Raw genomic sequence first — 227,455 nt, forward strand, 5'->3', positions numbered from 1 at the left:
GCAATACCATCCTCGCCGTCATTCTGTCGGGCTTCGTGCTGATCGCCTGGCAATATTTCTACAACATGCCGGCGATGGAGAAGCAACGCGCCCTGCAACAAACGCAGGCCGAGCTGCATAAGACCACGCCGCAGCCGACGGCTTCCGGGACGCCGAGCGCCACGCCGCAGCCCGGCAGCGCAGGCGCGCCCTCCGCTCCCCAGATCGCCAATCAACCGGCCCAGCCGACCGTCAGCCGCGAGGCGGCGATTGCCGCCTCTCCGCGTGTCAAGATCGATACGCCCCGCTTGACCGGCAGCATTGCCTTGAAGGGCGCGCGCATCGACGATCTTGCGCTGGTGCAGTATCGCGAAACGGTCGACCCGAAGTCGCCGCCGATCATTCTCTATTCGCCGTCGGGCACCGCGGAGCCCTATTACGCCGAATTTGGCTGGGTAGCCGGAACGGCTGGCACAAAGGTGCCCGACCGGACCACCGATTGGCAGCAGGAGGGCACCAACAGCCTGACGCCGTCCACGCCGGTCATGCTGAAATACGACAATGGCGAAGGCCTCACCTTCCGCCGCACCGTCACGATCGACGACCACTACCTCTTCAGCATCAAGGACGAGGTGACCAATGTCGGCAACGCGCCGGTCAAACTCTTTCCCTTCGCACTGATTTCGCGCCACGGCACGCCGCAGGTCTCGGGCTACTACATCCTGCATGAAGGCTTGATCGGTTACCTGGGCGAGCAGGGTTTGCAGGAGAAGGCCTATAAGGCTGTCGGCGAAGCACCCGCGATCGGCAACGGCGGACACGGGTTCGAATTCAACAACGTCACCAATGCCTGGCTCGGTATTACCGACAAATATTGGGCGTCTGCGCTCCTTCCCGACACGTCGGCAACGCTCAAGGCCCGTTTCGTCGCCGAACCCGGCACCCAGATCCGATACCAGACCGACTATCTGCAAAGCGAGCAGACGGTCCCGATCGGTGGCACGACGACAACGAACGCGCGGCTGTTCGCGGGCGCCAAGGAAGCCGGGGTGGTCGGCATCAACTTCCCGCTCGCCGGCCATGGCGGCTACAACAAGGAGCTCGGCCTCAACCATTTCGACCTGTTGATCGACTGGGGCTGGTTCTACTTCATCACCAAGCCGATGTTCCTCGGCCTCGACTTCTTCTACCGCTTCTTCGGCAATTTCGGCATCTCGATCCTGCTCGTGACCGTGATCGTGAAGCTGTTGTTCTTCCCCTTGGCGAACAAGTCCTACGCCTCGATGGCGAAGATGAAGTCGGTCCAGCCGCAGCTTCAGGCTCTGAAGGAGCGCTTCCCCGACGACAAGGTGAAGCAGCAGCAGGAGATGATGGAGATCTACCGCAAGGAGAAGATCAATCCGGTCGCCGGCTGTCTTCCGGTGGTGATCCAGATCCCGGTGTTCTTCTCGCTCTACAAGGTGCTGTTCGTCACCATCGAGATGCGGCACGCGCCGTTCTTCGGCTGGATCAAGGATCTGTCCGCGCCGGACCCGACCAATCTGTTCAACCTGTTCGGGCTGATCCCGTTCGACCCGACCACGATCCCGCTGTTCGGCCACTACCTCGCGCTCGGCATCTGGCCGATCATCATGGGCATCACGATGTGGTTCCAGATGAAGCTGAACCCGACGCCGCCGGATCCGACGCAGCAGATGATCTTCAACTGGATGCCGCTGATCTTCACCTTCATGCTGGCGGGCTTCCCGGCGGGCCTCGTGATCTACTGGGCCTGGAACAACACGCTCTCGGTGCTGCAGCAGAGCTTCATCATGCGCCGCAACGGCGTGAAGGTGGAGCTGTTCGACAATCTCAAGGCGACGTTCGCGAAGAAGGCGACGTAGCGGTCGCCATTGCGAGGAGCGAAGCGACGAAGCAATCCAGAGTCCCTCCGCGGATGCATTTTTGGATTGCTTCGCTTCGCTCGCAATGACGCGGACAGACAGAAAGCTTTCGCATGACCGACGACAAAGATGCGAAGCTGATCGAGGTCGGGCGAAAGCTGTTCACGCGCGACTGGCAGTTCATCTGGGCTTCGCCCTCGACTGAAACGCTGCCGCCGATGGCGGGGCTGGAGATCGCCTTTGCCGGCCGCTCCAATGTCGGCAAGTCCAGCCTGATCAACGCGCTGACCGGCCGCAACGCGCTCGCGCGCACCTCGCACACACCGGGCCGCACCCAGGAGCTGATCTTCTTCGAGGTCCCCGGCAAAGGCGAGCTGCGCCTCGTCGACATGCCCGGCTACGGCTATGCCAAGGCCCCGAAGAGTCAGGTCGCGTCCTGGACCGAGCTGATCCACAAATTCCTGCTCGGACGCGCCAGCCTCGCACGCGTCTACGTGCTGGTCGACGCGCGGCACGGCCTCAAGGACGTCGATCTCGAAGTCCTGAAGACTCTCGATCGCTCCGCGGTCAGCTACCAGCTCGTGCTGACCAAGGCCGACCAGATCAAGGCCACCGAGCTCCAATCGCGCATCGTCGAGACCGAGGCCGCGCTCGCCAAGCGTCCGGCCGCGTTCCCGAACGTGCTCGCGACCTCGTCGCGCAGCGCGACCGGCATGGCCGAGCTGCGCGCCGCGATCGCAAAGCTGCTGGAAGAGCGGACCTCGTGATGGCGGCATTCCGGCTGCTGATCGGGCTTGCCGGTCTGATGGGCGCCGCCGGCGTCGCGCTGGCCGCCGCTTCCGCGCATGGCGGCGATGCGAGCCGGCTCGCCGCCGCAAGCGCCATGCTGCTGTTTCATGCAACGGCCATACTCGCGGCCGTCGCCCTGCTCGGCCGCGGCCTTCTGCACGGCGGAATTGGCATCGTCGCCGCGTCCGGCTTCGCAGCCGGCGCGGCGCTGTTCGCGGGCGATCTGACCTTGCGGCAATTTGCCGGCCATTCGCTGTTTCCCTATGCGGCGCCGACCGGTGGATCGGTGATGATCTTGAGCTGGCTGGCGGTGACGCTCGCGGCGGTGGTGGTGAAGCGCAGTCCGTAGCCCGGGGACGAAGACCACTTTGCGCCCCGCCCGCCAATCGGATAGAACGCGGCCCGAGTATCCCGCCAGCGAGATCCGCCTCATGACCGAAATCTCCCCGCTCGACCAGGCCCGCATCCTGTCCGAAGCGCTGCCGCACATGCAGCAGTATGACGAGGAAACCATCGTCATCAAGTATGGCGGCCATGCCATGGGCGACGAGGAGACCGCCAAGAATTTTGCCCGCGACATCGTGCTGCTCGAGCAGACCGCGATCAATCCGGTGGTGGTGCATGGCGGCGGCCCGCAGATCGCGACCATGCTCAAGCGCCTCGGCATCGTCTCGGAATTCGCCGCAGGCCTGCGCATCACCGACGCCGCCACCATCGAGATCGTCGAGATGGTGCTCGCCGGCTCCGTCAACAAACAGATCGTCGGCTACATCAACGAGGCCGGCGGCAAGGCGGTGGGGCTATCAGGCAAGGACGCCAACATGGTGAAGGCGTCGAAGACGACGCGCACCATCATGGATCCGGACTCGCACATCGAGAAGGCGGTCGATCTCGGCTTCGTCGGCGATCCCGAGAAGGTCGACCTCACGCTGCTCAACCAGCTGATCGGCTACGAGCTGATCCCCGTGCTCGCGCCGCTCGCGACCTCGAAAGAGGGCCAGACGCTGAACGTCAACGCCGACACTTTCGCCGGCGCCGTGGCCGGCGCGCTGAAGGCAAAGCGGCTGCTGTTGCTCACCGACGTGCCGGGCGTGCTCGACAAGTCCAAGAAGCTGATCCCGCAGCTCTCGGTGAAGGACGCGCGAAAGCTGATCGCCGACGGCACCATTTCCGGCGGCATGATCCCGAAGGTCGAGACCTGCATCTACGCGCTCGAACAGGGCGTCGAGGGTGTCGTCATCATCGACGGCAAGATGCAGCACGCGGTGCTGCTCGAGCTCTTCACCAACACCGGCACGGGAACGCTGATCCACAAGTGATGCGAGAGGCGCCACGCATGAAAGCCGTCATGGCCGGGCAACAGCGCGAAGCGCGTCTTCGCGAAGATGTCCCGGCCATCCACGATCTTTCGTCCCGCGCCAAGAACGTGGATGCCCGGGACAAGCCCGGGCATGACGAGCGGAGCGCGAGGCGGCATCGACGCTCCACTCTCACCCGCTTCCTGATGACGCTCCCCGCCGCAGCCGTCTCGTTCGTCTTCTCCTCCGCGCCCGCCTTCGCCGACCTCAAGATCTGCAATCGCATGTCCTATGTCGTCGAGGCCGCGATCGGCATCGACGACAAGGCGGCGACCGCCACGCGCGGCTGGTTCAGGATCGACCCCGCCACCTGCCGCGTGGTGGTGCAGGGCACGCTCTCCGCCGACCGCATCCTGCTCAACGCCCGCGCGCTCGGCGTCTACGGCGCATCCCCGATCCCGCAGAACGGCAGCGACACCCTGTGCGTCGCGCAGGACAATTTCGTCATCGCGGCCGCGCGACAGTGCCGCAGCGGCCAGACCCAGGCCGCCTTCACCCAGATCACGCCGACGCAAGGCGCGGACGGCAATTTCGTCGCCTATCTCGCCGAGGACTCCGAATATGACGACGAGCAGGCCCGCCTTGCCGGCATCCAGCGGCTTTTGGTGATCGCAGGTTATGACGCCGCGCCGATCGACGGCGTCGACGGACCGAAGACGCAAGGCGCGCTGGCCGCTTTCCTGAAGAGCCGCGGATTGTCGTCCGACATCCTGTCGTCGCCGAACTTCTTCAAGACCATGGTCGATGCCGTGCAGACGCCGTCTGCGACCGGCCTCACCTGGTGCAACGACACCGCGCACAAGGTGATGGCGGCGGTCGCCACCGACGCCGGCAAATCGGTGACGAGCCGCGGCTGGTATCGCATCGACCCCAAGACCTGCCTGCACCCTGATGTGAGCGGTCAGCCGAAGCAGATCTTCAGCTTCGCGGAAGCCATCGACGCCGACAACCGAATCGTCAAGCTGAAGGACAAGCCGCTGAATTGGGGCGGCGACAAGCAGCTTTGCACGCGCGAGACCAAGTTCGAGACCAACGAGCAGACCGACTGCGGCGCGCGCGGTTTTGCGGCCACGGGATTTGGCGCGGTGGACATGTCGAGCGGCGGCAAAACGCTGCGGTTTGCGATGCCGTGATTGCTTTTGTGATGACGCAACAAACACCATCGTCGTCCCGGCGAAGGCCGGGACCCATAACCCCAGGATTGGTTTTACGAAGAACGACGATCAGGGTGCCCCATTGATAGATCACGCCGTATGGGTCCCGGCCTTCGCCGGGACGACGACGGAAAGCTGGGGCCCCTCTCCGATAACGAATAGAGAGCCGCAATGACCTCACCCCGCGCCTTCGGCCATGTCGACACCTGGGTGTTCGACCTCGACAACACGCTCTATCCGCACCACGTCAATCTGTGGCAGCAGGTCGATGCTCGGATTACCGAGTTCGTTTGTAATTGGCTGAACCTGACACCGGTGGAAGCGCGCAAGATTCAGAAAGATTATTACCAGCGCTTCGGCACCACCATGCGCGGCATGATGACCCTGCACGGCGTCCGCGCCGACGACTATCTCGCCTACGTCCACAAGATCGACCACTCGCCGCTGGAGCCGAACCCGGCGCTGGGCGAGGCCATCGCAAAACTGCCGGGACGAAAGCTGATCCTGACCAACGGTTCGGTCGATCATGTCGATGCGGTGCTGGCGCGGCTCGGCTTTGCTGGGCATTTCGACGGCGTGTTCGACATCATCGCCGCCGACTTCGAGCCGAAGCCGGCGCCGCAGACCTACCGCAAGTTTCTCGCCGACCATTCGGTCGATCCGACCCGCGCCGCGATGTTCGAAGACCTCGCCCGCAACCTCACGGTCCCGCACGAGCTCGGCATGACCACGGTGCTGGTGATACCGGACGGGACGAAAGAGGTCGTGCGCGAGGACTGGGAGCTGGAAGGCCGGAGCGCCGCCCATGTCGACCACGTCACCGACGATCTGGCGGGGTTTTTGGGCAGGCTGTCCTCTCTCTCCCCACGTCGTCCCGGCGAAGGCCGGGACCCATAACCCCAACACTCGGTTGTAGCGCGCAACTGGTAACTCCGAGTCTTCGCCAAACTTGACCCTGCGGGTATGGGTCCCGGCCTTCGCCCGGGGGCGACACTGAGTATGCCTTGACTCCGTCCCCCCAAATCCCGAAAAAGCGCTCCAAATCACCGCAAATTCCCGCCCGCCTCTGAGGAAATCCCGATGTCCCTGTCCGCCCTCGAATCCACCATCAACGGCGCCTTCGACGCGCGCGACGGCGTCTCGACCTCGACCAGGGGCGAGGTCCGCGACGCCGTGGATCACGCGCTGGAGATTCTGGACAAGGGCGAGGCCCGCGTTGCCGAGCGCGGGGCCGACGGCAAGTGGGAGGTCAATCAGTGGCTGAAGAAGGCGGTGCTGCTCTCGTTCCGCCTCAACGACATGGGCGCCATTCCCGGCGGCCCCGGCAAGGCGGCCTGGTGGGACAAGGTGCCCTCGAAGTTCGACGGCTGGGGTGAGAACCGCTTTCGCGACGCCGGTTTCCGCGCCGTCCCCGGCTCCATCGTGCGCCGCTCGGCCTTCATCGCCCGCAACGTCGTGCTGATGCCGTCCTTCGTCAATCTCGGCGCCTATGTCGATGAATCCACCATGATCGACACCTGGTCGACCGTCGGCTCCTGCGCGCAGATCGGCAAGCGCGTGCACATCTCCGGCGGCGTCGGCATCGGCGGCGTGCTCGAGCCGCTGCAGGCCGAGCCTGTCATCATCGAGGACGATTGCTTCATCGGGGCGCGCTCCGAGGTCGCCGAAGGCGTGATCGTGCGCAAGGGCGCGGTGCTGTCGATGGGCGTGTTCCTGGGTGCGTCGACCAAGATCGTCGACCGCGACACCGGCGAGATCTTTATCGGCGAAGTGCCCGAGTATTCGGTCGTCGTTCCCGGCGCGCTGCCCGGCAAGCCCATGAAGAACGGCCAGATCGGCCCGAGCACCGCCTGCGCCGTCATCGTCAAGCGCGTCGACGAGCGCACGCGCTCCAAGACCAGCATCAACGAGCTGCTGCGGGATTGAGAGTCTAACTCTCTCACCGTCACCCTGAGGTGCTCGCCTCTTCGGCGAGCCCCGAAGGGCGACGGCCCGGCTGCCGGCTGAATCGTGGCCGCTCATCCTTCGAGGCTCCCCCTGCGGTGCTCTGCACCGCAGGCCTCGCACCTCAGGATGACGGGTCTGGCAGCTCCGTCGAACCCACCCTCCCCCCACCGCGACCAACATCGGGCGACCTCTCCCGCCCGGAGCCTTTGGCATGGACTGGACCTGGTATCTCTTCCGCTTCGACGGCCGCATCAATCGCGCCTTGCTATGGCAAGCGCTGCTGATCGTCATGGTGCTGGCCTGCATGCTCGGGATGATCGACCAGGCCATCAAGCTGCTGAACGGGGCCGCGACTTTCGCCTTCAACTTCAAGGTCGACTTCGATTTCGGTGTCGACGACATCTTCAACGTGGTCGATCCCAGGGCCTATCGTCTGCTGGCAACGGCCGATCGCGCGACCCTCATCCTCAAGGTGCTCGGCAGCTCGCTATTCCTGTGGATCTATCTCGCGACCGCGACCAAGCGGCTGCACGATCGCGACCGGAGCGGCTGGTGGCTGGTTCCGTTCTTCGTCCTGCCCGCGCTGTTCGACCAGTTCTCGGACCTGCTGCCCACCGAATCAAACTGGGTTGTTGCCCTCGCCTGGGCCGTGCACATTCCGTGGTTTTGGGGCCTCGTCGAAATGTTCATTGTGCCCGGCACCTCGGGCGACAACCGGTTCGGCGCCGATCCGTTGGCCGACGTTGAAGATGACTCGGCGCCCGCCCCGCCTGCGGCGAAAACATGGGACCAGCAGAGCGAGATCGAATTTGTCCCGCCCAGTGCTAGCCCACCCGGCGGCATGCATGTTAAGCGGGGCGCATGACCGATGCTCTCTCGATTGCCCGCGATCTCATCCGCTGCCCCTCGGTGACCCCGGCCGATGCCGGTGCGCTGGGTGTGCTTGAAAAAGCCCTCAATGCGGCAGGCTTCACATGCCAGCGCGTGACCTTCAGCGAGCCCGGCACCGCCGACGTCGACAATCTCTATGCGCGGATCGGCACTGACGGGCCGCACATCACCTTTGCCGGCCACACCGACGTGGTGCCGCCGGGCGACGAGAGCGCCTGGAGCGTCGGCGCGTTCTCCGGCGAGGTGAAGGACGGCTTTCTGCATGGCCGCGGCGCGGTCGACATGAAGGGCGGCATCGCCTGCTCGGTCGCCGCGGTGCTGGAGCATCTCGCCGCGAACGACGGCAAGCCGCGCAGCGACGGCCAAAAATCGGGCTCGGGTTCGATCTCGTTCCTGATCACCGGCGACGAGGAAGACCTCTCCATCAACGGTACCATCAAGCTGCTGAAGTGGGCGGCGGAGCGCGGCGAGAAATTCGACCATTGCGTGCTCGGCGAGCCCTCGAATGTCGAGACGCTCGGCGACACCATCAAGGTCGGCCGCCGCGGCTCGCAATCCGGCACGCTGTATGTCGACGGCGTGCAGGGCCACGTCGCCTATCCGCACCGCGCCGCCAATCCGGTGCCTGATATCTCGCGGCTGATCGTGGCCATCTCGGACGAGCCGCTCGACCATGGCAGCGCGCAGTTCCAGGCCTCCAATCTCGAATTCACCTCGGTCGACGTCGGCAACACCGCCAACAACGTCATCCCGGGACAAGCCCGCGCAAAATTCAACATTCGCTACAACGACAACCACACCCAGGCGAGCCTGCGCGAGCTGGTCGAGACGCGGCTGACCAAAGCCTGCGGCAACCGCATTCGCGCCCGCATCGTCTGGGAGCCCTCGAACTCGAACGTATTCGTGACCAAGCCCGGACCGTTCACCGAACTCGCGGTGTCCGCGATCGAGGAGGTGACGGGCCGCAAGCCGGAGCTGTCGACCTCAGGCGGCACCTCGGATGCGCGCTTCATCTCGAGCTATTGCCCGGTGATCGAATTCGGCTTGGTCGGCCAGACCATGCACCAGGTCGACGAACGTGTGCCGGTTCAGGATCTGGAGCAGCTGACCAAGGTGTATCGCGGGATTTTAGCGAGGTATTTTGGGTAGGCCCCATTGCCGCCAAACCCTCCGCTGTCATCGCCCGGCTTGACCGGGCGATCCAGTAATCCGAGACAGCAGTCATTGATCCGAGGGGCCGCGGCGTACTGGATTCCCCGCCTTCGCGGGGAATGACAGCGGTGGGCGTCGCGAGAGTTTCCAGCCTCGCGTTCTAATAATCCACCTGCATCAGATACAGCCCGTCCGGCGGGGCGACGATGCCGCAGGCGGCGCGGTTGCGGGCGGCGAGCGCTGCGGAGAGATCGTCGGCGGTCCAGCGGCCCTCACCGACCCACATCAGCGACCCCACCATGGAGCGCACCTGACTGTGCAGAAACGAGCGCGCCGAGGTGAGAATAATGATCTCGCGCCCGTCGCGCAGCACGTCGAGCTGATCGAGCGTCTTCTCCGGCGACCTGGCCTGGCACTCGGTGTCGCGGAAGGTGGTGAAATCGTGCTTGCCGAGCAGGCGTTGTGCCGCCGCATGCATCGCGTCGGCATCGAGCCGGCGCGGCACGCGCCAGGCGTGGCCGGCATCGAGCGCGAGATTGGCACGGGTGTTGACGATGCGATAGCGATAGTGGCGCTTCACGGCCGAGAAGCGCGCTTCGAAACTATCAGGCACGATGTCCGCCTCGAGCACAGCGATCGGATGCGGGCGCAAATGCGCATTCAAGCCGTCGCGAAAACGGCCCGGCGGAAACTGCTTGTCGATATCGACATGCGCGACCTGGCCACGCGCATGCACGCCGGCATCGGTGCGCCCGGCGCCGTGCACGCGCGCATCCGCGCCGGTCATCGCCTTCACCGCCGCTTCCAGCGCGCCTTGCACCGAGGGCAGCGTCTCCTGCACCTGCCAGCCGAAGAACGGTGCGCCGTCATATTCGATGATGAGCTTGTAGCGGGGCATCAGGCCAGCCGCATCGGCGGCTTCAACGGTACGCCGCGCAGGAAATCCGCGGCCTGCATGCGCGCCTTGCCTTCGCGCTGGAGCTCGATCAGACGGATTGCACCCTCGCCGCAGGCGATGGTGAGGTGATCGTCGAGCACCTCGCCGGGTGCGCCCGCGCCTTTCGCCAGCTCGCAACGCAGGATCTTGACCCGCGCATTCTCAAGCTCGGCCCAGGCGCCGGGAAACGGCGACAGTCCGTGGATATGACGCAGCACCTCCCGCGCGGGCCTGGTCCAGTCGATCCGCGCTTCGGCTTTGTCGATCTTGGCGGCATAGGTGACGCCGTCCTCGCTCTGCTTTTTGAGCTGGAGCCCGCCGCGGTCGAGCGCGGCCATGGCGCGCACCATCAGGTCGGCACCGAGCCGGGACAGACGATCGTGCAGATCGAGCGCCGTCATATTGTCCGTGATCGCGAGACGCTCGGCCATGGCGACGTCACCGGTGTCCAGGCCGACATCCATCTTCATCACCATCACGCCGCTCTCGGCATCGCTGGCCATGATCGCGCGGTTGATGGGAGCCGCACCGCGCCAGCGTGGCAGCAGCGAGGCGTGCAGATTGTAGCAGCCGAGCTTTGGCGCATCGAGGATCGCCTGCGGCAGGATCATGCCATAGGCGACGACGACGGCGGCAGCGGCGTCGAAGGCGCGGAATTCTTCCAGCGCCTCCGGCGTTTTCAACGTCTTCGGCGTCAGCACCGGCACGCCAAGCTTTCGCGCGGCCTCTTCCACCGGGGTCGGCTGCAATTGCAGGCCACGCCGGCCGCCGGGCTTGGGCGCGCGCGTATACACGGCCACGATCTCATGGCCGTGCGCGACGAGCTCGAGCAGCGTCGGCACGGAGAAATCGGGCGTGCCCATGAAGATCAGGCGGAGGGGCATGTGGCGGCGCTCGGTAAGGCTTGTTTCTCCGTCATGCCCGGGCTTGTCCCGGGCATCCACGGTCTTGGCGACAAAGCAAGCAAGGCGTGGATGGCCGGGTCAAGCCCGGCCATGAGGACGAGAGAGAACCCGGCTCACTCCGCGCGCTTGGCGGCTTTCTCGAATTTCTTCAGCACGCGGTCGCGCTTGAGCTTTGACAGATAGTCGACGAACAGCACGCCGTTGAGATGGTCGATCTCGTGCTGGATGCAGGTGGCGTAGAGGCCTTCGGCGTCCTCCTCGTGCACCTTGCCGTCGAGATCGGTGTAGCGCACCCGCACCTTCGCAGGGCGCTCGACCTCCTCGTAATATTCGGGGATCGACAAACAGCCTTCTTCGTAGACCGACAGGTCCTCGGAGGAGGCGATGATTTCCGGATTGATGAAGACGCGCGGCTCGGGCTTGGTCTCGCCGTCCTGGTCGGGCTTGGCGAGGTCCATGGTGATCAGCCGCAGCGGCTGCGCGATCTGAATCGCCGCGAGCCCGATGCCGGGCGCGTCGTACATGGTCTCGAACATGTCGTCGGCAAGCTTTCGTATCTCCGGCGTGACCTTCTCGATCGGCTTGGAGACCAGACGCAGCTGCTTGTCGGGCAGGATGATGATTTCTCTGAGGGCCATGGCCGCGATTTAAGCCGCGCGTTCGATGCGGTCAATGCGGCCGGGAACCCCGTTAACCCTCCGCTAACCATAAAACTTCGGGTTTCGTTAACCATAAAAATTAACGGGGCATTTACCCTAAATGTTCGCTATTCGTTCGTGTCGCCGAGCGAATCGGCTAGAAGCAGGGGCATGAACGAGATCATTTTCATGCTCGGCGACTGGCCGGTGCGCACCGCGGACGCGCTGATCGGCTTCGGTGCCCTGGTCCTCATCCTGATGGTGGTGATCGCCGTCGTGATCGCGCGCTCCGGGCGGCGCGGGGCGGAACTCGCGATGGCCAACGCCATCCGCGCCGACGAACTCGAGGAGCGCATCAGCCAGATGCTGCATGCCCAGAGCGAGGCTTCGGGGCGGGTCGACGCCATGACCCAGACGCTGGCCGGCCGCCAGGCCGACATGGCGCGAGCGGTCAACGAGCGGCTGGATTCGGTGACCCACCGCGTCGGCCAGTCCATGGAGCACTCGACCCGCAACACCATGGAGAGCCTGCACGCGCTGCACGAACGGCTCGGCATCATCGACAGCGCGCACAAGAACCTCACCGACCTCACCACGCAGGTGACGACCCTGCGCGACGTGCTCGCCAACAAGCAGTCGCGCGGCGCCTTCGGTCAGGCGCGGATGGAAGCGATCGTCCAGGATGGTCTGCCGAAGGGCGCCTACGAGTTCCAGTTCACGCTCTCGACCGGCAAGCGTCCGGACTGCGTCGTGTTCCTGCCCGACCAGCGGCCACTCTGCATCGACGCGAAGTTTCCGCTGGAAGCGATGACCGCGCTGCATGACGCGCGCACCGACGAGGAGAAGCGCATCGCCACGCAGCGGCTGCGCGGCGACGTCATGAAGCATGTCAGCGACATCGCCGAGAAATATCTCGTCGCCGGCGAGACCCAGGACATGGCGCTGATGTTCGTGCCGTCGGAATCGGTCTACGCCGAGATCCACGACGGTTTCGACGACGTCATCCAGAAGGCGTATCGCGCCCGTGTCGTGCTGGTGTCGCCGTCGCTTTTGATGCTGGCGATCCAGGTGATGCAGCAGATCATGAAGGACGCGCGCATGCGCGACGCCGCCGACCAGATCCGCACCGAGGTGATCAAGCTCGGCGACGACCTCGGCCGCCTGCGCGATCGCGTGCTGAAGCTCCAGAAGCATTTTGCCGACGCGAACGAGGACGTGCGGCAGGTGCTGATCTCCGCCGACAAGATCGAGAAACGCGCCGGGCGTATCGAAGAACTCGATTTCAGCAAGAGCGATGCGCCGGAAGCGCCGCATCTCGTAGCGACCGGCGCTGCCGAGCTGTTCCCGCGGAAGCTCCAGGCGGGGGAGTGAGATTGTGGCACACTGTCATGCCCCGCGAAGGCGGGGCATCCAGTACGCCGCGGCCGTCATGATTGAACCGGGATGCTGGTGATTACTGGATCGTCCGCCTTCGCAGACGATGACAGCGGAGGGAGAGGTAGCAGTTGGGCACACGCCACTACTACGTTTACATCCTCGCCAGCAAAATCGGCGGAACGCTGTACATCGGCGTGACCAATGATCTCATTCGTCGCGTGGCGGAACATAAGTCGAAGGTCATCGAGAGCTTTACGGAGAAGTACGATGTCGCAAGGCTCGTCTATTTCGAGCAGTTCGACGATCCCGAGAATGCTATCAAAAGGGAGAAGCGGCTGAAAAAGTGGAACAGGGCCTGGAAGGTTCGATTGATTGAGAAGAGCAATCCGAATTGGGACGACCTTTATCCCGGGATAGCCGGCCCACCATGAGTCCATCATGCCCCGCGAAGGCGGGGCATCCAGTACGCCGCGGCGGCCGCGATTGAACCGAAATGCTGGTGGGTACTGGATCGTCCGCCTTCGCGGACGATGACAGCGGAGGGGGCGACGACACCTCCTCTTTGGCCGGCAGGAGCGACACCTCACTTGTGGCCGCCAGAATCTGGTAACACCACCCCATGACCGCACCCGACGCGACCTCCCCTGCCGGCCCCGGCACGGCCCCCACCTCCTGGCGTGACAGCCTTGCCGTTTACCTGCAGCCGCGGGTGCTGATCGTGCTGTTCCTCGGCTTCTCGTCCGGGCTGCCGTTGGCGCTGTCGGGCTCGACGCTGCTGGTGTGGATGCGGGAATCCGGCGTCGATCTCAAGACCATCGGGCTGTTTGCGCTGGTCGGCACGCCCTACACGCTGAAATTCCTGTGGGCGCCGCTGGTGGATGCGATGCATGTGCCGCTGTTCACGCGCGCGTTCGGGCGGCGGCGCGGCTGGCTGCTGTTCTCGCAATTGCTGCTGATCGCAGCGATCCTGCTGCTGGCGCTGACCGATCCCGCGCGCTCGCCGTTCTACGTCGCGCTCGGCGCATTGCTGGTGGCGACGGCCTCGTCGACGCAGGACATCGTGGTCGACGCCTTCCGCGTCGAGAGCCTGCCGGAGAGCGAGCAGGCTGCCGGCATGGCGTCCTATGTCGCGGCCTATCGCATCGGCATGCTGGTCTCGACCGCCGGCGCGCTGTTCATCGTCTCGGGCTTCGAGAGCACCGGCATCACCCGCACGTCCGCCTGGATGTGGGGCTATGTGGTGATGGCGGCGATGGTGCTGATCGGGACGATCACGGCGCTGGTCGCGACCGAGCCCGAGCAGTCGGTGCGGGCGGAAGCCGCGACGCAGACGCAAACCGCGTTCGCGCGCGTGCTGCACGCGGCGGTCGGAGCCTTCTCGGAATTCCTGACGCGCAAGGACGCGCTTGCGGCACTCGCCTTCGTCGTGCTGTTCAAGTTCACCGACGCCTTCTCCGGCACGATGACCGCGCCGTTCGTGATCGACCTCGGCTTCTCCCGCAACGACTATGCGGCGATCGTCAAGGGCGTGGGCCTCGCGGCGACGCTGATCGGCGGCTTTGCCGGCGGCTTCGTCGCCCGGCGCTATTCGCTCGCAACCAGCCTCTGGATCGGCGGCGTGGTGCAGGCGCTCGCAAATCTCTCCTTCTCCTGGCTGGCCTTCGTCGGCACCAGCCAATGGGCGCTCGCCTTCGCCATCACTTGTGAGAACTTCACCAGCGCCATCGGCACGGTGATCTTCGTCGCCTATCTTTCGGCGCTCTGCCAGAACCCGCTGCACACGGCGACGCAATATGCGCTGCTCACCGCTCTTGCCGCGGTGGGGCGGACCTATCTCTCGTCAGGCGCCGGCTTCGTGGCTGATACGACTGGCTGGCCGCTGTTCTTCGTGATCTGCATGCTGGTGGCGATCCCAAGCCTGGTGCTGCTGGCCTGGCTGCAGAAGCGCGGGCATTTTGATGCGCTGGGGCCGGTGAGGGTTTAGACCGGCTCTCTCACCTTCGTCATTGCGAGCGAAGCGAAGCAATCCAGACTGCCGCCGCGGAGGCGGTCTGGATTGCTTCGTCGCAAGTGCTCCTCGCAATGACGACGGAGAGAGCAGAGCGAATCGCCCCTACTGCTTCTTGATCAGGCTCCACTTCGTGATCACGGCCTCGCTCATCTGGCCGGGGTCGCTAGCGCAGGCGACTTCGTCGACCTTGACCGAGATCTCCTTGCCGGCGAACGTCTTCAGCTGTGCGGCCTGCGCATCGCCGCTGGGAACGAGCTGGAAGGTTTCGGGGCCGGTCTCGAGATTGCACAACCCGTTCGGTGGCGGCAGCCGGCGCGGCTCGGAGGTGATCTGGTAGGTCGCAACCCGCTTGCCGACGTTCTTGACGTCGCGCACTTTCATCGTGTTCAGCTCGCCCGAGAGCACCTCGCCGGCATTGATCGGCTTGCCGGGCTTCGACGGCGGCGGAGCCCCGTCGTCCTGCTGCGCGGAGATAGCCGGCGTCGCCAGCATCGCCATCGTCGCAACCAAAGCCCATCGTGTGGCGAAAAGTTTCGTCATGTCGTCCGTTCCGTAAGTCTGGATGTCTAGAACAGGGTACGCTGCCGCATCGCGGCCGATAGCGTACCTTCATCGAGATAATCAAGCTCGCCGCCGACCGGCACACCATGGGCGAGCCGGGTTACTTTTACGTTGGCGTCCTGAAGCAGGTCGGTGATGTAGTGTGCCGTGGTCTGGCCGTCGACGGTGGCATTCAGCGCCAGGATGACCTCATGCACCTGCGCCTCATGCGCACGCGCGACCAGCGCCTCGATGGTGAGGTCCTGCGGGCCGACGCCGTCGAGCGGCGACAATGTCGCGCCCAGCACGTGATAACGCCCTTGAGTGGCATTGGCCCGCTCCAGCGCCCAGAGATCGGCAACATCGGCGACGACGACGATGATCGAGGGATCGCGACGCGGATCGGTGCAGACCGTGCAGGGACTTTGCGTGTCGATGTTGCCGCAGGTCTTGCAGACCTGGACCTTCTCGAGCGCGACCTGCATGGCCGAGGACAGCGGCATCATCAGCGCTTCGCGCTTCTTGATCAGATGCAGCGCCGCGCGCCGCGCCGAGCGCGGGCCGAGGCCCGGCAGCCGCGCGAGAAGCTGGACCAGCCGCTCGATCTCAGGACCCGCAACAGCGCCCATATTACTGGCCGAACAGCCCCGACAGCCCCGGCGGCAAGCCGAGCCCGCCGGTGAGCGACTGCATCTTCTCCTGCATGGCGGCTTCCGCCTTTCGGCGGGCCTCGCCGAACGCGGTGACAAGCAGATCCTCGAGCACCTCGCGCTCCTCCGCCTTCATCAGCGAAGGATCGATCTTGACGCCCTTGACGTCCATCTTCGCGGTCATGCGCACAGCGACGAGACCGCCGCCGGAGATGCCCTCGACCTCGACGTTGGCGAGCTGGTCCTGCATCTCCTGCATCTTGGATTGCAGCTGCTGCGCCTGCTTCATCATGCCGAAAATATCGACCATCGGTGCTGTCCTTGGAAAATTGGCTCTAGAGATCGTCGCCGTCGGAACCGTCGGGCGGATCGTCACTGCCGTAGTCGGCGTTAATATCGGATTCCGGCGCCTCGGGGGCAAGCCTGCGGACCTCGACGACCTTCGCACCCGGAAAACGCGACAGCACCTCGCGCACGCGCGGATCGGCCTCGGCGGTGCGCGCATGTTCCTGCTTGGCCGCCTGGCTCACCGAGCGCAGCGTCGGCTGGCCCGGCTCGTTGGAGACGATCACGGTCCAACGGCGCCCGGTCCAGAGCTCGAATTTGCGCGCGAGATCGGAAATCATGGTCTTGGAGGCGTTGGGCTCGAGCGCAACTTCCAGCCGGCCCTCCTCGAAACGAACGAGGCGCATGTCGCCTTCGAGCGCGCCCTTGGTGAGGAGGTCGCGCTTCTGCCCGGCCAGCGCAACGAGCTGGGTGAAGCTCGTGACGCGCAACACGGGCGCGGCAGCTTGCGGATCCGGCGCGGGCGTTGCCATCTGCGGACGGGCACCGCCGCCGCCGAACGAGGACGGTGAGGATGTCGGCATGCGAACTGGCGCTGCGGACGCCACCGGCCCCGCCGGCGCGTTGCGCGCGGCACTGCCGCCGCTCACGACCGGCGAACCGCCGCCGTTCTGCTCCAGCATCTTGATCGCTTCGTCCGGCGTCGGCAGGTCGGCGACATAGGCAATGCGCACCAGCACCATCTCGGCGGCTGCCGCGGGCCGCGTCGCGGCCTGCACCTCGGTGATGCCCTTGAGCAGCATCTGCCACATCCGCGACAGCACGCGCATCGAGATCTTCGAGGCGAAATCCCGCGCGCGCACGCGCTCGGTCTCGCCATAGGCGACGTTGTCGGCGGTCGCCGGCACGATCTTCACGCGGGTGACGAAATTGACGAACTCGGCGAGATCCGAGAGCACCACGATCGGATCGGCGCCGACGTCGTACTGGTCGCGGAACTCCCTGAACGCGGACGCGATGTCGCCACGCGCCAGAGAATCGAAAAGATCGATGACACGGGTGCGGTCGGCGAGCCCCAGCATCTGCCTGACGGCATCGGCCTTCACGGTGCCCGCGGCATGCGCGATGGCCTGATCGAGCAGCGAGAGCGAATCCCGCACCGAGCCTTCCGCGGCGCGCGCGATGATGCCGAGCGCTTCAGGCTCGATCTCGACGTTTTCCCTGGCCGCGATGTTGGCGAGATGCTTCATCAGTACGTCGGCCTCGACGCGGCGCAGGTCAAAACGCTGGCAGCGCGACAGCACGGTCACCGGAACCTTGCGGATCTCCGTCGTGGCGAACACGAACTTGGCGTGCTCCGGCGGTTCCTCCAGCGTCTTCAGGAAGGCGTTGAACGCCGCCGTCGACAGCATGTGGACTTCGTCGATGATGTAGACCTTGTAGCGGGCGCTGGCCGGCGCGTAGCGAACGCTGTCATTGATCTGGCGGACGTCGTCCACGCCGGTATGCGAGGCCGCGTCCATCTCCAGCACGTCCATGTGCCGGCTTTCCATGATCGCCTGGCAATGCACGCCGAGCGTCGGCATCTGGACCGTCGGGCCCTTCACCGAGCCATCCGGCATCTCGTAGTTGAGCGCACGGGCTAGGATGCGCGCCGTGGTGGTCTTGCCGACCCCGCGGACGCCGGTGAGAATCCAGGCCTGCGGAATGCGGCCGGTCTCGAACGCATTGGAGACGGTGCGGACCACGGCCTCCTGGCCGATCAGATCGTCGAAGCTGGAAGGACGGTATTTCCGCGCCAGCACCCGGTAGGGCGTGCTGGCCTGGCCGGCGCTGTCAGGGTTGGGAGGGGCGCCAGCGTCGGTCATCGGTCGATCCGCAATGAAGTGTCTTTCGGCCGGCTTTTGCGGAAAGGAGCGCGCTGGCGGCCCGAGCCGCCGGCGCAATTCGCTCGGAAAAACAGGTAGGAGACTGACGAGCGACCCGATCCGGACCTCGTTAGGGCTGCTTCCTTCCGGACCTGACCCGGTTGGCGAGTGGCTCGTCCACCGCCAATCTCCCGGTCCCTATTTGGGGCCAAAAGGACCGGAAAGCAAGCGGGTATCGGCTTGAACGGGCTGGGCTTCATGATGGTTTGCCCAGCATCCTGGCAATTCCCGGCCTGCCCAGCCGATAGGCTGTGCTTTCACTGCCGGAGGCGCCTTGGTAAGAACGCTGCCGGAACTTCTTCCAACAGAAAAGCGATTGATCCCAATGGTTACACGTCGTGATGTTGCATCGATTGTCGGACTTGGCGCGATTGGCGCGGCGACGCTGGCCTCCCCGGCCGTGGCGCAGACCGCCGATACCAACGAATCGACCTTCGCCCGCATCCGCCGCACCAAGAAGATGCGGATCGGCGCGGTCGGCGGCGGCGCACCCTATTACATGAAGGATCTTTCGACCGGCCAGTGGAAGGGATTTTACGTCGACATCGCCAAGGCGCTTGCCGAGGACATGGAAGCCGAGCTCGAGATCACCGAGACCACCTGGGGCAATTCGGTGCTCGACCTGCAGTCCAACAAGATCGACATCTTCTTCGGCCTCAACCCGACCCCGAAGCGCGCGCTGGTGGTCGACTTCTCGGTGCCGGTGTTCAACAACGCCTTCGGCATCCTCTGCAAAAAGGACTTCAAGCCGAAGAGCTGGGCTGAGCTGAACTCGCCCGACGTCAAGATCGCGGTCGACCAGGGCTCCTCGCACGACCAGGTCGTCAGCCGCCTGACGCCGAAGGCGCAGATCTCGCGGCTGAAGACCGCCGACGACGCCACCGCCGCGCTGCAGACCGGCCGCGTCGACGCGCAGTGCCTGATCACCATGCTGTCGCTGACCGTGCTGAAGAAGAATCCCTCGCTCGGCCAGTTCGTGCTGCCGACGCCAATCTTCGCCACCACCTCGAACGCCGGCTTCCGCCGCGAGACCGACAAGACCTGGCGCGACTACGTCAACACCTGGATCGACTTCAACAAGGGCCTCGGCTTCATCCGCAACGCGATCATCACCAACATGGAGCTGGTGGGCGTGACCGAGGCGGACATCCCGCCGGGCGTGTCGCTGTAAGGTGTGCCGAGCGCCTGAGTCTCCGCACGTCATGGCCGGGCTTGTCCCGGCCATCCACGTCTGACCCGCGCCACCAAGAACGTGGATGCCCGGGACAAGCCCGGGCATGACGACAAGTTTCGGGTATGAGTTAAGCACGCATGTATCAGTGGGACTTCGGCATCCTCTGGAGCTATCGCTGGCTCTTTCTCAACGGGCTCGGCGTCACCGTCGGTTTCACCGTGGTCATCGTCGTGCTCGGGCTCGTCTTCGGCCTGTTCGGCGCGTTCGGCACCCTGTCGCGCTTTCGCGCGGTGCGCCTGATCGCGCTCACCTTCATCGAGGCGTTCCGCTGCACGCCGATCCTGGTGCAGCTGATCTGGTTCTATTACGCGCTGCCGATCCTGGCCGGTGTCGAGATGACGCCGATCACCGCCTCGGCGCTGGCGCTCTCGCTCTATGGCGGCTCGTTCTATTCGGAGATCATCCGCGGCGGCATCATCTCGATCGACCGCGGCCAGTCCGAAGCCGGCGCCGCGCTCGGCATGACTCCGGGACAGAGCATGCGGCGCATCGTGCTGCCGCAGGCGATCAAGCGCATGATCCCGGCGCTGATGAACCAGTCGATCATCCAGTTCAAGAACACCTCGCTGGTCTCGGTGCTGGCGGTGCCTGATCTGGTCTATCAGAGCCAGGTCGCCGCCCATGACAGCTACCGTCCGCTGGAAACCTACACCGCCGTCGCGGTCGCGTATGCGGCCATCCTGATTCCCCTGACCATCATGGTCCGGCGCGGCGAGAAGCGACTGGCGGTCGGCGAATGACCGAGACTTCCAAGGACGCTTCCAAGAACACCTCCAAGATCGAGATCCGTGGCTTGCGCAAAAGCTTTGGCAGCAACGAGGTTTTGAAGAGCATCAGCCTGGACGTCGCCAAGGGCGGTGTCGTGGCGCTGATCGGCCCGTCCGGCTCCGGCAAGTCGACGCTGCTCCGCTGCATCAACCTCCTGGTGACGCCCGACGGCGGCAGCGTTCGCGTCGGCGACACGCGCTTTGCTTTCGGAGAAGGCACAAAGCTGCCTGACGTGAAGACGCAGGCCAAATTCCGCGCCACCACCGGCATGGTGTTCCAGCATTTTAATCTGTTTCCGCACATGACGACGCTCCAGAACGTGATGGAGGGACCGGTCACGGTGCGGCGCATGGCCAGGGCTGACGCCGAGAAGCTTGCGCGGGCCCAACTCGCGAAGGTGGGCCTTGCAGAGAAGGCCGACCAATATCCGTCCACGCTCTCCGGCGGACAAAAGCAGCGCGTCGCGATTGCGCGGGCGCTCGCCATGGAGCCGGACGTGATGCTGTTCGACGAGGCCACCTCCGCGCTCGATCCCGAGCTTGTCGGCGAGGTGCTCGCCGTGATTCAGCAGCTGGCGTCGGAGGGCATGACCATGGTGATCGTGACCCACGAGATCGCCTTTGCCCGCGAAGTCGCCGACCGTCTGATCTTCATGCGCGACGGCGTCGTGGTCGAGGAAGGCCCGGCGCGGCAGGTGATCGACAATCCGCAGGAAGCAGCGACGCGCACCTTCCTCAGCCATTTCCACCGCACCGGCGCGCTGCCGCCGGTTACAACGGCATCGTGATGTCCGAAATCAATCGCGTCTATCTCATCACCGGCGCCGCCAGCGGCATCGGCCGCGCCACTGCAAAACTGCTCGCGGGGCCCGGCACCGCGCTGCTGCTGCACACGCGCTCCAACGCAGCCGGCCTCGACGCCACGGCGGCGGAAGCCGAAGCCCAAGGCGCGCTCGTGGCAAAATGCCTCGGCGACCTCGCCGAGGAGGCTGCGGTCGCCGACGCCGTCGCCGCTACGCAAAGCGCCTTCGGCCGACTCGATGGATTGATCCTGGTCGGCGGCCATGCCCGCCGCGGCAGCGCGATCGGTACGCCGGCGGATCAGTTCCGCAAGGCGATGGACGAATCGGCGCTGGCGTTCACACGGTTGGTGGACGCGGCGCTCCCGCTGCTCCGTGCGGGGCAGGATCCGCGGATCGTGGCAGTGTCGTCGTTCGTTGCGCACGCGATCCGGCCGGAGTTCGCGCCCTTCGCAGCGACGGCCGCGAGCCGCTCCGCGCTCGAAGCGCTGGTGCGCCTCACCGCAGTCGAACTCGCCAAGGAGGGCATCACCGTCAACGCCGTCGCGCCAGGCCTCATCGTCAAGGACAGGCCCAGCGAAAGCCGGCTGTCACCCGAACAGATCGCCGCGACCGAGGCGCTGATCCCGATGGGTCGCCGCGGGCGGCCGGAAGAGGTCGCCGAGATCATCGCTTTCCTGGCCTCCCCGAAAGCATCCTACGTCACCGGCCAAGTCTGGCACGTCAATGGAGGCCTGACATGACCGAAGCAACCGTCGAACGCATCAGGCTGTTCCTGATCGAAAGCCCGATCAAGATGGCGCGCCTGCAAGGCGTCGGCAACGTCAAGGGCACGGTGAAGCGCGTGCTGCTCGAACTGACGTCGAGCGACGGCGTGATCGGCTGGGGCGAGGCGGCACCGTGGGAAGTGTTCACGGGAACGCCGGAAGCGGCCTTCTCCGCGCTCGATATCTATTTGCGGCCAATCGTGCTCGGCAAACCGGTGCGCCGCATCCGCGCGCTGATGGCCGAGCTCGATCGCGCGCTGGTCGGACATGCCGAAGCCAAGGTCGCGATCGAAATGGCGCTGCTCGACATCGTCGGCAAATCGTCGGGACTATCGGTCGCCGACCTGCTCGGCGGCCGCGTGCGCGACGCGATCCCGCTGTCGTTCTCCATCGCCGATCCGGATTTCGCCGCCGATCTCGAACGCATGCGGAAGATGATTCCGGACGGCAATGTCATCTACAAGGTCAAGACCGGCGTGAAGCCGCATCGCGAGGACCTCGATCATCTCGCGGCGATCCGCAAGGAGTTCGGCGACAAGGTCGATCTGCGGGTCGATTACAACCAGGCCTTAGCGCCGTTCGGCGCCATCAAGATCCTGCGCGACGTCGAGCAGTTTGCGCCGACTTTCATCGAGCAGCCGGTGCCGCGCAAATTTCTCGACGTGATGGCGCAGCTCACCGCGGCGCTTGAGACGCCCGTGCTCGCGGACGAAAGCTGTTTCGACCGCCGCGACATGATGGAGGTGGTGCGCCGCGAGGCGGCAGATGCCGTCTCGGTCAAGCTGATGAAGGCCGGCGGCCTGTTCGAGGCGCAGGCGATCATGGCGATCGCCGACATCGCCGGCCTGCCGGGCTATGGCGGCACTCTGTGGGAGGGCGGCATCGGGCTCGCCGCCGGGACGCAGCTGATCGCGGCGACGCCGGGAATCTCGCTCGGCTGCGAATTCTACATGCCGCACCACGTGCTGACCGAGGACGTGCTGGAAGAGCGCGTCGCCAATCGCGGCGGCCACGTCGTGGTGCCGGACGGCCCCGGCCTCGGCATTCGCGTCAGCGAAGCCTCGGTCCGCGCCAATGCGCGGGTGCTGGCGGAGGGGTAAGACGTCGCCACACATTCGCTGTCGTCCCGGCGAAGGCCGGGACCCATAACCACAGGGGGATGTTTTGCGAAGATTGGTCGTTCGGGATTAGCACCAACCGCAAACGATAGACCTCGCGGTATGGGTCCCGGCCTTCGCCGGGACGACAACGGTGCATGCGGCCCCTGCGGAGGCTCATCCTTCCCCAATCAAACTCCGTATCGTATGGTCGGAGCAAATATTCAGGGGTTCCGCCCCGCCATGCCCGATTCCCAATGGGCCATCCGGAAACCTTCATGTCCGAACCCGCCTGGTCGCTGCACTCCCGCCTGAAAGAGGACACCATCGACATCGGCGATTTGCCGCTGTCCAAGGTATTGGTCATCAAGGACGCGCATTATCCGTGGCTGCTGCTGGTGCCGCGACGCGCGGATGCGGTCGAGATCATTGATCTCGACGAGGTGCAGCAGGCGCAATTGATGACGGAGATCTCCCGCGTCTCGCGTGCGCTGAAGGAGATCACCAGATGCGACAAACTCAACATCGCGGCACTCGGCAACCTCGTGCCGCAGCTTCACGTGCACATCATCGCGCGCCGCACCAGTGACGCCGCCTGGCCGCGGCCGGTCTGGGGCGTGATGCAGCCCTTGGCGCACGACGCCACAGAGGTGCAGACTTTCATCAGCGCGCTTCGCCGCAAAATCTGGTTGGGTTGAAAGAACAAGACATGTCAGCATTCGACTCGTTTCCGCTGGGGCAGCCGGCCTTCGTCACCAACATTCTCGACCGTGCCGCGCATCTGCGCCGCGATGACGAAAAGCTGTTCGCGCTGGAGCAGAAGCCGGCCTCGCGCGCCTATGTGGTCTACCGCGACTCGCTGCTGGTGAAGCGCGAGGGCGAAAAAGTGCGCGCGCTGCTCGGAATCGACGAGGCGCTGAAATGCGGCGCCAATCCCGGCACGATCTTCTTAGGCTTGCGCGACGGCGCCGCGATATTCGGGATGGGCCTGTCGCAGGCCGCGTCCGAGAAGCTGATCGGGCGTGAAGACTACGCCCTCAGTGAGCTGCGCGGCATGGCGATGCAGGGCGCGGTGCCGCCGCAGGAGCTGTCGGCGATCGCGATGGCGAAGTCGATGGTGAGCTGGCATCAGCGCCACGGCTATTGCGCCAATTGCGGCACGCGTACCGGGATGAAGGAAGGCGGCTGGAAGCGGGAGTGCCCCAGTTGCAAGGCCGAGCATTTCCCGCGCACCGACCCTGTCGTGATCATGCACGTCGCCGCCGGCGACAAATGCCTGCTCGGCCGCCAGAAGCAGTTTCCGCCGGGGATGTATTCGTGTCTCGCCGGCTTCGTCGAGGCGGCCGAAACCATCGAGGACGCGGTGCGCCGCGAGATCCTCGAAGAATCCGGGATTCGCTGCACCGACGTACAATATTATATGACCCAGCCCTGGCCCTATCCGTCGTCGCTGATGATCGGCTGCAGCGCGCGGGCCGTGAGCGAGGACATCGTCGTCGATCACTCCGAGCTGGAGGATGCGCGCTGGTTCACGCGTGAGGAGGCCGCTCTGATGCTGACGCGAACGCATCCCGACGGGCTCGCCGGCCCGCACCCGTTTGCGATTGCGCATCACCTGCTCGGCCGCTGGGTGCACGACAAGAGCTGACCGCCGATGGCGCACTCTGTGATCGCGCCGCGCATCCTCTGCATCGGCATTCCCGTGCGCGACCTGACCTTTCGTGTCGAGGCCGTGCCCGCGCGCGGCAGCAAGGCGAATGCCAGCCATCTCGCGGAGATCTGCGGCGGCAACGCGCTCAATGCCGCGATCGCCATCGCGCGGCTCGGCGGCCGCGTCTCGTTCGCAGGTCCGATGGGCGATGCGCAGGAGACGTCGAGCGGCTTCATTCTCGAGCGGATGGAAGCTGAGGCTATCGAGACCACGCACATCGTCCGCATGCCGGGGCTCAAGACGCCGGTGTCGGCGATCATGATCGAGCCCTCGGGCGAACGAACGCTCACCATCTATCGCGATCCCGCGTTATCCACCGTGCAGCTGCCGGACGCCGACAAGCTGCTCGCCGATTGTCAGGCGGTCCTCGTCGAGAGCCGCTGCGCATCGTTCTGCACGGATCTCTGCACTGAGGCACGCCGGCGCGGCATTGCCGTCATCGTCGGCGTCGATCGCGCGATGTCGTTGCAGGACGGCCTGCTCACGGCCGCCTCGCACCTGCTGTTCGCCAGCGAACAGGTGCAGGAGACCGCCGGCATCGCCGACGACGGCGAGGCGTTGCAGCGCCTGGCCGCGCTCACGCCCGCCTTCCTCGCCGCGACCCGCGGCCCGCGCGGCACGATCTGGCTGAACGAGAGCGGCGAACTGGAGCAGACGCCGGCCTTCCCGGTTCAGGCCGTCGATACGCTCGGCGCCGGCGACGTCTTCCATGGCGCCTTCACGCTTCGCCTCGCCGAAGGCGGCGGCGTGCGGCAGGCGCTGCAATTCGCCGCGGCCGCCGCGGCGCTGAAATGCACCCGTCACGGCGGCGGCCTCGCCGCTCCGCAACGCGTTGAAGTTGAAGAGCTTTTGAACATGCCGCGCGGGACGACGCTCGGACGGATGCCGAGATTATAGACTTGCTATAGAAGGATTTTCTCTATATCAGGGAAATCGACCCTCGATATGGAACAAAGTTCTTCAAATGACCGATCTCGCCGTCCCGCTCCCCGAGACCAGCCGCCGCCTCGACGCCATCGACCGTAAGATTCTTATGGTGCTGCAGGACGATGCCTCCCTCTCCGTCGCCGAGATCGGCGACCGCGTCGGCCTGTCCTCGACCCCCTGCTGGAAGCGCATCCAGCGCCTGGAGGCCGACGGCGTGATCACCAAGCGGGTGGCGCTGGTCGACCAGAACAAGATCGGGCTCGGCATCTCCGTGTTCGTGTCGGTCGAGAGTTCCGACCATTCCGACGCCTGGCTCAAGAAGTTCGCCGACGCCGTCAGCGCCATGCCGGAGGTGATGGAGTTCTATCGCATGGCCGGCGACGTCGACTACATGCTGCGCGTCGTCGTCGCGGACATGCAGGCGTATGACGTGTTCTACAAAAAGCTGATCAGCGCCGTGCCGCTGAAGAACGTCACCTCACGCTTCGCGATGGAGAAGATCAAGTCGGTCACCGCGCTGCCGATCCCGGCGGTGGTGGCGGCGTAGGGCTCACCACACGCAAACTGTCATCGCCCGGCTTGACCGGGCGATCCAGTATTCCAGAGACGACGATGGATACGGATAAGCCACGGCGTACTGGATGCCCCGGTCAAGCCGGGGCATGACAGCAAGTGAGGCTAGCCTCGCGCCTCAGATCTTCTGATTGTACTCGCCGACTTCGGGATGGGTGCGCAGGACGCTGTTCACCATCTCGAACATGTCGTGCATGCGCTGCTCGGAGACCGGGCTCTCGACCACGACGACGAGTTCGGGCTTGTTGGAGGAGGCACGCACCAGGCCCCAGCTGCCGTCCTCGACCGTGACGCGGACGCCGTTGACTGTGACGAGATCGCGGATCGACTGGCCACCGATCTTGGCGCCCTTGGCCTGCAAGCCCTCGAAGTGCTTCACCACCTTGTCGATGACGCCGTATTTGACCTCGTCGGCGCAATGCGGCGACATGGTCGGCGACGACCAGGTCTTCGGCAGCGCGTTCTTGAGATCGGCCATCGACTTGCCGGCAGCACGATCGAGCATGTCGCAGATCGCAAGCGCCGACACCAGACCGTCGTCATAGCCGCGTCCATACGGTTTGTTGAAGAAGAAGTGGCCGGACTTCTCGAAGCCGGCGAGCGCACCCGTCTCATGGGTGCGGCGCTTCATGTAGGAATGGCCGGTCTTCCAATAGGTGGTTTTCGCGCCCTGCTTCTGCAGTACCGGATCGGTGATGAACAGGCCGGTCGACTTCACGTCGACGATGAACTGCGCATCCTTGTGGATCGCGGACATGTCGCGCGCCAGCATCACGCCGACCTTGTCGGCAAAAATCTCCTCGCCGGTGTTGTCGACCACGCCGCAGCGATCGCCGTCACCGTCGAAGCCGAGACCCACATCGGCCTTGTGCTGCAGCACCGCGTCGCGGATCGCGTGCAGCATCTCCATGTCTTCAGGGTTCGGATTGTATTTCGGGAAGGTATGGTCGAGCTCGGTGTCGAGCGGGATCACCTCGCAGCCGATCGCTTCCAGCACCTGCGGCGCGAATGCGCCGGCGGTGCCGTTGCCGCAGGCCGCGACGACCTTGAGCTTGCGCTTGAGCTTCGGACGGCCGGTGAGATCGGCGATGTAGCGCGCCGGATAATTCTCGTGGAATTGATAGGAGCCGCCGGCCTTGTTCTTGAACTCGGCGCCCAGCACGATCTCCTTCAACCGCGTCATCTCGTCGGGGCCGAAGGTCAGCGGGCGGTTGGCGCCCATCTTCACGCCGGTCCAGCCATTGTCGTTGTGCGAGGCCGTAACCATGGCGCAGCAGGGCACGTCGAGGTCGAACTGGGCGAAATAGGCCATCGGCGTCACCGCCAGCCCGATGTCGTGCACCTTGCAGCCGGCTGCCATCAGGCCGGAAATCAGCGCATATTTGATCGAGGCCGAATAGCCGCGGAAATCATGACCGGTGACGATCTCCTGGCTGACGCCGAGCTCCGCGATCAGCGCGCCCAGCCCCATGCCGAGCGCCTGGATTCCCATCAGGTTGATTTCCTTCTGGAACAGCCAGCGCGCGTCGTATTCGCGAAAGCCCGTGGCCTTCACCATCGGCTCGGATTCGAAGGCATAGGTGTTGGGCAGCAACACGGATTTCGGCTTGGGGAACATTGAGACGGTCTCGTGAAAAAGAGCCAGATTTAATGCAGCCTTAGCGAATGCCGGGCCGCAGCGGAAGGCGGGAATGGCAGCTTATGGATGATAATTGCGGCAGTTTGGTAACGGGGAAATCTGGCCGCGAGAGCGGCCGGAATAGAGATCTTCTTGAAATATGTGCTCGCTGGAGCCTTTGGGAGAACCTTTACTGCTCCAGCACCATCTGACCGTTGGCGTATTCGAAGCGCTTGAGGCGGGAGAGGAAGGAGAGGCCGAGCAGGTTCTCGGACAGCGCCTCGTCGGGCAGCACCATGGCATCGACGTCGCGCACGATCAGGCCGCCGACATCGAGCATGGCGATGCGGGTGCGCGCGGCCTTGATGGTGCCGTTGGCGGTGGAGACGGTGGCGTTGTAATCGCCGCGCGAGGGACGCAGGCCGAAACGGGCGGCCGAGGTCTCGTTCAGCGCAACCACGGAGGCGCCGGTGTCGACCATGAAGCCGATGCGCTGACCTTCGATCCGGCCCTCGGTCTGGAAGTGGCCGCGGCCGTCGCGGGGGATGTTGAGGCTGCGGCCGCCGGCCGGCGCGGTGGACGCGACTGCTACCGTACGCGGCACCGACGTCGCCGAAGCGGAGCTCATCCTGTCCGCCATCTGCGCCATGAAGGTGCCGAGGCCGATCATGATCGCCGCGAAGATCATTATGTTACGCATCACACCACTCGAAGCCGAAGCTCGATTTCACCACGCGGCAGGCCACTCCGCGAGCGACGCTGCGGCCAGAGCTGTGCTATTTTGACGAAAAGGATGAGCGGACGGTTAATGCGTGTTCGTAACGCTCACGTCCCGCGCGGCTTGACCCGGCGGGTCGGCAGCGCATTCGCCGGATCTTCCGGCCAGGGATGGCGCGGGTAGCGGCCGCGCAAATCGGAGCGCACTGCACTGTAGCTGCCGCGCCAGAAACCGGGGAGATCGCGCGTCACCTGCACCGGGCGCTGCGCCGGCGACAGCAGTTCCAGCACCAGCGGCACCTTGCCGGCGGCGATCGAGGGATGGGTGTTGAGGCCGAACAATTCCTGGAGCCGCACCGCGATGGTCGGCCCCTGCTCGGCTTCATAGTCGATCGCGAGCACGCTGCCTGTCGGCGCCTCGAAATGCGTCGGCGCCTCGCGGTCGAGCCGCGCGCGCATCTCCCACGGCAACAACGCCATCAACGCGTCGGAGAGATCGCCGGCGGAGATATCCTTCAGCGCGATCTTGTCGTAGAGCGCCGGCACCAGCCAATCGTCGCGCCGCGCGATCAACCCATCGTCCGACAGATCTGGCCAGCTGTCGCCCTCGGCCTTGCGCAAGAACATCACGCGGTCGCGCCATTGTTTGGCTAACTTCGACCAGGGCAGCCGGTCGAGGCCAGCGGCGATCAGCCCGTCTGCGAAGATGCGCGCAGTGTCCTCCGAGGGCGACACGGCAAGTGTCGCCTCCGAGAGCGTGATCGCGTGCAGCGCGCGCTTACGCCGCGCCCGCAGCGCCATCGCGCCGCGATCGAACGAGATCTCCTCGACGGATTCGATATGCTCGGCGAAATGCTGCTCGATCTCGTCCTGCGAGATTTGCGCTGCGAGCAGAATGCGCCCGCTCGCCGCCGTGCCGGTCATCTCGCCGATCGCGATATAGGGCGCGCGCGCGAGCGACGAGGTCTGATCCACCGCAGCGCCTCGACCGTTGGCGAGCACGAAGCTGCCATTGCCGCGGTTGCGCGCGACGCGATCCGGGAAGGCGTAGGCCAGCATCAGGCCGGTCGAGAGATCACCTTCGCCGGTCGCCATCTTCTCTGACGCCGCCACCTGCGAGGCCCAGCGCCGCGCGAGGTCGCGCGCGCTTGCGGCTCGCGCGGAACGGTCGCGGCGGAACTGATCCCGCCGGTGCTCGAGATCGACACTGTCGCCGCCGAGCCCGCGCTCGGTGATGATGGCGGCGATCTCGGCGGCGGCTTCGCCCTCGCCGGCACGATGCGAATCCACGATCATGCGCGCGAGCCGCGGCGGCAGCGCCAGCGCGCGCAGGCTCTTGCCCTCCGCAGTGATGCGGCCATCGCCATCAAGCGCATTGAGCTCGGAGAGCAGGCTTTTTGCTTCCTTCCAGGCCGGCTGCGGCGGCGGGTCGAGAAACGACAGCGCGGCAGGGTCGGCGACGCCCCATTGCGCGAGATCGAGCACCAGCGAGGACAGATCGGCGCTGAGGATCTCGGGCTGGGTGTAGGGCGCGAGCGAGGCTGTCTGAGGTTCGTCCCAGAGCCGGTAGCAGACACCGGGCTCGGTGCGGCCGGCGCGGCCGCGGCGCTGGTCCGCTGCCGCGCGCGAGACGCGCACGGTCTCGAGCCGGGTCAGGCCGATGTCGGGCTCGTAGCGCGGCACGCGGGCAAGACCGGAATCGACCACGATGCGCACGCCCTCGATGGTCAGCGAGGTCTCCGCGATCGAGGTCGCCAGCACCACCTTGCGCGTGCCTTTGGGCGCCGGCGAGATGGCACGGTCCTGCACGGCGGCGTCGAGCGCCCCGAACAGCGGCACGATTTCAATGCTGGAATCCTGTATGCGTTCGCCGAGGAGATTCTGGGTGCGGCGGATTTCAGCGGCGCCCGGCAGGAACGCCAGCACCGAGCCGGCATCGGCCCGCAGCGCCGAGGCGATCGCATCCGCCATCTGCCGCTCGATCGGCGCGTCCGCCTTGCGGCCGAGATAGCGCGTCTCGACCGGAAAGGCGCGGCCCTCGCTTTCGACGACGGGCGCTTCGCCGAGCAATTTTGCCACGCGGGCGCCATCGAGCGTTGCCGACATCACGAGGATGCGCAAATCCTCGCGCAGGCCGGTTTGCGCATCGCGCGCGAGGGCGAGGCCCATGTCGGCATCGAGCGAACGCTCGTGGAATTCGTCGAACAGGACGGCGGCGATGCCCGACAACTCGGGATCGTCGAGGATCTGGCGGGTGAAGATGCCCTCCGTCACCACCTCGATGCGGGTCGCGCGCGAGATCTTCGAGCCGAAACGGACGCGATAGCCGATGGTCTCGCCGGCGCGTTCGCCCAGTGATTTGGCCATGCGGTCGGCGCTGGCGCGCGCCGCGATGCGCCGCGGCTCCAGCACGATGATCTTCTTGCCCTTGGCCCAGGGGGCATCGAGCAGCGCCAGTGGCACGCGCGTGGTCTTGCCGGCGCCCGGGGGCGCCACCAGCACGGCGGCATGATGCGCCTCCAGCGTGCGCGAGAGCTCGTCGAGCACGGCATCGATCGGGAGGGGCGTGTCGAAACTGCGGGGCAAAAGCTCGCTTCCGTCATCACCCGCGCATGCGGGTGATCCAGTAAACTCGAATCCCGGTTATTACGAAGATTGCGGATTACTGGATACCCCGCCTTCGCGGGGTATGACAATCATTTGCCGCTATCAGCCCTGCACCGATGGCCGTCCGACGCTCTCATACACGAAGCCAGCCGCAGCCATTTCCTCGGGGCGGTAGATGTTGCGCAAGTCGACGATGACGGGCTGCGCCATGGTCGCCTTCAGCCGGTCGAGATCGAGCGCCCGGAACTGCACCCATTCGGTGACGATCACGATCGCATCGGCGCCTTCCGCGCAGGAATAGGCGTCTTCGCAATAAGTGATGCTGGGCAGCTCACTCTTCGCCTGCTCCATCCCGACGGGATCGAAGGCCTTCACCTTCGCGCCCATGTCGATCAGGCCGGTGACCAACGGGATCGACGGCGCATCGCGCATGTCGTCGGTGTCGGGCTTGAAGGTGAGGCCGAGCACGGCGATGGTCTTGCCGCGCAGCGAGCCGCCGAGCGCCTGGCTAACCTTGCGGGCCATCGCGCGCTTGCGGTTCTCGTTGACCGCCAGCACGGATTCGACGATGCGCAAGGACACATCGTAGTCCTGCGCGATCTTGATCAGCGCCTTGGTGTCCTTCGGGAAGCACGAGCCGCCGAAGCCGGGGCCGGCATGCAGGAATTTGGTGCCGATGCGGTTGTCCAGTCCAATGCCGCGGGCGACCTCCTGCACGTTGGCGCCGGCCTTTTCGGAGAGGTCCGCGATCTCGTTGATGAAGGTGATCTTGGTCGCGAGGAAGGCGTTGGCGGCGTATTTGATCATCTCGGCGGTGCGGCGTTCCGTGAACATCAGCGGCGCCTGGTTCAGCGACAGCGGCCGATAGATGTCGCTCATCACCTTGCGGCCGCGCTCGTCGGCGGTGCCGACGACGATGCGGTCCGGGAATTTGAAGTCGCGGATCGCCGCGCCCTCGCGCAGGAATTCGGGGTTCGAGGCAACGACCACGTCGGCCTTGGGATTGGTCTCGCGGATGATGCGCTCGACCTCGTCGCCGGTGCCGACCGGAACGGTCGATTTGGTCACGACGACGGTGAAGCCGGACAGCGATTGCGCGATCTCTTTCGCGGCGGCATAGACATAGGACAGATCGGCGTGGCCGTCACCGCGGCGCGACGGCGTGCCGACCGCGATGAAGACAGCATCGGCATCCGCGACCGGCTTGGACAAATCGGTGGTGAACTCCAGCCGCTTGGCCTTGACGTTGGTCGCAACCAGTTCCTCAAGCCCGGGCTCGTAGATCGGGATCTCGCCGCGATGAAGGGCCGCGATCTTCTTCTCGTCCTTGTCGACGCAGATGACGTCGTGACCGAAATCCGCAAAGCAGGCCCCGGACACCAGTCCCACATAGCCCGTGCCGATCATAGCAATGCGCATGAAAAACCCTGTTTGGCTTGGTTAACGAAACCGCAATTCCAAGGCGGTTTAGCATTTTCCCGTGGTGAGGGAACAGCCCGCGTGCAAAAAACGGCACGGCAATTGTACCGGTTAAGAAATCGTAAGCCGCAAGGCGCCAAACTGCTCCGCGTTCACACAGATCCTGGCGGAACACGCCTCGAAAAGAGACACTATGGCACTAGCAGGCACAATCGCCGCGAGCGGGGGACTCAAGGCCCCGGCTGCTGCGCGTGTCGATTGGATCGATTACGCCAAGGGCATCTGCATCGTCATGGTCGTGATGATGCATTCGGTGCTGGGGGTCGAGCTCGCCGCCGGTGAGACCGGCTTCATGCATGTTTTGGTGGCCTTCGCAAAGCCGTTCCGGATGCCGGATTTCTTCCTGATTTCGGGCCTGTTCCTGCCACTGGTGATCGACCGGGATTGGCGAACCTATCTCGACCGCAAGGTGGTGCATTTCGCCTATTTCTATGTCGTCTGGGTGACAATCCAGTTCGGCTTCAAGGCCCCCGCATTCGCGGCGGAAACGAGCTGGCGCGACGCCGGCTTGCTGTATCTGGAATCCTTCGTCGAGCCGTTCGGCACGCTGTGGTTCATCTACCTCCTGCCGATCTTCTTCGTCATCACAAAACTGACACGGCTAGTCCCGCCGCCCGCGATCTGGCTCATCGCGGCCGCACTGGAGACGGCGCGTGTCGCAACGGGCTGGACCGCGATCGACGAGTTCTGCGCGCGTTTCGTCTATTTCTATTCGGGTTATCTGTTCGCGCCCTACGTGTTCGCGCTGTCGGACCGCGCGCGCAATCATCCTGCGTGGGCGCTGGCAGCGCTCGCGACGTGGACGCTGGTCAATGGCGGTCTGGTTATGCTCGGCGCCAGCGAGTGGAAATTCGTATCGCTCGTGCTCGGCTTCGCCGGCGCCTGCGCCATCATCACGATGGGCACTCTGCTCGCGCGCGTGCAATGGCTGAACATCTTCCGCTTCTGCGGCGAGCATTCGATCGTGATCTATCTCGCCTTCTTCCTGCCGATGGCGGCGACACGAACGCTGCTCTTGCGCACGGGCATCATTCCCGACATCGGCGCGGTGTCGTTGATCGTGACCATCGTCGGCGTAATCGGCTCACTCGCAATCTGGCAGATCGCATTGCGCCTTGGCGGCAGTTTCCTGTTCGAGCGACCTGATGCGTTCTGGATCGCGCCGAAGAAAACAGGGGCGCGGTTGCAGGCGGCGGAGTGATACTCTGCTGTCATCCCCGCGAAGGCGGGGATCCAGTATTCCAGAGGCAGCAGTCGTATACGGATAAGTCGCAGCGTACTGGATTCCCCGCCTTCGCGGGGAATGACAGCGGGGGATGCGGGAAATGACAGTGGGGATAGCGGCTCCAGCAAGCCAAAAATCCACCTCCCGAGGCTGTCAAATCCCGCAAAAATTCATACATTGCGGCCATGCCCAAGAGCTCCCCGAAGACCACCGCCCAAGTTGACACCAAGGCTGCCGCGCCCAAGGCCGCCGAAACCAAGCCCGCTGCCGCGACAGCTGCTGCCAAGCCCGTCGCCGCGAAGGCGGCCGGCAAGGGCGACCATGTCTTCCTGGTCGACGGTTCCGGCTACATCTTCCGCGCCTACCATGCGCTGCCGCCGATGAACCGCAAGTCCGACGGCTTGCAGGTCAATGCCGTGCTCGGCTTCTGCAACATGCTGTGGAAGCTTTTGCGCGAGATGCCGGAGGACAACCGGCCGACGCATCTGGCGATCATCTTCGACAAGTCGGAAATCACCTTCCGCAACAAGATCTATCCTGAGTACAAGGCACACCGGCAGCCGGCCCCGGACGATTTGATCCCGCAATTCGCGCTGATCCGCGAAGCGGTACGCGCCTTCGACCTGCCTTGCCTGGAACAAGTCGGCTTCGAGGCCGACGATCTGATTGCGACCTATGTGCGGCAAGCCTGCGAGCGCGGCGCGAGCGCGACGATCGTGTCCTCCGACAAGGACCTGATGCAGCTCGTCACCGATTGCGTCACCATGTACGACACCATGAAGGACCGCCGCATCGGCATCCCCGAGGTGATCGAGAAGTTTGGCGTGCCGCCGGAGAAGGTGGTGGAAGTGCAGGCCCTGGCCGGCGATTCCACCGACAACGTTCCTGGCGTGCCCGGCATCGGCATCAAGACTGCGGCGCAGCTGATCGTCGAATATGGCGATCTCGAGCAACTGCTGTTCCGCGCCACCGAAATCAAACAGCCGAAGCGGCGCGAGGCGCTGATCGAGAACGCCGAGAAGGCGCGCATCTCGCGGCAGCTCGTATTGCTCGACGACAAGGTCGACCTCGACGTCCCGTTGGACGATCTCGCCGTCCACGAGCCCGATGCGCGCAAGCTGATCGCGTTCCTGAAGGCGATGGAATTTTCCACGCTGACGCGCCGCGTCGCCGAGTTCTCGCAGATTGATCCGGCCAACGTCGATGCCGATCCAGGCTATTCCAGCGGCGCCAGTGTCTTCTCGCCGCTGCCGCCTTCGGACGTCGTGCCGGCCCCGGGAACCGGCGCGCCGGCGCAAGTGCCAGTGGGCCAGCGCAATGCATCGGCGACCAAGGAGGACAAGGCCGCGAGCCCGAAGGGCGCGCCGATCTCTCTCGCCGCCGCGCGCGAAGAGGCTTTGCGCAAGCTTCCGGTCGACCGCAGCAAGTACCAGGCCGTCAAGACGCTGGCGGAACTGAACGCGTTCATCGCGCGCATCCATGATGCCGGCCATGTCGCGGTCGAGATCCGGGCAAACTCGATCGACCCGATGCAGGCCGATCTCTGCGGTATCGCGCTGGCGCTGGCGCCGAACGAAGCCTGCTACGTGCCGCTGGCGCATAAGCAGTCCGGCGGCGGCGCCGGCCTGTTCGACGCAGGCCTCGCGCCCGATCAGGTCAGGCACAGTGATGCGATCGAAGCGCTGCGGCCGGTGCTGGAATCGTCAGGCATTCTCAAGATCGGCTTCGACGTCAAATTCACCGCGGTGATGCTGGCGCAGCACGGCATCACATTGCGCAACACCGATGATGCGCAGCTGATCTCCTACGTGCTCGACGCCGGCCGCGGCTCGCACGCGCTGGAGCAGCTGTCCGAGCGCTGGTTCGGTCACGCCATGCTCAAGGAGAACGAGCTGCTCGGCAGCGGCAAGGGCAAGATCACGTTCGACCAGGTGCCGATCGACAAGGCCGCGGCGCTGTCGGCGGAAGGCGCCGACATCACCTTGCGCGTCTGGCGCGTGCTGAAGCCGCGCCTCGTCGCCGAGCACATGACCACGGTTTACGAGACGCTGGAACGGCCTCTGGTTTCGGTGCTCGCGCGCATGGAGCGGCGCGGCATCTCGATCGACCGCCAGGTGCTGTCGCGTCTCTCCGGCGACTTCGCCCAGACCGCGGCGCGCGTCGAGGCCGAGATCCAGCAGATCGCGGGCGAGCCCGTCAATGTCGGCAGCCCGAAGCAGATCGGCGACATCCTGTTCGGCAAGATGGGACTGTCCGGCGGCACCAAGACCAAGACCGGCGCGTGGTCGACCACCGCTCAGGTGCTCGACGAGCTCGCCGAGCAGGGCCACGACCTCCCGAAGAAGATCCTGGAGTGGCGCCAGGTCTCCAAACTGAAATCGACCTACACCGACGCGCTGCCGACCTACGTGAATGCCCAGACCCACCGCGTCCACACGACCTACGCGCTGGCCGCGACCACGACCGGCCGGCTGTCGTCGAACGAGCCAAATCTGCAGAACATTCCGGTGCGCACCGAGGACGGCCGAAAAATCCGCCGCGCCTTCATCGCAACGCCGGGGCACAAATTGGTCTCCGCCGACTATTCGCAGATCGAGCTGCGGCTGCTCGCCGAGATCGCCGACATTCCCGTGCTGCAGCAGGCGTTCCGCGACGGTCTCGACATTCACGCCATGACGGCATCGGAAATGTTCGGCGTGCCGATCAAGGGCATGCCGAGCGAAATCAGGCGCCGCGCCAAGGCGATCAATTTCGGCATCATCTACGGCATTTCGGCATTCGGTCTCGCCAACCAGCTCGGCATCGCGCGCGAAGAGGCCTCCGCCTACATCAAGAAATACTTCGAGCGCTTCCCCGGCATCCGCGCCTACATGGACGAGACGCGCGACTTCTGCCGGAACCACGGCTACGTCACCACGCTGTTCGGACGGAAGATGTACTATCCCGACATCAAGGCTTCGAACGCCTCGGTGCGCGCCTTCAACGAGCGCGCCGCGATCAACGCCCGGCTCCAGGGCACCGCCGCCGACATCATCCGCCGCGCCATGACGCGGATGGAGGCTGCACTCGCCGAGAAGAAGCTTTCGGCGCAGATGCTGCTCCAGGTGCACGACGAACTGATCTTCGAGGTGCCGGACGCGGAGGTCGAGGCCACGCTTCCCGTCGTGCAGCACGTGATGCAGGACGCGCCGTTCCCGGCCGTGCTGCTCTCGGTGCCGCTACATGTCGATGCACGCGCAGCCAACAATTGGGACGAGGCGCATTGAAGCTACGTCTTCGCTTCGCTCCTTCCAAACTTACAGTGTCGTCCCGGCCCCCCGTGCGCAATTGCGCACTAGGCCGGGACGACGCTGGAGGGACACGCACAAGCTGAATTGTCCTCCGAGCAATTGCGCGATGGCGGCGCGATCGCCCGCACATTAAAATCGTGCCGTCTCCCGCACCGGTTCAGCCATGCCCCACGCCTCCGCCCTGCTCGGCTTCGCTCTCGTCTGCCTCGGCCTCGTGCTCACCCCCGGGCCGAACATGATCTACCTGATCTCGCGTTCGATCACGCAAGGGCCGGCCGCGGGCATCGTCTCGCTCGGCGGCGTGGCGCTCGGATTCGTGTTCTACATGCTGTGCGCGGCGTTCGGCATCACGGCGCTGCTGCTCGCCGTTCCCTTTGCCTATGACGCGTTGCGCTTCGCCGGCGCCGGTTATTTGCTGTGGCTGGCCTGGCAGGCGGTAAAGCCGGGCGGTCGCTCGCCATTCCAGGTCAAGCAGCTTGCGATCGACAGCCCGCGCAAACTGTTCGCAATGGGGTTCGTCACCAATCTGCTCAACCCGAAGATCGCGATGCTCTACCTCGCGCTGCTGCCGCAGTTCATCGATCCCACCGCCGGCAGCGTGCTGACGCAGTCGGTGGTGCTCGGCGCGATCCAGATCGCGATCAGTGTCAGCGTGAATGCCATGATCGCGCTCGCGGCAGGATCGATCGCGCTGTTTCTCGCAAACCGGCCAAGCTGGATGCTGGTCCAGCGCTGGCTGATGGGCACGGTGCTGGCCGGGCTTGCGGTGCGGATGGCGGTCGAGGCGCGGAAGGTGTGAGGCACGACGCTGTCATGCCCCGCGAAGGCGGGGCATCCAGTACGCCACAGCTTCTCGGCTCAATCACTTCTGCCTCTGGAATACTGGGTCACCCGCCCCAGTGCGCAAGTGCGCACAAGGCGGGTGACGACAGCCTCCCCCCTCAATCCAGCTTCGCCTCCATGCCCCGCTTCACCGCCGGGCGTGCCATCAGAGCCTCGTACCAGCGCTTGACGTGGGGGAAGTCGGCCAGGTCAACCTTGTGGCGAGGGTGACGCCAGGCCCAGCCCAGGATGGCAAAATCGGCAACCGAGAGCTCGCCGGCGACGAAATCGCGGGCCTCCAGCCGGCGGTCGAGGACGCCGTAGAGCCGTCGCGTCTCCGCCATGTAGCGCTTGAGGCCGTAGGCGCGGTCCTGCTCGTTCTCGAGCGCGATGAAATGGTGCACCTGGCCCGGCATCGGCCCGAAGCCGCCCATCTGCCACATCAGCCATTCATAGACGGGGATGCGGCCCGAAAGCGATTTCGGCAGGAATTTGCCGGTCTTTTCGCCGAGATACAGCAGGATCGCACCCGACTCGAAGATGCTGACGGGCTTGCCGTCCGGCCCCTCGGGGTCGAGGATCGCGGGAATCTTGTTGTTGGGCGAGAGCTTCAGGAACTCCGGCGCCATCTGTTCGCCCTTGCTGATATTCACCGGGATCACCTTGTAGGGCAGCCCCATTTCCTCCAGCGCAACCGAGATCTTGCGGCCGTTCGGCGTGTTCCAGGTGTGCAGCTCGATGGTCATTTGTCGCGTGTCCTTCCCCGGGGATATCCGGCATCCACCTACTCCAGAACGTTGCACCCCCACAACCGATGGGCCGGGATGGCCGATCCCTGTTGACGGGGGAAGCCCCCTCTGGAATGTCGGGGCCGTCGCGGATAAATTCCGCCACCTCCAAAAACGCTCCCGAGGGCCCGCCGTGTCTAAATCAGCCTCCCGCGCCCGCCTGTTCGAGATCATCCGCCGGCGCTCTTTCGGCCGCGGCGAGGTGACGCTCGCGTCGGGCCGCAAGAGCGACTTCTACTTCAACCTCAAGCCGACCATGCTCGACCCGGAGGGTGCGACGCTGCTCGCCGAGCTGACCTATGAGGCGCTGAAGGACGACCAGCTCGATTTCATCGGCGGGCTCGAGATGGGCGCGGTGCCGCTGGCCGGCGCGCTGGCGCAGATCTCCTGGATCAAGGGCCATCCCATCGCGGCCTTCTTCGTGCGCAAGAAGCCGAAGGAGCATGGCGCGAAGCTCGCGATCGAGGGGTTGCCCAGGGGCGAGACGCTGGAGGGCAAGCGCGTCGTGATCGTCGAGGACGTCACCACCACCGGCGGCTCGGCGATGAAGGCGGTGGAGGCGGTGCGCGAGACCGGCGCTGAAGTGGTGCTGGTGCTGACCATGGTCGACCGCGAGGAAGGCGCCGACGACACCTTTGGCGCGGCCGGCCTGCCATTCCGCTCGCTGTACAAGGCGTCGGAGTTCTTGAAAGCGTAAGCGGCTAGACTTTCTCCGCCGTCGTGCCCGGGCTTGACCCGGGCATCCACGTCTTTGCCGCACCAGAGATCGTGGATGGCCGGGACAAGCCCGCCCATGACGAGGTCCACCTCGTCCGGCGACACCGCTCCCCCTCAACCGCTCATTTACCATCCCGCCTTATGGTGAATCATGTGCTGAGACCTGAGGGTCCCGGCCGGTTGGGTAGCGTCGGGTGGAGTAAGCGTTTGCGTACAGTCATGTCCCATGCGCGCCGGTGGCGTCGCGCGATACTCGCAGCCGCCACATTGGCAGCACCGCTGCTTGCGGCTCCGGCCCCGGTTTCGGCCGAAGGCCTGTTCGACTTCTTCTTCGGCGGAATGCAGCAGCAGCAGCAGCGGCCGCAGCGTGAGGTGCCGCAGCAGGCGAACTCCTACGCCGACCCCTTCACCGGCCAGCAGAATGCCGCAAGCCCGCAATACGTGCCGCCGACACGTGCGGCCGCGGCCGGCGGCTCGGGACCGGCGTTCTGCGTGCGCAGCTGCGACGGCAAATATTTTCCGCTGATGCGCGGCCTCACCTCGCCCGCGCAGATGTGTCAGGCCTTCTGTCCTGCAAGCGCGACCAAGATCTATTTCGGCTCCTCGATCGACGGCGCGGCGTCGCAGACCGGCGAGCGCTATGCCGATAGCGAGAATGCGTTCGCCTATCGCAAGGCGCTGCGCGCCGACTGCACCTGCAACGGTCGCGAGCCGGTCGGCCTCGCTCCGGTCGATCTGGCGCTGGACTCGTCGCTGAAACCCGGCGACGTGATCGCCACCAGCGACGGCCTCGTCGCCTATACCGGCATCCGCGTCGGCAACGACCAGGCCGCGGACTTCACCCCGGTCGCCTCCTATCCCGGTCTCACCGCGCAGGTCCGCGCGCGGCTCGGCGAGATGAAGGTGGCGCCGGTGCGCGCCGAGACCGTGGCGGCGGATAGCCCGGCCGCGGAGATCGTGCGCGAGACGCTCCCCGACGTGACGGTGCCGAAAACGCAGAAGCCGGCGAAGCGGGCGGGGCTGGAGTAGCCTCTCAGAAGCGCTGCGCTGCGTCCGGGGCACGAGACCGTCACCTTCCGATGATCACGCCGATCACGTTCGGCGCCGCCAGATATTTCTCCTCGATCGCCGCGCGCGCGGCGGCGCGGTTGTCTGCCGTGAGCAGGCCGCGCTTCTCGGCCAGGATCATCCAGCAAAAACCCCACCAATCAGTGAGCATGCCCTGATCGTCGATGAGGTCATACCCCTGCTCGGCGGCGAAGATGCGCGCATGCGCTTCGTCCAGCGTGTCCAAGAACAGATGGTCCTCGGCCGAGAACAGATCGTCGCTGACATCGTCGATGGTGTAGCCCCAGATCGACTGGCACACCGCGTTGAACTCGCGGTCGAACTGGTCGTCGTCGACCGCGTAGCGCCGCGCCGCCTGATGCAGCCGCGACAGCGAGCGCGCGAAATCGGCGATCCTGGTGAGGGCAAATTGATCGAAGGCAATGGTGGACATGTAGTCCTCGCGAAGTCTGGCAGACGCTAGATATTGTGTCGGCAACGCGCCGAATCACAATGATATATCAAAGACTTGCTAAAGTGTTCTTAATTTGTTCCGAGGCGTTGCCGTTGTGCCCATTCATCAGGATAGGGCTTCCGATCACCGACAAATTCAGAAGTGTACTGCCCCCAGCCATAGTGGCGGTAATAGAGCTGCATCGCCTCATCGTGGCTTTGTGCTTCGAAGCGAAGGACGCATCGCGGAGCTGCTTGATCGACCTTCGCCGCTTTATCGTACAGATGCTTCCGAATATCGTCGCCGTCAGGACCGGCAAGTACAAGCGAGGGCAGCACCTGACCGCTTTCGTTGATTACTTCCCAGATTTCGTGGAACGGCGATGCCAACCCAGCCTCACATCGCCGACATCAACCTATCCCCGCACGCGCTTGCATAAAACTTGCCGCCGCATTGGCGCTTGATGGCGGCGCAGCGGGCGGCGGGCGTGGCGTTTTGCGGAAGAGTGACGGCGCAGCTTAGGCCGTCGGCGCTGCGGCCCGTCTTGCCGGCGGCGAAGGCGGCGCTGGACGCGGTGATGCAGACGACGAGGAAGGTGGCGGCGGCGATTTCGATCAGCCGTCTCATCAGAGCTTTCATCGGAGAGTTCATGGGGCGCCTCCTCCACACTGATGGCTGAATTGGCCGCCATTCTAGCACCAAATCCACGTTTCCCCGTATGCGTCCGGGTTCCCAAATCGGCCCGTTCCTTGCATAATTTTACGCCAACGCAGTGCACGGTCGCACCAGCAATGGTTCCGGTACAGAGGCAAGATGCGTAGGGTCAGTAGTGTTCTCGCGACCAGGAAGTGACGACTTTGCAAGATTCATCGTTCCAGCCCAATTTTCCCGCCCCCAACCAGCCCATCGACGAACTCGCGCTGGCTGAGATCAAGGGTGCGATACTGGCGAAGCTGCGCCTTGCCATCGGCAAGGATGCGGGCATGGCGACCAAGCACGACTGGTATCAGGCCGCCGCGCTGGCGCTGCGCGACCGCATCGTGCATCGCTGGCTCACGGCCGAGAAACACAGCTACGATGCGGGGCGCAAGCGCGTCTATTATCTCTCGCTCGAATTCCTGATTGGCCGCCTCTTCAGCGACGCACTGAACAATATGGGGCTGCTGAAGATATTCGAAGTCGCGCTCGGCGATCTCGGCGTTTCCTTGCCTGAGCTGCGCAAATGCGAGCCGGACGCGGCGCTCGGCAATGGCGGCCTCGGCCGTCTCGCCGCCTGCTTCATGGAAAGCATGGCGACGCTGTCGATCCCCGCGATCGGCTACGGCATCCGTTATGATTACGGCCTGTTCCGTCAGATCATCAATCAGGGCTGGCAGCAGGAATATCCGGACGAATGGCTCGGCTTCGGCAACCCCTGGGAATTGCAGCGGCCCGAAGTGATCTATGACATTCGCTTCGGCGGCGGTGTCGAGCATGTCGAAGACAAGGGCCGCGATCGCGCGATCTGGCATCCGTCCGAGACCGTGCAGGCGATGGCCTATGACACGCCGATCGTCGGCTGGCGCGGCCAGCACGTCAACGCGCTGCGGCTGTGGTCGGCGCGCTCGCCCGATCCGTTGAAGCTCGACGCCTTCAACACCGGCGACTATGTCAGCGCCAGCGCCGAGCAGTCGCGCGCGGAAGCCATTTGTAAATTCCTCTACCCGAACGACGAGAGCCCGGCGGGCCGCGAGTTGCGCCTGCGCCAGGAATATTTCTTTGTCTCGGCTTCGCTGCAGGACCTGATCAAGCGGCACCTTGCGTCCGACGGCCAGCTCCGCAGCCTGTCGAGCAAGGTCGCGGTGCAGCTCAACGACACCCATCCGAGCCTGGCCGTCACCGAGCTGATGCGGATCCTGATCGACGATCACAATTTCCGCTGGGACGAGGCCTGGAAGATCACGGTCGCCACGCTGTCCTACACCAACCACACGCTGCTGCCCGAGGCGCTGGAGACCTGGCCGGTCGAGCTGTTCGAACGGCTGTTGCCCCGGCATCTCGAGATCATCTACCGCATCAACGTGCAGCACCTTGCGCTCGCAGAGGCGCGCGCCCCCGGCGACATCGACTTCCGCGCCTCGGTCTCTCTGATCGACGAGCGGAGTGGCCGGCGCGTGCGCATGGGCCAGCTCGCCTTCGTCGGCTCCCACCGCATCAACGGCGTCTCCGCGATGCATTCGGACCTGATGCGCGAGACCGTGTTCCACGACCTCAACCATCTCTACCCCGGCCGCATCACCAACAAGACCAACGGCATCACCTTCCGCCGTTGGCTGATGCTGGCGAACCCGAAGCTGACCGATCTGTTGCGCGAGACCTGCGGCGACGCCGTGCTCGATGATCCGACGCAGCTCAGCCTGATCGAGGCCCGCGCCAGCGACGTCGAATTCCAGAAGAGGTTCCGCGCAGTCAAGCTTCACAACAAGACGGCGCTGGCGCGCCTGATCGGCGAGCGGCTCGGCATCAAGGTCGATCCGACCGCGCTGTTCGACGTGCAGATCAAGCGCATCCACGAATACAAGCGCCAGCTTCTCAACGTCATCGAGACGGTCGCGCTGTACCAGGCGATCAAGGACGATCCCAACGGCAATTGGGTGCCGCGGGTGAAGATCTTCGCGGGCAAGGCGGCGGCGAGCTACCGCTACGCCAAGCTGATCATCAAGCTGATCAACGACGTCGCGGAAGTCGTCAACAACGATCCCGCGATCGGCGGCAAGCTCAAGGTCGTCTTCCTGCCCGACTACAATGTCAGCCTCGCCGAGGTGATCATTCCCGCCGCCGACCTGTCCGAGCAGATCTCGACGGCCGGCATGGAAGCCTCCGGCACCGGCAACATGAAACTGTCGCTGAACGGCGCCCTCACGATCGGCACGCTCGACGGCGCCAACATCGAGATCCGCGACCATGTCGGCGCGGAGAACATCGCGATCTTCGGCATGGAAGCCGGCGATGTGATGATCCGGCGCAAGCAGGGGCTGGACGCCTCCGACGTGATCCGCAATTCGCCGAAGCTCCAGCGCGCCATCAACGCGATCGGCGCCGGCGAATTCTCGCCCGGCGATCCCGGCCGCTTCGAATCGATCGCGCACGCGCTCCGCTATCTCGACCACTACATGGTCAGCGCCGACTTCGATTCCTATTACGAGGCGCAGCGCAGCGTCGATGCGCGCTGGCAGGTGGCGCCGGCCTGGACCCGCGCCTCGATCCTCAATGTCGCGCGCATGGCGTGGTTCTCCTCCGACCGCACCATTCGCGAATACGCCGAGGAGATCTGGAACGTGCCGGTCAACCCGACCACGCCGTTGCTGCCGACCTTGCGCGACGTCGCGGGCTGAATTTCCGCGACGTGAAATCGGTTACTCACGAGGTAATTGCACAAGCCGGCGGCGGACGTGATATGACGTCCGTCATTGAACGCCGGATCGAACAATGCACGCCAAGCTCCCGCACCCTTTCGACGACGCCACCCGCGTCACCGCCGGTGACTCCAGCTGGCAGGGGCACACCAGCGACGACTATTGGGCCTTTGTCGGCCCGTTCGGCGGCGTTACGGCCGCGACTATCCTGCGTGCGCTGATCGAGCATCCGGAACGTGCCGGCGACCCGCTGGCGCTCACCGTCAATTACTGCGCGCCGATCGCGAAGGGGCCGTTCGATCTGGACGTGCGGCTGGTGAAGGCCAATCGCTCCAGCCAGCACTGGAGCGTCGAACTGTCGCAAGGCGGCGGCGAGGTCGCAACGCTCGCCACCGCCGTATTCGCCGAACGCCGGCCGTCCTGGGAGCACAGGGTGGCGCAATGTCCCGATGCAAAGCCGTTCGAAGAGACGATGCCGTTCCCGAAGATCGCGGCGTCCTGGGCCAACCAGTACGAATTCCGCTTCGTCGAGGGCGAGATGCGGATCGGCCCGCCCAAGCCCGAGCTCGCCAGCACTTACTCAAAGCTCTGGATCAGCGATCGCGAGCCGCGCAAGCTCGACATGCCGTCGCTGATGTCGATGTCGGACGCTTTCTTCGGCCGCATCTTCCACGCACGGCGCGAGCTGGTGCCGTTCGGCACGGTGTCGCTGACGACGTATTTCCACACCGACAGCGAAGAGCTCGCCGCCGAGGACATCACCCGCGTGCTGGCGACCGCCGATTCGAAGATCATGCACAAGAGCTACGCCGACCAGAACGCCGAGCTGTGGTCGCCGAACGGAAGACTGCTCGCGACGAGCACGCAGATCGCCTATTTCAAGGTGTAGCTGCTTCCGCAAGTTCGTCATTGCGAGCGCAGCGAAGCAATCCAGACTGTTTCCGCAGAGGGATTCTGGATTGCTTCGCTGCGCTCGCAATGACGGTGGAGAGACATCTCAAAAAGCAAAAGGGCGGCCTCGCGGCCGCCCTTTCGAATTTCAAACGACGCAAGCTTACTCCGCCGCGAGCTTCACGTCCGGTGCAGCGGCGCGGACCTCGGCGTCGACCTGGGCTTCGAACTTAGCAAAGTTCTTCTGGAACATGCCGACGAGCGCGCGGGCGGTCTTGTCGAACTCGTCCTTGTCCTTCCAGGTGTTGACCGGGTTGAGGATCTCGCTCGGCACGCCCGGCAGCGCGGTCGGGACCGCGAAGCCGAAATATTTGTCGGTGCGGAATTCGACGTTGCGAAGCGAGCCGTCGAGCGCAGCGGTCAGCAGCGCGCGCGTCACCTTGATCGGCATGCGCGAGCCGGTGCCGTACTTGCCGCTGGTCCAGCCGGTGTTGACCAACCAGCAGTCGACATTGTGCTGGGCGATCAGGTCGCGCAGCATGTTGCCGTAGACCGAGGGATCGAGCGGCAGGAAGGGCGAACCGAAGCAGGTCGAGAATTCCGGCTGCGGCTCATTGCCGAGACCGCGCTCGGTGCCCGCGACCTTGGCGGTGTAGCCCGACAGGAAGTGATACATCGCCTGCGCCGGCGAGAGCTTGGCGATCGGCGGCAGCACGCCAAAGGCGTCGGCGGCGAGCATCACCACGTTCTTCGGCTGCGGGGCGCGGCCGGTGCGGGAGGCGTTCGGGATGAATTCGAGCGGATAGGCCGAGCGCGTGTTCTCGGTCTTGGAGCCGTCGTCGAAATCGACCACGCGGGTGTCTTCGTCGAGCACGCAATTCTCGAGCACCGCGCCGAAGCGGGTCGAGGCGGCATAGATCTCGGGCTCGGCTTCCTGCGACAGCTTGATGCACTTGGCGTAGCAGCCGCCTTCGAAGTTAAAGACGCCGTTCGGGCCCCAGCCGTGCTCGTCATCGCCGATCAGCGTGCGGTTCGGATCGGCTGACAGCGTGGTCTTGCCGGTGCCGGACAGGCCGAAGAAGATCGCGGCATCACCCTTGGCGCCGACATTGGCCGAGCAATGCATCGGCATCACGCCGCGCTCGGGCAGATAGTAGTTCAGCGTGGTGAAGACCGACTTCTTCATCTCGCCGGCGTAGTAGGAGCCGGCGATCAGCACGATCTTGCGGGCGAAATCGATCGCGACGACGTTCTCCGACTTGCAGCCATGGCGCTTCGGATCGGCGCGGAAGCTCGGCATGTCGATGATGGTGAGCTCGGGCACGAACGCCGAGAGCTCGACCGCCTCGGGGCGGATCAGCAGCGTGCGGATGAACAGCGAGTGCCAGGCGAGCTCGGTGAAGACGCGGGTCTTGATGCGATAAGCCGGATCGGCGCCGCCGTAGAGGTCCTGCGCGAACAGCGACTTGCCTTCGGCGTGCTTGAGGAAGTCCTGGTAGAGCGTCTCGAACTGTTCTGCGGTGATCGACTGGTTGCCGGCCCACCACATCTTCTTGTCGGTGGTGGCGTCACGCACCGTGAACTTGTCCTTGGGGCTGCGGCCGGTGAACTCGCCGGTGTCGGCGCAGAGCGCGCCATCGGCCGACAGCACCGCCTCGCCCGCGGAGAGCGAGTATTGATAGAGTTGCGGCGCACCGAGGTTCCAGTGAACCTGCTTGAGATTCTTTAAGCCGAATTTGTCGGCGCCGAAGGCACCGTTGCGCACGCCCGTCTCTTGCACGAAAAATCCTCCTAGAACCCACTCAGCGCGATCATGCTTGGCGCCGCCGCGGTCACCGTGATTACAGGCCGTCCGGCCTCGATTGGAACGACCTAATACTGATGAACGCTGGCGTTGCCAAGCTGATCCCTTAGGATTTGGTTTATTCAAGGACCGCGCCAAACGTCGCGCATGTCAGCTCTGAGCAGGCGCATCAAAAAATCGACAATGATCGCGCAACCAAATCGGCGTTTCGGCGTTTCCTGAGGTTATTGCGACGCACAATGTCGAAGACAACTGAAGGACAACCGCAGTCCACCCTATCGTACCGCGCCTTCGCCGATGAGCGCGAAGGGCCCCCACATCGCAGGATAGGCGTTGCGCGGAGACGAGGTGTCTTCAACATAGGTTAACATCGCGCGGCGCAACGCTTCGGCACGACCGATTTTTGGTTCGTTTTTGAGCAGCTCGAAAGTCATCGTGGTCAGACGTGTGGCAGCTTCCGAATCCACGGCCCAATGCGAGACCAGGAGTGCGCGCGCACCGGCGTAGAAGAACGAGCGCGCCAGTCCCGACAGGGCCTCGGCGCCGGGCTTGTCGCCCGCGATGGTGTTGCAGGCCGACAGCACAACCCAATCCGCATTGAGCTTGAGCTGAGCGACTTCACTTGCGGTGAGCAGACCGTCGTCGAGCTCAGTGGGCTGATCGGGAATGGAGAGCGCGAGCGAGGGCTCACCCAGTCCCTTGATGTCGCCGGCAACCAGGCCGTGGGTGGCAAAGTAGATGATGCCGTATTGAGCAAGCGCTGCACGCTTGAGCGTCGTCTCGCTGGCGTCGCGGCCGAGATGAATATCGGCCTCGGCAGCCCCGACATCCCTGGCCACCGCGTTCAACTCATCGGCGGTGTCGGGCAGTTGCGGCAGCGCCTGCGCAAGCCGCGCGCGATCGACGCCGGCACCGCGCCAGAAATCGCTATAGGCAATGGTCGCGATGCTGCGCGCGGCGACCTTGCCGTTCGCGGCGCGCCGCTCGGCGGGCGCTTCCAGTGCAGGATTGAACACGGGATCGCCGAAGCCGGTCATCGGCTTCACGCTTTGGTCCCGACGCGCGAAGGCGCGCAGCGATTTCAGACTGACAACCGACGGCAGCACCGAGACGGCCTGACGCCGCAGCAGCCAGGCGGCGCCGCGATAGCCTTCGAGCGTGTCCGGGATCGCAGCCTGCGGCTTCTCGGTGACGAGCAGATGAAACGGCAATGCGGTCAGCGCAGCCGACGGCACCACCAGCAGGCTGCGCTTGTCCTTTGTCAACGCCTCGACCGGACCGAGCAGCGCGACATGGAGTTCGTTGGCGAGCGCGAGATCGAACAATCCGGATTTGCCGGAGGCATCGCGCGCTTTGCCGACATCGAGTCCCTTGCGGAATGCCGTCACCTTCTGCGTCAGCGCATCCGCGCCGAGTGGAATAGCCTTCCAGTCGACGCCCTCGCGCGTGATCGAGATGACATAGCTCTGCTTGTCGACGACGGAGTAGAGCACCATCGCCTCGTCGGCCGACAGCAGCAGCTGGATGTCCTTTGCCGTCAACGGCAGAGGATTGGAGAGCGACGCGTAGTCGGGAAACTCGGCCGCGAGCGTCTTCTGCAAGCCCGTACGCTCGTCGGCAATCGTTGCAATCCGCGCGCGGCTGCGCTGCTCGGTTGCGAGATCGCGCTGCGCGGATTGCTTCGACACCGCCGTGACGATCGCCTTGTCGAGTGCCTCGGACTCAGCCGCGAGATCCTGGTCCCGGCGCACCAGCTCGGCGAGGCGGTCGCTGCCGGCGGCAAGCCGCACCGCGAGCTTGTTCACGGCGGTCGCCGCGGACGATTGTGTGCCGCGCTGGATCGCGGCGAGGGCCTCGTCCAGCGCCTTGTCGCCGGGCAGCAGATCCTGTTGGCGCGCGGCAAACAGGACCGGCAACACGACGCGCAGCTGGGCGCGATCGCCCCGAAGCGTCTTTTCCGCGAACGGCAATGCGTCCGCGGTGCGCCCGGCCACGTAGAGGAAATAAGCGAGATTGCTGGTCGAGGTCATGACGTCAGGATGATCGGGCCCAAGCGCATTTTCGCGGATGAGCAGCGCGCGGCGATAGAGCGGCTCGGCGTCGCCGTAGCGTTGCTGGTGCTCGTAGAGGCCGGCGAGATTGTTCAGCGAGCGGGCAACGTCGGGATGACCCGGTCCCAGCACCTTCTCCCGGATCGCGAGCGAGCGCTTGATCGGCGCTTCCGCGTCCGTATCGCGGTTGAGATCGCGATAGACCTGGCCGAGATTGTTCAGGACGGTGGCCACCGCCGGATGCTCGGGTCCGCCGGCCTTCTGGTAGATCGCGAGCGCGCGCTGAAACAGCGGCTCGGCTTCGGCATAGTGCTGCTGCTTCACATAGAGCGTGGCGAGATTATTGAGCGACTGGCCGACATCGGGATGCTCGCGCGACAATCCCTTCTCGCGAACGGCGAGCGCGCGCTTGAATAGAGGTTCGGCCTCGGCAAAGCGGCTCTGCCGCTGGTAGAGCGCGGCGAGGTTGCTCAGTTCGGCTCCGATCAACGGGGTTTCGAGACCGAGCGACTTTTCCATCAGCATGATGGCGCGCTTGTAGAGCGGCTCAGCCAGATCGTCGTGGCCCTGACCGGCATGAACCTGGCCGAGGTTGTTCAGCGCGGCGGCGAGTTCGCGACCTGTGTCGCTCTTCTCCAGATTCGCGACCATACCTTGCGCCACAGGCAGTGCTTCCGAATATCTGCCGGCGCTCATCAGTGCGTTGATCCGCGCGCTCTCCGCGGCGAGACCTTTCTGGGCAAGGCTTGGCGTGATAAGCGATGCAGTGATCGCGAGCGTCAAACCCGCAACCAGCGTCAGTTTATTCCATTCTGCCATGACGCTCTCGCCGCCGCCTTCTGACCGGTAACGAACTTGGGTCGCGGCGATGGGCAGCAGCGTTCAATGTGTTGCGCTCTGGTCCATCCTGGTGCGCGCTTCGCCGGCGAGGCGAACCAGAATCTTGCGCAGCGCCGTGCCATCAGCGACGCGCTCCGGGAAGTCCAGCCGCAAGACGGTCTGGCCGTCCTGCATGTCGAGGCCCTCCGGATCGCAGCCGGTGCAGCGCCAGTCGCCCGCGGCAGCACCGAGCAGTTTTGTTGCATAGAGGCCCATGGCCTCGCGGTGGTCGGCATTCATATGCTCCACCGCGCCCTCCTCCGCCGCCAGCAAGTCCTCGGCCCCCGTGAGGTCGGTCAGGAATTGCTCCGGCTTGAGGTCAACGATCCGGCCGAAGCCGGCGACCAGATGGGTTCCCGTGGGGCGAATCCGGAAGAAGGAGAAATCCTTAAAGGAAACAAAGGTTTCCGCTGAGGGATGAGCATTGAGATACCGTCGCCGGAGCAGATCCTTGTCCGTATCGGCCGACTCGGCATGGCCGGACAGCATGATCCGGGCGCCTTCCAGCGGATCGCCCGCCGCCCGCTCGTCCAGCATCAGGGACACCCGGCTGTCGGCCAGGATGTTCCTGGTGTGCACCGCCAATCCCGAGATCAGCAGGATCGGAGAGCCATCCGGATGGCTGGCCAGATTGACCAGGGAGCAATAGGGATCGCCGCTGCCGGCCATCAATGTCGCCAGGGCCCCCTGCCGTGACCGCCGCAGCAGTGATTTGGCGAGCCTTCCGGGGTCGAAATCGGAGGTCGGTTGCATCGGCTTTCTCGGGTCAGGTGGTTGCATGGAGGGCCTTTTTTCGGGTAAACCGGGGCCCGGTTATGGGTCGAGATGCGGCGAATCTGCCGTGTTTCGTGGAACTTGGTCACACTTCAGCCTAGCTTGCATTGCTCGGTGACAAGGTTCGAATGCCAACATCGGCACCCATGTATGCGGCGCATCAGTGGATTGCTCGCCGTTTCAAGCCACGACCCAAACGGAAAGCAGAAAGCAGAGGCTCATGCCCACAATCGCTTTGGTCGACGACGACCGCAACATTCTCACATCCGTCTCGATCGCGCTGGAGGCCGAAGGCTACCGCATCATGACCTACACCGATGGCGCCTCCGCGCTCGACGGTTTCCGCACCACCCAACCCGATCTTGCCATCCTCGACATCAAGATGCCGCGCATGGACGGCATGGAGACGTTGCGCCGGCTGCGGCAGAAATCCGACCTGCCCGTGATCTTCCTGACCTCCAAGGACGAAGAGATCGACGAGCTGTTCGGCCTCAAGATGGGCGCCGACGACTTCATCCGCAAACCGTTCTCGCAGCGCCTGCTGGTCGAGCGCGTCAAGGCGGTGCTGCGCCGTTCGGCGCCGAAGGACCCGACCGTCACGCCGAAGGAGAACGACGCCAAGGCGCTCGACCGCGGCCTGCTGCGCATGGATCCTGAACGGCACACCTGCACCTGGAAGAACGAGCCGGTGACGCTGACCGTCACCGAATTCCTGATCCTGCAGGCGCTCGCGACCCGGCCCGGCGTGGTGAAGAGCCGCAACGCGCTGATGGACGCCGCCTATGACGACCAAGTCTATGTCGACGACCGCACCATCGACAGCCACATCAAGCGGCTGCGCAAGAAGTTCAAGGTGGTCGACAACGAGTTCGAAATGATCGAGACGCTGTACGGCGTCGGCTACCGCTTCAAGGAAGCCTGAGGCGCACGCGCCTCCACGAAAGACCGAGAGCATCGCCGGTTCTGATTCCATCGGGACCGGGATGGCTCTAGGATGCGGGGACCTTCGCACGAGCTGTCCTAACGCGGGCGTGAGCATTGCTTGACCGAACGCAGCCTGACGAGAACCAGAACGCCGAGGACGTCACCGCCCACGGCGCTCCGGATCAATTGGCCGAGGACAAGCCGGCCGTGCAGGGCTGGCGTCCGCTGAACTGGTTGAAGCGCGCCGGGCAGTTCTTCTTCGCGCTGTCCTTTTCGAGCCTGACCCGCCGCATCGTTTCGCTCAACCTCGCCGGCCTCGTCGCGCTGGTGGCGAGCATCCTCTATTTGTCGCAATTCCGCGCCGGTCTGATCGACGCGCGCGCGCAGAGCCTGCTGGTGCAGGCGGAGATCATCGCCGGCGCGATCGCAGCCTCCGCGACGGTGCAGACCAACGCCATCACCATCGACCCCGACCGGTTGCTCGACCTCAAGCCGGGCGAGACCTATGGCGGCTCGGACGAGTATTCCCCGCTGGATTTTCCGATCAATCCGGAGCGCGTGGCGCCGGTGCTGCGCACGCTGATCTCGCCTACCAAGACGCGCGCCCGCATCTACGACCCGAACGGCAGCCTGCTGGTCGACAGCCGCAGCCTCGATACCGTGGTGCGCTTCCCCCTGCCGTCGGTCGCCGCCGAGAAGCCGGGCATGGTCGAACGCGGCATGGTCGCGGTCCGCACCTGGCTCAATCGCGGCGACCTGCCGCTCTATCGCGAGCTCGGCCCCGAGAACGGCAATGGCTATGCGGAGGTCGGCGACGCGCTCCAGGGCCAGAAGCGCTCGATGGTGCGGGTCAATGCGCGCGGCGAGGTGATCGTCTCTGTCGCGGTCCCCGTGCTGCGCTCGCGCGCCATCCACGGCGCGCTGATGCTGTCGACGCAGGGCGACGACATCGACCAGATGGTCACCGCCGAGCGCCTCGCGATCCTCAAGGTGGGCGGCGTCGCCGCCGCGGTCATGATCATGCTGTCGCTGCTGCTCGCCAGCACGATCGCAGGTCCGGTCCGCCGGCTCGCCGACAGCGCCGAACTGATCCGCCGCCGGATCAGGACCCGGGTCGAGATTCCCGACTTCACCCGTCGTCGCGACGAGATCGGCCATCTCTCCGGTGCGCTGCGCGACATGACCAGTGCACTGTACAGCCGCATCGAAGCGATCGAGATGTTCGCCGCCGACGTCGCGCACGAATTGAAGAACCCGTTGACTTCGTTGCGCTCCGCGGTCGAGACGTTGCCGCTGGCGCGCAACGAGAACAGCCGCGCGCGCCTGCTCGAGGTGATCGAGCATGACGTCAAGCGGCTCGACCGGCTGATCTCGGACATCTCCGACGCCAGCCGTCTCGATGCAGAACTGCAGCGCCAGGATGCGATCCCGGTCGATCTGCGCCGCCTGCTGACCACGCTCGTGTCCGTCGCCAATGAAACCAAGCTCGGCCATGACGTCGCGGTCGAAATGCGTTTCGAGGGCCGCGGCCCGACCGACAATTTCGCCGTGACGGGCCACGATTCGCGGCTCGGACAGATCGTCTCCAACCTGCTCTCGAACGCACAGTCCTTCTCCGAGCCCGGCAACAAGGTGCGCCTCACCTGTCGCCGCGTGCGCGGCGAGATCGAGATCGTGGTCGACGACGACGGGCCCGGAATCCGCGACGACGCGCTGGAGCGCATCTTCGAGCGCTTCTACACCGACCGCCCTCATCAGGGCTTTGGCCAGAACTCCGGCCTCGGCCTGTCGATCTCCAAGCAGATCGTCGACGCGCATGGCGGACGCATCTGGGCGGAGAACCGTCCCGGCCCGGCGGATGAGGACGGAGCGCCAGTTGTTGTCGGCGCGCGCTTCGTGGTGAGGCTCCCGGCGCTATGAGCGACGGCGGCCCCAGCATTCACGCCTCGGCGGTCAAGGTTGGAGATCTGGCGGTGCTGATCCGCGGGCCCTCGGGCTCCGGCAAGTCGCGCCTTGCCTTCGATTTGATCATGGCGGGACGTAGCGGCGTGCTCGAAAGGGCCGTTCTGGTCGGCGATGACCGTGTCCATCTGGCGACACTCGGCCGCGAAATTGAGGTCCGCCCCGCCCCGGTCCTGGCCGGCCTGATCGAGATCCGGGGGCTCGGAATCCGCCGCTGCGACTTTGTGGAGCATGCGACCGTCGGCCTCGTGGTCGATCTGGACGCCGCGGACGCGGAGCGGCTGCCGCCGGCCGAATCCCTGAAAACAGCTATTTTAGGTGTCGAAATACCGCGAATCCCAATCGGCCGCGACTATTCGCCCCTTCCTCTGGTTGTCGCGGCCTTGACCACTACCAAGAGTTCATCTTCCGTTAACCCTTCAGGCGATTGTTTGAAGGGAAATGGTAACCATATGAACCCCACACTCGCGACCGAATAGACCGGCGCAGCTCCCCTTATCCATCCGTCTAGATTCAGGGAGATACGCAACATCGCCTCTTGCGCGGGGGCTCTGGATGGTCAAAGTGGCGCGTTCGTGCGGTGCACCAAAAGCGCCCGCGAGGAGTTTTCCGATGATTGGTCTAGTACTTGTGACCCACGGGCGCCTTGCCGACGAATTCAAGGCAGCGCTTGAACATGTCATGGGCCCACAAAAGCAAATCGAAGCGATCACGATCGGCGCCGAAGATGATTCCGATCTCTGTCGAAGCGACATTATCGAGGCGGTTAACCGCGTCGATTCCGGCGACGGCGTCGCGATCCTCACCGACATGTTCGGCGGCACGCCATCCAACCTGGCAATATCCTGCATGAGCCGGCCGAAGGTGGAAGTGCTCGCGGGCATCAACCTTCCCATGCTGGTGAAGCTCGCCAAGGTGCGCGAGGAGCGTCCGCTCCCGGACGCGATCGCGATGGCCCAGGAAGCCGGCCGCAAATACGTCACCATCGCCAGCCGCGTCCTCGCCGGCAAATGAGCGACGAGGCGCCGCAAGCCGGGACGGGCGTGCCCGCGGGCGCGATCTCCAAGGACCTCCTGATCATCAACAAGCGCGGCCTGCACGCGCGGGCCTCCGCAAAGTTCGTCCAGGCCGTCGAGCGCTTCAGCGCGCAGGTCTGGGTGACTCGCGGCGGCGAAACCGTGGGCGGCACCTCGATCATGGGCCTGATGATGCTCGCCGCCGGTCCCGGCACCACCATCACGGTCGCCGCTTCCGGCGATGATGCCGAAGCCGCGCTGGCGGCGATCACCGAACTCGTTGAAAGCAAATTCAACGAGGAAGGGATTTAGGCGGCGTCGCCTCGATCACTTCCCCGGCGGCGCGATGTAGATGTTCCAGCTCATCGACGGACCGGCCTTGCCGTGGGTGAAACGGCGCGTCGTCATCACGATGCGCTCGGCGTTCGGCGCAACCTCGGACACCCATTTCTCGAACGCCGGCAGGCGACCGTCGGCCGGATCGAACACGCCGATGAAGCCGAATCTCTTGACGTCATCGGGCGAAATCAACCCGGACCCCCAGGCCTCGAGCGGCGTGAACGCGGCCGGATGATCCGGGCTGTAGAACACCATCGGCTGGATCGACTCCATGGTGCCGGCGACGACCGCCCAGCGCGAGGCGAAGCGCGCGTGCCAGGCCTGCGTCAGCTCGCGCGCGAGATCCGAGCGCGCGCCATAGGTCGCCGTGTTGCCGGCATTGGCCGCCATCTCGCGCGCGGCGATCCAGGGCGAGGCAGCGAGCGTGGCGACGCTGAGCACGAGCCAGATCGCGACAATGTTGAACACCGCAGCACTCTGCACCCGCAAGGCCGGGATCGCGACCAGCGCGAGCGGCACCAGGAAGAACAGCGAGATGCCCCAATCGGTCTTCATGTAGATGCTGAAAGCCAGCGCGCCGAGTGCGGGACCGACCGCGACGATGATCTGAATGAGCCGGACGTTGCGCGCCTGCGAAAGGTTCACGCTCGCATTCGCGCCGCGCGCCCAGGCCCGCGTGACGATGCGCCAGGGCGCACGCAGGAGCAGCCTGAACCAAGGCGGCACCAGCGCCATCGCCAGCGCGGCCAGCGCCACCGGCAATGCCAGCAGCGCGACATTATGCAGGACATAGCCGGCCACGAGCTGATGCACCTGGCCGCTGTCCTCGAGGCTGTAGGTATCGCCGGCATAGGTCAGCGGCACGAAATGCGCGTCCGCCAGCCAGACGATGTGCGGAATCATCGCCACCACCATCGTCGCGATCGCAGCCCATGGCGCCGGTGACGACAAGAACCTCATTCGCTCCGGATGGATCAGCGCGGCAAGCCCGATGGCGCCGATCATGGTCAGCACCCAGTATTTGGTCATCAGCGCCAGCGCGCCGGCAAGGCCGAGCAAGACTCCGGATTGCCAGCTCCGCTTCTCGAACGCATTGAGATAAGCGAGCACGAGGAGCGGCAAAGTGACGAGCTGGAGCAGGTCGGGATTGTACTTGAAACCCTTGAAATTGAAGATCGGGTAGAGCGCGACCATCACCACGACCAGGAACGCGCGCCGCGCATCCACGACGCGCAGCGCGATGAGCCAGCAGATCACCATACCGGTGCTGACGGTCGCCATCGCCAGCGCATAGGTCGCCCAATCCGTCGGCGGGAACACTGTGAACCAGAGGCCGGCGACCCAGCCCGACAGCGGCGGGTGCTTGCCATAGCCCCAGAGGAATTTCTGGCCCCAGCCCCAGGCTTCCGCGACGTCCATGTGAACGTCCTGCGCTGCCTTGAGATTGATCAGGATGAAGGTCCAGAGCACCGCATGCAGGATGGCAAGCTGGATCACCAGCCACAGGCGTGCCTCCGGGCGGGTCGCGCTGGCAACCAGCCAGGCCCGAAAGCGGGCATAGCTCACCCGGGTCTTCGCGCGGGCTCGGGCAGACGGGATCGAGGTCGTGGACATGGGCCTGGACATCAGGCGTTGCGTAGCGCGTTTCGGGCCTTCGTGGAATCAGCTTGGCGTGAACAAAGGCCCTGAAATTACAGCAATATGGTTGCCGCACGGGGGTGTGAGTGGTATCCCGCGCCCATGACGACCGTCCCCATTTCCAACATCCGCAATTTCTCCATCGTCGCCCATATCGACCATGGCAAATCGACGCTGGCCGACCGCCTGATCCAGATGACCGGCGGCCTCACCGACCGGGAAATGGCGGGCAAGGAGCAGGTGCTCGATTCCATGGACATCGAGCGCGAGCGCGGCATCACCATCAAGGCGCAGACGGTGCGCCTCGCCTACCGCGCCAAGGACGGCAAGGATTACATTTTCAACCTGATGGACACGCCCGGCCATGTCGACTTCGCCTACGAAGTCTCGCGGTCGCTGGCGGCCTGCGAGGGTTCCCTGCTGGTGGTCGACGCCAGCCAGGGCGTGGAGGCACAGACGCTCGCCAACGTCTACCACGCGCTCGATGCGGGGCATGAGATCGTTCCGGTCCTGAACAAGGTCGACCTTCCCGCCGCAGAGCCGGAGAAGGTCAAGCAACAGATCGAGGACGTCATCGGCATCGACGCCTCCGAGTCCGTGATGATCTCGGCCAAGACCGGCCTCGGCGTGCCCGATGTGCTGGAAGCGATCGTCACCCGCCTGCCGCCGCCGAAGGGCGACCGCGGAGCGACGCTGAAGGCGCTGTTGGTCGACAGCTGGTACGACGTCTATCTCGGCGTGGTGGTGCTGATCCGCGTCGTCGACGGCGTCATGAAGAAGGGCAGCCGGGTCCGCATGATGGGCACGGGCGCGGCCTATGACATCGAGCGCGTCGGCTTCTTCACCCCGAAGATGACGCAGGTCGACGAGCTCGGCCCGGGCGAGATCGGCTTCATCACCGCCGCGATCAAGGAAGTGGCCGACACCCGCGTCGGCGACACCATCACCGACGACAAGAAGCCTGTCACCGAGATGTTGGCGGGCTTCAAGCCGGCCATACCCGTGGTGTTCTGCGGCCTGTTCCCCGCCGACGCCGATGACTTCGAGACCTTGCGCGCGGCGATGGGCAAGCTGCGCCTCAACGATGCCAGCTTCTCCTACGAGATGGAGACCTCGGCCGCACTCGGCTTCGGCTTCCGCTGCGGCTTCCTCGGACTGTTGCATCTGGAGATCATCCAGGAGCGTCTGTCGCGGGAATTCGATCTCAACCTGATCGCGACCGCGCCGAGCGTGATCTACAAGATGAGCCTGACCGACGGGCAGGAAATCTCGATCCACAATCCTGTCGACATGCCGGACGTGGTCAAGATTGCGGAGATCCAGGAGCCCTGGATCGAGGCCACGATCCTCACCCCCGACGAATATCTCGGCAGCGTGCTGAAGCTGTGCCAGGACCGCCGCGGCTCGCAGAAGGAGCTGACCTATGTCGGCTCCCGCGCCATGGTGAAATACGATCTGCCGCTCAACGAGGTCGTGTTCGACTTCTACGACCGCTTGAAGTCGGTCTCCAAGGGCTATGCCTCGTTCGACTATCATCTCACCGACTACAAGCCGGCCGATCTGGTGAAGATGCAGATCCTCGTCAACAACGAGCCGGTCGACGCACTCTCGATGCTGGTGCATCGCACCCGCGCCGAGGGCCGCGGCCGCGCCATGGTCGAGAAGATGAAGGATTTGATCCCGCCGCACATGTTCCAGATTCCGATCCAGGCAGCGATCGGCGGCAAGGTGATCGCGCGCGAAACGGTGCGCGCGCTGCGCAAGGACGTCACCGCAAAGTGCTACGGCGGCGACATCACGCGTAAGCGCAAACTTCTGGAGAAGCAGAAGGAAGGCAAGAAGAAGATGCGGCAGTTCGGCAAGGTCGACATCCCGCAGGAAGCTTTTATTGCCGCGCTGAAGGTGGATAGCTGAGGCGAGCGCCCGGGCCATCTCGGGCAGGATTAGGCGGGCCGGCGAAGTATTTTGGGGCCGGACAATTAAAAAACGCGAAAACAACCCCAAGCACAGTAGCCGGCACGTTGTTGACATTGGGCTTTTTTGAACTTTCGATTTTACGAATCGGATTTGACCCGTCGGGCAAAACAGGCGCATGATCGCACCATGGCAGCGGTGCGATCGACAGGCGGCGATGTCCCATCAAACCAACCCAATCACGCTCGTACTCATGGCCAGAATACCGGCAGAGGGGGTCGCGGACTTTCGGGCCTACGAGTATGCGGTTCTGCCGCTCTTGCCCGAGTTCAACGGACGTCTGCAGCGGCGGCTTCGAAATCCTGATCGCACCATCGAGATGCACATCGTCAGCTTCGCATCCGATGCAGACTTTCAAAACTATCGGAATGACCCTCGGCGGACGGGTCAGGCCTCCTTGTTGGAAAAATCAGCAGCGAAGCTGGAAGTGCTTCCGATGACGGACGTCTGACGGACCTCACGCGAGGTCTTCGGAGGAAACACCGGATCGACAAGGCATCGGTGCACATTCCGGTCATTCGGACCAACGCCCGATCAGCTCGTAGGATGGGTTGAGCTCATGCGAAACCCATCGCCCCGACGGACGCAGTCTAGAAGCTTGATGGGTTTCGCTTCAGCTCACCCATCCTTCAGGCGAATTGCTTCTACGCCGGAGGCAGCGTCACCCCCGTCAACTCGCCCAGCTTGTCGATAAGCCTCTCCTGAAAATCGACATCGGTCGCTTCGTGCGCCGGCGCTTGTTGCCGGAGGTCATGCCAGTAACGACCGCTGACCAGGGCGGCGGGATCATCGCTCACCGCCAGCCAGGTCTGCGTCCGTTGTCCGGTGGCCACGCCGACCGGCGCTCCGGCACCGCCCATTTTGGTGCGGACCCAGCCGGGATCGACGGCGTTGCTCAGCACCTGCGGCCAACGCCGCGCCAGGGCAAAGGCCAATGCGACCATGTGCAGCTTGCTCTCCGCATACGCCTTGGCCGGATCCCAGGTTCGCCTCGTCCAGTCGAGATCGCCCAACGATCCCTCTCCGCCGCGATGGAGTCCGCTGCTGAGATACACCAGCCGATCGGGGCGTTTCGTCAGGGCGGTGAGCAAATAGGGCGCGAGCGTGTTGACCGCCAGGGTGGTGGCGTGGCCTTCGGGCGTCGGGCCGCGGCTGCGCTCGGTATAGACCCCGGCGTTGTGGATGACCGCGTCCATTCGTCCGATTGCGTTGACCTGGTCTGCCACGTGCCTCGTCTGGGCGACGCTCTTGAGATCGCCGATCACGACCCGTGCGGAATGCGATTCAAGCCCGGCGATTGCCGCCGCACGTTCCGCCGATCGCGCGTGCAGGACGACTTGGTGGCCCTGTTCGAGGAGAGACTGGGCAGCTGCGCGGCCCAAACCGTCCGTGCTGCCCGTGATGAAGACGATTGCCATGGCCACTCCTGTTCGATCCCCGCTTCGGCGCCTCCGTCGAAACCTCAACGAGAATGCAACATGTTCGACTGATCATGCCGTGGCGAACGGGAGCGCCGAACGAAGACATCACAACCGAACAATCCTCGAAGAAGCGCATTAACATCCGATAAGTTGGGAATGACCGCATGTCGAATTTCGTCATGCTGCTGGTCGAGGACGACTCGCTCCAGCGCGAAGTTCTATCCGACCTTCTTAAGGACGAAGGGTTCGAAGTCGTCGAATGTGCCACCGCAGAAGCGGCGGAGCTAATCGTAGCGTCTACTGGCAATGAGCTACGGGCGCTCATCACTGATCACAACCTCGCTGGGAGAATGACCGGGCTCGAGCTCGCGGAGTACGCTCGCAGTGCGCATCCCGGGCTCAACATCGTGCTGATGTCCGGGACGGTGATGGCGCCCCTCCCGCCCAACACGACCTTTTTGCACAAGCCTTTCGCGCCCGCCCATTTGCTGGCGGCCGTGTAGAATCAGAATGCCCTCGAAGGTCATCCGCCCGAATTTTCTGCGCCGACGGCGTTCTCGCTCTCCGGCACCGTCAGCCGGACGGAGTGCCCCTGCCGCATGGCGAGCGATGCCGCCGCAACGGCCGCCTCGAAAGGGGCTTCCTTGGTCTGGTACGTGTTCCGGACTTCGCCATCGTGGTCGACGTGCCAGGCACCGTCCCTGCCAACAATATCATAGGCTGCGAGGCCCATAGTCTATCCCTCCTTCATGCGTCCGGTGTTGCCTTGGACGCCTGGGTGCTGCTCACCGGGTCCGACGCCGGGAAACTGTCCTTCAAGCCCTTGTCCAACTCGTCGTCCTTGGCCTTGTCGCGTCGGATGCCACGCTTGAGATCTTCCGCGTTCTTGTCCGGCGGTGCCGGATCGAATTTTTCGGTCATGGAAGTGTCCTTTCGCTACCTCAAACGCCTTGAGCTCCCGACCGTTCCTTTCGAGGAACAACGCAGTCGCGGTTTGCTGTCGAACGGAAAAAACCAGAAAGCGCCTGCCGCGCGGGCTCTTTCATTCAGGTTGCATTTATCGCTATAACACATCCTTAGATCGCATCAGGCATCCGCCAATCAGGAGAAGGCAATGAAAGCTTCGGTTTTTGCGCTGGGGGGCTTGATGATTCTGTCGATCACATCAGCGAACGCAGCTCCCAAAGCGATGGCCGCCCCGACCACGGCGGCCAGCTCGGTCGCATGTTCCACCTCGGGTGGCGGCTTTGGGAGCTACCCGTCAGGCTGCCGAAACGGAGCAAACTTCAAGACCTACAACGAATGCAAGGAGTCAGGCGTCAAGCGCGGCTGGAGACACGAAGATATGGCGTGGTACTGCAGCGGTCTGGGACTGCAATAGCTTGCAGTTGCGAGGCATGGCAGGACGGCGAACGGCATTGGCTGTTTATGGCCGCGGACCTACAGCGACGGTTGGAGCGCCCCATGGAATGCACAATCCGGCCCGCACTCGCGAATGATGCCGATGGGATCAGTGCTATCATCTTGCGGGCGCTGCGGGAAACGAACGCGAAGGACTATGCGGACGAGATCATCGAAAGGATCGCGCATAGTTTCAGTCCCGATGCCGTGCGGCGGCTGATCGGACAACGCTCCGTGTTTGTCGCCACGATCCGCAGCCGCATAGTTGGAACAGCAAGCCTCGACGGAAGCGTGGTCCGCACGGTCTTCGTGGCTCCCGATGTTCAGGCCGGGGGCATCGGCAAGCTGCTGATGGCCGAGATCGAGCGCACGGCGCGCGCACGAAACGTCGCTTCGCTGACCGTCCCTTCTTCCGTCACCGCCGAGACTTTCTACGCGCGGCTCGGGTTCAAGGCGGTGCACGACAGCTATCATGGTGACGAACGCACGATCATCATGGAGCGCCTGCTAAAGGACCCGATCTAGGTTTGGCTGTTCTCCAGGATTCAGCGGCCAGCGGGCTTATCGTATCGCTACCGCCGCGCGGCGAGCACGTTCGAAGGAGCCGTTTGCAACGCTGCGCGCCTCTCGCTGAGGGCATGATCGAACAGTTCGAGCACCAGGCCAAAGGCTGCCAGCTCCTCCTCCTCGATGGCGCCGTCATCGTAGCAGCCAAGCGTTTCCTCGATGATGGCGTCGACCTCCTGCTGCATGGCCAGCAGTTCGTGGTCGAACTCCGCGGTGCGCACCCTGGAAACCAGGGCCAGAATTCTGTTGCGATGGCCGGTGTTCTCGTCCCTTTCATCCCGATTGAGATATTGACGCAGCCAGGCGCCGGCCGAACCAATGCCGGAGAGAAGCAGCAGCGCAAACCAGAAGTAGTCGCCGTATCTGTCGAGGAAGGTGCGCTCAGTGCCGTCGATCACGGCCGCCGCTCCCCGGTGTACCGGCAGCTCGGCTTCTTTCTCGGTGTCCGGCTTGGTGATTTGCGCAGCGCCAGGCACCTGCCTCGCAATCGCCTGCCGGAGGGCGAATTGCTGGCGGTAAAACGCCGCCACTGTCGTTTCGGACAAGGCATTCCGTGCGACGATCAAATGACTGACACTGACAGTCTCCACCTTGTCATCGGGCCAGGCGGGATTCGCATTGAAAATGCTTGGAGGAATTTCCTCCGATTCATAACGCGGATGCTTCAGGGCGATGGCTTCCGATGCGTCGATCGCGAGAAATTTCGGCTCGCCACGCGTCCGGGCGGTCGCGGCAACGGCGTCGGCGGTTATCTTGCTGTCGAGCGGACCGACCGCCATGAATGCGTCGAGGCTCGGGTCGCGCGCCAGCTCCTCAAGCTGGCCGGTGCCGAATTGAGTGACCGTGACCTTGTCCGGCGCCACACCGGCGGCGCTCAGGATGACTCTCAGCAACGCGGCGTTCGCCGGGGTCGCGCCGATCACTCCCACCCTGCGCCCTGCGAGATCGGCGACTTCCTTGATTTTCGGCGCCGGCTTCCGCTTGGAGCTCTTGCCCGCAACTCCCGAAGAAGACCACAGCACGACGAAATTCTTGCGCAAGATGACGACTGTTTGCGCGTCTGCCGGCATTTCCAGATCGCCGCGACCGACCGCAAGGTCGGCCTTGCCGGCACCGAGCAGAGCGAGAGCTTCGGCCGCCCCGGCGGTCACGATCGGAGACAGCTTTACAGTCCTGCTTTCGTTGGCAAAGGCCTCGGTCATCGCCTCGATCACCTTGTGATCGTTGCTTCCCGGCGGTCCGACGGCAATTCGGAGAGTTATCGGCCGCAGCGCGTAATACAATGTACCCGCAGCGGCTCCGAAAACGAGAAATCCGACGGCCAAAATCAGCAGCAGGGTCTTCGTCTGTCTCCGCCCTCGGCGGGCTGCGTCACTGCGTATCATCGGGGGCTCAGACGAGGACATTTGGCGCTGCCGGTTGGAGGTCAAAAATCGCTGCCTGCTTTGTGGGAATACCACGTTCTTCCGAAGGAAGATAACGCCCGGGCAGCGGGACTTGTTTCCTGCCGCCAGCGCGAGCTTTGGCGGCCCTCCGACGTCAATTGCCGCATTTCATTCCCACGCTGGGCTAGGGCGTCATCACGCCTGCGCTACGACGGGGAATAACGGGTCTCCGATCCAAATCCAGACGTCAGAACCGCGCATGCATGCGGGAATCATTTGGAGACACCTATGATCACCTCAAGGATGCTGGTTGTGGTCGCGATCGTATCAACGATAGGCACAGTCTCGGCGCAATCTTCCCATCCATCGCTGCCCGGAAAGGAAACGACCACGAGGCCCTGGACGGCGCCGGTCGGCCACCGTCAGCCGCACGCTGCCGACGCTCCCACGACAACCATAGGACCGGAGGATTTTCCTTGATAGGGAGGATGCCAACGTCGACCGCAAGATCTCCGGCATTTGCCGGGGCTGCTGATCGAACCAGCACCAGATTCTAAAGCGCAATCAAACCGGGCGGCGGCTTGCGCATCTGCGATGCCTGCTCGTAGGCATAAGCCAGACGCAAAAGCTTGTGCTCGCTCCAGGCACGGCCGGCGAAGCTGACGCCGAGCGGATAGTCGGGCGTATCCTTGTCGCCCGCTTCCGAGAGGAAGCCGGCCGGCACCATGACGCTGGGATAGCCCGCTTTAGCCGCAATCGCTGCGCCGGTCGCGCCCGGGAACAGGACAGCGTCCAGCTTGTGCTGATTCATATAGGCGTCCATGCCGCACGTCTTGGCGGCGAGCAAGTCCATGGCACGGGCCGATTTGTATTCGCGCTCGCTCAGATCGCCTTTGGTGAGATCGGCGGCGAGAAACAGGTCCTGGCCGAAGCGCAGCGCCTTGTCCGCATTCGCCGCGTTGAAGGCAATGATATCGGCCATAATCTTGATATCGGTATTGGTTGCCCAATCCCTGAGATAGAGATTGAGCCCGTATTTCAGCTCGTAGAGAAACACGATCGGCGAGCCGGTCGGATTGCCCTTGTTGCGGCTGAGCGGATTACGGTTGAGCACGGCCATGCCGGTGCCCGGCCCGGCAATCCAACCGCGTGTCGGCATGTTGGCGCGCACGATGACGGCGCCCAGATCCTCCATCACCTTGATGACCTCGGCCATCAGCTTGGCCCCGTCGGGTGGCAGCTTGCCGTAGAAGCAATCGTTCAGCGGATCGGCGGGATCGCTCGGCACACCGATGCGCGCACCCTTCATCGCATCGCGTACGAGGTCGACCGTGTAATCGGCCGGCCTGCGCTGCCGCTCCGTCACGGGATCGCACGGGTCGCTGACGGCCAGAACGTTCAGCAGCATTGCCGCGTCGCGCACCGTGCGCGTCATCGGCCCCGCAGTGTCCTGGCTATGCGCGATCGGCACGATGCCGGTGCGGCTGATCAGCCCGACGGTCGGCTTGACCGTGACGAGGCCATTGCGGCTGGCAGGATGCAGCAGCGAGCCCGAGGTCTCGGTGCCGATCGAGACCGCACACAGGCCCGCCGCCACGGCGACCGCCGAGCCCGAGCTTGAGCCACCCGGGTCTACGACCGGGATGCCACGATCGTCCATCAGCGTCGGCACGTACGGGTTTTTCACCTGGCCGCCCAGCGATGAATAGCCCGAGGGCATGTCGATCGCGAGGATGTTGGCGAATTCCGTCAAGTTCGCCTTGCCCAGGATCACCGCGCCGGCCTTGCGCAGCAGCTTGACGATGGTGGCGTCCCGCCTGGCGCGTGCGCCCTCCAGCGCCAGCGAGCCCGCCGTCGTCGGCTGCTTGTCGCCGGTTGCGATATTGTCCTTCAGCAATATCGGGACGCCGGCCAATGGTCGTTTAGCCGACGGCCTAGTCTCGTCCAGCTTGCCCGCGATCGTGAGCGCATCGGGATTGAGCGCGCGCACGGCGTTGAGCATCGGACCATCGCGGTCATAAGCCTCGATGCGCGCGAGATAGAATTGGGTCAGCGCCGTGGCGGTGATCTGCCCGTCAGCCAGAGCATCGATGATGTCGCTCATGGGCGCATGCGCGAGCTTGGGTGCGTGCGCGAGCGTCAGCTTCGGCGCTTCGGCGGCGGCCGCAGCGCGGCGGATTGGCCTCTTCATCGCGTGCCTCATGGGCGACCTCGAATATGCTACAGATGGTAACATTAAGTCTGGTTGCGCGACAAGCCGATCACTGAACCACGCGCTTGCTATCCGTCATCCTGAGGCGCGCGGCATGCGATGCGAATGCAGCGCAGGCCAAGCCTCGAAGGATGAACGGCCCCGATGCAGCCGGGCCGTCGCCCTTCGAGGCTCGCCCAGCGGCGCATTCGCGCCGCTAAGCTCGCGCCTCTGGGTGACGGGTCGGAGCCAAGCGCCGGGATACGATCTTGATCGTCCCCACCAAATAGACCACCATCGCGCCACTTACCGCTCACACCAAGAATGGGCGAGGAAACGCTGACATGAACGCAACGCCCGGGGTTGGCTTGGTCGAACGCGCCCGCGCCATCGCCCCGCTGATCGCGCGCGAAGCTGACGAGATCGAGCGGACGCGGCGGCTGACACCGGCCGTCGTCTCTGCGCTGATCGAGAACGGGCTCTATCGCGCGCTGCTGCCGCAAAGTCTTGGCGGCGGCGAAGCGCCGCCGGAAGGCTTCATGCAGATGCTGGAGGAGATCGCGAAAGCGGATGCCTCCACCGCCTGGTGCCTTGGTCAATGCGCGGTCTGCGCGATGATCGCGGCCTCGCTCGACCACGACACCGCGCAGGAGATCTTCAACACGGCGCCGGGCATCCTCGCCTGGGGCGCGATCGCGCATGAGGCGCGCATCGTCGAGGGCGGTTATCGCGTCACGGCGCGCTGGGATTTTGCCTCGGGCTCGCGGCAGGCGAGCTGGCTCGGGGCACATGTCCGCATCGTCGGCGCCGACGGCACGCCGCGCAAGAATGCCGACGGCTCGGCGGAGGTGCGCACCATCCTGTTTCCGGTCGCGAGCGCCGTGCTGCACGACGTCTGGCAGGCGATCGGGCTCGCGGGCACCGGCACCGATTCCTACGAGGTCGCCGACCTCTTCATCCCCGAGCGCTTCACCGCGTTTCGTGACGTGCCGTTGGCGCTACGCGAGCAGGGTCCCCTTTACAGGATCGGCACCGGCTCGACATTCAGCCTCGGCTTTGCCGCGGTGTCGCTCGGCGTGGCGCGCGCCACACTGGACGCCGCGATCGCGCTGGCGCGCGGCAAGCATCAGTCGCTGGCGGCCAGCGCCATGCGCGACAACGGGGCGGTCCAGGGCCTGATCGGCCGCACCGAGGGCGACCTGCGGGCCGCGCGCGCCTATCTCTATGCGACGGCAAGTGCGATGTGGCGCGATCTCTGCGCGACCGGCGAATTCAGCGCGGCGCATCGGGGCTCGGTTCGCCTCGCCGCGACCTGGACCATTCACCAGTCGGCCAGGGTGGTCGGCACCGCCTATCACATGGCCGGCGCCACGGCCGTATTCCGCAGCAATCCGTTCGAACGCCGATTCCGCGACATGCACGCCATCGCCCAGCAGATCCAGGCGCGCGACACGCATTACGAAGACGTCGGTAAAATGATCCTTTCCGGAGACCGCTGACGTGGACCCGTTGCGACAGTGCACCCACGCTGACCTATATTGAGTTCGCCATCCGGCGTCTTCGCCGCTGAACCTTTGCGGATTTTGCCGGACCAATTTCTATAGCTACAAAAACAACAGCTTTTCCGCTGTGACCGCGCCGACCATTCGGAAGTGATAATTCTGAATTTTTTGTAGCGCGCTGCCTTTGCGCAAGAGAGGTCCATTATGGGCCGAACAGCTGGCAAGAAAATCAGTTGCCATTCCATACGGCATCATTCGCCGGGATGGCACCAACGTAGCATTTTCATTGTTGCCATCCTCTGCTTCGCATGCACTGTCCTGTTCGCGAGCGATGCCCTGGCGCAATGCTCGGCACGAGACGTCCTGCGGAATCACCTGAAGCTCAAGCAAGCGCGCTCTGACGGGCCGCAAATCCCAATCAGATCCGCCGTCGATGTCCCGGCGTGGAAGACGATCAGGATCGGGACGTTTGCAAACTTCTTCGCCCTCAGTAACGCGTTGGATGCGGCAGGCTGCGGCATCGGAAACTCGGCCGGCGAAATTCTCGCGCGACCGACGTTTACCGTCAGCGCCACGACAACAAGCGTGGAGCTTTTCGCGGTGTCGGCGGCCGAATTGGGCTTTCGAACCGACACTGCGTTGCTGGCGGACATCTATGCGCGCGCCAAACGCTTGGGTTTCGGCCTCGCGGCTGCAGAAGTTGGACCACAACTGAGGCTTCAATATTTCGACCAGCCGATCGGCGAATTTCTCATCATCGGAATGGAGCCAATCAGGACCTGGCAGGGCGCCCCCGTCATCTTGAATGTAGCCAATGGCGGCGCGGGACTCATTCTCATCGGCCAGGATGGCAGCGCCGATGCTCAGATTCCCGCGGCATCCCGCTTCGTATTCGTGCGGTCCCATGAAACCGCTCCTGCCGAGGCCGTAACACTTGTCGGCCACTGAATTTCAACTGCGCCCAACTCAAGATGCAAGCTGGCATCCCCCGGCTAGGCCACCATTGCGGCGTCCTCCTCGGCACCATCGATGCCCCGTTGCGCGGCGAGCAGACTGATACTCTCGATATTCGGCCGGGCCTTGCTGAACAGAAAACCCTGGCCTTCGTCGCAGCCCTCAGTGCGCAGACAGCTCAGCTCGGCTTCGGTCTCGACGCCCTCGGCGGTGATGGTGACGCCGAGGCCTTTGCCGAGGCTGACGATGGAGCGAATGATCGCCTGGGCCTCGCGATTGGCGCCGAGATCGCGCACGAAGGACTGGTCGATCTTGATCTTGTCGAACGGGAAGCTGCGCAGATAGCTCAGGCTGGAATAGCCGGTGCCGAAATCGTCCATCGAGATGCGCACGCCGAGCGCGCGCAGCGCGTGCAGTGTCGCCAGCACCTGGGCGCTTTTCTCCAGCAGCAGCGTCTCCGTGATCTCGAGCTCGAGCCGCCGCGGCGGCAGGCCGGAATGCTTCAGCGCATCCGTCACCACCGAAAGCAGATTGCCGCTGCGGAACTGGAGCGGCGACAGGTTGACGGCGACACGGACGTCGTCCGGCCAGGTTGCGGCATCGTGACAGGCCCGGCGCAGCATCAGGCCACCGAGCGGATTGATCAGCCCGGTTTCTTCCGCGACCGGAATGAACTCGGCCGGCGAGATCATGCCGCGTTCGGCATGCGGCCAGCGCACCAGCGCCTCGAAGCCGGTGATGCGGCCGCTCTGGAGGTCGATCAGCGGCTGGTAGTACGGCCGCAGCACGTCGTTCTGGATCGCGTCGCGCAGCTCGACCTCGATCTTGCGGCGGGTCTGCGCTTTCGCATCGAGCGCCGCCTCGAAGAACGCGAACGAGCCGCGCGCATCCAGCTTGGCGCGCGACAGCGCCATGTCGGCGCTCTTGAGCAGCTTTTCGGAATCGTCGCCGTCGCCCGGCGCCATCGCGATGCCGATAGAGGCGCCGATCACCACGGAATGGCCGTCGAGCAGATAGGGATCGGCGATGGCTTCCAGCAGGCGCTTGGCCAGCAGCACCGCATCCTCGGGACGCGTCAGGCCGCTCTGCACGATTGCGAACTCGTCCGAGTTCAGCCGCGCCAGCGCGTCCTCCTCGCGCAAGGTCGAACGCAGCCGCTTGCCGACACCGCGCAGCAGCTTGTCGCCGATCGCGTGTCCCAGCGTGTCGTTGACCGCCTTAAAATTGTCGAGCCCCAGCATCAGCAGCGCGACCTTGTCGGTGCTGCGCCTCGTATGCAGCAGCATCTCGTCGATCTGCTGGCGCAACAAATTGCGGTTTGGCAGACCGGTCAGCCCGTCATGCTGGGCCATGAAGGCGAGCCGTGCCTCGGCGCGCTTGCGCTCGGTGATGTCCATCAGCGCGAGCAGCACCGCGGGCCGCTCGGCATAGGTCAGTTCGCGCGAATAGATCGCAAGGTCGATCAGGGCGCCATCGGCCTTGACGTGCTTCCAGGTGCGCCCGGCCTGCTCCTCGCCGGCCGAATCGGTGGTCCAGGGCGGCTCGCTGTCGAAGGCCTGAAGGGAACGGATCGTCAGCAGCTCGAACTCGGCGCGGCTGTAGCCGTAATGGGCGACCGCGGCATCGTTGACGCCGAGGATGCGCTCGTCGTCGAGTGCGCAAACGATCATGGGGACGGGATTGCCGTCGAACAGCAGGCGGAACGAGGCCTCGCGCTGCTTCAACTCGGTGATGTCCACGCGCAGGCCGACGACGCCGCCGTCGTCGGTCAACCGCTCGTCGATCAGGATGACGCGGCCGTCCGCCAGCTTCTGCTCGTGGCGCGCGCCGGGCTGATAGAGCTTTTGCAGCCGCTCGGCGATCCATTCTTCCTCATGGCCGGCAGCCTCTGGATAGTCGCCGCGGGCGACGCCGATGCGCAGCGTGTCCTCGAGGCGCGCGCCTTCCTCGAACAGATCGGCGGTCTTGCTGTAGATCTCCGCGTATTGCTTGTTCCAGAGGACGTAGCGGCCCTCGGCATCGAGAAACACGATGCCCTGCGGCAGGATCTCGATGGCCTGGCGCAGGCGCTCATGGGATTTGCGTGCTTCCGCGATCGCGGCCTCAGCGCGGCCGCGCAGACCTTCGTCGCGTTCGGACGGAGGATGAGGGGCGCGCGCAAAGCGCGGCTTGCGCGGGTGCAGGCCGGATCTGCCAAGCACACTTCCCTTTCGCTTTTTTGGCTTTCGAAACCCCAAACTCAACTTCACTCGTCCCAGTCGCGCCCAGCGACCGCAACTCTTGGGGCAAGTGTCTGAAAGAAAGGTAATCTTGGGTGGCATGGCGAGGGGACGCACGGTCTGGCAGTCTCGACAAAACAGCCCTCATTGCCCGTTTGCAAGGCGCGACAGTGCCGATGGGCGCTCCAGGCGCATCGCATTGTCGTCATCGGAGAACGAGATGGCGCAAAATTGCGCGCTGCCTTGAATCATTTCCGGGATCGCGCGCGCTTGCATGCAGAAGGGGGTGAGTACGCGTCCCACGCACGAATTTTGGTCAATGCATGAGAGGGTTATCGCATTGTTAAAAATCGGCCGGCCGACGCACCGGGAACTACGACTTCGAGACGATATTTCAGCCGAGGGACTGTTTCTTAACCCTGACGCGGTGTTGGGCTATAAGAATGTCAACATGAGTCCCCGCCGCTTCGCCCCTCTCCTGCTCGTCATGACGCTCCTGGCCGCCGGCGACGCGCTGGCCCAGGACAAGGGCAGCGTCAACCCAAAGCCGCTGCCGCCGCTCGCCAATCCGAACGATCCCAGTATTGGCGCCAAGGAACTGTTCGCGCGCAAGCTGCTGCCGTCGAAGGGACCGGCGCACGTCATCGGCTCCTATGTGAAGGGCTGCATCGGCGGCGCCGAGCAGATGCCGCTCAACGGCGACAATTGGCAGGTGATGCGGTTGTCGCGCAACCGCAGCTATGGTCACCCCGCGATGATCGCGCTGATCAAGCGGCTTGCCGCCAGGGCGCACAAGGACGCGGGATGGCCGGGCATCCTGGTCGGCGACATCGCCCAGCCGCGCGGCGGGCCGGCCCTGTCGGGCCATGCCAGCCACCAGATCGGCCTCGATGCCGACATCTGGCTGACGCCGATGCCGGACCATCGGCTCTCGCGCGAGGAGCGCGAGGACATGTCGGCGGTGATGATGGTGCGCCCGGAACGGCTCGACATCGATCCGAAGGTGTTCACGCCGGGCCATGTGCTGGTGCTGCGCGACGCGGCGCAGGAGCCGGCGGTGCAGCGCATCTTCGTCAATGCCGCGATCAAGAAGGCGCTGTGCCGCGAGGCCAAGGGTGATCGTTCCTGGCTGTCGAAGATCCGACCGTGGTGGGGCCACGACTATCACTTCCACATCCGCATGCACTGCCCGGCAGGCGCGAGCGACTGCGAGGGCCAGCCGTCGCAATCCGAGGACGAAGGCTGCAAGCCCTCCGATCTCGCCTATTGGTTCAGCGACGGCGTGCTGCACCCGAAACCCCCGGCGGAGCCCCCGAAGCCGAAGCCGCCGATGACGCTGGCGCAGATGCCGGCGGCGTGCAAGGCCGTGCTGCACGCGAGCGACGCGAAACGGTAAAGCCTCCGCGGTCATCCCGGCCTAGTGCGCAATTGCGCACTAGGCCGGGATGACGAATTCCTGGTTGTCGCCATGCGAACCGTCGCCTTTGACCTGTTCGGCCACCCTGTTATGATGACCCAGCGATCGCTTGCCGGACCGTAAGTCCGTCGGGCTTGCCGGAACAGCGCTTCCGCCGGTCGCAAGCCTAATTCAACCAACGCCGTCTTGCGCGCGCCGCATTGCGTGCCCTGAACGCGCGCATGGAGCGCTTCCGATGTCCCGCCTTTCCGTGCTGCTTTCGGCTATGTTCCTTCTGGCCGCGAGCCTTTCGCCTGCTAGAGCCGAGGACAAGACCGTCACCGTGTTCGCGGCAGCCTCGATGAAGAACGCGCTCGACGAGGTCGACGCGGCCTACACCGCCAGGACCGGCGTCAAGTTCATCGTCAGCTATGCCGCAAGCTCGGTGCTCGCCAAGCAGATCGAGCAGGGCGCGCCGGCCGATGTGTTCGTCTCCGCCGACACCGACTGGATGGACTACGCGATCTCCAAGAAGACCATCAACGAGCCGACCCGGGTCAATCTGCTCGGCAACAGCATCGTGCTGATCGCGCCGAAGGATTCCAGGCTCGACAACGTGCCCATCGCGCAGGGTTTTGACCTCGCAAAGCTCGCCGGCGACGGCAGGATCGCGACCGGCGACGTCAAATCCGTGCCGGTTGGGAAGTATGCCAAGGCGGCGCTGACGAGCCTCGGCGCCTGGCAGGCGGCGGAGCCGAAATTCGCCATGGCCGAGAGCGTGCGGGCCGCGCTGACGCTGGTCGCGCGTGGCGAGGCCAATCTCGGCATCGTCTATTCCACCGATGCGAAGGTCGAGCCCGGCGTGAAGATCGTCGGCACCTTCCCGGCGGATTCGCATCCCGCGATCATCTATCCCGTCGCTGCGACCACGACAGCAAAGGGCGAGACCAGCGACTATCTCGCCTTCCTGCGCTCGACCGCCGCCAAGACCATTCTGGAAAAATACGGTTTCAAGTTCCTGACCAGCCCCTCCACTTAATTTGCGATTTGATGCTCGACATCTCTCCCGCCGAATGGACGGCGATCCTGCTCTCGCTCAGGGTTGCCGTCATCGCGACGCTGGTGGCAACGCCGTTCGGCATTGCGCTGGCATGGCTGCTCGCGCGGCGTGATTTCTGGGGCAAGTCGGTGCTCGATGCGCTGGTGCATCTGCCGCTGGTACTGCCGCCTGTCGTCACCGGTTATCTGCTGCTGCTGACCTTTGGCCGCCGTGGCCTCGTCGGCGGTTTTCTGGCCGATACTCTCGGCATCGTCTTCGCCTTCCGCTGGACCGGTGCTGCGCTTGCCTGCGGCCTGATGGCGTTTCCGCTGCTGGTGCGTCCGATGCGGTTGTCGATCGAGGCGATCGACCGCCGGCTCGAGCAGGCCGCCGAGACGCTCGGCGCCACTCCTTTCAAAGTGTTCTTCACGGTGACGCTGCCCTTGGCGCTGCCCGGCGTGCTCGCCGGCATGGTGCTCGGCTTTGCGAAAGCGATCGGCGAATTCGGCGCCACCATCACCTTCGTCTCCAACATTCCCGGAGAGACCCAGACGATTTCGTCCGCGATCTATTCGCTGATCCAGACCCCGGACGGTGACGCCGCCGCGGGACGGCTCGTGATCGTCTCGATCGTGCTGGCGCTCGGCGCGCTGATCGCGGCCGAATGGTTCGCCCGCCGCGCCACCGCGCGCTTGCACGGGAATTGACCATGCTGCGCGTCGACATCGAAAAGCAGCTCGGCGAATTCTCGCTGTCCGCATCCTTCGAAAGCGAAGGCCGCGTCATCGGCCTGTTCGGAGCGTCGGGCGCCGGCAAGACCTCGCTGGTCAACATGATCGCGGGGCTGCTGCGGCCCGACCGCGGCACCATCGTGATCGACGGCGAGACGGTCGACGACAGCGCGGCCGGCATTCATGTGCCGACCTGGCGCCGCCGCATCGGTTATGTGTTCCAGGATGCGCGGCTGTTTCCGCATCTCAACGTCGCGCAAAATCTCGACTATGGCAGGCGGATGAACGGCCTCGCGCCCGATCCGGCGCAGCACAAGCGCGTCATCGAGCTGCTCGACATCGGCGCGCTGCAGGGTCGCCGCCCCGGAAAACTCTCCGGCGGCGAGCGCCAGCGCGTCGCGCTCGGCCGCGCGCTGCTGTCAAGGCCGCGCCTGCTGCTGCTCGACGAGCCGCTCGGCGCGCTCGACGAGGGCCGCAAGCTGGAGATCCTGCCCTATCTGGTGCGGCTGCGCGACGAGGCTAATGTCCCCATGGTCTATGTCAGCCACGACGTCGCCGAGCTGCGCCAGCTCGCGACGCAGATCGTGATGCTGAAGCAGGGCCGGGTGACGTCGTTCGGCGGGGTGAAGGTGCTGACGTAGCCATACTGGCCGTCGCACCCACCGCCGTCGTCCCGGCGAAGGCCGGGACCCATACCGCGTGCTTTATCGGTAGGCGGCAGTGGGAGTACCGGCGAAGAATAGCAGGCGGTCTTCGCCAAATAACTTCCTGTGGTTATGGGTCCCGGCCTTCGCCGGGACGACGTTGCAATTAAACCCCCGCCACCGACGTCCACAGCTCCGCCAGCTTGCGCCGCAGGGCCTGCCTGCGCGTCAATGGTGCGGGCGTTTCCTCGTCTTCCGGCAGGCGCAGGCCGACGACGTTGACGCGCCCACCGGAGATCGAGCGCGCCACGAGCACGATCGGATCCAGCGCAAGCTCGGCGCCCTCTTTCGGTGCGCGGTCGAGATGGACGTCGAAATAATCGGCCAAAGTCAGCTTGCGCTCGTCCTCGCCGGCCTCCACGCCGTAGATCTCCGCGAGCTCGGCGAGCGTGTGCTCGCCGGAGACCATGAAGTCGCCCAGCAGATGCGGGTCCGGCGCCGAGCTCGGCTGCATGTCGACGAAGAAGCGGTCGAGCGATTCGGCCTTTTCCGGCGGCGCCAGCAGATAGATGTAATCGCCGGGCGCGATCGGCTCGGCTTCCGCCGGCGTCAAGATGTTCTCCTTGCGGATCACGAGCGTCGGCTTCGACCAGGACGGGATCAGGCCGCGGCGGAAATACAGGCTCTTGGACCGCACCGGATAGCCGACGAGCTGCTGCTCGAGCTGCCCAGGCAGATCCAGTTCGACACGGCGCGGGCCGCGTTCGGCGCGCGGGAGCGCAACATGGAGCTTGCGCGCGGCCGGCCCCAGGGTCCAGCCCTGCAGCAGGAGCGAGATGATGACGACGACGAAGGCGACGTCGAAATAGAGATAGGCCTTCGACAGCCCGACCAGCATCGGGATCGAGGCCAGGAAGATCGCGACCGCGCCGCGCAGGCCGGTCCAGGCGATAAAGATCTTTTCGCGCCAGTTGAAGCGGAACGGCGCCAGGCACACGAACACCGCGATCGGCCGCGCCACCAGCATCAGGACGAATGCGACCCCCACCGCCGGCAGCACGCTGCCGCCAAGCCGGCTCGGCGAGACCAGCAGGCCGAGCAGCACGAACATCACGATCTGGGCCAGCCAGGTCGCGGCGTCCAGGAAGGCCACGACCGAATTATGCGCGCGCGTCGGGCGGTTGCCGATGATGATGCCGGCGAGATAGACCGCGAGGAAGCCTGAGGCGTGCATGATCTGCGAGCCGCCGAAGATGACGAGCGCGGCGGTGGTGACAAACGGCGCGTGGAGGCCCTGCGGCAGCGCGACCTTGTTGAGCGCGATGACGACCAGACGCCCGCCGATCACCCCCACGACGGCGCCCAGCACGGCCTCCTGGGCGAACTCCATCAGCACATGCGCGGCCGTGCCTGTTCCCAGCGAGATGTACTCGACCAGCATCAGGGTCAGGAAGATCGCGAAGGGATCGTTGGTGCCGGATTCCACCTCCAGCGTCGCGCCGACGCGCGGGCGCAGGCGCAGGCCCTGTGTATGCACCAGCAGGAACACTGCGGCCGCGTCAGTCGAGGCCACCACGGCGCCGACCAGCAGCGACTCCGTCCAGTTGAGGTCGAGCGCATATTTCGCGAACGGCGCCGTGATCAGCGCGGTCAGCAGCACGCCGACGGTCGCGAGCACCATGGAAGGCGCGAGCACGGTGCGGATGCTGGCAAAGCGGGTCCGCAAGCCGCCGTCGAACAGGATCAGGGCGAGCGCGACCGAGCCGACCAGATAGGTGGTTCGGACGTCGTCGAACTGCAGCTGTCCGGGACCGGAATCGCCCGCGAGCATGCCGATCGCGAGGAAGACGAGCAGAAGGGGCGCGCCGAAGCGCAGCGCAAGCAGGCTTGACAGGATCCCGGCCAACACCAGGACGGCGCCGAGCAATATGGCGAGGCTGACACTGTCGAGGGAAGCCATCCACCTTCCGGGTACGAAATCGCTGGAATTGCATCCTTATCGTCGGCAGACTCCCACGCCAACCCATTTCTCCCGCTCGCGGCAATCTGCCCGCATTTTGCGGCCTTAACGCACTTCACTTGGCGGTGTATCGGTGGTCCGGCCGCGCCCTTTGTGGGATTCTCCGGCGCGCTCGAATCAATGCCTCCCGCCCGCTCCCCGACGAGACCGATAGACATGGACCTCAAAGACTTCATGGAGTTCGTGCAGACCACCGCGCGAAGCGTCGGGGCCGAAATCTCCTCGCCCTGGTTCTACCTGCAATTCGGGCTCATTCTGGCCGCGGCCGGCATCGCCTATGCCGCGGAAGCCGCCGTTCGCAGCCGGGTCGACATGACCTCGCTGGCGATGCGCTGGCCGCTGCCGCTCCGGCACTTCGTCCGGGTGATGGTCTCCAGCGCCTCGACGGCCGTGTTCACCCTGCTCGTGATCGTCTCGCGCGTGGTGATGTACCACGCGACCTGGCCGAGCCGAAGCTATCTCCTGATGGTCGCCGCCAAGCTGGGCCTGGCCTGGCTCGCGATCCGGCTCTTGACCTCGGTGCTGCGCAACGCCTTCATCGTCAAGCTGGTGTCGATCATGGCCTGGTTCGTCGCGGCGCTCTCGATCCTCGGCCAACTCGATGCGACGGTCGACCTGCTCGACTCCTTCGCCATCGTGCTCGGCGGCCTGCGGCTGACGCCGCTGCTGGTGATCAAGGCCGGCGCGCTGCTGCTCATCGCGCTCTGGCTCACTAACATCGCCAGCAATTTCGCCGAGAGCCGGATCAACTCGACCACCGATCTGACGCCGTCGGTGCAGGTGCTGCTGGTCAAGATCATCCGCATCGGCCTGCTTGCAGTCGCGATCGTGATCGCGCTCGGCACGGTCGGCATCGATCTCTCGGCGCTCGCGGTGTTCTCAGGCGCGGTCGGTGTCGGCATCGGTATCGGCCTGCAGAAGATCGTCGCCAATTTCATCTCGGGGATCATCCTGCTCGCCGACAAATCGGTGAAGCCGGGCGATCTCGTCACCATCGGCGACAACACCGGGCGGATCAGCGCGATGAAGACGCGCTATATTTCCGTCGCCGCCGGCGATGGCCGCGAATTCCTGGTGCCGAACGAGGATCTGGTGACGCAAAAGGTCGTCAACTGGACCTACACCGACAAGAACACGCTGGTGAAGATCGCCTTCGGCACCAATTACGACGCGGACCCGCGACTGGTCTGCAAGCTCGCCGCCGAGACCGCGGCCGCGCATCCGCGCGCGCAGAAGGGCAAGCCGCCGAATTCCATCCTGACCGAGTTCGCCGAAGCCGGGATGAAGTTCTCGCTGACCTTCTGGATCGCCGACCCCGACGGCATGGACAACGTCAAGAGCGACGTGATGCTGGCGCTGTGGGACGCCTTCAAGCGCGAGGGCATCCGGGTTCCCTACCCCGTCCGCGAAATCCGCATCCGCGGCGGTGCGCTGCCGGTGGAAACCACCGTAGAAGTCCCGAATTGAACCGGTTTTCGGGCGCATGCCCGCCAAGCTTGGCTTGCATGCAGGCTCGCGATCATTAAATTAGGGCCTTAAATCAGACCCTTGCGCCCACCTCGATACCGGCCCCGTGCCGAGAAGACCGCATCCGCATGAGCTACGTCGAAGCTACCGATACCTCGCTCCGCAAGACCGGGCAGATCAAGCTGCATGGACCAAGCGCCTTTGCCGGCATGCGCAAGGCGGGAGCGCTGGTGGCGAAGTGCCTGGACGAGCTCACCGACATCGTCGGGCCCGGCGTTCCGACCGACCGCATCGACCAGTTCGTCCGCGACTTCGCCTTCAGCAACAATGCCTATCCGGCGACGCTGATGTATCGCGGCTACCGCTATTCGACCTGCACCTCGCTCAACCACGTGGTCTGCCACGGCATGCCCGGCGACCGTCCGCTGAAAGAGGGCGACATCGTCAACATCGACGTCACCTTCATCGTCGACGGCTGGTACGGCGATTCCAGCCGGATGTATGCAGTCGGCCCGATCGCCCGCAAGGCCGAGCGGCTGATCGAGGTGACCTATGAGGCGATGATGCGCGGCATCGCCGCGGTGAAGCCCGGCGCCACCACCGGCGACATCGGCCATGCCATCCAGAGTTTCGTCGAGCCGCAGGCCATGAGCGTGGTGCGCGATTTCTGTGGCCATGGCCTCGGGCGCATGTTCCACGACGAGCCGAACATCATCCATATCGGCCGGCCCGGCGAGGGCGTGCAGCTCAAGCCCGGCATGTTCTTCACAATCGAGCCGATGATCAATCTCGGCAAGCCGCATGTGAAGATCCTCTCCGACGGCTGGACCGCCGTGACCCGCGACCGCTCGCTATCGGCGCAGTTCGAGCACTCCGTCGGCGTCACCGCGACAGGCGTCGAGATCTTCACGCTGTCGGAGCGGCACGGCGAGAAGCAGATTGGGTGAGGGCGGCTGGCGGCTGACCTTCGGGATCGTCGGCTGGCGTGAACCGGATTTGCCGCCGCAATTGACGGTTGCAAAAAGGATTACCCGCGGCAATGCTGGCGGCCGATGCCTGCCAAGCCCGACCACGACAAGAGCAAGCCCGAAGAAGCGCCGCACTATCTCGGCCATCGCGAACGGCTGCGCGAGCGCTTCTACAGCGCCGGTGCGGACGCGCTCAGCGACTACGAGCTGCTGGAGATGGCGCTGTTTCCGGCGCTGCCGCGGCGTGACACCAAGCCGCTGGCGAAGTCGCTGATCAAGATTTTTGGCTCGTTTGCCGAGGTCGTGCATGCGCCGGTGGCGCGCCTGCGCGAGGTGGACGGCATCGGCGAATCCGCGATCCATCAGCTCAAGCTGCTCGCGGCGGCGGCGCATCGCGTCGCCAAGGGCGGGGTCAACAGCCGCAACGCGCTGTCGTCCTGGAACGAGGTGATCGACTATTGCCGCACCAGCATGGCGTTCGCCGAGAAGGAGCAGTTTCGCCTGCTGTTCCTCGACAAGCGCAACCAGCTCATCGCCGACGAGGTGCAGCAGACCGGCACCGTCGATCACACCCCGGTCTATCCGCGCGAGGTGATCAAGCGCGCGCTGGAATTGTCCGCGACCGCGCTGATCTTGGTGCACAACCACCCCTCAGGCGATCCCTCACCCTCGCAGGCCGACATCCAGATGACCAAGGCGATCATCGACATCGCAAAGCCGCTCGGCATCGCGGTGCACGACCACATCATCGTCGGCAAGAGCGGGCATGCGAGTCTGCGCGGGATGCGGCTGATCTAGTAGCAATATCTCGGATCGACCGGGACGTAGGAGCCGTCCCGGCGCTGCATGTAGCAGCCGCGCTGATAGGCGTAATAGCCGGAGCGGCGGCGTTCGCCCTCTGAGGCGATCGCAGCGCCCGTGCCGGCACCGACGACAGCGCCGATGGCCGCGCCACGGCCTCCGCCGATGGCGCCCCCCACGATCGCTCCACCGACGCCGCCGAGGATGGCACCGCCAATGGCGTCCTGCGCCGCCGCCTCATGAGCCGGCATCGCGATCACGACCGCCAGACAGGCCACGATAGCGAAACTTCCAATGCGAAGACCTCGAAGCATGCTCGCCCTCCCCTGTGGTCAGAGGAGTCATAGCGCCGCAGCCGGATTCGGACCAGACAAATCACCATGCCGGGACCCCGCACTCTCGCGATGGCGTCGGAGGCTCGGCTCGAAGGCGGCTCAGGCCACGCCCCGTGTCCAGCGCGGGCCGTCCCCATTCATCTCAAGCATCGACCCAGCGCTGCACGGCCTCGGCGGTGTCGGCCGGCGTGGTGTTGAAGCAGATCGCGGCGTCGGGCGCCAGGCGGTGGACGAGGTTGAGCACCTTCTCGAACAGCAGCAGGCGCTCCCTGGGCTCGCGCAGGCCCGCGCCGATCACGATGCAGTCGAAATTCTCCTCGCGCAGCGCTGCCGTGACGGCGGCTTCCGCCGCGGCATCGAGATCGATCAGGCAGTTCGTGACTTCGTAACCGAGATCGCGCAAGCGCAGCAGTTGCGCATCGATATAGTCGCGCACGAGCGCCGGCGTGAGCTGCGGGAATGCACTGTAGTCCGCGTTGCCGGGTTCGATGCCGATCGCGAGGACGCGCGTGGTCATGCAGGGCTCCGTTGCCGGACTGTCTCGCGTCGCTAACCGAGCAGCGGCCCTTTCGGTTCCCTCGCGGGCTGCCGCCCTGATCCCGGTCCTGCCGCTCATTTTCTCGGCGAGGTTGTAACCCACTTCACACGCGGCGCCCCGGCGGCCTGCCAGACTTGCGGGAGATCACGCTGGTCTCACGCCTGATCACGGCACCTGGTTCATTTCGACTGACGCGCGGTTGCAAAATCCATTCATTGCGGGAGCGGAAAATGATTTCATTCGAGAGTTTGAAAAGCGAATACGAGCAGAATTGGGCCAATCTCGAGATCCGGCCTGCACGCCTCTCCGACGCGAACGCGGTCGCACGCAAGGCCGTCAACGGCAAGGCGACCTATCAGCAGATCGAGCGGTTGACCGGCGTCCCCTGGTATTTCGCTGCCCTCTGCCACTACCGCGAGTCCAATTTCGATTTCGACACCTATCTCGGCAACGGCGAAACGCTTCATCGCGTGACGACGCTCGTTCCGAAGGGGCGCGGTCCGTTTGCCACGTTCGTGGACGGCGCCGTGGACGCCTTCAGAATCGAGAATTTCGTCGGCGCTCACGATTGGGGGATCGCGCGGATTCTGTTCCGGCTCGAAGGGTTCAACGGCTTCGGCTATCACGCCAAGGGCTGCAATTCGCCCTATCTCTATGGCGGTTCGACGCTGTATGGCCCGCCCGAGGCAAGAGCCGGCAAATTCGTCCGCGATCATGTGTTCGATTCGGGTCACGTCGATTCCCAGCTCGGCACCGCGGTGATCCTGCATGCAATGATGTCGCTGGATTCCTCGATCACCCTCGACGGCAGCCCGCAATTCGCGAGCCGCGCCGAACCGGAGGACGACGCCGCGTCGACGATCGTTCTCATGCAGCAGGCGCTCAACAAGCTCGGCGCCAATCCGCCGCTCGCCGAGGACGGCGTCAGCGGACCGAAGACCAGGGCCGCGGTCTCGCAGTTTCAGCAGCAGAACGGCTTGAGGGATACCGGACTTCTCGACGGCGCCACGGTCGCCGCCCTCACCCGCGCGGCGCAGTCGGGCCCCACCGGATCGAGCGGCGATGTGTCCAGGATCATGAAGCGGCTGGAGGACCTCGCGCAATTGCTGCGGCCGCCGGTCGGCGCCGTGATCCCGGCAACGACGACATCGGGTAATACGCTGCCCGCCACCAATGATCCGATCAGCCTGTTCGAACGGCTCTTTTCCCTCGTCAACAAGACGGCCCCCATGCCGTGACCCTCACCCCGAGCAGCCCCGCCCCGTCGATCAGTTGAAGCAGGTCGTCGACCTGCTCGGCACCTTGCTCAACCGGGATGGCAAACCTGTCCTCGGCCAGGTCAATGGCGCGCTCGGCGATACCCTCGGCAAGATGCTCGACGGCAAGAAGACTGCGCTCGGCATCGGCGGCTCGCTGATCACAGCGCTGCTCTCTTCGGTGACGGCGAGCCCCAACGCTGGCGGTCTTGCCGGGTTGCTCGGGACGCTGGTGTCGGCGGTGCCGGGCCTCGGCCAATTCGCGATGCCGATCTCCCTGGCGCTCACGGCCTGGGGCGTGCTCGGCAAGATGGAGAAGTGGGCCCAGGGCACCGCGCCGCCGCCCAAGCCGACGACGTAGCCTGCGGCCGTCCCTTCGAGACGCCCGCCTATGGCGGGCGCTCAGGATAAGCTCGCGTTTCGCGGCGCCTACTGGCGCAGCATGATCAGGGGATCGGCGGTATCGGGGACGCGCCGCCATTGCGCGTTGTCGTCGGCCTCGAACTGCCAGGCCTCACCGGCCTTCGACAGCAGGATGATCTGGCCGCGCTCGAGCCGCCATTGCGTCGGGTTGAACTGCGCAATGGCCGCATCGCATTTCGGCTTGAGGAAGACCTGGAAATTGTCCGGCCCGGCTTCGGTGTTGGTCAACGTCAGCCCGCAGACCGGCTGGCCGTTGCCCCGCACGATCGACCAGTCGCCGATCATCTGGTCCATCGACTTCGCCATCGAGCGGGCGGCGGCGAGGTCTTGCAGGATGTAGACGCCCTCGCCCTGCCGCAGGCCCTCGAAGATTCCGGCCTCGACCTCGGTGAAGTCGATCACGGCTTCACCGCTCGAATCCTGCAAGCGGACGATGTCGAGACCCCTGACGCTCCAGGCGACGATGTCCTTGGTGAAGGGCAGCGCGGCCTTGCAGGCCGGCTCCAGCTCGAGCTTGAAGCCTTGAGCCGCAGCGTCGGCCTTGAGCGTGACGACGCAGGTCTTGCTGCGCTCGGTGGTGGAGAGCTCCCACTGCCCGGGCATTTCCTTCTTCAGGGTCGTCGTATCCTGCGCCAACGCAAGGCCGATCGCGGCCCAGTAGGCCGCGACGGTGAATGCAACGACCCGAAGAACTCTCATCAGCGCCCCTTGAAAGGCGTTTCCGCAACCGGCGTCAACGGCGCCTTGCCTGAGAACCAGGACTTGAGATTGTCGACCACGAGCTGATCCATCGCGTTGCGCGTCACCACCGAGGCCGAGCCGATATGCGGCAGCAGCACCACGTTCTGCATGGTCTTGAGCTCGTCCGGCACGTTCGGTTCGGCCGCGAACACGTCGAGACCGGCCGCAAGGATGGTGCCGGACTTGAGCGCCTGGACCAGCGCCGGTTCGTCGATCACCGAGCCGCGCGCGACGTTGACCAGCACACCGCGCGGGCCGAGCGCCTTCAGCACCTCGGCATTGATCATCTTGTTGGTGCTGGCGCCACCGGGCACGATCACCATCAACGTGTCCACCGCCTTCGCCATCTCGATCAGGTCGGGGTAGTGCTTGTAGGAGACGTCCTTGGACGGATTGCGGGTGTGATAGACCACCGGCACCAGCGAGGCATCCAGCCGGCGCGCGATCGCCTGTCCGATCCGGCCCATGCCGACGATGCCGACCTTGCGATCGCGCAGCGAGCCGACGCTGAGCGGATAGTTCTGGGTCTGCCAGAGACCGGAGCGCACATAACGATCGGCCTTGATGAATTCACGCACCGTGGAGATCAGAAGGCCCATCGCGACGTCGGCGACCTCCTCGGTCAGCACGTCGGGCGTGTTGGTGACGATGATGTTGTGCTCGGCGGCGTATTTGGCGTCGACGTGGTCGTAGCCGACGCCGAAGCTCGCCACCATCTCGATCTTGGGCAATTGCGACAGCGAATCCCTGTCGGCGCGCACGGTGTGATAGGTCACCGCCACGCCGCGGATCTTTTCGCGGATTGCCGGCGTCAGCCGCTCGAGATCGCCCCGCGTCTCCGCCTTGTGCACGACGAAATGATCGGAAAACCCGTTCTCGAGGATCGGCCGGACCGGCCCATAAATCAGAAGGTCGATCTTTTCGGACGAAATCGAACCGGTGGTCATCAGTTGTCCTTTCCAAGCGCGCTCTCGTGCCAGCGCCGTAAAACGAGGTGGGAAACTAGCGCCAGCACCCCATAGATGACAATCCCGGCCAGCGACAACAGCAGCAGCGCTGCGAACATGCGGGGTATGTTCAAGCGGTAGCCGGATTCTGCGATCCTGTAGGCGAGCCCGGAGCCGGCCCCGGCCGTTCCCGCCGCGATCTCGGCCACGACCGCGCCGATCAGCGACAGGCCGCCGGCAATGCGCAGGCCGCCGAGAATGTAAGGCAGCGCCGCCGGCAGCTTGAGAAAGCGCAGGGTTTGCTGCGGCGAGGCGCCATAGAGCTGGAACAGGCCGGCGAGGTTGCGATCGACCGAATTGAGCCCGAGCGTGGTGTTCGACAGCACCGGGAAAAAGGCGACGATGAAGGCGCAGACCACGACCGCGGTCTGCTGCTCCAGATAGATCAGCAGCAGCGGCGCGATCGCGATGACAGGCGTGACCTGAAGCACCACGGCATAGGGGAACAGCGATGCTTCCACCCATTTGGACTGGTTGAACAGCAGCGCCAGCGCGATGCCGCCGATACTGGCCGCGACAAAACCTTCGAGCGTGGTCAGCAGCGTCGCGGCGAGCGATTGTGACAGCACCGCCCAATCCTTGATCAGCGTCAGGAAAATGACGGAGGGCGCCGGCAGCACGTAAGGCGGGATGTCCTTGATCCGAACCACGAGCTCCCAGGCGAGCAGTCCCGCCGCGAATACGATGACGGGCAGCGCGAAGCGCACCGCGCGTTGCGCGCCGGACGGCTTCGCAGTGACGGAAGCTTGCGCGTTCATAGCGTCGACTGCCCTGCATAGGACGGCGCCAGCGCCGCCGACACTTTCCGGCAATAATCGGAATAGGCGACTGAAGTGCGAAACTCCTCGCCACGCGGCTCGACCGTCTCGATGCGGAAGTCGGCCTGGATGCGGCCCGGCCGCGCCGTCATCACCACCACGCGCTGCGACAGATAGACGGATTCGAACACCGAATGCGTGACGAAGATGACGGTCTTGCCGAGCCTGCGCCACAGCGCGAGCAAATCGTCGTTGAGGCGGAAGCGCGTGATTTCGTCGAGCGCCGCGAACGGCTCATCCATCAGGAGGACATCAGGATCGGTGACGAGCGCGCGCGCCAGCGACACCCGCATCTTCATGCCGCCGGAGAGCTCGCGCGGAAAGGCGTCGGCGAAATCGCCAAGCCCCACGCTTGCCAACGCCTGATCGGCACGCGCGCGCGCTTCCGCCTTCGGAACGCCTGCGAGCTTCAGCGGCAACCGCACGTTCTCGCGCGCGCTGGTCCAGGGCATCAGGGTCGGCTCCTGAAACACGAAGCCGATGCCATGACCTGGTTGAATATGACCTGGCTGAACATGACCTGACTGCGCACCACCCTCGCGACGCGCCAGCCCCACGATTCCGGACGATGGCGCGCTGAGCTCGGCAATCAGCCGCAGCGCGGTGGATTTGCCGCAACCTGACGGTCCCAGCAACGAAATGAACTCGCCCTTGCGCACCGCAAGGTCGAGCGGGCCGAGCGCCAGCACGCCGTTGTCATAGGTCTTCATCACGCCGCGCAGGCTGACAGCCAGGGCCGTCAGGCTGGTCTCGACCCCCGCCAACGTTTGGACTGATGACATCGGCCTTGCGCTACGGCTTGCTCGGGCGCAGCTCGGCGCCGACGCCCTTGTTGACGAAACGCAGCGTATAGGATTTGCGAAAATCGAGGTCTGCCTTCACGACGCCTGCCTTCACCATCTTGTTGAAGAAGGAGGTGTAGCGCTCGTCGCTCATCGCGCCGATGCCGTTCTTCAGCGAATCGCCGGAATCGACGATGCCGTATTCCTTCATCTTGGCGACGGAATAGGCGAGCAGCTCGTCGGTCATCTCCGGATTGAGCTTCTTGATCATGGCGTTGCCCGCGGAATTGTCGCGGTAGATGTAATTGTACCAGCCGACCATGGAGGCATCGACGAAGCGCTGCACCAGGTCGGGCTTCTTCTCGACCACGTCGCGGCGGCTCTCGATCAGGGTCGAATAGGTGTTGAAGCCGTAATCGGCGAGCAGCAACACGTTGGGCTTGAAGCCGGCGGCCTTCTCGACCGCGAAGGGCTCGGAGGTGACGTAACCCTGCATCGCGCTCTTGGGATTGGCGATGAAGGGCTGCGGATTGAAATTATAGGGGCGAACGTTCTTCTCGCTGAAACCGTATTCGGATTTCAGCCACTGGAAATAGCTGGTCATGCCCTCCTTGGAGACGAACAGCGTCAGCGGCTTGAGGTCCTCGATCTTGGCGACCTTGGCATCGGGCTGCGTCAGCATCACCTGCGGATCCTTCTGGAACACCGCGGCGATCGTGACGACCGGGACGTTGTTGGCGACCGCGTCGAACGACATCAGCGTATTTGCGGCCATGAAGAAATCGATCTTGCCGGCGATCAGCAGCATCCGGTTGTTCTCGTTGGGCCCGCCGGGGACGATGGTGACGTCCAGCCCATATTTCTTGTAGGTGCCGTCGGCGACCGCCTGGAAGAAGCCACCATGCTCGGCCTCGGCGACCCAATTGGTGCCGAACATGACCTTGTCCAGGGTTTCGGCGCGCGCCGGAACGACCGAGACCAAAGCGGCCATCAGGCCCGCCGTTAAGGCTCGCCGCAGATGAGAGGGGCTCATGATGGGACTCCGTCGATCGCTTCTAGCCGATGTCCAAGCAACGCGATAAAACCGCAAGACATTCAGGGACGCGAGCCGGCCTGGCCCGCGTCCCCTGATAACCCAAATTACGCGACAAATTCGGGCAAAGAAACCTTGATGACGCCTTCCCGCGACTGGACCGAGATCCGCTGGGCCGATGCCAGCCCAGCCGAGGTTTCGCGCTGGATCGCAGTGCTGCCGCTGGCGGCGACCGAGCAGCACGGCCCGCATCTGCCGCTCGAGACCGACGTGCTGATCGCGGACGCCTATCTCGCGCGGGTGCGCGAGTTCCTGCCCGAAAGTGTTCCGGCCACTTTCCTGCCCGTTGAACCGATCGGGATTTCCACCGAGCATATCGACTATGCGGGCACGCAGACGCTAGCGACTGAAGTCGCGTTGAAAAAATGGACCGCGATCGGCGAAGACATCGCGCGGCGCGGATTGAAAAAGCTCGTCATCATCACCAGCCATGGCGGCAACAGCGCGGCCATGATGCTGATCGCGCAGGATCTTCGCGCGTATCAGAAACTGTTCGTGGTGACCACGTCGTGGTCGCGGCTATCGGGTGCGGACCAGCTGTTCCCGGCCGACGAAGTACGCCACGGCATCCACGGCGGTGCAGTCGAGACCTCAATCATGCTGGCCCGCTATCCCGATCAGGTGCACGGTGATGCGATCGCGGATTTTCCCGCGAGCAGCATCGCGATGGAGCAGCAATATCGCTGGCTGTCGACGCAGCGACCCGCACCGTTCGCCTGGCAGGCACAGGATCTCAACCCCAGCGGCGCCGTCGGCAATGCGACGCTGGCCGTGGCCGCGAAAGGCGAGCAGCTGATCGACCAGGGCGCCCGCGCCTTTTGCGAGCTGCTTGCCGAGGTTGATAACTTCGACGTGAACAGGCTCGCCAAGGGCCCGCTCGGCTAGCGCTTATCATCCTGGAATCATTCGAGAAAGAGTCAAACTTGAGCTCCGCTTTTACCGGTTTCGAACCGGACGCGCGGAGCCTCCGTCCAACTCGGTACGCGGGCCACAACGGACCGCCTCAACCCGGATGGAGTTTCCCATGTCGATCAAGACCAAGATTTTCGCAGTTGCCCTCACCGCGCTCACCCTGACCGGCAGCGTCGTCGCCACCACCTCGCAGGCGCAAGCCAAGCCGCTCGGCTGGGGCGTCGGCGTCGGCCTGGGCATCGCCACCGCCGCCGTCGTCGGCTCCGCGATCGCCGCCAGCAACGACCCCTATTACAACGGCTATCACCGCTGCGGCTGGGCCGCCCAGTACAACGCCTTTGGCCAGTACGTTGGCCGCGTTCGTACCTGCTTCTGATTTGAGTCCCTGAGGCCGATCTCACGTGGATCCTGCGTCCGACACGGGCGCCTCATCCACCCCTGCCCCGACCCCGCCCGGATGTCCCCCCGGGCGGGGTCAACTGTTTTGGGGCCTCGGGATTTTGTTGCAGCCCCGTCACACAGCGGTGCGAACCATCCCCTGCGGCAATCTGCACTAGTTGCTATTGCGAATTAATCGCAATAAGGTTGCAACAAGCTCAGGGGCTTGGGAAGAAGTCGCGCCGGACTGAGATCATCAGGTCCGATCGCGGAGCACCTAAGCCTGATGACAGGGTCGCCGCGAATCGGCAGGGATAGTGCGGCGAGTGGACACACTCGCTTTTGGGGGCGTGCGTTTTGACGTTGAGGGGTCACCGTTACAGGTATTTGCGGACGGCCGCGGCGATTGCCTCGGGCGTCTTGGCTTTGCCCGCCAGCAGCCGCGCGGCTGATCTGCCGCTGAAGGCACCGGCGCTGAAGGCCGTCTACGACTGGACGGGCCTCTATATCGGTGCACACGCCGGTTTCACCCGCGGCACGTCCTCGGCCATGCTGACCGATCCCGCGGTCGCGACCGATAATCATGTCTTCACCGGCGCGACCGGCGGCGTGCAGGCCGGCTACAATTGGCGCCTCAACTCAGGGCTTCTGCTCGGCGTCGAAGGCGACATCTCCTTTCCGAACTATCTGCCCTCCAACCACGTGGTGTCGTCGACGACCACCGCGCTATCGAGCGCGGAGGAGCGCTGGGATTACGTCGCGAGCCTGCGCGCGCGGCTCGGCTACACCACGGGCGCATTCCTGTTCTACGCGACTGGCGGCGCCGCTTTTGCCGGCGAGCGCTTTCTCTCGACACCGGCAGGCGGCAATGAGGAGAAGGTGTTGAACACGCGGTTCGGCTGGACCGCCGGCGGCGGCGTCGAATATGCCTTCGCGCCGCACTGGAGCGCGCGGCTCGAATATCTCTACAGCAAGTTCGAGAACGCCCGCGTCACCTTCCCCTCGGGCGCGCAATATTCGTCCTCGATGGATTTCCAGAGCCTGCGGATCGGCCTCAATCGCAAGATCGACTGGCCGGGCCTGCCGACCTACAATCCGAAGTCTGACATCACCGATACCGAGTCCAGCCGCTGGGAGATCCACGGCCAGTCGACAGCGCTGGCCCAGGGACATCCCTCGTTCAGAGCGCCCTATACCGGGCCGAACAGCTTCACCCCCTCGCCGGATCTGCAGCAGACCTGGAGCAATTCGCTCTATCTGAATGCGCGGCTGTGGGACGGCGGCGAGGTCTATTTCAATCCCGAGCTGCTGCAGGGCTTTGGCTTCAACAACACGACCGGCGCGGGGGGCTTCCCCAACGGCGAAGCGCAGAAGTCCGGCTTTCCCTATCCGCACTTCAACGCCTCGCGGCTGTTCGTGCGCCACACCTTCGGCTTCGGCGGCGAGCAGGAGGAGCTTGCCAGCGGCCAGTTTCAGCTTGCTGGCAAGGCCGACGTGTCGCGTTTGACTTTGCAGGTCGGAAAGCTCTCCGTGGTCGACGTCTTCGACGGCAATTCCTACGCGCACGATCCGCGCAAGGATTTCATGAACTGGTCGATCTGGGCATCCGGCGCCTTCGACTACGCCGCCGACAAGCTCGGCCTCGGCTATGGTGCAACGGCCGAATTGAATCAGAAGCAATGGGCGCTGCGCGCCGGCTACTTCCTGATGGACGCCCAGTCCAACTCGAACAATTTCGACATGGATATCGGCCGCCGCGGCGAATATGTCGCGGAGCTCGAGATGCGCTACTCGCTGTTCGGCCAGCCCGGCAAGCTGCGTACTCTCGGCTTCGTCAACAGCGCCTATTCCGGCAGCTATCGCGAGACGCTGGATAATCCGCTGCTCAACCTCGACATCAGCCAGACCCGCCGCGGCCGGCTCAAATACGGCTACGCTTTGAATGTCGAACAGGCGATCACCGACGATATCGGCGTGTTCGGCCGCTGGAGCTGGAACGATGGCCGCAACGAGATCATGGCCTTCACCGACATCGACCGTAGCCTGTCCGGCGGTGTCTCGCTCAAGGGAGCGAAATGGGGCCGACCCGACGACGTCGTCGCCATTGCCGGCGCGATCAACGGCCTGTCGCAGGACCATCGCGACTTCATCGCCGCTGGCGGTCTCGGTCCGCTGATCGGTGACGGCCAGCTCAACTACCGCAGGGAACGCGTGCTGGAGACCTATTACGCCTACGCGCTCAACAAGGCGCTGACCTTCACCGCGGACTACCAGCTCATCGTCAACCCCGCCTACAACGCTGATCGCGGCCCGGTGTCGGTGTTCTCAGGACGGCTGCACGGCGAGTTCTGATCGCGGCTCAGAACAACAGCGCGACGCCGGAGACGAACAGCAACGCGAGCACGATCTTACGGAACATCGTCTCGTCGATCCGGCCGAACAGTTTTAGCCCGAGCCACGTTCCCGCAAAGAGAAACGGCAGGCCGAGCGCGAACAGCTTTGCGGTGTCGAACGTGAGCGCCCCCTTGGCGCCCAGCAGCAGTGCCGCAATGGCAAACACCACAACCGCGACGGGCTGGAACGTGGCGCGCTGAACATCCTTCGGCAGGCCGCGCAGATTGCACCAGATGGTGACGATGATGCCGGCGAGGCCGGTCAGCCCACCAAGCAGACCGTTGACGAAACCAATTGTCATGTCTGCGGCCGGCGGCACGATGGTCGCGACCTTGAGCTGCGGCCTGAAGAACGCGTAGAGGCTATAGACGATCAGGATCGCCCCAACCGCGATGCGGACGCTCTTGGGATCGGCCGAGGTCAGAAGTGACACGCCGACCGGCACGCCCACGACGGCACCGATCATGAAGGGCCATAGCCGGCGCCAGTCGAGCGCGCTGCGCAGCTTCCAGACCGAGTAGCCCTGCACCAGGAGGCCGAAGCCGACGATCAGGCTGGCGCTTTGAAGTGGCGTCAGCACGTAAAGCCACAGCGATGCCGCCACCAGGCCGAAGGCAAAGCCGGAGAGGCCGGCGACGAACGCGCCGGCGAAGGTGGCCGTCAGGAAAAGGGTAAGCTCGATTGTGATCCCGTCCATTGCTCGCTCCAAACATCAGCGAGCAGCGCTTGCGTGGGATCACCCACTTCACGGGGAGGCTGCGACACCCCCAAGGCTGCAAGCCTAGGTGAAGCCGCTTCCTTCCACAATGACGATGTTACGCGGCCCGGATCGCGTCCAGGAACTTCCCGACCTCGACCTTGAGGCGGCTGCTCTCGCCGGACAGTGACTTCGCTGACGCAAGCACGGTGGAGGAGGCCGATCCGGTCTGGCTCGCGCCGCGCTGCACGTCGACGATGCTGGCGGAGACCTGTTGGGTGCCGCGTGCCGCCTGCTGCACGTTGCGGGAAATCTCCCGCGTCGCGGCGCCCTGCTCCTCGACCGCGGAGGCGATCGCCGATGCGATCTCGGACATGCGGGTGATGGTGTCGCCGATCGACTTGATGGCGCCGACCGAATCCTCCGTCGCGCTCTGGATTCCCGTGATCTGCTGGCTGATCTCGCCGGTGGCCTTGGCGGTCTGCTCGGCCAGCGCCTTGACCTCGGAAGCGACCACGGCGAAGCCGCGCCCGGCCTCGCCGGCGCGCGCCGCCTCGATCGTTGCATTGAGCGCCAGAAGATTGGTCTGGCCCGCGATCTGGCTGATGAGCTCGACCACGTCGCCGATCCGGCCGGCAGCCTTGGCGAGCTCGCCGACATAGTCGTTGGTCCGCGCCGCCTGCTGCACCGCCTCGCTGGCGACCCGCGCGGAGTCCTGGACCTGTCGACCGATCTCGTCGACCGAAGACGCCATTTCCTCCGCGGCCGCGGCAACGGTCTGCACGTTGCTGGAGGCCTGCTCGGAGGCGGCCGCCACCGTCGCGGTGACCTTTTCCGATTGATCGGCGGTGCTCGTCAGCGTTCCCGCCGACACTTCCAGCTCCGACGATGCCGACGACACGGTGTTGATGACGTCGCCGATCAACGCTTCGAAATCGCGCGCGATCTGGTCCATGCGCTGGCTGCGCCGGAGTTTCGCCTCGGCTTCGACCGCGGCGGCCTCGTCGGCAGCCTTCTTGGCGGAGAGCGAGTCCTTGAAGTGCTGGAGCGAGCCTGCCACCTGGCTGATCTCGTCGTTGCGGCCGGTCACGGGAATCTCGACCTCGTGCTGTCCGGCGGCAAGCGTTGCGATCACGTCCGCGAGCCGGCTCAGCGGCGTCACCACGCGCCGGCGCAGCATCATGGTCACACCACCGAGTGTCCCCAGCAGCGCCAGCACCGCCACGCCCGCGAGCGCGAGCATCGCCAGCGCGCCGTCGCGCGCGGCCGAGGCGCGCTCGGCAGCTTCCGCGAGCGCGGCATCGCGCACGCCGTAGAACATCTGGATGGCGGGGACAATGACGGTGGCCAACTCTTCGGCGTTGATGCCGTATTTGCCGTCGCCACGAGCCGCGGGCATCTCCTTGTCCACGGCAGCGGCTGCTTTTCCGAAATAGGAATCCGTCGCCGCTTTCAGTGCGGTGGCGATGCGGGGCGGACTTCCGAGCTGGTCGATGCCGGCCTCGATGCGCTCGCGGTCGGCCTCGACGCGCCCCTGCATCCGATCCATCAGCGAGAATTCGGGAGCCGTGAGCGGGCGGCGCGCGCTCAGCGCCGGCGACAGCGTGGCGGCGCGGCTGCCGGCCGAGACGCGCAGGTCCTGCGCCGTTCGCGCCAGGCTCAACAGCGCCGCAAGCGAAGAATCGGCATTGATGACCTTGGCTTCGAGCCGGTTCATGATCGGCTCGATATTGCCGATGACCTCTGCAACGCCCGGTAGGAAGCCCTTGACCACAGCGCTGTCGCGCGCCGCCAAGGGAACGCTCATCGCGCGGTCTGCAGCGGTGTAGATATCCTTGAGCCGCCGGGCGGTACGGTCCAGGTTTTCGATCATCGGTCCGGAATCATCCAGCACAAGGATGGCGCGCCTTGCCCCCTCGAATGCGGCATCGGCTGCTTTCGCGGCCTTCGCGGCGCCTTCGATCTGGGCCTGCGTCGCAGGGTTCTCCTGGAAAATCGGCGAAATGTAGGGGGCACGAAGGCCGGCAACGTGCTGACTGACCATCAAGGTCGCACCAAAGGCGTCGACCGTCTTGATCGCGTCGGAGCGGTTCGTGAAGATGCGCGCCTGGGGTACGAGCACCTCGGCGCCAAGGATGACTGCAAACACCGTCACCGTCAGCATCGACAGCGCAAAGAGTTTCCCGATCCGCATTCTGATCCCCCGAATATATTCCTGCAAATGTCGAGAACCTAGCCGGTGGCCGCTAAGAGCCCGTTAAGCAACGGCATGCCCGTAGTTCCGCGGGGTATTGGGCTTCGAGTGCCTTCCGGACGGTGTCGCCGAGGTTCCTTCGCGATGCCGGATGCGACAGAATCATCGGCATTTCTTCCCCGAATACCTATATCAATGCCTGGGCCGCCATCCGGCCACACTCCCTTACCTCGGAACGTCAATGCTCTCCGCCGAACTCGCCATCGTCGTCGTCCTGATCGTCATCAACGGCTTGCTGTCCATGTCCGAGCTCGCCGTGGTCTCGTCACGCCCGGCCCGGCTGTCGATGCTCGCCGCAAAGGGCGTCCGCGGCGCCGAGCGGGCGCTGACGCTCGCGGCCGACCCGGGCAAATTCCTCTCGACGGTGCAGATCGGGATCACGCTGGTCGGCGTGCTCTCCGGCGCGTTCTCGGGCGCGACGCTCGGACAGCGGCTGACGCAATGGCTGCTCGAGCTCGGCCTGTCCGCAGGAATTGCCGACATCGTCGGAGTGGGCCTGGTCGTCACGCTCATCACCTACGCCACCCTGATCGTCGGCGAGCTGGTGCCTAAGCAGGTGGCGCTGCGCGACCCCGAGAGCATCGCGGTCAGGGTTGCACCCGCGATGCACGTGCTTGCGAAGGTCTCGCTGCCGCTGGTCTTCCTGCTCGATCTCTCCGGCAAGCTGATCCTCACGCTGCTCGGCCACGGCGGCAAGTCCGAAGAGAAGGTGTCGGAAGACGAGATCCATCATCTCGTCAGCGAGGCCGAAAGCGCGGGCGTGCTCGAGTCAGGTGAAAAGGAGATGATCGCGGGCGTGATGCGGCTCGGCGATCGGCCGGTCGGCGCGATCATGACGCCGCGCACGGAGGTCAACGAGATCGACCTCAACGATACGCCGGAGAGCATTCAAGCGACCATCGCCAAGAGTCCGCATTCACGCTTTCCCGTGTCCGACGGCGACCGCGACAAGCCGATCGGCGTGCTCCAGGCCAAGGACCTGCTGGTCGCCTTCATGAACGAGCGTACGCCGGATTTGCGCGTGCTGGTCCGCGAGGCGCCCGGCATTCCCGCGTCGGCCGATGCCCGCGACGTGCTGGCGATCCTCAAGGCGGCGCCGGTGCATGTCGGCCTCGTCTACGACGAATACGGCGCGTTCGAAGGCATCGTGACGACGGCTGACATTCTGGAATCGATCGTCGGCGCCTTCCATTCCGAGGAAGGCCCGCCGGAACCGGCCTACGTCAAGCGCGCGGATGATTCGCTGCTGGTCTCAGGCTGGATGCCAGTCGACGAATTCGGCGAGCTGATCGGCGTCGAACTGCCGCCGCACCGCTACAACACGGTCGCCGGCCTCGTGCTGCAACAGTTCAACGTGCTGCCTGATGTCGGCGACGCCTTCGACTTCGGCGACTGGCACATCGAGGTGGTCGATCTCGACGGACGGAGGATCGACAAGATTCTCGCGAGCCGGCGGAGCGAAGTAGAGACGGGGTGAGCGAGCGCTCGCGATACTCTCAACACGACAGCGGAATTTGTTGCGCTAGACCCTCACCCGAACCTCACCCCGATCCGCTTCTCCTTGCGCCAGATCACGGTGCAGGCGAGATGTGTTCCGCCGGCCTGGACGAACAGGCTGAAATGGTCAGGGATGCCGACGGGACTGCTGACGTCGAGCGCGGCGCCGGTATCGGACAGGTTGCGGATAGTGCAGTCGATCGCGCCGCCGCCGCCGAACTCGATCGTTCCGGCCTTCAGCACGCGATGCCTTGCCTTGTCGCGCCGCTCGTCCATGGGGACAATCTATACCCAAAGTTGAACAAAACGTTAAACGCAGCCCATGTCGTGATGCCTTTGCGCAGGACCTGCGGCCTTGCCCTACGGCGCCGGCTGGAACGTCTCCGTCCGCGCCATCCGCCAAGCATCACGGAAGCGTGCGTCTTCGGTACCTTCGAGCAGCTCGCCCGGACGCAGCGAGGGATAGAGCTGCGCGAAGGATTTCACGTCCGTCGTCGAGGTACGCTGGGAGAAGTGGATCGGGCGCAGCTGCTGCGGATGTTCGAGACCGGCCGCGGCGACCAGCTCGGTCAGCGAGTGAAGCGTCGCAAGGTGATAATTGTGCACGCGGTCAATCTTGAGCGGCACGTAGAGTGCGCGCGCCCGCGTCGGATCCTGGGTCGCGACGCCGGTCGGGCAGCGGTCGGTGTGGCAGCTCAGCGACTGGATGCAGCCGAGCGAGAACATGAAGCCGCGCGCCGAATTACAGTAGTCCGCGCCGATCGACATGGCGCGTGCCATGTCGAAGGCGGTGGCGATCTTGCCGGAGGCGCCGATCTTGATGCGGTCGCGCGCGTTGATGCCGATCAGGGCGTTGTGGACGAAACTGACGCCCTCCCGCATCGGCATGCCCAGATGATCCATGAACTCCAGCGGCGCGGCGCCGGTGCCGCCCTCGTTGCCGTCGACCACGATGAAGTCGGGATAGATGCCGGTCTCGATCATCGCCTTGCAGATCGCCAAAAATTCCCAGGGATGGCCGATGCACAGCTTGAAGCCGGTCGGCTTGCCGCCGGAGAGCTTTCGCATCTCGCCGATGAACTGCATCATGCCAACAGGCGTCGAGAAGGCGCGATGCGAGGCCGGCGAGATGCAATCCTCGCCCATGGCGACTCCGCGGATCTTGGAAATCTCCTCCGAGACTTTCGCCGCCGGCAGCACGCCGCCATGACCGGGCTTGGCACCCTGGCTGATCTTGAGCTCGACCATCTTGATCTGGTCCTGGCGCGCGACGCGCGCGAAGGCTTCGGGATCGAAGGTGCCGTCGAGATGACGGCAGCCGAAATAGCCCGAACCGATCTCCCAGATGATGTCGCCGCCCATCTCCGCGTGATAGGGGCTGAAGCCGCCCTCGCCGGTGTCGTGCGCGAAGCCGCCCTTCTTGGCACCGGCATTCAGCGCGCGCACGGCGTTCGGGCTGAGCGCGCCAAAACTCATCGCGGAAATGTTGAACACGGAAGCCGAATACGGCTTGGCGCAATCCGGCCCGCCGATGGTGACGCGGAATTTCTCCTCGGCATGCGTCTTCGGCGAGACCGAGTGATGCATCCACTCATAACCCTGGCGGTAGACGTCCTCCTGGGTGCCGAACGGACGCTTGTCGAGCTGCATCTTGGCGCGCTGATAGACCACCGCACGGATGTCGCGCGAGAACGGCATGCCGTCCTTCTCGCTCTCGAAGAAGTACTGCCGCATCTCCGGGCGTATCTCTTCGAGCAAAAAACGGATATGGGCCGAGATCGGGTAGTTGCGCAGAACGGCGTGGCCCTTCTGCATGAGGTCGCGGACGCCAAGCGCCGTCAGCGCGCCGAAGATCAGGATCGGGATCAGCAGGATGTCGAAGATCTTGCCATCGGCGAAGCCGATGCCGGTCAGCAGCGCCGTGACCACCGCGCAGATCGTCAGGACGATGAAGCGCGGAGAGAATGGCAGCAGCAGGGTTTCCATGATCCCCTCTTCCGCCAGCGGCAGCCGTTTGGCCGATGGGTTGGGCGATAAGCTGGGCGATTCCTGCGTTTTGTTCTCGTCGGCCACGATTCCCATCCTCTCGCCAGCATGAGGCGGTACGATACGCCCGCGCCTGTCATACGGATATGACGCGGCGGTTGTTTCACGCTAGCGAATTCGGCGGGGACAAATCAATCAGCCCGATGGGCGGGCTGCTGCGGTGCAGCAGGGCTCGGAAGGGACGGGCATTAACCCGTCAGAGCGCTTTACCCAGGCAAGCGTCCTGGCTTTTGCCAGGACGACACGAGAGGGCCTACCGCTCGACGAACGCCTTTTCGATCACGAAATGGCCGGGCTTGTTGCCGGAGCCCTCGACGAAGTCGCGGCCCTCGAACATCAGTTTCAGCTCTTCGAGCATCGCCGGGCTGCCGCACATCATGATGCGGTCGGTCGCGATGTCGAGCGGGCCCTGGCCGATGTCGTTGAAGATCTGCTCGGAGCTGATGAGATCGGTGATGCGGCCGCGGTTCTTGAACGGCTCGCGGGTCACGGTCGGATAGTAGATGAGCTTGTCCGCGAGCAACTCGCCGAACAGTTCGTCCTCGCGAAGACCGGCGACGAGCTTCTCGCCATAGGCGAGCTCGGAGACCTGACGGCAGCCATGCACCAGCACGATGCTGTCGAATTGGTCGTAGACCTCGGGGTCCTTGATCAGGCTGGCGAAGGGCGCCAGGCCCGTGCCGGTCGAGAGCAGCATCAGCCGCTTGCCGGGAATGAGATTGTCGGTGATCAACGTGCCGGTCGCCTTGCGGCCGACCAGGATGGTGTCGCCTTCCTTGATCTTCTGGAGACGCGACGTCAGCGGGCCGTCCTGAACCTTGATCGAGAAGAACTCGAGCTCTTCCTCGTGGTTGGCGCTGGCCATGCTGTAGGCGCGGAGCAGCGGGCGGCCCTCAACCTCGAGGCCGATCATCGCGAACTGGCCGTTCTGGAAGCGGAAGCCGGAATCGCGGGTTGCGCGAAAGCTGAACAGGGTGTCGGTCCAGTGCTGGACGGAAAGAACCTTCTCTCGGTAAAACGCGCTCATGATTTTCGATATTCCGAATAATTGCGGTTTTAGGGCAAAAGCGTTGCCCGGCCCCTGAAAGCGGAGCGGACACCATTGCCATGGCGGAGGATTTCGCGTGTGTGATCTACGCCATTGAGACCAATAATCAACCTCGTTCCGGATGCAATTGATGCCGGTCAAACCGGCATTTGCGGCGGAAATGGTCGCATCATTAATGGATCTGCTGTCCGGCGCGCGCGGAGGGCAATTTCTTTTCCCTCCGGGGCCCGAATACAGCACTTAATTTCCGTGGCGCTCGCGAGAATTTCATTAAGAATAGCTCTGATTTCACTCTCGTTTGGCGCCGTTTCCCGCTTTTTTGCGGCTTTTGGCGCCAAGCTCGACTGGAACTGACGGCTGCGAGTGGCGACAAGACACATGGTGAACGGCGAGCGGATCTTCGTCCAGGCGATCAGGCGCTATTGCGCGACCCATGGCATCGCGCTCGAAGTCCGCGCCGATGGCTGGCTGCTCGCGATGCGCCGGGGCGAGCAGCGCCGCTTCGCGTTCGGCTACGACATCGGCCTCAACAGCGCCATCGCGCACCGCCTGGCCAACGACAAATCGGCCACCGCCGAGGTGCTGGCGCTCGAGGGCGTGCCTTGCATTCCCCATCGCCTGTTCCTCAATCCGAAGTTGGGCGAGAAGGTTGTCGGCGTCGCCTCGCGAGAGGCAATGCTGGCGCTGCTTCACGACAATCCGCAAGGCGTGGTGGTGAAGCCGAACGAGGGGACGTCGGGACGATCCGTCTTCAGGGTCACGACGGAAACAGAACTCGATCATGCGGTTGGCGAAGCCTTTTCGATGAGCGCCGGACTCGTGATCTCGCCCTATCTCGTGATCGAGGACGAAGTTCGCGTGGTCCTGCTCGATGATGTGCCACTCGTCGTCTACAGCAAGCAGCGCGGCTCGGATTGGCGGCACAATCTCGATGCGGGTGCAAAGCCCGTGCTGATGCAGGATTGCGATCTTCGCGCAGCCTGCGCAAAGCTCGCTATCGACGCCGCCAAGGCCATCGGCATCACCTTCGCCTCGATCGACCTCGTCCGCGTCGACGGCGTCTGGCGCGTGCTCGAGATCAATTCCGGCGTGATGATGGAGACGCTGGCGAAGCTGCATCCGGCGCTGGTGCGGACGACGTACGATGCAGCGCTGGATCGGGTGTTTGGGGAACGCTGAGCAACACGCGCGCTGTCGGCTTCAACCAACCGCCAACCGATACGCAGCCTTCGCGTTCACGCCAAACGCCTTCTCACGCGCCTGCGGACCGAGCTTCATCAGGCAGGCCTCCAGCGCGCCCTTGATCTCACCATAGCTCCCCGCGAGCAAGCATACCGGCCAGTCCGAGCCGAAGATCAGGCGATCTTCGCCAAAGCATGTCGCGGCGTGCGCGACGAACGGAAACAGCAGCTCCGCATTCCAGTCGCTCCAAACCGCTTCTGTCGCCAGCCCCGAGACCTTGCACCAGACATTGCCGCAGGCCGCGAGTGCCGCGATGCCATTGGACCATTCAGTGCTTCCACCGTCGGCAATCAGCGGCTTGGCCGCGTGGTCGAGCACGAAGCGCGCCTGCGGGAACGCTTGTGCGGTTGCGATCGCGGCCGGCAGCTCGCGGGTGCGGACCAGGAAATCGTAGGCGAGATCGTGCGCGAACACGGCCGTGAGGCCGCGCTGGACGTCCTCGCGCAACAACCAATCCGGATCGGCCTCGTCATGGACCTGGTGGCGGATGCCGACCAGCTTGTCACCGCCGGGCGAAGCGCGCAGCCGGTCCAGCGTCTCACCAAGTGCAGCGTCGGTCAGATCGGCCCAGCCGACGACGCCGATCACCGAGGGCGTCGCATGCGCGATCCGCAGGAATTCCTCGGTCTCCGCCAGCGCGGAGCGGCACTGCACCAGGATGCTCGCGTCGATGCCGTTCGCGCTCAAAAGGGGCGCGAGATCGGCCGGACCGAAGGCACGCCGGATCGGCTTGAGCTCGGGCGCATCCATCCAGGGATAGTCGGCGCGCGCGGGATCCCAGAAATGCTGGTGAGCGTCGATGATCATGCCTTAAGCTCCGTCCGGCAATGGCGCGCGGGCGTCGACGAGTTCTCGCCTACGCAGCTCCTGCCAGAACGCCGCCGGTACCCCCAGCTCCGACATCGCGATGTTGTCGGCAACTTCCGCGGCGTTGCGCGCGCCCATCACGGCGACCGTGACTGCCGGATGGGCCATGCAGAACTGCAGCGCGGCGGCTTTCAGCTCGGTGCCGTGCTTGCGGCAGAGCTCGTCGAGCGCCAGCGCACGGGCGACGAGTGCCGCATCGGCATCCTGATAATTGAACTTCGCGCCGGTGTGCGGATTGGCCAGGATGCCGCTGTTGTAGATGCCGCCGAGCAGGATGCCGATGTGCTTCGACGCGCAGAGCGGGAACAGCGCATCCAGCGCGCCCTGGTCGAGCAGCGTGTAGCGGCCGGCGAGCAGGAAGCAGTCGACCGGAACGGCCTCTGCGAACCGGACCAGCATGTCTGACTGGTTCATGCCGGCACCGATCGCCTTGACGGTACCCTCAGCGCGCAGGCGCTGGAGCGCGCGGAAGGCGCCGGCGACGGCGTCGTCGTAGTGATCGTCGGGATCATGCACGAGCAGGACGTCAACGCGGTCGAGCCCAAGCCGCGCCAGGCTTTCCTCCACCGATCGCATCACGCCGTCATAACTGAAATCGAACACCGGCCGCTCGCGCGGCGTGCCCTTGTAGTGCTCGTCCTCGGCGGCCGCGCCATCGGGCACGCGCAGCAGGCGGCCAACCTTGGTCGAGATGGCGTAGGAATCACGGGGCTGTTGCCGCAGGAATGCGCCCAGGCGTCGCTCCGCAAGGCCAAAGCCGTAGAGCGGCGCGGTGTCGAAGAAGCGAATTCCGAGCGACCAGGCGCGGGCGATCGTCGCTTCCGCATCGGCATCGCTGACGGGGGTGAACAATCCGCCGAGCGGGGCGGAACCGAGGCCGAGTGAGGTGACATCGAGAGAGCCGAGCCGCGACCTTTTCATTCCCATTGCCTCAACCGTCTTCCCCAACAACCAAGATCATCTCTCCCGCTTGCGACAAGCGCAAGCGGGAGAGGCACGCAGGAGCGCGGGGCTGGCGACGCTCCTACTTCAACATCTGCGCAACGTTGTCCTTGGTCACGAGATCGAGGCCGGTATAAACGATCTCCGGCACCTTCTCGCCTTTCTTGATGGCGAGCAGCGTGTCCATCGCCTTCTCGCCCATCTCGAACGGACGCTGGCCGACCAGCGCATTGGCATAGCCATCGCGCAACAGCTCGAGCTGCATCTTCAGCGTATCGGCCACGACAAGCGTGAACTTGCCGGAATCGATATCCTTCTTGTACCTGGAGGCGAAGGCCTTGAAGCCTTCGGGGGCGAACATCGGCCAGCCGCCGATGGGAACGATCGCGGCGAGGTCGGGCGTCGCGGTACGCATGTCAGTCATCTGCTGAACCGCCAGCGCGGGATCGTCGTTGCAGAACGTCGGAGAGCCCGCGACCTCGGTCCATTTCGAGCCCTTCAGCGCCTCGCGGACGCCGTCGACGCGCTCGGCGAGGTTCTTGGCGCCGGGACCACCCGAGACCATGGCATATTTGCCGCCGTCGGGCCGCAGCTTCAGGAGCTGCTTGCCGAGGGCGACGCCGAACTCCTTGTTGTTGGTGCCGATATAAGCGATGCGCTTGGCGCCGGGCGCATCGGCGTCGAAGGTGATGACGGGGATGCCGGCCGCGGTCGCCGCGTCGATCGACTTGGTCATCGCCGCGACGTCGGCAACCGAAATGGCGAGGCCGTCGACCTTCTGAGTGACGAAGTCCTGGATGATCTGGGCCTGCGTCGCCGGCTCGTGCTCGACCGGCCCCTTGTAGATGCACTCGATGTTGCCGAGCTCCTTGGCACGCTTCAGGCAGCCGTCGCGCGCGAAGTCGAAGAACGGATTGTTCATCGCCTTGGGCACGATCACGAACCGGTAGTTTGCGGCAAACGCCGGCGTAGCCATCATCGCGACCGCGATGCCGGCAAGTAGATATTTCCTCATCGTCTCCTCCACCCTTCTTTGGCGCCTGTCCTCTCAAGATCGTCCGGGAAGTGGACAGGCGGCATTTTCGTTGCCGTCCCGGAACGACGTCGTTTCAGATCATCCGCGAGCGGATGCGGTCGACCAATACGGCCAGGATGATGATCACGCCCACCAGCGTCTGCTGCCAGTAGGAGCTAACCTGGGCGAGCACGAGGCCGTTGCGGATCACCTCGAGCAGCACGCAGCCGACGATGGCGCCAAGCGGTCCACCGATGCCGCCGGCGAGATTGGCACCGCCGATGACGGCCGCGGCGATCACGTTGAGCTCGTAGGACGTCGCCATGTTGGCCGGCGCCGACCCAAGCCAGCCCGAGATGATGATGCCCTGGAGGCCTGCGGCGAGCGCGCAGATCACATAGACCTCGATCTTCACCCGCACGACCGGGATGCCGGTGAGTTCGGCCGCCTTCTCGTTGCCGCCGAGCGCGAACACGTGACGGCCGAACGAGCTGTGGTGCAGCACCACGGCCATCGCCAGCGCGAGGACGATCAGATAAATGAATGGCACGGGCACGCCGAGCACGTCGCCCGAGGTGAGCGCGTAGAAATAATCGGCATCCGGCCCACCTGGGAAGCTGCCGCGTCCGTTCGAGACGACATAGCCGAGCCCGCGCACGATCGAGAGCATGCCGAGCGTGGTGACGAACGGCGACAGGCCGAGCACCGCGATACAGAAGCCGTTGACGAGGCCGGCGAGCAGCGCGACGCCGAGGCCGGCGAGAAGCGAGACCACCAGGATCAGGCCGGGGACATTGGCGAGCACGGTCTTGCCGTCGGCCGCCATGTGCACGAACAGGGAGCCCGCCGGCGAGCCGGGCGCCGACAGCTCGGTCATCACCATCGAGGTGACCATGGCGGAGAAGCACATCATCGAGCCGACCGACAGATCGATGCCGCCGGTGATGATCACGAAGGTGACGCCGAGCGTCGCAATGGCGATGAAGGAGAAATTCTTCGCCACGTTCTGCATGTTGCCTTCGGTGAAGAAGTACGGGCTGGCGAAATGCATGACCACCAGCAGCACTGCCAGCGCGAGCAGGACATAGCCGGTCTGGGACGCGAAGATGCCGCGCTGCCACCATCTGATTTTGCCGACATTCGAGAAGGTGATCGGGGATTCCATGGGCATGGCCATCACGCCGCCTCCTTCGCGCCGGTGATCAGGGCGGTGACTTCCTCGGGAGAGGTCTGGTGGATGGGCTTGTCGGCCCGCTTTTCGCCGCGGCGCATGACGATGACGCGATCGCACACCGCGAACACGTCGGGCATGCGATGCGAGATCAGCATCACGGCAACGCCCTGCTCTTTCAGCCGGTGGATCAGGCCGAGCACCTGCTCGACCTGGCGGACCGAGATCGCGGCCGTGGGCTCGTCCATCATGACCAGCTTCGCGTTGGAGAGCCGCGTCCGCGCGATCGCAACCGCCTGGCGCTGCCCGCCCGACATCTGCTTGACGAGATCGTCGGGGCGCGTCTCCGAGCGCAGCTCACCGAACAGCTCCAACGCACGCGCCGCCATCGCCTTGTGGTCGAGCAACGCGAACGGCCCGATCCTGCGCTTCAGCTCGCGGCCGAGAAAGACGTTGGCCGCTGCGGTGAGATTGTCGGCGAGCGCGAGGTCCTGATAGACCACCTCGATGCCGACGCCGCGGGCATCGACGGGCCGGTTGAAATGAACCGCGCTGCCGGCGAAGCGGATTTCGCCCTGGCTGGGGCGGAAATTGCCGGCGATGATCTTGACCAGCGTCGACTTGCCCGCGCCGTTGTCGCCCATCAGGCCGACGACCTCGCCGGGAAGGACCTGCATGTCGACATCATGCAGCGCGCGGATCGCGCCGAACTCCTTGCCTATGCCGGTCAGCTCGAGGACCGGTGTCGCTTGTGCATTTGTCATCAGCGGCCTTCCTCAGACGTAGCGGTTGACGAGGGATTCCAGATATTCCTGCCGGCCCGAGCGCGGCTGCGGGTCAAAGCCCGGGCCGTGCGCGCGGTCGGCAAGTTCGGCAAGCGAGCGCTGCCCGCCGAGAATGGCGCGGCCCTCGGGCCCGGCCCATCCCTCGTAACGTTTCGCAAGCGGCGCAGTGAACACGCCGGCGTCGAGCATGTCCGCGGCGGCGAGCAACGCCCGCGCGCAGGCATCCATCGAGCCGACATGGGCATGGATCAGATCGTCGGGATCGATCGACTGGCGGCGGATCTTGGCGTCGAAATTCAGCCCGCCGGAGCTGAAGCCGCCGCGGCTCAGGAGCTCATGGAACACCAGGGCAAGCTCGGGCACGTTCATCGCGAACTGGTCGGTGTCCCAGCCGAGCAGATCGTCGCCGCGGTTGATGTCGAGCGAGCCGAACACACCCAGCGCCTGCGCGAGTGCGACCTCGTGATGGAAGGAGTGGCCGGCGAGGATGGCGTGGTTCTGCTCGATGTTGAGCTTGACGTCCTTCAGCAGGTCGTAACGCGCGAGGAAGCCATAGCAGGTAGCGACGTCGAAATCATATTGGTGCTTGGTCGGCTCCTTCGGCTTCGGCTCGATCAGGATCGGCCCCTTGAAGCCGATCTTGTGCTTGTGCTCGACGACGAGCGAGACGAAGCGGCCGAGCTGGTCGAGCTCGCGCTTGAGATCGGTGTTGAGCAGCGTCTCATAGCCCTCGCGCCCGCCCCACAGCACATAGTTCTGGCCGCCGAGACGGTGCGTCACTTCCAGCGCGGCGCGGACCTGGCCGGCGGCATAGGTGAATATCTCGGGATCCGGATTGGTGGCCGCGCCCGCCATGTAGCGCCGATGCGTGAACAGATTGGCGGTGCCCCAGAGCAGGCGTACCTTGCTTGAGGCCATCTTCGCTTCGAACAGATCGGCGATGGCATTGAGGTTGGCGACGGATTCCGCGAGTGAGTTCCCTTCCGGCGCCGCATCGACGTCGTGGAAGGTGAAAAAGGGCACGTCGAGCAAGCGAAACAGCTCGAAGGCAACGTCGGCCTTGGCGCGCGCCTGCGCCATCGCATCGGTGCCGTGGTGCCAGGGCCGCAGGAACGTCTCGCCGCCAAAGGGATCGCCGCCGGGCCAGCACAACGAGTGCCAATAGCAGACCGCAAAACGCAGATGGTCCTCCATCCTGCGGCCATGGACGAGGCGGTCCTTGTCGTACCAGCGGAAGGCGGGCGAGTTTCCCGCATCCTTGCCGGCGAAGGCGACAGGTGCGGTTATATCAAAGAATTTCACAGACGCGTTCACTCAGGCACACTCCTTCAACGCAGGATAAAGCTCGCGCCAGCGGCGATAGGCCTCGTCATAGGCCGCAGCCACGGATGCGCGGGGCGTAAAACTCGCGAGCCGGCGCGGACGGGTGCAAACCGCAGCCGCGTCTTCGCCGGTGGCGGCGAGCCGTCCGAGCCTGGAGGCGCCGAGCGCGGCACCAACCTCGCCCTCCTCGACGCGGTGGACGGGAATGCCGAGCACATCGGCGCAGATCTGCGCCCACAGCGGCGAGCGCGAGCCGCCGCCGACGAGATCGACCTCGGGAAGCGGTCCGCCGGCCGCGCTCAGCACCGCCAGATTGTCGCGCGCGGCGAAGGCGACGCCTTCGAGCACGGCCTGAACGATCTGGGAGCGGCCGGTCGCACCGCGCAGGCCGACGAAGGCGCCGCTGGCCGCGGCATCGTTGTGCGGCGTGCGCTCGCCGTCGAGATAGGGCAGGAATTTGACCGGGCTCGGTCCATCGACGCGCTCGCCGAGCGGCGCCAGCAGCGCTGCGGCCGGAACCTCCATCACGCCCGCGAGCCAGGCCAGCGACGCCGCCGCCGACAGCATCACGCCCATCTGATGCCAGCGGCCGGGCAGTGCGTGACAGAACGCATGGACCGCCGAGGCCGGAGCCGGTGCAAACCGATCAGTGACGCGGAACACTACACCGGATGTGCCAAGCGACAGGAAAGCATCGCCCGGCGCGATGGCGCCGAGCCCGATCGCGCTCGCGGCATTATCGCCGGCGCCGCCGGCGACCACGACATTCCTAGCCATGCCCCAGCGTTGCGCGTAGTCCGGCGCGAGCGTCGCGCTGACCTCGCTGCCCTCGACGAGGCGTGGCATGTGATGGAGATCGAGCCCGGTGGCATGCAGCAGCAGGGGCGACCAGCGGCGCAGACCGACGTCGAGCCACAGGGTGCCGGCCGCGTCCGACATGTCCTCGACCATCTCGCCGGTCAGGCGATAGCGGACATAGGCCTTCGGCAGCAGCACCTTTGCGACACGCGCGAAGATTTTTGGCTCGTGCCTGGCGACCCAGAGCAGCTTCGGCGCGGTGAAGCCGGGCATGGCCAGATTGCCGGCGATCGTGCGCAGCGACGGGCAGCGCCGCTCCAGCGCGACGCATTCGGCATGCGAGCGGCCGTCGTTCCATAGGATCGCGGGACGCAGCGGCCGTCCGTCCTCGTCCAGCAGCGTCGCGCCGTGCATCTGGCCCGACAGCCCGATGCCGCGCACCCGCGCGACCTCGCGCGGATGGCGGGCGGCAAGATTGTCGACCGCGCCGACCGCCGCATCGACCCAGCCATCGGGATCCTGCTCGGACCACAGCGGCGCGGGATGCGATAGCGCAAGCTCGCGCGCCGCCGTCGCGACAACCGCGCCGGCTTCGCTGACGAGCACCGCTTTCACACCTGATGTGCCGATGTCGATTCCGAGATACACGCCGTCCTCCCTTTCGCCTGTTGCGGTGCGCGAACTCAAATACGCCTTATCCGCAACGGGTCATTTTGAATTCCACCTGCCGCTAAGGCAGATTGTCCCGCATCACGATGTCGATCCTGATCTTCTCCTGTTCGCGCAAGATCGGCTCGCCACGGGCGAGCGCGAGCAGCACACGCACGGCGGCGCGCGCTTCGTGTCCGGGGTTCTGCGAGATCGCGGCATGCATCACGCCCTGCAGCAGCAGCCGGCGCGTCAGCGCAGTGACGTCGTGTCCGACAAACACCACCTGCTTGTCGCGGCTGGCATCGCCCAAGGCCTTTTCATTCAACGCGTTGGCGACGCCTTGCGTACCGGCGCCGACATTATAAAGACCCACGATGTCGGCATGCCGGCTCAACAGCCGCGTCAACACCTGCTCCGAACGCGCGTCCTCGTCGCGTCCTTCGAGCACCGGCAGCACGCTGAGGCCGGGGAATTCAGAGGCCATCACCTGGTTGAAGCCAAAAATGCGCTCGGCATGATCGCGCAGGCCCTGCGAGCCCGCGACGATCGCGACCTTGCCGGACTTTTGGCCGACCAGCCGTCCGACCAACGCGCCGGCGGTGCGCCCCGCGGCAATGTTGTCAATGCCGACATAATGGTGCCGGCGCGACGACGGCACATCGGAGACCAGCGTCACGACCTTGGCGCCGGCATCGACGAGATCGTCGATGGCGGCGCGGACGCCGGGATGGTCCAGCGCCACCACGGCGATGCCGTCGTAATCGTCCGAGAGCCCTTCCAGGGAAGCCGCGAGCACGGACGGATCGAACACGTCGGTTGCGACGGTCTCGACGCCGAGGCGGCGTGACGACAACCAGCCCGACATCTCGCCGAGATAATCCTGGATCTGCTGCATGAACGGGTTCGGCCCCGACGGCATCACGAAGGCGAAACGGCGGGCGCGGCCGCGGGCGAGCTCGGCGGCGGCCACGTGCGGCTGGAACGAATTGCGCTCGATCGCCTCCTTGACGCGCCGGACCGTATCCGGCCGCACGCCCGGACGATTGTGCAGGACGCGGTCCACCGTCGCGAGGCTGACGCCGGCCTGGCGGGCGATGTCCTTCAGCGTCAGCGCGGTCGTGGTGAGCGTCTCGGCCATGGCTGAAGGCTAGCAGAGGTGTTTTGAGGTACGCAACTCATTTTGAGGGGCGGCAGGCATTTTCCGGCAGCTGGGCCTAGGAACAGCCTTTCCTGTCCGCCGTTGCTGCCCCGTGCGTAACGATATCACCCATGATCCCGGCGAGGGATTGAGCCCGACCCTCGAGCGCAACATCCAGGCGTTGGTCGAGCGCCGCCGCCGCGAGCAGCGCGCGGCCAAGGGTCAGGAAAAGGTCGCCGATGCGATCACGGCGTTCACCGGCAGCATGGCGTTCGTCTACCTCCATGTCGCGGTGTTCGGCTTCTGGATCATCGCCAATCTGCATTGGCTGCCGGGAATTCCGGCCTGGGACGAGAGCTTCGTGGTGCTGGCGATGATTGCTTCGGTCGAGGCGATCTTCCTGTCGACATTCGTGCTGATCTCGCAGAACCGCATGAGCGCAGCAGCGGACAAGCGCGCCGATCTCGATCTCCAGATCAGCCTGCTCGCCGAGCACGAATTGACCAAGGTTGCCCGCCTCCTCACGCAGATCGCCGAGCGGCTGGACGTCCAGCCCGACTCGAAGCGGGATCTGGAGGAGGCAAGCCGCGACATCGCCCCCGAGCGCGTGCTCGATAGGATCGAGCAGACGCGTTCCTGAGCTATCGGCTCGCCGACAGATCCAAGGTCAGGAACAGGCTGTTGGGATCGTCGACATAGCCTTGGAACGGGCCGCTGAGGACAAAGCCATGCGCCCGGTAGAGCGCGTGCGCCGGCTTGAAATAGTCCCACGAGCCGGTCTCGAGGCTGAGCCGCGCCATGCCGCGCGCGCGGGCTGCCGTGATGATGTGGCGGAGCATCTCACCGCCAAAGCCGCGCCGGCGCGTGGTCTGGAGCGTGTGCATCGACTTCACCTCGCCATGCTCGGCTGACAGCGACTTCAGCGCACCGGTGGCGACCAGCGTGTCGCCGTCCCAGCCGGTCCAGAACGCGACTTCCGGGGCACGAAGCCCGGCGAGATCAAGCGCATGCGCACTGCCCGGCGCGGTCTGTGCTCGCGCCGCCGCAACGTGATGGTCGAGCAGCGCGATGACGCGTGGATCAAAGGTGTCGCCGGTGCGGATCTGCATCGTCAGGGCTCACATCTTGCCGTAGGACGCGCCGCGGCGCGTGATGATGACGTAGCGCGCATCCTGTCTGGTCTCGTTCTCGAAGATCACCGCGCGCATCACGTCGAAATCGAGACAGTCGCCTTCGCGCAGGCGAACCGCCTTGGCGTCGATGTGCACCGCGATCGCACCCTCCAGCATCAGCAGTTGCTGGGTGAAGGCATTGCGCCCCCAGGGGCTGTACGGCACCCGCGCACCGGCCGGCAAATCGACGACGATGATCTCGATGCCGCTCGCCGCGTCCGTCGGCGAAGCGTGGCGGCGGCGATAGCCGCTGTCGGGATCGCGCCAGTGCGGCTGGTCGGCGAGCCGCACCAACCGCTCCGGCGGCTTTTCGGCCAACGCGACGACGTCGCTGAGCGACACGTCGAGCGCGGCGCAAAGTTTACCCAGCAGCGCAGCCGTCGCACTGCTCTGCGCCCGCTCTACCCGTCCGATCATCGCACGGCTGACGCCGGAGCTGCCTGCGAGCTCATTCAGCGTCATGCCGGCCTGCGTCCGAAGCGTCTTCAAGCGACGACCGATCGCGCGATCGAGCTTTTGCTGGTCCATTGCTTGTAGGTCCTGACTTTCATCCGAACATGGCCCGGCGCGGTGACCGCAAGCCACCAGGCGAGAGAGCTTAACCGAGAGCGCGCCGGGTGCCGGTCACGACGAGCTAATATATTGGAAACTTGGTCTGGCGCACGCGAGAGAACATCGGCCCTTCTTCGCCAAGGCTTCGAAGGGCATCCTGCTTCGCGTTGCCGAGATATCAAAGTCCTGCGAAGCGCCTTGACGCGAAGCAGGATGGAGCGGGCGAAGGGAATCGAACCCTCGTATGCAGCTTGGGAAGCTGCCGTTCTACCATTGAACTACGCCCGCGGATGCGCAGCCTGCGCCCGCTCTGATTAGCCGAGACGGCGCATCTCGCCAAGCGCTTTGGCGCAGCCCGCCTGACCCTTCTTAAGTTTCCGTCAAGATTTTGGATGCGCCGGATTGTGGCGGTGTTATGATCGCCTGTCTGGGGAGACGTGCACTGAGTGGGGCGTGTGCATGGTGGGGCGTGGCTACGCGATATTCGACACGACCATAGGGCGCTGCGGCATCATCTGGAGCAGCACCGGTATCGTCGCCGTGCAATTGCCGGAGGCGCGGGAGATCGACACCCGCCGCCGGATTTTCCAGGTCCATCCCGAGGCGCGCGAGCAGCGGCCTTCCGCGAACGCCGAGTTCGCAATCGAGGGCATCGTGGGCTTGCTGCAAGGCAGCGATGCTGATTTTTCCGAGGTCAGCCTGGACGCGAGCGGGGTGCCCGGTTTCAACCGGCGGGTCTATGAAGCCGCCTGCGCCATCCCGCGCGGGGAGACGCGCACCTATCACGAGATCGCCAAGACGCTGGGCGCCTCCGGCGCCGCGCATTCGGTGGCACAGGCGATCGCGAGAAATCCCTACATGCTGATCGTGCCCTGCCACCGGGTGCTGGAGGCCGGCAATTACACCGACCGGCTCTCGCCCTATGGCGGCGTGATCTCCAAGCGGCGGCTGCTGTCGCTCGAGGGCGCCCATCCGATCGCCAGCAAGACGCTGTTCGACGTCCTGCTGCCCGTTGCCCCGCCGAGACCCTCCACCTAGATAGGTGGCATGGATGCAACGACGCTGCTGACCACCCCCTCGATGACGGTCTCCGAGTTTCGCTGCGACGCGGGACCGGACGACAGCCCGTTTGCGGAGTGCCGCACCGGCCATTCCATCGCCTATGTCCGCGCGGGCAGCTTTGGCTGTCATTGCCGCGCCGGCTTCTTCGAGCTGGTGGCCGGCTCGATGCTGGTCGGCGCGCCGGGCGAGGAATACACCTGCACGCATGAGCATGTCGCCGGCGACGTCTGCCTGTCCTTTTTCCTCAGCGACGATCTGGTCGACGCGCTCGGCGGCCGGCGCGACGTCTGGCAGGTCGGTGCGACCCCGCCGCTGCCCGAGCTGATGGTGCTGGGTGAGCTCGCCCAGACGGCGGCAGATGGCAACAGCGATCTCGGTCTCGACGAGGTCGGTCAGATCCTCGCCGGCCGTTTCGTCGACGTCGTCTCGGGCAAGACGCGCAAGCCGACGACACCGACGGCGCGCGACCGCCGCCGCGCCGTGGAAGCCGCGCTGTGGATCGACGCCAATTCGCATGCCGAGGTCGACCTCGAACAGGCGGCGCGGCAGGCAGGCCTCAGCCCCTTCCACTTCCTGCGGCTGTTCTCCGCCGTGCTCGGCGTCACCCCGCATCAATATCTGGTGCGCTCGCGGCTGCGGCATGCGGCGCGGCTGCTGGCTGACGACGACATCGCAGTCACCGACATCGCCTATGACGTCGGCTTCGGCGATCTCTCCAACTTCGTCCGCACCTTCCACCGCGCCGCTGGCGTCTCGCCAACCAAGTTCCGTCAGGCCTCGAAGGGGGAGCGCAAGATTCTCCAAGAGCAGCTTGCGCTCAACTGACTAGGTTCGTCTCCGGCGCGCGCCGATTGCGGCGCGCTTTGGAAATGGAGACGACCATGTACGATCATATCGGATTGCGCGTTGCCGACCTCGACACCGCTACGCGCTTCTACACCGCGGTGCTGGCGCCGCTCGGCTATGTCTTGTGCTCGAGCGGCGATGGTTATGCCGGCTTCGGGCCGAAGGGCGAGCCGGCGCTGTGGCTGCACCTGAACAAGGGGCGCAAGGCGGATGGCGCGCATATCGCGTTTCGCGCTGGGGATCATGATTCGGTCAAGGCATTCCATAGCGAGGGCCTGAAGAGCGGCGGTCGCGACAATGGCGGTGCCGGCCCGCGCAAGGATTACAGCCCGACTTACTACGCGGCGTTCTTGATCGATCCCGATGGTAACAATGTCGAGGCGGTCTGCACGTGAGCTCGCTCCGTCATTGCGAGGAGCACTTGCGACGAAGCAATCCAGACTCCAACCGCGGAAACATCTCTGGATTGCTTCGCTGCGCTCGCAATGACGGAGTCCTCGACCAAAATCTAACGCAACCAAGGACACCTTCATGGCCTCCATCCACAACGACATTCTCCTCCCCGCCCCGGCTCACGACGTCTGGGATGCGGTTCGCGATTTCGGCGCGCTGCATCAGCGTCTGGCGCCGGGCTTCGTCACGGCCTGCACGCTCGACGGCGACGCGCGCATCGTCACCTTCGCCAACGGATCGGTGGCGCGCGAGGTGCTGGTCGATTGCGACGATGCCGGGCGGCGGCTGGTCTACGCGATCAACAACGAGCGTCTGAAGCATTACAGCGCCTCGGTGCAGGTGATCGCCGAGGGCGAGGGAAGATGCCGCATGGTCTGGATCATCGACATGCTGCCGAACGAGCTCGCGCCCTATGTGCAGGGACAGACCAAGGACGCCGTCGCCGCCATACACCGAGCGTTTCCAGCCGCAGCTGCGTGATCTTTCTCACAGAGCCCAGCCCTCGTCCGCAATAACCATGGCGGCGTGCGTTCGGTTGGCTCCGCTCTCCCGGCGGCGCCCCGCACGCGAGGAGCAGGCCATGAGAGGTGCGGACAAGGTGATCTGCCAGGCGGCCGCCGTGCTGCTGATGTTTTCGATTTCGAGCGGACCGGCAAAGGCCCAGTTCCTCGGCGGCGGAGGTGCCGGCGGCGAGGACATGATGACCCAGATGGCGCCGATGCTGGAGATGATGAAGGCCAAGATGGGCAAGCGCCGCTTCGGCATGATGATGCAGACCATGGGCCCAATGATGAGCCGCATGATGGAGAATGGCGGTGGTGGTCTTGGTGGCATGATGGGCGGCGGCGGAATTGGCGGCCTCGGCGGCGGCAATCTCGGCGGGGGTTTCGGTGCGCCCAATTACGGCGGCTACGCGCCAATGGCCGGAGGCGGCACCATGCCGACGGGCATGGGCGGCGGCGATATCATGGGCATGCTCGGCGGCGCCGGCGGCGGCGACATGATGGCGATGATTCCGCAACTGATGCGGCTCACCAATGTCGGCGGCAGTGGCGGCCATCGCCGCCACTGGCATCGCTAGTCCGCAGCGGCCGACAGAGCCGGCCTGATCGCAGGTTTGGTTTGGCGCGGTCCCCAGCGCGTCAGCACCACGCTGGAGCACGAGAGCAGGCCGAGCACGACCATCGAGCTCGCCGCCAGCCAGAAGAAGCTTTGCGCGGTGGCATCATGCGTCGACAGCCACCAGCCGACCGCCGAGATGTAGATCAGGCGCGCAGTCTGCGCCAGCACCGGTCCGATCACCTTGGCAGCGCCCTGCGACGAGAAATACATCGTCGAGGCGAGGCCGATGAAGGCGTAGAACGGCGCCACCGTCGACAAATATTGATGGCTGGTGGCGCGCACGGTCGCGCTGTCGGTGAAAATGTTGACCCAGAGATCGGGGAAGGCCGCGACCAGGCACGCCGGTGCACCGACGGCAACGAAGGCGCTCGCCGCCGCGATCCAGGCAATGCGCCGGGCACGGGCGATGCGGCCGGCGCCGACCGCCATGCCGATCATCGGCACCGAGGCGATGCCGAACGAGAACGCGATCGAGGTCAGCAGGAATTCCAGCCGCGCACCGATGCCGTAGCCGGCGAGGATCGCGGTGCCGAATTTCGCAAGCATGTGAGTGAAGATCGAGATCGTCAGCACCGATTGCAGCGGCGAGAAGCAGGCGATGGCGCCGACCTTCAGGATGTCGAAAAACATCGCCCATTGGATGCGCAGCCCGCGCAGCTTCGGCGTCACGCGGGCGCGGCCGGAGAACAGGTACCAGCCCATCACACCGATGTTCATGCAATAGGCAATCAGCGCGCCGGCGGCGACGCCGCGCATGCCGAATTGCGGCACCGGACCGAGGCCGAGACCGAGCGTGCCGCCAAGCACGATCTGCCAGGCCGCAGAATTGAGGATCAACAGCGAGGGCAGCTTCATGTTGCCGGTGCCGCGCAGGACCCCGGCCATGGTGTTGAGCAGCCAGGGCAGCACGGCGCCGCCGAAAAACACCTGGGTGTAGGCGATCGCATGCGTCAACACGTCGCCGCGGCCGCCGAGCATTTCCAGAACGCGCGGCCCGAAGATCAGCATGCCCAGCATGAAGACAAGGCCGAAGCTGATGCCGATCAAGAGCGCGTGCGCGGCGAGCGTCCCGGCACGCTCGCGATCGCCGGCGCCGAGTGCCCGCGCGATGGCGGAGGCCACCGCGCCGCCCATCGCACCGCCCGACATGGTCATGGTCAGGATCACTGTCGGAAACACCAGCGCCATCGCGGCCAGCGCTTCCACGCCAAGGCGTCCGATATAGGAGGTCTCCGCAATCACCGTGCAAGTGCCGGCGGAGAGCGCGACGACGTTGGGCCAGGCCAGTCCGAGCAGCGTGCGCAGGATCGGCCCGTCGGTCAGTGCATTCTTCACCGGGGGTGGCGGCGGAGGTAGCGGTCGCTCTTGTTCATCGACCGGAATCTCGGCGATGTCGGACATGTCCTCTCCCGGGCGCGAGCGCCAGTTGCGGCGCGGCAATGACTGGGTGTGCCAATGAATTTGTTCGCGCAAAAGGCGCGGGTTCAGCTTGTTAGCACGGCAATTGCCGATTCCTTCTGCGCCTGATGCAGGCGTGCCCTGCGGCAGCGCATTTCGGTCGGTGACATCAGCCGACCGTCCAGATCAGCGGGGGCCGGCCCCCCGCGGCCGGGCGCATGTGCACGCCGATGTGCCGCCCGCATCCGGCCGCGAGCCCTTCGAACAACCCCGCCAGCACCTTGGCGCAAGCGGGGTGGTGATCGGCGACGCCGTCCATCAACTTCCAGCTCTGCTGACGGATTTCGAACGTGCCTTCGGATTGCGTCGTCTCAGCCACATCGTCCTGCGCGACAAACAGCGCGTTGAGGAACGTCGCGAATTCGCTCGCACCGCCGCGGCCCACCGACAGCGCCGCAGCGATCTCGTCAAAATATTGCATCCCGATCAGCTTGCCCGTGAGGTGCAGGAGATAGCCGGCATCCTCCGGTCCGAACAGCTGCACCATCACTGGCGCGGCGGTGCGCACATATTCCATCGCATAATTGCGATAGGCTTTGTCCAGTCGCGGTCTTGGCCAGCTTGCGACCGGCAATGCCGGAGCCGCGGCAGCATCGAACAGCGGCGCTTCGAGATGCCGCGCGAACACGAGGCGCTGGTCGAGCTCGAGGGGATGGTCATATTGATAATAGTAGCCTTCGAGCCCATCCTGGCCGTCGACGCTCTGCTTGGTGCAGACGAACCCCAATCTGGTATCGCCGAGCGCCACGCCGTTGTTGGCGTGCCAGCCGCGCAGCATCGCGCGCGAGACTTCGCCCGGCACGCCGCAGATGGCAGTGCCTTTCCAGATCCAGCGCGGTGGCGGATAGCGGATCCAGGCTTTGCGGTCGCTCTCATACATGTATTCGACGTGCACGCCGCCGATCCAGTTCGAGAGGTAGTGATATTGCGCGGCGGCGACTGCTGGCGGCAGATGGCTCAGCCCGAGCTTCTCCAGCCCCGGCAGGAAGCGCTCCTGCTGCTGGCGGCGGAACACGCGAAAGACGAACTCCGCGGCATCTGCCGTGCCGCGACGTGTGACCACGGTGAGGATCAAGCCGGTGAAATAGGCGTGATAGAGATCGGCAACCGCGCGCCAGCGTTTCCATTGAGCTTCCTGCGCGGGGTCAGATGCAGCGGCCATGTTCGCTCCCGATCGTTGTTTTGATCGAGTGTGTCACCGCAGCCGGCGACGGACAAGCTGAGCCGCATGCAGGGCGCCCTGCACGCGGGCTCGCCAATTCCGCATCACGAATTTTGCGCAACTCTGGCGGCACGCTCGCGCTCGACGCGGTCGGTGACGTCGCGTGCCATCGCCACCGACCCCTGCACCACTCCAGCGGCGTCCCGCACCAGCGCAAAGGTCATCTCGATGTAGAGCTTGCGCCCGTCCTTGTGCAGCGCGCGGGTCAGTGTCGGCTTGCCCGCAAGCTTCATCGCGCCGCTGGCTAGTGCGGCCTCGAAACCCTTCCAGTGCGCGGCGCGCAGATGTTCGGGAATGATCAGGTCGAGATTCTGGCCCAGCGCTTCGTCCGCGGAGAAGCCGAACAGTGCGGACGATGCGCGATTCCAGCGCATGATGGTGCCGGCGCGATCCGAATAGATCAGCGCATCGGCGACGTCGTCGAGGATGTATGCGTCGAGTTGGGATGGATTGGTCATGTCAGCACCTGGTGGCCCGGATGGAGCACAGCGTAAGCCGGGATCGTGCCACAAGTGAGACTTTCCCGGATGACGCTTGCGCTCCATCCGGGCGACGGGTGATCGCTACACCCGGAAATGCTTGCTCAGCTTCAGCCCCTGCGCCTGGTAGTTCGAGCCGATGCGCTGGCCGTACATGGCGTCGGGGCGGGCCAGCATCTTCTCGTAGACCAGGCGGCCGACGATCTGGCCGTGCTCGAGGATGAACGGCACCTCGCGCGAGCGCACTTCGAGCACGGCGCGCGACCCCAACCCGCCGGCGCCGGCATAACCGAAGCCGGGATCGAAGAATCCGGCATAATGCACGCGGAACTCACCGACCAACGGATCGAACGGCACCATCTCCGCGGCGTAATCGGGCGGCACCTGCACGGCCTCTTTCGACGCGAGGATATAGAACTCGCCGGGATCGAGGATCAGGCTGCCGTCGGGGCGGGCCGAGATCGGCTCCCAGAACTCCTCGACGGAATAGCCGGCGCGGCGATCGACGTCGATGACGCCGGTGTGGCGCTTGGCGCGGTAGCCGACGAAGCCGCCGCTCTTTTCGCCGGAAAGATCAACCGAGACGGCGACGCCGCCGGTGAGATCGGCGTCATCGATATCGACGAGACGCTCGGTCGCATGCAGCGCCTCGAGATCGTCGATGTTGAGGATGGCGTCGCCGGTGCGGAAGCGCACCTGGCTCAGGCGCGAGCCCTCGCTGACCAGCACTGGGAACGTCTTCGGACTGATCTCGGCATAGAGCGGACCGTGATAGCCGGCACCGATCATGTCGAAGCGGCGGGTGCCGTCGGCGATCACGCGGGTGAAGACGTCGAGCCGGCCGGTCGAGCTTTTCGGGTTGGCGGCCGCGACGATCTCCGGCGGCAGCGCGAGGCTTTCGAGCAGCGGCACGATGTAGACGCAGTTGGTCTCCAGCACCGCGCCGTCGGCGAGGCTGAACTCATGCAGCTTCAACTCGTCAATGCGCTCGGCGACGGTGGCGCCGGGACCGGGCAGGAAGCTGGCGCGAACGCGATAGGCAATGTCGCCGAGGCGCAAATCGAGGCTCGCCGGCTGGATCTGGCTTTCGACGAAGTCGTAAGCGGGCAGGATGAGACCACCCTCCGCCATCGCCGCGATCATGCGGTCGGGCAGGATACCATTGGCGTCGGCGGCGACCGTGAACGTCAACCCGGGGTCCTCATCAGGGATCAAACACATCCCGACATGCGGGAAATATGAGCGTTTTACGGCTATCCGATGGACGTCTTGACGGAAAGGGCATTGCGGAATATGAGCATGACTTATCCCGTGGTGATTTGAGCCGGCCGGCTTGCAGCCACGTTAAATAAGTCGCTAAACAGGCCGGGGACCTCTGTGATCCCGGCCCGTGGAGATATTCCAGGCCGGTTTTTTTGTGACCATTTTCGATGGTCACTTCAGGAGGTCCTATGTCGAAGTCCCCGGCGTCCACCGCGTCCTACCGTCCCGAAACCCGCCTGGTCCATTCCGGCACCCTGCGCTCGCAATATGGCGAGACGTCGGAGTCGCTGTTCCTGACCCAGGGCTACGTCTACAACAGCGCCGAGGAGTGCGAGGCGCGGTTCAAGGGCGAGGACCCCGGCTTCATCTATTCACGCTACTCCAATCCGACCATCTCGATGTTCGAGCGGCGCATGATCGAGCTCGAAGGCGCCGAAGCGGCACGTTCCGCCGCGACCGGCATGGCCGCGGTGACGACCGCGATCCTGGCGCCGCTCAAGGCCGGCGATCACGTCGTGGCCTCGCGCGCGCTGTTCGGCTCGTGTCTCTACGTCGTGCAGGATTTGCTGCCGCGCTACGGCATCGAGACCACGCTGGTCGACGGCCTCGATCTCGACCAGTGGCAGCGCGCCATGAAGCCGAACACCAAGACGTTTTTCCTGGAGAGCCCGACCAACCCGACGCTGGATGTACTCGACATTCCCGGCATCGCAGAGATCGCGCACAGCGGCGGCGCGCGGCTCGTCGTCGACAACGTGTTCGCCACTCCGATCTGGCAGAGCCCGCTCGCGCTCGGCGCCGACGTCGTGGTCTATTCCGCGACCAAGCACATCGATGGCCAGGGCCGCTGTCTCGGCGGCATCATCCTGTCCTCGGAAGCGTTCATCGCCGAGCACATCCACAATTTCATGCGCCAGACCGGCCCGTCGATCTCGCCGTTCAACGCGTGGGTCCTGCTCAAGGGCCTGGAGACGCTCGCCGTGCGCGTGCGCGCGCAGACCGAGACGGCGGCGCGCATCGCGGACGTGCTGGCGAGCCATCCGAAGATTTCACGGCTGGTGTTCCCCGGCCGCGCCGATCATCCGCAGGCCGCATTGGTGAAGAAGCAGATGCGCGGCGGCTCGACGCTGGTCGGCCTCGAGGTCAAGGGCGGCAAGCAGGCGGCGTTCCGCGTGCTCAACGAGCTCAAGCTCGCCAAGATCTCGAACAATCTCGGCGACGCCAAGAGCCTCGTCACGCATCCGGCAACGACGACGCATCAGCGCCTCAAGCCGGAGGACCGCGCCGCGCTCGGCATCAGCGAGGGCTTCATCCGCTTCTCGGCGGGGCTTGAGCACGCGGACGATCTGATCGAGGATCTGACCGCGGCGCTGGAGAAGGCGTAGCCACGCATTCGACATCGTGGGGTGGTCAAAGCGAAGCGTGCCCACCATTCACGATGGCAGCGCCGATGGATGGTGGGCACGGCGCGCGAAGAGCGCGCCTTCGCCCACCCTACGCACCGATGCTTACATCGGCCGATAGGTCCGCACGTCCGCGGGCACGTTGACGCCGAGCTTGATCTGGCCGACAGAGCGGATGATGTCGTCGCCGAGGAGCTGGGCGAAGCAGGCGTAGCCCCAATCGTTCATGTGCAGGCCGTCGGCGATCACGAAGCTCTCGACCGGAATCGACTGCTTCTCGTGCCAGTCGCGCATCACCTCGAAGCGCGGGAAGATGCCGACATGACGAAGCTCGGCGACCTTGCCGAGCAACTTCACCATCTTGCCGGCGCTGTCCGCGCGCTGGTTGACGGCGGGCGAATATTGCGGATCGACCAGCACGACGTCAGTGCCGCCGGCAGCCTGGATGCGGCTGATGCCGTCCTCGACCAGTTTGGCGGTATCGCCGGGATCGAGATTGCGCAGCACGGCATTGGTGCCGACCTGCCAGATCACCAGATCCGGATGCACGTCGATCACCTCTTTCTGGAGGCGCTTCATCATCTCGGGTGCGTCCTCGCCGCCGACGCCGGCATTGACGACGGTGATGTCGGCAGTCGGATAGTGCCGGTGCAGCTGCGCGGCAAGGCGATTGGGATAGTTGAACTCCGGCGAGCTCGCGCCGAATCCCGCGGTCGACGACGAGCCGAATGCGACGATGACGACGGGCTGGCCGGCGACGAGCTTGCCCGCGACATGCGGCAGCGAGCCCATTGCCTTCGCGCCGCCCTTCGGCGACAGGCAGGGGACGCGGCTAAAGATGTCGCCGGCGGATTTCGCGACCTGCTTCACCTTGTCGATGGCGCGCGCGGTGATGCCGCGCTGCTCCGGGGATGTCGCTGCGACGGCGGTCTGGGGCGGCGAAGCGGGAGCCGGATCAGCCGACTGCTGCGGGGCCGGCGTTGCCTGCGCGGCCTGCGTCTGCGCGTGCGACTGCGAGGCCGGACTCAGCAACAGCAGCAGCGCTGCTGCGGGCACAGCCAGCCATGCCGTCAGGCAAAAAGGGCGGAGAGAACTCATTAACGCTAGACCTCAATTTTGCTGCTGGGCCGGCTCCAGATGGGCAGCGTCGATCACGAACTGTGCCAACGCCCGGCCAAGGCAATCATGGACCTGTTTCGCCAGCTCGGGCCCGCGCGACGGGCTGAACAGGTCGAACTGCCCCTGATCATTCCACTGCCGCATGATCGCGAAACGATCGAACAGCGGAATGTCGTGCTCCTGCGCCACCACCCGCATATTGTCGAGGTATGGCGGCACCGAGATCATGGTTTCGGTACGCGGACTGTACTGCAGATTCATCAAGACGACGTCAGCCCCTGCCTTTTGCAACGCAACAACCCCTTCGGTCACCGCGCCACGAAAATCGTCGGGATCAATGGCTCGAATAGCATCCACGGTCCCGGTCTGCCAGATGACCAAAGTAGGCGCTTTTGCTTCCATCAGCTTAACGAAGCTGGCGGCCGCCTCCTCGGCCGTTTTCTTGCTCTGTATTTCTACGGAGACGTGCACAGTCTCGGTCGGCGGCAGCTTCTCCTTCAGGATGGCCTGCATCCGCGCCGGATAAGAAGCGTCCTCGGAGGCCGGAATCGTGGTCGAGCGGCTGCCGATGACCAGGATTTCGAGCGGCTTGCCGGCCTTGATGGCATCGGCGACCTTGGGAAGCTGGCTTTCGCTGGTGAGCAGATAGGACGGCAATTCGCAGGCTGCGGGCGCGGCTGAAGCAGCAGGTGCCGCCGAAGCAGCAGGCGCGGCCGAAGAAGCAGGCGCAGCATCGTCCGCACGCGCCGGAGGCGCGGCGAGACCACCGCACAGCAGGATCAGGCTCAGGAAAACCTTCGCCTTCATCAGCCCCCTCCCGCCATATCGGCGCTGCCGACGGCGCTTTTGGTTTTCGAACCGCTCTTGTCAGCCACCCGCTTGTACCACGAAATCAGCCAGGCCATGGCCCACATGATCAGGATTCCGGAGAGACTAATTAGCGCATGCATCACTGGGCCGCCCGAGACTTCGGCCAGGATGAAATGGCCGGCAAAGGCTAGGAAGACGCCAAGACAGAATATCTCCAGGGAATGCGAGCCGCACAGGATCAGCGGCCGCAGCCAGGGCGATTTCAGGCCCGGCCAGTCCCGGGGCAGGACGCGCACGGTGAGCGCGGCCAGCGCCAGGAAATGCGTGAAGCGCAGCACGTCGAGGTCGGCCTTGTCGATCGGATACATCCACTGCTCGAGCCGCTTCGGCATGAAGTGGGAGAGCTGCGGCACATACCAGGTCAGCGTCACGTAGAATGCCGCGACCAGATAGGCGATCGCGATCCACATCGTCACCCGCGAAGCGAGAATGTGCGACATCCGTCGCGCACCCCCGAGCGCGCACCATGCCCCGAACACGAACAGCAATTGCCAGGCGAAGGGATTGAAGGCCCAGAAGCCGTTTGGATAGGCCGACAGATAGAGATCGTATTCCCAGGTCACCGCGTAGAGCGCGACGGAGAGGCCGAGCGTCACGTCGGGGCGCCATTTCATCAGCCACAGGATCAAGGGCAGCGCCAGCATCAGCACGATGTAGAGCGGCAGCACGTCCATGTTGACGGGACGGAAGCGCAGCAGCAGCGCCTGCACGATCGTGACGTCGGGCTGCTTGAGGAAATCCATGATGCCCATCTCTTCGGTATAGAGCGGGTTCTCGAACCTGGTCGCGACGTAGGAGATTTCGGCAAGGAAGATCGTGAAGAGGAAGACGTGGGCGACATAGATCTGCCAGACGCGCCGCAGGATGCGCGCGGTGGCGACGACGATGCCGGACTCCAGCATCGCCCGACCGTAGACGAAGGCGGCGGTATAGCCGGAGATGAAGATGAAGATCTCGGTGGCGTCGCTGAAGCCGTAATTGCGGATCGTGAACCAGGTCAGAAGGCTCGGCGGCAAATGGTCGATGAAGATCAGCCACAGTGCCAGGCCGCGGAACAGGTCGAGCCGGAGCTCGCGCTCGCCGATGGCGGGCAGCGAAATGGCCGGCGATGCCGCGCGCGGCTTTGCACCCGCGGATTTGACCTCCACAGGTTTGGCGGTTCCCGCGATCGTCGATCCCGTCACTTGGTCGGCAATGGTCATCGGGGGCTAAAAACCCTTCCGCAAATCGCGACGTGGCAAGGAGTGTACCGGTCCGGCCGTCATCTCGCAAAGCGCCCGGATCACATGCAAAGACACTTGGACGTGTACTTCCCTGCGAATTCTGGCGGGACGATGTCGCCAGAACCGCCTCCGGCGTTTGGTTCCCGAGCAGATTTCGGTATGATGGCAATCATGTACCGCGCCGTGACCCGCCAGATCGAAGTGACCGTCGAGCCGAACTTTGTTCCGGAGCAGTCGTCGGCCGACCGCTCCCGCTATTTCTGGTCCTACACCATCGTCATCACCAATTCCGGCGACGAGACCGTGCAGCTCAAGACGCGGCACTGGATCATCACCGACGCCACCGGCCGGCAGCAGGAGGTGAAGGGCGAGGGCGTCGTCGGCGAGCAGCCGACGCTCGCCCCCGGCGAACGCTTCGAATACACCTCCGGCGTGCCGCTCACGACCGCCTCGGGCTTCATGACCGGCCGCTACCAGATGGTCAGCGCAACCGGCGAGCGCTTCGAGATCGACGTGCCGACGTTCTCGCTGGACAGCCCGGACAACAAGCGGGTGTTGAATTAGGGTCTGAGATGGTGGGCACGCTTCGCTTTACCCGCCCTCCGGCACTACAGCACCGCGCTACGCGTCCTCGACGCCCGCCTCGTCCGGTGTGAACTCGTACACCGAGCTGCAGAACTCGCAGGTCACGACGACCTTGTCGTCCTTGACCATCGCGGCACGATCGTCGGACGAAAAGCTCTTCAGCATCGATGCCACCGCGTCGCGCGAGCAGGAGCATTGCGCCTTCAAGGGCAGCGGATTGAACACGCGCACGCCGCGTTCGTGGAACAGACGGTAGAGCAGCCGCTCGCCGGACAGCTCCGGATCGATCAGCTCGACATCTTCGACGGTCTCGATCAGCGAGCGCGCCTCGACCCAAGCATCGTCTTCAGCGACGGCATGCACCTCGACGCCTTCGGGCGCATCGCCGGGATGCAGATCGGCCTGCCGCGCGCGCTCGGGCGCCTTCGGCAGGAACTGCATCAGCATGCCGCCGGCGCGCCAGCGATGCTTGCCGCCGTCGTTCGAGCGCCATTCCTCGCCGACGGCGAGGCGCACGCGGGTCGGGATCTGCTCGGAGCGCAGGAAATATTCGTGAGCGGCGTCTTCCAGGCTGCCGCCGTCGAGCGCGACCAGGCCCTGGTAGCGGCTCATGTCGGGGCCCTGGTCGATGGTCATGGCTAGATGACCGTGCCCCAGCAGCGCGCCGGAATCCTTTGCATCGCCGAGGCGCGCGGCGTCGTAGCGCGCATAGGCGCGTAGACGATCCGGCGCCTGATAGTCCACGACCAGAAACGACACCGGACCGTCGGTCTGGGCCTGGAGGATGAAGCGGCCCTCGAACTTCAGCGCCGAGCCGAGCAGCGTGGTCAGCACGATGGCCTCGCCGAGCAGCTTGCCGACCGGCGCCGGGTAATCGTGCTTGGTCAGGATCTCGTCGAGCGCCGGACCAAGCCGCACCAGCCGACCGCGCACATCGAGCGCGTCGACCTCGTAGGGCAGCACGGCGTCATCAATCGGAACCGCGGATGGCGCGCGAACCGGGCCTTCGGGCCCGGTTTTCATGTCAGAGGATTGGGAAACCATGGCGCTTTATCTGGGGTCGGAAGGCGGAATTGGAAGGGGTTCGGAGCAGCTCATCTGGACACTGGTTTGATCATGATACGGCAACTTCGGTGTCGCCCCGGCGAAGGCCGGGACCCATAACCACGAATATTGGTTTGGCGAAAACTCGTTGCCTCCGCCGATCTGCCACAAGAGAGATTCCGCGGTATGGGTCCCGGCCTTCGCCGGGACGACGGAAAGTTAGCTCGCCGCGTCGATCTACTTCACCGCGTCGAAACACCAGGCCAGAATGCCCTTCTGCGCGTGCAGGCGGTTTTCGGCCTCGTCGAAGACGACGGATTGCGGACCGTCGATTACCTCATCGGTGACCTCCTCGCCGCGATGGGCGGGCAGGCAGTGCATGAACAGCGCATCCGGCTTGGCCAGCGACATCAGCTGGGCATTGACCTGATAGGGCTTGAGCACGTTGTGCCGGTGCTCGCCTTCTTTGTCGCCCATCGACACCCAGGTGTCGGTCACGACACAATCGGCGCCGCGCACGGCGGCTTCGGCATCCGTGCCGAGCATGATCGGCGCGCCGGTCGCCTTGATGAAGTCGCGCATCGCTTTTTTCGGCGCGAGCTCCGGAGGAGTCGCGACATTGAGCTGGAATTTGAAGCGCTCGGCGGCGTGCGCCCAGGACGCCAGCACGTTGTTGTCGTCTCCGGTCCAGGCCACCGTCTTGCCCTCGATCGGGCCGCGATGTTCCTCGTAGGTCATGAGGTCGGCCATCACCTGGCAGGGATGCGAGCGCCGCGTCAGGCCGTTGATGACGGGCACGGTGGCGTTCGCCGCAAGCTCCAGAAGGGCGTCGTGATTGAGGATGCGGATCATGATCGCGTCGACATAGCGCGACAGCACCCGCGCGGTGTCGGCGATGGTCTCGCCGCGGCCGAGCTGCATCTCGGCACCGGTGAGCATGATGGGCTCGCCGCCGAGCTGGCGCATGGCAACATCGAAAGACACCCGCGTCCGCGTCGAGGGGCGCTCGAAGATCATCGCCAGCGTCTTGCCTTCGAGCGGCCTGACCGGCTGATGCGCCTTCTGCTTCGCCTTCATCGCGGTGGACGCGGCGAGCATGCGCTTGAGCTCCGACAGCGGCAGCTCGTTGATATCGAGGAAGTGCTTCGGTGTTTTCTCGTGTGTATTATCGGGCGACTTGCTCATCAGCTTGCCGCCCGCTTGTTGCCGGATAACGCGGTGCAGGCGCGCTCGAGCCGCCCGACGCTGTCCTCGATCTCGGCTTCGGTGACGATCAAAGGCGGCAGGAAACGCACGACATTGTCGCCGGCACCGACGGTGAGCAGCTTTTCTGCGCGCAAGGCGGCAACGAGATCGCCGGAAGGCACCACGGCCTTGATGCCGATCAGGAGGCCCTCGCCGCGCACTTCGCTGACGACATCGCCATGACGGTCGATCACGGAGGCGAGCTTCTGCTTGAGCAGCAGCGACATCCTCTGCACGTGATCGAAGAAGCCGGGCTTGAGCATGACGTCGAGCACGGCATTCGCAGCCGAGATCGCGAGCGGATTGCCGCCGAAGGTCGAGCCGTGCGAGCCCGGCGTCATGCCGGATGCCGCTTCCGCGGTCGCAAGGCAGGCGCCGATCGGGAAGCCGCCGCCGAGCGCCTTGGCCAGCGACATCACGTCGGGTTCGACGCCAAGGCGGCGGTACGCGAACAGATCGCCGGTGCGGCCCATGCCGGTTTGCACCTCGTCGAAGGCGAGCAACAGACCCTTCTCGTCGCAGAGCTGGCGCAACGCCCTCAGGAAGGCGGGCGTTGCCGAACGCACACCGCCCTCGCCCTGGATCGGCTCGATCAGGATTCCGGCGGTCTGCGGACCGATCGCCTTTTTCACCGCGTCGAGATCGCCATGCGCAACTTGGTCGAAGCCCTCCATCGGGGGGCCGAAACCTTCGAGATATTTTGCCGAACCCGTCGCGGCAAGTGTCGCCAGCGTGCGGCCATGGAAGGCGCCTTCGAAGGTGATCATGCGATAGCGGTCGGGATGGCCCTTCGCGGCGTGATAACGGCGCACGACCTTGATCACGCATTCCAGCGCTTCGGCGCCGGAATTGCAGAAGAACACGAACTCCGCGAAACTTTCATTGCACAGGCGCGCGGCGAGCTTTTCGCCGTCCGGGCTCTGGAACAGGTTCGACATGTGCCAGAGCTTCGTGGCCTGCTCCTGCAACGCCGCGACCAGCGCCGGATGGGCATGGCCGAGCGCATTCACCGCAACGCCGGAGGTGAAGTCCAGATAGCGCTCGCCATTGGTCGCGATCAGCCAGCAGCCTTCGCCACGCTCGAAACCGAGGTCGGACCTGGCGAAAACGGGGAGCAAATGCGGCGCTGCGCTGTTAGTCATGACGGTCACTTGAATGTTGCGGACGGTGTGAGCGTGCATTGCGCAACGCACCATCGACCGGCCCGGAAAACGAAACGTGCCGCCTCTTGAGGGCGGCACGCGCGACTATCTTAGGCCTGGTGAAACGGGTGTCAATGCCGCCCGGAAAGCCTCGCGAAACGCTGAATCCGTAGTCTTGCGGTGCCGATTTTGCGGGATTTAGTCACGGAACATGTGGAAGCGAGTCGGCGGACTCTTGCGCGGGAGTCACGCCATATTGTAGCGTTTGGATTGTCAGATACGACATCTCGTGCAGTGGTTCTGATCTTTAAGTCCTTATGTACCGGCGTAAACGTTCGGGCGTTCAAGACGCGCCCGGCGAGCCTTAAGGGATTCTGGCGGCACGGGTTTTTGAAGGCTTAGGCATTCGCTGCGAGGCCCCAGGATGGCTGGCGCGCAGCGAGGGAAAGGGTGCAATGACGGTTTTGACCTGGTCCGATGATCGCGTCGAGCAGCTGAAAAAGCTCTGGGAGGCCGGACTTTCGGCCAGCCAGATCGCGGCGGAGCTCGGCAATGTGACCCGCAATGCCGTGATCGGCAAAGTGCACAGGCTCGGCCTTTCGGGCCGCGCCAAGAGCCCTTCATCGGCAGCGCCGCGCCCGCGCAAGGCGCGCCCCGCGCAGCACATGATGCGGGTGAGCCGCCCGATCTCGCGCGGCAACACCGCGCTGGCGCAGGCCTTCGAGGTCGAGGCTGAGCCGGATCCGGTCACCTATGACAACGTGGTGCCGATGAGCCAGCGGCTGTCGCTGCTGGAATTGAACGAGGCGACCTGCCACTGGCCGGTCGGCGATCCCTCAAGCCCGGACTTCTTCTTCTGCGGTGGACGGGCGCTGTCCGGCCTGCCCTATTGCGCCCAGCACTCGCGCGTCGCGTACCAGCCGGCGTCGGATCGGCGGCGTGCACCGGTGAAGCCGGGGCCGCGGTAATTACGGCAAGTCGTCGCGCGAAGACGGCTCAACGATTTCAGTCTCGTCCCGGCCTAGTGCGCAATTGCGCGCGGGGGGCCGGGACCCATACTCCGAGCGCGCAGTTGCCGTGCGAAAGGGGTCGCTCCGAGTCTTCGCCAAACCACGTTCGGTGGTTATGGGTCCCGGATCAGCGCTCGCTTGTCCGGGACGACGTCGAAGAATTCGGGACAGCTTGCCAACAAACAAGGCTGCAACCCTATACCTGCTCCGCCTTGGCAAACCGATCATCCAGCGCGTAACCGGCGCCGCGGACGGTGCGGATCGGGTCCTGCTCGCGGCCGAGATTGAGCAGCTTGCGCAGGCGGCCGATATGCACGTCGACGGTACGCTCGTCGATATAGATGTCGCGGCCCCAGACGCTGTCGAGCAGTTGCTCGCGCGAGAACACCCGTCCCGGATGCTCCAGGAAGAACTCCAGCAGGCGATATTCGGTCGGACCGAGATCGATCGGCCGGCCCGAGCGCGCCACGCGGCGCTTGTCGCGGTCGAGCTCGATGTCGCCAAAAGCAAGGACGGTGGCGAGCCGCTCCGGGCTTGCGCGCCGCAGCAGGCCTTTCACGCGCGCCAGCAGCTCCGGCACCGAGAATGGCTTGACGATGTAATCGTCGGCGCCGGTCGCAAGACCCCGCACCCGCTCGCTCTCCTCGCCGCGCGCGGTGAGCATGATGATCGGGAGCTGCTTGGTCTCGGGACGGGTGCGAAGCCGCCGGCACAACTCGATGCCTGACAGGCCCGGCAGCATCCAGTCGAGCACGATCAGATCGGGGATGTGCTCCTTGAGGCGGGTGTCGGCGTCGTCGCCGCGCATCACCGTCTCGACGTCATAGCCGTCGCCTTCGAGGTTGTAGCGGAGAAGCTCGGTCAGGGCTTCCTCGTCCTCAACCACCATAATGCGTGCGCCCATCGGGTCGTCGCTCCCTTAAGTCTTCAGGTGTTCGGTACCGTGTTGGCGAAGGTCGTCATGTCGCCCTTCGGCCGCTTGTCGGTGATCGCCTGGCCCTCAATCATGTAGAACACGGTCTCGGCGATGTTGGTGGCGTGGTCGCCGATCCGCTCGATATTCTTGGCGCAGAACATCAGGTGAATACAGAACGAGATGTTGCGCGGATCCTCCATCATGTAGGTGAGGAGCTCGCGGAACAGCGAGGTGCAGATGGCGTCGACTTCCTCGTCACCCTTCCACACCGCCATCGCCGCCGGCAAATCATGCGCGGCATAAGCGTCCAGCACCGACTTGACTTGCTGCTGCACGAGGTCGGTCATGTGCTCGAGGCCGCGGAACAGCTTGAGCGGATGGAAGTCCGTCTCCAGCGCCGCAACGCGCTTGCCCATGTTCTTGGCGAGGTCGCCGATGCGCTCGAGATCGGTCGCGACGCGCATGGCGCCGACGATCTCGCGCAGATCGACCGCCATTGGCTGGCGCCGGGCGATGGTGAGCACCGCGCGTTCCTCGATGCGCTTCTGCAGCGCGTCGAGTTCAGTGTCGATGGCGACGACGCGCTGGCCGAGCGGGACGTCGCGGCGGATCAATGCGTCGACGGACTCGACGATCATGCGCTCGGCGATGCCACCCATCTCGGCGACCAGGCGCGTGAGTTCCTGGAGGTCGGTGTCGAAGGCCTTTGCGGTATGTTCAGAACCCATGTCGCGTCTCCTAGCCGAACCGGCCGGTGATGTAATCCTGCGTGCGCCGGTCGGACGGCGACGTGAAGATCTTGCTGGTGTCGTCGAACTCGATCAACTCGCCGAGATACATGAAGGCGGTCTTGTCGGAGACGCGCGCCGCCTGCTGCATGTTGTGGGTGACGATCGCGATCGTGTAATCCTCGGACAGCTCCTGGATCAGCTCCTCGACCTTGGCGGTCGAGATCGGGTCGAGCGCCGAACAGGGTTCGTCGAACAGGATCACCTCGGGCCGCACCGCGACGGTGCGGGCGATGCAGAGGCGCTGCTGCTGGCCGCCGGAGAGCGACAGGCCGGAGGCGTTGAGCTTGTCCTTGACCTCGTTCCACAGCGCGCCGCCGCGCAGCGCCTTCTCGACGCGGCCGTCCATTTCGGACTTCGAGATCTTCTCATAAAGACGGATGCCGAACGCGATGTTCTCGTAGATCGTCATCGGGAACGGCGTCGGTTTCTGGAACACCATGCCGACGCGGGCGCGCAGCAGATTGAGGTCCAGCTTGCCGTCGAGGATGTTGGTCTGGTCGAGCATGAGCTGACCGGTGGCGCGCTGACCGGGATAGAGGTCGTACATCCGGTTGAAGATGCGCAGCAGGGTCGACTTGCCGCAGCCTGACGGACCGATGAACGCCGTGACACGGTTGGCGCCGAGCGTCAGGTTGATGTTCTTCAGCGCATGGTGCTCGCCGTAATAGAAGTTCAGGTTGCGCACGGTCACCTTGGGGGGCGCCTCCGGCAGCACTGCCGCGTGCGGCAGTCCACCTGACGCGCTCATCGATACGGAAAGATCACTCATTTTGCGGTCCTCTCGGCGCCAAGGATGCGCGCGAAAATATTAAGGGCAAGAACGGTCAGGGTGATGAGCAGCGCGCCGCTCCAGGCCAGCTGCTTCCAATAGGCATAGGGGCTCTGCACGAAGTTGTTGATGGTCACCGGCAGGTTCGCCATCGTTTTGTTTAGGCCGAGGCTGAAGAACTGGTTGGACAGCGCGGTGAACAGCAGCGGCGCGGTTTCACCGGCGACGCGGGCGGTCGCGAGCAGCACGCCGGTGATGAGGCCCGAACGGGCAGCGCGATAAGCGATCCGCTTGATCACCAGCGAGCGCGGCAGGCCGAGCGCCGAGGCCGCCTCGCGCAACGCGTTCGGCACCAGCAGCAGCATGTCCTCGGTCGTGCGCAGCACCACCGGGATCACGATGACCGCGAGCGCGAGCGAGCCTGCGATCGCCGAGAAGCCGCGCATCGGCACCACCACCGCGCCGTAGATGAACAGGCCGATGATGATCGAGGGTGCCGAGAGCAGGATGTCGTTGATGAAGCGGATCACCGAGGTCAGCCGGTCATTGCGGCCGTATTCGGCGAGATAGGTGCCGACGAACATGCCGAGCGGCGCGCCGATGCCGACGCCGATCACGGTCATGATCAGCGAGCCGACGATGGCGTTGAGCAGGCCGCCCTCGTTCGATCCCGGTGGCGGCGTGTTCTCGGTGAACAGCTGGACATTGAGTCCCGCCAGGCCATTGTAGAGCAGCGTGATCAGGATCAACGCGAGCCAGGTGACACCGAAGGCGGTTGCGGCGATGCAGAGCCCGCGGACGACGATGTCCTTGCGGCGGCGGCGTGAGTAGATCGGATTCATGGCGTCAGTTCCCCGCCTTCTTTTCCAGCCGCATCAGCATCAGCCGCGCCGCCGCGAGCACGAAGAAGGTCAGCACGAACAGCAGGAGGCCGAGCAGGATCAGGCCGGACTGGTGCAGGCCGTCGCTTTCGGCGAACTCGGATGCGATCGCCGCCGAGATCGTGGTGCCCGGCGCGAAGATCGACGACGAGATCCTGAACGAGTTGCCGATAATGAAGGTTACCGCCATGGTCTCGCCGAGCGCGCGGCCCAGCGCCAGCATGACGCCGCCGATGACGCCGACGCGGGTGTAGGGGATCACCACGCTGCGGACGACTTCCCAGGTGGTGCAGCCGACGCCGTAGGCGGCTTCCTTCAGGACCGGCGGCACCGTCTTGAACACGTCGACCGAAATCGAGGTGATGAAGGGCAGCACCATGATGGCGAGGATCAGCGCGGCATTGAACAGGCTGAGATAGGACGGGGGACCTGCGAAGATCGCGCCCAGCACGGGCACGCCATCGAAGATCTTGATCATGAAGGGCTGGAACGTGTTGGCGAGGAACGGGCCGAGCACGAAGAAGCCCCACATGCCGTAGATGATCGAGGGGATGCCGGCGAGCAGCTCGATCGCCATGCCGATCGGGCGGCGCAGCCATTCAGGGCAGAGCTCGGTGAGGAAGATCGCAATGCCGAGACCCACGGGAATGGCGATCAGCATCGCGATGAAGGAGGTCACGAGCGTGCCGTACATCGGCCCGAGCGCGCCGAGCACCGGCGGATCGGCGGACGGCGCCCAGCGCTGCGTCCACAGGAACGAGACCCCGAATTCCTTCATCGCCGGGAAGGCGCCGACGATCAGCGAAATGATGATGCCGCCGAGGATCAGAAGCACCGAGATCGCGGAGAGCCGCGTGATCCAGTAGAAGGTGACGTCGCCGAGCTTGAACGCGCTCAAGGCCTTGGCGCGATCATACGGTCCGGCATCGTCGATTACATCGCTCTGAACGGCCATCTCTGCCACGCCGATCCCCTGTACCAAATAGTATACGTTTTTTTTGTTGGTCCGCGCCCCGGATGCGGCGCAGCGCATCCGGGGCACGAGCGTCGCGAGCCTAGCTCTTGATGTCGGCAGCCCAGGTCTTCTCGATCAGCTGAACGATCGGGTCCGGCATCGGGATGTAGTCGAGCTCTTCAGCCGCCTTGCCGCCGCTCTTGAAGGCCCAGCGGAAGAACTTGATGGCTTCCTGCGAGGCCGCCTTGTCGGTGGCGTCCTTGTGCATGAGGATGAAGGTCGCCGCCGTGATCGGCCAGGACTTCTCGCCGGGCTGGTCGGTCAGGATGACGTAGTAGCCGGGAGCCTTGGCCCAGTCGGCGTTGGCGGCGGCCGCCTGGAACGCTTCGACGGTCGGCTGCACCGGCTTGCCGGCCTTGTTGACGAGACCGGTGTAGGTCAGCTTGTTCTGCTTGGCATAGGCGTACTCGACATAGCCGATCGAGTTCTTGGTCTGGCTGATGTTGCCGGACACGCCTTCGTTGCCCTTGGCGCCGACGCCAACCGGCCACTCGACGGCGGTACCCTCACCGACCTTGCTCTTCCAGTCCGCGCTGGCCTTGGCGAGGTAGTTGGTGAAGTTGAAGGTGGTGCCCGAACCGTCCGAACGGCGGACCACGGTGATGGCCTCCGAGGGCAGCTTCACGTTCGGGTTCAGCTTCTTGATCGCGGCGTCGTCCCATTTGGTGATCTTGCCGAGATAGATGCTGGCCAGCGTCTCGCCGTCGAACACCATCTCACCGGGCTTCACGCCCTCGATGTTGACCACGGGAACGATGGCACCCATCACCATCGGCCACTGGACGAGGCCGTCCTTCTCGAGCTGCTCGGCCTTGAGCGGCGCGTCGCTGGCACCGAAGGTAACGGTCTTGGCCTGGATCTGCTTGATGCCGCCGCCGGAGCCGATCGACTGGTAGTTCAGACCGTTGCCGGTCTCCTTCTTGTAGGCATCGGCCCATTTGGAATAGATCGGGAACGGGAACGTCGCACCGGCGCCGGTGATGTCGGCAGCAAAGGCCGCCGTCGTCGATGCGGCGACCATGCCAGCAGCGACGAGTGTTTTGAGGAAATTCATGCTGGTCTCCATACAGGGGAGCGAAGCGCCATCCGCGCCCGATCGCGCTCCCCGTGCCGCCCCTTTAGGAGCGGACAGCTGAGCTTTTACGAAGGTTTGGTGACAGTCGGATGACAGTGTTAAGCAACTGAAATCGCCGGAATTTAGCTCAGAGCCGCAGGCTTGCCCTGGGGGAAACAGGCAGCGAAAGTGGCGCCCTGCTTGGGCACGCTTTCGATCAAAAGCCGGCCGCGATGGCGGTTAAGAATATGTTTCACCAGCGATAATCCGAGGCCGGTGCCGCCCTGCGAGCGGCTGTCGCCGACATCGACCCGGTAGAACCGCTCCGTCAGCCGCGGCAAATGTTCTGGCGCGATGCCGGGGCCGAAATCCCGGACCAAGACCCGGATTTCCTGAGTTCCATCAGGGGCGGAACTGGACGTCAGCGACACGATGACACGACCGCCCGAGGCGCCGTATTTGAGCGCGTTCTCGATCAAATTCTCGAACAGGCGGAGCAGCTCCTCACGGTCGCCCGCGATCAGCACCGGGGTCTCAGGCAGCTGGGTCTCGACCTCGACCTGGCGTTCCCGGGCCAGCGGCTCGAGCCCGTCGGCGACCTGCAAGATGATCGGCAGCAGGTCGACCAGGGTGTCGGGCCGCACATGGGCCGACAGCTCCACCCGCGACAGCGACAGCAGATCGTCGATCAGACGCGCCATCCGGGTGGCCTGGTTGTGCATGATGCCGAGGAAGCGCTCGCGCGCCTTGGGATCGTCCTTGGCTTGGCCCTGGAGCGTGTCGATGAAGCCGGACAGCGCGGCCAGCGGGGTGCGCAGCTCGTGACTGGCATTGGCGACGAAATCGGCCCGCATCTCCTCGACCCGGCGCAGCGGCGTCTGGTCGTGGAAGGTCATCAGCATGCATTTGTCGGCGCCGCCGAAGGTGGTCGGCACCGGCACCGGCGTGATGGTCAGCTCCATCCAGCGATCGACCGGGACATGGTCGAGATAGGTCGCGCGCCGCGGCTCGGTGGTCGCGATCGACTCGCGCAGGGCCGTGATGATCTCGGGCGAGCGCAGCGCGAACTGGGCGAGCTCATTCCGGCGCAGCGCCGGCGCGAGCTGGGCGGCCGCAGCGTTGAGATGGATGACGCGGCCGGCGCGATCGAGCAGCACCGCGGGATCTGGCATGCCGGCGACCACCGCGGCGACTGCCGCGCTCTCGACCGGGTTGACGCGGCGGGTCTCTTCGCGCGAGGCGGCGGTATCGTGCAGGCGCCACGGGATCAGCGCTGCGGCCGCGATGCAGACGAACACCGCAATCGCATGCAGTGCCGACAATTCGCCCAGCGAGACCACCACCGACAGTGCCAGCGCCGCGGCGATCAGGATGACGGTCGAGTGCCGCAGCCGGTCGGACCAGGGCTGGGAGGAGGGAGAAGATGGGGCGTCGATCGCCATCGGGGCGGGCTTCTCCAAAGGACTTTGCGCCGGTCAGGCGCCGCTGTCGCTGCGCTTTCTCACGTAAGCGGCTTCAGGTGCGGGGCCGGGGTCGAGCTTGAGCGCCGCCTGCTGCAGGCGTTTCGATCGTGCGCCGATGATAACTTCGCGAAACGTCAGCAAGATTACAGAAATGACGAAAGGGGACAGATAATAGAGGACGCGGAACAGCAGCATCCCACCCAGCAGTTCCTCCCGGTCCATCTGCCAGAGCCCGACCAGCATCGCCGCGTCGAACACACCAAGGCCTCCGGGCGAATGGCTGGCAAAGCCGAGCAGCGTGGCCGAGACGAAGATCACCGCGACCACCACGAAGCCGAGATTGGGCTCGTCCGGGACCAGCACGTACATCGCGAGCGCGCAGAAGCCGAGATCGATGATGCCGATCGCGATCTGGAGCAGGGTCAGCGGGCCGCCCGGCAGCATCACGGTCCAGGGCCCGCGGCCGACCATCCGCGGCTGGGTCCAGACCCAGACCACGTAAGCCACCAGTCCGACGATGATCATCATCGCCAGCATCCGGTTGAGCCAGGGCGGAAGCATGTCGATCGAGGCCGCGGCCTCCGGATGATAGGAGATGCCGAGGCCCAGCACCGCGGCATTACCGAGCCAGAAGGTCAGGCCGGCGAGGAAACAGATTTTTGCGACGTCGATCGCGTTCAGGCCGTAGGCGGAATAGATACGGTAGCGCACCGCGCCGCCGGTGAAGACGCTGGCGCCGACATTGTGGCCGATCGAATAGCTGGTGAAGGCGGCGAGCGCGTTGATCCGATAGGGCACGTGGGGGTGGCCGATCGCGCGCACGGCGAACAGGTCGTAGAAGGTCAGCGTGAAATAGCCCGCGGCGACGAACAGCGCCGCCATCGCAATCTGGCTCGGCTCGGTGCTCTTGATCGCTTCGAGGACTTCGTTGACATCGATGCCGCGCAGCATGTGGTAGAGCACATAGCAAGCGATGCCGATGACCGCGACGCTGATCACAACTCCAAGCTTATGCAGGATTTGCTTCTGGCGCAGAAACGACATCGCCCTGCGTATGGCTTCCAGCATCTAAACCTCGAACAACGCTTCAGCGGCCAGGGTGGCCGGCGAACAGGCGGACGACACGCAGGCACCCGACGAATCCTCGCCGGCGGCTCCGGCATCGCGCATGCCCCCTGCCCCTCCACTAGCGCGTTTTGGGGCGGAGTGGAATTCGACAATTCGAACAAAAAGTCGTGGCTTCAAGGTTTTAGGCAGGTTGCGGGCTCCTGATGCACGGTTTGGCGCTTTCGGCGGCAAGCCTGACGCGAATCTCCATGGCAATCCTGCGCAGACGCCATGAAGTTTTGATGATTTCGGCCGTACAATGTTCCGTCACGGCTTAAGTCGAAATCAATCTATGGGCGGGATTCCGCTGTTGAAAGAGGGTCGCGCCGCGCGCGGCCGCCGCGGCGCGCACGATTACGTGGCCGACGGCTCGCACTCGATCATCCGGTTGCACTGCGACATCACAGACGTCATTGCGGCCGCCCGCCAGCGGCCGCGATGAGCACGTCGTTCGGAGGTAGCGTTCTGCTCAGGCCGCAAGCTGCGGGCGCACCGCCTCGATGCCCGCGATCCAGCCGGCGACGGAGCGCCCGATCGCCTCGGGGTGATCCTCCTGGAGGAAATGCAGGCCGGCGCCGAGACGAACCAGCGCGCAGTGCTTCAGGGAGGCTGCAAACCGTTCGGCAAATTCCGGTGCGACCAGAGCTCCGGGCTCACCGGTGAACAGGAGCTTTGGATAGGACGACGAGGCCAGCACTGCATGCGCGGACTGGAGCACCTGATAAACGTCAGCGGGCTCGCCTGCGATCGGCATGTCAAGCGCCCACGACGCCTCTTCGCGTTTCACCTGCCGAGCGATGAGTTATCGGAGTTTGAGGCCCAGCGGATTCGAACTCAGGCCGGCGGCATGCTGCGCGCGACCACCCGGTCGCGCAGCCAGGCGCCGATGGCGGCGCCGACGAGGTAGCAGGCGAACATGATCAGGCCGAGGTCGAGCCAGTAGCCGAAGCGGCCGGGGACCACATGCGCGAGCGAGGCCGCGACCAGGCCGGCAACAAGCACGGCGAGCCAGCGCGCGGTCACCTTCGAGGTGCCGTTGCCGCGTTGGACCACCGAGATCCAGCCCATGCAGAAGCCGAGCAGCAGCGAGCCGATCAGCCAGCCCAGATGGAACGAGACGAGATAGGGCATCGTCACCTCACCAGAAATTCGATGCGGCGGTTCTGCGCCTTGGCGTCTTCGCTGTCATTGCCGGCGACCGGCTGCGTGCTGCCGTAGCCGACCGCGGTGAAGCGGCTGGCAGGCAGGCCGGCCTTGACCAGATAGTCGATCACCGCCTGCGCGCGCTTCTCCGAGAGTGCCTGGTTGAAGGAATCCTCGCCGTCGGCATCGGTATGCCCGGCGACCTCGATATTGGTGGTGGGACATCGCAATGCCGTCTCGATCAGATGATCGAGAATGCCGGCGGAATCCGGATCGATGTCGGCGCGCTTCGCCCCGAAGCGAATCTTGGCCTTGGCCAAGAGCTCCGAGAACAATTGCTGGCACACGGTGCCGTCGACCGGCCCGGCTGCGGGTTTCACGGTGATTTCCGGCTTGTACTGCCAGTTTTTCGGAAAATCCTTGCCGAGGCCTGCGCGGATGTCGTTGGCGGCACCTTCATATAGCGCATCGCCCGACAGCTTCACCTCGCGGTCGGACACGACGAGCGTGCCGGTCGACAGTCGCGACAGCGCGCCGAGCGCTGCGACCACGGCGGGGCTGAAGGCACCGGGCGCGCCGACGCTGGCCTTGAGATTGTCGACGACCTTTTCGTTGAAGAATTTCCGCGACGCGCTGGTGGCGATGGCGGCGTGGACATTGTTGTCGGGGACATAGCCGGTCAGCGTCACGGTCGCAGCCACCGGATCCTTGTAGGCCTGGAAGACGTAAGGCGGCGCCTTGACGTCGTTGGCGGCGATCGAAAAGCCCTCGGGCAGGTTTTTGAGCGCCGCTGCAACCGCTTCGCGGCCGCCGAGATCGCGCGCCATCCCCGACAGCGTGACTTTGGTGTCTGTGATCGTGATCTTGCCGTCCTTGAGCTTGCCGATCTGGTCGAGCAGCAGCATCGCAGCCGCCTCGAACCGCGGCGGCGCGCCGCGGGCCAAACCCATCTGATCGGCCACCTCGGTACCGGCGACCTCCTTGCGGGCCGCCTCGGTCAGGCGGCCCTTCATCGACGGCAGGGGCGCGGAGCCTGACAGCGTCACCCGCACCACGTCGCGTTCGGCGTTCCAGACGAAGGGCTTTGCCTCGGGAACGAGGCGGGTCCGGTCGTCGACCAGGCGCACGCCGGGCACGGTCTCGACCGCCACAACAGCGTCGCGGCGCCCCTCCTCGGAAAAGGCCTCCGCAGCCAGGCTGACGTCGCGGCCGTCCACCGCGATCCGGGTCTTGTCCAGAACGGTATCCTTTAGCGCCGCCGAGCCGCGGGCGGAAAGGTCCGCCTCGACCGGCAAAGTGTTATTCCAGGCCGCAAATCCCCACATGACGGCCAGGGGGATGAGCCCCGGCCACCATTTGCTGGCCCACCTGAAAAGCTTCTGCATTCGACGACCCGAACTCTGGAACCGGAGACAAAACAAACCCTTGGCGGGCTGTCAAACCGGAAATGACGCCCTTCCGAAGGCCGGGCGTGGACAATTGGAATAACTTTTTCTTCAAGGGTTCTTCCGTAAGTTGAAGGCGGAATGCCAAAGTCCGCCAGCGGGTCATGAAACAACTTCGTAACAACGTCATCCGCGCCGGGCTGGAAGCACTCTATTTCAGCGGCGCCCACCACCTGTTGCGCCCGCTTTTGTCGGGCGTCGGCGCCATTTTCATGCTGCATCACGTGCGGCCGGCCCGCGCCGCGGCGTTTCAGCCGAACCGGCATCTCGAAGTCACCCCCGAATTCCTGCGCGCGACCCTGTGCCATCTGCGCTCGCGTGAGATCGACATCGTCAGCATGGACGAGCTGCATGAGCGGTTGGTGCAGCGCCGGTTCGACCGCCGCTTCGCCGCCTTCACGCTCGACGATGGCTATCGCGACAATCTCGATTTTGCGCTGCCGGTTCTGCGCGAATTTGACGCGCCTCTGGCGGTCTATGTCGCCAGCGACTTCGCGGAGGGCACGGGTCGGCTGTGGTGGGAGGCGCTGGAGGCCGTGATCGCCAAGGCCGAGCAGATCGAGGTGACGATCGGCAATGCCGCGCTGCGGCTCGATGCGACGACGCCAGCCGCCAAGCAGGCGGCGTTCGACCGTCTGCACGACTGGTTGCGCGCATTGCCCGGCGAGCACGATCTCAAGCGCGAGATCGAGGCGCTCTGCACGAAGTACGGCGTCGACATGGCCGCGCTGTGCCGCAGCCTCTGCCTGTCCTGGGACGAGGTGAAGACATTTGCCGCCGATCCCCTGGTCACGATCGGCGCGCATTCCATCAGCCATTGCAATCTCGCCAAGCAAAGCGAAGCGATCGCCACGCAGGAGATGGCCGTGAGCCGCGCCCGGATCGAGCAGGCGCTCGGCCGCAATGTCCAGCATCTTGCCTATCCCTATGGCGATCGCGAGGCGGCGGGCGAGCGTGAATTCGTGCTCGCTGCATCCGCCGGTTTCAAGACCGCGGTGACGACGCGACCCGGCATGCTGTTCGCCGAAAACGCCGGCCACATGACCGCGCTGCCACGGGTCTCGCTCAACGGCAATTACCAGGACACGCGGATTCTGCCGGTGCTGACCTCGGGCGCCGCGACCGCGATGTGGAACGGCTTCCGCAGGATCGCGGCGGCTTAAATCTCTCCGTCTTCGCTGCCCGAACTCAGACGTGGTCCTGGCGAAAGCCAGGACGATGATGCGGCGCCTTCCTTGACTCCCCTCCCCACCCCGCTCACAACCGGCGCAAACCAAGGGAGGCACCATGTTCAACGATCTGTTCTCGCTCAAAGGCCGCGTCGCGCTGGTGACCGGCGGTTCGCGCGGCATCGGCAAGATGATCGCGGCGGGATTTCTCAGCGCAGGGGCCGCGAAGGTCTACATCACCGCGCGCAAAGCCGGGCCTTGCGAGGCGACCGCGAACGAACTCTCCGCACAGTATGACGGAGAATGCATCGCACTGCCGATCGACATCTCGACCGTCGACGGCTGCGACAGGCTCGCTGGCGAAATCATCAAGCTGGAGCCGAAGCTCGACGTCCTCGTCAACAATGCCGGGGCTGCCTGGGGCGCGGAGTTCGACGAATTCCCCGAAAGCGGCTGGGACAAGGTAATGGACCTCAACGTCAAGTCGCTGTTCTTCCTGACCAAGGCGCTGGCCAAGCCGCTGCGCGCGGCGGCTTCGCATGAGCGGCCCGCCAAGGTCATCAACATCGCCTCGGTCGACGGCATCTTCGTCAATCCCGGCGAGACCTACTCCTATGCCGCGAGCAAGGCCGCGGTGATCCATTTGACGCGGCGCATGGCGACGAAACTGATCAAGGACAACATCAACGTCACCGCGATCGCGCCCGGCGCGTTCAAGTCCGACATGAACCGGGCTGCGCGCGACCATTCGGACGAGGTCGCCAAGCGCATTCCGGCGCGGCGGATCGGAACCGACGAGGACATGGCCGGCGTGGCGATCTATCTCGCCTCGCGCGCGGGTGACTACGTGGTCGGCAACACCATCGCGGTGGATGGCGGAGTGGTGTACGCGAACGCGGGGCTGGAGATCGCGGGGTAGGCGGGGGCGCGTCAGCACGACGCCCTCACCTCACGCTCCAGGGGTCGTCCCTGCCTACGACTCGATCCTCACATACTCGAAATCGCCGGGCTTGTTGTCGATGCCGACTTTCGGCGGCGAGATCCAGGAGGCGAACTGGCCGGTCTCAGTGACGGGCTGCATCAGCGAGGTGATGAAGTCGCCGTCGGCGGTCGATGGCAGCCATTCGTCCTTGCGCTTCGCCCAGGTGGCATCGTCGATCAAAATGCCGTCAGGCGTCGCGTGGATGCTCTTGAACTCGCCGATATGGCGATGGAAGGCGACGTTGGGCAGCTTGAGCTGGAATTGGTAGCCCGCGGTCGAGATCACCTTGTTCCAGCGCAGCATGCCCTTGACGCAATCCTGGCTGTAATCGTCGCGCAGGCGCATGTTGAGCGCGGTCAGCGCCGGCTCGTCCACCAGCTTGATCTCGCCATCGATGAACTTCAGCACCGGATAGGTCGCGTTCTTGAGCTGATGATCGTCGTCGATCTGGGTCTCGTGATAGCGGCCCTTGATACCGGTGTTGAAGGCGTTCGCCGCATTTGTCGAGACTTCCGAGCCAAACAGATCGAGCGACAGCGTATAGTGCAGATTCAGCTTCTTCTGGATGGTCGGCAGATCGATCACGCCGAGCGCGCGGACTTTCGCGATATCGGTGGGATCGGTGATGCCGGCTTCCCGCATCGCATCGCAGGTGCGCTGCACGACACGCGTGATGCCGGTCTCGCCGACGAACATGTGGTGCGCTTCTTCCGTCAGCATGAAGCGGCAGGTGCGCGACAACGGATCGAAGCCGGACTGCGCCAGCGAGTGCAGCTGCATCTTGCCGTCGCGGTCGGTGAAATAGGTGAACATGAAGAAGGACAGCCAGTCCGGCGTCGCCTCGTTGAAGGCGCCCAGCATGCGTGGCGAGTCGGCGTCACCCGAGCGGCGGCGCAACAAATCGTCAGCCTCTTCACGTCCGTCGCGGCCAAAGTACTTTTGCAGCAGGTACACCATCGCCCAGAGGTGACGGCCTTCCTCGACATTGACCTGAAACAGGTTGCGCATGTCGTATAGCGAGGGCGCGGTCTTGCCGAGGTGGCGCTGCTGCTCCACGGAGGCAGGCTCGGTGTCGCCTTGGATCACGATCAGACGGCGCAGCATGGCGCGATATTCACCCGGGACTTCCTGCCAGGCCGGCTCGCCAAAATGCTCGCCGAACGGCACGACGCGGCTCTCTTCCTGGGGAGCAAGGAGAATGCCCCAGCGATACTCGGGCATCCGCACGTAGTCGAACTTGGCCCAGCCGCGCGGATCGACCGAATAGGCGGTCCGCAAGTACACCAGCGATTCCTGGAAGCCTTCCGGCCCCATGTCTTTCCACCAGTCCATGTAGCCGGGATGCCAGCCTTCCAGCGCCTTGAGCACCTGGCGGTCTTCGGCCAGATTGACGTTGTTCGGAATCTTGGTCGAGTAGTCGACGTTCATGATGTTCATGGAGGACCTCCCGTGGGGGACTTACTCGTTTAAAGGGTGCGAATGGCGAGTGGCGAGTGGCGAGTAGCGAATGGAAATCCCTATTCGCCCTTCGCCACTCCCCACTCGCTAGACTCGCGTCATATCGAATTTCGGCTTCTGGCCGCTGCCGTAGCGGCGCAGCGCGCCTTCCTCACCGACCGCGTTCGGGCGCTGGAAGATCCAGTTCTGCCACGCGGTGAGGCGCGAGAAGATTTTCGATTCCATCGTCTCGGGGCCGACGAAGCGCAGGTTCGCTTCCATGCCGGTGAGGCTGTCGGGCGAGAAGCTGGCGCGCTCCTCCAGGAATACGCGGACCTCGTCGTCCCAGTCGATGTCGTCGAGCGCGAAGGTGACGAGACCGAGCTCTTCGGCCTGCTCGGCGTCCAACGCGGTGCCCATCGTGGCTTCCGCGCGTTCCACATCGGCTGGATCGGCCTGGAAGCGCGACTGAAGCCGCGTCAGGCCATGGCTCATCGGATAAGGGCCAAAATTCAGCGCTGACAGTTCGATCGACGGCGGCGGGCGGTTGTCGCCCTGGCGCGTGCCGATCAGCATGTAGGAGCGGTCGGCGGCGAAGACGAGTTCGGCGAGCGTGCCGGCGAAGCAGGAGCCGGGCTCGACCAGCGTCACCAGCGTGCGCGAGGTGACGTCGATGCGCTTCAAGACGCGCTTCCAGTAATGCCTGATTTCGTTGACCAGCCAGTGCGCCTTGTTGGCTTCGAGGAAGGCGTCGCAGGCGAGCACATGGGCGCGGTCGCCATGGCTCTTGAACACCAGCATGGCGATCTCGAGCTCGTTGATGCGCAGATGCAGGATGGCGTCATCGAGTTCGCGCGCGACCTGGAGCGGCCAGAACGCGACACCCTGCGCCATCATGCCGTCGATGTCAGCGGGCGGCGCGGCTTCAGGCGCCTTGATCGAGATCGTGGCGATGCGTGCCGCGCGGTCGATGTCGACGCTGACAAAGCCATAGCGGATGCTGGTCTCATCGATGATGCGCTTGAGCGGCGTCAGCGCGATGCCCTTGCCGCTGCCCTTGCGCTTCGAGGCCTCGGCGAATTCCCTCGCGCGCTCGGCAACCTTGCCTTCGAGCTTGCTGTTCGGCGCGATCTCGTCGACCAGGCGCCATTGCACGGCGCGCTTGCCCTTCACGCCTTCTTCGATGGTGCAGAAGAAATCGGCGTGATCGCGGCGCACCTTGCGCTTGTCGACCACACGCGTGAGGCCGCCGGTGCCCGGCAGCACGGCGAGCAGCGGCACTTCGGGCAAGGCGACGGCGGACGCGCCGTCATCGGCGAGCATGATGTAGTCGGTGGCGAGCGCGAGCTCATAGCCGCCGCCGGCGGCCGAGCCGTTCACGACGGTGATGAAGCGCTGGCCGGAATTCTCCGACGAGTCTTCCATGCCGTTGCGGGTCTCGTTGGTGAACTTGCAGAAATTGACCTTGTGGGCATGCGTCGAGCCCGCGAGCATGCGGATGTTGGCGCCGGCGCAGAACACGCGGTTCTTGGCCGAGCGCATCACCACGACCTTCACCTCGGGGTGCTCGAAGCGCAGGCGCTGGACCGCGTCGGCAAGCTCGATGTCGACGCCGAGATCGTAGGAATTGAGCTTGAGCAGATAGCCCTCGAACAGGCCGCCGTTCTCATCGACGTCCATGGTCAGGGTGGCGACGTCACCGTCGATCGCGAGCTTCCAGTGCCGGTAGCGGGACGGCTCGGTCTGGAAATCGATGAATGTCGCGCCGCCTGCGAGGCGCCGATCTTCCCCGGCCATGGGCCACCCTTGAGCTTGATTACGCGTTTTGGTTGTCGTGTTAGATGCACAATAATGCACATTTTTGTGCGCGTCTACCCTTTAAGCGACCGAACATGCATTTTGCTTCATGTCTTCGCGCAGGGCCGCTGCTGCAAATTGCTCAATCGCGTCAAGCGTCTGTCCCGGAGCTTCGCGGTGGGGAGAATGCGCCGCGCCTGAAATGACTTTCAAATCGACCGGGCAATAGCATTCTTGCTGCGCGATCTCGGCCTGACGCAATGTCCCATATTGGTCGTCCGCGCCCTGCAGGATCATGACGGGGACGCGGATATAGGCGAGATGTTCCGAGATATCCCAGTCGCGGAATTTCGGATCGAGCCAAGCGGCGTTCCAGCCGTAGAAGGCGTTGTCGACGTCCTTGTGCCAGCGCGCGAGCTTTGCCTTCAGGTCGGTGGTCTCGAAGGTGGTCTTGATGTCCGCAATCGACTTCACCGAGATGTCCTCGACGATGAAATGCGGCGCGATCAGCACGAGGCCGTTCAGGCGATGATCCTGATGCGCGCCGGCATAGATCGTCGCGATCGACGCGCCGTCGGAATGGCCGAGCAGCAGGCCGCGCCTGAAGCCGATCGCGTCGAGGATCTTCGGCAGCACGTCCAAGGCCTCGCGCTGCATGTAGTCGAGCGGGCGCGGCAACGTGACCGGGCTCGATTGGCCATAGCCTGCACGCGAATAGGCAAAGATGCCGGCGGAGGTTGTCTGCTGCAGCTTTTCCGGGAAGTCACCCCAGAGCCCGACGGAGCCGAGGCCTTCGTGCAGCATGACGATGGTGGGTGCATCGGCGGATTTCGGCGCGAGCCATTTGTATTCGAGGCTGGCGTTGCCGATGCTGAGGAAGCCGGTGGGAGTGAGAGCCATTTCTTCGTCCGTCCTTCTCCGTCGTCATGCCCGGGCTTGACCCGGGCATCCACGTCGCTCCTCAATCGCGGTCGCGCGTGGATGGCCGGGACGCTTTGCTCAAGACGCGCTTCGCACTTTTGCCCGGCCATGACGACCTGTTGTCAATTCGTCCCGTCCCGCAGCTTGAACCGCTGGATCTTGCCCGTCGCCGTCTTCGGCAGCGAGTCCACCACGTCGATCCAGCGCGGATATTTCCATGGGCCGATCTTCTGCTTGACGTGGTCCTTGAGCATCTCCTGCAGGCCCGTCGTCGTCGCGCCGGGGCGCAGCACGACGAAGGCCTTCGGCTTCAGCAGACCTTCCGGATCGGCTTCGGGCACGACCGCGGCTTCCAGCACGGCTGGATGCGTAATCAGCGCGCTCTCGACCTCGAACGGCGAGACCCAGATGCCGGAGACCTTGAACATGTCGTCGGCGCGGCCGCAGAAGGTGTAGCGGCCCTCGGCATCCCTGACATATTTGTCGCCGGTGCGGGTCCATGGTCCCTCGAACGTGCGGCGGCTCTTGTGGCGCTGGTTCCAGTAGCCCTCGCCGGCGGAAGGCGCATCGACCAGCAGTTCGCCGACCTCGCCGTCGGCGACATCCTGTCCCGCCTCGTTGACGAGCCGCACCGCGTAGCCCGGCACTGGCTTGCCGGAGGAGCCGTACTTGATGTCGCCGGGCGCGTTCGACAGGAAGATGTGCAACAGCTCGGTCGAGCCGACGCCGTCGAGAATGTCGACGCCGAAGCGCGATTTCCAGTTGTTGCCGACGGATTCCGGCAGCGCCTCGCCGGCAGAGGTGCAGATGCGCAAGGCGCCGCCGCCGCGCTCGCTCTTCATCGCCTCGTCATTGAGCATCGCCGCGAACAGGGTCGGCACGCCGTAGAAGATCGAGGGATTGTAGCGGTTCATCAGATCGAACATGCGCGCCGGCGTCGGCCGTTCGCCGTTGAGTACCACGGTGGCGCCGACCGACATCGGAAAGGTCAACGCATTGCCGAGACCATAGGCGAAGAACAGCTTTGCCGCGGAAAGACAAACGTCGTTCTCGCGGATGCCGAGCACCTGCTTCGCATAAGTTTCCGCGGTCGCCTGCATGTTCGAATGGATGTGACGCACGCCCTTGGGCATGCCGGTCGAGCCTGACGAGTAGAGCCAGAACGCCGGCTCATCCGGATGCGTCGCGGCGGTGGTGAACCGGTCGCTCTCGTCCGCAATCTCCTCGGCAAGCTGCTTGTGGCCATTCTGCTTGGCGCCGGAGACCACGACATGCTCGAGATCCGGCATGCGGCCGACGACGTCCTTGATCACGGGATAGAGCGCTTCCGAGACGATCAGCACGCGCGCGCGGCAGTCTGCGAGGATGTAGGCGTATTGATCTGATGTCAGCAGCGTGTTGAGCGGCACCGGCACGATGCCGGCGCGGATCGCGCCCAAGAACACGATCGGGAAGTCGACCGTATCCAGCATGATCATCGCCACGCGCTCTTCGCGGCGGACACCGAGCCGGCGCAGCATGTTGGCGGCGCGCCGCGTTTCGCGCTGGAGCTCGCCATAGGTGAGCCGTGAGACGGTGTCGTCGAAGGCGAGCTTGTTGCCGCGTCCCTCCTCGACGTTCCGGTCGAGCAGCCAGGTCACCGCGTTATAGGATCCCTCGCTCACGGACTTCTCCCCTGAATTTAGAATTATAATTCATAGAAAGACACCGCATCAGCTTGCTGTCAATGCCAGCAGGCACTATGTTTCATTAATACTCGCCGCAGGACCTCTTTAAAAGCAGGACCTCTTTAAAAGAAGACATCCGCTCAAGCAGGCCCATGATCCGCAGTCCATGACCGACAGTCCCGACGCCGAATCCCGATTTCTCGAACAGCTCGGCCAGCGCGTGCGCACCATGCGCGCGCTACGCGGCATGTCGCGCAAGGTGCTCGCCAAGGTATCAGGAATATCGGAGCGCTACATCGCGCAGCTCGAAAGCGGCAAGGGCAATGTGTCCATCGTGCTGCTCCGCCGCGTCTCCGACGCGATGGGCGCGCATCTCGAAGACCTGCTTCCCTCGGCCGATCCGACCCAGGACTGGCAGATGTTTCGCGATCTCTTGCGCAAGGCGACGCCGGCGCAGATCGCGCAAGCCAAGGATCTGCTCGCGGGCGGCAGCGCCTCCGCGCCGCGGCGCGCGCCGTTCTGCGGCATCGCGCTGATCGGCCTGCGTGGCGCCGGCAAATCGACGCTTGGGCGGATGCTGGCGAAGAAGGTCGGCTGGAGTTTTGTCGAGCTCAACAAGGAGGTCGAGCAGCAGAACGGCCTCTCGGTCGCCGAGATCATCGCGCTCTACGGCCAGGAAGGCTTTCGCCGCATGGAGCAGGCGGCGCTGCAACAGCTGCTCGCGCGCAACGAGCTGATGGTGCTCGCGACCGGCGGCGGCATCGTCTCGGAGCCCTTGACCTTCGACCAGATCCTGTCGTCGTTCTACACGATCTGGCTGAAGGCCGAACCCGAGGAGCACATGGCCCGCGTCCGCCGCCAAGGCGATTTGCGCCCGATGGCCGACGACCGCTCAGCTATGGCAGAGCTGCGCAACATCCTCTTGAGCCGCGAGCCGCTGTATGCGCGCGCGACGGCCGTGGTGGACACGGCGGGACTCTCCGTCGATGCCGCCGCGGCAAGGCTGATCGATGCGGTGCGGCCGGTGCTGCAAAACGAGGCGCGCAGCTTTGGGCTGCGCAGCGTGGCGCTGTAGGTCTGAACTCCCATGACCGACGGCGACGTTGCAATCTCCATGTTCGAGCGTATCGGCGGCAGCGCCACGATCAATCGACTGGTCGATCGCTTCTACGAGCGGATGGATACGCTGCCGGAGGCGAAGATCATCCGCGCAATGCATGCGGACGACCTCGGCCTCATCAGGGATGTGCTGAAGCGCTATCTCACTGAGTGGACCGGCGGCCCGAAACTCTACTCGGTCGAGAAGGGCCATCCACGGCTGCGCCAGCGCCACATCGGCTTTGCCATCGGCGATGCCGAGCGCGACGCGTGGATGCTCTGCATGCGCGGCGCGCTCGAGGAGACCGTCGTGGACGCCGCGGCGCGGCAGGACCTCGACAAGGCGTTGTCCGGCCTCGCCGACTGGATGCGCAACCGGTAGCCAGGCTACAACAGTTGCGACCGCACCGCCTCCGCGCCCTCACGCAACAATGGCAGGAAGCGACCGATCAATTCCTGCGCCGGCACGCGGTCGACATGGGCGCCCATGTTGATCGCAGCGACGATCACGTCGTCGTAGCGGCGGACGGGGACCGAGATCGAGCGGAAATGCGGCTCGGCCTCGCGATCGACCAGCGCGTAACCTTGCGCGCGGTCGGCAACGATGCGCGCGAGCAGCACCTTGGGATCGGTTACCGTCTGCGGCGTCAGCGATTCGCGCTTCGTCGCCGTCAGGCGCGCTGCAAGCTCGGCATCGTCGAGCTGACCGAGCATGACGCGGCCCACCGAGGTGCAGAAAGCCGGCAGGCGGTAGCCGATGTCCAGCCCACCTGAAAACATCCGCGCCGGACTGCTGCGCGCAATGAATACGACCTCATCGCCGTCGAGCACCGCGAGCGAGGCGATTTCGTTGGCCGCGGTCGCGACGCGGTCGAGCACCGGTTGCAGGACGGTGACGAGCTGGCTGGACCGCAGATAGGACGCGGCCAGTGTCAGCACATGTGGCGTCAGCGAGAACAGCTTGCCATCGCCGCTGACGAAGCCGCCGCGCTGGAGCGTGAACAGCATGCGCCGCGCGGTGGCGCGTGGAAGCTCTGCGGCACGGCCGAGATCGCTCAGCGTCATCGGCCCTGCTGTGGTGCCGAAGCATTGCAGCAGGCGCAGCCCGCGATCGAGGCTCTCGACGAAATCCGTCGCGCGATCGTCGCTCTCGCTTCGCTTCAGCTTGGGCATAGTGTCGGGTCATTCCTGCAAAATAATGCTTGCTGCCAGATCAAGGCATGTCATAATTCGCCCATTCGTTCAATAGGCGAACAAACGCCACTCCACAAAGGATGCACTCGCCATGATGAGCCAGGAGCAGAACGACCTGATCACCCGCACTGGTCCAAAGGACCCCTGCGGGACGCTGATGCGGAGCTACTGGCAGCCGGCGGCGCTGGTGGATGAGCTGGAAGGTGAGCGACCGATCCGCCCCGTCAGATTGCTCGGCGAAAGCCTGGTGCTGTTCCGCGACGAGACCGGGCGTTACGGCCTGATCGATCGGCACTGCGCGCATCGCGGCGCCGATCTCGCCTTCGGACGGCTCGAGCATGGCGGCCTGCGCTGCGCCTTCCACGGCTGGCTGTTCGACGCCACTGGGCAATGCATCGAGACGCCGGCGGAGCCGAAGGACTCAAAGCTCTGCCAGAACATCCGCCAGCGCTCTTATCCCGTGGTGGAGAAGAGCGGCATCCTCTGGGCTTATCTCGGCGAGGGTGAGCCGCCGGCCTTTCCGGAGCTCGACTGTTTCGTCGCGCCCGGCACGCACACCTTCGCGTTCAAAGGCCACATGGCCTGCAACTGGCTCCAGGCGCTCGAAGTCGGCATCGATCCCGCGCACGCCTCCTACCTGCATCGCTTCTTCGAGGACGAGGACACCTCCACCGCCTACGGCAAACAGTTCCGTGGCGCATCTGCGGGAAGCGACCTGCCGATGACGAAGATTTTGCGCGAATACGATCGTCCGATCATCAATGTCGAGCACACCGAATACGGCCTCCGGTTGATCGCGCTGCGCGAGATCGACGAGGAGCGCACCCATGTGCGCGTCACCAACCAGCTCTTCCCGCACGGCTTCGTCATCCCCATGAGCACGGAGATGACGATCACGCAGTGGCACGTGCCGGTCGACGACGAGAACTGCTACTGGTACGCGATCTTCACCAGCTACACGAATGCCGTGGACAAGAAGAAGATGCGCGACCAGCGGCTCGAGCTCTATGAGCTGCCGGACTACAAATCGCGCAAGAACAGGACCAACGATTACGGTTTCGATCCGCACGAACAGCAGACGGCGACCTATACCGGCATGGGCACCGACATCAACGTCCACGACCAGTGGGCGGTGGAATCGATGGGCGCGATCCAGGACCGCACCAGGGAGCACCTCGGCACGAGCGACAAGGCCATCGTGCAATACCGCCGCCTGCTGCGGCAGGAGATCGAGAAGGTCGCAGGCGGCGAGAAGCCGATGCTGCATCTCGACGAGACCACCGCACGTTCGATCCAGGGCCCGGCAACCATGGACGGCATCGGGCCGACACGAGGCTGGGAGATTTACTGGATGGAAGTCGACGTCAAGCGCCGCCGCAACGCGCCGTGGACGGCGCCGGTGCCGAAGGAGATCGCGGACAACGTGCATCGGCTGACGGCGGCGGAGTAGCGCAGAATGCAGGTCCCTCCTTCGTCATTGCGAGCGAAGCGAAGCAATCCAGACTGTCTCTGCGGAGGGATCCTGGATTGCTTCGCTTCGCTCGCAATGACGGAGAATGTAGCGCATGCTTCGCCTCTCACGGATAGAGGAGTGAAAAAGTGACTTTCGTCGCGCGTCATGCGCTGTGGTCGGATGAGCAGAGGGACGCGGCGACGCGCATGCGCCGCATCGTCGAGGAGAAGAACCTCGAGGTCATCCGCCTCGCCTTCCCCGACCAGCACGGCATCTTGCGCGGCAAGACCATCATCGCGGCCGAGGCGATCGCCTCGCTCGATAGCGGCTGCTCCATCACCACCACCATGCTCGCCAAGGACACCTCGCACCGCACGGTGTTTCCGGTGTTCACGTCGGGCGGCGGCTTCGGCATGAAGGAGATGGAGGGCGCGGCAGACGTGCTGATGGTCGCAGATCCCACGACGTTTCGCGTTTTGCCCTGGGCGCCGACCACGGGCTGGGTTCTCTGCGACCTCTATTTCAACGACGGCCGTCCCGTGCCGTTCGCGACACGCGGGCTCTATCGCAAGGTGCTCGACGAGCTCGGCACGCGCGGCCACGATTTCGTCGCGGGGCTCGAGGTCGAATTCCACATCTTCAAGCTCGACGATCCGCATATGCGCCCGGAAGATGCCGGCCAGCCCGGCACGCCGCCTTCGGTGAGCCTGCTCAGCCACGGCTATCAATATCTCACCGAGCAGCGCTTCGACCAGATGGAGCCGGTGCTGGAAATCCTGCGGCGTGACATCGTTGCGCTCGGATTGCCTTTGCGCTCGGTCGAGGTCGAGTTTGGGCCGAGCCAGTGCGAATTCACCTTCGCCCCGAAGAAGGGTCTGGAGCCCGCCGACAACATGGTGCTGTTTCGCTCCGCCGTGAAGCAGATCGCGCACCGCCACGGTTATCACGCCACCTTCATGTGCCGGCCGAAGCTACCGAACCTGTTCGCGAGCGGCTGGCATCTGCACCAATCGGTGGTCTCACGCGCGAGCGGCGAGAACCAGTTCATGGCCAAGGACGGCGGCGAGCCGCTCAGCGCGTTCGGCCGCGCCTGGCTTGCCGGCCTGCTCGACCACGCCCGCGCGTCGACCGTGTTCACCACCCCGACCATCAATGGCTACAAGCGCTACCGCTCCTATTCGTTGGCGCCGGACCGCGCGATCTGGGGCCGCGACAATCGCGGCGTGATGATCCGCGTGCTCGGCGCGGCCGGCGACGCCGCCACGCGCCTGGAAAACCGCATCGGCGAGCCCGCCGCCAATCCCTATCTCTACATGGCCTCGCAGATTCTCTCCGGCCTCGACGGCGTCGACCGCAAGCTTGATCCCGGCCCGTCGGCCGACACGCCCTACGAAACCAAGGCGCCGCTCTTGCCGAAGTCGCTGCGCGATGCGGTCAGCGCACTGAAGGACGATCCGTTCTTCCGGGAAAAGCTCGGGGCTGAGTTCGTCGACTACTACACCCACATCAAGAATGCCGAGATCGACCGCTTCCTGTCCGAGGTGACCGACTGGGAGCACAAGGAATACTTCGAGGTGTTTTGAGCCAGATGCGCCCTCACCTCCCCGTGAGGCGACTTCGTCCGCTCTGTTCCGACGACATTTCACCGCTCCCGACGAAGCCGTATTCCAAGGCCCGCGAAAACCGCCGGAAAGACCGGCGATGTAAATTGGCGCCGTGATCAACGATGGAGTTCGGTCATGTGGGGTCAATTGTTCAGCCTGATCTATCGCCTGTCCTGCCGTGCCACCTTGATCGAAATCGGGATGGGCCGCTCGTCGCGATAGAGACCCAGCGAATTAGGTAAGACGGATTGACCAGGTAAGGGAGGTTGTCATGCGAAAGCTGATCCTGATCGCGGCAATGTCGCTGCTGGCAAGCCAGGCCTATGCCGGTGGACCACGGAGCCTTAGCCTTGCGGCGACAAATGCGAGCCAGCAGACCGCCGAGCCGGCAACGACAGCAGCCACGTCGCCACAAGCTCCGGCGGCAGCGCCCACGAATGTCCAGACGGCGACCACCGCCGCAACTTCAACGCCTCCAGCAGCGACCGCCACAACATCCGCGATCACTCCGGCCGCAACTCAGTCCAGTGCCGCGCCGGTTGCCAGCACAAGAGAAACGACGAAGCCGAAACATCGCCAGCCGTCCACGGAGGCGCGCGTGATCCGCGAACTGCATCGTCATGGGATTTACTGGTGATTGCCAATGTCGTCCTGGCGAAAGCCAGGACCCATTACCCCAAGAAGGCGTGGCGAAGAGTGCCGTTCGGTACTTATACTTCCCACAATAGATAGACCTCGCGGCATGGGTCCCGGCTTTCGCCAGGACGACAGCAAGGGAAGCGGCCAAGGCGTATCCCACCTCACCGCCCAGCCTCAAATCCCCAGATATTTGTGCTGCAGGTCCGGCTCAGCCAATAGCTCGTCCGAGGTGCCGCTCCACACCGTCTTGCCGCGCTCGATGATGGTGTGGCGGTCGCAGATGCGGGCAAGGTGGTCGACGTTCTTGTCGACGACCAGGATCGATTGTCCCCGGCTCTTGAGCAGCGACAGGCAGCTCCAGATCTCTTCGCGGATCAGGGGCGCCAAACCTTCGGTCGCTTCATCCAGGATGAGGAGCTTCGGGTTGGTCATCAGTGCGCGGCCGATCGCGAGCATCTGCTGCTCGCCGCCGGAGAGCTGGTTGCCCATGTTGGAAGCGCGCTCGGCCAGGCGCGGAAACATCACGTAGATTGCCGCCAGCGTCCAGGGGTTGCGGCTGTCGAAACGATCGGCGGCGGCCGCGACCAGGTTTTCGCGCACGGTGAGGTTCGGGAAGATCTGCCGCCCCTCGGGGACGAGGCCGACACCGAGTTGCGCTATCCGGTAGGACGGCTGCGTCCGCACTTCCGAGCCTGCGAAGCGGATGCTGCCTGCGCGCGCCGGCGTCAGGCCCATGATCGAGCGGATGGTCGTGGTCTTGCCCATGCCGTTGCGGCCCATCAGCGAGACCATCTCGCCTGATTTGACCGACAGCGACAGGCCGAACAGAACCTGGGACAGGCCGTAGCAGGTCTCGATGCCGTCGACCTCGAGCAGCGTGTCACCCATCCCTTTTTCAGACATGGTGCGTCACCACATGCGCCTCGCCGAGATAGGCGCGCTTGACGTCCTCGTTCGCCCGGATCGCGGCCGGATCGCCGGAGGCGATGACGCGGCCATAGACCAGCACGGAGATGCGGTCGGCGAGCGCAAATACCGCCGGCATGTCGTGCTCGACCAGCACGATCGAGACCTCCTTGCGCAGCTCCTGGAGCAGCTGCACCATGCGCTGGGACTCGGTGACGCCGAGGCCCGCCATCGGCTCGTCGAGCAGCAAAAGTTTCGGCTTGCTTGCCAGCGCAACCGCCAGCTCGATCTGGCGACGCTCGCCATGGCTGAGCCTGGACACCAGGACGTCGGCACGATGGGCGAGACCGACACGGTCGAGCGCGGCATGCGCGGCATCGCGCAGGCCCTTCTCCTTGCGTGCATCGGCGAAGAATCGGAATGAGGTGCCGGCATGCGCCTGCGCCGCGAGCGCGACATTGTCGGCGGCGGTGAAATCGAGCAGCAGCGAGGTGATCTGGAACGAACGTGCCAGGCCCAGCGCGCAGCGGCGATAGGCTGGCAGATAGGTGATGTCGCGCCCCGCCAGCGAGACGCTGCCGGAATGCGGCTCCAGATGCCCGGTGAGCTGGCTGATCAGCGTGGTTTTGCCGGCACCGTTCGGGCCGATGATAGCATGCAGCTCGCCTGCCGCAACGTCGAGCGAGACGTTGTCCGTCGCAACGATGCCGCCGAAGCGGCGCACCAGCTTGTCGACGCGGAGCAGCGGCTCAGCCACGGTTGAGCCTCCCGAGCAGGCCCATGATGCCGCCGCGGCCGAACAGCACGATCAGCAGCAGCAGCGGGCCCATGATCAGCGCCCAGTATTCGGTGAGCTGCGACAAGAACTCTTCCAGCAGCAAATACACCACCGCGCCGATGACCGGACCGAACAGCGTGCCCATGCCCCCGAGGATCACCATCACCATGAGGTCGCCGGAACGGGTCCAGTACATCGCGGCCGGGCTGACGAAATCGGTGTTGTTGGCGAGCAGCGCGCCGGCGAGGCCGCACATCATGCCCGAGATGACGAAGCAGACCAACTGGTAGCGTTTCGAGGGAAAGCCGATCGCCTGCATGCGTTGCTCGTTGGAGCGCAGGCCCTGCAGGACGAGGCCAAAGCGCGAATTGACAATGCGCCAGATCAGGAAGACCACGCCGAACAGGCAGGCGAGGCAGAGATAGTAGAACTGCGTGCGGTTCGACAGGTTGATCAGCCCGGAGAAGTCGCTGCGCTTGTAGACGGTGAGGCCGTCATCGCCGCCGTAACGCGCCAGCCCCGAGGCGACGTAATAGGCCATCTGCGCGAAAGCGAGCGTGATCATGATGAAGTAAACGCCACGCGTGCGAAGCGAGAGCGCGCCGATCACGACGGCGTAAGTCGCGGAGGCCGCGAGCGCGACCGGAAACTGGATGAAGCCGCTTCCGACGCCTTCCTGCGCCAGCATGCCGACCGCGTAACCGCCGATGCCGAGATAGGCGGCGTGACCAAAGCTCATCATGCCGCCAAAACCCATGATGAGGTTGAGGCTCGCGGCCGCTAGCGCCAGGATGACGATGCGGGTGAACAGCGTCAGGATGAAGATGTTGCCGGAGAGTTGCGAATAGAGCGGCAGCAGCACGAGGCCCGCCAGCATCAGGGCCGTGACGGCCTTGCTCACAGTGAATGACTTCATCGGCGGTTGGCCGGAAACAGCCCCTCCGGCCGCACCACCAGCACGATCGCCATCAGCAGATAGATCAGCATGGACGACAGCGCGGGCGCGGCAGTGGAAGCAGCAGCGCCGCTCAGCACCTGCCGCAACAAATTCGGCAAGAAGGCGCGGCCGAGCGTGTCGATCATGCCGACGAAGATCGCGGCCAGGAACGCGCCCCGGATCGAACCGATACCGCCGATCACGATGATGACGAAGGCAAGGATCAGGATGTTCTCGCCCATGCCGATCTGCACGGTGAGGATCGGCGCCTGCATCAACCCGGCAAGACCAGCGAGCGCGGCACCGAGGCCGAACACCAGGGTGTAGAGCAGCTTGATGTTGATGCCGAGCGCGCCGATCATCTCGCGATTGGACGCGCCGGCCCGGATCAGCATGCCGATGCGGGTACGCATCACGCCGAGATAGAGCAACAGCGCAACCAGCAGCGCCACGACGATGATGGCGAGGCGATAAGCGGGATAGTGAATGCCGGGCAGGATCGGCACCGGCACGGTGAGCCAGGCCGGCAGCGGCAGCGCAAGCCCGGCCGGCCCCCAGATCAGCCGCACGGCTTCATTGAAGAACAGGATCAGGCCGAAGGTCGCGAGCACGTGGTCGAGATGGTCGCGTCCGTAGAGGTGCCGCAGCGCGGTCATCTCGAGCGCGATACCGAGCACGAGGGTTGCACCGAGCGCCAGCAGCGCACCGAGCAGAAAGCTGCCGGTCCAGGCTGCGAAGGTCGCGGCGAAATAGGCGCCCATCATGTAGAGCGAGCCGTGCGCGAGGTTGACGAGATCCATGATCCCGAACACCAGCGTCAGGCCGGCGGCGAGCAGGAACAGCAGCAGGCCGAACTGCAAACCGTTCAAGAACTGTTCGACGACGAGCAGCATCAAAACTCTTTCAGGCGCACGCAGGTTCGCGCCGATGTTCGAACACGGTCGCCATCAGTGAAAGAGCTCCCCCTGCCTGTACAAGGCGGAAAAATGGGTAATGGCAGTATCGTTCCGAGGCAAGAGCGATTCGACACCCAACATGCACTTTGTTGCATGCCGATGCATCTGATCGATCCTGGCCCTGTAATTTGCCCTGCAAGAAGACTGCCGCGCAGGATGGGTCAACCTGCCGCACCCAAACGGATCACCCTCCCTCCGTCCCGGAGAGAGGGTGTGAAATTCGTCGCAACGTATGGATGGAGACGCCTAGTGCGACGTCATCTGCCGCGGAAGGTCATCCGGCTCGGCAAGCACGCTATTGGCTGTCGAGGCCTCCAGCGCCGCCATCCGGAACAGATAGGCGAGCGTCGCCAATCCGGTGTCTTCCGCCATCTGCGCGAGCTCGAGCGCCATGTCGGACATGTAGCCGAGATTTTCGTCCTTGATCTGCGCCATGATCTGGCTGTCCCGCATCATGTTCGACATCTCAGGCGCTCTTTCGTTGCGCGGCAGCGAGGCCGCAGAGGTTGGCAAGGGCGATGCAATCGATACGCGGACCGTCCTATTGGACGACGTTTGTCGTCCCGATACGGTCACACACGGCATCCAGCGACTCCTGACGGATCTCGATCGTGGCCGCCATCGTCCAGGAATCTTCGACCAGCGCCGGCAATCCCAGCGGCGCGACGATGAATCCGATCTCGTGGAAGCGCGGCAGCCACCAGGTCTCCATCACAAGAGAGAGACGCTCGATGCCCTGATCGAGACAGAACTCCTGCGCCGCTGCCATCAATTGCCAATTGAACGCGCCGTCGCGGCGCTCGCGCGAAACGAAGAAACGTGACCACTCCCATACCAGCGGGTTGGAGGGGCAACCGCGCACCGCGGCGAGATGCGGGAAGACCTCGCTCATCATCGTCGGCTTGGTGGTAGGATAGAGGCGGGAGCCGCCGAGCACCCGGCGATTTTCGAGCGCTAGCAGGTAGACCGCGTCCTCATTGTCGTAGGTATCGACCTCGCGGCCATCGGGCTTGCGCAGCGCCTCCCATTTCCGCTCCTCGACAAAAATCTCGTGACGCACCCTGAAATGTTGCTCGAGAACGTCCTCGTAGAGGTGCCGGTTGGCGGCAGAAATCACATGAATCATTTATTCCCCCATTGTTCGAAATAAGGGGAACACTCACGGAAAACGGCCAAAGCGACTATTGGGAAATTTCCCAGTAGGCGCGGATTTCAGGGAGTGATGATTCTGTGGCGGATTGCGATCGCAACCGCATGCGTCCGGTTGACGGCACCAAGTTTGCGCGCGGCAGTTGCGAGATGCTCTTCGGCGGTGCGCTGCGTGATGTGCAGGATCTCGCCGATTTCCCAAGCCGACTTGCCCTGCGAGGCCCAGGCGAGCACCTCGCGCTCGCGCGGGGTAAGGCGCATCGATCGATGCGGCGCCGGATCGAGCAAGCGGCGAATGTGATCGAAGCCGCACATGCCGATCAGGTGCAGCGCCGGCTTGCTGCGCGCATTGAGATCGAGGCGAACGCCACCGAGCGAGACGCCGGCCTCGTAGCCGGTCAATCCGTGGATCGGCACGACGAAGCCGCGCGACATACGGAAATCGGCAGCGCGCCGCATCACCTCCACCGCGCCCGGCTCCAGCTCCGGATCGTACGGCGCCTCGGACCACTCGAAAGGGTTCACCGTCTGCCGGCATTTGCGGATCACGGGATCGACGCGGTCGTAGCCTTTTTGGGTATAGAGGCTGAACCACTCCGCCGGCCACTTCTTGGCGAGCACCATCTGGGAAAAACGCTGATCGGGATTCGGCAAGCCGGTTACGATGATGTGCTCGAAGCCGTAGCGCCCGAACGCGGTCGCAAGCGCATCCATGGCGTCCGGAACCTTGGTATAGGCTCCAAGCCCCTCAATGAAGTCGAGCGCTTCCCGGCCATAATCCACGGCGGACATCGGTGCGTTTCCTGACCCTCGTTATCGCTATAGCACGTCTTGGCGACTGCCTCAATTCAGCGCTTCCGTAGTTTCCCGGTATCTCATTGACCCCGAAGGCGTAATCTACTTGTGGAAGAAGTGACGTCAAGTTACACCTACAATGTCTGAAGCGGGGAAACCACGATGGAAGACGAGGACATCGCCCTCAACAGCGTGCTCGGCCTGGAACTCAACCGCGTATTTTTCGCCGTCCGCGAAACGGCAAACAAGCAGAAGATCATCGAGTTCGCGCGCGGGGTGCTGCAAAGCGAGCGCAGCAAGCCGGCCGAGAGCGCCTCGCCGGACGGACCGGCGAGCTAGCACGCAATTGCTGTGAGCGCACGAACGGTCCGTTCGGTGCCATGGCTTGCTCTGATCTGAACCGAACAACCGAACGCGAATGTTTCCTTCCTTCTCCCCTTGTGGGAGAAGTGGCGTAGGCGGCCTTCGGCCGCCGTTCTTAAAACAAAACGCCGATGCTTCGGATCGGCTATGGCGCCGGATGAGGGGTTGTTTCCACGCGTTCAAATGCGCGAGGCTCGCGCGGGGAGAGAACCCTTCACCCGTCTCGCCCTATCGCGGCGGTCCACCCGCCTCCACAAGGGGAGAGGGAAAGGCAGCGCCGACGACGATTATCTTTTGGATGCCCAAGACATGATGACGCTGCGCCAGGTTGAAGTGATCCGTGCCGTGATGGTGACGGGCACGATCGGCGGCGCGGCGAAGCTGCTGAACGTTTCGGCGCCGGGCATCAGCCGCCTCGTCAAATACACCGAGCGCTCGCTCGGCATCCGCTTCTTTCAGCGCCAGAACGGCCGCTATTTCCCGACGCCGGAAGCCGAGAACATCTTCGAGCAGATCAACGGCGTCTACAAGAAGGTCGACGACCTCTCCGAGATCATCTCCAAGATCGGACGCGGCGGATTGTCGGAGTTGCGAATCGGCTCGGTGCCGAGCATTTCGCAAGTCATGGTGCCGCGCGCAATCGAGCGGGTCCGGCGGCGCTATCCGGATTTGGGCATCGACATCAACATCCTCAAGCTCGAGGAAGCCATCGACTATCTCATGCTCGGCCGCGGCGAGTGCGTGGCGATGAGCTACCGCCTGGAGCATTCCGGACTCGACTTCATGCCGCTCGCCTCCGGCGAGCTCTATTGCATCGTGCCGCCGGGCCACGAGCTCGCCGGCCGCAAGCAGGTCTCCGCCGCCGAGATCACCCGCTATCCGCTGATCGGCATCGATCCGAACGATCCCTACGGGCGGATCATGGCCGAGATCTTCGCGCGCCACCGCCTCGAGTACAACATCACCATCCGCGCCCGCTTCGGCACCACGGTCTGCGCGCTGGTGAAGGCGGGGCTCGGCATCGCCATCATCGACCAGTTCACGGTGGCCCATGGCGGCTATCCCGGCATCGAGCTTATCAAGATCACCGAGCCGACGCGATTCGATACCTATATCGCGGTGAAGCGCGGCGCGCCGCTGTCGCTTCATGTCGAGTACTTCATCGAGGCCCTGCGCGCGGAGATGCGCGCGGTCGAGCCGTCGCGGGGCAAAGGCAGGGCCGCGCCGCCACGGCGGAAGAGATAACATTACGTTAGGTTTGCAGGACAAGAGGGTAATTGTGTTAGGCCGAAGAAAGGCTATCGTCCCTGTGGAAGCCCCTTGGAATTGGGCGGATTTCCCCGCTAATGGCCGGGACCAAACGCTCCCAACGAGACGATAGCGAACCATGTCAAAGCGCGGACCTGCCGCATCCAAAAAGCTCCTGACCGGCCTGATCGGCGCACCCATCGCGCATTCCGCCTCCCCTGCCATGCATGAGCGCGCCGCGGAGGGGCTTGGCCTGCGCGGACATTATCAGCTCATCGAAGTGGCCGGCGCCGATGCGGCCGGGCTCCGGCTGATGCTGGAAGGCGTGCGGCGGCTCGGCTTTGCCGGCGTCAACGTCACCTTTCCCTACAAGGAGGCAGTGGTCCCGCTGCTCGATGAACTGGCACCGGGTGCAGCCGCAATGGGGGCGGTCAACACCGTCGTCGCCAGCAACGGCCGGCTGATCGGCCACAACACCGACACGACGGGCTTTGCGCGCGCAGTCGCGCCGCTGCTGGCGGCCTCTGGAAACGCGGTCGCCGTGATCGGCACCGGCGGCGTCGGCAAGGCTATCGCGTTTGCGCTGGCGAGCCTTGACGTGACCGACATCCGCATCTTCGACAGCGAGCCGGCACGCGCCGAAAAACTCGCCGCACTGCTCGTCAAGCAGGGTGGCGCCAGGGTGGCCGCGAGCGTCGAGGACGCGCTCGACGGCGCAACGGGCCTCGTCAACGGCACGCCGGTCGGCATGCTGCCGAACCGGGAAACGCCGGTCGCGCCGACGCTGTTGCGTCAAAACCTGTGGGTCGCCGACGCCGTCTACTCACCGCTGATCACGCCGCTGCTGGCGGCTGCCCAAGCCAAGGGCGCACGGATCATGACCGGCCGGGAGCTTGCGATCTACCAGGCCGCCGACGCTTTCGAACTGTTCACTGACCTTGCCCCATCCACCGAGATCATGGGAGAGGCATTCGACGAGGTGATGGCGGCACGAAGCCCGGCCTATCACGCAGCGTAACCGAAGCGGCCGGACACAAGGCCGCGCGTAACATCAAAAGAAATCGGAGGATAGACCATGAAATCGACCATTCTGGCAGGCGCCCTGCTTGCATTCGCGACCGCAACCGGTGTCCACGCCCAGGCGATCAAGCTCGCCGACGTCGCCGAGTTGTCCGGCGGCGGCGCCACCGTCGGCACCAACTGGAAGAACGGCATCGACCTCGCGATCGAGGAGATCAACGCCAAGGGCGGCGTGCTCGGCCGCAAGCTCGAAGTCACTCATGCGGACTCGCAATCCAACCCGGGCGTCGCGCGCGCGCAGGTACAAAAGGCGCTCGACGCCGAGCCCTATGTGCTGCTCGGACCCGGCTATTCCGGGTCCGTGAAGGTGACGGCGCCGCTGGCGGCCGAGGCCGGCATCGCGCAGATCATGGGCGGCGAAGCCGCCGAGCTGACGCAAGGCGGAAACAAATTCCTGTTCCGCACCTCGTTCGGCCAGCAATCGTCGATGCCGAAGGTCGCCAAATACATTCACGACGACATGAAGGCGAAGTCGGTCGCGGTGGTCTGGGTCAACAATGACTTTGGCCGCGGCGGTCGCGATGTCGTCGTCAAGGAGCTCGACCGGCTCGGCTCCAAGGTCGTCGCCGATCTCTCCACCGAGGCGGGCCAGGCCGATTTCGCCGCCGACGTCGGCAAGATCAAGGCCGCCAATCCCGACGCCGTGTTCGTCTATTTGAACGAGGAAGAGAGCGCGCGCATCCTCAAGGAGCTGAAGCGCCAGGGCGTCACCGCGCCGCTGATGGGCGAGACCACGCTGATCGGCCAGAAGGTGATCGAGCTTGCGGGCGATGCCGCCAACGGCGCGCGCGGCCATGTCGGCCTCACCACCGATGCGCCGGTCGACCTGATCAAGGCTTTTCGCGACAAGTTCGCGAAGAAGTACAATTACGTGCCCGACCATAACGGCCTGAAAGGCTATCTCGCGGTCTACATGGTGAAGGCCACGACCGATAAGATGGGCAAGGTCGATTCCAAGGCGTTCGCCGACACGCTGCACGGCCTGACCATCAAGGCCGCGGACGAGCCGGGCATCCTGATGGACGTCACCTTCAGCGACACCGGTGACATCGACCGCCAGAGCTTCCTGGTCGAAGTGGTCGAAGGCAAGCAGGTCGTGAAACAGGTGCTGCCGAAGGTGAAGTGAGGTCTTTGCCCTTCGCCCGCTTCTTGCGGAGCGAGATCTTTCGTCTCCCTCTCCCGTAAGAATGGGGGGAGGGAGAAGAAAGAGAGTGGGGAGAGGGAGAAGACAGCGCGCCGAGAGGGGAAAATGTCCAATCTGTTCGATCTTCTGGTCGCCGGACTTGCCACCGGCGCGATCTATGCGCTGGTCGCGGTCGGCTTCACGCTGCTGTGGCAGACCTCTCAGACCATCAATTTCGCGCAAGGCGAATTCGTGATGCTGCCGGCGTTCCTGATGCTGGCGGCGATGCATGCCGGCGCGCCGTTCTGGCTCGCGATCATCCTCGGTATCCTGCTTTCGATGCTCCTGCTCGGCCTCGCCTTCAAGATGCTGCTGGTGGATCCGATGATGCGCCATGGCGTGCTGCCGCTCGCGATCGCGACCATGGCGCTCGCGATCGGCCTCAAGGAGGCCGTAAAACAGTTCTTCAGCGCCGAAGCCTCACCCTTCCCCTCAATCGTGCCGACCGGGGACGTCTCCATCCTCGGCCATGCCGTCTCGCTGCAAAGCATCGGCGTCCTCGTCCTCGCTATCGTTGCCGTCTTCGGCTTGACCGCGCTTCTCAACCGCACCTCGCTCGGCCACCAGATGCAGGCGGCGGCGCAGAATCCGACCGTGGCGCGCATCATCGGCGTTCCGGTCGAGCGGATGATTCTCCTGACCTTCCTGATCAACGCGTTCCTGGTCGCTCTCGCCTCGCTGTTGATCACGCCGATCTATCTCGCGAAATTCACGTCCGGCGAGGTGCTGGGCCAGGCTGCCTTCATCGCCGCGATCGTCGGCGGGTTCAATCAGGTGCGCGGCGCGATCGCAGGCGGTCTCCTGATCGGCGTGCTCGACAATCTCGCGGCCGCCTATGTCTCGACGCAGTACCGCGCCGCCGTGCCGATGATCTTCCTGATCGCCGTCATCCTGTTCCGGCCGCAGGGCCTGCTCGGTCGCGCCGAGGAGCGGACCGTATGAGTGGCTTCGCCAAACCTCTCAAGATTGCGTTCGGCCTCATCGTCATCGCTGCGCTGATCGTCGTCCCCATGAACTTCAACCGCTATGGCCTGTTCATCCTGAGCCAATGGGCGGTGATGGCTATCGCCGCAATGGGCCTCAACCTCACGCTTGGCTATGCCGGCCAGGTCTCGCTGGCACAGGGCGCCTTCGTCGGCATCGGCGCTTACGCCGCGGCGATCATGACCACCCATGGCTGGCCGCTGCCGGCGGCGATCATCGTGGCGATCGCCTTGAGCTTCGCGGTCGGCTGGGTGCTCGGCTATCCCGCGCTGCGGGTGCAGCACCATTACCTGGCCTTCGTCACGCTCGCCTTCTCCACGCTGGCCTTCCTGGTGTTTCGCAACGAGAGCTGGCTCACCGGCGGCATCTACGGCATCTCCAACATTCCGCGTCCGCACATCTTCGGCATCGCGACCAACAAGCCGCTGCCGTTCTACTATGTCTGCCTCGGCTCGCTCGCGATCGTATCGCTGGCGGTGTGGTGGCTGATCCGCTCGCCCTGGGGCCGCGCCTTCATGGCGCTGCGCGAAAACCCGCTGCGGGCGCAGTCGCTGGGCGTCGACACACGCCGCTATACGCTGATGGCGTTCGCGATCGGCTCGGCGCTCGGCGGGGTCGCCGGCGCGCTCTATGCGCCGCTGACGCAATATATTGATCCCGTGCCGTTCAACCTGTCGCTCTCGCTCGACCTCCTGATGATGGTGATCGTCGGCGGTGCCGGCTTCTTCCTCGGTCCGTTCCTCGGCGCGATGATCGCCGTGCTGTTGCCGGAATGGCTGCGTTTCACCGAGGGCTATTATCTGATGCTCTACGCGATCGCGGTGATGGGGCTGCTGATCTGGTCGCCGACCGGAATCTTGGGAATCCTCGACCGCTATCTCGCCGAACGCCGTACCAAGGTGGCCTCCGCCCAGCGCGCCGTCGCAAAGTCCCGGCTGGAGACGGTGCAATGAGCGCGGTCCTCGAAGTCACCGACATCAAGAAGAACTTTGGCGGCATCAGCGCCGTCGGCGGCGTCTCTTTCGACGTCCGCGAAGGCGAGATCCTCGGGCTGATCGGACCGAACGGCTGCGGCAAGTCGACCCTGTTCAACTGCATCCTCGGCCAGCTCACGCCGAGCGGCGGCGAGGTCAAGCTCGACGGCAAGGTCGTCACGGGCTTGCGCCCCGCCGAGCTCAACAAGCTCGGGGTCAGCCGCACCTTCCAGCTCCTGCAGGTGTTCCCAAAACTCTCGGTGCGCGAGAACCTGATCCTCGCGGGACAGGAGCACCAGGGCAGTATGGCCTCGCGCCTGGTCGGCCGCTCCGATGCCGGACTGGCGGAGGCCGCCAACCAGATGATCGGCTTTTTCAAGCTCGATCATCTCGCCGACGAGCCGGCCGGCGGGCTCTCCTATGGCCAGCAAAAACTGCTCGACGACGCCATGGCCTTCATGGGCGGACCGCGGCTGGTGCTGCTCGACGAGCCCGCCGGCGGCGTCAACCCGTCGATGCTCGCTGACCTGAAGGACCGCCTGGTCGCGATCAACCGCGAGAAGAATGCCACCTTCGTCGTGATCGAGCACAACATGGAATTCGTGATGTCGCTGTGCTCGCGCGTGATGGTGATGGCGGAAGGCAAGGTGCTGGCAATGGGACGGCCCGACGAGGTCCGAAAGAACCCCGCCGTGATCGAAGCCTATCTAGGACATTGAGGAACCAGCCATGAGCGATCCGATCCTCTCGGTTCACAATCTCGTCGGCGGCTACGGCAAGATGACGATCCTGAACGGCACCACCTTCGCCGTGCCGCAGGCCACCATCACCACCATCATCGGCCCGAACGGCGCCGGCAAGTCCACCGTGTTCAAGGCGATCTTCGGCCTGCTCAAGCTGCGCGAGGGCAAGATCAACTTCGCCGGCCGCGACGTCACCCATTTGGGCCAGCGCGCGCTGCTCAATGCCGGCATCTGCTACGTGCCGCAGGGCCGCAATATCTTTCCCGAACTGTCGGTGCGCCACAATATCGAGCTCGGCGGCGTTTCCGCCGGCAAGGGCATCGACCTGCGGAGCAGGATCGAGGCCGCGCTCGACCTGTTCCCGGCGCTGCGGCGGAAATCGACGCAGCAGGCCTCCACGCTGTCCGGCGGCGAGCAGAAACAGCTCGAAATCGCCCGCTCGCTGCTGCTCGAACCGAAGCTCGTGCTGATCGACGAGCCCTCGATCGGCCTTTCGCCGCTGATGGTGCAGCAGACTTTCGACATCCTGAAATCCCTGCGCGACCGCGGTGTCACCATTCTGATGATCGAGCAGAACGCACGCTCGGCACTGGAGATTTCCGACATCGGCATCGTGCTCGAGCTCGGCCAGACCCGGATGATCGACGGCGCGAAGCGCATATTGAATGATCCCCGCATCGGACAATTGTTCCTGGGCGGCGCGATGGAGGACAACGCAGCATGAGTAAACGCTCGATCGCAACGGTCTCTCTTTCCGGCGCCCTTGACGAGAAGCTCCGCGCCATCGCGTCTGCAGGCTTCGACGCGGTCGAGATTTTCGAGAACGATCTGCTGTCGTTCGGCGCCGGCCCGCGCGACATCGCAAAACTCTGCAAGGACCTCAATCTCGAGATCTGCGCGTTTCAGCCGTTCCGCGATTTCGAGGGCATGCCGGAGCCGCAGCGTTCGCGCAACTTTGCCCGCGCCGAGCGGAAGTTCGACCTGATGCAGGAGCTCGGCACTGACCTGCTGCTGATCTGCTCCAACGTGTCGCCGGCCTCGCTCGGCGGCATCGACCGCGCCGCGGATGATTTTCGCGAGCTTGGCGAGCGCGCGGCCAAACGATCTTTGCGGGTCGGCTACGAGGCATTGGCCTGGGGACGCCACGTCAACGATTACCGCGATGCATGGGAAATCGTGCGGCGCGCCGATCACCCCGCGATCGGTGTCATCCTCGACAGCTTTCACGCACTGGCCCCCGGCTTTCCGGTCCGCGCGATGGCCTCGATCCCCGGCGACAAGATCTTCCTGATCCAGCTTGCGGACGCGCCGAAGCTCGAGCTCGACATCTTGTCGTGGAGCCGGCACTTCCGCTCCTTTCCCGGCCAGGGCGACCTGCCGGTCGGCGAGTTCATGGCGGCGATCGCGGCAACCGGCTATGCCGGACCGCTGTCGCTGGAGATCTTCAACGACCAATTCCGCGCCGGCTCGGCCGTGCAGACCGCGGTCGACGGGCTGCGTTCGCTGATCCTGCTGGAAGACCAGCTTGCACCGGATTGGCCAAAGCTCATCAGCGAGCCCTTGGCGCCGAAGCCCAGAAGTCGCGGCACGGGCTTCATCGAGTTTGCCGTCAACGAAACCAAGGCCGGCGAACTCGCCCGCCTGCTCGCGCAGCTCGGTTTCCGCAAGACCGGCAAGCATCGCAGCAAGGCGGTGGAGCGCTGGTCGCAAGGCAAGGTCGAGCTCGTCGTCAACTCCGAGACCGACGGCTTTGCGCATTCGCACTACGTGACGCATGGCCCCGGCGTCTGCGCCATCGCGCTCGACGTCGACAATGCCGGCCTCGTCATGCAGCGCGCCGAAACACTGAAAGCGCGCACCTTCTACCAGCCGGTCGGACCGGGCGAACTCGAGATTCCCGCAATCCACGGCGTCGGCGGCAGCCTGCTGTATTTCCTCGACCAAGCCGGCAAGAACTGGGACACGGATTTCGAACAAGTCCCGAGCGACGCTCGCGCGGACGCCCTGCTGGCCGTCGATCACATCGCGCAGTCGATGCCCTATGACGAGATGCTGTCATGGCTGCTGTTCTACACCGGCATCCTCGACCTCAAGCGGCTGCCGCAGATGGAGATCGCCGATCCCAGGGGCCTCGTGCAAAGCCAGGCCGTCGTCAACGGCGACCAGAGCCTGCGCTTCGTGCTCAACGGCTCATCCGCCAACCGCACGCTGCCGGCCCGCTTCATTTCGGAGTTTTTCGGCTCGGGCGTGCAGCACGTCGCGTTCACGTGCCGGGACATTTTCGCGGCGGTCGCGGAGATGCGCAAGCGCGGCGCGGATTTTTTGGATATCCCGGATAACTACTACGACGACATCGAAGCCAAATACGACCTCGCGCCCGAGCTGATGGCGCAGCTGCGCGCCAACCACATTCTCTACGACCGCGAAGGCGACGGGGAGTTCTTTCAGGTCTACACCCACATCTTCGACGAGCGTTTCTTCTTCGAGATCGTGGAGCGACGCGATTATCAGGGCTTCGGCGCGGCCAATGCCGGGATCAGGCTCGCGGCGCAAGCGCGCGAGGTGCGGCCTGTGAGTATGCCGCGGGTGTAGTCTCTACCGAGGCCGTCATTGCGAGGAGCGAAGCGACGAAGCAATCCAGAGTCTTTCCACGGAAGGATTCTGGATTGCTTCGCTGCGCTCGCAATGACGTGGAGGGAGCATGAGAGTGCGGCGACAGGGCTGCCCGCAGAGGCAGCCCTCACCCCAACCCTCTCCCCGTAAGAACGGGGCGAGGGAGGAGAGAGAGCTCGCCCGGACTCACTTCATCGTGCATTTGTCGTGGAAGCGATCCTGGTCGTTTTCAACGATGGTCGCGACCGTCTTCAGCGAGAGCTGGCCTTCGCCGTCCTTGACCACGTCCTGGAGATAGAAGTTCTGCACCGGGATGTGGTTCTTGCCGTACTTGAAGGGGCCGCGTAGCGACTTGAAGTTGGCCTTCTCCATCTCGGCTTTCATCGCGTCCTTCTTGCTGGTGTCGCCCTTCACCGCGACCACCGCGCTGTTGATGAGCTGGGCCGCGTCATAGGCTTGCGCGCCATAATAGGTCGGGCGCAGGCCGGGGTACTTCTTGCGATAGTCGGCGACGAAGCGCTTGTTCTGCTCGTTGGGCAGATCATTCACCCATTCCTGCGCGCCGGGAACGCCGAGCGCGTTCTCCTTTTGCAGCGGCAGCGACAGCTCGTCGACGGTGAAGGCCGTGTAGAGCGGCATCGTGCTCTTCAGCCCGGCCTGCGCATATTGGTTGAGGAACTGCACGCCGGCTGCACCCGGATAGAACACGAAGATCGACTCGGCGCCCGAGGCCCGCGCCTTGGAGAGCTCGGCGGAGAAGTCGAGCTGGCTCGGCCAGACCGTGTATTCCTCGCCCTTGACCTCGCCCTTGAACGTGCTCTTCACGCCCGCGAGCATGTCCTTGCCGGCGGCGTAGTTCGGGCCGATCAGGAAGACGCTCTTGACGCCCTTCTGGTTCATGTAGAGGCCCATGGCGGCCGGCGTCTGGTCGTTCTGCCAGGAGGTCGAGAACACGTAAGGCGAACAGAGCTCGCCGGCGAGCTGCGACGGACCGGCGTTGGCCGAGATCAGGATGGTCTGCGAATCCACGGCGGTCTTGAGCGAGGCCAGCAGCACGTTCGACCAGATGTAGCCGACGATGAAGTCGACCTTGTCGGACTGCACCAGCTTCTCGGTCTTCTGCTTGCCGACGTCGGGCTTCTGTCCGTCGTCCTCGTAAATCACCTCGACCGGCTTGCCGTCCATCTTGCGGCCGATGTGATCCAGCGCGAGCTCGAACGAGTTGCGCATGTCGTTGCCGATCACGGCGGTCGGGCCGCTGAAGGTCGAAACGAATCCGATCTTGATAGTGTCGCCGGCGGATGCCGGGCCTGCCAGCACCAGCGCCGCTGCGCCCGCCAGCCAGAATGCCGTCCTCATAACCACTCCCCTCCATATTATTATGCCCGGAAGCGGGGTGATTGCCGCCCCGGGTCATCTCTATTGAACGCAAAATCTGTCGCGCCGCCAATGGCTCAGCGCCCGCCCTGCACCATATTTCGCCCCGATCGTTAATGGCAAGAAATATAGTTCTACTCACTTCGGCGAGGGCTGCTGCGCTTTTTCGCGGGATATCGATACGTCAGGCCTATCCAGCGATTGATGAGGGCTATTGGACCGCGGCGCCCGATCAGCGTTTAGATGAGGATAGAGCCGCGAGATTCGGAGGGGCGCATCATGACCACGACACCGCATCGCGTCGTCATCGTCGGAGCCGGCTTCGGCGGGCTGGAGACGACCTACCGGCTCGCCGGCAGCCCGGTCGAGATCACGCTGATCGACCGCCGCAACCATCATTTGTTCCAACCGCTGCTCTACCAGGTCGCGACCGCCTCGCTCGCCACCAGCGAGATCGCATGGCCGGTCCGGCACCTGATGCGCGACCGGCGCGATGTGACGACGCTGTTTGCGACCGTCAGCGGCATCGACGCCGACAGGCGCTGCGTGCTGATCGACGACGGCAGCGAGGTGCCTTACGACACGCTGGTGCTCGCCACCGGTGCGCGGCACGCCTATTTCGGCCACGACGAATGGGAGCAGTTTGCGCCGGGCCTCAAAACACTGGAGGACGCGACGACGCTGCGCCGTCACATCCTGGTGGCATTCGAGCGCGCCGAGCGCGAGACCGATCCGGCCAAACGCGCGGCACGGCTGACTTTCGTCATCGTCGGCGCCGGCCCCACCGGCGTGGAGCTCGCCGGCACCATCGCGGAGATGGCGCATCACACACTGCCCGCCGACTTCCGCAATATCGACACGCACAAGGCCCGCGTGGTGCTGATCGAGGCGGGTCCACGCGTGCTCGCAGGCTTTCCCGATGACCTCTCGGCCTACGCGCAGGCCTCGCTGGAGAAAATCGGTGTCGAGGTCGTGCTCGGACAGGCTGTCACCGAGATCAACCGCGAGGGCGTGGTGTTCGGCGGCAAGCTGCTCGAAGCCAAGACACGAATCTGGGCCGCCGGCGTCCGCGCCTCCCCCGCGGCCGAGTGGCTGGGCGCACCGGCCGATCGTGCCGGGCGCGTGCAGGTCGAAGACGATCTTACGATCCCCGGTCATCCCGAAATCTTTGCGATCGGCGATACCGTTTTGATCAACGCCTGGGACGGCAAGCCCGTGCCCGGCATCGCGCCCGCCGCCAAGCAGCAGGGCCGTCACGTGGCCGAGACCATCAAGGCCCGGCTGCGCAAAGAGCCGACCGGCCCGTTCCGCTACAAGCACTCCGGCAGCCTCGCGCAGATCGGCAAGCGGCTCGCGGTGATCGACTTCGGCCGCATCAAGCTGCGCGGCACCATCGCGTGGTGGATCTGGGGCATTGCCCACATCTACTTCCTGATCGGCTTGCGCCACCGCCTCAGCGTCGCCCTGAGCTGGCTCTGGATCTACGCCCGCGACCAGCGCGCCGCCCGGCTGATCACGCAGGGGAGTAGTAAGGTGGTGTAGGGCTTCTTCTCCCTCTCCCCGTTCTTACGGGGAGAGGTTAAGTGACGCGCGCTCGCCGCCCCTACTTCACCAACTCGCACCCACCATCCGCCAACGGTCGAAACGCCTGCTCCGCGGGAATCGTCGAGACCAGCTTGTAATAGTCATATGGATATTTCGACTCCTCCGGTTTCTTCACCTCGAACAGATACATCGGATGCACGACGCGACCGTCCTGGCGGATCGTGGTGTCGCCGAACAGCTTGTCCTTGCCCTTGAACTTCTTCATCTCGGGCACGGCATCCTTGGCATTGTCGCTGCCGGTTGCGGCGACCGCGTTGAGATAAGCGAGCGTGGAGGCATAGACCCCGGCCTGGTTGCCGCTCGGCATCTTGCCGTTCATGCCGGGCCGCGCCGCGAACCGCTTGGCGAAGGCGCGGGTATCGTCGTTCATGTCCCAGTAGAAGGCCTCCATGAGTTGGAGCCCTTGCGCGACCTTGATGCCCATGCCGTGGACGTCGTTGATGAAGAGCAGGAAGGCGACGAGCTTTTGTCCGCCCTGCTGGATCCCGAACTCGGCCGCCTGCTTCACCGCGTTGATGGTGTCGCCGCCGGCATTGGCGAGCCCGATCACCTGGGCCTTGGAGCCCTGCGCCTGCAACAGGAACGACGCGAAGTCGGACGTGCCGAGCGGATGCTTGCTGGAGCCCAACACCTTGCCGCCATGCGCCTCGATGTATTTCTGGGCTTCCGCCTCGATGCCCTTGCCGAGCGCGTAATCGACCGTGAGGAAATACCAGTCCTTGCCGCCGCGCGACATCATCGCGGCCGCCGTGGTGTTGCCGGTCGCCCAGGCGTCGTTGACCCACTGGATGGTGTTGGGCGAGCAGGCCTTACCGGTGAGATCGGAGCTCGCGGTAGATGATGCGAGAAACGTCATGCGGCTGCCGCGCAGCAGCGTGTTGATGGAGAGGCCGACCGCCGAATTCGGCACGTCGACAATGGCGTCGACGCCCTCGACATCGAGCCATTTGCGCGCGATGGCGTTGCCGACGTCGGCCTTGTTCTGGTGATCGGCGTAGACGATGTCGACCTTGATGCCTTTGCCGCCGCCGTTGAAGTCCTCAGCGGCCATCCGCGCGGCCTCGACCGAGCCCATGCCGTTGGTATCCTGGAAGATGCCGGAGATGTCGTTGAGCACGCCGACGCGCACGACATTGTCGGAGATCTCGGCATTTGCCGCGCCGCCAATCAGGCTCGCGGCCAGCGCAAGCGTCCACTTCAAGTTCTTCATTGGTCCCTCCCCTGTCGTATTGATTATTTCCGATGCCGGCAGCGTCAGCCCGGCGTGATGGTTACAGGCAGGCTGTCGAGCCCGCGCAGCGTGTTGTTGAAACGGCGCTGTGGCTCGCCCGTGATCTCGATCTTCGCGATCCGGCGGGCCAGAGCCGCGAGCATTGTCTCGCCTTCGAGCCGCGCGACCAGCTGACCGACGCACATGTGAATACCTGAGCCATAGCCGACATGGCCCGACGTGCGGCGGGTGACGTCGTAGCTGTCCGGCTTGTCCCAGCGCCGCGGATCGCGATTGGCAGCCGCCAGGAACATCAACACCTTCTCGCCCTCACCGATGGTCGCGCCTGACAGATCGACCTCGCGCGTTGTCGTGCGAAAGAAGGTCTGCACCGGACTTTCAAAACGGACGGCCTCCTCGAAAGCGTTGCGCGCCAGCGTGAAATCGCCGCGCAAGCGCTGCCACTGCTCCGGGAAGCGCGCGAGACAGTAGACCGCTGCACCGATGCCGTTGACGGTGGTGTCGAGGCCCGCCGACAGCAGCGAACGCACCAGCAGCGGCGCTTCGGTCGCGGTGATGGCACCCTCGTCGACATGAGCGTGGATGCAGGCGCCGATGCCGCCGGGCGTGAGGTTGTCCCGCTGGCACTGCTCGGTAACATAGGCCTGGTGCGGCGCCGAGCGCGCGATCGCCTCGTTGCGCAACTGGTTCGGCGGGCCGAAGGCGTTGAACACCACGCTCGCATAGGGAATGAGATTCTCGCGTCCTTCAGGCTTCAGCCCGAGCGCATCCGGGAAGATCGACAGCGGATAGGCTTCGGCGAGGTCCGTGATAGCATCGAAGCTGCGCTTCTCCAGCAAAGCGTCCACACGCTCTTCCGCTGCCGCGGCAAAGCGGTCGCGGAGCCCCTTCATCACCGTCGGCGACAGCACCTTCGAGAGCACGGCGCGGGTGCGGGCGTGCGCGGGTGGATCGGCTTCGAGGATCAGGCTCGGCGGGCGCCACGGCGTCTCCTTCTTGAAGTCGGACAGGCCGACGCCGCGGCTCGAGCAGAAGGTCGCGGGATCGTTCAGCACGGCATGGACTTCGGCATAGCGCGCCACGCCATAGACGTTCCACTTGTCGAGATAGACGACCGGTCCCGCCTCTCGCAGCAGCTCATGCGTGGGATAGGGGTCGGCGAAAAAATCCATGTCGAAGGGATCGACGTCGAGATGCGGGACGGCCGACGAACCGTTGATTTCCGGGGAGCTGGAAGTGCTCATGGAAGTCCTCCCTCATTTTGATCTTGTGAAAGGGCCGCGCTTACCTTTAGGTCTCCAGACACGCCGCGAGACAGAATCCCGACATGCCGCCGTCTTCGACCAGAGCCCGCCAAAAACCTGCGTCCACCGAGACGGGACCGACGCTCGATCTCGACCGCTACGTCCCCGCGTTCATCACCTTCATCGCCAACAAGCTCTCGAACAGCGCCACCGCGTTCTATCAGCGGGAGTTCGGCGTCAACGTCACGGAATGGCGGATCATGTCGCTGCTGGCGATCGAGCCCGGCATTCCCGCCTCGCGCATCTGCCACGTCATCGGTTTCGACAAGGGCCCGGTGAGCCGGACGCTGGCCGGCCTGGAAAAGCGCGGGCTGGTGTCGATCCGCACCGATCCCAAGGACGGGCGCACCCATTCGATCGCGCTGACGGCGAAGGGCCGCACCACCCATGACAAGGTGATCGTCGCGGCATTCGAGCGCGAACGGCGCCTGTTGTCCTGCCTGGACAAGGACGAGCGCGAGGTGCTGATCGAGCTGTTGCGCCGCCTGCACGAAAATCTCGGCGCGGTGACCGGCAGCACTGAGACCTGACGGAGCACGCGCGGTACGCGGACCTCTCTCATGTCCAGGCATGCGCCGGCATTCGCCGGCGGCACTCTCTCTGCCGAGCATTGCTTCCTCCAGAATCCGACGCGGCGGTTCCTCCCGCCGTCATCCCAGCCTGGAACTGGTTCGCACAAATTAGTTGCTTAGGCAACAAAAGAATCATGCAGGATAATGCGGCAGGGCAGCTGGCCTAACGGCGAGCTGTTTTCAGCCCGTTATTGCGAGAGGAGGCCTACGGCCGCCCACCTAATGCGAAGAGCTGCCGTTTCAACTGCTACAGACCGATCCACTCACCCGAGACATCGTCATCCAACCGCGCCAGCGCATCGGCGCGCCGCGTCAGCACGGCGCGCTGATTGATGTAGCCCTTGTCGGTGATCTCACCGCCGTCCACCGATGGCGGCTCGACGAGCAGCAGGGCGCGCGTGGCGTGGCCGGAGGAGTTGGCGCCGTGTTGCTTGAGTTTCGCCAGACCCTGCGCGATCGCGGCTCTGATCTTGTCATGCGCGAGCAATTCGTTCACGTTCGCGATCTCGGGCAAGCCGGCATGCGCGCGGCATGCGGCGATGTTCGGGAACACCAGGAAACGCACCTCGTCGCCGCCATGGCCGGTGACGACGATGTCCTGCGCGAGCGGCGCCAGCGCGGCGATGCCGGCGAGGCGCAGCGTGCCGACACTGACCCAAGTGCCGGAATTGAGCTTGAAGTCCTCCGCGACACGGCCATCGAAGAACAGGCCGCGCTCAGGCCGGTTCGCATCGGCGAACTTCACGGCATCACCAATGAGATAAAAGCCCTCGTCGTCAAACGTCTGCCTGGTCAGCTCCGGCGCCTTCCAATAGCCCGGCGTGACGTTGGGGCCGCGCACGCGCACCTCCAGCTTGTCGCCGGAGGTCACGAGTTTCAATTCGGTGCCGGGGATGGGCACGCCGATATTGCCCGAGCGCTCCGCGAGGAAATGGCAGTCGGTGGCCAGCGGCGACGTCTCGGTCGAGCCCCACGCCGAGACCATCGGCATCGCGCGGCCAACGGTCTTGACGGAGAGTTCTTCCAGCGCGTCCCAGAGATTCTGCGGCAGCGCAGCCCCTGCGTAGAAGGCGAATTTCACCTCGCTGAAGAAGCGGCGACACAGCTCCTCGTCTGCGCGCAGCGCCGTGATCAACATGTCGAAGCCGCGCGGCACGTTGAAATAGACCGTCGGCATCACGCTTTTGAGATTGGCAAGGGACGTCGCAAACAGGCCGGGCGCCGGCTTGCCGCCGTCGATATAGAGCGAGCCGCCATTGCGCAGCACGAGATTGAAATTGTGGTTGGCGCCGAACGTGTGGCTCCAGGGCAGCCAGTCGAGAATGACGAGATCCTCGCGCGCCTGTTCGAGAAAGGTCCACGTCTGGGCCTTGGCCTGCTGGCTGGACGTCAGCATGCGCTGGGTGTTGATGACCGCCTTCGGCATGCCGGTCGAGCCCGAAGTGAACAGGAGCTTTGCGATCGTCGCGGGCGCCACCGCGGCGAAGGCCTTTGCGACGTCGGCGCTCTCGGGCGTTGCCGCGATGGTGCGGAAGGCCAGCGCATCGGCATCGTCGGCATTGCCGCTGATGATCTGCGCGCTATGCAAAGGCTTAATCGCGGCCAGCGCCGCCGCAAACAGCCTCGTCGCGGAAACATAGATGGCGCCCGGCTCCAGCAGCGTGATCATGCTCTTGAGCTTGTCAAAGTCCTTTGACATCAGCGAATAGGCCGGCGAGATCGCCGCCGAGGGCACGCCGACATGCTGGGCCGCCAGTGCCAGCAGCGCGTGATCGATGCTGTTGTCGGAGAGGATCGCGAGCGGGCGCTCCGCGCCGAGACCTTGCGCCAGAATCCAGGACGCTGCCGCGCGCACCTGGCGCAACGCCTGCGCGTAGGTAACGGTGGTCCATGGCAATTCGGCACTGCTGCGCTCGGCGAGAAAAGTTGCATCGGGCCTCTGCCGCGCCCATTGCTCCAGCCAGTCGCCGATGCAGCGCGCGCCATCGCGCAGCGGCTCGGGCGAGCGCAGCACGATGCTACCGTCGGCGCGATGCTCGGCAACGGTTCTGGGTGTCGCGAACAGGCTCGCAGCATCACCGCGAGGGGCGGTTGTCATGGTTTCCTCCTCGCCCGGAAGCCGGGATCGGCCGCAGCCTCGTCGCGGACCACGTTGGCCTGCATGTTGGCCATGACAATTGTTGGGGCGCAAGCTCAGGCCCGTTGAGCTGCCCATTATTTGCGCAAATGCTCGTAACAGGGCGCTGACACGAAGCTCCGCCAGCGCTCGAAATATCCCACAAGCCTCTGATCTCTCGGTAATATCCGCAGCACTTGTCCTGCCCGGATTCTGTACACAATGGCACATCGCTTGCTTCGATCGGGGTGAAGAGACGTTGCCGGAGATTTGTCGCCATGAAGGCTGAAATGGGGGCTGAGCAGCCTGAAACGATCGCCGCGATCGTGGCCGCGCATCGCGCGGGCACGCTCACGCCGGCGCAGACGGTCGCACGCACCTATCAGCGCATCCGCGACCACAATGATCCCGCCGTCTTCATCAGCCTGCGCGACGAAAAGGACGCGATCGCCGAGGCCGAGAAGCTCGCCACCAAGGAGACCGCCAGCCTGCGGCTCTATGGCGTGCCGGTGGTGGTGAAGGACAATATCGACGCGCTGGGGTTTCCGACCACCGCGGCGTGCCCGGCCTTCTCGTACATCCCGACACACGATTCGACCGCCGTTGCGCGGCTGCGCGCCGCCGGCGCGATCATCATCGGCAAGACCAATCTCGACCAGTTCGCGACCGGCCTTGTCGGCGTGCGCTCGCCCTACGGCATCCCCAGGAACGCGATCCGCGATGACCTCATTCCCGGCGGATCAAGCTCGGGATCGGCCGCCGCCGTCGGCGCCGGGCTGGTGCCACTGTCGTTAGGTACCGACACCGCCGGCAGCGGCCGCGTGCCGGCGATGCTCAACAACATCGTCGGTCTCAAGCCGAGCCTCGGCATGATTTCGACCGCTGGCCTGGTGCCGGCCTGCCGGACGCTGGACTGTATCTCGGTGTTCGCTTTGACGGTCGACGACGCCGCGCTGGCGCTCTCCGTGATGGCAGGTCCCGATCAGGCCGATCCGTTCTCGCGCGACCGGCCGCTTGGCGCGATCACTCCGCTCCCGGCAAACCTGCGCCTGGGCGTGCCGCGCAGCGGACAGCTGATCTTCTTCGGCGACAAGAAGGCGGAAGCGGCTTACGCCGAGGCGCTGAAGCGCTGGACCGCGCTTGGCGCAACGCTCGTCGAGTTCGACCTCGAGCCGTTCTATGAGACGGCCCGACTGCTCTACGGGGGACCGTGGGTCACGGAGCGCTATCTCGTGATCCGCGACCTGCTGGCGTCCGCGCCGGATGCCATCCATCCCGTGACGCGCGAGATCACCGCGGCCGGTGCGCGGTTGACGGCGGCGGACACCTTCTCCGCGCTCTATCGTCTGCAGGGCCTGCGCAAGATCGCCGAGCGCACCTTCACCAATATCGACGCGCTGGTGCTGCCGACGGCGCCGACGGCCTATACGACCGCGCAGGTGCTGGCCAATCCGGTCGAGCTCAACAGCCGGCTCGGCACCTATACCAATTTTGTCAATCTGCTCGACCTCTGCGGTCTCGCGCTGCCGGCGGCGATGCGCGCCGACGGCGTTCCGTTCGGCATCACGCTCCTTGCTCCCACCGGGCACGATGCGCTGCTCGCCAGCATCGGGCGCGTGTTTCATGCCGATACCAAACTGACGCTTGGCGCAAAGGGCGTGGCGCAACCCGCGCTGGCGCCGCTTGCCGCTGATAGCAGCGACGAGATTCCCATCGCCGTAGTCGGCGCGCATCTGTCCGGCATGGTGCTGAACAGCGAGTTGAAAGCGCTGAACGGCCAGCTGATCGAGGCGACCAGGACCGCGGCAGACTACAAGCTCTACGCATTGAAGACCACGCCGCCGAAGCCGGGCATGCTGCGCGTCGAGGCCGGCAAGGGCGCGTCGATCGAGCTGGAGATATGGTCGCTGTCGTCGTCCGCCTTCGGCAAGTTCGTCAACGCGATTCCCGCGCCGATGGCGATCGGCACCGTGCGGCTGGCGGATGGCCGCAGCGTGAAGGGATTTCTCGTCGAGCCCGAGGTGCTGGGCGAGGCTCGCGACATCACCGCGTATGGCGGCTGGCGGAAGTATATGGCGGACGCTGCGACAGCGTAGGTCTCCTAGGGTGGGCAAAGCGAAGCGTGCCCACCATCACCGTCAGCTTGGGTAGATGGTGGGCACGGCGCTTTGCGCCTTAGCCAACCCTACGGCACCGTGCGCGCGGCCCTAAACCGATACCGCGTAGATCTCGTACTCCCCGCGCACCAGCTCGATATGCGCACGCATCGCGGCGGCGGCGCTCTGCTTGTCGCCGCGCATGATGGCGACGACGACGCGATCGTGTTCCGCTTGCGACTTGGCGAGACGTCCGAGATTGCGGAACTGGGCGCGGCGGAACGGCTGCACGCGCACGCGCGTCGCCAGCGTGATCTCGGCGATGTAGCCGTTCTGCGATCCCGCATAGATCGCATTGTGGAAGCGCTCGTTGACCTCGTGGAAGCGATCGGGGTTGCCGGCGTAGCTCAACACCCGCAGCTCTTCGTGGATGGCTTCCAGACCGTGACGCTCGGCGGCTGACATGCGTTCGGCGGCAAGGCCCGCGCACAGCGCTTCCAGCTCCGCCATCGCCTCGAACATACCCGTCAGCCGTTCGAACGAGGGCTGCGCCACCACCGCGCCGCGATGGGCGCGCGCTTCGACCAGGCCGCTTGCCACGAGCTGGCGCAGTGCTTCCCGCACCGGCGTGCGCGAAACGCTGAAGCGGCGCGCGATGTCGGTCTCGTCAAGCGGGGCGCCAGGCGGCAAAGCTCCGCGCACGATCTCGTCGGCGAGCTGCAGGCGCAGCTCCTCGGCGCGCGTGACCTTGTGCGCTGATGGCGACGCCCGGTCGACACGCGGCACCGCCGGTTCGGCCGGCAGCGCTCCGGGCGGAAGATCGTCAAGCGTCATACGGTCAGGTCTCTTTCGACTCGTCGATGATGCTGACATGGGCGGCGACGACGCGCCAGCCCTCCGGGAATTTTACCCAGGTCTGCATCTGCCGGCCGACCTTACCCGGCATCGTGTCGCGATAGAACAGGGTGGAGGCGACCGCGGTGTCGCGGCCATAGCTGGTGATCACGGTTTTCGCGGTGCGGCGATTGAGGCCGACCGGCGAGCGCCCGGCGCGAAAGCCGGAGATCGCTTCATAGCCGTAGAGGTTCTCGCCGATGCCATAGCGCAGCGTGCGGGGATCGTTGCGGAAGAGCTCGCCGAGCACCGCGACGTCGTTGGTGATCAGGGCCTGCTCATAACGCTCGAACGCGGCTTTGACGTCCGCGATCACGTCAGGGAGATCGATCTCCATCTCAAAATCCTTTTGGGCTGGGCGCGGCGGCGACACCCATCTTCTCCAGCGCGTACGCAACGCGCAGCGCGATGTCCTCGCGCCACGGCGCGGCGATGATCTGCACGCCGATCGGCAGCGGCTCGAGCGGCACCGGCACGGCGACCACGGGCAGGCCGATGAAGGAGATCGGCTGGGTGTGGATGCCGATATTGGCGCGCACCGGCAGCTCGACGCCGCCAAGGTTGAAATTGACTTGGCCGAGCTTCGGCGCGGTGCATGGCGTCGCCGGCGCGAGCAATACGTCGACGGATTTGAAAATCTCAGCGAGTTGCGCGCGATACCAGCGGCGGAATTTTTGCGCACGGTCGACCAGCGGCGCCGGCACCATGGCGCCCGCGATCAGCCGGTCGCGCACGGCGGGATCGAAATCGTTCGGCCGCTTGCGCAGCCGATCGAGATGCAGCGAGGCGCCTTCGGTGGTGGTTATGACATAGGCCGCCGCGCGGGCGCGTGCGGCTTCGGGCACGTCCACCACGCGCGTTGCGCCCAGCGCCTTGGCGACGCGGCTGACGGCTTCGACGGCTTCCGGAAACAAATTGGTCTGGAAGTACCCGCCGGCGATCCCGATGCGCAGGTCGGACACCGGATTGGCGAGCAGCGGTGTCGTCGGCTCCAGACCACGTGTGGTGGTGCAGGCGGCATCGTCCGCATCCGGTCCCTGCATGGCGTCATAGGCCAGCGCGAGATCGGTGACGGAGCGCGCGAACGGGCCGAGATGATCGAGGCTCGCGACGAACGGGAACGAACGCGCACGCGAGAGCCGGCCATAGGTCGGCTTCAGGCCGAAGATGCCGCAGAACGAGGACGGCACGCGGATCGAACCATTGGTGTCGGAGCCGAGCGCGATCGGCACCAGGGCGCCGCCGACGGCGCTCCCCGAGCCGCCGGAGGAGCCGCCGCTCATCCGCGTCGTGTCGTGCGGATTGCGCGAGGGACCGTCATGGACGTTCTCCCCGGTGAAGTCATAGGCGTATTCGCCCATGTTGAGCGCGCCGACCAGCACGGCGCCGGCCGCTTCCATGCGCTCGATCAGCGTGGCGTCGCGCGTGGCGGGCGCGCGGTCGCGGTTGATCTTCGAGCCGGCGCGCGTCGAGAGCCCGGCGACGTCGAACAGATTCTTCACCGCGAAGGGCACGCCAGCCAGCGGGCCAACGGTCCTGCCGGCCGCGATATCGGCATCGATCGCGCGCGCCTTGGCGCGGGCGCGATCGGCGGTGACGTCGGTGAAGGAGTTGAGGATGGCGTCGTGCTGCGTGATGCGCGCGAGCGCGGCTTCGGTCGCATCGAGCGCGAACAATTTTCCGCCGGTCACCGCCTTGGCGATCTCGGAGGCCGTCATCTCTGGCTTGGTCGTCATGGCGGCGTCAGACGGTGAAGATGGGCGCCGGCTCGGTCTCGTCCGGCAGCGCGAATTCGTCGACGAGGCGGCCGAGCCGCAGCGAGACCTCGAGATTGGCGCGAATGGACGACCTCCATGCTTCCTCGACGGGCAACGCCAACGCTTTCGTGGCAGCGTCGATATAATCGTCCAGCGGTTCGGCCATCACGCTCCCAAACAAGCTCTCAGTGTGCGCCCTGTGTCTGCAGCGGCGGATGCGGGATCGCCGTCAGCAACTCCTTGGTGTAATCGTCCTGCGGATCGCTCAAGACCCTCTCGGAAGAGCCTTCCTCGACGATTCGACCCGACCGCATGACAATGACACGATCGCACAACAAGCGCACTACGTTCAAATCATGCGAGACGAACAGATAACTCATACCTAGCCGCGCCTTGAGGTCCTGGAGCAGATTGAGGACCACGGCCTGGACCGAAACGTCGAGCGCGGCGGTCGGCTCGTCCAGGATGACGAGTTTCGGGTGCAGGGCGATGGCGCGGGCGATGCCGACGCGGGCCTTCTGGCCGCCCGACAATTGGTGCGGAAAGCGATCCAGCAGATTGTGCGGCAGGCCCACCATGGTGGCGAGCTCCTCGCAGCGGGTGCGGAGCGCGTCGCGCCCCCTGATGTCATCGAGCTGCATGATGGGATCGGCGATGGCGCGGACGGCAGTGAAGCGCGGATTGAGGCTGTCGGTCGGATCCTGGAACACCATCTGGATGCGGCTGCGCTGCGGCAGACGCGCGAAGCCGGCGGGCGCGATGGCGCCGATGTCCTCGCCGTCGAACTGGATCAGGCCGGAGGTCTGGTCGAGCAGTCGCATCACCATCATCGACGTGGTCGATTTGCCGCAGCCGGATTCGCCGACCAGGCCGACGCTTTCGCCGTGGCCGACCGAGAAGCTGATGCCGTCGACGGCGCGGAACACATCGGGCTCTACAGGCGGCTTGCGGCCGAACAGTTTGCCGAGCGTCGCGGTCGCGCCCTGACGGGGATATTCCTTGACGAGCTTGTCGATGAGGAGAAGGGGCGTCTTGCCCGCCGGGACGATCGGAGCCAATTCCGCGGATGCTGCGCTCGTGGCGGCGAGTGCTGAGCCTTCCTCCTCCGGCAACAGATCCCGCAGGCTCACGCCGAGGCGCGGCGTCGCGCGCATCAGCTTCTTCGTGTAGGGGTGCTGCGGGTTGGCGAAGATGTCGGCCGCCTTTGCGGTCTCGACCACCCGGCCCTTCTCCATCACCACCACGCGGTCGCAATAGGCCGCGGCGAGGCCGAGGTCATGCGTGATCAGGATGGTGGACATTGCCTTGCGCTTGGTCAGCTCGACGATCAGATCCATCACCGCCTTCTGCGTGGTGACGTCCAATCCGGTCGTCGGCTCGTCCGCGATCAGCAGTTGCGGATTGCAGGCGAGCGCGAGCGCGATGACGACGCGCTGGCACATGCCGCCGGACAATTCGAACGGATAAGCGTGATAGCGCTCGCGCGGCCGGGCGATCTTGACCTGCTCCAGCGCCTCGATCGCCTTTTCGCCGCGGTCCGAAACCATGGCCTGCTGGACATGGGTGCGCAGCACGTCCTCGATCTGGTCGCCGACTTTCCGGATCGGGTTGAGCGCGGCGCGCGGGTTCTGGAAGATCATCGAGACTTCGCGACCGCGCAAATCGCGCATCTGGTCTTCGGTCGCGGCCTTGACGTCGATACCCGAGAACATCACCGAGCCTTCGGCGATCCGCCCCGCGCGGTCGAGGATGCGCATCACCGCATACGACGTCACCGACTTGCCGGAGCCGGACTCGCCGACGATCGCCAGCGTCTCGCCCTTGGCGACGGAGATGTTGACGTGCTGCACCGCCTTGACGATGCCGCGGCGGGTGGTGAATTCGACGGTGAGGTCCTGGACGTCGAGCAGCGGCTGGGCGGTCATGGGCACCTCCCAAACAAAAACGTCGAAAACAACCCCATGCACAGTAGAACGGGATTGATTTCATTGAATAATTTTGAGCGAAAATCTGCGCGGAATCCAGCCATCACGTCCTCCGCTGGGGGTCGACGATGTCGCGCAGGCCGTCCCCGAGGAGGTTGAAGCAGAACACGGCGATCATCAGAGCGAGGCCCGGGAATAGCGCGATCCACCATTCGCCTGACACCATGAAGCCGGCGCCTTCGGCGACCATGATGCCCCATTCCGCCGTCGGCGGACGGACGCCGAGGCCGATGAACGAGAGGCCGGCGGCATTGAGGATGGCGTAGCCCATGGTCAGCGACATCTGCACGATCATGATCGGCATGATGTTCGGCAGGATATGCACGAGAAGAATTCGGAACTCGCCGTTGCCGGACAGACGCGCGGCCTGCACGAAGCCGGCATTGCGGCGGACATTGGCTTCGGCGCGCGCGACGCGGGCATAGAGCGGGAAGTTCACGATGGCCGTTGCGAGGATGATGTTCTGCACGGTGTTGCCGAGCGCGGCGACGATGCCCATCGCGAGCACGAACAGCGGGAACGCCATGATGGTGTCGGCGATGCGGCCGACGATGCGATCGGTCCAGCCGCCGAAATAGCCGGCCGCGATGCCGGCGAGCCCACCCATCAGGAACACCAGCGCGACGGAGGCGACCGCGATGAACGTATCGAGCCGCGTCGCCACCACGACGCGGCTGAAGATGTCGCGGCCCAATTGGTCGGTGCCGAACCAGTGCGCGGCCGAGGGCGGCTTCAGCGACGCCGCGGTGTCGGACGCCAGCGGATCATACGGCACCACATAGGGGCCGAAGATCGCGGCAAGAAGGATCACGATCAGCAGCGCGAAGGCAAAACCGGTGACCTTGTTCTCGCCAAGCACGTAGCGGGTCTGGTCGAGCAGCGCGACGAACCCTGAGGTCCGCGCGGGACCGACAGGTTCAACAGCAGGCGCAACGGTGCTCATGATTAGCCCTCCAAGCGCACGCGCGGATCGATCACGCCATAGAGAATGTCGATCACGAGATTGAGCAGCACGTACATCACCGCCATGGTCAGCACGAAACCCTGCACCGGCGCGAAGTCCGACGAGATCAGCGCCTCGACCGCATAGGAGCCGATGCCTGGCCAGGCGAACACTTTCTCCACCAGCACGTTGGCGCCGAGCAGGAACGAGAACACCATGCTCAGCGTGGTGATGACCGGAAGCATCGCGTTGCGGAAGGCATAGGTGACGATGACGGTTGCCGGGGACAGGCCGCTGGCGCGCGCGGTGCGAACGAATTCCGACGACAGCACCGCCAGCATCGAGGCGCGCGTCATGCGCGCGATCGGCGCCAGCGAGAAGATCGCAAGCGTCGTCGCCGGCAGGATCAACTGGCTGCATGCCGAACGGAACGCCTCGAAGTCACGCGCGATCAGGGTGTCGATCAGATAGAAGCCGGTCACCGTCGGCGGCGCGCTGTAGAACACATCGAGCCGGCCGAGCGGCGCAGGCGACCAGCCGAGCCGGAAATAGAACACATAGACCAGCACCAGGCCTGTGAAGAACACCGGCAGCGAGACGCCGGCCGTCGTCGTGACACGACAGAGATGATCGACCCATGAGCCCGGCCGCGTCGCCGCCAGCACGCCGAGTGGAATCGCGATCACGACCGAGACGATGAGGCCGAGCAGCGTCAACTCGGCGGAGGCCGGCAGGCGGTTGCGGATCTCGGCTGCGACTGGCTGGCCCGTCGTGAGCGAATTGCCGAAATCGCCATGGGCGAGATCGTTGGTGTAGCGGAAGAACTGCTCGATCAGCGGCTTGTCGAGGCCGAGTTTTTTCCGGATCTGCTCGACGGCTTCCTTCGTTGCGGCGGGCCCTGCGAAATAGGCGGCGGGATCGCCCGGTAGTGCGCGGGTCAGCAGGAAGGTGACGATGACGACCCCGATCAGCGACGGAATCGCGAACATCAGGCGCTTGCCGATCATGGTCAGCATGGGGTTGCGCTCCTGCTGCTCTGCGTTTGTGGGCGGGTTCGCGCCACCTGCTCCGCTGCGCCCCCTCTCCCACGCAACCGGGGTCTACCCCGGTTGCGCATTGGTGATTGGCGCAAGTCGGGCAGGCCCGACTTGCGATGGGAGAGGGTTGGGGTGAGGGGTAGCCCCAAGCGAGGTCGGAGTTCGTGGCTACCCCTCACCCTGCCCCTCTCCCACAAGGGGAGAGGGAATGAGAGAGCGGTGGCCGCCTCACTCAGAAGGAGAGTCGACGACGCGACCATCTCGCCCGCCATCCCCTCACCCCTTCGCCATCGCGCGATAATCCAGGCGGCGGTGGAACCAGTATTGGTAGCCGCTGATGTTCTTCTGCATCGCGACGTTGACGAAGGGCTGATACAGCGGGATGCGCGGGATGTCGCTGTAGGCGAGGTCGACGAAGCCCTTCACGTCGGCGTCGTAGGTCGCGGTGTCACCGGTCGCGGCAGCATTCCGCGCCCCGTCGATCAGCTTGTCCATCTCCGCCGACTTGTAGCTCATGGTGTTGAAGACGGAATTATTGCCGTGATAGCACCAGTAGAAGAAGTATTCGGGGTAATCGAGCCAGCCCGAGAACACGTTGGTGAAGAGCGGCATCTCCTTCTTGTTCAACTCGGTGCGCCAGTTGGCGCCGGGCACCTTGTTGATGGTGGTCTTGATGCCGATCTGGGCCAGGCTCTCCTGCACCAGCACGCAGAGCGGCTCGTTGACGCCGGCGAAGTTGAGGTCGAACGAGATCGTGGTCTCGAAGCCGTTGGGATAACCGGCTTCAGCCAGCAGCGCCTTCGCCTTGTCCATGTCGGTGTTGAATTTGTGCGGCTGCGGCCAGGCGACTTCGGTCGGCTTTTCCTTGGCGGCCCCGAACATGGGATTGGCCAGCCCGAACATCACCGCGTCCATGATCTTCTGATAGGGAATCGCGTAGGCGACCGCCTGACGCACTTTGGGATTGTCGAACGGCGGCTTGGTCACGTTCATGCCGATATACTGGATACCGTTGGAGAACGGCAGCGACACCACGTTGAGCTTGCCGCTCGCCTTCATCTCCTGGAAATCCTTGAACGGCAGCTCGTAGGAGATGTCTGCGTCGCCACGCTCCAGCAGCGCGCGGCGATTGCCGGCCTGCGGCACCATGCGCCAGATCACGCGCTTGATCTTCGGCAGCGGGCCGCCGACCCAATCGTCGTTGCGCTCCATCACCACTTCGGTGCCGGCGGTCCACTTCGTCACCTTGTAGGCGCCGGAGCCCGCGGTCTGCTGCTTGGTGAATTCGAGACCCCAGGGGTCCTTCTCGCTGGCGTTCTTCTTCACCAGTTCGGAATTGATGATGCAGGGCACGATCACCGCGAGATCGGGGATCGTCAGCTTGTCCTTCTTCAGGAAGTCGACACGCACGGTGTAGTCGTCGATCACGACGAACTGCTCGGGTTTCGTGAGCGAGCCGGCGCTCATCTGGAAGGTGGGGAAGCCGCCGACGCTGACGGCGCGGTCGAGCGACCACTTCACGTCCTTGGCGGTGACAGGCGCGCCGTCGTGGAATTTGGCGTTCTTCTTCAGCTTGAAGGTGACCGACATGTCGTCGATCTTGAAGTCCTCGGCGAGCTCGCCCTTGAATTTGTCGCGGTCGTAATAGGGCACGCCGCCGGGGCCGGTCTTCATCTCGTGGCTGAGCAGGCGGTCGTAGCAATTCCAGGACACCTCATAGCCGGGCACGTTGGTGCCGACGCCGTGGATGTCGAGATTGTTGGGGCCGCCTTCCGAGACGATCAGCAGCGTCTCCGAGCGCGCATCGGCCATCGCCGACGAGATCACGGACGGCATGGCCGGAAGCGCCGCGCCTGCGGCCAATCCGGAAACGGACTTGAGGAAATCGCGGCGCTTCATGAAATGGCTCCAACACAAAGTTTTCTGGTTGGAACTGGATTCGCAAGGTTCGTGCCAAGGCTTAATGAGAGTTTAAAACAACATAAGCCACTGATATAAGCGCGAAAAATGGCCATTGCTTCGACTGTCGATCAGAAGCCGATCTCCAGCGCGTTGCATACAAAGAAGCAGATTTGCATATAAAATGGGCTTTCTGGAACGCTCGCTCATTGCGTGGGCGCATCTCGTCCCAAGTCACTCGGCTACTGATCCGCGGCAATCACCCCGGCCAGATCAGCTCCTGGAGCTCGACCAGATCGTCGGCCTCGTCCTGCCAACCCTCAATGCAGATGTGGTTGTTGAGGTCGCTGGCGCGATGCAGCAGCATCAGCGCCATCAGGCGGCGCTTGAGTGAATATTCGAGCTTCGCATAGCCAAACCCTTCGAGCAGGCTGCGCACCCTCCCCGGCCGGCCCGCTGCCATGAAGGCGCTGGGGCCGAGCAGATCGTAGTCGCGCCATCCCGCCAGCACGTCGCCGAAGTCGAACAGGCCGGCGAGCGACCATTGATCATTATGGCAGGCGAGCAGGAAGTTCTCCGGAATGTATTCGCCGATCAAGATCACCGGCGGCGCATCGATGGGAATGAGCGCGGCCGCGTCACGCAGGAGGTCGTCGAGGCCGGCGAGAAATTTTGGCGCGAGGCCGAGACGCGTGTGCCGCGCCTTGCAGCCCTGCATCTGGGCCCGCATGAAGTCGGCCCAGCGCGGCTCGATCTGCGCGAGCGGGCCGAGCGGCGCGCGCTGCACGGACGCGATGGTCTCGCCGATCTGGCGCAGCACGCGGTCCTTCTGCGATTCCGCCAAGTGCGGCCAGACCTCCGAACCGAGCGTGCCGGCAAGGCGTGTGATTGCGAGATAAGGCCAGCCGTCGCGCTCGCCTTCCGCGACGATCTCGGGGATCGGCAAATGGAGGCGGCCGGCAAGCTGGGTCAGCGAGCCGTGCTCGGAGACGAATTGCGCGCGGAGCAGCGGCGGGAAGATTTTCAGGATCAGGTGATCGCCGAAGCCGACGACGAGATTGGTGCCGGTGGCAAACACGTGCGGCGCGCTGACATCGAGACCGTGGCTGCGGGCGATGTCGATGGCGATCGGCAGCCATCGCGGAGGGTCGGCGCGAAAGGCGCGAAAGGCAGCAGCGTCGGTGAAAGTCGGCAAGATTTGCGATGGAACGCTGGTCATGCGTGCCCGATCAGGCAAGCAGGTTTTGGTTGATTTGATGCGCGCCAAGCAGACGGTGCACCTTTCCCGCTTGCGGGGGAGGTCGGCGCGAAGCGCCGGGTGGGGGTTCTCTCCTCTAGGGGATTGTCCCTTTGCGGAAAGACCCTCTCCCCAACCCTCTCCCGCAAGCGGGAGAGGGAGCGCACTTCCTTCGCGGTTAAAGAGAGGTCCAATCTGAGAACTCTACCGATCCGGGCTGGCGCGCTCGAACTGGCGCAGGATCTTGTTGCCGCGCTCGACCGCGGCATCGAGCGCGGCTTGCGCGCTCTTGCGGCCGGCAAAGGCCTGCTCCAGCTCGTCCTCGATCGCGCCGCGGATCAGCACGAAGGAGCCGAGCCGGATGCCCTTCGAATTCTCCGTCGGCGGATGCAGCGTGATCTCCTCGAACGACATCGCCGAGCCCGGATTGCGCTCGTAAAACCCTTGCGCGCGCGTCAGCTCGAAGGCGGCGCGGGTGACAGGCAGATAGCCGGTGTTCTGGTGCCAGGCGGCCTGCACGCCGGGCTGCGACAGATAGGCGAAGAATCGCGCCACGCCCTTGTATTCCTCGCGCGGGCGGTCGCGCAGCACCCACAGCGTGGCGCCGCCGATGATCGAATTCTGCGGCGCGCCCTTCACGTCGGGCCAATACGGCATCATGCCGTAGCCGATCTCGAACTTCGAGTTCGCCTTGATGTCGGCGCGCGTCGCCGAGGAGCCGATGAAGATGCCGCATTCGCCGTTCTGGAAGCGCGGCTCGGCCGACTGGCCGCGGCCGCTATAGTCGAACACCTTCGTCTTCTGCCACTCGCTGAGCTCGGCGACGTGACGCACGAGAGACGGATTGTTGATGGTCAACTCGGCATCGAGCGCGGCAAAGCCGTTGGTCCGCGTCGCCAGCGGCAGATTGTGAAACGCTGAAAAATTCTCGACATGGATCCAGGACGGCCAGGACGTGGTGAAGCCGCACGCCGCGCCGCGATCGCGCAGGCGTTTAGCGGCAGCACCGAGCTCCGGCCAGGTCTTCGGCGGCGCCTCCGGATCGAGCCCTGCGTCGCGGAACATGGTCTTGTTGTAATAGAGAATCGGCGTCGACGAATTGAACGGGAAGGACAAGAGATTGCCGGCCGCATCGGTGTAGTAGCCGGAGACCGCGGGAAGATAGTCATTGAGCGAGAACGGCTCGTTCATGTCCCGCATCAGGCTGAACACGGGATAGATCGCGCCCTTGGCCGCGGTCATGGTGGCGGTGGCGACCTCGTTGACCTGGACGATCGCGGGCTGGCTGCGCGAGCGGAAGGCGAAGATCGCGGCCGTCACCGTCTCGGTGTAATTGCCCTTGTAAGTCGGCACGACGCGATAGTCCGGCTGCGAGGCGTTGAAGTCGGAGGCGAGCTTCTCGAGCTGGCGGCCGAGTTCGCCGGACATGGCGTGCCACCACGCGATGTCGGTCGCGGCCCGCACCGGCGCGGCCAAGGAGAGGGCCGCAAGGGCGGCGATGACCTGCAAGAAGCGCAATGCTGAAATCACGATGGCTCTTTCCGTATCGCGCGACGACGGCGACCGTCCCTGCTTAAGGCGCGGCATTTGCGGTTTCAACCGGGAATGAGCGCCGGCCGCGCCGCACAATCACGCCGAAGCCCCGGGCGGGATGGCCTTCCCCCGACCATCTGCTAGATTGCATTGAACCTTTTGCTCCCGCCATAGACTCCACCACTGAGGGGTTGAGTGTGCCAGTGTTGAACCGTGCCGAACGCTCGCGGACCGGGGTGGTTTTCGTCGCGCTTCTGATCGCCATCTGCGCGACGGGGGCCGCTGCGCGGGAATTCCGCGCCGCCGACACCCAGGCCGAGGATTATCCGACCGTGCAGGCGCTGCGCTACATGGGCGCCCTGATAGCCGAGCGCAGCGGCGGCCGGCACGAGGTCAAGGTGTTCCACTCCCGCCAGCTCGGCGAGGAGAAGGAGACCATCGAGCAGACCCGGGTCGGCGCGATCGATCTCAACCGGACCAATGTGGCGCTGATCGGCAACTTCGTCCCGGCGATGAACGTGCTGGCGATGCCGTTCCTGTTCCGGTCCATCAAGCACATGCAGAAGGTGCTGGACGGGCCGATCGGCGGCGAGATCCTCGGCAGCTTCGAGCCCTATGGCTTCGTTGGCCTCGCCTTCTACGATTCCGGCGCGCGGTCGATCTACAACGGCGCCCGCCCGGTCAGAAACGTCGCGGACCTCAAGGGATTGCGGATCCGGGTGCAGCAGTCGGAGTTGATGAGCCAGATGATCCGCGCGCTCGGCGCGGAGCCGGTCGAGATGCCCTATGGACAGGTGCTTGCCGGGCTTGCCAACCATCTGATCGACGGCGCCGAGAACAACTGGCCCTCCTACGTGACGACGGACCATTACAAGCATGCCGGCTATCTCGCGCTCACCGAGCACACGATGAGCCCCGAAGTGCTGGTGATCTCGCTGAAGGCGTGGAAAAGCCTGTCGGCCGACGACCAAACCATCTTCCGGGAAGCCGCGCAGCGCTCCAGCCGATTCATGCGCGAGAAATGGCGCGACCTCGAGGAGCAGTCGCAGCGCAAGGCGGAAGAAGCGGGCGTCACCATCGTCAGGGATATCGACCGCAAGCCGTTCGAGGACGCGATGGTCGCGATCTACACCAAGGCCGGGCAAGATCCGGCCGCGGCCGCGCTGATCGAACGCATTCGCAAGGTGGAGTGAGGCCTCTTGCCCGGGCTTGGACACAGCGAGCATGCAGACAGGTCGCCCGGCCCGATGGGGCGGCTGCGCGCGCGGCTGGTCGGCGTGCTCCGGGCGGTGCCGATCCGCTGGCGCATCCTGTCGATCGCGGCGCTGAACTCTGCCGTGGTCATCGTGCTGGTCGGGCTGATCTGGAACGGCTCGCAGGTGCTCGGCTCGGCCTGGGAGGACGTGCGCCAGGTGCGCGAATCCGACCGGATGCTGGCGCTGCTCGAAAGCGAGACCGGGCGGCTGCACAATCTGATCCACCGCTACATCAACCAGCCGAGCCCCGACCTGTTCGCCGAGATCCTGCTGCTGCGCGAGGCGGTGCTGGGGACGCTGACCAACCGCGCCGCCAAGGACCCGATGCTGTCGGGCTCGGTCGAGGAGCTGGAGCGCACCACCGACCGCTTCCTCAACGGCTTCGGCGAGCTGCGCGGCGTGCAGGCCACTATCGCGAAGACCTATGAGGATCAGGTGCAGGGACCGGCCAGGGACATGGCCGGGCTTTACTCCATCATCGAAGGCGCCACCGGCCACCGCGACGCGCTGATCTGGCCTTCGCTGGGCAAGTCGCGCGAAGCCTTCACCGCGATGCTGGTCGCGGCCAATTCCTACTATCTCTCGCTGTCATCGGGTGCGGCCGACGACGCCCGCCGCAATACCGAAACCATCGAGAAGACCATCCCCGTGATGATCGATCTCGCCGACAACGACCTCCAGCGCATGGCGCTGCGGCGGCTGGCGGCCCGGACCGCCGCGCTGCGCGAGGGCTTCGCAAAGCTCTCCGAGCAGCTCACGAACCGTACCGAACTGCTGCGCAACACCATCGACGCCAACCAGGCCGAGGCCATCGGCGCCATCGACGATCTCTCCACCAAGATGCGCCAGCGCGAGCAGAAGGCGCAGGAGACGTTCGACCGCACGCTGGCGGACATTTCCCGCCGCGTTCTTTCCATCGCCGTGATCTTCCTCGGCATCATCCTCACCGCCGGCGTGCTGATCGCCCTGTCGATCCGGCTGCCGCTGCAGCAGATCATGGCGGCGATGCGCGCGATCACGCTCGGCGACCTCGGCCGCGAGGTGCAGGGCACGCGTGCACGTGACGAGGTCGGCGCCATGGCGCGCGCGGTGGAAGTGTTCCGCGAAAACGCCATCGCAAAGCGCCAGACCGAGGACGAGCTGCGCGCGTCCAAGGAGAAGGCCGAGAGCGCGCTGCTCGAGCTCAACGCCGCGCAGCAGAATCTGATCGATGCCGAGAGGCTCGCAGCCCTCGGCGGCCTCGTCGCCGGCGTCGCGCACGAAGTCAACAATCCGATCGGGATCAGCCTCACCGTTGCGTCGAGCTTTGCCCGGCGCACCGAGATCTTCGAGGCCCAGCTCAAGGGCGACGGCGGCCTACGCCGCTCGCAGCTGGAAGAATTCGTGCAGTCCTCGCGCGACGCCTCGCAGCAGCTCGTCGCCAATCTCCAGCGCGCCGGCGAACTGATCCAGTCTTTCAAGCAGGTCGCGGTCGACCGCTCCCATGCCGAGCGGCGGCAGTTCTCACTGAGCGAAGCCACCGACCAGATCATCGCGAGCCTGCGCCCGGTGCTGAAGCGGTCGCCGATCACGCTCCATGTCGACATGCCCGAGGGGCTGCTGCTCGACGGCTATCCCGGCTCTTACGGCCAGATCCTGACCAATTTGTTCCTCAACGCCGCCAACCACGCCTTTGCCGACGGCCGCGCCGGCACGATCACGATCTCGGCGCGGCCCCGCGGGGCCGACGACGTCGAGATCATCTTCACCGATGACGGGGCCGGCATGACCTCCGACGTGCAGCGCCAAGCCTTTGACCCATTCTTTACCACCAGGCGCAATGAAGGTGGCACGGGACTCGGCCTCCATATCGTCTATAACCTCGTCACCCAGCAGCTCGGCGGTCGCATGATGCTGGAATCCAAGCTGGGACAAGGCACTACATTTCGCATTATCATGCCCCGGGTCGCCAGGGGCGGCGGGCAAAGCACAGAGACTGACGGGACTTCTCAATGGCCGAACAGGACGATGTCCTCCACCTGATCGACGACACCGGTACCGCATCGGAGGATGTTGACGCCCGGAAATGGAAGATCGCCGTCATCGACGACGATCCGGCCGTGCATGACGGCACGCGTTTTGCGCTCTCGGACTATTCCCTCAACGGCCAGGGCCTGGAGATCCTCTCCGCCCATTCCGCGGCGGAAGGTCGCAAGCTGATGGCGGCGCACAACGATATCGCCGCCGTGCTGCTCGACGTCATCATGGAGACGGACGTCGCCGGCCTCGAGCTGGTCGAGTACATCCGCAACGAGCTCAAGAACGAGACCGTGCGCATCATCCTGCGCACCGGACAGCCCGGCCAGGCGCCCGAGCGGCGCGTGATCGTGCAGTACGACATCAACGACTACAAGGCCAAGACCGAGCTCACCGCCGACAAGCTGTTCACCTCGCTGACCGCGGCGCTGCGCTCCTACCAGCAGCTCGAGCGCATGCTGCAAACAAGGCGCGGGCTCGAGATCATCATCGACGCCGCCTCGACGCTGTACGACTTCAAGTCGATGCAGCGGCTCGCCGAGGGCGTGCTGACCCAGCTCGCCTCGCTGCTCAACGTCGATTGCGCCGGCATCCTGGTCTTGCGCGACAATGGCGGCCTCGACCCCGAGCTCTCGGTGCTCGCCGGCAGCGGCTGCTACAGCCGCTTCATCGGCACGACCTCGTCGAAGGCGCTCGACCCCGATCTGCGCGCGATGGTGGAAGCCGCTTTCCAAGGCCGCAAGAACGAATTCGCCGACCACCGCAGCGTCATTTATTTGCGCACCGGAAGTGGGCGCGAGGTCGTGGTGCTGCTGCAGGCCGAACGCGAGCTGTCCGAGACCGACCGCTCGCTGGTCGAGATCTTCTCCAGCCGGCTCTCGATTGCCTTCGACAATGTCATCCTCTACCAGCAGCTGCAGGCCGCCAACACCCAGCTGGAAGACCGCGTCGCCCAGCGCACCCGCGCGCTGATGCAGGCCAACCGCCGCCTCTCAGCGCAATGGCTGCGGCTGCAGCGCGCCAACGGCTTCAAGAACGAGATCCTCGGCACCGTTGCCCACGATCTCAAGAACCCGCTCGGCGTCATCCTCGGCCGCACCGAGATGCTGAAGGAGCTGATCTCGACCGGCGCGTCGTCAGGCGGCGTAGTCGCCCAGGTCGATCACATCCGCGATGCGACCAAGCGCCTGACCTCGATGGTCGATCATCTGATCTCGGACGCGATGGCCGATGCCTTCGACATCACCATCCGCCGCGAGCCGGTTGACGTCGCGGCCCTGGTCAAGGAAGTCGCCGAGGCCAACCAGCCGCTCGCCATCAACAAGCAGCAGGCGATCAGCGTCACCGCACCCGTCAACATCGTCACCATGTGCGACACCGACCGGATCCGCGAGGCGATCGACAACCTCATCAGCAACGCCATCAAATACTCGCCGATCGGCGGCAAGATCGGCGTCATCGTGAGCCATGAAGGCGGCGACACAATCATCCGCGTCAGCGACGAGGGCGCCGGCCTGTCGCCGGAGGATCTCGGCCGCCTGTTCGGCCGGTTCCAGCGGCTGTCGGCAAAGCCGACCGCCGGCGAGAGCTCGACCGGGCTTGGGTTGTCCATCGTCAAGCGTATTATCGACATGCACGGCGGCGAGGTGACCGCCGAGAGCGAGGGCCCCGGCAAGGGCTCGACCTTCACCATCACCCTCCCCGCGACCGAAATTCCGTGATCTCAGGACCATGACCCAAAGCCAGCACATCATGATCGTCGACGACGAGGCCCCGGCCCGGGAGATGGTCGGCGATTACCTCAAGATGCACGGCTTCACCGTGACGCTGTGCGACGGCGGCAAGTCGTTGCGCACGGCGATCGACGGCAGCATGCCCGACCTCGTCGTGCTCGACCTCAACATGCCGGAGGAAGACGGGCTCTCGATCATCCGCGACCTCAAGAGCCGCATCAACGTGCCGGTGATCATGCTGACGGCGACGGCGAGCCCGATCGACCGCGTCGTCGGCCTCGAGCTCGGCGCCGACGATTACGTGGCCAAGCCGTGCGAGCTGCGTGAGCTGATGGCGCGCATCCGCTCGGTGCTGCGCCGGAGCGCGCCGGCGAAAGCCGTGGCGGAAACGGCGGCTGCGAAATCGGACAAGGAGCAATTGGTACGGTTCGGGACGAAGTGGCTCGATCTCGAAGCTCAGGCCTTGCGCGACGACGAGGGCAACGAGCACCCGCTGACCGCATCCGAGTTTGGGCTCTTGAAGGTGTTCGCGGCCAATCCGAAGCGCGTGCTGTCGCGCGAGCGCCTGCTGGAATTGGCCAACGCGCGCGACGCCGAAGCCTTCGACCGCGCCGTCGACCTGCGCATCATGCGCATCCGCCGCAAGATCGAGCCCGATCCGGCAAAACCCGCCGTGATCCGCACCATCCGCGGCGGCGGCTATCTGTTCTCGCCGGCGGGCGAGAAGGCGTAGATCACGCACCACCCACGGTGTCGTCCCGGCGAAGGCCGGGACCCATACCGCGTGATGCATCGTGGGCGCAGGGTCTAGTACCGTGGGAAGACCTCTCCACTGCCAGCCTTCGTCAAACTTCTCCCTCGGGTTATGGGTCCCGGCCTTCGCCGGGACGACAGCTGGGATTGAGGCGACATCGAACGCAAAGGCCCGAAATACGTTCCCGGCGCCTCCGTCCGCCTCCATTTCCCCCCCCGTATTTTCCGTACATTGAAATTCCACGCTTTTTTGCCCCGAATGTTTCGTCGCGGCTAATCCGACGAAACAATTTGATGGCGCACGAAACCATTTTCCCCTTTTCGTGCAGACGTCCCGAAACGTTGGCTCATTAACACTTTGGTCGAAGGAAACGCCGCTCGGTTGCGGCGCTACGGGGAGCCAAGTCAATGCCGAACGTCATCGCCATCAACGCCCAAGCCAGCCAGAGCATCATTGCCGCTCAGGCGACCTCGGACGACATGCTTCTCGAAAGCATTGCCGACGGCAACCGGACGTCGATGCACATCCTTTATTGCCGTCACAATGTGCGCGTCTACCGCTTCATCCTGCGGATCGTGCGCGACGCCACCACGGCGGAAGACCTCGTCAGCCAGGTGTTTCTGGACGTGTGGCGGACCGCCGGCCAATTCCAGGGCCGCTCGCAGGTTTCGACCTGGCTGCTCTCGATCGCCCGCTTCAAGGCGCTGACCGCGATGCGCCAGCGCCGCTTCGAGGACATCGACCAGGAGGATGTGCGTCAGATCGCCGACGGTTGCGACACGCCGGAGACCTCGCTCGACCGAAGCGACACCAGCGCGATCCTGCGCGCCTGCGTTCAGAAGCTGTCGCCCGCGCATCGCGAAATCATCACCCTCGTCTACTACCATGAGAAGTCGGTGGAGGAGGTCGGGCAGATCATCGGCATCCCGCAGAGCACGGTGAAGACCCGGATGTTCTACGCCCGCAAGCAACTCGCCGAATTGCTTAAGGGCTGCGGCGTCGAGCGCTTCGCCGCCTGAAGTTCAGATATTTCAAGGGGATAGGCCGTTGGTTTTGGCCTAACTCCGGACACGGAAGTGTTACCGCCGACGAAACAATTGAAACAAAGCACAACATCAGGCGGAAAAACTTCCCTCCTATAAAACTCACATACGGTTTCGTTAAACCTCCCAAGACCTCCAACGACCCGGACGGGATGCCCCCCCTCCGGGTCGTTTTGTATTTGGGCTTGGTTCAGGTGCCGGACTTATGGTTCGAGACGCCCGCTGCAGCACTCCCGTCACGAAGGCGTGACGCGGGGTAACGACTGCCTCTCTCATCCCGAACAGCCCTCGTGACCCCCATTCACGAGTGCCCCGATGCTCGAACTCACCTTCGCCGTCCTCGCCGGCATCCTCACCATCGCCGCGCCGTGCACGCTGCCGATGCTGCCGATCCTGCTCGGGGCCTCGATCGGCCGCAGCTCGCATCTGCGCCCCGCGATGATCGCGCTCGGCTTCGTCATCTCGTTCTCCGCGACCGCGCTGTTGCTCGGCGCCATCACGCGGCTGTTTAATTTCGATCCGAACGTGCTGCGCGAGGCGGCGTCGATCCTGCTGCTCGGCTTCGGCCTGTTGATGCTGTGGCCGGCGCCGTTCGAATGGCTGTCGATCCGGCTCAACGGCTGGCTCGATCTCGGCAACTCCGGCGCCACGCAGCGCGAGGGCGCGCTCGGCGGGCTCGTGCTCGGCACCACGCTTGGCCTGGTCTGGACGCCCTGCGCCGGCCCGGTGCTCGGCTCGATCCTGACGCTGGTCGCGACCACTGAGAACGCGACCTGGGCCGGCACGCTGCTGATCGCCTACGCCATCGGTGCGGCCATTCCCATGCTGGCGATCGCCTATGGCGGGCAGGCCGCCACCACGCGGGTGCGCAGTCTCGCGCGGATCTCGCCGCGGCTGCAGCAGGGCTTTGGCGTCGTCGTGATCGGTTTCGCGCTCGCCGCTTATTTCCAATACGACACGCTGATCGTGGCGTGGCTCACCGGCTTCTATCCCACCGGCCAGATCGGCCTGTGATCATCCCTCATCTTCACCGGAGGACTTGTCCATGACTTTCAAACTGCTCGCCGTCTCCGCCGCACTGATCGGCATCGCCGTAACCGGCGCCGTCATCCCCGGCATCTGCGACGAGGCCGCGCGCGCCGTCCCTGTCGTGACAGCGGCCGCCAGCCAGGACACCGCGCCCGACTTCGCCGGCATCAACAACTGGTTCAACTCGAAACCGCTGAACATTGCCGATCTCCGCGGCAAGGTCGTGCTGGTTGATTTCTGGACCTATGGCTGCGTCAACTGCGTCAACACGCTGCCGCACGTCACCGACCTCTATGCCAAGTACAAGGACAAGGGCCTCGTCGTGGTCGGCGTGCACACACCGGAATTCCCGTTCGAGCGCTCGGCCTCCAACGTCCAGGCGGCGCTCAAGCGCCACGGCATCACCTATCCGGTGGCACAGGACAATGACTCCAAGACCTGGAACGCGTACCGCAACCGATATTGGCCGGCGCAATACATCATCGACCAGAACGGCAAGATCGTGTTCCAGCACGAGGGCGAAGGCCGCTATGACGAGATCGACCGCACCGTGGCAAAGCTGCTGAACGCCAATAGCTGACGCCGGATTGGCGCGCCACGCCCTTGTTGCTTGACTCCACGGACCGGTCCGTGGAGTTTCGCGGGCCACGTAATCAGCCGCCCGCGATGGACGACGTCACCAGCAGCACCGACATTCGCCTTCGTGAAGGCGCCTCGATCGCGCAGCGGCTGGTCATGTCCGGCTTTGCGGCCGCCGTTGCGCTATGCTTCACGCCGGGCCTGTTCACGCACGACACTCTGGAGGTCATCATCTCCGTGGTCGCGCTGCTGGTGGGAGCGGCGTTCGTCGCTATCATCATGCTGGCGCCGGCGGTGGTGTGGATCATCACGCCGGATGAGATCCTGATCGGGGAGCAGCGTCCGTTCGGAAAACTTCGGACGCGGGTCGTTGCCAAGGACGACATCAGGGGATTGCAGGTTCCCGGCAGCAAGAGGGCGAAAGCCCGCTTCCAGCTCGCCTTCACGTTGGCCTCCGGTGAGCGCCTGACATCGCCGCCGATCGCCGATGTCACCCACGTGCACGACACGGTGGCGCGGATCGCCGCGCAATTCGACGTTCCCGACGTCGAGTCTCCCGTCAATCCGCTCGATGCCAGCAATCCCGAGATGCGTCTCGGCGACCCGCTCGAGCCGTTCTCGAAGAGAGACATCAGGATCGTCGCACTGATCGTCGTCGCATTGTGCGCCGTTCCCTACGCCTACAGGCTCTGGCGTGGCCTGTCGCCCGGGCCGGTCGACATCATGCTGCTGCCGGTCGGCGCGATCGCCGCTTTCGGGGTGTCCCGTTATGCCAATCTTGTGACCGGCGCCTTCTGGATCATCCGGCAAGGTGATATCCGCGTCGAACGCCTGTGGGGCGACGGCACGTTGCGCGACGACCACATCGAAGGGCGCGACGTCAAGACGATCACGGTCGAGCGCCGCGGCCGGTCCGAGGACGAGCACTGTATCGTGGTGATCCGATTGCAGTCGGGACGGCGGTTTCGCAGCCCTCGCATCGGGTCGAGGCCTGAGGCCCGGGCCGTAGGTGCCGAAATCGTCCGGCGGCTCGGGATCGCGGCTGAGAATAACCAGATCTGATATCGCGTCGCTTCCACATCGTCATGGCCGGGCTTGTCCCGGCCATCCACGTCTTTGCCCATAGCGCCAAGAACGTGGAGGCCCGGGACAAGCCCGGGCATGACGGCGTTTGTGAATGCAAATTTGGTCGCCCCACCCCAAGCGAGGCCGTGGCTACTGCTTTTCGCGCCATCCCCTGTTTGTGGCATTGCCCGGCCTCGTCAAAAAACCAAAGCATTCTCGTGACATATCGGCTAAGTGTGCCTTGAACTTGCCATGAAGAGGGCCCTCAGATTTGATGGTTCCAGATGGTTTTGGCCTTGGCCGTGGGGGAGAGCTTGAAATGACGGATTTTCGTCGTCTGACCGGGATGTTTGTGGCTGCGATCGGCCTGATCCTGTCCGCGCCCCATGCCTACGCCCAGCAGCCCGACCGCGGCGACGAGCCGGGCCTGGTCGCCGACGATGCCTTCGAACTCGATCCGGAGTGGCAGAAGCAGGTCGTCTACTTCCGTACCACCGAAGCGCCCGGCACCCTCATCATCTCGACCGCCGAACGGCATCTCTATCTGGTGCAGCCTGGCGGTCGCGCGATCCGCTACGGCATCGGGGTCGGCCGCGACGGTTTTCAGTGGCAGGGGCTGGTGAACATCACCAACAAGAAGGAGTGGCCGGACTGGACGCCGCCGGCGGAGATGATCCAGCGCCAGCCCTATCTGCCGCGCTTCATGGCCGGCGGCCCCGGCAATCCGCTCGGCGCGCGCGCCATGTATCTGGGCACCACGGTCTACCGCATCCACGGCACCAACCGGCCCGACACGATCGGCACCAAGGTCTCCTCGGGCTGCTTCCGGCTCGTCAACCGCGACGTCGCCGATCTCTACGATCGCGTCCCGGTCGGCACCAAGGTTGTCATCCGGCAGAAGCCCGAGCTCTGATCTCCTCGCCTTAGCGAATATTCCTTTTCCCGATTATTTCGAGAGAGCAACATGATGCGCACTTTTCGTGGCGGCCTGCTGATCGGGCTCGCAGTCGCCGTGCTGGTCGCCGTCCTGGCCATCATCTATGAATTCTACGACACCCGCACGCTGAAGCGCACCGTCCGCCGCGGCGAAGTGCTGTGCGGCGTCAACAAGGGCCTGCCGGGCTTCTCGATCCCCGACGACAAGGGCAACTGGACCGGCTTCGACGTCGATTTCTGCCGTGCGGTGGCCTCCGCGATCTTCAACGACCCGAGCAAGGCGAAGTTCGTCGCGCTGGATGCCAACGAGCGCTTCAAGGAATTGCAGAGCCGAAAGGTGGACATCCTCTCGCGCAACTCGACCTGGAGCATGGCGCGCGAGCTCGACTACGACCTCTATTTCCCTGCGGTCGCCTATTACGACGGCGCAGGCTTCATGCTGCCGCGCGCGCGCAACAAGGAAACTGCGCTGGACCTGACCGGCAGCAAGGTCTGCGTCCAGACCGGGACCACCACGGCGCTCAACGTCGCGGATTACTTCCGTGCCAACAACATGAAGTATGAAGAGGTGAAGTTCGACAAGCTGGACGACGTCGTGAAAGCCTACGACACCGGCAAATGCGATACGCTCTCCGCCGACGTCTCCCAACTCTACGCACTGCGGATCAACCTGTCGAAGCCCGGCGACCACATGATCCTGCCGGACATGATCTCCAAGGAGCCGCTCGCCCCCGTCGTGCGTCAGCGCGACGACGACTGGATGATGATCGTGAAGTGGACGCTGTACGCGATGATCAACGCCGAGGAGCTCGGCGTCTCCTCGGAGAACATCGACGAGGCCCTGAAGTCGAAGAAGCCGGAAGTGATGCGGCTGGTCGGCACCGAGGGCAATTACGGCGAGCAACTCGGCCTCACCAAGGATTGGGTGGTCCGCATCATCCGCCACGTCGGCAATTACGGCGAGATGTACGAGCGCAACATCGGCGAGAAGTCGAAGCTGAAGATCCCGCGCGGCATGAACCAGCTGTGGAATGCAGGCGGCGTGCAGTACGCGCCGCCGGTGCGGTAGGAGGTCTTTCCGCCGTCATTGCGAGCGAAGCGAAGCAATCCAGGATCTTTCCGCAGAGGCTGTCTGGATTGCTTCGTCGCAAGTGCTCCTCGCAATGACGAGCTTGGGGCAAGCGCTGTCCACACTCTCAACTGTCATCGCCCGGCTTGACCGGGCGATCCAGTACGCCGCAGCCTCTCGGTAGATCTCTGCCGTCTCTGGAATACTGGATCGCCCGCCTTCGCGGGCGATGACACCGAATGCGACGCGACGGTGCGCCTCAATACCCCCGCGCCCTTGCCAGCTGCTCGGTGTGGTAATCGGCGTCGCCGAACAACTCCTCGCACACGCGCGCGCGCTTCATGAAGAAGCCGATGTCGAACTGGTCGGTCATGCCCATGCCGCCATGCATCTGCACGCCTTCCTGCACCGCGCGGGTGGCGGTGGTGCCGGCGCGGGCCTTTGCCACTGCGACGGCTGACGCCGCCTTGGCGACGTCCGTATCGAGCGCCTGCAGCGCCTTCATCACGGCGGCACGGGTGATCTCGATGTCGACGTAGAGCTCGGCGGCGCGGTGCTGCAGCGCCTGGAATTCGCCGATCAGCTTGCCGAACTGCTTGCGGCTCTTCAGGTACTCGACGGTGCGGTTGAACACTTCTTCGCTCAGGCCCACCATTTCGGAGGCCACCGCGCCGCGCCCGATATCGAGCACGCCGTCGAGCAGCGCACCACCCTGGTCGACTTCGCCGAGCACGCTGTCGGCATCGACCTGGACATTGGCAAGCTCGAGCCGCGCCGCATTGTGTGCGTCGACCATGATGGTGCGCTCGATCGCAACGCCCTTGGCCTTCGGGTTGACCAGGAACAGCGTCAGCCCCTCGCGTTCGCCGGCCGAGCCGGCGGTGCGCGCAGCGACGATGAGGAGATCGGCGACGTGACCGTCGACCACCAGCGCCTTGGCGCCGGAGAGCCTGAAACCGTTGCCGGCGCGCACGGCCTGGAGGCTGGTCTGAAGCGGGCGATGTTTTGCGCCCTCGTCGACCGCAAGCGTCGCAAGCAGGGAGCCGTTGGAGATCTTCGGCAGATATTCCGACTTCTGCGCGGCATTGCCGCCACGGTTCAGCGCCGAGGCCGCGACCACGCTGGTGGCGAGGAAGGGCGACGGCATCAGCGTGCGGCCGATCTCCTCCATCACCACGCCGGCCTCGACATAGCCGAGGCCGCTGCCGCCGAACTCTTCCGGCACCAGCAAGCCGGCAAAGCCCATCTCGGCGAAGGAATGCCAAAACTCCTTGGAAAAGCCGGTGGGGTCTTTGCTGTCGCGCAGATGCCGCAAATGCGACACCGGCGCCTTGTCGCTGATCAACCCGCGCGCGCTGTCGCGGAGCATCGATTGTTCTTCGGTGAGGACGAGGGCCATGGGTGCGTTCCGATTCGAAATCTGTTTTGTCTTGATCATTCCGGGATGGCCCGAAGGGCCAGGCCCGGAATCCATCAGGGGGCATATACGCGGTGAAATGGATTCCGGGCTCGCGCTTCGCGCGCCCCGGAATGACGGGAAGTCTACGCCCCCGGCAGATCGAGGATGCGCTTGGCGACGATGCCGAGCATGACCTCGGTCGTGCCGCCCTCGATCGAGTTGGCCTTGGTCCGCAGCCAGGCGCGTGGACGGGCGCCTTGCTTCGAACGCTCGCTCTCCCATTCCAGTGCATCGACGCCGCCGGCCGACATCAGGATCTCGTAACGGCGCTTGTTGAGCTCGGTGCCGTAATATTTCATCGCCGACGAGAACGCCGGATGCGCCTGCCCCGCCTTGGCGAGATCGACCGCGCGCTCGGCGCAGGCTGCAAGGGCGGCTTCATCGACGTCGAAGCTGGCGATCCGGCCGCGCAGCATGGAATCGTCGAGCCGTCCCAGCGCATCGGTGCCGACGGAATCGGCCGCGATCTGGCCGAGCGGACGGCCGACGCCGCGCTCGCCCATGCCTGATATCATCGCGCGCTCATGCTGGAGCAGATATTTTGCGACGTCCCAGCCGCGATTGACGGTGCCGACCACGTGCGATTTCGGCACGCGGACATTGTCGAAGAAGGTTTCGCAGAACGGCGAGTAGCCGGAGATCAGCAGGATCGGCTTGGTCGTCACGCCCTTCGAGGTCATGTCGAACAGGATGAAGCTGATGCCGTCATGCTTCTTCGCGGCGGGATCGGTGCGGACGAGGCAGAAGATCCAGTCGGCGTAGTTGGCGTAGGACGTCCAGATCTTCGACCCGGTGATGACGAAATCATCGCCGTCGCTCTCGGCACGGGTCTGCAGCGAGGCGAGATCGGAGCCGGCGTTCGGCTCGGAATAGCCCTGGCACCAGCGGATCAGGCCAGCCGCGATCTTCGGCAGATGCTCTTTCTTCTGGGCGTCGTTGCCGTATTTCAGCAGCGCCGGCCCGAGCATCCAGATCCCGAAGCTCGACAGCGGCGGACGCGCGCCGATTCGTCCCATCTCCGCGCGCAGCACCTTGTGCTCGGCGGCGCTGAGGCCACCGCCGCCGTACTCCTTCGGCCAATCGGGTACGGTCCAGCCCTTGTCGCGCATGCGCTCGAACCAGATGCGCTGCGGCTCGGACGAGAATTTTGCGTTGCGTCCGCCCCAGAACACGTCGGCATCTGAAGTTGCGGGCTTGCGCATCTCCGGCGGGCAATTGGCCTCGAGCCAGACGCGCGTTTCGCTGCGGAATGTTTCGAGATCGGCGGTCTCGGTCTCGCTGGCCCTGGAGTCAGTCATTGGTCGTTTCCATCAATCTAAATCGGCTTGTTGCCCGCGACTCTGGGCCAAGCTCCCGCGGAATTCAACCACTTCCGTGTCACGCATCCGCTATAGTCGCCGCGACGGCGAAGCTTGAAAACAAAGAGGAAACAACAATGCGCCTGAAACTTCTTTCGCCTGGCGAAATGAACGAGAGCCAGCGGCAGACCTATGACGAGTCGATTGCCGGCAAGCGCGGCAAGCCGCCCGCGCCGATGATGGCCTGGCTGAACAGCCCCGACATGGCCCGTCACGCCACGCGGCTCGGCGAGGTCCTGCGCTACGACACGATATTTCCCGCAAAACTTTCGGAGATCGCGATCCTGGTGACGGCGCGGCACTGGACCGCGCATTACGAATGGTACGCGCACAAGCGCCTCGCGCTTGCCGGCGGCATGGCCCCTGACATCATCGATGCCATCCGCGACCGCCGCACGCCCGTCTTCGACGATCCCAAGGGCAAGATGATCTACGACGTCGCAAAGTCGCTGCATGAGGGCCACGGCGTCGAGAAGGGCCTCTATGACGAGGCGGTGAAGCTGCTCGGCGAGCGCGGCGTGGTCGAGGTGATTGGTCTCTGCGGCTATTACACGCTGGTGTCGATGACGCTGAACACGTTTGAGTTCGAGCTGCCGGAGGGCGAGGTGCGGGAGCTGTCGTAAGTTGCCTATCCGGAAACGCTGGGTTTCTGGATAGGCCGGTAGCACTGTCCCAAGCCCGCACTTATGTGGAGTTCATCAACGGAGCAGCCGCATGTCGCAGAACCAAGCCGTCGCCGCCGGCACCAGGATCGGCCACGTTCACCTCAAGGTCGCCGATCTCGATCGCGCGCTCGGCTTCTATTGCGGCGTGCTCGGTTTCGAGCTGATGCAGCGCATGGGCTCCGGCGCGGCCTTCATCTCGGCCGGCGGCTATCACCACCACATCGGGCTCAACACCTGGGAGAGCAAGGGCGGCTCGCCGCCACCGGCGGGCACGACCGGGCTCTATCACACCGCGATCCTCTATCCGACGCGACCGGCGCTGGCGGATGCGCTGCACCGCGTGCTCTCGTCCGGCATTGCGCTCGACGGGGCCAGCGACCATGGCGTGTCCGAAGCGCTGTATTTGCGCGATCCGGACCAGAACGGCGTGGAGCTGTATTGGGACAAGCCGCGGGAGCAATGGCCGTTCGGGCCGGATGGGAAGCTCGCGATGTTCACGAAACGGCTGGATGTGGACGAGCTGCTGAAGCAGCGCGAGGCTTAAACTCAACTCTCTCCTCGTCATTGCGAGGAGCGAAGCGACGAAGCAATCCAGAATCTTTCCGCAGTAGCAGTCTGGATTGCTTCGCTGCGCTCGCAATGACGGAGGATGTTGAAGCGACGCCGCGCCTCTACGCAGTCTTCACATGCGGCTTCCCCCGCACCATGATCAACGCCGCCGCCGCCAGCTCCAGCGCAATACACAGATAGAACGGCAGCTCATAGCCACCGGAAAAATCGCGCAGAAGGCCGACCACGCCGGGGCCGAACGCATACGTCACCTGGTTGATCGCGGTGTTGAGGCTGATCAGCACGCCGAACGAGGCGGAATCGAATTCCTGCTGCACGATCAGCGACGGCAGCGTGATGAGATTGCCGACCGAGAAGCCGAACAATGCGCAGGCCGCGATCAGCACGTAATCATTGTGCAAATTGATGACGACGAGAAGCGCCACGGCCTGGCTCAGGAACGACAGCGCCGAGGCGAGCCGCTGGTTGAGGCGGTCGATCACCAGAGAGAACAGCACCCGCCCGATCACCGCCATCGCGGTCAGCACCGCAACCGCGACGGCTGCGCGCTCGCGCCCGATCACGGGATCGAGGAACGAGATCAGGTGGACGATGAAGCCGACCTGCGCGAACAGCACCAAGGCAAAGGCAATGGTCACAGTGAGGAAGCCGACGTCGCGCAAGGCCTGGCTGCGAATTTGCGCGGATGATTGCGGCTTCGCCTTCGTCGCGGCGCGCCGGCCATGGAGATCGGGCGGGTGGCCGACGACAATCAGGATCACCGGCACGAGCAGCACCAGCATGGCGCCGGCGACGGTAAACATCGCGCTGGCGAAGCCGATGTGGCCGATCAAGGTCACCAGCAGCGGCACGCCGACGATGCCGCCGAAGCTTGCGCCATTCAGCGCGAGGCTGATCGCCATGCCGCGCTTGTGGTCGAACCACAGGCTGATCGTGTTGGTGATCATGGCGAGGCTGGTGCCGGCCCAGCCGAAGGCGAGCACGGCGTTCGCGAGATAAAGTTGCCACGGCTCGCGCACCGCGCCGATCGCGACTGCCGCGGCCGACATCGCCAGCGTCCCCGCGATCAGGCCAAGGCGCGGGCCGTATTTGTTGACGGCTTCGCCGACGAAGACGACGAGCAGCGCGCCGAACAGATAGAAGAACGTCGTGCCGGACGAGATCAGCGAGGCCGACCAGCCGTGCGCGCGCTGGAGCTCGGCGACATAGACGCTCTGGCCGTAGAAGCCGAGCCCCCAGCCGAAGGTCGCGAGCAGGAAGCAGACCGCAACGATGCGCCAACCTTCGTAGCGGAGGGAGGATTCGTCGATGGATGCGTCGTGCCGGGGATTGTCGAGCATTTGCGCTTGTCCTTCGTTTCCCCCGCGAGCGCCGTGCTTCACGCTCGCCTGTTCATGACGAGCATCATGTAACAACCCAAGCCCCGGAAATCACTTCGACCTGGATCGAACTATCAACGCTGCTGACAGCCTCCTGCCAATTCAGATCGCATCCGGGAACTCGCCCATCGCCGCGTCCAGCCGCGCTTTGCGACGGCGGGCAAAGGACGCCAGCGAGAGCACGGCGAGGCCGAGCAGCACCGGCGGGAACACCACCATGTTCACCGCGGACCAGCCGTAACTGGCTAGCAATTGGCCGGACGAGAACGAGCCGATCGCCATCATCCCGAACACCAGGAAATCGTTGAAGGCCTGCACCTTGTTGCGCTCCTGCGGCCGATGCGTCTCCAGCACCAGCGCGGAGGCGCCGATGAAGGAAAAATTCCACCCCACACCGAGCACGACCAGCGTGGCCCAGAAATGCATCGCGGTGATGCCGGACAGGCCGATGCAGGCTGCGCCAGCCTCCAGCAGCAGGCCGGCGGCAACGACCTTGCGCGCGCCGAAGCGGGCAATCAGCGCGCCCGTGAAGAAGCTCGGCCCGTACATGGCGACGATGTGCCATTGAATGCCGAAATTTGAATCGGAAACGCTCAAGCCGCACAGCTTCATGGCGAGCGGCGCCGAGGTCATCACCAGATTCATCATGGGGTAGGAGATGACGCCGCACAGCGCCGCCGCAATGAAACGCGGCTGGGCCACGATCTCGAGCAGCGGCCGCCCGCCGTGAAGATCGGCCGGTGCTGGCTTCGGCATGTCGACCCCGGCGACGATGCCCATCGCGATGAGCGCGACGGCAGCCTGGACCAGGAAGCTGAAAGCGAACAGATAAGGCTGCCAGACATCCATGGTCCATTGCACGAGCTGCGGACCGAGCACGCCGGCGAACACGCCGCCCGCCATCACCCAGGACACCGCCTTGGGCCGATAGGCAGCGCTGGCGCCGTCGGCGGCAGCGAAGCGATAGGACTGCGCCACCGCGCCGTAGAGGCCGCCGAGAAAAGTCGCCAGACAGAACAACGGAAACGAAGCGTGCAGGATCGCGAACGAGCCGAGCAGACCGGTCAGCGCGCCCAGACCTGTGCCGACGATGAAAGCCATTCGGCGGCCGAAGCGGCGCGAGATCGCGCCGGTCGGCAGCGTGCCGGCGGCGAGGCCGAGCACGTACATCGAGATCGGCACGGTCGCGAACGAGACGTCGGGCGCGAGCGTCGCGCCGACGATCGCGCCGGTGGCGAAGATCACCGCCGAGTTGGCGCCAGTCAGCGCCTGCGCGGCGGCCAGGCGCACCACATTGGCGCGCACGCGGGTGTCGGCGGCGATCTCATTGGCTGCAGTCACATCCAGCATCGGCATTTCCGCCCCAACGGGCTTTCGAGGGGCTTTTAAAGGCTTTCAAGGGCTCGCTTGATTCCCGGCACTATGGCGGGGCGCGGGAGGCCGGGCAACCGGCGCAAACGGGCGCAGGCCATGTCTCTGACGCAATCGGGCCGATGATAATGGGCCGCGCACTTGACGGTTTGCGCTCGATCAAATCCTATCCGCCGCGACCTTCCGGAGTTTCGTTCATGTCCGTCGACGACAGGCCTACGCTCAGCACTCCCGACGACGATCCCTGGCTCTGGCTGGAGGAGATCGAAGGCAAGCAGGCGCTCGATTTCGTCACGCGGCAGAACAGCCTGACGCTCGAGGCGTTCGGCGGAGCGGCCTTCGCGCGCGACCGTGACATCCTCGCGGCGATCTACGATCGTCCCGACAACATTCCCTATGTCAGCCGGCGCGGCGACGAACTGCACAACCTCTGGAAGGACGCCACCAACCCGCGCGGCCTGTGGCGGAAGACTTCGCTCGCGGAGTTTCGCAAACCGCATCCCACGTGGGAGATCATGCTGGATGTCGACCAGCTCGCGGCAAGCGAAGGCGAGGACTGGCTGCTGAGCGGAATCACCACACAGAAGGGAAGCGCGCGCGCCATTTTGGGCCTGTCGCGCGGTGGCAGCGACGCCGTGACCTTGCGGGAATTCGACCTCGACACCAAGAGTTTCGTCGCGGACGGATTTGCGCTGTCGGAAGCCAAGGGCGGCGCCGATTGGCTCGATGCCGACACGCTGCTGCTGTCGAGCGCCTATGGCGAAGGCATGGCGACGAGCTCGGGATATTCCCGGACGGTTCGGCTGTGGCGACGCGGCCAGCCTATCGATCAGGCGCAGGTAATCATCGAGACCACGGCCGATCATATGGCGATCTCCGGCATCGTCGACGACACCGCGGCGGCGCCGCGCAGCTGGATCGTCGACCAGATCGACTTCTTCAATCATGCGCTCTGGCTGCGCGGCGCGGACGGCACGACGACAAAGCTCGATCTGCCGACCGGCATCTGGTTGCAGGCGCATGGCGACTGGTTCGCGATGAAGCTGCGCGAAGCCTGGTCGATCGAGGGGAAAACCTATGCCGCCGACACCGTGCTCGGCATGTCGCTCTCGGCCTTCCTCGCCGGCAGCCGCGATTTCGCAGTCCTGTTCGAGCCGGAATCTCGCCGCGCCCTGCAAGGTCTGTTCTGGACCGGAGGCAGGCTGGTGCTGTCGATCCTCGACGAGCTCCAGCCGCAATTCGAGATCTGCACGCCGTCCGCCACGAGCTGGAGCCGCGCGTCACTCGGCGGCCTGCCGCAGATCGGCGTGGTCGACATCTGGCCGCTGGATCGCCATCCCTCCGAGAGCAATGGCGACCTGCTTGCCAATGTGCAGGATCCGCTGACGCCGCCGTCGCTGCTGCTGATGGAGCGCGGCGTCGCGAGCCCGACCGTGCTGAAGCAGGCGCCGAAAACATTCAGCGCCGACGGCCTCGTGGTGACCCAGCACGAGGCGATCTCGATCGACGGCGAGCGCATCCCTTATGTGCAGACCGGCCCCAGCGGCGAGACCGGCGATGCACCGGTCTATATGAGCGCCTATGGCGGCTTCGCCCATTCGGTGAAGCCGTATTACAACGCATCGCTCGGCAAGCTGTGGCTGGAGCGCGGCGGCACGACGGTGCAGGCGAATTTGCGCGGCGGCGGCGAATTCGGCACGCGCTGGCACGATGCCGGCCGGCTCGCCGGCAAGAAACTGTCGCACGACGATTTCGCAGCCGTTGCCGCCGATCTCGTCCGCCGCGGCGTGACCAAAGCAAAGCGCATCGCTGCGCAGGGTGGATCGAACGGCGGTATCCTCATCACCAACATGCTGGTGCGCTACCCCGAACGTTTCGGCGCGCTGTTCTGCACCATCCCGCTGATCGACATGCGCCGCTACACGAAGCTGCTCGCCGGCGCGAGCTGGATCGCGGAATACGGCGATCCCGACAAGCCGGAGGAGTGGGACTGGCTGAAGACCTACTCCGCCTATCACAACGTCAAAGCCGGCCAACCCTATCCGCCGATCCTGATCGCCACCACGCGGCGCGACGACCGTGTCCATCCCGGGCATGCGCGCAAGATGGCCGCAAAGCTCCAGGCCATGGGCTACGAGGCCTGGTTCTACGAGCCTGAAGCGGGTGGCCACGGCTACGGCAAGGACAACAAGGAGCGCGCCGGGTTCGAGGTGATTGGCTTTCGGTTCTTGAAGGACAAGATCGGCTGGAGGGATGGCGAGGGCTAGCGTTGCGGCGCTGACGTCTTCGGATCGTCATGGTCGAGCTTGACCCGGCCATCCACGCCTTGGCTGGTGCACGAAGAACGTGGATGCCCGGGACAAGCCCGGCATGACGACCTTCTATCGCGCGAATACCAAGGTCAGATTATTCGCGGGCATGTCGATCGTATCGACGAGGCGAAGACCTGCGCCGCGGGCGAGCGCCTCGACGTCGGCGATATCACGCACGCCCCAGTCGGGATTGCCTTCACGCAACGACGTGTCGAACACGGCATTGCTGAGCGCGATGTGCTTGCCGTCGCGCTTGAAGGGGCCGTAGAGGAACAGCTTGCCGTCGGCCCGCAAATAGCGGCCGGCGCCGGCGAACAGGCCCTCGGCGACGCTCCATGGCGCGATGTGGATGACATTGGCGCAGAACAATGCGGCAAGACTTGACGGCGCCTGCCCGCTTTTCATCTCCGGGCACCAGTCCGGATCGGTGAGATCGATCCGCAGCGGCGAGCGGATGTTCTTCAGGCCTGAATGAACGCGCCACGCCTCGATGCTCTTGAGGTGGCGCTGGTTGAGATCGCTGGGCCACCAGATCAGGCCGGGCGTGTGCCGGGCGAAGTGGACCACGTGCTGGCCGGTTCCGCTGCCGAGCTCGACCACGTTGCCGGTGCAGCCGGTGAGATGCTTTTCGAGTGCCGCCCAGAGCGGCTCGTGATTGCGATGAAATGCCGGCGCGTCGAGCCGCCCGTCGGACTCGACCCGACCGCCATCCCTGCCGAATTCGACGACATATTCAGCCAAGTGAGGTCCCCTTGAAAAAACGAGAACGCGTTGAAAACACGATGAGCGCCCAAACGCTCAGGAAACAGCCGGCCCGCGCCACGGCTCTTAACTCTCGGGCCAAATCGGCTGAACAAATAATCTCATTAGTTGCAATGGGGAAGATATTAACTTCATTTTGTCGCGTGCATAGTCTGGATTGTCAGGCGGTGCCCTTTGTGCTTTGGAACGCTTCTATTTCGCGATCGAGACCATCGATATAACGCTTTGGAATGACGCCTTGACCGCCTTTTCCCGGACGCCCGTTCTGTTCATCTTGCTGGTCATTGCCGCCCGCCTCGCCAGCCCGGCGTGGGCGCAGTCCGTTGTGGCCGACGGCCAGAAACTCGCTTTCGACCGCGGCAAGGGCAATTGCCTGACCTGCCATGTCATCAGGGGTGGCGACCTGCCGGGAACGATCGGGCCGGAACTGAAGGACCTCAAGGCCAAGTACCCCGATCGCAACGAGCTGGCCGCGATCATCTTCGACGAGACCAAGCGCAATCCGCAGACCATGATGCCGCCGTTCGGCCGGAACCGGATTTTGACCGAGCAGGAGATCAGCGCGATCGTTGATTTCCTGCAGACCCTGTGACTTCAGGCACGCCACGAGATTTGGTTGGGAGACCCGAGATGACCATACTCACCGGCCCAAGCGCGACGCGGCGCCTGATCCTTCAGGGCGCAGCCTCGGTCGCGTTGCTCGGCCTCGGCAATCTGCCGTTCGGCGCCGCTCCCGCGCGCGCCGCGGCCAACGACAAATATCCGGAAGAGGCCTTCAAGCAGAAGAGCGAGGCGGACGCCATCAAGGCGCTCTACGGCAAAACCGCCGAGCCGTCCGACAAGGTCAAGCTGGACGCCCCTGAGATCGCCGAGAACGGCGGCGTGGTGCCGATCTCGGTGACGACGACGCTCGACAAGGTCAACTCGATCTCGTTCTTCGTGGCCGAAAATCCCAGCGCGCTGGCCGCGTCCTACAGGATTCCCGAAGGCACGATCCCTGCTGTCGCCAACCGGCTGAAGATGGCCAAGACCACCAACGTGGTCGCGATCGTGGAGGCCGACGGCAAACTCTACAGCGCGACCAAAGAGGTCAAGGTCACCGTCGGCGGCTGCGGCGGCTAAGCGAGGAAGATCGATATGGCATCCAGCATTCGCGTTCGCGCCACCGCCAACGGCGATATCACCGAGGTGCAGGCGCTGATCCAGCACCCGATGGATACCGGCTTCGTCAAGGACGCCAAGGGCGAGCTGATCCCGGCGCATTACATCCAGCAGCTGAAATTCGAATGTAACGGCAAGGACGTCTTCGTTGCCGATTGGGGCACCGCGGTATCGAAGGACCCCTACGTCAAGTTCAGCTTCAAGGGCGCTAAGAAGGGCGACGATCTCAAGGTCTCCTGGACCGATAACAAGGGTGCGTCGGACACCACCACCGCGAAGATCTCGTGATGAACGCCCGCACCTCCATCCTGCTTGGTTCGTTGAGCGCCGCGCTCGTCGCCTTGGCCCTCACCTCTCCGCGCGTGGTGGCGGCCGACAAGGTCGATCCCATCGCCGATGCCAAGGCGTTCCAGAACTTCTTCTTCCAGAAGTTCCCGACCGTGAAGCACGAGGACTTCGTCAACGGTCCTTATTCCATGAACGAGGACATGAAGCGGCAGTGGCAGGAGAAGGAGGAATTCCCGCCCTACGAGTTCGCGCTCGACGCCGGCAAGGAGATGTTCGCCACCCCGTTCAAGAACGGCAAGACTTATGCCGACTGTTTTCCGAACGGCGGCATCGGCATCCGCCAGAACTATCCTTATTTCGACGAGAAGGATGGCAAGGTCGTCACGCTGGAGCTGGCGCTCAACCGCTGCCGCGAGGCCAATGGCGAGGCGCCCTATTCCTACGTCAAGGACGAGATGGCCTCGCTCACCGCCTACATGGCCTTCACCTCGCGCGGCAAGCCGATGGACATCACGATCCCCGACGATCCTCGCGCGCTCGCGGCATTCGAGAACGGCAAGCGCTATTTCTACACCCGCCGCGGCCAATTGAACTTCTCCTGCGCGAGCTGCCATGTGCAGAGCCCGGGCGAGCGCATCCGCGCCGAGATCCTGGCGCCGGCGCTCGGCATTCTGAACGCGATGCCGATCTACCGCTCCGAATGGAGCGGCATGGGAACGACCAGCCGCCGCTTCGTCACCTGCAACAGCCAGACCCGCGCGGTTCCGCTGGAGCCACAGGCGGATGAATACCGCGACGTCGAATATTTCCTGTCCTACCTCGCCAACGGCCTGCCGATATCGGGACCGGGAGCGCGGCCATGAAGCGGTCACTTGCTCTCGCCATGCTGCTTGCCCTGAGCTTCGCGCCGGCGGCGCACGCGGCGAATGAGGCAGACTACAAGGCGGCCTATGCCGCCGCCGAGGCCTCCTCCAAGGAGGCGGCCGGCATGCGCAACCAGTGGACCGTGACCGTCTCGACGCTGGCCGCCGCGAAGAAGGCGGCCGATGGCGGCGATTTCGACCGCGCCGTTGCCGCAGCCAGGGAGGCCGAGGCGCTGGCGAAGGCGTCGATCTTCCAGGCGATTTCCGAAAAAGAAGCCTGGAAGGCGATGGAAATCCGCTAGACTGTTCGCTTGTGCAACAGCCTTGCGGCCATGAGAGGGCGCGGAGAATTTCTGGATGGCGATCCGCCGCCGCGATTTCCTGAAGAATGCAAGCCTTGCTGCCGCATCGCTCAGCCTGCCACGGCTTGCGCGCGGTGCTGAGGCCGCGAGCATTTACGACCTCGAACGGTTCGGCAATGCGCGCATCCTTCACCTCACCGACACGCATGCGCAACTCAATCCGGTCTATTTTCGCGAGCCCAGCGTCAATATCGGGATCGGCGAGATGGCGGGACGGCCGCCGCACCTGGTCGGCCGCGCCTTCCTCGACCGTTTCGCCATCAGGCCCGACAGTGCGGACGCCTATGCCTTCAGCTGCTTCGAGTTCGAGAAGTCCGCAGGCCGCTTCGGCAAGCTCGGCGGCTTCGCCCATCTGAAGACGCTGATCGACCGCTTGCGCGGCGATGTCGGCGAAAAACACTCCGTGCTCGTTGACGGCGGCGACCTCTGGCAGGGCTCGGGACTCGCCAACATCATGCAGGGCCGCGACATGGTCGAGGCCGCAAACCTGCTCGGTATCGAGGCGATGACCGGGCATTGGGAATTCACCTACGGCGAGCAGGCGCTGCGCGACAATCTCGCGCGCTTCAAGGGCGAGTTCCTGGCGCAGAATGTTTTTCTGACCGAGGAAGCGGCATTCAACGACGCCGCCGCCTTCGACAAGGCGACGGGGCGCGTGTTCAAGCCCTCCGTGATCAAGGAGCTCGGCGGCCATCGCGTCGCGATCGTCGGCCAGGCCTTCCCTTACGTGCCGATCGCGCATCCCAAACGGTTCACGCCGGACTGGACCTTCGGCATCCGCGAGGAGGAACTCCAGAAGCATGTCGACGGCTTGCGCGGCGCCGACAAGGTCGATGCGGTCATCCTGCTGTCGCACAACGGCATGGACGTCGATCTCAAGCTCGCAAGCCGCGTCACCGGCATCGACGTCATCCTCGGCGGCCATACCCATGATGCGATCCCGCAGCCCATCGCAGTGAAGAATGCGAGCGGCACGACGCTGGTCACCAATGCTGGCTCCAACGGGAAATTCCTTGCCGTGCTCGATCTCGCGCTCGACAAGGGCAAGGTCGGCGACGTCAAATATCATCTGCTGCCGGTCTATTCCGAGCTGTTGAAGCCCGATCCCGCAATGGCGGAACTGATCGGCCGGTTGCGGGCGCCCTTCGTCACCGACTGGTTGGAGAAGATCGCGACGCCCGATCGCCTGCTGTATCGCCGCGACAATTTCGCCGGCCCGGTCGACGAGCTGATCTGCAGCGCGCTGCGCACCGAGCTCAACGCCGAGATCGCGCTGTCGCCGGGCTTCCGCTGGGGCGTCACCGGGCTGTCCGGCCAGGCGCTGACGATGGAGGATTTGCTCGCGGAAACCGCGATCAGCTATCCCGAGACCTATGTGCAGGAGATGACCGGCGCCCAGATCAAGGACGTGCTGGAAGACGTCTGCGACAACCTCTTCAATACCGATCCCTATTACCAGCAGGGCGGCGACATGGTGCGCGCCGGCGGGCTCAGCTACACCTGCATGCCGACAGCGCCGATCGGCAGCCGCATCTCGGAGCTGAAGCTCAATGGCGGCAAGGCGCTCAGTGCCAGCCACCGATACAAGGTCGCGGGCTGGGCCTCGGTCAACAGCCAGCAAGGCGCGCCGGTGTGGGATGTGGTGGCAAAATATCTGCGCTCGGGCCGGATGTTTCAGGAGCGGCTCGGCTCCGGCGTCACGCTAAAGGGCGTCGAGGGTAATCCGGGCATTGCAGGACAGGGATGATGCGGTCGCAAACCCTATCCGCGATGCTGCTGGCGCTGTTCGCCTGGGCGGCGCCGCCGGCTTTCGCGCAGCAGGTGCCGCTCCAGGACAAGCCGTTCGCCGAGCACAAGATCGTGCTGCAGCTCTCCGACGGCGATTCCAGGAAGCAGGCTCTGGTGCTCAGCGTCGCCAACAATTTGCTGAAGGCCTACAACCCCGACAAGGTCGCGATCGAGGTGGTGGCGTTCGGTCCCGGCATCGATCTCCTGTTGTCAGGCAGCGAGCGCCGCAAGCAGGTCGAAAGCCTGATCGCGCAAGGCGTACGCTTCGACATCTGCCTCAACACCGTCGACACGATCGAGCGGGAGACCGGCAAGCGGCCGGAGTTCATCCCCGCCGCCACGCCGGTGCAGGTCGGGGTCGGGCAGATCCTGCTTCTCAGCGAGAACGGGTACACATTGGTGAGGCCCTGAGCCTTTTGTCGGGGCAAGGCGTCGCGGCACAGCCGGTGTCATCGCCCGCGAAGGCGGGCGATCCAGTACTCCGAGACGGCGAGGGGTACGGAAGGGGCGCGGCGTACTGGATTCCCCGCCTTCGCGGGGAATGACAGCGGTGGCCAGGTGACACCCACTCGCCCCTCACAGGAATAAAAATCTTCCAAATTTTCTTGCTTACACAGTGAATTGCTTCTCTTGTGAGCCCGAAATGGAGTAGAATCTCCGGGTAATTCACGCCGGGCCTTGCCATGATCTTCCGCCAGCTCTTCGACAGTGTTTCGGGCACCTACAGCTATCTCCTGGCGAGCCGCCCCGGCGGCGAGGCGCTGATCCTCGATCCCGTACTGGAGAAGGTCGACCGCTACTGCCAGCTGCTGCGCGAGCTCGACCTCAAGCTGGTTAAGGCCGTGGACACCCATCTCCATGCCGACCACGTCACCGGCCTTGGCGAGCTGCGCGACCGCACCCATTGCATGACCGTGATGGGCGACCAGACCAAGGCCGACGTGGTGGCGATGCGGGTTGCCGACGGCGACAAGGTGACGATCGAGGGCCTGGCGCTCGACGTGATGTACACGCCCGGCCACACTGACGATTCCTATTCCTATTTGATGGGCGACCGCGTCTTCACCGGCGACACGCTGCTGATCCGCGGCACCGGCCGCACCGATTTCCAGAACGGCTCGTCGCGCGCGCAATACGATTCGATCTTCAACCGCCTGCTCAAGCTGCCGGACGAGACGATGGTGTTCCCGGCGCATGACTACAAGGGCGACACCGTCTCCACCATCGGCGAGGAGAAGCGCTACAATCCGCGGCTCCAGGTCCGCTCGGTCGACGACTACATCGAGCTGATGGCCAATCTGAAGCTGCCCAATCCGAAGATGATGGACGTCGCGGTGCCCGCCAACATGCATGTCGGCCTGCACCAGGAGGAGCTGGAGAAAGAGGGCCGCGCGCTCCGCGCCGTCGAGGCGATCCGCAGCCTCGGCCGTCCCGATATCCTGCTGGTCGATTTGCGCGAGACCAACGAGCGGATGAAGCACGGCATGCTTGAAGGCGCGCTGCATACGCCCTATCCGTCCGTTGAGGACAGCCTCAAGCCCGGCGGCATGCTGCGCGAGGTCGCGGCCGCCACCGGCCGCCGCGTCGTGTTCTTCTGCGCCTTCGGCGAACGCTCTGCGATGGCGGTCGCCGCCGCCAAGGAGGCCGGGCTCACCAACACCGCCCACATCGCCGGCGGCATCGATGCCTGGAAGAAGGCCGGCGGGCCGGTGGTGCACTGACCGTCTTGCCGCCGTTCTTGAGATAAATCAGCAGCTGCCCATATATTCAGGCTAGACGGATGCAGCATCACCATCCGGGACCAGCCATGGCCAAGATCGGCAAGCCGAGCGCGCCGCCGAAAATTGCGGACGACACGCCAGCAAAAGACAAGGCGAAGAAGCCTCCGCCTCCGCTCGACACCGACGACGATGATTACGAGGACGGCGACATGGCGACCCCGAAGCGCGACCGCTACGGGCCGGATGACGAGCCGTTTTGAGGGGCTCGGCTCTTGCCACGCTCTCAACTGTCGTCCTGGCGAAAGCCAGGACCCATTCCGCGTGATCTCTCGATTATGACGGATCGCAGTCCCGGACGATGATCCTCCGCCAAACTGCCCCCTGGGGTAATGGGTCCTGGCTTTCGCCAGGACGACAATGTGGAGCCACCGTCCTCGCCATTCTCATGACCCCCTCTCGCCCCGCCCCCACTACCAGCCATGCGCCTGCGTTCATGGACAAATAACCGCTCTGCCCGATAGTTTGCGCGTCTCCAAAGGACATAAAACGGAACTGCAATGGTCGACGTTCTCGCCGCACCGCAGCAAGGCAAGGCGGACAGCGCGCTACGCACGCTGACGGGAATCTCGATCGCGCATTGGGTCAGCCATTTCCATCTGCTGGTCCTGCCGATGCTGTTTCCCTTCCTCAAGAATCAACTCGGCGTCGGTTATGTCGAGCTCGGCTTTGCGCTCACCGTGTCGGCCGTGGTGTCGGGGCTGACGCAGGCGCCGACGGGCTATCTCGTCGATCATTTTGGCGCGCGACGGATCCTGCTGGGCGGCCTCGCCCTCGGCGGCTTCGCGCTGATCCTGCTCGGCCTGCATCTCAGCTACACCTCGCTAATCGCCTGCGCCGTGCTGCTCGGGCTCGCCAACAGCGTCTACCATCCCGCCGATTACTCCATCCTTGCCGAGCACATGGACGAAGCGCGGATGGGCCGCGCCTTCTCGATCCATACTTTTGCCGGCTATTTCGGCGGCGCGGTGGCGCCGGCGATCGTCGCCGCGATGGTCACCATATCTGGCGGCGCCGGTGCGCTGATCGCATCGGGCGCGATCGGCGTTCTGGTCGCGCTGTTGCTGGTGACGATGAACATTCCCGATGCCGGCGCGCACAAGACCAAGCCGGGGACCGAGGGCGCACCAAAACAAGCCGTGATCACGCCGGCCCTGATCACGCTGACGGCGCTGTTCATGCTGCTCAGCCTGTCCGTCGCCGGCATCAACAATTTCGGCGTGGTGGCGCTGATGAGTGGCTATGGCGTCACCTATTCCGCGGCCAACGTCGCGCTCACCGCCTTTCTCGGTGCAAGCGCCGCCGGCGTGCTCGCGGGCGGCTTCCTTGCCGACCACACCGAGCGCCACGGCTATGTCGCCGCCGCCTGCTTTGCCGCTAACGCGGCGATCGTGCTGCTGATCGCGCTGGTCACGCTGCCGGGCTGGGCGCTGATCGCCACGATGGCGACCGCGGGATTCCTCTCCGGCGTGATCGCGCCCTCGCGCGACATGCTGGTGCGCAATGCAGCGCCGCCCGGCGCGGCGGGGCGCGCCTTCGGCATCGTCTCCACCGGATTCAATCTCGGCGGCATCGTCAGCCCGCTGCTGTTCGGTTGGATCATGGACCAGAGCGCGCCGCATTGGGTGTTCGGGGCTTCCGTGATTTTCATGGTCGCGACGGTGGTGCTGTCGCCGTTCACGGAGCGGAAGCGGCGGCCGCAAACCTAGTCGTGGTCCCGGCCTGGAGCGCAATTGCGCGCCAGGCCAGAACGACGACTGTAATTGGGTTTGGCGGAGCCCACCCCTTACGTCGGCGACACCGCGCTCTTCAGCGGCGCGGCCTGCGGCGTAGCTCCACCGGTCAGCCTGGCCTTTTCCGTGTTGGGCCAGAGCAGGAGCAGCCCGAGCAGGCCGGAGCCGACCATGATCGCGGCGTTGATGGTGAAGCCGGTCATGTAGCCGTCGAGCATGCTGCCGGCACGCTGGATCACGCTGCCCATCACCAGCGGCGCGATGATGCCCGAAAGCGTATAGAGCGCGCCATAGATCGCGAGAACCGCGCCGCGCTGCGACGTCGGCGTGAACTCGCCGAGCATGGGCGGGCAGACGACGTAGATCGCGCCGCACAGGCCCGAGCCGACCACGAGCAGGGCGATCTGAAGGCCGGCGCCTTGGACGTGCGGCATCATCGAGAGGATCAGGCCGCCGACGATCAGCGGCACCGAGCCGAGCACGCCGCGGGAGATCCGCGACGTGTAGCCGCGTGCCAGCATCACCTGCGAGATCCAGCCCGTGAGAATGACGATGGTCGCACCGAACACCCAGGGCAGGATCGAGACGAAGCCCGCCTGAGACTGCGAGAAGCCGAGGCCCTTGACGATGAAAGGCGTGAACCAGGTGAGCCCGAGCGACAGCGCCCAATAGGCGCCGAAGGTCGCGGTCACACAGCCGATGAAGGTGCGCGATGTCAGGAGCTGGAGATAGGGTATTTTCGGTTCGATCACGGCCGATGCGTGGGTGTCCAGCGGGCCTTCCTTGCCGAGTGCGAGCCAGGCGGCGACCCAGATCAGACCGACGATTCCAAGCGCACCGAACGCATAGTGCCAGGAATGATTGACGATGATCCAGTTCAGCGCCGGGACCGCCAGGATCACGCCAAAGGCCGAACCTTGCGACAGGATTGCGGTCGGCATCGTGCGCTTCTCGTCAGGGAACCATTTGTAGACTGCGTGCATCGCCACCGAGGCCGCCGGGCCTTCGCCCGCGCCGAGCACGATGCGGCAGATCAGGAGTGTGGTGAAAGAGACGGTGCCGACCATCGGAAACTGCGTCAGCGCCCAGATCACCGCGAGCGTCAACAGCACCCAGCGGGTCGGTACCTTGTTGACGATGAAGCCGACCACGATCGCCGAGATCGAGAACAGGAAGAAGAACGACGAGCCGAGCAGACCGAACTGCTCGGGCTCGAGCTTCAGCTCGGTCATGATCGGAACGCCCGCAAGACCGACGACGATCTTGTCGGCGAAGTTCACCAGCATGAAAAGAAACAGGAGAAATGTAACGGTCCAGGCACCCTTTGGCGTTTCCTTGGACGTTTCCTTGGACATCCCCGTCATCTTGCCCGCCGCGGGCTGCGTTGCCTGAGCGCTCATCGTTCTCCCCGTCGTCCCTTTTTGGCACTTTTTTGATTTGGTCCTCTTAGGAGCTAACAACGGCTTCAAGACCAACGCAACCCGGCATTTCCGCAGCAAGTGTGCTACGCAGCAATTCCGCTAATTCCGTCCGGCGCCATTCATCGTGCTGAGCATTCGCAACCTCTCCAAGACGTTCTCTTCGGCCGGTGAGCCGGTCCATGTGCTGCGTGGCGTCGATCTCGACCTCAAGGCCGGCGAACGCGTCGCGCTGACCGGCGAGTCCGGCAGCGGCAAGAGCACGCTGTTGCACCTGATTGCAGGGCTCGATGCCGCCGATAGCGGCACGATCCGGCTGGAAGATACCGAGGTCACCAAATTGTCCGATGCGGGACGCGCCGGTCTGCGGCGCGACCGGATCGGCCTGGTGTTTCAACAGTACAATTTGATCCCGAGTCTGTCGGTCGGAGACAATCTGGTGTTTCAGGCGCGGATCGCCGGCCGGTACGACGCAGCCTGGTATAAAGAGCTGATCGAACGTCTCGGGCTTGGCGGCCTGCTCAAGCGGTATCCAGAACAATTATCGGGCGGGCAGCAGCAACGGGTCGCGATTGGCCGGGCGCTGGCGACAAAGCCGTCGTTGCTGTTGGCGGACGAGCCGACCGGCAATCTCGACGAGGCCACCGCCGAGGACGTGCTGGCTCTGACGCGCGACCTCGTCACGCGCACCGGCTGCGGCTTTCTGATGGTGACGCACAGCCTGCATCTGGCCGCGACACTCGATCGCCACGTCAATCTGCATGCCGGGCGGATCGCATGAGGCGCGCGCTCTGGGTCCTCGCCGTGCTGCTCAGTCATTGGCGGCGCCACAAGATGCAGTTCGCGACGCTCCTGATCGGGCTGATCGCGGCGACTGCGCTGTGGAGCGGCGTGCAGGCGATCAACCAGCAGGCCCGCAACGCCTATGACCGCGCCGCGGCAACCTTCGGCGGCGCGCGCACGCCGATGCTGGTCGCGCCTGATGCCGCGACCTTTCCGCAGGAATTGTTCGTCAAGCTCCGTCGCGCCGGCTGGCCGGTCTCGCCGATGCTGGAGGGCCGGGTCCAGGTCAAGGGGCGCTCGGTCCGGCTGCTCGGCATCGAGCCGGTGACGCTGCCGGTCGATGTCGGCAATGCACCTCGGCTCGGCGCCGCCGATCTAAGCAGCTTCGTCGCGCCGCCGGGCCAGACGCTGGTGGCGAAGGAAACGCTGACCGATTTGCAGGAGCAGGAGGGCGCGGCACCAGCGATCAGCAACGGCGCAAAACTGCCGCCGCTGCGGGTGCTGCCGCAGCTCGTGCCCGACGTGCTCGTGGTCGATATCGGCGTGGCACAGCGGCTGCTGAACAAGCCGGACCAGATCTCGCGGCTTCTGATCGGCAAGCCCAAGGGCAAGCCCGCGCCATTGGCGAGCGTCGTCGGCGACCGCTTGCAGCGGGTTGAGCCGGATGCGGAGACTGAGCTGGAGCGCCTCACCGACAGCTTTCATCTCAACCTCACTGCGTTCGGCCTGCTGTCGTTCTTCGTCGGTCTTTTCATCGTCAATTCAGCCGTCGGCCTCGCTTTCGAGCAGCGGCTGCCGATGCTGCGTACGCTGCGGGCCTGCGGTGCCTCGGCGCGACTGGTCAACACCGTGCTGGTTGTCGAGCTCGTGGCGCTGTCGCTGATCGCAGGCCTGATCGGGCTTGCCTGCGGCTATTTCATTGCGGCCGCGCTCTTGCCCGACGTCGCAGCATCCCTGCGTGGACTCTATGGCGCGCAGATCCCGGGGCAGCTCAGCTTGCGACCTGAATGGTGGCTCGCCGGGATCGGCATCAGCATTGCCGGTGCGCTTGTTGCCGCGGCGACCAGCCTGATCAAGGCTGTCAGGATGCCGGTGCTGGCGACCGCGCAGCCGCGCGCCTGGCAACAGAGGCAGCGCCGTTGGCTGATCCTGCAAAGCGGAGCTGCCTGCGCCGTGTTCGCGGTCGCGCTGTTGCTGCTCCAGTACGGGCAATCGCTGATCGCGGGCTTTGGCGTGCTGGCAGCGCTGATGCTCGGCGCCGCGTTGATCCTGCCGGCCTTCCTCGACATCATCCTGCAAACCGGGCAGCGTTTCGCGCGAAAACCGCTCGCGCTGTGGTTCTGGGCGGACAGCCGGCAGCAGCTCTCGGGTTTGTCGCTGGCGCTGATGGCGCTGCTGCTCGCGCTCGCCGTCAATGTCGGAGTGTCCACCATGGTGGAAACGTTCAGCCGCACCTTCATCGGCTGGCTCAACGGGCGGCTCGCAGCCGACGTCTACATCAGCGCCTCCGACAATGCGAAAGGCGTCGCGATCCGCAACTGGCTGAAGGAGCGCAGCGACGTCCAGGCGATCCTGTCGGGCGGACGCGCCGAGGCGCAGGTGCAGGGCCAGCCGGTCGAGCTGCTCGGCCTGCCCGATCATGCGCTCTATCGCGAGCGCTGGCCGCTGCTGGAAGCCGCGCCCCGTGCCTGGACCCGGCTCGTGCCCGGTAATGCCGCGTTCATCAGCGAGCAGCTGAGCCGCCGCCTCAACGTCCGCGTCGGCGATGTCGTTGACGTCCCGGCGCCGGGCGGGACCTGGGAGCTCGACATCGTCGGCATCTATGCAGACTACGGCAACCCCAAGGGACAGCTTGCGGTGAACGTCGCGGCACTGATCCGGCAATTTCCGCAGACGCCGCAGACGCGCATCGGTCTCATCGTCGCGAAGGAGAATATCCCCGGCCTGATCACGGCGCTGCAGAAGCAGTTTGCGCTCGACGAGCGCAGCGTCGCCGACCAGGCGACGGTGAAGGCAGAATCGATCCGGATCTTCAACCGCACCTTTGCGGTGACGTCGGCGTTGAACGCGTTCACGCTCGGCGTCGCCGGCATCGCGCTTTTGACCAGCCTTCTCACGCTGGCGAATTCCCGCCTGCCGCAGCTTGCGCCGCTCTGGGCGATCGGCATCACACGGCCGCGCCTCGCCGCGATCGAACTGACCAAGACGCTGTCGGTTGCGCTGTTCACCTCGCTCCTGGCCGTGCCGCTCGGCCTGCTGGTGGCGTGGTGCCTGATCGCGATCGTCAACGTGAAGGCGTTCGGCTGGCGGCTGCCGTTCCATGTGTTTCCGCTGCAACTGGTCGAGCTGGTCGCAGTCGCGCTGTTCGCCTCGTTGCTTGCCGCCTTGCTGCCGATGATCCGACTGGCCCGGATGCAGCCGGCGAGCCTCGTCAAGGTGTTTGCCAATGAGCGCTGACAGGATATCGCGGCGCACCTTCGCCGGCGGCATCGCCGCGCTCGCGGCAGTCCGCCGCGCGGGCGCGCAAGGCTATGCCGGGCTCGGCGCGACGGCCGACGGCTTTGCCAAGGTCACGCCGGGGAAGACGTTCGCCTTTCCGGACGATCACGGGCCGCATCCGGAGTTTCGCATCGAGTGGTGGTATCTCACGGCGAATCTCGTCGATGCCAGCGGCGCTGCTTGCGGCCTGCAATGGACGCTGTTCCGGCAGGCGACGCAACCGGGGCCACAGGGAGAAGGCTGGGCCAATCAACAGGTGTGGATGGCGCATGCCGCGGTGACACGCGCCGACACCCACCGCTTCAGCGAGCTGTTTTCCCGCGGTGGCGTGGGCCAGGCTGGCGTCACCGCAAAGCCGTTCTCGGCCTGGATAGATGATTGGGAGATGAACGGATCCGAGCGCACCGCCGATCGAACGCTGGGGCCGCTAACGCTGAAGGCCGCTGGCACCGACTTCAGTTACGTGCTGACGCTAGAGGCCGATCGTTCGGTGGTGCTGCAGGGCGACGGCGGTTACAGCCGCAAGTCGGAGCGCGGACAGGCCTCCTACTATTACAGCCAGCCGTTCTATCGCGCCCGCGGCACGCTCACCATCGACGACAGGACGGTCGATGTTTCCGGCCAGGCCTGGATGGACCGCGAATGGAGCAGCCAGCCGCTCGACACCGACCAGACCGGCTGGGACTGGCTGTCGCTGCATCTGGCGTCCGGCGACAAGCTGATGCTGTACCGGCTGGGCCAGAAGGACGGCCGGAATCATCCGTTCGGCAACTGGATCTCCGCCGCCGGCGATACGCACATGATTGCGGGCGACGACATCCAGATGACTCCGAAGGCGACCGCCGAGGTCGCGGGACACAAGCTGCCGGTGGAATGGCAGATCGCGATCCCCTCGCGGTCGTTCTCGATCCAGTGCAAGCCGCTCAATCCAAAGGCGTGGATGGGGACCGGCTTTTCTTATTGGGAAGGGCCGATCAGCTTTGCCGGCACGCATGACGGCGTTGGCTATCTCGAGCTGACCGGGTATTGAAGAAGCGCGACCTGTCTAGATCCTCGTTTTGACGCGTTTTTCTTTACGCGGGCCGGGTGTCGACTTCGCTCGAAAACGCTTTAAGGAAACCAACGATGTATCGTCTCACCGCCCTCGTCACGCTGCTGGCGATCGCATTTTATTTCTTCACCTGCATCAATGTCTCGCGGGCGCGGACCAAGACCGGTGTTAAGGTGCCGGCCACGTCAGGCCATCCGGATTTCGAGCGCGCGTTTCGCATTCAGATGAACACGCTGGAATGGATGCCGATCGTCCTGCCGGCGCTGTGGCTGTTCGCGATCTATATCGGCGACGCCATCGCGGCCGGCATCGGCGCGGTGTGGATCATCGGCCGCATTGTCTATTTCATCGGCTATTCGAAGGCTGCCGCTAAACGCGGCCCGGGCTTCATGATCCAGGGCGTCGCGGCGATTGCGCTGTGGGCGGGGGCGTTGGGCGCGGTGGTGCTGCGGCTGGTGTGAGGGGCGGGCAACCGCCACACACTCAGAGTCGTCCCGGCGAAGGCCGGGACCCATAACCACGGGATGTGGTTTGACGATGACTCGGAGTTACCAGTTCGCGCCCACAACTTTTCCCTGGGGTTATGGGTCCCGGCTTTCGCCGGGACGACATAGGAGTTATTGGCTGGCCCTACTTCGTCAGCGGACAGCCGCTCTCCTTGGCCGTGAAGAACGCCTTCTCGCCGGGAACGACCGCGAGCTGCTTGTAATAGTCCCAGGGCTTCTTCGATTCGGAGGGCTTCTTGACCTCGAACAGATACATGTCGTGGACCATGCGGCCGTTCTCGAGCACCTTGCCGCCTTGCGCGAAGTCGTCGTCGACCGGCAACTCCTTCAGCTTCTTGGCGACCGCATCCGGATCCTTGGTGCCGGCGGCCTTGACCGCCTTGAGATAGCTCAGCGTCGCCGAATAGGTGCCGGCCTGGATCATGTTCGGCATCCGGCCGGTGCGCTTGAGAAAGCGTTCACCGAGATTGCGGGTGCGGTCGTTGATATCCCAGTAATAGCCTTCGGTCAGCACCAGGCCTTGCGCGGCCTGCAAGCCGAGGCCGTTCACTTCGGCGAGCGTCATCAAGAGGCCCGCGAGCTTCTGGCCACCGGAGACGATGCCGAACTCGGACGCCTGCTTGATCGAGTTGGTGGTGTCGAGGCCGGCATTGGCAAGGCCGACGATCTTCGCCTTTGAGCTCTGCGCCTGGAGCAGGAAAGAGGAGAAGTCCGAGGAGTTGAGCGGCACGCGCACTGAACCGAGCACCTTGCCGCCATTGGCGGTGACGATCTCGCTGGTGTCCTTCTCCAGCGCGTAGCCGAAGGCGTAGTCCGCAGTGAGGAAGAACCAGCTGTCGCCGCCGGCCTTGGTCAGCGAGCCGCCGGTGCCGACGCCGAGCGCGCGGGTGTCATAGGCCCAGTGGAATCCATAGGGCTGGCAGGCATCGCCGGTGAGGCGCGAGGTCGCAGCGCCAACCACGATGTCGATCTTCTTCTTCTCCTTGGAGAGCTCGTGGATCGCGAGCGCGACCGATGAGGTCGTCAGCTCCGTGATCATGTCGACGTTCTCGACATCGTACCAGCGCCGCGCGATGGAGGTCGCGAGATCCGGCTTGTTCTGGTGGTCGGCGGTGACGAGTTCCACCTTCTGGCCCAGCACCTCGCCGCCGAAATCCTCGATCGCCATCCTGGCGGCCTCGACCGACCATTTGCCGCCGTAATCGGCGTAGACGCCGGACTGGTCGTTGAGAATGCCGATCTTGACGCCTTGCGCATAGGCCGGCGCGGCCGCCAGCAAGGCCGAAATTGCGACAGCGGCCAAAAGTGCTGATTTCATAGGTTGCTCCCAGCAGTTTTCTGTTTTGAAATCGCGCGGATACTAGTGAAGAACCCCGGCGGTGCCCATCCATTTCGGCCTAGGCCGTTAGTAGGAAAGATCGGCGTCCAACCCAATGCTGTCGTCCCGGCGAAGGCCGGGACCCATACCGCGGAATCCATCGGTTGCATTCGGCAGGAGCACCGAACGACGAGTCTTCGCCAAACCACGTTCGGTGGTTATCGGTCCCGGCCTTCGCCGGGACGACAGCGTGAATATTGGAGCGTCGGTTGCTGCCACTGATACTTATGCAGCCACCGCCGTCGGCTTCCCCTCGTTCTTCCCCTCGGCCAGGTTCCTCACCACCACGTAGAAGATCGGCGTGAACAACAGCCCGAACAGGGTGACGCCGATCATGCCGAAGAACACGGCGACGCCGACCGCTTGCCGCATCTCCGAGCCCGAGCCGGACGAGATCACCAGCGGCAGCACGCCGAGGATGAAGGCGAAGGACGTCATCAGGATCGGCCGCAGGCGCAGGCGGCAGGCGTCGATCACGGCCTCCAGCCGCGGCTTGCCTTCCTTCTCGATGTCGCGGGCGAACTCGACGATCAGGATCGCGTTCTTTGCCGCCAGCCCTACCAGCACGACGAAACCGATCTGGGTGAGGATGTTGACGTCCTGCCCCATGATGCGCACGCCGATGGTGGCGGCCAACAGGCACATCGGCACGATCAGGATCACCGCGAACGGCAAGGTCCAGCTGCCATATTGCGCAGCGAGCACGAGATAGACGAACAGCACGCAGATCGGGAACACGTAGAGACCCGCATTGCCGCCCGTGATCTGCTGGTACGACAGGTCGGTCCATTCGAAGGTGAAGCCGCTCGGCAGGGTATCGTCGGCGAGCTTCTTGATGGTGTTGAGCGCGGTGGTCGAGCTGGTGCCCGGCGCCGGCTCGCCCTGCAATTCGGACGCCGCATAGAGATTGTAGCGCGCAACGCGGTCGGGGCCCGAGACGTCCTTGAACTCGACCACGCTGCCCAGCATCACCATGTCGCCGGAGGCGTTCCGCGTGCGCAGGCGCGACAGGTCGCTCGGTTCTTTGCGGAACGGGAAGTCCGCCTGCGCGGTGACGTGATAGGTGCGACCGAACAGGTTGAAGTCGTTGACATAGGTCGATCCGAAATAGGTCTGGATCGTGTCGTTGATGCCGGCGATGGGAACGCCGAGCTTCTGCGCCTTGGTGCGGTCGATGTCGACGAAGAGCTGCGGCGTATTGGCCGAGAACGGAGAGAACACGGAGGGAGCGAGCAGCGAGGGCGATTTGCGCGCCGCGGCGACAAGCTCGTCAGTAGCCGCGGCGAGCATCTCCGGCCCACGGCCCTGGCGGTCCTGGATGCGGATGGTGAAGCCGCCACCGGTGCCGATGCCGGGCACGGCCGGCGGCGGAATCACGATGATGAAGGCACCCTGAATCGCGGCCAAGCGTTTGCGCAGCTCGACCGTGATGGCGTTCGCAGACAATCCCTTCTTGATCCGCGCCTCGGGCTCGTCGAACACCGGGAAGAGCGCCGCCGCGTTGCCGGCCTGCGTCCGCGTCGCGCCGGAGAAGCCGGCGAAAGCGGCGACGCGGATGATACCCGGCGTATCCAGCGCGATCCGCTCGATCTCGCGCACGACCTCGGTGGTGCGTGCCAGCGAAGCGGCGCCCGGCAATTGCACGGAGATGATGACGTAGCCGCGGTCCTGCGCCGGAATGAAGCCTTGCGACGTGGTGGCGATCAGCCAGCCGGCGCTGCCGATCAGCACGACGTAGATCAGGATCATCACCGCCGAATGCCGGATCACGAAATTGGCGAGGCCGGCATAGCCATGCGCGAGACGGTCGAACACGCGATTGAAGACGCCCGTGAAAGCGCTCCAGCCGCGGGCGAGGATATTCCAGCGCGCCGGCGGCCGCTTCTCCTGGTGCGGGACGAGGAGAAGCGAGGCCAGCGCCGGCGATAGCGTCAATGAGCAGAAACAGGAGATTGCGGTCGCGACCGCAATGGTGACGGCGAATTGCTGGAAGAATTGCCCGGATATGCCGCCCAGAAACGCAGTCGGAACGAACACCGCGCAGAGCACCAGCGCGATCGACACCAGTGCGCCGCCGACCTCCTCCATGGTCTTCAGCGCGGCATCGCGCCGGCTCATGCCATGCTCTAGATGCCGCTCGACATTTTCGACCACCACGATGGCGTCGTCGACCACGATGCCGACGGCGAGAACGAGCCCGAACAGCGTGAGATTGTTGATGGAGAAGCCGAGCGCCGCCATCACCGCGAAGGTGCCGACCAGCGAAACCGGGATCGCGATGATCGGAATGATCGCGGGTCGCCACCCTTGCAGAAACACCAGAACCACGATGACCACGAGCAACATGGCCTCGTAGATGGTCTTGATCAGCTCATGGACGGACTGCGCGATGAACTCGGTCGGGTTGTAGCCGATATTGAAGTCGAGGCCCTTCGGAAAGGTCTCCTTCAGCTTCGTCATCGTGTCCGAAATGTTCTTCGCGGTCGCGAGCGCGTTCGATCCCGGCCGCTGCGTCACCAGCATGGCGACCGCCGACTTGCGCAGCAGGAAGCTGTTGGTGGAGTAGGCGAGAGCACCGAGCTCGATGCGGGCGACGTCGCGCAGGCGCACCGTGCGGCCGTCGGAGCCGGCCTTGATCAGGATGTCCTCGAACTGCTTCTGGTCTTTCAATCGCCCGGTAAAGGTGAGGTTCGGCTGGAAAGCGCGATCCGCGATCGGCGGCTCGGCGATCTGGCCGCCCGCGATCTGCACGTTCTGCGCACGGATCGCGGCGAGCACTTCGGCCGAGGTCAAGCCGAGATTGGCGATTCTAT

At 64.6% G+C, this 227,455-nt stretch carries 209 protein-coding genes, 1 tRNA gene, 1 other RNA gene, 3 pseudogenes and 1 riboswitch (2 of these 215 running past the window's edge); of the genes and pseudogenes, 109 read left to right on the forward strand and 105 right to left on the reverse strand.

From position 1 onward, the window contains the following. The 9 genes from yidC to dapE form a co-directional block, all read left to right on the forward strand. Positions 1-1,862, forward strand: partial view of a membrane protein insertase YidC gene (gene yidC / locus IVB40_RS32850; RefSeq protein WP_027565786.1) — the 3' portion only. The gene continues 13 nt to the left of window position 1, outside the view; the window shows 1,862 of its 1,875 coding nt (coding positions 14-1,875); its start codon lies beyond the left edge, outside the window; it ends in the stop codon at positions 1,860-1,862. A gap of 113 nt (positions 1,863-1,975) precedes the next feature. Then, a complete protein-coding gene (gene yihA, locus IVB40_RS32855; protein WP_027565787.1) occupies positions 1,976-2,629 on the forward strand; it encodes a ribosome biogenesis GTP-binding protein YihA/YsxC in 654 nt (217 codons plus the stop codon). Further along, entirely contained in the window at positions 2,629-3,000 is a 372-nt protein-coding gene (locus tag IVB40_RS32860) for a DUF423 domain-containing protein (protein ID WP_247429022.1), read from the forward strand. Before yihA ends, IVB40_RS32860 begins: the two co-directional genes overlap by 1 nt. An 82-nt stretch (positions 3,001-3,082) precedes the next feature. Continuing rightward, complete coding sequence (gene argB / locus IVB40_RS32865) at positions 3,083-3,970, forward strand: acetylglutamate kinase (RefSeq protein ID WP_007597683.1); 888 nt, start codon at positions 3,083-3,085, stop codon at positions 3,968-3,970. A 185-nt stretch (positions 3,971-4,155) separates the two neighbouring features. Further along, complete coding sequence (locus IVB40_RS32870; protein WP_247819624.1) at positions 4,156-5,142, forward strand: DUF1036 domain-containing protein; 987 nt, start codon at positions 4,156-4,158, stop codon at positions 5,140-5,142. A 192-nt stretch (positions 5,143-5,334) separates the two neighbouring features. Next, positions 5,335-6,060, forward strand: a complete 726-nt coding sequence (locus tag IVB40_RS32875) for a pyrimidine 5'-nucleotidase (RefSeq protein ID WP_247817483.1) — start codon at positions 5,335-5,337, stop codon at positions 6,058-6,060. A 183-nt stretch (positions 6,061-6,243) separates the two neighbouring features. Further along, a complete protein-coding gene (dapD, locus tag IVB40_RS32880; protein WP_247817484.1) occupies positions 6,244-7,089 on the forward strand; it encodes a 2,3,4,5-tetrahydropyridine-2,6-dicarboxylate N-succinyltransferase in 846 nt (281 codons plus the stop codon). A gap of 232 nt (positions 7,090-7,321) precedes the next feature. After that, positions 7,322-7,975 carry a DUF805 domain-containing protein gene (locus IVB40_RS32885; protein WP_247817485.1) on the forward strand — a complete coding sequence of 218 codons (654 nt, stop codon included), beginning with the start codon at positions 7,322-7,324 and terminating at the stop codon, positions 7,973-7,975. Continuing rightward, a complete protein-coding gene (gene dapE / locus IVB40_RS32890; protein ID WP_247817486.1) occupies positions 7,972-9,150 on the forward strand; it encodes a succinyl-diaminopimelate desuccinylase in 1,179 nt (392 codons plus the stop codon). The genes IVB40_RS32885 and dapE overlap by 4 nt, the downstream gene beginning before the upstream one ends. A gap of 163 nt (positions 9,151-9,313) precedes the next feature. Here dapE and truA read toward each other — a convergent pair whose 3' ends face one another. From truA to def, 3 genes are all read right to left on the reverse strand, one after another. Then, on the reverse strand, positions 9,314-10,051 hold the full coding sequence (truA, locus tag IVB40_RS32895; protein WP_247817487.1) for a tRNA pseudouridine(38-40) synthase TruA: 738 nt from the start codon (positions 10,049-10,051) through the stop codon (positions 9,314-9,316). Next, positions 10,051-10,974, reverse strand: coding sequence for a methionyl-tRNA formyltransferase (fmt, locus tag IVB40_RS32900; protein WP_247817489.1), 924 nt, complete (start codon positions 10,972-10,974; stop codon positions 10,051-10,053). The genes truA and fmt overlap by 1 nt, the downstream gene beginning before the upstream one ends. Positions 10,975-11,108: 134 nt before the next feature. After that, on the reverse strand, positions 11,109-11,633 hold the full coding sequence (def, locus tag IVB40_RS32905; RefSeq protein ID WP_007597693.1) for a peptide deformylase: 525 nt from the start codon (positions 11,631-11,633) through the stop codon (positions 11,109-11,111). A 171-nt stretch (positions 11,634-11,804) separates the two neighbouring features. Here def and rmuC point away from each other — a divergent pair, with 171 nt between their 5' ends. The 3 genes from rmuC (at position 11,805) to IVB40_RS32920 (ending at position 14,994) form a co-directional block, all read left to right on the forward strand. Further along, positions 11,805-13,004 (forward strand): DNA recombination protein RmuC, encoded by a 1,200-nt coding sequence (gene rmuC, locus IVB40_RS32910; protein WP_247817490.1) that lies wholly within the window; start codon positions 11,805-11,807, stop codon positions 13,002-13,004. 134 nt (positions 13,005-13,138) lie between these two features. Continuing rightward, on the forward strand, positions 13,139-13,441 hold the full coding sequence (locus IVB40_RS32915; RefSeq protein WP_247817492.1) for a GIY-YIG nuclease family protein: 303 nt from the start codon (positions 13,139-13,141) through the stop codon (positions 13,439-13,441). Positions 13,442-13,629: 188 nt separating this feature from the next. Beyond that, positions 13,630-14,994: an MFS transporter gene (locus IVB40_RS32920; RefSeq protein WP_247817494.1), complete on the forward strand. Its 1,365-nt coding sequence runs from the start codon at positions 13,630-13,632 to the stop codon at positions 14,992-14,994. A gap of 129 nt (positions 14,995-15,123) precedes the next feature. Here the strand turns inward: IVB40_RS32920 and IVB40_RS32925 are convergent, their stop codons facing one another. The 5 genes from IVB40_RS32925 to ffs all read right to left on the reverse strand — a co-directional run bounded on the left by IVB40_RS32925 (position 15,124) and on the right by ffs (position 18,556). Continuing rightward, positions 15,124-15,561 carry a hypothetical protein gene (locus tag IVB40_RS32925; RefSeq protein ID WP_027565800.1) on the reverse strand — a complete coding sequence of 146 codons (438 nt, stop codon included), beginning with the start codon at positions 15,559-15,561 and terminating at the stop codon, positions 15,124-15,126. Between the two features lie 26 nt (positions 15,562-15,587). Further along, the gene (recR, locus tag IVB40_RS32930) at positions 15,588-16,190 is read right to left on the reverse strand and encodes a recombination mediator RecR (RefSeq protein ID WP_007604678.1); all 603 of its coding nucleotides are present in this window, start codon (positions 16,188-16,190) and stop codon (positions 15,588-15,590) included. Position 16,191: 1 nt separating this feature from the next. Then, positions 16,192-16,521 (reverse strand): YbaB/EbfC family nucleoid-associated protein, encoded by a 330-nt coding sequence (locus IVB40_RS32935; RefSeq protein ID WP_007597704.1) that lies wholly within the window; start codon positions 16,519-16,521, stop codon positions 16,192-16,194. A gap of 25 nt (positions 16,522-16,546) precedes the next feature. Next, the gene (locus IVB40_RS32940; RefSeq protein ID WP_247817495.1) at positions 16,547-18,364 is read right to left on the reverse strand and encodes a DNA polymerase III subunit gamma/tau; all 1,818 of its coding nucleotides are present in this window, start codon (positions 18,362-18,364) and stop codon (positions 16,547-16,549) included. A 95-nt stretch (positions 18,365-18,459) separates the two neighbouring features. Next, an RNA gene (gene ffs / locus IVB40_RS32945) (signal recognition particle sRNA small type) lies at positions 18,460-18,556 on the reverse strand. A 193-nt stretch (positions 18,557-18,749) separates the two neighbouring features. Between ffs and IVB40_RS32950 the strand changes: the two genes are divergently transcribed. The 9 genes from IVB40_RS32950 to IVB40_RS32990 all read left to right on the forward strand — a co-directional run bounded on the left by IVB40_RS32950 (position 18,750) and on the right by IVB40_RS32990 (position 26,274). Next, positions 18,750-19,595, forward strand: coding sequence for a transporter substrate-binding domain-containing protein (locus IVB40_RS32950; RefSeq protein WP_204512757.1), 846 nt, complete (start codon positions 18,750-18,752; stop codon positions 19,593-19,595). A 140-nt stretch (positions 19,596-19,735) separates the two neighbouring features. Continuing rightward, the gene (locus tag IVB40_RS32955; RefSeq protein WP_247285426.1) at positions 19,736-20,398 is read left to right on the forward strand and encodes an amino acid ABC transporter permease; all 663 of its coding nucleotides are present in this window, start codon (positions 19,736-19,738) and stop codon (positions 20,396-20,398) included. Next, on the forward strand, positions 20,395-21,213 hold the full coding sequence (locus IVB40_RS32960) for an amino acid ABC transporter ATP-binding protein (protein WP_247817497.1): 819 nt from the start codon (positions 20,395-20,397) through the stop codon (positions 21,211-21,213). The genes IVB40_RS32955 and IVB40_RS32960 overlap by 4 nt, the downstream gene beginning before the upstream one ends. Then, a complete protein-coding gene (locus IVB40_RS32965) occupies positions 21,213-21,968 on the forward strand; it encodes an SDR family oxidoreductase (protein ID WP_247817498.1) in 756 nt (251 codons plus the stop codon). The genes IVB40_RS32960 and IVB40_RS32965 overlap by 1 nt, the downstream gene beginning before the upstream one ends. Then, entirely contained in the window at positions 21,965-23,092 is a 1,128-nt protein-coding gene (locus IVB40_RS32970) for a muconate cycloisomerase family protein (RefSeq protein WP_247817499.1), read from the forward strand. The genes IVB40_RS32965 and IVB40_RS32970 overlap by 4 nt, the downstream gene beginning before the upstream one ends. Positions 23,093-23,367: 275 nt before the next feature. After that, positions 23,368-23,787, forward strand: a complete 420-nt coding sequence (locus IVB40_RS32975) for an HIT family protein (RefSeq protein ID WP_027565807.1) — start codon at positions 23,368-23,370, stop codon at positions 23,785-23,787. Positions 23,788-23,798: 11 nt separating this feature from the next. Then, the gene (gene nudC / locus IVB40_RS32980) at positions 23,799-24,737 is read left to right on the forward strand and encodes an NAD(+) diphosphatase (protein ID WP_027565808.1); all 939 of its coding nucleotides are present in this window, start codon (positions 23,799-23,801) and stop codon (positions 24,735-24,737) included. Between the two features lie 6 nt (positions 24,738-24,743). Further along, on the forward strand, positions 24,744-25,697 hold the full coding sequence (locus IVB40_RS32985) for a sugar kinase (RefSeq protein ID WP_247817500.1): 954 nt from the start codon (positions 24,744-24,746) through the stop codon (positions 25,695-25,697). A 67-nt stretch (positions 25,698-25,764) separates the two neighbouring features. Next, entirely contained in the window at positions 25,765-26,274 is a 510-nt protein-coding gene (locus IVB40_RS32990; RefSeq protein ID WP_027514344.1) for an Lrp/AsnC family transcriptional regulator, read from the forward strand. A 144-nt stretch (positions 26,275-26,418) separates the two neighbouring features. Here IVB40_RS32990 and IVB40_RS32995 read toward each other — a convergent pair whose 3' ends face one another. From IVB40_RS32995 to IVB40_RS33010, 4 genes are all read right to left on the reverse strand, one after another. Continuing rightward, positions 26,419-27,918: a phosphomannomutase/phosphoglucomutase gene (locus IVB40_RS32995; protein ID WP_247817501.1), complete on the reverse strand. Its 1,500-nt coding sequence runs from the start codon at positions 27,916-27,918 to the stop codon at positions 26,419-26,421. Positions 27,919-28,108: 190 nt separating this feature from the next. Then, positions 28,109-28,618, reverse strand: a complete 510-nt coding sequence (locus IVB40_RS33000) for a TIGR02281 family clan AA aspartic protease (RefSeq protein WP_247357668.1) — start codon at positions 28,616-28,618, stop codon at positions 28,109-28,111. 125 nt (positions 28,619-28,743) lie between these two features. Beyond that, entirely contained in the window at positions 28,744-31,221 is a 2,478-nt protein-coding gene (gene hrpB, locus IVB40_RS33005; protein WP_247817502.1) for an ATP-dependent helicase HrpB, read from the reverse strand. A gap of 123 nt (positions 31,222-31,344) precedes the next feature. Further along, entirely contained in the window at positions 31,345-32,661 is a 1,317-nt protein-coding gene (locus IVB40_RS33010) for a UDP-glucose/GDP-mannose dehydrogenase family protein (RefSeq protein ID WP_247817503.1), read from the reverse strand. Between the two features lie 193 nt (positions 32,662-32,854). On the opposite strand from IVB40_RS33010, the gene IVB40_RS33015 reads away from it, so the two are divergent. From IVB40_RS33015 to IVB40_RS33025, 3 genes are all read left to right on the forward strand, one after another. Continuing rightward, positions 32,855-33,922 carry an acyltransferase family protein gene (locus IVB40_RS33015; RefSeq protein WP_247817504.1) on the forward strand — a complete coding sequence of 356 codons (1,068 nt, stop codon included), beginning with the start codon at positions 32,855-32,857 and terminating at the stop codon, positions 33,920-33,922. A gap of 209 nt (positions 33,923-34,131) precedes the next feature. After that, the gene (gene polA, locus IVB40_RS33020; RefSeq protein WP_247817505.1) at positions 34,132-37,212 is read left to right on the forward strand and encodes a DNA polymerase I; all 3,081 of its coding nucleotides are present in this window, start codon (positions 34,132-34,134) and stop codon (positions 37,210-37,212) included. A 187-nt stretch (positions 37,213-37,399) separates the two neighbouring features. Beyond that, positions 37,400-38,035, forward strand: a complete 636-nt coding sequence (locus IVB40_RS33025) for a LysE family translocator (RefSeq protein WP_247357663.1) — start codon at positions 37,400-37,402, stop codon at positions 38,033-38,035. Positions 38,036-38,177: 142 nt separating this feature from the next. Here IVB40_RS33025 and IVB40_RS33030 read toward each other — a convergent pair whose 3' ends face one another. Next, a complete protein-coding gene (locus tag IVB40_RS33030; RefSeq protein WP_247463518.1) occupies positions 38,178-38,804 on the reverse strand; it encodes a glutathione S-transferase family protein in 627 nt (208 codons plus the stop codon). Between the two features lie 175 nt (positions 38,805-38,979). Here IVB40_RS33030 and pyrE point away from each other — a divergent pair, with 175 nt between their 5' ends. Then, entirely contained in the window at positions 38,980-39,543 is a 564-nt protein-coding gene (gene pyrE, locus IVB40_RS33035) for an orotate phosphoribosyltransferase (protein WP_018460046.1), read from the forward strand. 239 nt (positions 39,544-39,782) lie between these two features. Further along, a complete protein-coding gene (locus IVB40_RS33040; RefSeq protein ID WP_247819625.1) occupies positions 39,783-40,592 on the forward strand; it encodes a DUF2865 domain-containing protein in 810 nt (269 codons plus the stop codon). A gap of 40 nt (positions 40,593-40,632) precedes the next feature. Here IVB40_RS33040 and IVB40_RS33045 read toward each other — a convergent pair whose 3' ends face one another. The 3 genes from IVB40_RS33045 to IVB40_RS33055 form a co-directional block, all read right to left on the reverse strand. Further along, the gene (locus IVB40_RS33045) at positions 40,633-41,064 is read right to left on the reverse strand and encodes a hypothetical protein (protein ID WP_247427085.1); all 432 of its coding nucleotides are present in this window, start codon (positions 41,062-41,064) and stop codon (positions 40,633-40,635) included. An 89-nt stretch (positions 41,065-41,153) separates the two neighbouring features. Then, complete coding sequence (locus IVB40_RS33050; RefSeq protein ID WP_247427082.1) at positions 41,154-41,453, reverse strand: hypothetical protein; 300 nt, start codon at positions 41,451-41,453, stop codon at positions 41,154-41,156. Positions 41,454-41,460: 7 nt separating this feature from the next. Next, a complete protein-coding gene (locus IVB40_RS33055) occupies positions 41,461-41,691 on the reverse strand; it encodes a hypothetical protein (RefSeq protein ID WP_247427060.1) in 231 nt (76 codons plus the stop codon). Positions 41,692-41,921: 230 nt separating this feature from the next. Between IVB40_RS33055 and IVB40_RS33060 the strand changes: the two genes are divergently transcribed. Continuing rightward, positions 41,922-44,438, forward strand: a complete 2,517-nt coding sequence (locus IVB40_RS33060) for a glycogen/starch/alpha-glucan phosphorylase (protein WP_247285407.1) — start codon at positions 41,922-41,924, stop codon at positions 44,436-44,438. A gap of 94 nt (positions 44,439-44,532) precedes the next feature. Beyond that, on the forward strand, positions 44,533-45,348 hold the full coding sequence (locus IVB40_RS33065) for a thioesterase family protein (protein WP_247427057.1): 816 nt from the start codon (positions 44,533-44,535) through the stop codon (positions 45,346-45,348). Positions 45,349-45,513: 165 nt separating this feature from the next. Here the strand turns inward: IVB40_RS33065 and IVB40_RS33070 are convergent, their stop codons facing one another. From IVB40_RS33070 to IVB40_RS33080, 3 genes are all read right to left on the reverse strand, one after another. Then, positions 45,514-47,130: a phosphoenolpyruvate carboxykinase gene (locus IVB40_RS33070; RefSeq protein WP_247817506.1), complete on the reverse strand. Its 1,617-nt coding sequence runs from the start codon at positions 47,128-47,130 to the stop codon at positions 45,514-45,516. A 299-nt stretch (positions 47,131-47,429) separates the two neighbouring features. After that, a complete protein-coding gene (locus IVB40_RS33075; protein ID WP_247817507.1) occupies positions 47,430-50,024 on the reverse strand; it encodes a CHAT domain-containing tetratricopeptide repeat protein in 2,595 nt (864 codons plus the stop codon). A gap of 63 nt (positions 50,025-50,087) precedes the next feature. Beyond that, the gene (locus IVB40_RS33080; RefSeq protein ID WP_247817508.1) at positions 50,088-50,837 is read right to left on the reverse strand and encodes a DUF2470 domain-containing protein; all 750 of its coding nucleotides are present in this window, start codon (positions 50,835-50,837) and stop codon (positions 50,088-50,090) included. Between the two features lie 241 nt (positions 50,838-51,078). Between IVB40_RS33080 and IVB40_RS33085 the strand changes: the two genes are divergently transcribed. The 5 genes from IVB40_RS33085 (at position 51,079) to IVB40_RS33105 (ending at position 55,072) form a co-directional block, all read left to right on the forward strand. Next, the gene (locus tag IVB40_RS33085; RefSeq protein WP_007597749.1) at positions 51,079-51,780 is read left to right on the forward strand and encodes a response regulator transcription factor; all 702 of its coding nucleotides are present in this window, start codon (positions 51,079-51,081) and stop codon (positions 51,778-51,780) included. A gap of 116 nt (positions 51,781-51,896) precedes the next feature. Continuing rightward, positions 51,897-53,702, forward strand: coding sequence for a sensor histidine kinase (locus tag IVB40_RS33090; RefSeq protein WP_247463530.1), 1,806 nt, complete (start codon positions 51,897-51,899; stop codon positions 53,700-53,702). Then, positions 53,699-54,223 (forward strand): HPr kinase/phosphatase C-terminal domain-containing protein, encoded by a 525-nt coding sequence (locus IVB40_RS33095; protein WP_247817510.1) that lies wholly within the window; start codon positions 53,699-53,701, stop codon positions 54,221-54,223. The genes IVB40_RS33090 and IVB40_RS33095 overlap by 4 nt, the downstream gene beginning before the upstream one ends. A gap of 133 nt (positions 54,224-54,356) precedes the next feature. Next, positions 54,357-54,758, forward strand: a complete 402-nt coding sequence (locus IVB40_RS33100) for a PTS sugar transporter subunit IIA (RefSeq protein WP_007597752.1) — start codon at positions 54,357-54,359, stop codon at positions 54,756-54,758. After that, positions 54,755-55,072 (forward strand): HPr family phosphocarrier protein, encoded by a 318-nt coding sequence (locus IVB40_RS33105; protein ID WP_018460059.1) that lies wholly within the window; start codon positions 54,755-54,757, stop codon positions 55,070-55,072. The genes IVB40_RS33100 and IVB40_RS33105 overlap by 4 nt, the downstream gene beginning before the upstream one ends. Before the next feature lie 15 nt (positions 55,073-55,087). Here IVB40_RS33105 and IVB40_RS33110 read toward each other — a convergent pair whose 3' ends face one another. After that, positions 55,088-56,713, reverse strand: coding sequence for a glycosyltransferase family 39 protein (locus tag IVB40_RS33110; protein WP_247819626.1), 1,626 nt, complete (start codon positions 56,711-56,713; stop codon positions 55,088-55,090). Positions 56,714-56,839: 126 nt separating this feature from the next. Here IVB40_RS33110 and lepA point away from each other — a divergent pair, with 126 nt between their 5' ends. Both lepA and IVB40_RS33120 read left to right on the forward strand, forming a co-directional pair. Further along, entirely contained in the window at positions 56,840-58,651 is a 1,812-nt protein-coding gene (lepA, locus tag IVB40_RS33115) for a translation elongation factor 4 (RefSeq protein WP_247817513.1), read from the forward strand. Between the two features lie 178 nt (positions 58,652-58,829). After that, positions 58,830-59,162, forward strand: a complete 333-nt coding sequence (locus IVB40_RS33120) for a hypothetical protein (RefSeq protein ID WP_247817514.1) — start codon at positions 58,830-58,832, stop codon at positions 59,160-59,162. A 193-nt stretch (positions 59,163-59,355) separates the two neighbouring features. Here IVB40_RS33120 and IVB40_RS33125 read toward each other — a convergent pair whose 3' ends face one another. Further along, positions 59,356-60,129 (reverse strand): SDR family NAD(P)-dependent oxidoreductase, encoded by a 774-nt coding sequence (locus IVB40_RS33125; protein ID WP_247817515.1) that lies wholly within the window; start codon positions 60,127-60,129, stop codon positions 59,356-59,358. 167 nt (positions 60,130-60,296) lie between these two features. Between IVB40_RS33125 and IVB40_RS33130 the strand changes: the two genes are divergently transcribed. After that, entirely contained in the window at positions 60,297-60,635 is a 339-nt protein-coding gene (locus IVB40_RS33130) for a response regulator (RefSeq protein WP_027565834.1), read from the forward strand. 20 nt (positions 60,636-60,655) lie between these two features. Here IVB40_RS33130 and IVB40_RS33135 read toward each other — a convergent pair whose 3' ends face one another. Together IVB40_RS33135 and IVB40_RS33140 are read right to left on the reverse strand one after the other, a co-directional pair. Beyond that, positions 60,656-60,865 (reverse strand): hypothetical protein, encoded by a 210-nt coding sequence (locus IVB40_RS33135; RefSeq protein ID WP_247817516.1) that lies wholly within the window; start codon positions 60,863-60,865, stop codon positions 60,656-60,658. Positions 60,866-60,879: 14 nt separating this feature from the next. After that, the gene (locus tag IVB40_RS33140; RefSeq protein WP_167552273.1) at positions 60,880-61,053 is read right to left on the reverse strand and encodes a hypothetical protein; all 174 of its coding nucleotides are present in this window, start codon (positions 61,051-61,053) and stop codon (positions 60,880-60,882) included. Between the two features lie 193 nt (positions 61,054-61,246). On the opposite strand from IVB40_RS33140, the gene IVB40_RS33145 reads away from it, so the two are divergent. Beyond that, on the forward strand, positions 61,247-61,513 hold the full coding sequence (locus tag IVB40_RS33145) for a hypothetical protein (RefSeq protein ID WP_247285396.1): 267 nt from the start codon (positions 61,247-61,249) through the stop codon (positions 61,511-61,513). Positions 61,514-61,596: 83 nt separating this feature from the next. Beyond that, positions 61,597-62,058, forward strand: coding sequence for a GNAT family N-acetyltransferase (locus tag IVB40_RS33150; RefSeq protein ID WP_247819627.1), 462 nt, complete (start codon positions 61,597-61,599; stop codon positions 62,056-62,058). A 47-nt stretch (positions 62,059-62,105) separates the two neighbouring features. On the opposite strand, the gene IVB40_RS33155 is transcribed toward IVB40_RS33150, so the two are convergent. Together IVB40_RS33155 and IVB40_RS33160 are read right to left on the reverse strand one after the other, a co-directional pair. After that, entirely contained in the window at positions 62,106-63,506 is a 1,401-nt protein-coding gene (locus tag IVB40_RS33155) for a TAXI family TRAP transporter solute-binding subunit (protein ID WP_247817517.1), read from the reverse strand. Positions 63,507-64,038: 532 nt separating this feature from the next. Then, on the reverse strand, positions 64,039-65,676 hold the full coding sequence (locus IVB40_RS33160) for an amidase family protein (protein ID WP_247817519.1): 1,638 nt from the start codon (positions 65,674-65,676) through the stop codon (positions 64,039-64,041). A gap of 344 nt (positions 65,677-66,020) precedes the next feature. Between IVB40_RS33160 and IVB40_RS33165 the strand changes: the two genes are divergently transcribed. Both IVB40_RS33165 and IVB40_RS33170 read left to right on the forward strand, forming a co-directional pair. Further along, the gene (locus IVB40_RS33165) at positions 66,021-67,175 is read left to right on the forward strand and encodes an acyl-CoA dehydrogenase family protein (protein ID WP_247817521.1); all 1,155 of its coding nucleotides are present in this window, start codon (positions 66,021-66,023) and stop codon (positions 67,173-67,175) included. A gap of 207 nt (positions 67,176-67,382) precedes the next feature. Next, a complete protein-coding gene (locus IVB40_RS33170; protein ID WP_247817526.1) occupies positions 67,383-68,126 on the forward strand; it encodes a hypothetical protein in 744 nt (247 codons plus the stop codon). 44 nt (positions 68,127-68,170) lie between these two features. On the opposite strand, the gene IVB40_RS33175 is transcribed toward IVB40_RS33170, so the two are convergent. After that, positions 68,171-70,333, reverse strand: a complete 2,163-nt coding sequence (locus tag IVB40_RS33175) for an EAL domain-containing protein (RefSeq protein ID WP_247817527.1) — start codon at positions 70,331-70,333, stop codon at positions 68,171-68,173. 469 nt (positions 70,334-70,802) lie between these two features. Here IVB40_RS33175 and mepA point away from each other — a divergent pair, with 469 nt between their 5' ends. From mepA to modC, 4 genes are all read left to right on the forward strand, one after another. After that, positions 70,803-71,747, forward strand: a complete 945-nt coding sequence (mepA, locus tag IVB40_RS33180) for a penicillin-insensitive murein endopeptidase (RefSeq protein ID WP_247817528.1) — start codon at positions 70,803-70,805, stop codon at positions 71,745-71,747. 256 nt (positions 71,748-72,003) lie between these two features. Next, complete coding sequence (gene modA / locus IVB40_RS33185; protein ID WP_247817529.1) at positions 72,004-72,786, forward strand: molybdate ABC transporter substrate-binding protein; 783 nt, start codon at positions 72,004-72,006, stop codon at positions 72,784-72,786. 11 nt (positions 72,787-72,797) lie between these two features. Then, a complete protein-coding gene (gene modB / locus IVB40_RS33190) occupies positions 72,798-73,493 on the forward strand; it encodes a molybdate ABC transporter permease subunit (RefSeq protein ID WP_027565844.1) in 696 nt (231 codons plus the stop codon). A 2-nt stretch (positions 73,494-73,495) separates the two neighbouring features. Then, positions 73,496-74,158, forward strand: coding sequence for a molybdenum ABC transporter ATP-binding protein (gene modC / locus IVB40_RS33195; RefSeq protein ID WP_027565845.1), 663 nt, complete (start codon positions 73,496-73,498; stop codon positions 74,156-74,158). Positions 74,159-74,327: 169 nt separating this feature from the next. Here the strand turns inward: modC and IVB40_RS33200 are convergent, their stop codons facing one another. Further along, positions 74,328-76,121 (reverse strand): potassium/proton antiporter, encoded by a 1,794-nt coding sequence (locus IVB40_RS33200; protein ID WP_247817530.1) that lies wholly within the window; start codon positions 76,119-76,121, stop codon positions 74,328-74,330. Between the two features lie 210 nt (positions 76,122-76,331). Between IVB40_RS33200 and IVB40_RS33205 the strand changes: the two genes are divergently transcribed. The 3 genes from IVB40_RS33205 (at position 76,332) to radC (ending at position 79,414) form a co-directional block, all read left to right on the forward strand. After that, on the forward strand, positions 76,332-77,648 hold the full coding sequence (locus IVB40_RS33205; RefSeq protein ID WP_247358106.1) for a mechanosensitive ion channel domain-containing protein: 1,317 nt from the start codon (positions 76,332-76,334) through the stop codon (positions 77,646-77,648). Positions 77,649-77,776: 128 nt separating this feature from the next. Then, entirely contained in the window at positions 77,777-78,595 is an 819-nt protein-coding gene (map, locus tag IVB40_RS33210; protein ID WP_018460078.1) for a type I methionyl aminopeptidase, read from the forward strand. Between the two features lie 105 nt (positions 78,596-78,700). Then, complete coding sequence (gene radC, locus IVB40_RS33215; protein WP_027565854.1) at positions 78,701-79,414, forward strand: DNA repair protein RadC; 714 nt, start codon at positions 78,701-78,703, stop codon at positions 79,412-79,414. Here the strand turns inward: radC and IVB40_RS33220 are convergent. Together IVB40_RS33220 and IVB40_RS33225 are read right to left on the reverse strand one after the other, a co-directional pair. Further along, positions 79,411-79,731: a glycine zipper domain-containing protein gene (locus IVB40_RS33220; protein WP_247285383.1), complete on the reverse strand. Its 321-nt coding sequence runs from the start codon at positions 79,729-79,731 to the stop codon at positions 79,411-79,413. The two genes, radC and IVB40_RS33220, sit on opposite strands and share 4 nt — an antisense overlap. A 163-nt stretch (positions 79,732-79,894) precedes the next feature. Next, positions 79,895-80,269, reverse strand: a complete 375-nt coding sequence (locus tag IVB40_RS33225; RefSeq protein ID WP_247817531.1) for a hypothetical protein — start codon at positions 80,267-80,269, stop codon at positions 79,895-79,897. A 251-nt stretch (positions 80,270-80,520) separates the two neighbouring features. Between IVB40_RS33225 and IVB40_RS33230 the strand changes: the two are divergent. Then, positions 80,521-81,907, forward strand: a pseudogene (locus IVB40_RS33230) (peptidoglycan-binding protein). A gap of 68 nt (positions 81,908-81,975) precedes the next feature. Here the strand turns inward: IVB40_RS33230 and IVB40_RS33235 are convergent. From IVB40_RS33235 to IVB40_RS33255, 5 genes are read right to left on the reverse strand one after another with little or no spacing between them, the layout of a single operon-like run. Next, a complete protein-coding gene (locus IVB40_RS33235) occupies positions 81,976-82,668 on the reverse strand; it encodes an AprI/Inh family metalloprotease inhibitor (RefSeq protein ID WP_247817532.1) in 693 nt (230 codons plus the stop codon). Next, the gene (locus IVB40_RS33240; RefSeq protein WP_007604945.1) at positions 82,668-83,657 is read right to left on the reverse strand and encodes a 2-hydroxyacid dehydrogenase; all 990 of its coding nucleotides are present in this window, start codon (positions 83,655-83,657) and stop codon (positions 82,668-82,670) included. The genes IVB40_RS33235 and IVB40_RS33240 overlap by 1 nt, the downstream gene beginning before the upstream one ends. Next, positions 83,657-84,475 (reverse strand): ABC transporter permease, encoded by an 819-nt coding sequence (locus IVB40_RS33245; RefSeq protein WP_247817534.1) that lies wholly within the window; start codon positions 84,473-84,475, stop codon positions 83,657-83,659. The genes IVB40_RS33240 and IVB40_RS33245 overlap by 1 nt, the downstream gene beginning before the upstream one ends. After that, positions 84,472-85,317 (reverse strand): ABC transporter ATP-binding protein, encoded by an 846-nt coding sequence (locus IVB40_RS33250; protein ID WP_247817535.1) that lies wholly within the window; start codon positions 85,315-85,317, stop codon positions 84,472-84,474. The genes IVB40_RS33245 and IVB40_RS33250 overlap by 4 nt, the downstream gene beginning before the upstream one ends. Positions 85,318-85,327: 10 nt before the next feature. Beyond that, positions 85,328-86,350: an ABC transporter substrate-binding protein gene (locus tag IVB40_RS33255; protein ID WP_027565862.1), complete on the reverse strand. Its 1,023-nt coding sequence runs from the start codon at positions 86,348-86,350 to the stop codon at positions 85,328-85,330. A 138-nt stretch (positions 86,351-86,488) separates the two neighbouring features. Here IVB40_RS33255 and IVB40_RS33260 point away from each other — a divergent pair, with 138 nt between their 5' ends. The 3 genes from IVB40_RS33260 (at position 86,489) to IVB40_RS33270 (ending at position 90,052) form a co-directional block, all read left to right on the forward strand. Then, the gene (locus tag IVB40_RS33260; protein WP_247817536.1) at positions 86,489-87,295 is read left to right on the forward strand and encodes a creatininase family protein; all 807 of its coding nucleotides are present in this window, start codon (positions 86,489-86,491) and stop codon (positions 87,293-87,295) included. 139 nt (positions 87,296-87,434) lie between these two features. Then, entirely contained in the window at positions 87,435-87,698 is a 264-nt protein-coding gene (locus IVB40_RS33265; RefSeq protein ID WP_007597808.1) for a hypothetical protein, read from the forward strand. 389 nt (positions 87,699-88,087) lie between these two features. After that, entirely contained in the window at positions 88,088-90,052 is a 1,965-nt protein-coding gene (locus IVB40_RS33270) for a carbohydrate porin (RefSeq protein ID WP_247817537.1), read from the forward strand. 7 nt (positions 90,053-90,059) lie between these two features. On the opposite strand, the gene IVB40_RS33275 is transcribed toward IVB40_RS33270, so the two are convergent. Next, on the reverse strand, positions 90,060-90,791 hold the full coding sequence (locus IVB40_RS33275; RefSeq protein ID WP_247817538.1) for a sulfite exporter TauE/SafE family protein: 732 nt from the start codon (positions 90,789-90,791) through the stop codon (positions 90,060-90,062). A gap of 118 nt (positions 90,792-90,909) precedes the next feature. Beyond that, positions 90,910-92,985, reverse strand: coding sequence for a HAMP domain-containing methyl-accepting chemotaxis protein (locus IVB40_RS33280; RefSeq protein ID WP_247817539.1), 2,076 nt, complete (start codon positions 92,983-92,985; stop codon positions 90,910-90,912). 241 nt (positions 92,986-93,226) lie between these two features. Between IVB40_RS33280 and IVB40_RS33285 the strand changes: the two genes are divergently transcribed. Then, positions 93,227-94,522 (forward strand): hemolysin family protein, encoded by a 1,296-nt coding sequence (locus IVB40_RS33285; protein WP_027565867.1) that lies wholly within the window; start codon positions 93,227-93,229, stop codon positions 94,520-94,522. A 53-nt stretch (positions 94,523-94,575) separates the two neighbouring features. Here IVB40_RS33285 and IVB40_RS33290 read toward each other — a convergent pair whose 3' ends face one another. The 3 genes from IVB40_RS33290 to IVB40_RS33300 all read right to left on the reverse strand — a co-directional run bounded on the left by IVB40_RS33290 (position 94,576) and on the right by IVB40_RS33300 (position 97,615). Then, complete coding sequence (locus IVB40_RS33290) at positions 94,576-94,818, reverse strand: PilZ domain-containing protein (protein WP_247285369.1); 243 nt, start codon at positions 94,816-94,818, stop codon at positions 94,576-94,578. 84 nt (positions 94,819-94,902) lie between these two features. After that, positions 94,903-96,624 (reverse strand): FMN-binding glutamate synthase family protein, encoded by a 1,722-nt coding sequence (locus IVB40_RS33295; RefSeq protein ID WP_247357629.1) that lies wholly within the window; start codon positions 96,622-96,624, stop codon positions 94,903-94,905. A 217-nt stretch (positions 96,625-96,841) separates the two neighbouring features. After that, positions 96,842-97,615: a ferredoxin--NADP reductase gene (locus tag IVB40_RS33300; RefSeq protein WP_007597827.1), complete on the reverse strand. Its 774-nt coding sequence runs from the start codon at positions 97,613-97,615 to the stop codon at positions 96,842-96,844. A 399-nt stretch (positions 97,616-98,014) separates the two neighbouring features. On the opposite strand from IVB40_RS33300, the gene IVB40_RS33305 reads away from it, so the two are divergent. Continuing rightward, positions 98,015-98,815, forward strand: a complete 801-nt coding sequence (locus IVB40_RS33305) for a RimK-like protein (RefSeq protein ID WP_247285367.1) — start codon at positions 98,015-98,017, stop codon at positions 98,813-98,815. 21 nt (positions 98,816-98,836) lie between these two features. Here the strand turns inward: IVB40_RS33305 and IVB40_RS33310 are convergent, their stop codons facing one another. From IVB40_RS33310 to IVB40_RS33345, 8 genes are all read right to left on the reverse strand, one after another. Further along, positions 98,837-99,685: an amidohydrolase family protein gene (locus IVB40_RS33310; RefSeq protein ID WP_247285366.1), complete on the reverse strand. Its 849-nt coding sequence runs from the start codon at positions 99,683-99,685 to the stop codon at positions 98,837-98,839. A 3-nt stretch (positions 99,686-99,688) separates the two neighbouring features. Further along, positions 99,689-100,666 carry an aldo/keto reductase gene (locus tag IVB40_RS33315; RefSeq protein WP_247285365.1) on the reverse strand — a complete coding sequence of 326 codons (978 nt, stop codon included), beginning with the start codon at positions 100,664-100,666 and terminating at the stop codon, positions 99,689-99,691. A gap of 103 nt (positions 100,667-100,769) precedes the next feature. Further along, entirely contained in the window at positions 100,770-101,702 is a 933-nt protein-coding gene (locus IVB40_RS33320) for a sugar-binding protein (RefSeq protein ID WP_027514400.1), read from the reverse strand. Positions 101,703-101,796: 94 nt separating this feature from the next. Next, positions 101,797-102,879, reverse strand: coding sequence for an ABC transporter permease (locus IVB40_RS33325; RefSeq protein WP_027565874.1), 1,083 nt, complete (start codon positions 102,877-102,879; stop codon positions 101,797-101,799). Next, positions 102,879-103,637 (reverse strand): ATP-binding cassette domain-containing protein, encoded by a 759-nt coding sequence (locus tag IVB40_RS33330; RefSeq protein ID WP_247285361.1) that lies wholly within the window; start codon positions 103,635-103,637, stop codon positions 102,879-102,881. Before IVB40_RS33330 ends, IVB40_RS33325 begins: the two co-directional genes overlap by 1 nt. A gap of 12 nt (positions 103,638-103,649) precedes the next feature. Further along, entirely contained in the window at positions 103,650-104,972 is a 1,323-nt protein-coding gene (gene xylA / locus IVB40_RS33335; protein WP_247817540.1) for a xylose isomerase, read from the reverse strand. Then, positions 104,973-106,427: a xylulokinase gene (gene xylB, locus IVB40_RS33340; protein WP_247817541.1), complete on the reverse strand. Its 1,455-nt coding sequence runs from the start codon at positions 106,425-106,427 to the stop codon at positions 104,973-104,975. It abuts the gene before it with no gap. A gap of 82 nt (positions 106,428-106,509) precedes the next feature. Then, on the reverse strand, positions 106,510-107,568 hold the full coding sequence (locus IVB40_RS33345; protein WP_247357623.1) for a LacI family DNA-binding transcriptional regulator: 1,059 nt from the start codon (positions 107,566-107,568) through the stop codon (positions 106,510-106,512). A 112-nt stretch (positions 107,569-107,680) separates the two neighbouring features. Here IVB40_RS33345 and IVB40_RS33350 point away from each other — a divergent pair, with 112 nt between their 5' ends. Beyond that, positions 107,681-108,208: a DUF1003 domain-containing protein gene (locus IVB40_RS33350; RefSeq protein WP_027565878.1), complete on the forward strand. Its 528-nt coding sequence runs from the start codon at positions 107,681-107,683 to the stop codon at positions 108,206-108,208. A 1-nt stretch (position 108,209) separates the two neighbouring features. On the opposite strand, the gene IVB40_RS33355 is transcribed toward IVB40_RS33350, so the two are convergent. From IVB40_RS33355 to IVB40_RS33365, 3 genes are all read right to left on the reverse strand, one after another. After that, the gene (locus IVB40_RS33355) at positions 108,210-108,677 is read right to left on the reverse strand and encodes a GNAT family N-acetyltransferase (RefSeq protein WP_247817543.1); all 468 of its coding nucleotides are present in this window, start codon (positions 108,675-108,677) and stop codon (positions 108,210-108,212) included. A 9-nt stretch (positions 108,678-108,686) separates the two neighbouring features. Then, positions 108,687-109,268, reverse strand: coding sequence for an XRE family transcriptional regulator (locus tag IVB40_RS33360; RefSeq protein WP_247817544.1), 582 nt, complete (start codon positions 109,266-109,268; stop codon positions 108,687-108,689). A 238-nt stretch (positions 109,269-109,506) separates the two neighbouring features. Further along, positions 109,507-109,580: transfer RNA gene (locus tag IVB40_RS33365), tRNA-Gly, on the reverse strand. Positions 109,581-109,751: 171 nt separating this feature from the next. Here IVB40_RS33365 and IVB40_RS33370 point away from each other — a divergent pair. The 5 genes from IVB40_RS33370 to IVB40_RS33390 all read left to right on the forward strand — a co-directional run bounded on the left by IVB40_RS33370 (position 109,752) and on the right by IVB40_RS33390 (position 112,734). Then, complete coding sequence (locus IVB40_RS33370; RefSeq protein WP_247357621.1) at positions 109,752-110,330, forward strand: methylated-DNA--[protein]-cysteine S-methyltransferase; 579 nt, start codon at positions 109,752-109,754, stop codon at positions 110,328-110,330. A 9-nt stretch (positions 110,331-110,339) separates the two neighbouring features. Then, entirely contained in the window at positions 110,340-111,179 is an 840-nt protein-coding gene (locus IVB40_RS33375) for an AraC family transcriptional regulator (RefSeq protein WP_247817546.1), read from the forward strand. Positions 111,180-111,235: 56 nt separating this feature from the next. Continuing rightward, entirely contained in the window at positions 111,236-111,595 is a 360-nt protein-coding gene (locus IVB40_RS33380) for a VOC family protein (protein ID WP_247426928.1), read from the forward strand. 136 nt (positions 111,596-111,731) lie between these two features. Next, positions 111,732-112,133, forward strand: a complete 402-nt coding sequence (locus IVB40_RS33385) for an SRPBCC family protein (RefSeq protein WP_247817548.1) — start codon at positions 111,732-111,734, stop codon at positions 112,131-112,133. 100 nt (positions 112,134-112,233) lie between these two features. Next, entirely contained in the window at positions 112,234-112,734 is a 501-nt protein-coding gene (locus IVB40_RS33390; protein ID WP_247817550.1) for a hypothetical protein, read from the forward strand. Here IVB40_RS33390 and IVB40_RS33395 read toward each other — a convergent pair. The 4 genes from IVB40_RS33395 to IVB40_RS33410 form a co-directional block, all read right to left on the reverse strand. Further along, positions 112,731-114,176, reverse strand: a complete 1,446-nt coding sequence (locus IVB40_RS33395) for an MATE family efflux transporter (protein ID WP_247357616.1) — start codon at positions 114,174-114,176, stop codon at positions 112,731-112,733. The two genes, IVB40_RS33390 and IVB40_RS33395, sit on opposite strands and share 4 nt — an antisense overlap. A gap of 166 nt (positions 114,177-114,342) precedes the next feature. Beyond that, entirely contained in the window at positions 114,343-115,395 is a 1,053-nt protein-coding gene (locus tag IVB40_RS33400; RefSeq protein ID WP_247817552.1) for a hypothetical protein, read from the reverse strand. Between the two features lie 104 nt (positions 115,396-115,499). After that, on the reverse strand, positions 115,500-115,913 hold the full coding sequence (locus IVB40_RS33405; RefSeq protein WP_247817554.1) for a PAS domain S-box protein: 414 nt from the start codon (positions 115,911-115,913) through the stop codon (positions 115,500-115,502). A gap of 105 nt (positions 115,914-116,018) precedes the next feature. Beyond that, a complete protein-coding gene (locus IVB40_RS33410) occupies positions 116,019-117,125 on the reverse strand; it encodes a 2'-deoxycytidine 5'-triphosphate deaminase (protein WP_027565888.1) in 1,107 nt (368 codons plus the stop codon). A gap of 110 nt (positions 117,126-117,235) precedes the next feature. Beyond that, a riboswitch (SAM riboswitch) is annotated at positions 117,236-117,315 on the forward strand. Between the two features lie 70 nt (positions 117,316-117,385). On the opposite strand from IVB40_RS33410, the gene IVB40_RS33415 reads away from it, so the two are divergent. Next, positions 117,386-118,582, forward strand: coding sequence for an O-succinylhomoserine sulfhydrylase (locus IVB40_RS33415; RefSeq protein ID WP_247357614.1), 1,197 nt, complete (start codon positions 117,386-117,388; stop codon positions 118,580-118,582). Positions 118,583-118,705: 123 nt separating this feature from the next. Here IVB40_RS33415 and IVB40_RS33420 read toward each other — a convergent pair whose 3' ends face one another. The 3 genes from IVB40_RS33420 to IVB40_RS33430 are packed head-to-tail and all read right to left on the reverse strand — an operon-like array spanning position 118,706 to position 121,791. Next, the gene (locus tag IVB40_RS33420) at positions 118,706-119,698 is read right to left on the reverse strand and encodes an SGNH/GDSL hydrolase family protein (RefSeq protein ID WP_247817555.1); all 993 of its coding nucleotides are present in this window, start codon (positions 119,696-119,698) and stop codon (positions 118,706-118,708) included. Positions 119,699-119,710: 12 nt separating this feature from the next. Further along, entirely contained in the window at positions 119,711-120,526 is an 816-nt protein-coding gene (locus IVB40_RS33425; RefSeq protein WP_247404441.1) for an SGNH/GDSL hydrolase family protein, read from the reverse strand. Further along, entirely contained in the window at positions 120,526-121,791 is a 1,266-nt protein-coding gene (locus IVB40_RS33430) for an OpgC domain-containing protein (protein WP_247285326.1), read from the reverse strand. The genes IVB40_RS33425 and IVB40_RS33430 overlap by 1 nt, the downstream gene beginning before the upstream one ends. 180 nt (positions 121,792-121,971) lie before the next feature. On the opposite strand from IVB40_RS33430, the gene apaG reads away from it, so the two are divergent. Further along, a complete protein-coding gene (gene apaG, locus IVB40_RS33435; RefSeq protein WP_106941285.1) occupies positions 121,972-122,376 on the forward strand; it encodes a Co2+/Mg2+ efflux protein ApaG in 405 nt (134 codons plus the stop codon). A gap of 57 nt (positions 122,377-122,433) precedes the next feature. On the opposite strand, the gene IVB40_RS33440 is transcribed toward apaG, so the two are convergent. From IVB40_RS33440 to IVB40_RS33450, 3 genes are all read right to left on the reverse strand, one after another. Then, entirely contained in the window at positions 122,434-123,441 is a 1,008-nt protein-coding gene (locus IVB40_RS33440; RefSeq protein WP_247817557.1) for an Hsp33 family molecular chaperone, read from the reverse strand. Positions 123,442-123,678: 237 nt separating this feature from the next. Beyond that, entirely contained in the window at positions 123,679-124,626 is a 948-nt protein-coding gene (gene argF, locus IVB40_RS33445; protein WP_247426910.1) for an ornithine carbamoyltransferase, read from the reverse strand. Then, complete coding sequence (locus IVB40_RS33450; protein WP_247404445.1) at positions 124,626-125,828, reverse strand: aspartate aminotransferase family protein; 1,203 nt, start codon at positions 125,826-125,828, stop codon at positions 124,626-124,628. The genes argF and IVB40_RS33450 overlap by 1 nt, the downstream gene beginning before the upstream one ends. Before the next feature lie 455 nt (positions 125,829-126,283). Between IVB40_RS33450 and IVB40_RS33455 the strand changes: the two genes are divergently transcribed. Beyond that, complete coding sequence (locus IVB40_RS33455) at positions 126,284-126,796, forward strand: GcrA family cell cycle regulator (protein WP_007597869.1); 513 nt, start codon at positions 126,284-126,286, stop codon at positions 126,794-126,796. 238 nt (positions 126,797-127,034) lie between these two features. On the opposite strand, the gene phoB is transcribed toward IVB40_RS33455, so the two are convergent. From phoB to IVB40_RS33495, 8 genes are all read right to left on the reverse strand, one after another. Continuing rightward, positions 127,035-127,742, reverse strand: coding sequence for a phosphate regulon transcriptional regulator PhoB (gene phoB / locus IVB40_RS33460; RefSeq protein ID WP_007597871.1), 708 nt, complete (start codon positions 127,740-127,742; stop codon positions 127,035-127,037). Between the two features lie 23 nt (positions 127,743-127,765). After that, on the reverse strand, positions 127,766-128,482 hold the full coding sequence (gene phoU, locus IVB40_RS33465) for a phosphate signaling complex protein PhoU (RefSeq protein WP_018456067.1): 717 nt from the start codon (positions 128,480-128,482) through the stop codon (positions 127,766-127,768). Positions 128,483-128,492: 10 nt separating this feature from the next. Further along, positions 128,493-129,314 carry a phosphate ABC transporter ATP-binding protein PstB gene (gene pstB, locus IVB40_RS33470; protein WP_027565896.1) on the reverse strand — a complete coding sequence of 274 codons (822 nt, stop codon included), beginning with the start codon at positions 129,312-129,314 and terminating at the stop codon, positions 128,493-128,495. Continuing rightward, positions 129,311-130,156, reverse strand: coding sequence for a phosphate ABC transporter permease PstA (pstA, locus tag IVB40_RS33475; protein WP_247817559.1), 846 nt, complete (start codon positions 130,154-130,156; stop codon positions 129,311-129,313). The genes pstB and pstA overlap by 4 nt, the downstream gene beginning before the upstream one ends. Positions 130,157-130,160: 4 nt before the next feature. Beyond that, a complete protein-coding gene (gene pstC, locus IVB40_RS33480; protein ID WP_247819628.1) occupies positions 130,161-131,150 on the reverse strand; it encodes a phosphate ABC transporter permease subunit PstC in 990 nt (329 codons plus the stop codon). A gap of 100 nt (positions 131,151-131,250) precedes the next feature. After that, complete coding sequence (gene pstS, locus IVB40_RS33485) at positions 131,251-132,264, reverse strand: phosphate ABC transporter substrate-binding protein PstS (protein ID WP_247817560.1); 1,014 nt, start codon at positions 132,262-132,264, stop codon at positions 131,251-131,253. 143 nt (positions 132,265-132,407) lie between these two features. Further along, on the reverse strand, positions 132,408-133,706 hold the full coding sequence (locus tag IVB40_RS33490; RefSeq protein ID WP_247357609.1) for an ATP-binding protein: 1,299 nt from the start codon (positions 133,704-133,706) through the stop codon (positions 132,408-132,410). A gap of 33 nt (positions 133,707-133,739) precedes the next feature. Beyond that, the gene (locus IVB40_RS33495) at positions 133,740-134,795 is read right to left on the reverse strand and encodes a lysylphosphatidylglycerol synthase domain-containing protein (RefSeq protein ID WP_018456061.1); all 1,056 of its coding nucleotides are present in this window, start codon (positions 134,793-134,795) and stop codon (positions 133,740-133,742) included. Between the two features lie 349 nt (positions 134,796-135,144). On the opposite strand from IVB40_RS33495, the gene IVB40_RS35830 reads away from it, so the two are divergent. Beyond that, positions 135,145-135,276, forward strand: coding sequence for a hypothetical protein (locus IVB40_RS35830; protein WP_256465125.1), 132 nt, complete (start codon positions 135,145-135,147; stop codon positions 135,274-135,276). Positions 135,277-135,303: 27 nt separating this feature from the next. Here the strand turns inward: IVB40_RS35830 and IVB40_RS33500 are convergent. The 3 genes and pseudogenes from IVB40_RS33500 to IVB40_RS33510 form a co-directional block, all read right to left on the reverse strand. Continuing rightward, positions 135,304-135,591, reverse strand: a pseudogene (locus IVB40_RS33500) (haloalkane dehalogenase); the annotation flags it as partial. 77 nt (positions 135,592-135,668) lie between these two features. Then, positions 135,669-135,965 (reverse strand): hypothetical protein, encoded by a 297-nt coding sequence (locus IVB40_RS33505; protein WP_247285315.1) that lies wholly within the window; start codon positions 135,963-135,965, stop codon positions 135,669-135,671. Positions 135,966-135,967: 2 nt separating this feature from the next. Continuing rightward, positions 135,968-137,362 carry an OmpA family protein gene (locus tag IVB40_RS33510; RefSeq protein WP_247463671.1) on the reverse strand — a complete coding sequence of 465 codons (1,395 nt, stop codon included), beginning with the start codon at positions 137,360-137,362 and terminating at the stop codon, positions 135,968-135,970. A gap of 164 nt (positions 137,363-137,526) precedes the next feature. Here IVB40_RS33510 and IVB40_RS33515 point away from each other — a divergent pair, with 164 nt between their 5' ends. Together IVB40_RS33515 and IVB40_RS33520 are read left to right on the forward strand one after the other, a co-directional pair. After that, positions 137,527-138,585: a polysaccharide deacetylase family protein gene (locus IVB40_RS33515; RefSeq protein WP_247817563.1), complete on the forward strand. Its 1,059-nt coding sequence runs from the start codon at positions 137,527-137,529 to the stop codon at positions 138,583-138,585. A gap of 124 nt (positions 138,586-138,709) precedes the next feature. Further along, on the forward strand, positions 138,710-139,510 hold the full coding sequence (locus IVB40_RS33520) for an SDR family oxidoreductase (protein ID WP_247817564.1): 801 nt from the start codon (positions 138,710-138,712) through the stop codon (positions 139,508-139,510). A 54-nt stretch (positions 139,511-139,564) separates the two neighbouring features. Here IVB40_RS33520 and boxB read toward each other — a convergent pair whose 3' ends face one another. From boxB to IVB40_RS33540, 4 genes are all read right to left on the reverse strand, one after another. After that, positions 139,565-141,001: a benzoyl-CoA 2,3-epoxidase subunit BoxB gene (gene boxB, locus IVB40_RS33525; RefSeq protein WP_247819629.1), complete on the reverse strand. Its 1,437-nt coding sequence runs from the start codon at positions 140,999-141,001 to the stop codon at positions 139,565-139,567. A gap of 117 nt (positions 141,002-141,118) precedes the next feature. Next, on the reverse strand, positions 141,119-142,807 hold the full coding sequence (gene boxC, locus IVB40_RS33530) for a 2,3-epoxybenzoyl-CoA dihydrolase (RefSeq protein ID WP_247404469.1): 1,689 nt from the start codon (positions 142,805-142,807) through the stop codon (positions 141,119-141,121). Between the two features lie 81 nt (positions 142,808-142,888). After that, a complete protein-coding gene (locus IVB40_RS33535; RefSeq protein ID WP_247817565.1) occupies positions 142,889-143,707 on the reverse strand; it encodes an alpha/beta hydrolase in 819 nt (272 codons plus the stop codon). A gap of 143 nt (positions 143,708-143,850) precedes the next feature. After that, positions 143,851-145,392, reverse strand: coding sequence for a benzoate-CoA ligase family protein (locus tag IVB40_RS33540; protein ID WP_247817566.1), 1,542 nt, complete (start codon positions 145,390-145,392; stop codon positions 143,851-143,853). A gap of 157 nt (positions 145,393-145,549) precedes the next feature. Between IVB40_RS33540 and IVB40_RS33545 the strand changes: the two are divergent. Together IVB40_RS33545 and IVB40_RS33550 are read left to right on the forward strand one after the other, a co-directional pair. Next, positions 145,550-146,470, forward strand: a pseudogene (locus IVB40_RS33545) (helix-turn-helix transcriptional regulator); the annotation flags it as partial. 12 nt (positions 146,471-146,482) lie between these two features. Continuing rightward, positions 146,483-146,875: a group II truncated hemoglobin gene (locus IVB40_RS33550; RefSeq protein WP_247817568.1), complete on the forward strand. Its 393-nt coding sequence runs from the start codon at positions 146,483-146,485 to the stop codon at positions 146,873-146,875. A 5-nt stretch (positions 146,876-146,880) separates the two neighbouring features. Here the strand turns inward: IVB40_RS33550 and IVB40_RS33555 are convergent, their stop codons facing one another. Further along, complete coding sequence (locus tag IVB40_RS33555; RefSeq protein WP_027565911.1) at positions 146,881-147,666, reverse strand: IclR family transcriptional regulator C-terminal domain-containing protein; 786 nt, start codon at positions 147,664-147,666, stop codon at positions 146,881-146,883. Between the two features lie 112 nt (positions 147,667-147,778). Between IVB40_RS33555 and IVB40_RS33560 the strand changes: the two genes are divergently transcribed. From IVB40_RS33560 to IVB40_RS33570, 3 genes are all read left to right on the forward strand, one after another. Further along, complete coding sequence (locus tag IVB40_RS33560) at positions 147,779-149,137, forward strand: aromatic ring-hydroxylating dioxygenase subunit alpha (protein WP_247817569.1); 1,359 nt, start codon at positions 147,779-147,781, stop codon at positions 149,135-149,137. A gap of 149 nt (positions 149,138-149,286) precedes the next feature. Then, the gene (locus IVB40_RS33565) at positions 149,287-150,723 is read left to right on the forward strand and encodes a glutamine synthetase family protein (RefSeq protein ID WP_247817570.1); all 1,437 of its coding nucleotides are present in this window, start codon (positions 149,287-149,289) and stop codon (positions 150,721-150,723) included. A gap of 292 nt (positions 150,724-151,015) precedes the next feature. Continuing rightward, positions 151,016-151,381 (forward strand): hypothetical protein, encoded by a 366-nt coding sequence (locus IVB40_RS33570; protein WP_081747788.1) that lies wholly within the window; start codon positions 151,016-151,018, stop codon positions 151,379-151,381. 176 nt (positions 151,382-151,557) lie between these two features. Here IVB40_RS33570 and IVB40_RS33575 read toward each other — a convergent pair whose 3' ends face one another. The 7 genes from IVB40_RS33575 to IVB40_RS33605 all read right to left on the reverse strand — a co-directional run bounded on the left by IVB40_RS33575 (position 151,558) and on the right by IVB40_RS33605 (position 156,901). Continuing rightward, on the reverse strand, positions 151,558-152,286 hold the full coding sequence (locus tag IVB40_RS33575) for an ABC transporter ATP-binding protein (RefSeq protein WP_035968321.1): 729 nt from the start codon (positions 152,284-152,286) through the stop codon (positions 151,558-151,560). After that, a complete protein-coding gene (locus IVB40_RS33580) occupies positions 152,279-153,046 on the reverse strand; it encodes an ABC transporter ATP-binding protein (RefSeq protein WP_027514445.1) in 768 nt (255 codons plus the stop codon). Before IVB40_RS33580 ends, IVB40_RS33575 begins: the two co-directional genes overlap by 8 nt. Continuing rightward, complete coding sequence (locus IVB40_RS33585) at positions 153,039-153,983, reverse strand: branched-chain amino acid ABC transporter permease (RefSeq protein WP_027565915.1); 945 nt, start codon at positions 153,981-153,983, stop codon at positions 153,039-153,041. The genes IVB40_RS33580 and IVB40_RS33585 overlap by 8 nt, the downstream gene beginning before the upstream one ends. Beyond that, positions 153,980-154,897, reverse strand: a complete 918-nt coding sequence (locus IVB40_RS33590) for a branched-chain amino acid ABC transporter permease (protein ID WP_247817571.1) — start codon at positions 154,895-154,897, stop codon at positions 153,980-153,982. The genes IVB40_RS33585 and IVB40_RS33590 overlap by 4 nt, the downstream gene beginning before the upstream one ends. Before the next feature lie 309 nt (positions 154,898-155,206). Continuing rightward, positions 155,207-155,425, reverse strand: coding sequence for a hypothetical protein (locus IVB40_RS33595; RefSeq protein WP_027514447.1), 219 nt, complete (start codon positions 155,423-155,425; stop codon positions 155,207-155,209). 76 nt (positions 155,426-155,501) lie between these two features. Continuing rightward, positions 155,502-156,086 carry a GNAT family N-acetyltransferase gene (locus tag IVB40_RS33600; RefSeq protein WP_247817572.1) on the reverse strand — a complete coding sequence of 195 codons (585 nt, stop codon included), beginning with the start codon at positions 156,084-156,086 and terminating at the stop codon, positions 155,502-155,504. 86 nt (positions 156,087-156,172) lie between these two features. Then, positions 156,173-156,901: a LuxR family transcriptional regulator gene (locus IVB40_RS33605; RefSeq protein ID WP_247817573.1), complete on the reverse strand. Its 729-nt coding sequence runs from the start codon at positions 156,899-156,901 to the stop codon at positions 156,173-156,175. A gap of 165 nt (positions 156,902-157,066) precedes the next feature. On the opposite strand from IVB40_RS33605, the gene IVB40_RS33610 reads away from it, so the two are divergent. The 9 genes from IVB40_RS33610 to IVB40_RS33650 all read left to right on the forward strand — a co-directional run bounded on the left by IVB40_RS33610 (position 157,067) and on the right by IVB40_RS33650 (position 166,071). Then, on the forward strand, positions 157,067-157,243 hold the full coding sequence (locus IVB40_RS33610) for a hypothetical protein (RefSeq protein ID WP_007597932.1): 177 nt from the start codon (positions 157,067-157,069) through the stop codon (positions 157,241-157,243). A gap of 333 nt (positions 157,244-157,576) precedes the next feature. Next, entirely contained in the window at positions 157,577-158,512 is a 936-nt protein-coding gene (locus IVB40_RS33615) for a LysR family transcriptional regulator (protein ID WP_247426864.1), read from the forward strand. A 142-nt stretch (positions 158,513-158,654) separates the two neighbouring features. Beyond that, positions 158,655-159,533, forward strand: coding sequence for a shikimate dehydrogenase (locus IVB40_RS33620; protein ID WP_247817574.1), 879 nt, complete (start codon positions 158,655-158,657; stop codon positions 159,531-159,533). A 57-nt stretch (positions 159,534-159,590) separates the two neighbouring features. Then, entirely contained in the window at positions 159,591-160,721 is a 1,131-nt protein-coding gene (locus IVB40_RS33625) for an ABC transporter substrate-binding protein (protein ID WP_247817575.1), read from the forward strand. A gap of 123 nt (positions 160,722-160,844) precedes the next feature. Further along, on the forward strand, positions 160,845-161,720 hold the full coding sequence (locus IVB40_RS33630) for a branched-chain amino acid ABC transporter permease (protein WP_027565921.1): 876 nt from the start codon (positions 160,845-160,847) through the stop codon (positions 161,718-161,720). Next, positions 161,717-162,715: a branched-chain amino acid ABC transporter permease gene (locus tag IVB40_RS33635; RefSeq protein WP_247817576.1), complete on the forward strand. Its 999-nt coding sequence runs from the start codon at positions 161,717-161,719 to the stop codon at positions 162,713-162,715. Before IVB40_RS33630 ends, IVB40_RS33635 begins: the two co-directional genes overlap by 4 nt. Beyond that, complete coding sequence (locus IVB40_RS33640; RefSeq protein ID WP_247817577.1) at positions 162,712-163,455, forward strand: ABC transporter ATP-binding protein; 744 nt, start codon at positions 162,712-162,714, stop codon at positions 163,453-163,455. The genes IVB40_RS33635 and IVB40_RS33640 overlap by 4 nt, the downstream gene beginning before the upstream one ends. Positions 163,456-163,465: 10 nt before the next feature. Then, on the forward strand, positions 163,466-164,203 hold the full coding sequence (locus IVB40_RS33645) for an ABC transporter ATP-binding protein (protein WP_247404542.1): 738 nt from the start codon (positions 163,466-163,468) through the stop codon (positions 164,201-164,203). Continuing rightward, on the forward strand, positions 164,200-166,071 hold the full coding sequence (locus IVB40_RS33650) for a sugar phosphate isomerase/epimerase and 4-hydroxyphenylpyruvate domain-containing protein (RefSeq protein ID WP_247817578.1): 1,872 nt from the start codon (positions 164,200-164,202) through the stop codon (positions 166,069-166,071). The genes IVB40_RS33645 and IVB40_RS33650 overlap by 4 nt, the downstream gene beginning before the upstream one ends. Before the next feature lie 207 nt (positions 166,072-166,278). On the opposite strand, the gene IVB40_RS33655 is transcribed toward IVB40_RS33650, so the two are convergent. Next, positions 166,279-167,451 carry an ABC transporter substrate-binding protein gene (locus tag IVB40_RS33655; RefSeq protein ID WP_247357586.1) on the reverse strand — a complete coding sequence of 391 codons (1,173 nt, stop codon included), beginning with the start codon at positions 167,449-167,451 and terminating at the stop codon, positions 166,279-166,281. Positions 167,452-167,748: 297 nt separating this feature from the next. Between IVB40_RS33655 and IVB40_RS33660 the strand changes: the two genes are divergently transcribed. Then, on the forward strand, positions 167,749-169,011 hold the full coding sequence (locus IVB40_RS33660) for an NAD(P)/FAD-dependent oxidoreductase (RefSeq protein WP_247817579.1): 1,263 nt from the start codon (positions 167,749-167,751) through the stop codon (positions 169,009-169,011). Positions 169,012-169,072: 61 nt separating this feature from the next. Here the strand turns inward: IVB40_RS33660 and IVB40_RS33665 are convergent, their stop codons facing one another. Both IVB40_RS33665 and IVB40_RS33670 read right to left on the reverse strand, forming a co-directional pair. After that, positions 169,073-170,284, reverse strand: a complete 1,212-nt coding sequence (locus IVB40_RS33665) for an ABC transporter substrate-binding protein (RefSeq protein ID WP_247817580.1) — start codon at positions 170,282-170,284, stop codon at positions 169,073-169,075. A 44-nt stretch (positions 170,285-170,328) separates the two neighbouring features. Next, the gene (locus IVB40_RS33670) at positions 170,329-171,549 is read right to left on the reverse strand and encodes a cytochrome P450 (RefSeq protein WP_247426834.1); all 1,221 of its coding nucleotides are present in this window, start codon (positions 171,547-171,549) and stop codon (positions 170,329-170,331) included. An 83-nt stretch (positions 171,550-171,632) separates the two neighbouring features. On the opposite strand from IVB40_RS33670, the gene IVB40_RS33675 reads away from it, so the two are divergent. After that, a complete protein-coding gene (locus tag IVB40_RS33675) occupies positions 171,633-172,139 on the forward strand; it encodes a MarR family winged helix-turn-helix transcriptional regulator (protein WP_247426831.1) in 507 nt (168 codons plus the stop codon). A 289-nt stretch (positions 172,140-172,428) separates the two neighbouring features. Here IVB40_RS33675 and IVB40_RS33680 read toward each other — a convergent pair whose 3' ends face one another. Next, a complete protein-coding gene (locus tag IVB40_RS33680) occupies positions 172,429-174,279 on the reverse strand; it encodes a feruloyl-CoA synthase (protein ID WP_247817581.1) in 1,851 nt (616 codons plus the stop codon). 296 nt (positions 174,280-174,575) lie between these two features. Between IVB40_RS33680 and atzF the strand changes: the two genes are divergently transcribed. After that, the gene (gene atzF, locus IVB40_RS33685; RefSeq protein ID WP_247817582.1) at positions 174,576-176,393 is read left to right on the forward strand and encodes an allophanate hydrolase; all 1,818 of its coding nucleotides are present in this window, start codon (positions 174,576-174,578) and stop codon (positions 176,391-176,393) included. A gap of 111 nt (positions 176,394-176,504) precedes the next feature. Here atzF and IVB40_RS33690 read toward each other — a convergent pair whose 3' ends face one another. The 10 genes from IVB40_RS33690 to ugpB form a co-directional block, all read right to left on the reverse strand. Then, positions 176,505-177,227, reverse strand: a complete 723-nt coding sequence (locus tag IVB40_RS33690) for a GntR family transcriptional regulator (RefSeq protein WP_247817583.1) — start codon at positions 177,225-177,227, stop codon at positions 176,505-176,507. Between the two features lie 4 nt (positions 177,228-177,231). Then, entirely contained in the window at positions 177,232-177,624 is a 393-nt protein-coding gene (gene hpxZ, locus IVB40_RS33695) for an oxalurate catabolism protein HpxZ (protein ID WP_007615793.1), read from the reverse strand. 1 nt (position 177,625) lies between these two features. Beyond that, the gene (locus IVB40_RS33700) at positions 177,626-179,023 is read right to left on the reverse strand and encodes an AtzE family amidohydrolase (RefSeq protein ID WP_247817584.1); all 1,398 of its coding nucleotides are present in this window, start codon (positions 179,021-179,023) and stop codon (positions 177,626-177,628) included. A gap of 7 nt (positions 179,024-179,030) precedes the next feature. Then, complete coding sequence (locus tag IVB40_RS33705; protein ID WP_247817585.1) at positions 179,031-179,210, reverse strand: DUF4089 domain-containing protein; 180 nt, start codon at positions 179,208-179,210, stop codon at positions 179,031-179,033. A 19-nt stretch (positions 179,211-179,229) separates the two neighbouring features. Next, positions 179,230-180,969: an ABC transporter ATP-binding protein gene (locus IVB40_RS33710; RefSeq protein WP_247817586.1), complete on the reverse strand. Its 1,740-nt coding sequence runs from the start codon at positions 180,967-180,969 to the stop codon at positions 179,230-179,232. 103 nt (positions 180,970-181,072) lie between these two features. Next, entirely contained in the window at positions 181,073-181,972 is a 900-nt protein-coding gene (locus tag IVB40_RS33715) for an ABC transporter permease (RefSeq protein ID WP_027565936.1), read from the reverse strand. 2 nt (positions 181,973-181,974) lie between these two features. Continuing rightward, on the reverse strand, positions 181,975-182,988 hold the full coding sequence (locus tag IVB40_RS33720) for an ABC transporter permease (protein ID WP_018456013.1): 1,014 nt from the start codon (positions 182,986-182,988) through the stop codon (positions 181,975-181,977). A gap of 297 nt (positions 182,989-183,285) precedes the next feature. Beyond that, a complete protein-coding gene (locus tag IVB40_RS33725) occupies positions 183,286-184,908 on the reverse strand; it encodes an ABC transporter substrate-binding protein (RefSeq protein WP_247817587.1) in 1,623 nt (540 codons plus the stop codon). Between the two features lie 259 nt (positions 184,909-185,167). After that, positions 185,168-186,127, reverse strand: coding sequence for an aminoglycoside 3'-phosphotransferase/choline kinase family protein (locus tag IVB40_RS33730; RefSeq protein WP_247817588.1), 960 nt, complete (start codon positions 186,125-186,127; stop codon positions 185,168-185,170). A 222-nt stretch (positions 186,128-186,349) separates the two neighbouring features. Continuing rightward, the gene (gene ugpB, locus IVB40_RS33735) at positions 186,350-187,732 is read right to left on the reverse strand and encodes a sn-glycerol-3-phosphate ABC transporter substrate-binding protein UgpB (RefSeq protein WP_247817589.1); all 1,383 of its coding nucleotides are present in this window, start codon (positions 187,730-187,732) and stop codon (positions 186,350-186,352) included. Between the two features lie 143 nt (positions 187,733-187,875). On the opposite strand from ugpB, the gene IVB40_RS33740 reads away from it, so the two are divergent. From IVB40_RS33740 to IVB40_RS33785, 10 genes are all read left to right on the forward strand, one after another. Next, complete coding sequence (locus IVB40_RS33740) at positions 187,876-188,871, forward strand: TRAP transporter substrate-binding protein (RefSeq protein WP_247817590.1); 996 nt, start codon at positions 187,876-187,878, stop codon at positions 188,869-188,871. A 54-nt stretch (positions 188,872-188,925) separates the two neighbouring features. After that, positions 188,926-190,956: an ATP-binding protein gene (locus IVB40_RS33745; RefSeq protein WP_247819630.1), complete on the forward strand. Its 2,031-nt coding sequence runs from the start codon at positions 188,926-188,928 to the stop codon at positions 190,954-190,956. Beyond that, positions 190,926-192,671 carry a DUF3369 domain-containing protein gene (locus tag IVB40_RS33750; RefSeq protein ID WP_027565941.1) on the forward strand — a complete coding sequence of 582 codons (1,746 nt, stop codon included), beginning with the start codon at positions 190,926-190,928 and terminating at the stop codon, positions 192,669-192,671. The genes IVB40_RS33745 and IVB40_RS33750 overlap by 31 nt, the downstream gene beginning before the upstream one ends. A 10-nt stretch (positions 192,672-192,681) precedes the next feature. Further along, complete coding sequence (locus IVB40_RS33755; protein ID WP_007597984.1) at positions 192,682-193,416, forward strand: response regulator; 735 nt, start codon at positions 192,682-192,684, stop codon at positions 193,414-193,416. A 428-nt stretch (positions 193,417-193,844) separates the two neighbouring features. Next, positions 193,845-194,456, forward strand: coding sequence for a sigma-70 family RNA polymerase sigma factor (locus IVB40_RS33760; protein WP_018456005.1), 612 nt, complete (start codon positions 193,845-193,847; stop codon positions 194,454-194,456). 339 nt (positions 194,457-194,795) lie between these two features. Further along, positions 194,796-195,494 (forward strand): cytochrome c biogenesis CcdA family protein, encoded by a 699-nt coding sequence (locus IVB40_RS33765; RefSeq protein WP_247817591.1) that lies wholly within the window; start codon positions 194,796-194,798, stop codon positions 195,492-195,494. 31 nt (positions 195,495-195,525) lie between these two features. Then, entirely contained in the window at positions 195,526-196,089 is a 564-nt protein-coding gene (locus IVB40_RS33770) for a thioredoxin family protein (RefSeq protein ID WP_247426786.1), read from the forward strand. Positions 196,090-196,175: 86 nt separating this feature from the next. Continuing rightward, positions 196,176-197,150: a hypothetical protein gene (locus tag IVB40_RS33775; RefSeq protein WP_247817592.1), complete on the forward strand. Its 975-nt coding sequence runs from the start codon at positions 196,176-196,178 to the stop codon at positions 197,148-197,150. Between the two features lie 322 nt (positions 197,151-197,472). Further along, positions 197,473-198,066, forward strand: coding sequence for a L,D-transpeptidase (locus IVB40_RS33780; protein ID WP_027565945.1), 594 nt, complete (start codon positions 197,473-197,475; stop codon positions 198,064-198,066). A 54-nt stretch (positions 198,067-198,120) separates the two neighbouring features. Continuing rightward, the gene (locus IVB40_RS33785; RefSeq protein WP_027565946.1) at positions 198,121-199,158 is read left to right on the forward strand and encodes an amino acid ABC transporter substrate-binding protein; all 1,038 of its coding nucleotides are present in this window, start codon (positions 198,121-198,123) and stop codon (positions 199,156-199,158) included. Between the two features lie 259 nt (positions 199,159-199,417). Here the strand turns inward: IVB40_RS33785 and IVB40_RS33790 are convergent, their stop codons facing one another. Both IVB40_RS33790 and IVB40_RS33795 read right to left on the reverse strand, forming a co-directional pair. Then, positions 199,418-200,557 carry an acyl-CoA dehydrogenase family protein gene (locus tag IVB40_RS33790; RefSeq protein ID WP_247817593.1) on the reverse strand — a complete coding sequence of 380 codons (1,140 nt, stop codon included), beginning with the start codon at positions 200,555-200,557 and terminating at the stop codon, positions 199,418-199,420. Positions 200,558-200,700: 143 nt separating this feature from the next. Beyond that, a complete protein-coding gene (locus IVB40_RS33795; RefSeq protein ID WP_247817594.1) occupies positions 200,701-201,915 on the reverse strand; it encodes an acyl-CoA dehydrogenase family protein in 1,215 nt (404 codons plus the stop codon). 137 nt (positions 201,916-202,052) lie between these two features. Here IVB40_RS33795 and IVB40_RS33800 point away from each other — a divergent pair, with 137 nt between their 5' ends. Together IVB40_RS33800 and IVB40_RS33805 are read left to right on the forward strand one after the other, a co-directional pair. Next, positions 202,053-202,598: a carboxymuconolactone decarboxylase family protein gene (locus IVB40_RS33800; protein ID WP_027565949.1), complete on the forward strand. Its 546-nt coding sequence runs from the start codon at positions 202,053-202,055 to the stop codon at positions 202,596-202,598. A 91-nt stretch (positions 202,599-202,689) separates the two neighbouring features. After that, positions 202,690-203,184 (forward strand): VOC family protein, encoded by a 495-nt coding sequence (locus IVB40_RS33805; RefSeq protein ID WP_247817595.1) that lies wholly within the window; start codon positions 202,690-202,692, stop codon positions 203,182-203,184. Positions 203,185-203,311: 127 nt separating this feature from the next. On the opposite strand, the gene IVB40_RS33810 is transcribed toward IVB40_RS33805, so the two are convergent. Together IVB40_RS33810 and IVB40_RS33815 are read right to left on the reverse strand one after the other, a co-directional pair. Beyond that, complete coding sequence (locus tag IVB40_RS33810) at positions 203,312-204,550, reverse strand: MFS transporter (protein WP_247817596.1); 1,239 nt, start codon at positions 204,548-204,550, stop codon at positions 203,312-203,314. Positions 204,551-204,691: 141 nt separating this feature from the next. Continuing rightward, on the reverse strand, positions 204,692-205,939 hold the full coding sequence (locus IVB40_RS33815; RefSeq protein ID WP_247817597.1) for an MFS transporter: 1,248 nt from the start codon (positions 205,937-205,939) through the stop codon (positions 204,692-204,694). A gap of 218 nt (positions 205,940-206,157) precedes the next feature. Between IVB40_RS33815 and IVB40_RS33820 the strand changes: the two genes are divergently transcribed. Continuing rightward, the gene (locus IVB40_RS33820; protein ID WP_247817598.1) at positions 206,158-208,227 is read left to right on the forward strand and encodes a prolyl oligopeptidase family serine peptidase; all 2,070 of its coding nucleotides are present in this window, start codon (positions 206,158-206,160) and stop codon (positions 208,225-208,227) included. Positions 208,228-208,341: 114 nt separating this feature from the next. On the opposite strand, the gene IVB40_RS33825 is transcribed toward IVB40_RS33820, so the two are convergent. After that, positions 208,342-209,013, reverse strand: a complete 672-nt coding sequence (locus IVB40_RS33825; protein WP_247357566.1) for a DUF938 domain-containing protein — start codon at positions 209,011-209,013, stop codon at positions 208,342-208,344. A gap of 259 nt (positions 209,014-209,272) precedes the next feature. On the opposite strand from IVB40_RS33825, the gene soxX reads away from it, so the two are divergent. From soxX to IVB40_RS33875, 10 genes are all read left to right on the forward strand, one after another. Beyond that, positions 209,273-209,626 (forward strand): sulfur oxidation c-type cytochrome SoxX, encoded by a 354-nt coding sequence (soxX, locus tag IVB40_RS33830; RefSeq protein ID WP_247357565.1) that lies wholly within the window; start codon positions 209,273-209,275, stop codon positions 209,624-209,626. A 38-nt stretch (positions 209,627-209,664) separates the two neighbouring features. After that, positions 209,665-210,156 (forward strand): thiosulfate oxidation carrier protein SoxY, encoded by a 492-nt coding sequence (gene soxY / locus IVB40_RS33835; protein WP_247817599.1) that lies wholly within the window; start codon positions 209,665-209,667, stop codon positions 210,154-210,156. Positions 210,157-210,171: 15 nt separating this feature from the next. After that, the gene (gene soxZ / locus IVB40_RS33840) at positions 210,172-210,483 is read left to right on the forward strand and encodes a thiosulfate oxidation carrier complex protein SoxZ (RefSeq protein ID WP_204513134.1); all 312 of its coding nucleotides are present in this window, start codon (positions 210,172-210,174) and stop codon (positions 210,481-210,483) included. After that, positions 210,483-211,346, forward strand: a complete 864-nt coding sequence (gene soxA, locus IVB40_RS33845) for a sulfur oxidation c-type cytochrome SoxA (protein ID WP_247817600.1) — start codon at positions 210,483-210,485, stop codon at positions 211,344-211,346. The genes soxZ and soxA overlap by 1 nt, the downstream gene beginning before the upstream one ends. Further along, complete coding sequence (locus tag IVB40_RS33850) at positions 211,343-211,648, forward strand: hypothetical protein (RefSeq protein WP_247817601.1); 306 nt, start codon at positions 211,343-211,345, stop codon at positions 211,646-211,648. The genes soxA and IVB40_RS33850 overlap by 4 nt, the downstream gene beginning before the upstream one ends. Positions 211,649-211,703: 55 nt before the next feature. Continuing rightward, a complete protein-coding gene (soxB, locus tag IVB40_RS33855) occupies positions 211,704-213,455 on the forward strand; it encodes a thiosulfohydrolase SoxB (RefSeq protein WP_247817602.1) in 1,752 nt (583 codons plus the stop codon). Beyond that, the gene (locus tag IVB40_RS33860; RefSeq protein WP_247817603.1) at positions 213,452-213,907 is read left to right on the forward strand and encodes a hypothetical protein; all 456 of its coding nucleotides are present in this window, start codon (positions 213,452-213,454) and stop codon (positions 213,905-213,907) included. Before soxB ends, IVB40_RS33860 begins: the two co-directional genes overlap by 4 nt. Before the next feature lie 272 nt (positions 213,908-214,179). After that, positions 214,180-215,217, forward strand: coding sequence for an MBL fold metallo-hydrolase (locus IVB40_RS33865; protein ID WP_027565962.1), 1,038 nt, complete (start codon positions 214,180-214,182; stop codon positions 215,215-215,217). An 86-nt stretch (positions 215,218-215,303) separates the two neighbouring features. Beyond that, on the forward strand, positions 215,304-215,477 hold the full coding sequence (locus IVB40_RS33870; RefSeq protein WP_197031101.1) for a hypothetical protein: 174 nt from the start codon (positions 215,304-215,306) through the stop codon (positions 215,475-215,477). 297 nt (positions 215,478-215,774) lie between these two features. After that, entirely contained in the window at positions 215,775-216,983 is a 1,209-nt protein-coding gene (locus IVB40_RS33875) for an MFS transporter (protein ID WP_247817604.1), read from the forward strand. A 77-nt stretch (positions 216,984-217,060) separates the two neighbouring features. On the opposite strand, the gene IVB40_RS33880 is transcribed toward IVB40_RS33875, so the two are convergent. Beyond that, a complete protein-coding gene (locus tag IVB40_RS33880) occupies positions 217,061-218,407 on the reverse strand; it encodes an MFS transporter (protein WP_247817605.1) in 1,347 nt (448 codons plus the stop codon). Between the two features lie 145 nt (positions 218,408-218,552). Here IVB40_RS33880 and IVB40_RS33885 point away from each other — a divergent pair, with 145 nt between their 5' ends. The 4 genes from IVB40_RS33885 (at position 218,553) to IVB40_RS33900 (ending at position 223,219) form a co-directional block, all read left to right on the forward strand. After that, positions 218,553-219,206: an ABC transporter ATP-binding protein gene (locus IVB40_RS33885; RefSeq protein WP_007598028.1), complete on the forward strand. Its 654-nt coding sequence runs from the start codon at positions 218,553-218,555 to the stop codon at positions 219,204-219,206. After that, the gene (locus tag IVB40_RS33890) at positions 219,203-221,665 is read left to right on the forward strand and encodes an FtsX-like permease family protein (protein WP_247817606.1); all 2,463 of its coding nucleotides are present in this window, start codon (positions 219,203-219,205) and stop codon (positions 221,663-221,665) included. The genes IVB40_RS33885 and IVB40_RS33890 overlap by 4 nt, the downstream gene beginning before the upstream one ends. Then, entirely contained in the window at positions 221,655-222,737 is a 1,083-nt protein-coding gene (locus IVB40_RS33895) for a lipocalin-like domain-containing protein (RefSeq protein WP_247817607.1), read from the forward strand. Before IVB40_RS33890 ends, IVB40_RS33895 begins: the two co-directional genes overlap by 11 nt. Before the next feature lie 95 nt (positions 222,738-222,832). Next, positions 222,833-223,219: an MAPEG family protein gene (locus IVB40_RS33900; protein WP_106941367.1), complete on the forward strand. Its 387-nt coding sequence runs from the start codon at positions 222,833-222,835 to the stop codon at positions 223,217-223,219. A 169-nt stretch (positions 223,220-223,388) separates the two neighbouring features. Here IVB40_RS33900 and IVB40_RS33905 read toward each other — a convergent pair whose 3' ends face one another. Continuing rightward, on the reverse strand, positions 223,389-224,582 hold the full coding sequence (locus IVB40_RS33905) for an ABC transporter substrate-binding protein (RefSeq protein WP_247404627.1): 1,194 nt from the start codon (positions 224,580-224,582) through the stop codon (positions 223,389-223,391). Positions 224,583-224,867: 285 nt separating this feature from the next. Further along, positions 224,868-227,455 carry the 3' portion of a multidrug efflux RND transporter permease subunit gene (locus IVB40_RS33910; RefSeq protein WP_247817608.1) on the reverse strand. It continues 580 nt past the right edge of the window, so only the last 2,588 of its 3,168 coding nucleotides appear in the window; the start codon falls outside the window, past its right edge; the stop codon is at positions 224,868-224,870.

Source organism: Bradyrhizobium sp. 40, assembly GCF_023100925.1.
GTDB lineage: Bacteria > Pseudomonadota > Alphaproteobacteria > Rhizobiales > Xanthobacteraceae > Bradyrhizobium.

What these genes read in the sequence shown, in the direction of transcription:
- yihA (WP_027565787.1), top strand. Translation starts at nt 1,976, where the DNA reads ATGACCGACGACAAAGATGCGAAGCTGATCGAGGTCGGGCGAAAGCTG.
- IVB40_RS32860 (WP_247429022.1), top strand. Translation starts at nt 2,629, where the DNA reads ATGGCGGCATTCCGGCTGCTGATCGGGCTTGCCGGTCTGATGGGCGCC.
- argB (WP_007597683.1), top strand. Translation starts at nt 3,083, where the DNA reads ATGACCGAAATCTCCCCGCTCGACCAGGCCCGCATCCTGTCCGAAGCG.
- IVB40_RS32870 (WP_247819624.1), top strand. Translation starts at nt 4,156, where the DNA reads ATGACGCTCCCCGCCGCAGCCGTCTCGTTCGTCTTCTCCTCCGCGCCC.
- IVB40_RS32875 (WP_247817483.1), top strand. Translation starts at nt 5,335, where the DNA reads ATGACCTCACCCCGCGCCTTCGGCCATGTCGACACCTGGGTGTTCGAC.
- dapD (WP_247817484.1), top strand. Translation starts at nt 6,244, where the DNA reads ATGTCCCTGTCCGCCCTCGAATCCACCATCAACGGCGCCTTCGACGCG.
- IVB40_RS32885 (WP_247817485.1), top strand. Translation starts at nt 7,322, where the DNA reads ATGGACTGGACCTGGTATCTCTTCCGCTTCGACGGCCGCATCAATCGC.
- dapE (WP_247817486.1), top strand. Translation starts at nt 7,972, where the DNA reads ATGACCGATGCTCTCTCGATTGCCCGCGATCTCATCCGCTGCCCCTCG.
- truA (WP_247817487.1), bottom strand. Translation starts at nt 10,051, where the DNA reads ATGCCCCGCTACAAGCTCATCATCGAATATGACGGCGCACCGTTCTTC.
- fmt (WP_247817489.1), bottom strand. Translation starts at nt 10,974, where the DNA reads ATGCCCCTCCGCCTGATCTTCATGGGCACGCCCGATTTCTCCGTGCCG.
- def (WP_007597693.1), bottom strand. Translation starts at nt 11,633, where the DNA reads ATGGCCCTCAGAGAAATCATCATCCTGCCCGACAAGCAGCTGCGTCTG.
- rmuC (WP_247817490.1), top strand. Translation starts at nt 11,805, where the DNA reads ATGAACGAGATCATTTTCATGCTCGGCGACTGGCCGGTGCGCACCGCG.
- IVB40_RS32920 (WP_247817494.1), top strand. Translation starts at nt 13,630, where the DNA reads ATGACCGCACCCGACGCGACCTCCCCTGCCGGCCCCGGCACGGCCCCC.
- IVB40_RS32925 (WP_027565800.1), bottom strand. Translation starts at nt 15,561, where the DNA reads ATGACGAAACTTTTCGCCACACGATGGGCTTTGGTTGCGACGATGGCG.
- recR (WP_007604678.1), bottom strand. Translation starts at nt 16,190, where the DNA reads ATGGGCGCTGTTGCGGGTCCTGAGATCGAGCGGCTGGTCCAGCTTCTC.
- IVB40_RS32935 (WP_007597704.1), bottom strand. Translation starts at nt 16,521, where the DNA reads ATGGTCGATATTTTCGGCATGATGAAGCAGGCGCAGCAGCTGCAATCC.
- IVB40_RS32940 (WP_247817495.1), bottom strand. Translation starts at nt 18,364, where the DNA reads ATGACCGACGCTGGCGCCCCTCCCAACCCTGACAGCGCCGGCCAGGCC.
- IVB40_RS32950 (WP_204512757.1), top strand. Translation starts at nt 18,750, where the DNA reads ATGGTTACACGTCGTGATGTTGCATCGATTGTCGGACTTGGCGCGATT.
- IVB40_RS32955 (WP_247285426.1), top strand. Translation starts at nt 19,736, where the DNA reads ATGTATCAGTGGGACTTCGGCATCCTCTGGAGCTATCGCTGGCTCTTT.
- IVB40_RS32960 (WP_247817497.1), top strand. Translation starts at nt 20,395, where the DNA reads ATGACCGAGACTTCCAAGGACGCTTCCAAGAACACCTCCAAGATCGAG.
- IVB40_RS32965 (WP_247817498.1), top strand. Translation starts at nt 21,213, where the DNA reads ATGTCCGAAATCAATCGCGTCTATCTCATCACCGGCGCCGCCAGCGGC.
- IVB40_RS32970 (WP_247817499.1), top strand. Translation starts at nt 21,965, where the DNA reads ATGACCGAAGCAACCGTCGAACGCATCAGGCTGTTCCTGATCGAAAGC.
- IVB40_RS32975 (WP_027565807.1), top strand. Translation starts at nt 23,368, where the DNA reads ATGTCCGAACCCGCCTGGTCGCTGCACTCCCGCCTGAAAGAGGACACC.
- nudC (WP_027565808.1), top strand. Translation starts at nt 23,799, where the DNA reads ATGTCAGCATTCGACTCGTTTCCGCTGGGGCAGCCGGCCTTCGTCACC.
- IVB40_RS32985 (WP_247817500.1), top strand. Translation starts at nt 24,744, where the DNA reads ATGGCGCACTCTGTGATCGCGCCGCGCATCCTCTGCATCGGCATTCCC.
- IVB40_RS32990 (WP_027514344.1), top strand. Translation starts at nt 25,765, where the DNA reads ATGACCGATCTCGCCGTCCCGCTCCCCGAGACCAGCCGCCGCCTCGAC.
- IVB40_RS32995 (WP_247817501.1), bottom strand. Translation starts at nt 27,918, where the DNA reads ATGTTCCCCAAGCCGAAATCCGTGTTGCTGCCCAACACCTATGCCTTC.
- IVB40_RS33000 (WP_247357668.1), bottom strand. Translation starts at nt 28,618, where the DNA reads ATGCGTAACATAATGATCTTCGCGGCGATCATGATCGGCCTCGGCACC.
- IVB40_RS33010 (WP_247817503.1), bottom strand. Translation starts at nt 32,661, where the DNA reads ATGCGCATTGCTATGATCGGCACGGGCTATGTGGGACTGGTGTCCGGG.
- IVB40_RS33015 (WP_247817504.1), top strand. Translation starts at nt 32,855, where the DNA reads ATGGCACTAGCAGGCACAATCGCCGCGAGCGGGGGACTCAAGGCCCCG.
- polA (WP_247817505.1), top strand. Translation starts at nt 34,132, where the DNA reads ATGCCCAAGAGCTCCCCGAAGACCACCGCCCAAGTTGACACCAAGGCT.
- IVB40_RS33025 (WP_247357663.1), top strand. Translation starts at nt 37,400, where the DNA reads ATGCCCCACGCCTCCGCCCTGCTCGGCTTCGCTCTCGTCTGCCTCGGC.
- IVB40_RS33030 (WP_247463518.1), bottom strand. Translation starts at nt 38,804, where the DNA reads ATGACCATCGAGCTGCACACCTGGAACACGCCGAACGGCCGCAAGATC.
- IVB40_RS33040 (WP_247819625.1), top strand. Translation starts at nt 39,783, where the DNA reads ATGTCCCATGCGCGCCGGTGGCGTCGCGCGATACTCGCAGCCGCCACA.
- IVB40_RS33045 (WP_247427085.1), bottom strand. Translation starts at nt 41,064, where the DNA reads ATGTCCACCATTGCCTTCGATCAATTTGCCCTCACCAGGATCGCCGAT.
- IVB40_RS33055 (WP_247427060.1), bottom strand. Translation starts at nt 41,691, where the DNA reads ATGAGACGGCTGATCGAAATCGCCGCCGCCACCTTCCTCGTCGTCTGC.
- IVB40_RS33065 (WP_247427057.1), top strand. Translation starts at nt 44,533, where the DNA reads ATGCACGCCAAGCTCCCGCACCCTTTCGACGACGCCACCCGCGTCACC.
- IVB40_RS33075 (WP_247817507.1), bottom strand. Translation starts at nt 50,024, where the DNA reads ATGGCAGAATGGAATAAACTGACGCTGGTTGCGGGTTTGACGCTCGCG.
- IVB40_RS33080 (WP_247817508.1), bottom strand. Translation starts at nt 50,837, where the DNA reads ATGCAACCGACCTCCGATTTCGACCCCGGAAGGCTCGCCAAATCACTG.
- IVB40_RS33085 (WP_007597749.1), top strand. Translation starts at nt 51,079, where the DNA reads ATGCCCACAATCGCTTTGGTCGACGACGACCGCAACATTCTCACATCC.
- IVB40_RS33095 (WP_247817510.1), top strand. Translation starts at nt 53,699, where the DNA reads ATGAGCGACGGCGGCCCCAGCATTCACGCCTCGGCGGTCAAGGTTGGA.
- IVB40_RS33100 (WP_007597752.1), top strand. Translation starts at nt 54,357, where the DNA reads ATGATTGGTCTAGTACTTGTGACCCACGGGCGCCTTGCCGACGAATTC.
- IVB40_RS33105 (WP_018460059.1), top strand. Translation starts at nt 54,755, where the DNA reads ATGAGCGACGAGGCGCCGCAAGCCGGGACGGGCGTGCCCGCGGGCGCG.
- IVB40_RS33110 (WP_247819626.1), bottom strand. Translation starts at nt 56,713, where the DNA reads ATGTCCACGACCTCGATCCCGTCTGCCCGAGCCCGCGCGAAGACCCGG.
- lepA (WP_247817513.1), top strand. Translation starts at nt 56,840, where the DNA reads ATGACGACCGTCCCCATTTCCAACATCCGCAATTTCTCCATCGTCGCC.
- IVB40_RS33120 (WP_247817514.1), top strand. Translation starts at nt 58,830, where the DNA reads ATGATCGCACCATGGCAGCGGTGCGATCGACAGGCGGCGATGTCCCAT.
- IVB40_RS33125 (WP_247817515.1), bottom strand. Translation starts at nt 60,129, where the DNA reads ATGGCAATCGTCTTCATCACGGGCAGCACGGACGGTTTGGGCCGCGCA.
- IVB40_RS33130 (WP_027565834.1), top strand. Translation starts at nt 60,297, where the DNA reads ATGTCGAATTTCGTCATGCTGCTGGTCGAGGACGACTCGCTCCAGCGC.
- IVB40_RS33135 (WP_247817516.1), bottom strand. Translation starts at nt 60,865, where the DNA reads ATGGGCCTCGCAGCCTATGATATTGTTGGCAGGGACGGTGCCTGGCAC.
- IVB40_RS33140 (WP_167552273.1), bottom strand. Translation starts at nt 61,053, where the DNA reads ATGACCGAAAAATTCGATCCGGCACCGCCGGACAAGAACGCGGAAGAT.
- IVB40_RS33145 (WP_247285396.1), top strand. Translation starts at nt 61,247, where the DNA reads ATGAAAGCTTCGGTTTTTGCGCTGGGGGGCTTGATGATTCTGTCGATC.
- IVB40_RS33150 (WP_247819627.1), top strand. Translation starts at nt 61,597, where the DNA reads ATGGAATGCACAATCCGGCCCGCACTCGCGAATGATGCCGATGGGATC.
- IVB40_RS33155 (WP_247817517.1), bottom strand. Translation starts at nt 63,506, where the DNA reads ATGTCCTCGTCTGAGCCCCCGATGATACGCAGTGACGCAGCCCGCCGA.
- IVB40_RS33160 (WP_247817519.1), bottom strand. Translation starts at nt 65,676, where the DNA reads ATGAAGAGGCCAATCCGCCGCGCTGCGGCCGCCGCCGAAGCGCCGAAG.
- IVB40_RS33165 (WP_247817521.1), top strand. Translation starts at nt 66,021, where the DNA reads ATGAACGCAACGCCCGGGGTTGGCTTGGTCGAACGCGCCCGCGCCATC.
- IVB40_RS33170 (WP_247817526.1), top strand. Translation starts at nt 67,383, where the DNA reads ATGGGCCGAACAGCTGGCAAGAAAATCAGTTGCCATTCCATACGGCAT.
- mepA (WP_247817528.1), top strand. Translation starts at nt 70,803, where the DNA reads ATGAGTCCCCGCCGCTTCGCCCCTCTCCTGCTCGTCATGACGCTCCTG.
- modA (WP_247817529.1), top strand. Translation starts at nt 72,004, where the DNA reads ATGTCCCGCCTTTCCGTGCTGCTTTCGGCTATGTTCCTTCTGGCCGCG.
- modB (WP_027565844.1), top strand. Translation starts at nt 72,798, where the DNA reads ATGCTCGACATCTCTCCCGCCGAATGGACGGCGATCCTGCTCTCGCTC.
- modC (WP_027565845.1), top strand. Translation starts at nt 73,496, where the DNA reads ATGCTGCGCGTCGACATCGAAAAGCAGCTCGGCGAATTCTCGCTGTCC.
- IVB40_RS33200 (WP_247817530.1), bottom strand. Translation starts at nt 76,121, where the DNA reads ATGGCTTCCCTCGACAGTGTCAGCCTCGCCATATTGCTCGGCGCCGTC.
- map (WP_018460078.1), top strand. Translation starts at nt 77,777, where the DNA reads ATGAGCTACGTCGAAGCTACCGATACCTCGCTCCGCAAGACCGGGCAG.
- radC (WP_027565854.1), top strand. Translation starts at nt 78,701, where the DNA reads ATGCCTGCCAAGCCCGACCACGACAAGAGCAAGCCCGAAGAAGCGCCG.
- IVB40_RS33220 (WP_247285383.1), bottom strand. Translation starts at nt 79,731, where the DNA reads ATGCTTCGAGGTCTTCGCATTGGAAGTTTCGCTATCGTGGCCTGTCTG.
- IVB40_RS33225 (WP_247817531.1), bottom strand. Translation starts at nt 80,269, where the DNA reads ATGACCACGCGCGTCCTCGCGATCGGCATCGAACCCGGCAACGCGGAC.
- IVB40_RS33235 (WP_247817532.1), bottom strand. Translation starts at nt 82,668, where the DNA reads ATGAGAGTTCTTCGGGTCGTTGCATTCACCGTCGCGGCCTACTGGGCC.
- IVB40_RS33240 (WP_007604945.1), bottom strand. Translation starts at nt 83,657, where the DNA reads ATGACCACCGGTTCGATTTCGTCCGAAAAGATCGACCTTCTGATTTAT.
- IVB40_RS33245 (WP_247817534.1), bottom strand. Translation starts at nt 84,475, where the DNA reads ATGAACGCGCAAGCTTCCGTCACTGCGAAGCCGTCCGGCGCGCAACGC.
- IVB40_RS33250 (WP_247817535.1), bottom strand. Translation starts at nt 85,317, where the DNA reads ATGTCATCAGTCCAAACGTTGGCGGGGGTCGAGACCAGCCTGACGGCC.
- IVB40_RS33255 (WP_027565862.1), bottom strand. Translation starts at nt 86,350, where the DNA reads ATGAGCCCCTCTCATCTGCGGCGAGCCTTAACGGCGGGCCTGATGGCC.
- IVB40_RS33260 (WP_247817536.1), top strand. Translation starts at nt 86,489, where the DNA reads ATGACGCCTTCCCGCGACTGGACCGAGATCCGCTGGGCCGATGCCAGC.
- IVB40_RS33265 (WP_007597808.1), top strand. Translation starts at nt 87,435, where the DNA reads ATGTCGATCAAGACCAAGATTTTCGCAGTTGCCCTCACCGCGCTCACC.
- IVB40_RS33275 (WP_247817538.1), bottom strand. Translation starts at nt 90,791, where the DNA reads ATGGACGGGATCACAATCGAGCTTACCCTTTTCCTGACGGCCACCTTC.
- IVB40_RS33280 (WP_247817539.1), bottom strand. Translation starts at nt 92,985, where the DNA reads ATGCGGATCGGGAAACTCTTTGCGCTGTCGATGCTGACGGTGACGGTG.
- IVB40_RS33285 (WP_027565867.1), top strand. Translation starts at nt 93,227, where the DNA reads ATGCTCTCCGCCGAACTCGCCATCGTCGTCGTCCTGATCGTCATCAAC.
- IVB40_RS33290 (WP_247285369.1), bottom strand. Translation starts at nt 94,818, where the DNA reads ATGGACGAGCGGCGCGACAAGGCAAGGCATCGCGTGCTGAAGGCCGGA.
- IVB40_RS33295 (WP_247357629.1), bottom strand. Translation starts at nt 96,624, where the DNA reads ATGGGAATCGTGGCCGACGAGAACAAAACGCAGGAATCGCCCAGCTTA.
- IVB40_RS33300 (WP_007597827.1), bottom strand. Translation starts at nt 97,615, where the DNA reads ATGAGCGCGTTTTACCGAGAGAAGGTTCTTTCCGTCCAGCACTGGACC.
- IVB40_RS33305 (WP_247285367.1), top strand. Translation starts at nt 98,015, where the DNA reads ATGGTGAACGGCGAGCGGATCTTCGTCCAGGCGATCAGGCGCTATTGC.
- IVB40_RS33310 (WP_247285366.1), bottom strand. Translation starts at nt 99,685, where the DNA reads ATGATCATCGACGCTCACCAGCATTTCTGGGATCCCGCGCGCGCCGAC.
- IVB40_RS33315 (WP_247285365.1), bottom strand. Translation starts at nt 100,666, where the DNA reads ATGAAAAGGTCGCGGCTCGGCTCTCTCGATGTCACCTCACTCGGCCTC.
- IVB40_RS33320 (WP_027514400.1), bottom strand. Translation starts at nt 101,702, where the DNA reads ATGAGGAAATATCTACTTGCCGGCATCGCGGTCGCGATGATGGCTACG.
- IVB40_RS33325 (WP_027565874.1), bottom strand. Translation starts at nt 102,879, where the DNA reads ATGGCCATGCCCATGGAATCCCCGATCACCTTCTCGAATGTCGGCAAA.
- IVB40_RS33330 (WP_247285361.1), bottom strand. Translation starts at nt 103,637, where the DNA reads ATGACAAATGCACAAGCGACACCGGTCCTCGAGCTGACCGGCATAGGC.
- IVB40_RS33345 (WP_247357623.1), bottom strand. Translation starts at nt 107,568, where the DNA reads ATGGCCGAGACGCTCACCACGACCGCGCTGACGCTGAAGGACATCGCC.
- IVB40_RS33355 (WP_247817543.1), bottom strand. Translation starts at nt 108,677, where the DNA reads ATGCAGATCCGCACCGGCGACACCTTTGATCCACGCGTCATCGCGCTG.
- IVB40_RS33360 (WP_247817544.1), bottom strand. Translation starts at nt 109,268, where the DNA reads ATGGACCAGCAAAAGCTCGATCGCGCGATCGGTCGTCGCTTGAAGACG.
- IVB40_RS33370 (WP_247357621.1), top strand. Translation starts at nt 109,752, where the DNA reads ATGGTGGGGCGTGGCTACGCGATATTCGACACGACCATAGGGCGCTGC.
- IVB40_RS33375 (WP_247817546.1), top strand. Translation starts at nt 110,340, where the DNA reads ATGGATGCAACGACGCTGCTGACCACCCCCTCGATGACGGTCTCCGAG.
- IVB40_RS33380 (WP_247426928.1), top strand. Translation starts at nt 111,236, where the DNA reads ATGTACGATCATATCGGATTGCGCGTTGCCGACCTCGACACCGCTACG.
- IVB40_RS33385 (WP_247817548.1), top strand. Translation starts at nt 111,732, where the DNA reads ATGGCCTCCATCCACAACGACATTCTCCTCCCCGCCCCGGCTCACGAC.
- IVB40_RS33390 (WP_247817550.1), top strand. Translation starts at nt 112,234, where the DNA reads ATGAGAGGTGCGGACAAGGTGATCTGCCAGGCGGCCGCCGTGCTGCTG.
- IVB40_RS33395 (WP_247357616.1), bottom strand. Translation starts at nt 114,176, where the DNA reads ATGTCCGACATCGCCGAGATTCCGGTCGATGAACAAGAGCGACCGCTA.
- IVB40_RS33400 (WP_247817552.1), bottom strand. Translation starts at nt 115,395, where the DNA reads ATGGCCGCTGCATCTGACCCCGCGCAGGAAGCTCAATGGAAACGCTGG.
- IVB40_RS33405 (WP_247817554.1), bottom strand. Translation starts at nt 115,913, where the DNA reads ATGACCAATCCATCCCAACTCGACGCATACATCCTCGACGACGTCGCC.
- IVB40_RS33415 (WP_247357614.1), top strand. Translation starts at nt 117,386, where the DNA reads ATGTCGAAGTCCCCGGCGTCCACCGCGTCCTACCGTCCCGAAACCCGC.
- IVB40_RS33420 (WP_247817555.1), bottom strand. Translation starts at nt 119,698, where the DNA reads ATGAGTTCTCTCCGCCCTTTTTGCCTGACGGCATGGCTGGCTGTGCCC.
- IVB40_RS33425 (WP_247404441.1), bottom strand. Translation starts at nt 120,526, where the DNA reads ATGAAGGCGAAGGTTTTCCTGAGCCTGATCCTGCTGTGCGGTGGTCTC.
- IVB40_RS33430 (WP_247285326.1), bottom strand. Translation starts at nt 121,791, where the DNA reads ATGACCATTGCCGACCAAGTGACGGGATCGACGATCGCGGGAACCGCC.
- apaG (WP_106941285.1), top strand. Translation starts at nt 121,972, where the DNA reads ATGATGGCAATCATGTACCGCGCCGTGACCCGCCAGATCGAAGTGACC.
- IVB40_RS33440 (WP_247817557.1), bottom strand. Translation starts at nt 123,441, where the DNA reads ATGGTTTCCCAATCCTCTGACATGAAAACCGGGCCCGAAGGCCCGGTT.
- argF (WP_247426910.1), bottom strand. Translation starts at nt 124,626, where the DNA reads ATGAGCAAGTCGCCCGATAATACACACGAGAAAACACCGAAGCACTTC.
- IVB40_RS33450 (WP_247404445.1), bottom strand. Translation starts at nt 125,828, where the DNA reads ATGACTAACAGCGCAGCGCCGCATTTGCTCCCCGTTTTCGCCAGGTCC.
- IVB40_RS33455 (WP_007597869.1), top strand. Translation starts at nt 126,284, where the DNA reads ATGACGGTTTTGACCTGGTCCGATGATCGCGTCGAGCAGCTGAAAAAG.
- phoB (WP_007597871.1), bottom strand. Translation starts at nt 127,742, where the DNA reads ATGGGCGCACGCATTATGGTGGTTGAGGACGAGGAAGCCCTGACCGAG.
- phoU (WP_018456067.1), bottom strand. Translation starts at nt 128,482, where the DNA reads ATGGGTTCTGAACATACCGCAAAGGCCTTCGACACCGACCTCCAGGAA.
- pstB (WP_027565896.1), bottom strand. Translation starts at nt 129,314, where the DNA reads ATGAGTGATCTTTCCGTATCGATGAGCGCGTCAGGTGGACTGCCGCAC.
- pstA (WP_247817559.1), bottom strand. Translation starts at nt 130,156, where the DNA reads ATGAATCCGATCTACTCACGCCGCCGCCGCAAGGACATCGTCGTCCGC.
- pstC (WP_247819628.1), bottom strand. Translation starts at nt 131,150, where the DNA reads ATGGCCGTTCAGAGCGATGTAATCGACGATGCCGGACCGTATGATCGC.
- pstS (WP_247817560.1), bottom strand. Translation starts at nt 132,264, where the DNA reads ATGAATTTCCTCAAAACACTCGTCGCTGCTGGCATGGTCGCCGCATCG.
- IVB40_RS33490 (WP_247357609.1), bottom strand. Translation starts at nt 133,706, where the DNA reads ATGGCGATCGACGCCCCATCTTCTCCCTCCTCCCAGCCCTGGTCCGAC.
- IVB40_RS33495 (WP_018456061.1), bottom strand. Translation starts at nt 134,795, where the DNA reads ATGCTGGAAGCCATACGCAGGGCGATGTCGTTTCTGCGCCAGAAGCAA.
- IVB40_RS33505 (WP_247285315.1), bottom strand. Translation starts at nt 135,965, where the DNA reads ATGCCCTATCTCGTCTCGTTCCATCTGGGCTGGCTGATCGGCTCGCTG.
- IVB40_RS33510 (WP_247463671.1), bottom strand. Translation starts at nt 137,362, where the DNA reads ATGCAGAAGCTTTTCAGGTGGGCCAGCAAATGGTGGCCGGGGCTCATC.
- IVB40_RS33515 (WP_247817563.1), top strand. Translation starts at nt 137,527, where the DNA reads ATGAAACAACTTCGTAACAACGTCATCCGCGCCGGGCTGGAAGCACTC.
- IVB40_RS33520 (WP_247817564.1), top strand. Translation starts at nt 138,710, where the DNA reads ATGTTCAACGATCTGTTCTCGCTCAAAGGCCGCGTCGCGCTGGTGACC.
- boxB (WP_247819629.1), bottom strand. Translation starts at nt 141,001, where the DNA reads ATGAACGTCGACTACTCGACCAAGATTCCGAACAACGTCAATCTGGCC.
- boxC (WP_247404469.1), bottom strand. Translation starts at nt 142,807, where the DNA reads ATGGCCGGGGAAGATCGGCGCCTCGCAGGCGGCGCGACATTCATCGAT.
- IVB40_RS33535 (WP_247817565.1), bottom strand. Translation starts at nt 143,707, where the DNA reads ATGGCTCTCACTCCCACCGGCTTCCTCAGCATCGGCAACGCCAGCCTC.
- IVB40_RS33550 (WP_247817568.1), top strand. Translation starts at nt 146,483, where the DNA reads ATGACCGACGGCGACGTTGCAATCTCCATGTTCGAGCGTATCGGCGGC.
- IVB40_RS33555 (WP_027565911.1), bottom strand. Translation starts at nt 147,666, where the DNA reads ATGCCCAAGCTGAAGCGAAGCGAGAGCGACGATCGCGCGACGGATTTC.
- IVB40_RS33560 (WP_247817569.1), top strand. Translation starts at nt 147,779, where the DNA reads ATGATGAGCCAGGAGCAGAACGACCTGATCACCCGCACTGGTCCAAAG.
- IVB40_RS33570 (WP_081747788.1), top strand. Translation starts at nt 151,016, where the DNA reads ATGCGAAAGCTGATCCTGATCGCGGCAATGTCGCTGCTGGCAAGCCAG.
- IVB40_RS33575 (WP_035968321.1), bottom strand. Translation starts at nt 152,286, where the DNA reads ATGTCTGAAAAAGGGATGGGTGACACGCTGCTCGAGGTCGACGGCATC.
- IVB40_RS33585 (WP_027565915.1), bottom strand. Translation starts at nt 153,983, where the DNA reads ATGAAGTCATTCACTGTGAGCAAGGCCGTCACGGCCCTGATGCTGGCG.
- IVB40_RS33590 (WP_247817571.1), bottom strand. Translation starts at nt 154,897, where the DNA reads ATGCTGCTCGTCGTCGAACAGTTCTTGAACGGTTTGCAGTTCGGCCTG.
- IVB40_RS33595 (WP_027514447.1), bottom strand. Translation starts at nt 155,425, where the DNA reads ATGTCGAACATGATGCGGGACAGCCAGATCATGGCGCAGATCAAGGAC.
- IVB40_RS33600 (WP_247817572.1), bottom strand. Translation starts at nt 156,086, where the DNA reads ATGATTCATGTGATTTCTGCCGCCAACCGGCACCTCTACGAGGACGTT.
- IVB40_RS33605 (WP_247817573.1), bottom strand. Translation starts at nt 156,901, where the DNA reads ATGTCCGCCGTGGATTATGGCCGGGAAGCGCTCGACTTCATTGAGGGG.
- IVB40_RS33610 (WP_007597932.1), top strand. Translation starts at nt 157,067, where the DNA reads ATGGAAGACGAGGACATCGCCCTCAACAGCGTGCTCGGCCTGGAACTC.
- IVB40_RS33615 (WP_247426864.1), top strand. Translation starts at nt 157,577, where the DNA reads ATGATGACGCTGCGCCAGGTTGAAGTGATCCGTGCCGTGATGGTGACG.
- IVB40_RS33620 (WP_247817574.1), top strand. Translation starts at nt 158,655, where the DNA reads ATGTCAAAGCGCGGACCTGCCGCATCCAAAAAGCTCCTGACCGGCCTG.
- IVB40_RS33625 (WP_247817575.1), top strand. Translation starts at nt 159,591, where the DNA reads ATGAAATCGACCATTCTGGCAGGCGCCCTGCTTGCATTCGCGACCGCA.
- IVB40_RS33630 (WP_027565921.1), top strand. Translation starts at nt 160,845, where the DNA reads ATGTCCAATCTGTTCGATCTTCTGGTCGCCGGACTTGCCACCGGCGCG.
- IVB40_RS33635 (WP_247817576.1), top strand. Translation starts at nt 161,717, where the DNA reads ATGAGTGGCTTCGCCAAACCTCTCAAGATTGCGTTCGGCCTCATCGTC.
- IVB40_RS33640 (WP_247817577.1), top strand. Translation starts at nt 162,712, where the DNA reads ATGAGCGCGGTCCTCGAAGTCACCGACATCAAGAAGAACTTTGGCGGC.
- IVB40_RS33645 (WP_247404542.1), top strand. Translation starts at nt 163,466, where the DNA reads ATGAGCGATCCGATCCTCTCGGTTCACAATCTCGTCGGCGGCTACGGC.
- IVB40_RS33650 (WP_247817578.1), top strand. Translation starts at nt 164,200, where the DNA reads ATGAGTAAACGCTCGATCGCAACGGTCTCTCTTTCCGGCGCCCTTGAC.
- IVB40_RS33655 (WP_247357586.1), bottom strand. Translation starts at nt 167,451, where the DNA reads ATGAGGACGGCATTCTGGCTGGCGGGCGCAGCGGCGCTGGTGCTGGCA.
- IVB40_RS33660 (WP_247817579.1), top strand. Translation starts at nt 167,749, where the DNA reads ATGACCACGACACCGCATCGCGTCGTCATCGTCGGAGCCGGCTTCGGC.
- IVB40_RS33665 (WP_247817580.1), bottom strand. Translation starts at nt 170,284, where the DNA reads ATGAAGAACTTGAAGTGGACGCTTGCGCTGGCCGCGAGCCTGATTGGC.
- IVB40_RS33670 (WP_247426834.1), bottom strand. Translation starts at nt 171,549, where the DNA reads ATGAGCACTTCCAGCTCCCCGGAAATCAACGGTTCGTCGGCCGTCCCG.
- IVB40_RS33675 (WP_247426831.1), top strand. Translation starts at nt 171,633, where the DNA reads ATGCCGCCGTCTTCGACCAGAGCCCGCCAAAAACCTGCGTCCACCGAG.
- IVB40_RS33680 (WP_247817581.1), bottom strand. Translation starts at nt 174,279, where the DNA reads ATGACAACCGCCCCTCGCGGTGATGCTGCGAGCCTGTTCGCGACACCC.
- atzF (WP_247817582.1), top strand. Translation starts at nt 174,576, where the DNA reads ATGAAGGCTGAAATGGGGGCTGAGCAGCCTGAAACGATCGCCGCGATC.
- IVB40_RS33690 (WP_247817583.1), bottom strand. Translation starts at nt 177,227, where the DNA reads ATGACGCTTGACGATCTTCCGCCCGGAGCGCTGCCGGCCGAACCGGCG.
- hpxZ (WP_007615793.1), bottom strand. Translation starts at nt 177,624, where the DNA reads ATGGAGATCGATCTCCCTGACGTGATCGCGGACGTCAAAGCCGCGTTC.
- IVB40_RS33700 (WP_247817584.1), bottom strand. Translation starts at nt 179,023, where the DNA reads ATGACGACCAAGCCAGAGATGACGGCCTCCGAGATCGCCAAGGCGGTG.
- IVB40_RS33705 (WP_247817585.1), bottom strand. Translation starts at nt 179,210, where the DNA reads ATGGCCGAACCGCTGGACGATTATATCGACGCTGCCACGAAAGCGTTG.
- IVB40_RS33710 (WP_247817586.1), bottom strand. Translation starts at nt 180,969, where the DNA reads ATGACCGCCCAGCCGCTGCTCGACGTCCAGGACCTCACCGTCGAATTC.
- IVB40_RS33715 (WP_027565936.1), bottom strand. Translation starts at nt 181,972, where the DNA reads ATGAGCACCGTTGCGCCTGCTGTTGAACCTGTCGGTCCCGCGCGGACC.
- IVB40_RS33720 (WP_018456013.1), bottom strand. Translation starts at nt 182,988, where the DNA reads ATGCTGACCATGATCGGCAAGCGCCTGATGTTCGCGATTCCGTCGCTG.
- IVB40_RS33725 (WP_247817587.1), bottom strand. Translation starts at nt 184,908, where the DNA reads ATGAAGCGCCGCGATTTCCTCAAGTCCGTTTCCGGATTGGCCGCAGGC.
- IVB40_RS33730 (WP_247817588.1), bottom strand. Translation starts at nt 186,127, where the DNA reads ATGACCAGCGTTCCATCGCAAATCTTGCCGACTTTCACCGACGCTGCT.
- ugpB (WP_247817589.1), bottom strand. Translation starts at nt 187,732, where the DNA reads ATGCCGCGCCTTAAGCAGGGACGGTCGCCGTCGTCGCGCGATACGGAA.
- IVB40_RS33745 (WP_247819630.1), top strand. Translation starts at nt 188,926, where the DNA reads ATGGGGCGGCTGCGCGCGCGGCTGGTCGGCGTGCTCCGGGCGGTGCCG.
- IVB40_RS33750 (WP_027565941.1), top strand. Translation starts at nt 190,926, where the DNA reads ATGGCCGAACAGGACGATGTCCTCCACCTGATCGACGACACCGGTACC.
- IVB40_RS33755 (WP_007597984.1), top strand. Translation starts at nt 192,682, where the DNA reads ATGACCCAAAGCCAGCACATCATGATCGTCGACGACGAGGCCCCGGCC.
- IVB40_RS33760 (WP_018456005.1), top strand. Translation starts at nt 193,845, where the DNA reads ATGCCGAACGTCATCGCCATCAACGCCCAAGCCAGCCAGAGCATCATT.
- IVB40_RS33765 (WP_247817591.1), top strand. Translation starts at nt 194,796, where the DNA reads ATGCTCGAACTCACCTTCGCCGTCCTCGCCGGCATCCTCACCATCGCC.
- IVB40_RS33770 (WP_247426786.1), top strand. Translation starts at nt 195,526, where the DNA reads ATGACTTTCAAACTGCTCGCCGTCTCCGCCGCACTGATCGGCATCGCC.
- IVB40_RS33775 (WP_247817592.1), top strand. Translation starts at nt 196,176, where the DNA reads ATGGACGACGTCACCAGCAGCACCGACATTCGCCTTCGTGAAGGCGCC.
- IVB40_RS33780 (WP_027565945.1), top strand. Translation starts at nt 197,473, where the DNA reads ATGACGGATTTTCGTCGTCTGACCGGGATGTTTGTGGCTGCGATCGGC.
- IVB40_RS33785 (WP_027565946.1), top strand. Translation starts at nt 198,121, where the DNA reads ATGCGCACTTTTCGTGGCGGCCTGCTGATCGGGCTCGCAGTCGCCGTG.
- IVB40_RS33790 (WP_247817593.1), bottom strand. Translation starts at nt 200,557, where the DNA reads ATGGCCCTCGTCCTCACCGAAGAACAATCGATGCTCCGCGACAGCGCG.
- IVB40_RS33795 (WP_247817594.1), bottom strand. Translation starts at nt 201,915, where the DNA reads ATGACTGACTCCAGGGCCAGCGAGACCGAGACCGCCGATCTCGAAACA.
- IVB40_RS33800 (WP_027565949.1), top strand. Translation starts at nt 202,053, where the DNA reads ATGCGCCTGAAACTTCTTTCGCCTGGCGAAATGAACGAGAGCCAGCGG.
- IVB40_RS33805 (WP_247817595.1), top strand. Translation starts at nt 202,690, where the DNA reads ATGTCGCAGAACCAAGCCGTCGCCGCCGGCACCAGGATCGGCCACGTT.
- IVB40_RS33810 (WP_247817596.1), bottom strand. Translation starts at nt 204,550, where the DNA reads ATGCTCGACAATCCCCGGCACGACGCATCCATCGACGAATCCTCCCTC.
- IVB40_RS33815 (WP_247817597.1), bottom strand. Translation starts at nt 205,939, where the DNA reads ATGCTGGATGTGACTGCAGCCAATGAGATCGCCGCCGACACCCGCGTG.
- IVB40_RS33820 (WP_247817598.1), top strand. Translation starts at nt 206,158, where the DNA reads ATGTCCGTCGACGACAGGCCTACGCTCAGCACTCCCGACGACGATCCC.
- soxY (WP_247817599.1), top strand. Translation starts at nt 209,665, where the DNA reads ATGACCATACTCACCGGCCCAAGCGCGACGCGGCGCCTGATCCTTCAG.
- soxZ (WP_204513134.1), top strand. Translation starts at nt 210,172, where the DNA reads ATGGCATCCAGCATTCGCGTTCGCGCCACCGCCAACGGCGATATCACC.
- soxA (WP_247817600.1), top strand. Translation starts at nt 210,483, where the DNA reads ATGAACGCCCGCACCTCCATCCTGCTTGGTTCGTTGAGCGCCGCGCTC.
- IVB40_RS33850 (WP_247817601.1), top strand. Translation starts at nt 211,343, where the DNA reads ATGAAGCGGTCACTTGCTCTCGCCATGCTGCTTGCCCTGAGCTTCGCG.
- soxB (WP_247817602.1), top strand. Translation starts at nt 211,704, where the DNA reads ATGGCGATCCGCCGCCGCGATTTCCTGAAGAATGCAAGCCTTGCTGCC.
- IVB40_RS33860 (WP_247817603.1), top strand. Translation starts at nt 213,452, where the DNA reads ATGATGCGGTCGCAAACCCTATCCGCGATGCTGCTGGCGCTGTTCGCC.
- IVB40_RS33865 (WP_027565962.1), top strand. Translation starts at nt 214,180, where the DNA reads ATGATCTTCCGCCAGCTCTTCGACAGTGTTTCGGGCACCTACAGCTAT.
- IVB40_RS33870 (WP_197031101.1), top strand. Translation starts at nt 215,304, where the DNA reads ATGGCCAAGATCGGCAAGCCGAGCGCGCCGCCGAAAATTGCGGACGAC.
- IVB40_RS33875 (WP_247817604.1), top strand. Translation starts at nt 215,775, where the DNA reads ATGGTCGACGTTCTCGCCGCACCGCAGCAAGGCAAGGCGGACAGCGCG.
- IVB40_RS33880 (WP_247817605.1), bottom strand. Translation starts at nt 218,407, where the DNA reads ATGAGCGCTCAGGCAACGCAGCCCGCGGCGGGCAAGATGACGGGGATG.
- IVB40_RS33890 (WP_247817606.1), top strand. Translation starts at nt 219,203, where the DNA reads ATGAGGCGCGCGCTCTGGGTCCTCGCCGTGCTGCTCAGTCATTGGCGG.
- IVB40_RS33895 (WP_247817607.1), top strand. Translation starts at nt 221,655, where the DNA reads ATGAGCGCTGACAGGATATCGCGGCGCACCTTCGCCGGCGGCATCGCC.
- IVB40_RS33900 (WP_106941367.1), top strand. Translation starts at nt 222,833, where the DNA reads ATGTATCGTCTCACCGCCCTCGTCACGCTGCTGGCGATCGCATTTTAT.
- IVB40_RS33905 (WP_247404627.1), bottom strand. Translation starts at nt 224,582, where the DNA reads ATGAAATCAGCACTTTTGGCCGCTGTCGCAATTTCGGCCTTGCTGGCG.